Raw genomic sequence first — 227,378 nt, forward strand, 5'->3', positions numbered from 1 at the left:
TCAGCGACGTCACCAGCGGAAGCATATGCTCGATGATTTCCAGCTGCCGCTCGCGCATCCGGAAGTAGCGGACGTACTCGTCTTCGTTCCGCCATAGCTGGTTGTCGGCGTGGCGCATCGCGAGCGTTTTCGCCCGCTCAAGCATCTCCGCGGCAAGCGACAGCTCCTTCCCGTCCCAATCGAGCTCATTCGTGCGCAAATAGCGCACGATTTCTTTTAAAATGATGCGAAACAAATCCTCGACAATGTGCTGGTACTCTTTGAGCTGCTTCTCGGCGCTCGGCATGTACATGTTGACGATGAGCGCCACCCCGATGCCGACAGCGACCAGCAGCAGCTCATTGACGACCCATTCCCATGTGATCTCCTTGGCCGCATACAAATGCAAAATGATCACCGAACTGGTCGCAATGCCTTCGTTGACTTTCAGCCGAACCGTCACCGGAATAAACACTAACAGCAGCAGCCCGATCGTCCACGGATGGTAGCCGAAGACGGCAAAAAACAACGCCGCAAACCCGATCGCGACAACACACGCCGCCAAACGGGCCCGCGCGGTCTCAAGCGACCGCTTTTTCGTCACTTGAACGCACAAAATGACGATAATGCCGGCAGAAGCGAAGTTGTGAAGGCCGATCAACTGAGCGATGGCGATCGCCAGCGCCGTACCGACCGCCGTTTTCAACGTCCGATAGCCGATTTTCATCGCGCGTCTCCTTTGCCAATGGTTGCCGACTTCATTGTACCGATGACGGCGCTTTCGATGCAACTGAAAAACGGACAGCGCGCTTGCCCTAAGGCCGCCGGACACAAAAAAAACGGCCGCTCGCTCATGCAGGGCAAGCCGCCTAGGCTCACGACGGAGATTTCTCATAAATCGTTTTCCCGTCGCGCTCGATTTGGCGCTTGATGGCTTCGTTCAGCGCGTCGAAAAAGAGCACATCACACGAATAAATGCCGACAATCTCGTCAATGTCATCTTCGATTTTCCACTTTTGCTTGCCGATGTAATCGATGCACAAGTCAATGTCGGAATTGTAGCGAGCCGTGCCGCGAGCCGAACAAGATGACTTTTTGAATATCTTCCTCGCCGGCGAAATACGCCATCAGCCGCGCAAACACGGTCGGGCTAATTCCGTAGCTCACGGTCGATCACTTCTTCTTTGATGTTTTGCAGCAGCGCTTCGATTTCGTGGACATATTCATTCATCTGAAATCAAACATGCTCACTTCAGAAAACAGTGAACAGACTAAATCACTTCTAACGATATTTGATGCAACATATCGAGATCTTGCGTCTGATAAGACGGAAGGAACTCGCCGTAGACACTTATATTTACTTTGCGCTGAGGAAAAGCCTCAAAATGAATCGATTCAATTCTCGCCATATAACGCCCGTTGTTTTGAATAAGGTTAAACATAAACTCGCTATAGAAAGCAGGAATATATCCTAGCTTGCATCCTTTATCTGTTAACACTTCTACTGCTTTAGAATCTTGCCTATTCTCCGGCTCTAATCGAAAATGTACCTCATCCCCCACTTTAAGATATTGAATCACTCGATCTCCCTCGTAATATCTCCAACCCGCGACATAAAAATCAAAATCGAAATGATTTCCCGATACATAAATAGGCGCTACAAATTCATAAGAATCTGTCGCAAGTTTACCACCGGTAGCCCGTAACAAATCCATATCTGTACAATCACGCGGCAAACCGTATGTCCGCAAAATTTCTAAAAAATCCGGACGGCGCCGGTCAGGCAAACGTCGCTCGAAAGGCCCGAACAATCTGTTAGAAACATATTTTCTTCCCATATCCCGAAATGCTAAATGAGGCTGATAACCGTTTTCTAATGCTTCGAATAATCCTCTTCTTTTCCTGCTTTGTTCGTAATAAAATACGTACTTATCTCCATCATGCAGTAAATTTCCAATATGATATCGCTGCCGGGTACATTCATTTTGCCAAATTAACCACAGCACAAACGGGCGGACCATTTATTTCACCTCCATATACCAATTTACGAGCCATTCTTTTCGATACTGTAATAATTTTAATACCCATTCTTTGTAAACTTTACTCATGACATTTTCCGAAATACCATCTAAAATGGTTATGATTTGTTGCTTATTCATCTGACTGATATGATAAATTACTTTCTTTACCTCTTTTGGATATAATTCGTAAATAAAACTTAGCAATTCTTTATATTTAGGCTTCTTTTTATGGGGAAGTCCGATTAAAGAAAAACTTCGATTTGTAAAAGCCTCAAACATTCTCGGGTCCTGAAACATTTTTAGAATACGTTCTTCCTGCAATTGATACCCTAGTGACGTTCCATTATCATATATAGGTGCAAGCTTGTAACCATTGTGGTGAACAATAACCCCCCAGTTATCACAGTGACGATCTTGATTTGCAATTAATGCGTCAAATATAGGAATTTGGACAAACTCTTTTTCAAGGTGAAATTCAGACAACACCTTTATTATATTAAGAAAATGATAATGTTTTAGATTGTAGCGATCAAAGTCTTCCGCAATTGTAAAGAATAAATCGCCGCCTTCATAAAATTCTTCATCATCAAAAACAAAATTTTCAGACAAAACACCTACTATTCCATCGTAAACGGCTAAATCGGCCTCCATCATATTTAACCCTATCCGTTGACCGATTTTTGATGCGACAACTTCTGCCCACGCCTCTCCGGTATTTTCCTTAGGAATTTTAAATAAATACCGACGTTTATTATCTGGATTAATCAACCAGAACTTCTCTCTTGTCCCAGAGGCTTGTCGTTCCTCATCTTTTTTCCAATGGCTAACATCATGTAAATCCATAATAATTATCCTTTTTTGAGTTTTTGATAGAACCATGAAAAAAAGTTGATCACAAGAGAAACTTGCTGAATCATTATACCATATGCGCTGCCTGTTTGCCTTTATCCAATCTCCTTAAAACACATATTATCACAAACAATAATGGTCATGCAAAAACCCGAAGCCCCCTCTCCAGCTTCGGGTGTTTCCATTCACACTTCCTCACAATATTCGTCAAACAGCGCTTGCAGCTTTTGCACGACCGCCACCGGTTCGTGCCCTTCGATGTCGTGGCGGTGGAGCATGGCGCACAATTTCCCGTCTTTTAGCAGAGCGAACGACGGCGAGGACGGCGGCTCGCCGACAAAATACTCGCGCGCGCGGGCCGTTGCTTCTTTGTCTTGGCCGGCAAAGACGGTCACTAAATGATCCGGACGCTTGTCGTAGTGGACGGCGTGGGCCGCTGCGGGACGGGCAATGCCGCCGGCGCAGCCGCACACGGAGTTGATGAGGACAAGCGTTGTGCCTGGACGGCGAAACGCGGCATCGACGTCTTCCGGCGTGCGCAGCTCTGCAAATCCGGCTTCGACCGCTTCGCGCCGCGCTTGTTCGACGATGTCGCTATAGAGCGGAAATTGAAATTGGAACAATCGTGACACCTCCTTCGCTTTCCCTTTATCATATCATAGTTCACTGTCTCGCTTCCGCTCATACGCCTCGATCAGCTCTTTGACGGCGGCGGTGACCGGCTTGGCGCCGGAAATGACGCTGTTTTCGAGCATCGGGAGCTTTTCTTTCACGATCGGGTCGGCGAAAAAGCGCGTTTCGATATATTCTTTGATCATGGCGTGCATCCAGTCTTTTTGCTGCTGGCGGCGGCGGTCGAAAAAGATGCCGGATCGCTTCGTCGTCGCGACGAACGTTTCGATGACGCGCCACATGTCGGCGATCCCTTCGCCCAGCAGCGCCGAGCACGTGTACGCTTTCGTCTCCCAGCCGGGCGTGGCCGGGCGCAGGTAATGGAGAAACTGGTTGTATTCTTTTTGCGCCGCTTTCGCTTTTTCTTTATTATCGCCGTCCGCCTTGTTGATGACGATGGCGTCGACAAGCTCCATGATGCCGCGCTTCATCCCTTGCAGCTCGTCGCCGGCGCCGGTTAACGCCAACAGGAGGAAAAAGTCGACCATCCCGCGGACGACAAACTCGCTTTGCCCGACGCCGACCGTCTCGACGAGAATGATGTCATAGCCGGCCGCTTCGCACAGCATCATCGTCTCGCGCGTTTTCCGGTGCACGCCGCCAAGCGCCCCGCCGGAGGGCGACGGACGGATGAACGCAAGCGGATGTCGGGCGAGCGTCTCCATCCGCGTTTTGTCGCCGAGGATGCTGCCGCCGGTCAACGAGCTCGTCGGATCGACGGCCAAGACGGCGACCCGGTGCCCTTGTTCGCACAAAAACGTCCCGAACGCTTCAATGAACGTGCTTTTCCCCGCCCCCGGCACCCCGGTGATGCCGATGCGGATCGAGCGGCCGACGTGCGGAAGGAGGGCATGAAGCACGTGCTGGGCAAGATCGATATGACGAGCCGCATTGCTTTCGACCAACGTAATCGCCTGCGCCAACATCGTGCGATCGCCGGCGAGCACCCCTTGGACGTACTCGTCCACCGACCGCTCTTTCCGCCTCACGATCCGCTTTGGCGCCGGCGGGCGTTCGGCGTGCACGTAGGATGACGCGCTCTCGCCGTCCGCCCATTCCGGGCGGCGCGGCGGCCCATCCGAAGCCGCGCTTGGGCCGTCTGTCTGTTCCCATCGTTTCTCTTCGCCGTTCATTCGCTCACGTCCTCATAGCCGAGCCGGGCGTAAATTTCATCGAGCACTTTGTCCGCCGCTTCCGGAATGACCGTGCCTGGCCCGAAGATGGCGGCGGCGCCGTGTTCATACAAGAACGCGTAATCTTGTGGCGGGATGACGCCGCCGACGATGACTAAAATATCGTCGCGGCCGAGTTTTTCGAGCTCCGCAACAAGCTGCGGCACGAGCGTCTTATGTCCGCCGGCGAGCGAGCTGATGCCAACCGCGTGCACGTCGTTTTCGACCGCCTGACGCGCCGTTTCTTCCGGCGTTTGGAAGAGCGGACCGATATCGACGTCAAACCCTAAATCGGCAAACGCGGTCGCGATCACTTTCGCCCCGCGGTCATGGCCGTCCTGCCCCATTTTCGCAATCAAGATGCGCGGACGGCGCCCTTCGAGTTCGGCGAATTGCTCCACCCGTCGCTTCACCCGTTCGAGCTGCGCTTCGTTTTTGTATTCCGAACTGTAGACGCCGCTGATCGAGCGAATGGCGGCGCGATGGCGTTTCGCCACTTTTTCGATCGCATACGAAATTTCCCCGAGGGTGGCGCGGACGCGCGCGGCTTGGACGGCGAGCTCAAGCAAGTTCCCTTCGCCCGTTTCCGCCGCTTTCGTAATCGCCTCTAGCGCCGCTTCGACCTGCTCGTTGTCGCGCGTCGCCTTCAGCTCGTTCAGCCGCTCGATTTGCCGCTTTCGCACGGCGGTGTTGTCGACTTCTAAAATGTCGATCGGCTCTTCTTTTTCCGGACGGTATTTGTTCACGCCGATGATCGTTTCCGCCCCTGAATCGATGCGCGCTTGGCGGCGGGCTGCCGCTTCTTCAATGCGCATTTTCGGGATGCCGGTTTCAATGGCTTTTGCCATCCCGCCTAAGCTTTCGATTTCTTCAATATGCGCCCACGCCCGCTTCATCAGTTCATTCGTCAACGTCTCGACGTAATACGAACCGGCCCACGGGTCGATCGTCCGGCAAATGCCCGTTTCTTCCTGCAAGTACAGCTGCGTATTGCGGGCGATGCGCGCCGAGAAATCGGTCGGCAAGGCAATCGCCTCATCGAGCGCGTTCGTATGGAGCGACTGCGTATGCCCCATCGCCGCCGCGTGCGCTTCGATGAGCGTGCGCACGACGTTGTTGAACGGATCTTGCTCGGTCAAGCTCCAGCCTGACGTTTGCGAATGCGTCCGTAATGCGAGCGATTTCGGATTTTTCGGGTTGAACGTTTTCATCATTTTCGCCCACATGAGGCGTGCGGCGCGCAGTTTCGCCACTTCCATAAAGTAGTTCATGCCAATCGCCCAGAAAAACGACAGCCTCGGAGCGAACGAGTCGATGTCAATGCCCGCCTTCAAGCCGGTGCGCACGTACTCAAGCCCGTCCGCGAGCGTATACGCCAGCTCCAAATCAGCCGGCGCCCCGGCTTCTTGCATATGGTAGCCGGAAATGCTGATGCTGTTGAATTTCGGCATGTATTTGGCCGTATAAGCGAAAATGTCGGCGATGATGCGCATCGACATCTCCGGCGGGTAAATGTACGTGTTGCGCACCATATATTCTTTCAAAATATCGTTTTGGATCGTGCCCGACAGTTTGTCTTGCGTCACTCCTTGCTCTTCGGCGGTGACGATGTAAAACGCCATGATCGGGAGCACCGCCCCGTTCATCGTCATCGACACCGACATTTGGTCGAGCGGGATGCCGTCAAACAAAATTTTCATATCGAGCACCGAATCGATGGCGACCCCTGCTTTGCCGACGTCGCCGACGACGCGCGGATGGTCGGAGTCATAGCCGCGGTGCGTCGCCAGGTCAAAGGCGACCGACAGCCCTTTTTGCCCCATCGCCAAGTTGCGCCGGTAAAACGCGTTGCTTTCCTCCGCCGTCGAAAAACCGGCGTATTGGCGGATCGTCCACGGCCGCACGACATACATCGTCGGGTACGGTCCGCGCAAGTACGGCGGCAGCCCGGGCAAGTAATCAAGAAAATCGAGCCCATCGATGTCATTTTTTGTATAAAGCGGCTTCACGGCAATGTGTTCGTTCGTCTGAAACAACAGCTCATCGATCGACGCTTGCACGCGCCGCTCCACCGCGTCTCTCCACTGTTTTTCTTCCACATCGGCCGCCGCCGCGGAAAGCGGCATCTTGGTAAAATCAACGTCCTTCGCCATCCAACGCCACCCCTCTTTCCGTGAAAAACGCCACGATCACATCGTACGCGTTCGAACCGAGATGGATCGCCCCATCCACGCCCGCTTCCGCGTACGTGTTCTCGAGCTCTTCCGGCGGTTTTCCGGCGACATACAGCTTCGCGTTCGGCTTGGCTTGCTTGAACGCCGCGGCCAACGCCGGAACGAACCCCGGGTAGTCGTCATCCGCGCCGCACACGATATAATGCGTCCCGTTCGTGTTCCGCACCCATTCGACCGCTTCCTCGACCGAGGCAAAGCCGTCGCTTCGCTCAGCCGCCACCCCGCCGGCCGCAAACAGCCCGGCGATGAAATCGGCGCGCGCCTGATGGCGGACAAGCGGCCCGATATTGATCAAGTGAACGGAAAGCCGGCTTCCCGTGCGCTCCGCATGCTCCTCGGCCGCCTTCCGCAGCTGCTCAAACGGCTCAGCCAAACGCCATGCGCGAATCGGCGCGATGGCCGCCGCCTCGTTCCCATCGGCGAGCGCCGCGGCCATTTCCCGAGCGGTTGCTCGACGGCGGGCCGCGCGAATCAGCGTTTCCATCCACTTTCCGCTGACAAGCGTGCGGCGAATGTCGGCCACCCGCTGTTCATCCAACGACAGCACCATGTTCACTGCGGCTTGCTTCGGCTTTTCGATCGGCGTTTCCTCCAAATTGGCGTACACGTTCGTGCCGACGATTTTTTCTTTCCGCTGTTTGACGCGCTCAAGCCGCCGCTTGGCAATCGCCTCCACTTCCGACTGCACGAAGCTGTCTTGAAGCGCTTGTTTCATGCCGCCTTTTTCCTCCACCTGCTGGAACAGCTTCCACGCTGCTTCGGCCAGGTTTGCCGTCAATGTCTCCACATAATACGAGCCGCCCGCCGGATCGATGACTTGGGCGAGATGCGCCTCTTCAAGCAAAATGAGCTGCGTGTTGCGGGCGATGCGCCGCGAAAACGCATCAGCGAGCCCGATCGCTTCGTCAAACGGCGACACATGCACGCCATCGGCGCCGCCGACAACGGCCGCAAACGCTTCCGCTCCGGCACGAAGCATGTTCACATACGGATCGTACACCGTTTTTGTAAAGGGTGACGTGCGCACATGCAGTTCGATGCGCCGTGATGATTCGCTGCCGCCAAACGCTTCGATCACTTGCGCAAACAACCGCCGCGCCGCCCGCAGCTTGGCGATTTCCATGAAAAAGTCGGCTCCGACGGCCAGCGACACTTGCATCCTTGTCGCGATGTCATCAATCGTCAAGCCCCGATCCAGCCCGGCGCGGATGTACTCGACGGCCGCCGCCAACGAAAACGCGAGCTCCTGCACGGCGTTCGCCCCGCCGTTATGGTACGGCTCGCCGCGCACGAAAATCGTGCGAACGGCCGGCATTTGTTCCATCGCCCACTTCGTCACTTCCGCCATTTCATCATCCAGCCGCTCAAGCGAACACGGGAGCGTCCCCTGTTCCGTCCAAGCGCCGAGCGGATCCATGCCGATCGCGCCGCGCACGCTCGAGAGCAAGACGCCTCGTTCCTTGAAATAAGCGGCCAAAAGCGCCAAAAACGGAAGCGACCGCGCCCCGGCGTCCACACGGAACGAATAGCGGTCAAGCGGCACGCCATCCAACATCGCGGCCACATCCTCCACCGACTCGACGGCAAACGGCAGCCGCCCGAGAGCGAAATGGATTTCTGTCTGTCCCCGCGCTAAGTCATGCTTCACCGCCTCGTTCCAGTCGGACGGGCTTGCCGCCGAAATCTCTTGGCTCACCTTCCACGGCTCGCCCCGATACCCTTCCGGCCGCGCCCCGCGCACGTACTGACCAAAACCCGGATACTGCTCCAGCGGGCCGAGCGCCTCTACATCGCGGCGCGTATAAAGCGGCTTCACCGCTATGTTTTCGTACGTCATCGTCACCAACCGCTCGAGCGGCCTGCCTTTCAGCGACCGTTCCGCTTCTTGCTCCCACTCCTCCATCGGCGGAGCCGGAAACGCCGCTTCCTTCATCTTCGCGACATCGCTCATTCCCCATCCCCCTTTGCGTCTTCTGCCAAAAAAGAAACCGCTTTCGTTTTTTCGCCTGAAAACGAGCCGCACCCGATGGCGCCTCACGCCAACCGAATGAAGCCGCGCTTTGGTGGGAAAAAACGGGTTCTATGTTTATTGTAGTACATCGGCCGCGTTTGGGCAATGAACAAAACACCTTGTTCCTGGCTGTTGGCAAAGGGGAGCTGCGCACCAAATCGCGAAGGTGCGCTTTTGTTTCCGACCACATGATTCAACCGAAGAGTCGTTCCCTGAACGTTCCCATCATCCGCCGATGCCGCGTTCGTTGCGCTAAGCCGTCCAATGAATGCGACATCGGCTGGACTGGGAAAAAACGGCTGCTTCGCTTCATCAATGGGAGAATGAGCGAAAAGCAGGGCCGATGGAACAAGGTTTTTCTCATTGAGAAATAACATTGTAAATCCGTATCCACGAGTAAATCACCAGCCTTCTAGGAGGCTGGTGATTTCGTGCAAAATGCTACTGATTCCATCCATTTCTCAATTAGAGAAACTTTGCAGAACCAGCTTTCTTTTTTGAATGAAAATGCCGCCGATTGGTGTGCGACAGCGGTTTTTCACCAACCTTCTAGACAACATACTGCCTAGCGAAGATGTCAATGGCCATTTGTTCATTCGAAAATGTTTCGCAAATCGATGAACAAATCCTCCCATCCATGAACGGGAATGGTGTCGTCACGGCTGTACACTCCGCGAAGTTCGAACTTCCCTGTTTTCTCACGCAAATACACTTCCACGACTTGATTCGCTGGGTCAACGATCCAATATTCCTTCACCCCAGCCCGCTCGTACGCGATCCGTTTGTCCATCCGGTCGATTTTGGCCGTAGCGGGAGACAAGATCTCGATGACCAAATCTGGAGCACCGACAATGCGGTTTTTTTGAATTTTGTTTTTGTCACAGATGACCACAAGATCGGGACATACCCAATTTCGGACGTTTTCATCCATCCATCCCTTGCGATGATCTTCAAAAAGGTACACATCGATCGGGGCGGCCAACACGCGACAATCCTTCCCTCTGAAATACATTCCGAATTCGATCGAAAGCTGGTGCGAAATCGATTGGTGTTCCGGTGTGGGCGACGGCGCCATGCTGATGATATTCCCGTCCAACACCTCGCACCGTTTTCCTTCCGGCCATGTCGCATACTCTTTGTAGGTCATCGGGGCCTGTTCCTTTTCCCTTGAACCCATTTCCTCCACCTGCCTCCGAATTTTTATATTGATGATACACCATCCGTTCCTTTGTCTTGAACGTATGTTTCTTCCCCTTCCCTAACGAGCGGCAGGCGGACAGATACCGTCGTTCCGCGGCCGAGGTCGCTGTCGAACTGAATGGCGCCGCCATGAAGGGCGACGATTTGCTTGACGATGGCCAGCCCTAAGCCGGTGCCGCCTTCTTTGCGGGTGCGGGCGCGGTCGACGCGGAAAAAGCGCTGGCCAAGAAGCGGGAGCTGGTCTTTCGGGATGCCTTTTCCCGTGTCTTCGATCACGAGTTCTCCTTCTGCTTCCGACAGGCGGGAAAGCCGCACCGTCACCGCGCCGCCTTCCGGAGTATAGCGGATGGCGTTGTCAAGCAAGTTGCGCACGACTTGTTCGAGCCGATCGGCGTCGCCGTTGACGATGACGTCATAGTCCAACTCGCATGACAGTTTGATCCGCTTTTGCGCGGCGATCGGTTCGTACATGGCGATGACATCTTCAATCACTTGGGCGAACGCCACGGGTGCGCGCTCGAGCGGCACGCTTTGCCCTTCAAGGCGCGCCAAATCGAGCAAATCGCCAACAAGCCGCTCCATCCGTTCCGTTTCGCGGTGGATGAGGCGAAGATACGCCTTTTCTTCTTCCTTCGTCTTCGCAAAACCAGCGAGAAGCGCTTCGCTGTACCCTTTCATATAGCTGAGCGGCGTGCGCAATTCATGCGAGACGTTCGCTAAAAACTCGCGCTTTTGCTCGTCTTCTTTGGCAATGGCGTCGGCCATTTGGTTGAACGCCTTCGCCAAGCGGCCGATTTCATCATCACTCCGCACGGGGATGCCCGCTTCGTAGCGCCCTTCCGCCATGCGCTCAGCAGCCCGTTCCATCGCCTGCAACGGCTCGACCAGTTGCCGCACCATCCGTCGGCCGACAACCAAAAGCGCGGCGGCGAATACGGCGGCCAACGGCCAAAACGCGGCGGCTGCCTGTTTCGTTGCTGCTTGGACGTCGGCGAGCGGCATATACAAATAAATCGCTCCCATAAGCCGCTTGTCATCAAGAAGCGGAACGGCGACCGCCATCACGCGGCGGCCAAACCGCTTTTCGTAGCCGGTTTTGACAACCGGCTTCCCGGCTAGCAGCGTTTCCCGGTCGCGGCCGCTGACTAACGCGTCATAGTGGACCGGAAACGGAAAACAGGCGCTCAGTTCGCGCGGGTTGTCGATCAATAGGATGGTGGCCGTCGATTTTTCATCATACCATTCGATTTGCCGGCGGTATTCCCGAGCGATCGCCCCGCCCCGATAGTCGCGGGCGAGGCTCGTCCCTTCCGCGATCAACGTCCGCTCGACTTCTTTCATGTACACCGTTCGGTAAAAATAATTCAAAAGGCCAAAGGAAAACGCCAGCGTCACCACGACCGCGGCGCCGATCGCCAGCCATACTTTTTGTCCTAAGCGGAGCCGTTTCATTTCTCATCCCTCAAATTTGTAGCCGATGCCCCAGACGGTTTGGATGTGGCGGCCGGCGTCTTTCATCTTCATGCGCAATGTTTTCACATGAGTGTCAACGGTGCGGGCGTTTCCGGTGTAATCATACCCCCACACATGGACGAGCAAGTCATCGCGGCTGAACGCTTGCCCGCGGTGTTTCGCCAAAAACAGCAACAGCTCAAACTCTTTCAACGTCAATTTCACCGGTTCGCCGCCAACGGTCACGGTTCGTCCTTTTTCGTCAATAACGAGGTCGCCAAACTGCAACCGCCCATCGTTCTCGCGCCCGCGCCGCACCCGGCGCAGCACCGCCTCGAGACGGGCGATGAGCTCTCCCGGGCTGAACGGTTTGACGATGTAATCATCGCCGCCTAGCTTGAACCCTTTCACTTTATCCCATTCTTCGCCGAGCGCAGTCAAAAACAAAATCGGCACGTCCGACTGCTCGCGGATGCGGGCGCAGACGGCGAATCCGTCCTGTTTGGGCATCATAATGTCCAATAGTACGGCATCGACCGAATGTTGGGAAAGCAGCGCCAGCGCCTCCTCCCCGTCTTCCGCTTCCAAGCAGCGAAAGCCGGCGTTTTCTAAATACATACTGACCAATAGACGCATTTCTTCTTCATCATCGACGATCAAAACGGTTCGTTCGCTCATGTTCGTCCCTCCCGAATGAGCAGCTGCAGCGGACCGTCGCCCGTCTTCCAGCGGGCGAGCGGCCGCAGCGTCGCTTCATCGACCACGATCATTTCATCGCTGTCATAGCTCGCGATATACAAACGACCTCCTGCCGCTTCCATGGCAAACGGGTTGGCGCCGACCGAGACAGAGTCAAGCCGCTTCCCACTTGGCAAAACCCGATAAACCGTGTTCGAGCCATGGCATAGCACAAACACGCCGCGATCCGTTTCAACAAAATCGACCGGCATGACCGGCGCGGCGATCGTCCGAAGCAAGCGGCCGTCTTGCAGCGAGTAAACATGAATATTCGTTTCCACACGGCTTCCGCTGCCGTGCCCGCCGACCCACAGCTCCCCTTGCTTCTCGCGCACCACTCCGCCTAAAGCGAACTTCGGCACGGCAAACGAACGGATGACGCGGCGGCGGTCCACATCGATGATCCACGCCCGTTCGTCTTGAAAATCGATCACATACAACCTCGTTCCAGCGCGATTGACAAGCAACGTCATCGGAGAGCGTCCGACCGAAAGGCGGGCGATCTCTTCCCCGTCCCGGCTCACAACGCGCACCGCGTGATGTTTGCTGTCGCCAAAAAACCACGTGCGGCCATCCGGGGATGGAACCGCGCTGACGATGCCGCTCCCCGTTTTCCACTCGGCGAGCGGCTTCCCAGTCGCAAGGTCGTACCGGTAAACGCCGTCAAGATCCCGCCCGTACAAAAGCAGCGTCCGGCCGTCCGGGCTCAACGCCCCACCTTGAAACGGTTCGTTGATGTTCCAACGGGCGACCTGGCCGCCATGTTTCGCGTTCAAAAAGGTGACCGTTCCCCCTTTGACATCGAGGCTGATGACAACGGAAAGCGAATCAGCCACCGGGGGAAACGACGGATGGGCACAGCCGCTTAGCAGAAAGAAGTAACCTAACAGCATCCACACGCTCGCTCGTTTCATCTCGTTTTTCTCCTCCGCCCGTTCGTTTCTGCCCTCATTATACCTCACATTTGTGAAAGAAGTTTGAAATCGCGCCATGTAAAAACCCCCACCGCCTAATCGACGGCGATGGGGAAGCGTTAAAAAGAAGAAAAACAGGGAAATATGGTTTCGTTCCTTCAAAAGGGATGAAACGGAACGGAAGAGTTCGCTCAATGAGTACAAGACCGATTGTTTGAACGCCAGGCGGGATCCAAAAGCATGAAAGAAGGGATCATCGGCAATATTTTGTTTGCAAAGGAAATAACAATCCCCCACTTCCACCAGCATTCGCCGATAAGTGGAGGCGGTCCCATCTTTTTTGTACAGAAGGATGATTGAAGATTAATGTGCCCCTAAAAACCCGTACATATATAGAAAGACAAAGAGAAAGGTTAATAAAGCCCCGATCATTGTTTGATTATGTGTGCTTTCATTTCTGTGCAAATTCTTTAAAAAGCTCGCCAAATTTAAAAACCATAAAACACCTATTATCGGTAAAATAAGCAAGTATATATTGCATTCAAAACACTCCTTTTAAATCGCTTTAAAATGGTGTTTATTGTAAATAAAAAAATCAAAAGGATTTTCAAATTACACTTGACAAAGAAAGAGGATTTTGGTATTTTTTCATTTCATGATTCTCTTTGAAGTACATCTTTTGCTGAAGAACTGTTTAATCAAAGTTTTTTTGAATTAGTTTTTCTTTTTCAGAGAGTAAATTTTCCAATTGCATCTCTAATTCTTCAGATGGATTTAAACTTAAACGGCTAATAACTTCGGCTATTTTTGTTTCTAATAAAAGCAACCTTTCGTTTCTTTCTTGATCCTTTATTTCTGTTATTTTTCTTTGTTGGTGTTCTTTATATTCCTTGTAATTACCATTAAACAATTCAATCTTTCCATTACGTATCGATAAAATTCGTGTAGCTACTTTATTAATAAATCTACGGTCATGAGAAGCAAAGATTACGCTGCCTTCATAATTCGTTAGAAGCGTTTCCAAAGCTTCAATAGCTTGTGCATCAAGGAAATTCGTTGGTTCATCTAAAACTAACATATTAACATCACTTAAAATAATCTTCGCCAATGCTGCTTTTACTCGTTCTCCCCCGCTGAGAATTTCAACGGGTTTATAAATATCCTCACCAAAAAAATGCATTCTAGCAAGGACAGTTCGAATAAAAGTCTCGTTATGACTCGAAGTGGACCAAACGTTCTGTAGTATTGTTTTTTTATCATCTAGAATATTTAAATCTTGACTAAAATAACCAATTTTTATAGAAGGTGAAAATTTGACGTTCGGATCTTTATTTATAATTTTTTTTATTAGAGTTGTTTTCCCGCTTCCATTTGGCCCAATAATCGCCAACTTATCTCCCACACGTATTTGAAAGCTTATTTTATTCCATAAAATACGTTCTCCTACAATACCAGATAAGTCTTCAACACGTAAAATTGGTTTGTTGCGAGGAAGTTCTGCGCTTTTTAACTCCATTTTAATGGGAGGAAGTTCTTTTTCTTTTTCCACTGCTTCCAATCGTTCAATCCGTTTTTGAATCGATTTAATATTTAACATTAACTTTTTTTGAATGCTGGCGTAGTGTGTTTTTACACCGGGGACTCTCGCTTCTGAATTAGAAATATTTTTTGGCTTCTTTGTCGCTCTTTGAGCTCTATGCCTCAGATCGATGATCGCCCTTTCCAACTGCTTCTTTTTCTCCATATATTTTTTATATTCCAATTGATTATGGAGCTTCTTTTTTTCTTTTTGTTCTTTATAATTGGTATAATTGCCAATGTACTCGATTACCTTACAATCATCTATTTCCCATATGGTTGTGCAAAGAGAGTCTAGAAAATCACGATCATGAGAAACAATAACAAATGCCCCCTTCCATTCGCTTAATATTTTTTCCAACCATTCAATGTGATCTGTATCAAGGTTTGTGGTTGGTTCATCAGCAAGCAATAAAGAAGGATGTCTATATAAAACTTGTTGAAGATATTCCTTTGTCACTTCACCACCGCTCTTTGTAGTACCCGCTTGTTGTTTTATCTGTGGTATCAGTTCAATTTTTGCGTACCGAGTCACTTCCCCATTATTTGGATTGATCTTTCCAGCTATTATGTTCAATAAAGTCGTTTTTCCACATCCATTTGGACCAATTAATCCGATTTTATCATGATCATGGATTTGTAAATTATTCACATCAAATAACAAGCGGTCTCTTACATAATGTTTTATATGATTGATTTCTAATAAAATCATATCAACACTCCTTAGGAGAGATCACAGGATGTATAATTTTATTAAATTATCATAATAACTCGAAATGAACTGAGAAGGAAATACAAAAAATGAAAGAATATTACCAAAAGGCGCGAATACAAGAAAATTATTACTGTAGATGAGCAAATTATCTAACATAAATTGACAACTCTGTCATGTTTTCTATTAAAAGTCAAGTACATCTTTTGGTGAAGAACTACAATTTCTTGCTTATTCCACTAATTAGAAAATAATATAATATATGAATAGGATGTTATTAATCACAAATGTACCAACTAAAATTTTATGGATAGTTGTTTTTTTCTCTCTAGCCCCCAAAAATTTTATTTGGAGCAATAGAAATAGGATATTCAAAAAGGAGGGGAACAGAGTATAAAAATACCTTTCATCACTAATGGACACGACATTTGGATTAAACCAATAAATGAATGGATCGGAATGTTGGATCATGAGAGTAAATAAAATAATAAACCATGAAATAGCTAACAAAATAAGTTTCATGAGAATATTCTCCTTTTCATTTACAACTGTAGATGAGCATGTTTCATTACAATCATTTTCATACTCTAACCTACACCGAGTGAGCCCGCTTCCTTTTGAGAGAGAAAAGCCTCTCGATCGCCAAGTCGATGTTGCTTCTTCCTACCGTCTTGTCATACAGACGAAACGCAAACGGAAACGCTTGCGTGAAGGTGTGCACCATCCGCCAAACGAACAAATGCCCCGAGACCCGTTGGATCGTTGTGAGAGAAAGGCCAGTCACACCTTTGAATGGCGTGGGCAGCCCATGACGAAGGCTTCGTTTTTTGGCCAATCGTGTCATCGATCGAAAGGAACAGGGGTTATTCACTCATCTACAGTTAATGCATAAAAATTATAACAAATAAAAAAATTTTTGTAAATCCATTCTGGTCCTTCACCAAAAGCTGTACTTGATTGTTTCATCACACATTCTTACTGATACATCCACGAAAGAACAGGAAATCCATCATTTTTTGCCTACACCTGTTCAGAGAAGTGCACCGTCTGTCAAGTACACGTTGTGGTGATGAACCATTTTTTGGGGGAGTTATAAAATTGAAGAAAATTATTGTGATCCTGTTGTTATGGTCAATCACGTTGGTTTTTGTCAGCTGCAATTCAAGCAATTCGAGCAATGCAAACCATCCTAACTTATCTATCATTCAAGCTGCTTATGATTCATTATCAGTTTCGGAAAAGAAGGAAATTAATGGAGATTGGAGAGACGCTAATGTAGACGAAAGGGTGGTAACGAAACGAAATGGTTCATTAACTGATCCAAATTATGATGGAAAAGAAGTCTATGTGGTCACTTTTAGTTCTAAAAGAAGCGATGTGTTAGGAGATATTAGTGTTTATGTGTCTAAAGATAAAATGAAAGTAATCGGTAAGGGATATCGTGAATAAAAACGAAGAAATAAAGCAAAACGATGCTTTATTCCTTCGTTTTTTTATTGATTATTGTTTGGTTAGCTGTTTCTCCATGTCGGATAGTGATATGTCTAAATTATCCTTTTCTCCTTTCTCATGGTGGCGCTTAACTTTATTTTGTTTTTCATCAACGATCAATTTCCCTTCAGGAGAGGATAAAAATCGCGCCATGCCAAAACCCCCACCGCCAACCGATGGCGATGGGGGAAACGTCAATAAATCGGTGTGTTGTCTTTGTTCATGTTTTCCAAAATTGCTTTGACGCGGGCGAGGAAGCGGCCGCAAATCAAGCCGTCCAAGACGCGGTGGTCAAGCGACAAGCATAAGTTGACCATGTCGCGGATGGCGATCATGCCGTTTTTGACGACCGGGCGTTTGACGATCGTTTCGACTTGCAAAATGGCCGCTTGCGGGTAGTTGATAATGCCCATCGACTGCACGGAGCCGAACGCGCCGGTGTTGTTGACGGTGAACGTGCCGCCTTGCATGTCTTCCGGACGAAGTTGGCCGGCGCGCGTTTTCGCCGCTAGTTCGGCGATTTCGCGGGCGATGCCTTTGATCGTTTTTTCGTCGGCGTGCTTGATGACGGGAACGAACAACGCATCGTCGGTCGCGACGGCGATCGAGATGTTGATGTCTTTGCGCTGAATGATTTTATCGCCGGCCCAAACGGAGTTCAGCTGCGGGAATTCTTTCAGCGCTTGGGCGACCGCTTTGACGAAGAAGGCGAAATACGTCAAATTGAAGCCTTCACGCCGCTTGAACTCGTCTTTGATCGCATCGCGGTAGGCGACAAGGTCGGTGACATCGACTTCGACCATCGTCCACGCGTGCGGCGCTTCGTGTTTGCTGCGGAGCATGTTGGCGGCGATCGCTTTGCGCACCGGGGTGACCGGAATTTCGACGTCGCCCGCTCCCGCTTCGATCGTTGGCGGCGCTGGCTTCGGCGGCGCTGTCACTGGTGCTGTTTGTGCGGCCGCGGCAGACGGTTGAACGGTTGCGGCGGCCGGAGTCGGCTGTTCCGTTCGCGGCTCGGCTTTTGGCGTCGCTTGTTCCGCCGGTGCCGCTCCCGCTTTCGGAATTTGGCCGGACTCAATCAGCTTCAGCAAATCTTTGCGCGTCACCCGCCCGCCAAGGCCGGTGCCTTCGACTTGTTCGAGGTCAATGCCGTGTTCTTGCGCCAAGCGGAGCACGGCCGGGGAGTAACGGCCGTTGTTGGCCCGGCCGGCCTTTTTCGGCGCCGCTGGCTTCGCGTTGTCTTCCGCTTTCGACGCTTCTTTCGGCGCTTCGTCCGCCGGCTTCGCTTCCGAGCTTGGCGCGGCGCCTTCGACTTCGATCGTGCAAATCGGCGCGCCGACCGGAAGCGTTTCTCCTTCGTTGGCGATCAATTCGCGAATGACGCCGGCAAACGACGACGGAATTTCCGCGCTCACTTTATCGGTGATCACTTCGGCGACCGGATCGTATTTGTTCACTTTGTCGCCCGGGGAAACGAGCCATTTGCTGATCGTGCCTTCGGTGACGCTCTCCCCGAGCTGAGGCATCGTCAATTGTTCGATGGCCACATCGATACCCTCCTATCTCTGTTGCAATGTCTTTGCCGTGACGTCCCCAGCCGCCTACGGTTGGCTTCGGACCATTTTGGCCGGATGCACTTTGGCCGACATCCCGCGCTTTCCCGCTGCCGAAAGGCCGGAGACGCCTTTCGTTCGTCTGTTAAAACGCCGCCAGTTCACGCATCGCTTTTTCCACTTTTTCCGGGTTGACCATAAAGAACTTTTCCATCGTCGGCGCGTACGGCATCGCCGGAACGTCCGGACCAGCGAGGCGCATAATCGGCGCGTCGAGGTCAAACAGGCAATGTTCCGCAATAATGGCGGCGACTTCGCTCATGACGCTGCCTTCTTTATTGTCTTCGGTAATGAGCAGCACTTTTCCGGTTTTGCTCGCCGCTTCGATGATCGCTTCTTTATCGAGCGGGTAGACGGTGCGCAAATCGAGCAGATGGACGGAAATGCCGTCTTGGGCGACGCGTTCGGCCGCCTGCAAGGCGAAATGGACGCACAGCCCGTACGTGATGACGGTGATGTCCTCGCCTTCACGCTTGACGTCCGCCTTGCCGATCGGCAGTACATAATCATCCTCCGGCACTTCCCCTTTAATGAGGCGGTAGGCGCGTTTATGCTCGAAAAAGAGCACCGGATCTTCGTCGCGAATGGCCGCTTTGAGCAGACCTTTCACATCGTACGGCGTCGACGGCATGACGATTTTTAGCCCCGGCTGATTGGCAAAAATCGCTTCCACCGACTGCGAGTGGTACAGGGCGCCATGCACCCCACCGCCGTACGGAGCGCGGATGACGATCGGGCAGTTCCAGTCGTTGTTCGAGCGGTAGCGGATGCGCGCCGCTTCAGAAATAATTTGGTTGACTGCCGGCATGATGAAATCGGCAAACTGAATTTCGGCAATCGGACGCAGGCCGTACATCGCCGCGCCGATGCCGACGCCGACGATCGCCGATTCGGCGAGCGGCGTGTCGATGACGCGCTCTTCGCCGAACTGCTCGTACAATCCTTGCGTCGCTTTGAACACCCCGCCTTTCCGGCCGACGTCTTCCCCTAATACAAACACGCGCGGGTCGCGTTCCATTTCTTCACGAATCGCCATCGTCACGGCATCAATATAGGAAATCACAGGCATCGTCCATTCCCCCTTACTCCTCGGCATACACGTAGCGAAGCGCATGTTCCGGCTCGGCGTACGGCGCTTTTTCTGCGTAGTCGGTCGCTTCGTTTACTTGTTTCATGACGCGCGCTTGAATGTCTTCTTCCAACGCATCCGTTAAGACACCCGTTTCTTTTAAATAGTTGGCAAACGAGACGATCGGGTCTTTGGCGCGCGCTTCGGCGAGCTCTTCTTCCGTCCGGTAGACGCGATGGTCGTCGTCCGACGAGTGCGACGTCAGGCGGTATGTCACCGCTTCGATGAGCGTCGGCCCTTCGCCGCGGCGGGCGCGGTCGGCCGCTTCCTTGACGACGCGGTACACTTCGAGCGGATCGGTGCCGTCAACCGTATAGCCCGGCATGCCGTAGCCAACGGCGCGGTCCGATACGTTTTCGCACGCCAATTGTTTGGAAATCGGCACGGAAATGGCGTACTTGTTGTTTTCGCACATAAAGATGACCGGAAGCTTGTGAACGCCGGCAAAGTTCGCCCCTTCATGGAAATCGCCTTGGTTTGACGATCCTTCGCCGAACGTGACGAAGGCGACAAAATCTTTCTTTTCCATTTTCGCCGCCAAGGCAAAGCCAACCGCATGCGGCACTTGCGTTGTGACAGGCGAGGAGCCGGTGACGATCCGGTTTTTCTTTTGCCCGAAATGGCCCGGCATTTGCCGGCCGCCGGAGTTCGGGTCTTCCGCTTTGGCAAACGCGGCCAACATCAATTCCGTCGGCGTCATGCCGAACGTCAACACGACGCCCATATCGCGATAGTACGGCAGGACGTAATCTTTCGTCCGGTCAAGAGCGAACGCCGCGCCGACTTGCGCCGCTTCCTGCCCTTGGCACGAGATGACGAACGGAATTTTCCCGGCGCGGTTTAACAGCCACATCCGCTCATCGAGTTTGCGGGCGAGAAGCATCGTTTCGTACATTTGCAACACAGTGTCATCGCTTAATCCGAGCGCTTGATGACGATTTTGCGCCATCGGAACAACCTCCCTTAAATGAAAATCGTTTGCCAGTTCCGCCGATGAGCTTGCGAATCTTGCCTTTTTCAGCCCACCCAAACGGGAGAGGGGAGCTTTTCCGCAACGGATGCCCGTCCGCCGAACGAGCAGTGAGCGGCGGTGCTTTTGCTTCTTTCCCCTCTCACGTGCGCCGCTTGGTTCGCTGACCGCTGTCCAGCAAAAACGCGCCTTCGCAAATGACAGTTAAAGTGCATCGCAAACGGGCGCAGCCGGTATCCTTGCAACGGCGCAGCCTTCGCAAAAATGACAGTTAAAAGTGAATCGCCCGGCCATCGACGGCCAGCGCCGCTTCCGCCAAGGCTTCCGAAAGCGTCGGGTGCGGATGGATCGCATGGGCCACTTCCCACGGAGCCGCATCGAGCACGCGGGCGAGCCCGGCTTCGGAAATCAAATCGGTCACGTGCGGCCCGACCATATGGACGCCAAGCAAGTCGTCGGTGTTCCGGTCGGCGACGAATTTGACAAACCCTTCCGCCTCACCGAACACTAGCGCCTTGCCAATGGCTTGAAACGGAAATTTGCCGACTTTGACGTCATAGCCTTTCGCTTTCGCCTCTTGCTCGGTTAAGCCGACCGCCGCCGCTTCCGGACGGGTGTAAATACAGCGGGGCACCATCGTATAGTCAATCGGCGCTGGGTTGCGCCCGGCTAAATGTTCAATGGCGACGATCCCTTCATGGGCGGCGACATGGGCGAGCTGCAAGCCGCCGATGACATCGCCGATCGCGTAAATGTGCGATTCTTTCGTTTGGCCGAATTCGTTCGTTTGAATATACCCCTTCTCGACGACAATCTCGGTGTTTTCGAGGCCGATTCCTTCAATGTTCGCCTGCCGCCCAACGGAAACGAGCATTTTGTCGGCCGCGAACGTTTTCCGCTCGCCTTGATGCTCTGCTTCGATCGTGACGCCGTTTCCTTTCTTGAGCGTTTCCGGCAGCACTTTCGCTCCGGTGACGATGTGGACGCCGCGGCGGCGGAGCAGTTTTTCCATTTCTTTTGACACGTCTTCATCTTCGGTCGGCAAAATGCGGTCGGCATACTCAAGCACGGTGACATCCACGCCGAAATCGTTGAGCATCGATGCCCATTCCATGCCGATCACGCCGCCGCCGACGATCAAGATGGATGACGGGAGCGTCGCCATTTGCAGCGCTTCATCGGACGTCATCACGAATTCGCCGTCCGGCTCCAGCCCCGGCAGCGTGCGCGGACGCGAACCGGTGGCGATGACGACAAACTTCGGAACGAGCATTTCGTTTTCGCTGCCATCGTTCATTTCGACCGACACCGTCCCAGCGAGCGGCGAGAAAATGGATGGGCCGAGCAAACGTCCAGTGCCGGGGTATACATCGATTTTCCCTTTTTTCATCAAATGTTGCACGCCTTTGTGGAGCTGCTCAACAATCGCTGCCTTGCGCGCCTGCACTTTGGCGAAATCGAGGCGCACGTCGCCGGCGATGACGCCAAACGCCTCACCGTTTTTCGTTTGCGCGTACACTTCCGCACTGCGAAGCAACGCTTTGGACGGAATGCAGCCGGCATGCAGGCATGTGCCGCCAAGCTTCCCTTTTTCCACAACGGCCGTTTTCAACCCGAGCTGCGAGGCGCGAATCGCCGCTACATAGCCGCCCGTACCCCCGCCGAGAATGACGACATCGTATTCGTTTGCCATTTCGTGTTCCCCTTTCTGTCCGTTGCTGCCTCAGCGCCGGGCCGAAGCCGGCGCAGCCGCTTCACCGAGATACGTTTTTTCTTTTTCCTCGCCGCGCAAGACGCGAAGCGCCCCTTCCGCTAACGCCTGCAGCTCGTTTTCGCCCGGATGGACGATGACATCGGCGATCCATTGGACGCGGCGGGTGATCTGTTCGACAAACGATTTGCCGTACGCCAGTCCCCCGGTCAAAATGATGGCGTCGACTTTGCCGGCAAGCACGGCGCTCGCCGCCCCGATTTCTTTCGCCACCTGGTACGCCATCGCCTCATAGACGAGCTTCGCCCGTTCGTCTCCTGCTTCGATCATCGCTTCCACTTTGACGGCATCGTTCGTGCCGAGGTAGCCGACAAGCCCGCCTTGGCCGACGAGCATGCGCATCACTTCCTCACGGTAGTATTCGCCCGAGAAGCATAAAGCGACCAAATCGCCAGCCGGCACCGTCCCGGCGCGCTCTGGGCTGAACGGGCCTTCGCCGTCAAGGCCGTTGTTGACATCCACTACCCTTCCTTGCTTGTGGGCGCCAACCGTAATCCCGCCGCCCATATGAGCGACGATCAAGTTGAGTTCGTCATACCGTTTGCCAAGCTGGCGGGCGACGCGGCGCGCGACCGCTTTTTGGTTGAGCGCGTGGAAAATGCTGCGCCGCTCAATGAGCGGAAACCCGCTGATCCGGGCGAGCGGCTCGAGTTCGTCGACGACGACCGGGTCGACGATAAACGCCGGAATGTTGAGCGCTGAGGCGATTTCATGCGCCAAAATGCCGCCGAGGTTGGAGGCGTGCTGGCCGGAATACCCGCGCCGCAAATCGTCAAGCATCGCCTCATTGACGCGGTACGTTCCGCCTTCAATCGGGCGGAGGAGCCCGCCGCGGCCGCAGACAGCGCTCAACTTCGATAAATTGATCCCTTCTTCATCGAGCGCTTGCAAAATCGTTTGCTTGCGGAACTCATACTGGTCGGCGATCGTTTGATATCGCCGAAGCACGTTCGCCTCATGGCGGATCGTTTTTTCCAGCAATGGCCGTTCGTTTTCAAAAACGCCGATCTTCGTTGAAGTCGAGCCTGGGTTGATCGTTAAAATGCGAAACTTCCGCTCTTGCATCGTTGCTGTCCCTCCGTTGACCGCCGCGGGGCGGCAAGCCGCCCCTTCCCGCCTTCAGCGGGCGCGGCGGCGGCTTAAAATATGATGGCCGTTTTGCAAAAACTGGCTGCGCGCTTTGCGCATCGTTTCAATCCGCTCTTCGGCCATCCGGTCAGCCGCCACGTACGTTGGAATGTTGTCGCGCTTGGCGATCGCGAACACTTTTTCGATGTTGTCATAAATTTGCTCGATTTTTTTCATCGCCCGCTCGCGGTTGTAGCCGTACAGCTCATCGGCGACATTGATGACACCGCCGGCGTTGATCACATAATCCGGAGCGTACACGATCCCCATCTCGTGAATGATGTCGCCGTGACGCGGCTCTTTCAGCTGGTTGTTCGCCGAGCCGGCGATCACCTTCGCCTTCAGCTGCGGAATCGTTTGGTCGTTGATAATGCCGCCGAGCGCGCACGGGGCGAAAATGTCGCACTCCACACCGTAAATGTCGTTCGGGTCGACCGCTTTCGCCCCAAATTCCTCGACCGCGCGCGCCACCGCTTCCTTGTTGATGTCGGTAACGATGAGTTTCGCTCCTTCTTCATGCAAATGGCGGCACAGATGGTAAGCGACATTGCCGACGCCTTGGACGGCGACGACTTTTCCTTCGAGTGAATCGCTGCCGAACGCTTCTTTCGCCGCCGCTTTCATCCCGCGATACACACCGTAAGCGGTGGCCGGCGACGGGTTGCCGGATGAGCCGAATTCCGGCGAAATGCCGGTGACATAGTCGGTTTCTTGATAGATGATGTCCATATCGGCGACGGTCGTGCCGACGTCTTCCGCCGTAATGTAGCGGCCGTTCAACCCTTGAATGAAGCGGCCGAACGCACGGAACATCGCCTCGTTTTTATCTTTGCGCGGGTCGCCGATGATGACCGTCTTGCCCCCACCAAGATTCAACCCGGCGGCCGCGTTTTTGTACGTCATGCCGCGCGCGAGGCGCAACGCGTCTTCAAGCGCTTCTTCTTCCGAATTGTACATCCACATGCGCGTCCCGCCGAGCGCCGGGCCGAGCGTCGTGTCATGAATGGCGATGATCGCTTTCAGCCCTGACTCTTTATCTTGGCAAAACAGCACTTGCTCATAATCGTATGTTTCCATATATTTGAACAATTCCATCTCAGATGGCCTCCCTCTTTTTTATTTCGCTGCTGAACAGATGGCAAGGGCGAGCGAATACAATTTGCTTTCGGCCGAGTCGGCGCGCGATGTCAAAACGATCGGCGCCTTCGCCCCGGCGATGACGGCCCCGACGTTGGCTTTGGCAAAATAGACGAGCGACTTGTACAGCATGTTGCCGGATTCAATGTCCGGCACAAGCAAAATGTCCGCCTGTCCGGCCACATCGCTTTCAATCCGCTTATGTTTCGCTGCCGCCATCGACACCGCGTTGTCTAACGCAAGCGGCCCGTCAAGCAAACAATCGCCGATTTGCCCCCGCTTTTGCATGATCGCGAGCGCGGCGGCATCAAGCGTTGCCGGCATGGCGGGATTGACCGTCTCCACCGCTGCCAGCGCCGCGACTTTCGGGCGCTCGATGCCGATGGAACGCGCGATGATGACGGCGTTGTTCACAATTTGCACCTTTTGTTCCAAATCGGGGGCGATGTTCATCGCCGCATCGGTGACGATGACAAGCCGGTCAAACGCCGGCACGTCAAACACCGCGACATGGGACAACACCTTTCCGGTGCGCAGTCCGTACTCTTTGTTCAAGACGGCTTTCAGCAGTGTCGCTGTCGGCACATGCCCTTTCATCAACGCATCGGCCTCGTTCAAATGGACGGCGCGCACGGCCAGCTCCGCCGCTTGCCCGACCGAATTCGCATGAACGATCTCCACATCGGGAAAGCGGGCGCACCCCTTTTCCCTCAACAATCGGGCGATCCGGTCGCGATCTCCGTAAAGCACAAACCGGCCAAGGCGATGTTGTAGCGCCATCGCCACCGCCTCGATCACTTCTTCGTCCTCCGCCGCCGCCACCGCCACCGTTTGGCTCTGGCGCCGGCTTGCCTCTTCGATTAACGATTCGAGCTTCATCGTCTACACCAACCTTTTTTGCCTATCGTGCTGCACGATAATCTATGCAAAAACTATGCCAACACCAAAACAATGAAAGCGCTTTAAACAAACCATTTTTCCTTCATTGGTATGTGCAACTTTTTTCTTACTACGAAAATTATTGCATGCTTTTTTTATCAAGTCCGTATTTTTCCAACTTATAGTATAAATTGCGCACCGAAATGCCAAGCGCTCGGGCAGTCGCCGTTTTGTTGCCGCCATGGCGGCGGAGCGCCTGTTCGAGCAGCCGCGCCTCATAGCGCGCCACCATTTCATCGAGCGGACGCAATTCTTCTTCGCTTTCGCCGTCGAATGAAGGAGAGGAGGACGGCGCTGTCAACGGCGGCAAATGAAGGACGTCAATCATCACCTCATGAAATTTCATGAAAATCATCGCCCGGCCAAGCACATTTTCGAGCTCCCGGACATTGCCCGGCCAATCATAGGCCAACAGCTGCGCCATCGCTTCGTCCGTCACCCCTTCGACATTGCGCCCGTAATCTTGGTTCAGCTTCTGGATCAAATGTCGGCAAAGGGCCGGAATATCTTCCTTGCGGGCGCGCAGCGGCGGAATGGAAATCGGCATCCGGTTGAGCCGATAGTATAAATCTTCGCGAAACGCGCCAGCAGCGATCGCTTTTTCCAGATTGACGTTGGTCGCGGCGATGACGCGGACGTTGATCGGAATCGGCTTCGTCCCGCCGACGCGAACGATTTCCCGCTCCTGCAAAACGCGAAGCAGCTTCGCTTGCGTGCTCGCTGATAATTCACCAATTTCGTCAAGAAAAATGCTGCCGTTGTTCGCTTCTTCAAACAGCCCGCGCTTGCCGCCGCGCCGCGCCCCGGAAAACGCTCCTTCCTCGTAGCCAAACAGTTCGCTTTCTAATAATGTTTCCGGAATGGCGGCGCAATTCACACGGATAAACTTGTTATACTTTCGATCGCTGGCGTTATGAATGGCGTGGGCGAACAGCTCTTTGCCGGTCCCCGATTCCCCGCGCAATAAAATCGTTGCCGGCGTTTTCGCCGCCAGCTTGGCTTGCTCAATCGCCACTTTCATTTCTTCCGACTCGCCGATAATATCGGCAAACGAATATTTCGCCTCAAGATTGCGGATAATTTGCCGCGCCCGGTTGAGCTCCGCCGTCAGCCGCTGAATTTCCGAGACATCATGGATGACGCCAACACTTCCTTTCAAGACGCCATCGACGATAATCGGCGCGACATTGACGATGACGTCCCGATTTTTGGGGCCGACTTTCATGCGCGCCCCGCGCACCGGGCGGCGCGTTTTCAATACTTGCATATGCATGCTTTCGCCCTCGGCAATATCGGCGGTCGCCGGCTTGCCGATCACATCTTCTTCCTTCAAACCGGTAAGCCTCGTGTAGGCCGGATTGATCAAAATGCCGTTTCCGTTCTCATCGACCACGGAAATCGCTTCTTCCGATGAATGAATGATCGCTTCAAGCATCATCCGAACTTCCTTTAAATCGGTAATTTCCTCGGCTAAGGCGACAAGTTCAGTGACGTCTTTCAATACGGCGAGCGCCCCAAACAGTTGGCCGCTGTCATCGATGATCGGCATGCGGGTCGTGATTAATTTTTTGCCATTGGGAAGCTCGACTTCTTGGTGAAACTCCGTTTGCCGGGTTTTCAGAACACGCGGCAGCCCGCTCGACGGCAAAACGGTGAGGATGTGCTTGCCAATCGCTTCCTGTTTGTCAAGCGCGAGCAACTCCGCGGCGCTTTCGTTCATATCGGTGACGTACCCATATTCATCGACAACGATCATGCCGTCATGGGACGAATGAAAGATGAGGGCGCGCCGGGCTGCTTCGCTTTTCAGCTTGGCGATCAACGCTTCTTTCTCTTCGACCAACTCCGCCATCATGCGGGCAACGGCGCTTGGGACGATGTTCACCCCGTTTGGCGCCAAGTCACGAATCTCCTCAAGCACCTCGGCTCTCCCCGTTGTTTCAATAATCAAATCGAGCGGCTCTCTCAACCACGGCCGCCAGTCGCTGGCCGCGGCGATGCCCCACTTTTTCGCCAGCTGCAGCCCCGGAGCGTTTTCATCGACATCGACGACCGCCTTCACCTCAAACCCCGACGCTTCATGAAGCAGCTTCAGCAGCGATGTTCCGCGCGCATCGGCCCCGACGATCACAACGTTCTTCATTCGCTCCACCACACTTCGCTATATGTCAATTTTTGCAGACACTTTTATCATACTTGATTTCCTCTTTCCTTGACAAATCGGGGATAACCGTTATGATAATCGATAAAGTCCATTTTGTCGGAAAGGAATGCGATCGCGATGGAGCGAATCATGGCGCTGTTGATTTTAGTCATTCCTGGCCTTGGCGCGGCGCTTGGCATTAAATGGATGCGCGATGCGTTGTTCGGCATCAGCGATCCGCCGTTCGCGCTTTTATGGCTGCAATTTTTCGCAGGATTTTTGCTGTTTGCCGCCGGACTGGCGTTTATCGGCGGATTTGTATTGCATCATGACCGAAAGCGGAACAAAGTGCAGACGCGTTTCCAGCGCCGCCGCAACACTCGTTCGGAGAGCTGAAAAAAAAACGCCTTACCTCTTCGGTCAAGGCGTTTCCTCTCTCGCTTGCTGCTTTGCAAATAGCCGCCCGGATGGCCGCGCGCATCGAGTCAAGGCGTTTCCTCTTTCCATTGCTTCGCCTGTTGCGGGTAGTCGGTGAAGATGGCGTCAACGCCGTAGGAAAACATCGTTTTCATCGCGTTTCGCTTATTCACCGTAAACGGGCGCACCGCCACCCCGCGCCGCCGCGCTTCCGCCGCCCATTTCGCCGTGACGGTTCGATAATGAGGATGCAAGCCATCCGCTTTCATGACTCGCACATACGTCCATGGATCATGGAGCGGGTCGATCGACAAAAGCGCCGTCTCCATGTCGGGAGCCAGCTCTCGACAAAGGCGCATGCTGTTATGGTTGAACGATGACAAAATCGTCCGCTTCTCAAGCCCGTAGCGGCGCACGAGGGCGATCGTTTTTTGCTCGAGCTTTTCGTAAGCGATCAAGCTGTTTTTCAACTCGATGTTGACGGCCAGCGGAGTGGGCGCCAACCACGCCAACACTTCTTCCAAATGAGGAATGGGGCAATGACCATACCGCCCCCGCCATGTCGCCGCCGCGTTCAGCGCCCGCAGTTCGCGGTACGTCATGTCTTTCACCCAGCCGCTTCCGTCCGTCGTTCGGTCGACCGTTTCATCGTGAATGACGACCACTTCGCCGTCCTTGGTGAGCTGCACATCGAGTTCAATGCCGTCCGCTCCCACGTTTGCCGCCTCGATAAACGCCACCATCGTATTTTCCGGGTGTGTGCCTGCCGCTCCCCGATGGGCAAAAATCAAGGTCATTCGTTTCCTTCCTTTCGCATTCGTTCGCCCGTCAGCCAACAAGCTGGCCGAAACGAGCAGTGATCCGTTATACTATTGTCATACATATGAACGAATGAGGTGAGATGATGCAGCCATTACGAATTTCGCTGGAAACGGCGCAAAAGTTGGCCAAGGCGCTCGGCGTGCCGATCGAGCAGATCATGCATATGCCGCCGCACATTCTCATAAACAAACTGCGTGAATGGGAGCAAAAAGAAAAACGATCCGGTTCCTCCTAACCGTTTCGCTCTTCCAAACGAAGCCGGCGGTGCCGCGTAGGCCTGCCACCAAGCGGCGGTGCAGCGGCTCGGCTTGGGCAACGATGGGCAAAAAACGCATTCGGTTCCTCGGGCCGGTTCTGTACGTTTGCGATCCGCTCGGGCAACGATGAGCAAAAACACATTCGGTTCCTCGGGCCGGTTCTGTACGTTTGCGATCCGCTCGGACAACGCGATGAGCAAAAACACATTCGGTTCCTCGGGCCGGTTCTGTACGTTTGCAATCCGCTCGGGCAACGATGGGCGAAAACATAGTCGGTTCCTCTGCAAGAAAAGGCGCCCCCACGGACGGGGCGCCTTGACGATGCCGCGCCGTTTTCCCCTCGTCGCTCACGACGCCTTATGCTCAAGCCGCAGCTTATCGGCCACCATGGCGATGAATTCCGAGTTGGTCGGCTTGGCTTTCGAAACGCTCACCGTATAGCCAAAGAGCGAGGAAATCGATTCGAGGTTGCCGCGGCTCCAAGCGACTTCAATCGCGTGACGGATGGCGCGTTCAACGCGGCTGGCGGTCGTATTGTATTTTTTGGCGATGTCCGGATACAACACTTTCGTAATGGAGCCGAGCAGTTCGATATCGTGATACACCATCGCGATCGCTTCACGCAAATACAAATAGCCTTTAATATGGGCCGGAACGCCGATTTCATGAATGATGCTCGTAATGCTCGCGTCCAAGTTTTTCGGCTTATTGTCGCGCGTTTGGTACGCTGACAGCGGCTTTTTGACGATCGGCGTCGTTTTGCCGTGAATTTGCCGGATATGATGGACCAAGTTTTCCATATCAAATGGCTTTAAAATGAAATAGGAGGCGCCAAGTTCCACCGCCTTTTTCGTGACGTCCTCTTGCCCGAACGCCGTCAGCATAATTACGTTCGGCTGATGTTCGAAATGGGTGCGAATTTTCTCGAGCACCGCCAACCCGTCCAAATGCGGCATAATGATGTCGAGAAGCAACATGTCAGGCCGTTTTTCCTCCAGCATGCGCAAGCATTCTTGGCCGTTGTATGCCGTTCCAATCACTTCCATGTCCGGTTGACTGGAAATATATTCATCAAGCAATGTCACCAGTTCCCGGTTATCGTCGGCAATGCACACTTTAATGCTCAAATGAATCGTCCTCCCCCGCATTTTGTTGCTATGTAGCATTCCGTTAACGTACATTCGACAACAACAGCGGAAAATCCTTTTATTTTTTTGAAAATAAAATTATAACAAAAAACGGGTCGATTAGACAATGTTCGTTTTTCGAAAAAAGAGGTTTGTCGAAAAATCGTGATCCCACCTCCATTCTAACGGATGTTTCACCAAATATCTATGCAAAAATGGCCATATTTTTGCTCGTTTTTTTCTTTATTTTCGCTTGTCCTTCGCACAGCCGGGCGGTTGGGCAAGCCGCGACAAAAAGCGAGCCGACGATCGTCAGCTCGCTTTCTTTTGGTTGCCATATAGATCGATTCCTGCCTGCTGAAGCATCCATTCGATATGGACGCCGTAGCCGGATGTCGGGTCATTGACGAACACGTGCGTGACGGCGCCGACAAGTTTGCCGTCTTGGATGATCGGGCTGCCGCTCATCCCTTGGACGATTCCCCCTGTTTTCTTCAACAAACGCGGGTCAGTGACGCGAATCACGAGGCCTTTGGTCGCCGGAAATTTCTGCGGAATGGTGCTGACAATTTCCACGTCAAACTGTTCGACTTTGTCGTTTTCGACCACCGTCAGCATTTTCGCTGGCCCTTCCTTCACTTGACTCGCCAAAGCGACAGGAATCGGCTTGGTGATCGGACCATCCGGCAGCGGTTTCGTCAGTTTGCCGAAAATGCCGAATGGGCTGTTGACGGTGATGGTGCCGATCACTTCCTCCCCGTCGGCAAAACGGGCCAATTTTTCGCCGGGATTCCCGCTCGTTCCTTTTTCAATCGAGGTGACGGTCGAACGCATGATTTGCCCATTTTGGACAACGATCGGCTTTTTCGTGTCCATGTCGGAAATGACGTGGCCAAGCGCCCCGTACGTTTTCGACTTCGGATCATAAAACGTCATCGTTCCGATGCCGGCGGCTGAATCGCGGATATAGAGGCCGATGCGGTAGACACCATCGTGTTTGTCTTTCAGCGGAACGAGCTTCGCCGTCATGGCGTGCTGATCGCGCAGGATTTGCAGATGAAGCGGTTTTCCTGTTTTTCCGGCTTCCTCAATGAAAGGGGAGAGGTCGCTCATGTTTTCAATTTTTTGGCCATTGATGCCGGTAATGATGTCGCCGACTTGGATGCCGGCCGCTTCGCCCGGCGATTGTTTTCCATGGTCGGTTTCAACAAGATGGTAGCCGACGACAAGAACGCCGACCGTATTGAGCTTGACGCCGATCGATTGCCCGCCGGGAATGACTTTGAGCGTCGGCAGCACCTTGACATCCACTTGCTTAATCGGCATCCCGGCGACTTCAAGCACCATTGTTCCTTGTCCGCGCCGTTTCGCCTTGACTGCCAATGAACCGTTTTTCTGCTCGACTTCGAGCGTTTCGGGAGCGTTTTGCACATTCACGGCCGCTTGCGCTGGAAGGGAGGCGGTGTTCCATTTGACCGCATCACCTTCAAACAGAACAAGCTGTTTCGGGATTTGCCAATATTCCTTCATCGGCTTGGACAACCCGATGGCCGTTATGATGCCAAGGAGCAGCACTCCTGTGATTGTTCGCGCCATCTCTTTCTTCAATGTCGTTCACTCTCCTCGCTCCCGCCTACACCATGCAAAAACGGTTACAGTTTTAATTTTGCCTGAACGGGGGAAAATATAATCGCCGCCAACATAAAAAAGCTGCCCGGAATGGATGTTGCATCCGGGCAGCTCGCACGTCCAAAACCGGCCCGCCTCAAGCGACCAAAAGCCGGGCCTTTCTTTGTTTTCTTTTCGCCCTTGACCGGGCATTTCAACGTGAATTCCTCTCCTCGCCGGGCGGCTTATTGTTTCATTTTCGCCGCCAATTCGAGCAGCTCTTTGGCGTGCCGTTTCGTCAATTCCGTCATCTCCACGCCGGAAATCATGCGGCCGATCTCTTTCACTTTTTCTTCTTCATCCAGCTTTCTCACGACCGTTTTCGTCCGCTCCCCGTCCGTTTCCTTGGCGATCAGCAAATGGGTGTCGGCCATCGCCGCGACTTGAGGCAAGTGCGAAATGCACAGCACTTGCGACTGGTTGGCGATGCGGTAAATTTTTTCCGCCATCGCTTGGGCGACGCGGCCGCTCACCCCGGTATCGACTTCATCGAAAATGATCGATGTGACGCCTTGATGCTTGGAAAAAATCGTTTTTAGGGCGAGCATGATGCGCGACAGCTCGCCGCCGGAAGCCACTTTCGCGAGCGGTTTCAGCGGTTCGCCGACGTTCGTGGAAAGGTAAAACTCGACAACGTCGACGCCGTCTTCGTGAAACTTGACCGGCACGCCGTCGACCAGCGGGGCGTCAAGCGGGCCTTCCCGCTTCGCAAAGACGATGTCAAACTTCGTTTTGTCCATATACAAGTCTTTCAGCTCTTGGTGAATGCGCTCGCACAACTGCCGGGCGTGCGCCTGCCGAACGTTGGTCAGCCGCTTCGCCTCGGCGAGCAATTCATCGGTTACCACAGCCAGCTGCCGCTCGAGCTCGTGCACATGCGTTTCGCGGTTTTCGATCGCTTCGATTTCTTCGGCGATCGTCTCGGCATATTGCAAAATGTCGGCGATCGTCGCCCCGTATTTCCGCTTCAGTTGTTGAATGTCGGCGAGGCGGCTTTCAATGGCATCGAGCCGCAGCGGGTCATACTCGAGCTCCTCGAGCTGATCGCGCAGCTTGTACAGGACCTCTTCGAGCAAATAGTAGCTGTTCGCGGTCGCATCGTGCGCCTCTTTGAGGGCGGCGTCCATGGCGGCGACATCGGCGAGCTGGCGCATCGCTTCCCCGATCGAATCGAGACCGCGGCCCTCGCCGGCTAGCGCTTCATAGCTTCGCTGGATCGCCGTGTAAATTTTTTGGAAGTTGGCGATGCGCACTTTCTCTTCCATCAGCCGTTCGTCTTCGCCCGGCTCGAGCGCCGCCTGCTCGATTTCGCGCAGCTGAAACGTCAGCAAATCGAGACGATGCGCCATTTGCTGTTCGTTTTCACTCAGTTTTTTGATTTTTTTCACCAATGTTTCGTACCGCTCATATACAGCGCGGTAAGCGGCGAGCGCCGCCGCCGTTTCAGCGCCGCCAAATTCGTCGAGCAGCGGCAGATGGCGCGCCGGGTCCATCAGCTCTTGATGTTCGTGCTGACCGTGGATGTCCACCAACGTCGCCCCGATTTCGCGCAAGGTCGCCGTCGTCACCAGTTTGCCGTTGATGCGGCAGACGCTTTTTCCATTGGCTAAGATGTCGCGACGCAGCACCACCATTCCATCGCTCACATCAATGCCGGCATCGGCGCATGTTTGGCAGCACGGATGGCGGTCATCGTCAAGCAAAAACAGCCCTTCGATTTCTGCCTTTTCCGCGCCGAAGCGGACGAATTCGGCGGAACCGCGGCCGCCGATCAACAGATGAATCGCATCGATGATGATCGATTTGCCCGCCCCGGTTTCCCCGGTCAACACGGTCAGTCCTTTGTCGAACGACAGCGAGAGCGACTCGATAATGGCAAAATTTTTAATCGACAGTTCCGCGAGCATTCCATCACTCCTTGCCTGTCCGATCCGTTCTCCCTACCCATTATAGCACATATGTTCGAATCGGTGAACCGATCGCTTTGAACATTCGTCTCATCAACGGCTTTTTAGGGGGCCGGTGATTGACTCACGCAACCGCTTCTTGGAATCGTTTCTCAAATAGAAAAACTGGCTGCATCAGCTTCTATGTTCACGCGTTCCATCATCGATCAAGGCAAACAGCGGTTTTTCACCAACCTTTTAGAGCATGGAAAGCAGCTGGCGGGATACTTTGTTCGCGTCTTTCGACGTCCGGCAAATAATGAGGCACGTATCGTCACCGCAAATCGTTCCGACGATTTCGTTCCAATCCAAATGATCGAGCAGGACGCCGATGGCATGGGCGTTGCCCGGCAGCGTTCGCAACACGAGCAAATTGCCCGCCCCATCGAGCTTGACAAACACATCGACAAGCGCCCGCTTCAGCTTTTGCAGCGGATTGAAGCGCTGGTCAGACGGCAGGCTGTATTTGTACCGTCCGTTGGCCATCGGCACCTTGACAAGCTGCATCTCTTTAATATCGCGCGAGACGGTTGCTTGCGTCACGCGAAAGCCGGCTTCCCTCAGCCGGTCAACGAGCTCGTCCTGCGTCTCGATGTCGTTGTTCATAATGATTTCGCGAATTTTAATATGCCTTTGTCCTTTGTTCACATTCGGCCACCTCCTGCTCTTTCCGCGATGAAACCGGTTCTGTAGCCCGCCTACTGGCCGCTTCCCTGCACCTCTCCAGCGCGCAAACAGGCATGCGCCTCGCTCACCACATCCGCGATCGGCGCTGCTAGGCGGTTTTCTCCCTCTCGGTCTTCACCGGGATAGACGGCGTGCAGCAAAAACTCAATGTTGCCGTCACCGCCGGTGATCGGCGAATACGACAGATGAACGACGTCAAACCCTTGCTGGCAAGCAAAGCGAACGATCGATTCCAACACGTCTTGATGAATGCGGGGGTCGCGGACGATGCCTTTTTTGCCGACGTGCTCCTTACCGGCTTCAAACTGGGGTTTGACAAGGGCGACGACATCGCCGCCGGGCACGAGCACCGTTTTGACAACCGGCAAAATGAGGCGAAGCGAAATAAATGATACATCAATGACGGCCACTTCCGGCAGCCCCTTTGTAAACAAGTCGGGCGTCACGTAACGAAAGTTGGTCCGCTCCATCACGACAACGCGCTCGTCTTGGCGCAGCTTCCAAGCGAGCTGGTTGTAGCCGACGTCCACGGCATACGACAGCCTCGCCCCATGCTGCAAGGCGCAGTCGGTAAACCCTCCCGTTGACGCCCCGATATCGAGAACGATTTTGTTTTCGATATCGATTTGAAAGTCGCGCAGCGCCTTTTCCAGTTTCAAACCGCCGCGGCTGACATACGGGAGCGGATTGCCCTTCACCTCGAGCGGGATGTCGGCCGGCACCTTTTCCCCCGGTTTTTCGAGCCGGACGCCGTTCGCATAGACGAGCCCGGCCATGACCGCCCGCTTCGCTTTTTCCCGCGTTTCCGCCAACCCTCGTTCCACGAGCAGCACATCGATTCGTTCTTTTCTTTCCTTCATCGTCTTCAAGCCCTTTTCTGTTTTCTTGGCGCCATCGTTTTGATCCGGTCGACGATATGAGCCGCCGTCAGCCCGATTTCCCGGAGCAGCTCGCCAACGCTGCCATGCTCGATAAAGCGGTCGGGAATCCCCATCCGCTCGATGACCGCTCCGTGATAGCCATGATCATGGGCAAACTCCAAGACCGCACTGCCAAACCCGCCTTGCAGCACCGCCTCTTCGACCGTTAAAATCGGCAGGCGACGCTCAAGCAAATCGTGAAGCATCGTCTCGTCCATCGGTTTGATAAAACGAGCGTTCACCACCTTGACAGACATTCCGTCTTTCGCCAGCTCCTCGGCGGCCTCGAGCGCCATCGAAACCGTCGTGCCAAACGTCAAAATCGCCGCGTCATGACCGTCGCGCAGCACTTCCCACGTCCCGATCGGAATTTCTTTCAGCTCCTCGTCAAGCGGCACGCCAAGTCCGTTGCCGCGCGGGAACCGCATGGCGATCGGCCCGCCGTCATAGCGGATGGCCGTATACACCATGTGCTGACCTTCGTTTTCGTCTTTTGGCATCATCAACACTAAGTTCGGCACATGGCGCAAAAACGCGATATCAAACACCCCTTGGTGCGTTTCACCGTCGGCGCCGACCAATCCGGCCCGGTCGATGGCGAAAAAGACGTTTACGTTTTGCCGACAGACGTCGTGAACGACTTGGTCGTACGCGCGCTGCAAAAACGTTGAATAAATGGCCAAAAACGGCTTCATCCCTTGCGTCGCCAGCCCGGCCGCCAGCGTCGTCGCGTGCTGTTCGGCAATGCCGACATCAAACATCCGCTCCGGAAACTCGCTTGCAAACCCTTCCAACTTCGAGCCGACCGGCATCGCCGGAGTAATGGCAACAATGCGCGGATCGGTGCGGGCGAGCCGGCGCACCGTTTCGCTGACCAACGCGCTCCAAGACGGGCCGGCTTCCTTCGTTTTGACAAACGTACCGGTTTCGATTTTGTATGGCCCCGTTCCGTGCCACGTTCCGATTTTGTCATTTTCCGCCGGGCTGTAGCCTTTCCCTTTCTTTGTGATCACATGCACGAGCACCGGGCCCTTCATTTTTTTCGCATAGCGCAAATTCTCGAGCAAGTCTTCAAAATCGTGACCGTCGACCGGCCCTAAATACGTGAACCCGAGCTCTTCAAAAAAAACACCGGAAACGAGCAAATATTTCAAGCTGTCTTTCAGCCGTTCGGCCGTCGCTGCCAGCTTGCCGCCCACCGCCGGGATGCGCTTAAGCAGCAGCTCGAGCTCGTCTTTCACCCATTGGTATTTGCCGGCGGTGCGCAGCCGGCCAAGAACGTTATGCAGCGCACCGACGTTCGGGGCGATCGACATTTCATTATCGTTTAAAATGACGATCATATCCGTTTTTTCATGGCCGATATGGTTGAGCGCCTCCAGCGCCATGCCGCCGGTGAGCGCCCCGTCGCCGATAATCGGGACGATGTATTCATTGGTTCCTTTTAAGTCGCGGGCGATGGCCATTCCCATCGCCGCTGACAGCGATGTCGAGCTATGGCCTGTTTCCCACACGTCGTGCTCGCTTTCACTCCGCTTCGGAAACCCGGACAACCCCTTGTATTGGCGGAGCGTGTCGAAGTGGGCGGCGCGGCCGGTCAAAATTTTATGCACGTATGACTGATGGCCGACATCCCAAATGAGCTTGTCCTTCGGGCTGTCAAACTCCCGATGGAGGGCGATCGTCAACTCCACGACGCCTAAATTCGGACCGATATGCCCGCCGGTTTTCGACAGCTTTTCAATTAAAAACCGCCGGATGTCGGCGCTCAATTGTTTCAGTTCGGAGATGGACATCGTTTTCACGACGCGCGGATGGTCAATTTTTGTTACGTCCAACCAAGATCACTCGCTTTCGTTTCGTCGTTTTTCGGCCCGGTTCTTCTATGATACAGGTAGTATTATTATACATGATCAGGCGCGAAAAATCGACTTTTGCCGCTAAACGCCGCCGTTTCCGTCAAGCTATCCTGTTGTCATCGCCAACAACAAACAAAGCGGCCGCCTCGCCCTGATCGAACAGGAAAGGCCGCCGCCCTATGTCAATGGTCGCGCGCTGCGACAAGCTCGCAAATGTAGGCGAGCGCGGCGCCATTCACCTTCGCTTGCCGCAAATGGCGCTGCGCTTCTTCGATGTGAACCCGCAGCGTTTGTTTCGCACCGGCGAGCGTGAGAAGAGCTGGATACGTCGCCTTGTTGTTGTCGCGGTCGCTGCCGACTCGTTTTCCGATTTTTTCCTCGGCCCCTTCAATGTCGAGAATATCATCGCGAATTTGAAACGCGAGGCCTAAGTGATCGGCAAAAGCCTCAAGCTCGCGCTGCTGCTCGGTGCTGGCGCCGCCGATGAGCGCTCCGGCACGCACGCTGTATTGCAGCATTTTCCCGGTTTTATGCCGGTGGATATACTCCAGTTCCGCAAGCGAAAGCGTTTTTCCTTCTCCTTCCATATCGGCGACCTGTCCGGCCACCATGCCTTCCGGGCCCGCCGCTTGCGCGAGCTGTTCGATAAGCTGAAGGCGGATAGGGGGGGAAAGGCGATCGTCATCGATTTCGGCGATCAGCTGAAAGGCGTACGTCAGCAGCGCATCGCCAGCCAAAATCGCCATCGCCTCGCCAAACACTTTATGATTCGTCGGTTTGCCGCGCCGCAAATCATCATTGTCCATGCTCGGCAAGTCGTCGTGAATGAGCGAATACGTATGAATCATTTCCACCGCCGCGGCAACCGGCAGACCAAGGGCGGGATCTTTGCCAAGCGCCTGCACGGTCGCCAACAATAAAAGCGGACGAATGCGTTTGCCCCCGGCCTCGAGCGAGTACGCCATCGCCCGCCTGAGCGTCTCCGGCCCGCGGAGGCGCGCCATATAGCGGGAAAGCGTCTCCTCAACCGCCCGTTTTTGCCCGTTTAAAAACTGTTCAATCTCCCGCTGCTCCACCCGTTACTCCTCCTCCGGCGAAAAAGGCACGAGCTCGCCGTCTTCGCGCAGCAAATACTCGAGCTTGTTTTCCACCTGCTGCAGTTTGTCGTGGCATAGTTTCGACAGTTTCATTCCTTCTTGAAAAAAGGCGATGGCCTCCTCAAGCGGCACATTTCCTTCTTCAAGTTTTTCCACGATCGCTTCAAGCTGCTTCATCGCTTCTTCAAACGTCAGCTCTTTTTCTTCACTCATCGCGTTTCTCCTCCACTCCCATGACTTGGCAGTTCACCCGTCCATCTTGAACTCGAACCGACAGACGTTCGCCGACGGCAAGCTGGCTGAGCCGTTTGACAAGCTCCCCTCGCTCATTGTACACCAAACTATAGCCGCGTTCCATGACGCGAAGCGGGCTGAGCGCCTCGAGCCGGGCGAGATGGGAGCGAAAGCGGAACGCATGGCGCTCTAACGCCGACCGCATCGCTTTTTTCAACGCGGTGGCGGCCGCGATTTGCCGCTCTTTTACCCGTTCAAGCTCCGCCGCCGGATGATGGCGCCATAACCGGAAGTCAAGCTCGCGCAGCTGTCGATGCTTCTCATCGACATACGATCGGCGCTGACGGTGAAGCCGCTCAAGCAAGGCATCGAACTGCTGCTCCTTTTGCTCGTACAACCGTTTCGGGTAGCGAAACGCGTACGACGCTTGCAGACGATCAAGCCGTTCTCGGCCGGCGGCGAGCCGTTCCTTCATGGCGCGGATGAGCCGCCATTTCCGCTCCGCGAGCCGCTCCGCCAACTCACCGACGTGCGGCACCGCCAGTTCGGCGGCGGCAGTCGGCGTCGGCGCGCGCAAATCGGCGACAAAATCAGCGATCGTAAAATCGGTCTCATGGCCGACCGCTGAGATGATCGGCACCCGGGAAGCGAAAATGGCGCGCGCGACCATTTCTTCATTGAACGCCCATAACTCTTCAATCGATCCGCCGCCGCGGCCGACGATCAAGACGTCGACCGCGCCGAACTCGTTGGCCCGCTCAATGGCGCGGGCAATCGAGGAGGCGGCTCCTTCCCCTTGGACGAGCGCCGGAAATAAAATCACTTTCGCCAACGGATAGCGCCGGCGGATGGTGGTCATGATATCGCGCACCGCCGCTCCGGTCGGCGATGTGACAACGCCGATGCAGCGCGGAAAGGCGGGAAGCGGCTTTTTATGGGCCGGCGCAAACAGCCCTTCCGCCTCGAGCCGCTGCTTCAGCTGTTCATAGGCCAAATACAAGCTGCCAACGCCTTCCGGCTGCATTTCTTTGACATACAGCTGATAGTTGCCGTTCGGTTCGTAGACGGAAATTTCCCCGCGCGCGAGCACGTTCATCCCGTCTTCAGGACGAAACGGCAAATGCTGGTTGTAGCCGGCAAACATGACGGCGGCAATGCGCCCTTGGCTGTCTTTCAACGTAAAATACATATGGCCGCGCGAATGCTGCTTAAAGTTGGAAATCTCGCCTTTTACCCATAAGTCGCGCAAATGCGGATCGACATCGAACTTGCGTTTGATGTACTTCGTCAATGCCCCGACCGTCACATATTTGACTTCCACGGATCCTTGCCCTCACTTTGCAGCCAGCTCTCGGGCCGCTTCGATCGTATTGTGCAAAAGCATCGTGATCGTCATCGGTCCGACTCCGCCCGGTACCGGCGTAATATAGCCGGCCACTTCTTTCACCGCCTCAAAATCAACGTCGCCGCACAGTTTGCCATTTTCAAGCCGGTTGACGCCGACATCAATGACGACCGCCCCGGGCTTGACGTGCTCTGGGCCGATGAGGCGGGCCTTGCCGGCGGCGACGATTAAAATATCAGCTTGGCGGGTGATGGCCGCTAGATCGTTTGTTTTGGAATGAGTGTACGTCACCGTGGCGTGTTCGCGCAAAAAAAGCTGGCCAACCGGTTTGCCGACGATGTTGCTTCGGCCGATGACGACGACATGTTTGCCAACGATGTCAATGCCAGCGGACTTCACCATCGCGACAACGCCATGCGGCGTGCAAGGCAGAAACGCGCGCTGGCCGATCATCATTTTTCCGACGTTGATCGGGTGAAACCCGTCGACATCTTTTTCCGGGGCGATCGTTTCAATGACCGACCATTCGCGAATATGCCCCGGGAGCGGCAGCTGCACCAAAATGCCGTGCACCGCTGAATCGGCGTTCAAGGCGCGAATTTGCGCCAACAGCGTCTCTTCATCGACCGTTTTCGGAAACGAATAAAGAAAAGAACGAATACCGACTTCGGCGCACGCTTTTTGTTTTCCTTTCACATAGGAATGTGACGCCGGATCATCGCCGACCAAAACGACCGCCAACCCCGGCTCGACGCCGGCCGCTTTCAGCTGCGCCACCTCCTCCGCCAGCGCGGCGCGAATCGTCTTCGCCATTTCCGTTCCGCTAATGATTTGTGCTGTCATGGTCTCCCTTCTCCTCTCCTCGTCCATCATTCCGTCTTCTTCCGCCCAAGCGGCCGCTATCATGTTTGCAGCGCTGCTTTCACTTTGGAAAGCACACCGTTGACAAAACTTCCCGATTTTCCGTCGCCGAATTTTTTCGCCAGCTCCACCGCTTCGTCCAAGCTGACGCTCACCGGCACTTCATCGACGTATTTCATTTCGTACGTCGCCATGCGCAAAATGGCGCGATCCACGTTCGCCACCCGCTCAAGCGTCCACTTTTCCAAATTGGCGCGCAGCAGCTCGTCGATCTCTTCTCGATGCTCGACAACGCCCATGACCAGCCGGCGCAAAAACGGGTCGACTTCTTCTTCGCCAATGACGTTGGCCAGCGCCTCTTCCGGGGCAATGCGGCCGACATCGATTTGGAACAGCGCCTGCAGCGCCTTCTCGCGCGCTTCGTGCCGCTTCATAGCCATCCCTCCTTACAAACACGAACATTTATATTGAAATGATATCATATTTTTCGGGAAAAACCACCTTTTTTCGATCGGTCGTTCGCCTGTCCGCCGGCCGCGCCACAGCCTCGTTCATTACAATAACAAACTTTGACGAAAAAAACAAAAGGCGGCTGCTTCTTTCGGCAGCCGCCTGGCTCTCATTGTTCGACCGCATCCGGTTCCTGCTTGCCGGCTTCAAACTGGATGCCGACGATATGAACGTTCACCTCGTTCGCCTCGAGGCCCGTCATGTTCCAAAGCGCTTGGCGCACGTTTTCCTGCACCTTTTTCGCCACGTTCGGAATGGAGGCACCGAACTGGACGAGGCAATACAGATCGATGATGACGCCGTCATCGCGCAGGTCGACTTTGACTCCTTTGCCGTGATGTTTCTTTCCAAACCGCTCGGCGACGCCGGCGGCAAAATTGCCGCGCATTTGCGCGATGCCCTCCACTTCCGACGCGGCAATGCCGGCAATCACCTCGATCACTTCCGGGGCGATTTCCACCTTGCCGAGCGCCGGATACGTTTGTTCTGTCTCAAAAATATGCTCCGACATAAGGCACCTCCTATTCTGCCTTCATAATATCATATAACTCCAAAAACTTCGTATTAAACTCGCCGCTTTGAAACTTTTCATGTTCCATTAATTTTATGTGGAACGGAATCGTCGTATGAATGCCTTCGATGACAAACTCCGAAAGCGCGCGTCTCATGCGGGCGATCGCTTCCGCGCGCGTCGGCGCGTGGACGATCAGCTTGGCGATCATCGAATCGTAATACGGCGGGATCGCATAACCGGGATAAGCGGCGGAATCGACGCGCACGCCCGGTCCGCCGGGCGGCAAGTACATGGCGATTTTCCCCGGCGATGGCATAAAGTTTTTCGCTGGATTTTCCGCATTGATGCGGCATTCGATCGCCCAGCCGTTGAACGTAACGTCATCTTGGGTGATCGACAGCTTTTCGCCCGCGGCGATGCGAATTTGTTCCTTCACCAAATCGACGCCGGTGATCAGTTCGGTGACCGGATGCTCGACTTGAATGCGCGTATTCATCTCCATGAAGTAAAATTGTCGGTGGCGATGGTCGTAAATGAACTCGACCGTGCCGGCGCCGGTGTAGTTGACCGCTTTCGCCGCCTTGACGGCCGCCTCGCCCATTTTTTGGCGCATCTCGTCATCAAGCGCTGGCGACGGCGCTTCTTCGACGAGTTTTTGCAGCCGGCGCTGAATCGAGCAGTCGCGCTCACCGAGGTGGATCGTGTTCCCGTACGAATCGGCGAGCACTTGAATTTCCACATGGCGGAAATCTTCGATATATTTCTCAATATAGACGCCGGGGTTGCCGAACGCCGTCGCCGCTTCCTGCTGGGTGATGTTGATGCCTTTGATGAGTTCCTCTTCGTTGCGGGCGACGCGAATCCCTTTCCCGCCGCCGCCGGCCGTCGCTTTGATGATGACCGGATAGCCGATCTCTTGGGCGATCGCCCGCGCCTCATCGAGAGTTTCAATGACTCCGCGCGATCCGGGCACAATCGGCACGCCGGCTTCGCGCATCGTTTCGCGGGCAATATCTTTTATGCCCATTTTGGCGATGGCTTCCGGGCTCGGGCCGATGAACGTCACGTGGCACTCGCGGCACAGCTCGGCGAACGCTTCGTTTTCCGCCAAAAATCCGTAGCCCGGATGAATGGCGTCGCAACCCGTGAGCGTGGCAACGCTCATGATGTTGGTGAAATTCAAATAGCTGTCTTTCGACGCGGTCGGTCCGATGCAGTAGGCTTCATCGGCGAGCTGCACGTGCAAAGCGTCGCGGTCGGCTTGCGAGAAGACGGCGACCGTCTCAATGCCGAGCTCGCGGCAAGCGCGAATGATGCGAACGGCGATTTCCCCGCGATTCGCCACTAATACTTTTTTGATCATCGCTCTCTCTCCTTACTCAGGCTTGACTAAAAACAGCGGCTGGCCGTATTCGACAAGCTGGCCGTTTTGCACGAGCACCTCGACAATTTCGCCTTCGACTTCCGCCTCAATTTCGTTAAACAGCTTCATCGCTTCGATAATGCACACCACCGTATCTTTTTTCACTTTGTCGCCCGGCTTGACATACGGCGGCTTGTCCGGCGCTGGGGCGGCGTAGAACGTGCCGACCATCGGCGAAGTGATTTGATGAAAAGCTCCTTCTTTCGCCTGCTTCGCCGCCGAACCGGCCGGCTGATCGGCCTCGGTTGCCGGCGCTTCAGCAGGCGCCTGAACAGGTATAGCGGCGGGCGCTGGGGCAGCGGGAGCCGACACCGTCACAGCGGGAGCGGGCTGGGCGGCGGGCGCCGAGGCAACCGCCGGCGTGACGGCGACCGCGGCCGCCGCTTTTTTCATATGTACTTTCGTTTCACCTTGTTCGTATACAAATTCATCGATCGAAGATTGGTCAATTAAGCGGATCAATTCGCGGATCTCTTGAATTTTCATCGTTCCTCACACCTTTCTTCAAGTGTCAAGAAGCCTGCCCCGCAAAGGCATTCAAACATATTCATAACGATTATATACACAACCGTCAGGAAAACGAAAGACTTTTACAAAAAAAAAGAAGCCGCCCAGAAAGAGCAGCGCGTTCACCCGGCCGGCTGGAACTCGACCGTCACGTATTCGGCATCGGGCATTTCCTTTTTCACCATATGGATGATTTCGTTCGCTGATTTCGCTGAGCTTTGTTTCGCTTTGATCGTCACGCGCACTTGGCTGTCATCGGCGCGCACGAGCACGTCTTCATAGCCGCCTTTCGATTTGATGAGCGTTTCCAATGTCGCTTCTTTTTCGGAGAGCGCCTGCAGCTTTTCAATTTTATTAAGCGCTTCGTTCTTTTGCTCGGCTGTGGCGTTCGCTGAGGCGACGATGGCGTTCAACTCATCGCGCAAGCGGCTCCGCTCATCCTCGATTTTCATGCGCAGCGCCGTAAATAAGTCATCGCCCGTCTCTTTCGCGGCCGATGGCTTTTGTGCCTCCTCAACCGCCACGCTCGGCTCGTCGGTGTTCTTTGTTTTTTCGCCAGCAGTGAACGCCGGGCTGTTGTTCATGTTTTTCGGCGCGGTCACATAATAGACCGACAGCACAACGACCAAGCTCAACATTGTCAGCAGCCAAACGGTTTGTTTTTTCAACATTCCGGTCTCCTCCCCTTACCCATCATTTTTTCGGCAAGACAGCGACGCGGTAGCTCGGAACGTTTAAGACGCGCGTCACCGCCTCGACGATCCATTTTTTAATTTGCAAATTGTCCGCTCCTTTGGCGACAACGAGCACGCCGCGGATGTCCGGCTTTTTTGTGGCGACAACGAGCGGGGTTTCCTCCTCGCCATTGCGAATGATGATCACTTCTTCATTGGTCGACTGATTTTCAATCGTCCGCTTTCCGCCTTCCTTATCGCTTTCCTCAGTCGTCTGCTGCTCTGTGGAACGCTTTTTCTCAAACAGCTTGAGCTCCGTCGAATCGATGTTGACGACGACAGTGACGTCATCGACCCCTTCGATCGACTCAAGCGCCGCTTTTAACTCTTTCTCGTACTGTTCCTCATAGGCAGCAATCACTTTTTCTTTCGTTTCTTTGCTCGCTAGAAACGCCGGCTCCGCCGAGGAAGACGGCTTGATGGCGGAAGGGCGGGTCGCCTCGTCCCCCCCTCTGTTCGTCCAGTGGCTCGCCGCCATAAAAACGATGCCAGCCAGCAACAGCAAGACCATGTAAGAAAACGGTGACTTTTTCGCCCCCCCTCCCCCGTCTTCGTCCTTCGCCGGTGAAGAAATGAGGCGCTTTAAAAACGGCAGCATCCCCCCTATTCCCTCCCCCTGAATTGCACATCAATTTTATGTTCATCCACTTCCCAGCGTCCGGCGAGAAACGAGCGCACCTCCTCAGCCAGCGCGGCGTCGCCCGCCGGCCAATCCGGCGGCTTTGTCGTGTCGATCGTGACCGGTTCCACCGTCCCGGCCGGCCGCTGCTTTGAAAGGACGACGGAAATCGTCCGGATGTCATCCGGCATGCGCCAAGTTTCGCTTTTTGGCTCAGCGGAAACGTTGACGTCGGCTTTCAACCCATACTTTTTCATCAACTCCTCGTTTACGTCGTTTTCGAGCTGGACAGCCATTTGTTCTAAAATATATGCGCGTTGCGAGGCTTGTATTTCTTTTTTCTGCCGCTCGATTTCATTTTTTATGGCATCTTCCCCCGTTTGCTCGCCGGAAAAGCGGGCCAGCGCCGAAGCGACAAGCTGTTCCGGCGCAACCGAGGCCAGCCGCAACACCGGAGTAAGCATCACTAGCAACAACAGCAGCCCGATGGCCATTTTGACATATTTTTGCATCGTTCCGGACGGCAGCAAAAAATCGATGACCACCGCAAACAGCAAAAACAAAATAATGTTGGTGACCCACTCAATGACAAATGGCATACGGCTCCTCCTAGCGGACCATCATCGTAATGTTCCCAGCCATGATCATGACCGTGAGACTGAGGAAAAACATGAGCGATACGATGAGCAGCGCCGCCAGCACGTAGGCGATGCTTTTGCCGATGATGTTTAGGCACGACAAGACCGGCCCGCCGCCAAGCGGCTGTAAAAGCGCCGCTGACAGCTGATAAACGACGACGATGGCGAAAATTTTCACGGCGGGAAACACGGCGATCATCAATAAAATCGCCACTCCGACCAATCCGACAGCGTTTTTCAACAGCATCGAGGCGGCGACGACCGTATCGGCGGCGTCTGTGAACAATTTGCCGACGACGGGAATGAAGTTGCCAGTGACGAATTTCGCCGCCCTTAACGCGACGCCATCCGCCACCGCAGCCGTCGCGCCGCGCACGGACATGACGCCAAGAAACACGGTCAAAATGACGCCGAGCAGCCCGATCGCCACCTTGTTGAGCAAATTGGCGAGCTGGGTCGCCTTGTACCGGTCGCTGAGCGTGCTGACAACCCCTAAAAGCGCCGCCAGCAGCAACAATGGCAAGGTGACATATTCGACGACCGTCCCCGTCGTCGTCATCAAAAATAAAATGAGCGGGTGAAAAAACGCCGCCGATACCACGCCGCCCGAAGAAGCGAGCAGGGCGAGCAGCAGCGGCACCAAAGCGATGATGAAATGGCTCATCGTGCGCACCGCTTCGAGCGCATAGTCCGCTGCGAGCCGGAAGCTGTTTAAAGCGATCAGCAGCAGCACCATATAGATGACCGCTTGGGCGATTTTGCTCACTTCCTGTTGGGCGAACGCGTTTTGCAGCGATTGGAGCACCGTGCTGAACACCGCGAGCAAAATGAGCGTGCCAAGCAGCTTGCCGTTGACTTGGAGCTCGTAAAACAAGTAGCTAGCAAGCGCCTTCAGCCACTCAGCGGGCGACCATTGCCGCTCGCCGCTTATAAAATCGGCGAGCGGGCCTTTTTCGCTTTCCGGCAAAAAACCACCGTACTCGTGAACGATCGTTTCCCAATAGCGGCGGATCTCGCTCACATCCAGGCGGGCGAGCTGTTCGCTGATGGACGACTCGCCGCTTGCGGCTTGTACGATCAACGGGGAAAAAAAGAAACCCACTAGCACAGCCATCAAAACCGTGATTCGTTTCACCCTGTCATTGACGGTGCCACGCCGTCGTGGGAAACGCCTGTCAATCAGAACCGTGATTCGTTTCACCCCGCCCCCCCCCTTATCGCGCCGCCGGAATCAGGCTGATGACCGCTTCGATAATGGCGGTCAAAATCGGCACGGCGAGCGCCAAAATGACGATTTTTCCGCCAAGCTCAATTTTGGCGGCGATCGCCCCTTGACCGGCGTCTTTGGAAATTTGGGCGGCAAACTCGGCGATGTAGGCGATGCTGATGATTTTCAACATCGTCTCTAAGTACACCATTTGAATGTGGGCGCCCTCGGCCATTTCCCGCAGCATCGTCAAAATGCGGCTGATTTGGTCCACAAGCAGCAAAAAAATGGTGCAACCGACAAACACCGTCAGCAAAAACGCGAGATTCGATTTTTGCTCCTGCAGCAGCACCGCTAAAAACGTGGCGATCAACCCGAAACCGACAATTTGCAAAATGTCAATGGCCGATCCCCCCTACCCGCGGAACAAAAAGACATCTTTAATTTTTTGGAATAAATCGCTCACAATCGAGGCGACCATAAACAAGATGTAAATGAAGCCGAGCAGCGTCACCCATTGGGCGTATTCTTTCCGCCCCATCTGATCGAGCACCGTGTGCAAAAACGCGATGACGATGCCGACGCCGGCGATTTTTAAAATGAGATCGACGTCGATGCCCATTGTTTCTGCCTCCTGTCTACATGAGTAAAATGACGAGCAGCAGCCCGGCTAGCACGCCTAAACTTTTCGCCATCTTGGCGTAGCGCGCCTCATGATCGACCGCTTCCGCTTCCTCGCGTTCAAGATGGGCAAGCGCCAACGCGATTTGCTTTTGCTGGGTGAGGCGATCGTACTGGCCAAGCGTAGCCCCAAATTGCAGCATGACTTCAAACTCCCCCTGCGTCAGCGCAGTTTTTTCCCATACGGCGCGCAAACTTTTTTCCCACGCCATGGCCGCGCTTGTTTCCCCGGCGTTCAATGAAGCGGCAAACCGTGCAAACAGTTCGGAAAAAGGGGCGGCGGTCTGCCGGGCGAGGCGGCCGGCCGCGTCAGCCAATGGGGTATGGCCGTACATCACCTCGGCTTCCAACACCCGCAGCGCCGCCTTCAATTGGCGAAGTTGGCGCGGCCGCTCATGCAGCAGACGGGAAGCGGCCGTCCCCAACCATGTCGAGGCGGCGAGGATCAATAAAGCCCCAACCCATTTCATCGGCTCGCCACCGCCCGTTCATACAATATCGACCCGTCGGCATCGAGAATGCGCCGGATGGAACCGGGGCGAGGGACGCTCGTCAGCTCCACAAACCGTTCAAACACCTTTTGTTCCATCACTGCCCGCAGGGTGGGGCGCTGCCAGACATCTTTGAGGCTGCGGCCGTGCACCGTCGTCCATACCGAAACGCCGGCGTTCGCCGCCTCCAGCACCGCCTCGCTGTCCTCTTCGCGCCCGATTTCATCAACAATGATGACATCCGGGCTCATCGAGCGGATCATCATCATCATTCCTTCCGCCTTCGGACAAGCGTCCAACACATCGAGGCGCGGACCGAACGAAAATTGCGGAACGCCTTTGACACAGCCGGCAATTTCCGATCGTTCATCGACAATCGCCACCTTTTGCGCCGCCATCCGGTTCGTTCCGCTGCTGATCAAGCGGGCCGCATCGCGCAAGAGCGTTGTTTTCCCGGTTTGCGGCGAACCGATGATCATCGTGTGCCGAAAGCGGCGGCCGTCATACACATAGGGAAGAAGCGGTTCGGCAATGCCGACTTGTTCTTTAGCGATGCGAATGTTAAAAGAGGAGACATCGCGAATGGCTTTCACTTTTCCGCCTTCGGTGATCACTTTGCCAGCCAGGCCGACGCGGTGCCCCCCCTCAATCGTGATAAATCCACGCTTGAGCTCTTCTTCAACCGCATACATGGAATAATGGCTCAATTTGTTGAGCAAATGCACCCCGTCCTCTTTCGTCACCTCATACGGCAGCAAACGGGCTTTGCCGCGCGCAATCACCTCAAGCGGTCGGGAGATGCGGATGCGGATTTCTTCCACCTCATGAGGCCCGACAAGCGATTCTTGCAGCAGCGCAGCGATCGGTTTCGGCAACATTCCCCATACCGCTTCCATAGCCCTCCCCCTTTTCATGTGGACTAGTTCATATGTATGGGCAGAGCGGGGCATTTATGCCTTACTTGTCAATCGTAAACGAATCGGCGCATCGCCGCTTGCCGCTCACGAACTTATTGATGCCTTACTTGTAAATCGCAAACAAAATGAGTGCCACTCCGAGGGCAACGAATCCGAGCCGGGAAAACGAAAGCTCGTCCGCTAGCGAAAGCAGCCCGATCGCCATCGTGACAATCATCATCGTCGGACCGACAACAGCGAGGGCGGCGTTCACAGCCAACGCCTTTTTGACGTCGTTGAAAACGAGCATCAACAGCGCTGCACTCAGCTCAATCAGCGCCGACACCATCCGGATGCCAGCCATCGACAGCACGGACGGGTCGATCGACCGCAGCCATTGTTTCATGTTTCCCTCCTAGTTGACAAAATGGAATCGGTTAGTACAAACGTATGCAAAAACAAGCCGGTTCAGAAGAAGATTTTGTCGCTCGACCAGCGCATAAAAAAAGCGGCCCCAAAAGGCCGATGAAAAAAGCGGTCGTTTACCGCTCCCAAAATGAAAGAAGGGACCCGAAACGGATCGGGACCCCCTCTTTCGTTGCCGACTATACGTGCTGACTGCTTTTGTCGCATGGAATGCCGCTATGTTGAAGGGGGCGATCGGAACCCCTTCTTTACGTTGCTGTCTATACGTGCTGACTGCTTCTGTCACATCGAATATTGCTATCTTGAAGGGGGGGGCCGAAAAGGACTGGGACCCCCTCTCTCATCGCTATCTAGGCACTAACCGCTTCCCTGCCACACGATATGCTGTGTCTTTCTTGACGGGAGATCGCCTTTTCGGGCAGCCCCTGCGCCGCTCGCCGCTTACGCCCGCGACACGTAGGTACCGTCAGCCGTGTTGATGATGAGCGTGTCGCCTTCATTCACAAAAAACGGAACTTGAACGACGAGGCCGGTCTCGAGCTTCGCCGGTTTCGAACCGCCCGAAGCGGTGTCGCCTTTGATGCCAGGCTCCGTTTCCACCACTTTCAGCTCAACGGTGTTCGGCAGCTCGACGCCGATCGTTTCACCTTGATACATCATGATGAACACTTCCATATTTTCTTTCAAAAACTTCAGCTCATGTTCGATTTGTTTCGCCGGCAGCTCGATTTGTTCGTACGTTTCCATATCCATAAAGACGTGCTGGTCGCCGTTGGCGTACAAATATTGCATTTTGCGCGTGTCAATCTGCGCCCGGTTCACTTTTTCGCCGGCGCGGAACGTCCGCTCTTGAATGGCGCCGGTCCGCAAATTGCGCAGCTTCGAACGGACGAACGCCGCTCCCTTGCCCGGCTTGACATGCTGGAACTCAAGAACGCGCCAAATTTCGCCGTCCACTTCAATCGTCAGCCCTGTGCGAAAATCGTTGACTGAAATCATTGGCCCAAATCCTCCTCACACAATCCGTTATAAAATGATGAGCTCTTTCGGCGAATGGGTGAGCGCTTCGTTCCCGTCGGCGGTGATGACGGTATCGTCTTCGATCCGCACCCCGCCAAGCCCCGGAATATAAATGCCCGGCTCGACGGTGACGATCATGCCCGGCTCAAGCACAGCGTCGGAACGGAAGGAAAGCGTCGGCCCTTCGTGAATTTCAAGGCCGATGCCATGGCCGGTCGAATGGCCGAAATAATCGCCATACCCTTTTTCACGAATATAGTCGCGCGTCAACGCATCGGCCTCCTTGCCGGTTATGCCGGCTTTCAGGCCAGCCATGCCGCGCCGCTGCGCCTCAAGGACGACTTCATAAATCGTCCGGAGCTCGGCGCTGATGTCGCCGACGGCCACCGTCCGCGTGAGATCGGAACAATACCCTTTGTAATAAGCCCCGAAATCAAGCGTCACGAGCTCACCGCGCTCAATCGTCTTCTCTGACGCCACCCCGTGCGGCAACGCTGAGCGATAGCCGGAGGCGACGATCGTATCAAAAGAGGACGAAGACGCCCCTTGCTTGCGCATAAAAAACTCCAGCTCATTCGCCACTTCGATTTCCGTAACGCCCGGACGGATGAATGACAAAATATGAGCAAACGCCGCATCGGCGATGGCGGCTGCTTCCTTTACTATCTTAATCTCTGCCTCCGACTTAATCAAGCGCAATTTTTCCACCAGCGAAGATGTCGGAACGAGCTCGGCGCCAATCGCCTCCTGATACGTCTGATGCGCCGCGTACGTGACGTCTTCCTGCTCAAAACCGAGCCGGTTGATGCCGAGCCGCTTGACTTGATGGGCGATTTCCTTCACGATCGGCCCGCTATGTTCGACAACTTCAAAGCCATCAGCCTGTTTTGTCGCTTGTTCGACGTAACGAAAATCGGTAATCAACACCGCCCCGTCACAGCTGACGAGCGCGACGCCGGCCGTGCCGGTGAACCCGGTCAAATAGCGGCGGTTGTAGCCGTTTGTGACCAACAGCCCATCGATCCCGTGCTCTTGTAGAAGTTTTCGCAGCTTTTCTAGCTTTTCCATCCCGCATTCCCCTCTTCCCGCGTATTTGGCTTCCCCGTGCCTGCCGAAGAGGCCGAGGGCGTCCCGAACGGGAACGATGCCAAAACAATAAAAACCTTCTTTATTTTACCATACTGAGGACGATCCCGTCATCTATCCGTTGCGCGGGCAAGAAAATCAACTCCCTTCTTTTGCCGCCTCTTTTCCCTCGCTTGCCGACGGCTGGTTCATTTCTTGCGCTTCAAAAGAAATCGAGTAGCCGACGAACACCCCGTATAAAATGTATAAACAGAGCGTCGTGATCACCGTATTGGCGTCGAGCTTAGCAACGGGCTGAACATGGAAAAAGAGCGGATGAAACAAATAAAACACCACCGCCCATAACCCGGCGCCGTAGACCATCCCCGCCCACATGCCGCGCACGTTGCGAAGCAGCGCATAATACAAAAGCGCCGCCCCGATCGAAAGGATGCCGATCAACACGACCGCCGCGTAGTTTCCGGCTTTTCCATACTTCCAGTCGCCAGCGACCCACGGGATGAGAATCATGTTCGGACTAATGTCGCTAAAATTGAAAAAGTACGCCAAATAACCGATCAAGCTCCAAAATACTCCGCCGACAAACCCAATGATGATCGTTTTCTGTATGAGCGTCATCGGCCGTTCCGTTTTCTCCTGCTCGAGTGTTCCGTTTTGTTGCGCCATCATACTGCACCTCCTTACGTGTTAGTATGACCGGCCGCCTTCTCCCCCATGAATGAAACGAAAAAATGATCATGCTTGTGTAAATGATGGTTTTTTTGGAAATCATAACAGTAACATCAACCTAGAGGTTTCCGGACGTTTCTTGTAGAATAAAATAATAAACATAAAAATAGGTTGGTGTTGATCAAATGAAACGAGTGGAGAAACCGCTGTACGGCGGGCAGGCGGTAGTGGAAGGAGTCATGTTTGCCGGCCGAACCCATTCGGTCACCGCCGTTCGCCGTCCGGATGGAACGATTGACTATTTCACTTTGCCGCGGCGCGTCCATCCGACATTGGCTTTGCTTAAAAAAATTCCGTTCGTCCGCGGCATCGTCGCCATCGTGGAAGCGAGCGCGAACGGGGCGAAACATTTGCAGTTCGCCAGCGAACGGTATGAAGCCGGTTCGGAGGAGGGGCGGACAGAAGGCGAAAACAGCTCCAGACTGACGCTCATCGTTGGCGCCGCCGTCATCGGGGTGCTCTCCTTTTTGTTCGCCAAAACGGTGTTTACGCTCGTTCCGGCGCTTGCCGCCGCCTTCTTACAGCCGCTCGTTCCGGGCAAGACGGGCCAAATTTTGCTTGAAGGGATTTTTAAACTCGCCTTATTGCTTGGCTATATTTTCTTTCTTTCGCTCACACCGCTTGTTCGCCGCGTGTTCCAATACCACGGCGCCGAACATAAGGTCATCAACGCGTATGAAGCGGGATGGCCGCTGACGGTGGAACACGTCCAGCGCGCTTCCCGCCTTCACTACCGATGCGGCAGCAGCTTCATTTTATTTACGGTTGTCGTCGGCTTGTTCCTCTACTTATTTGTGCCGACCGAGCCGCTTTGGCTGCGGGTTCTCAACCGCCTCGCCTTAATTCCGGTCGTGCTTGGCGTTTCGTTTGAAGTGCTGCAGTTTACAAATAAATTGAGAGACATTCCGCTGCTGCGCTGGCTTGGCTACCCCGGCTTGTGGCTGCAGCGGCTGACGACCAAAGAACCGGACGATGACCAGGTGGAAGTGGCCATCGCCTCATTTCAGCGTCTTCTCGATCTGGAAGCCGAAACGGAAAAGAAACAAGCGGTGCAGTAATCGTTCAAAAGGGGGTGGACTCATTGCGGCGCCGAACCATTCATCCGCTTGTTGGGGTTACCATCATGCTTGGGACGGTTGGCATTCTCTATACACTTTTTGCCCATCCGACGGTGCTGTTCCGCCAGCTGCTGTTTGTCGCCCTGTTTGTGGCCGCCATCTTCCTCTTCTATCGATTCGTCTATCAACGCCGCACCGACAGCGATCGATGGTCGTACGGAAAGGCGGTGCGGCAATCGAAAAAGCTCCATCCCCGCCCCGGGCGCAAACAGACAAAGCCGGCAAAGCTGAAGCGGCCGCTCAAAAAGCGGACGGCCATTCCGCATCTGACCGTCATTGAGGGCAAAAAAGGCAAAAAAAAGAATCGAGCTTCATTTTAGCTTGATTCTTTTTTTGTCTCTTCGCCCATTCGATTCGCGCCAGCGACAAACGGTGGTGACCGCACTCCGATTTAATACGCCCATTGGCGCAAAAACTGCCGCGTCCGCTCGCGTCCGTAATCGATCAAACGGCGGCGCGCTGTTGGGTCAATCGAAAATTCGGTGGCCACGACGTTGTCCACCGGCAAAAAGACGATATTTTTTTCGTGGCGGCGCGAGATGTAGCGCGCATCGTGCGCCTCTTTCATCGCCGCAAACAGCGCCTCATATAAATCGAGGGCGTTGCTGATCGTCCGTTTTGGCCGCTCCCCGGGCTTGGGGCTCAACTGAACGCCTAGCACCGGGCGTTTTTTCATTTTCTTTTCCTCATCGAACAAAAAGAGCGGAAAATTGCTTAGCACCCCGCCGTCAACGATGAGCGCCAGACCGTCCCGCCCGTTTAACCGGACCGGCTCGAAGAAATACGGAATGCTGATGCTCATCCGCACCGCTTTGGCGATGGAAAACGTTTTGGCATCAATGCCGTATCGATGCAAATCGTCCGGCATGACGACGATGCGTCCATTGGTGACATCGGACGCGACAATCGACAAGCTGCCGGCCGACACATCTTGAAACGTCCGCACGCCGCGGGCGGCAAGCGCAGCCTCCAGCCACTGCTCAAACGCCTTTCCTTGATACAAGCCGAGACGCCAGTAAAGGCGCACCCATTTCCAAAGCGGGAACGGAATCCACTGCGGACGCGCATCCAAAAACTGCTCCAGCTCCAGCTCCTCAAGCAGTCGAGCGATGTCTCGGGCGCTGTAGCCCGCTGCCAGCAGCGCCGAAAGCAACGCCCCCGCACTCGTGCCGGCAAGCCGCTTCCAGCGCAGTCCTTTTTCCTCAATCGCTTCATACGCTCCAAGCAGCGCAAATCCTTTGACTCCGCCGCCGGAAAAAACGAGATCAATGTCCATCGCCGCGCCCCCCTTTTTGGCCGTTTATACATATGTAAGACCAAACAAGGGCGCTTAGTACGGCGAACAAAAAAGAGCAAGCCTTCCGCTTACTCTCCTTGTTCATTGCGCGCTTGGACATCGCGAAGCGCTTGAATGCGGCGTTCGTCTTCTTGAAAATACTGCACCAAATCGCCGATCCGGTCAATGGCGTTCCAGCTTAAATGATGTTCAATCCCTTCCACATCGCGATAAATGTTCTCTTCGTTGACGCCGATCAAACGGAGAAACTGCTCAAGCAGCTCATGGCGATAAACGAGCCGCTGCCCGATTTTTCTGCCCTTTGGCGTCAATACCAACCCACGGTATTTTTCATACACCAAATACTCGTCTTTATCGAGCTTTTGCACCATTTTCGTCACTGAGGAGGGATGAACGGACAACGCCTCAGCGATGTCAGAAACGCGGGCATAGCCCTTCTCTTCGATCAATAAATAAATTTGTTCGATATAGTCTTCCATGCTTGGTGTCGGCAACGCATGTCCCCTCCTGCCACATTCGCCTGCCATCCTTCCCCAGCCCATACACACCGCTAGCGTTCCCGGCAGGTCAAAAAATAGCAATCAATCCCATTATACCATGAAGAGGACATTACGTAAAATACTGCACTTGAGCGGCCGGAAAAAAGCGAGCGATATACGAGCGAATCGTTTCCTCCAGCTCCTGTGCTTCCTCGTCAACGTACACATATTTGCCGATGCCGTGCCGCCCCCATTTATACTTGCGCTTCGATTCGTCCAAATCGAGCTTGGTGTTTGGGTAACGCTGCTCGATGACCCGCTTGGCCGGCTTGGTAAACCGATGCTGGATGAGCTCAAACGTCAAATCCGACAAGTCGACCCCTTCCAATTGCCGGGCGAGCTCCTGAAACAGTTCGTAATACCCTTCCTGCCAACCGTCATGCCGGTAAATCGGCGCGACGACAAAGCCGAGCTTATAGCCGGCGCCGGCCACTTTGCGCGCCGCCGCAAGCCGCGCGTCAAACGACGACGTTCCCGGCTCAAAATGGCGGATGACATAGCGGGAGTTGACGCTGAAGCGAAACCGCGTCTTGCCGTTATGCTTCGCATCAAGCAAATGGTCGACATGCTCGTACTTCGTCACAAACCGGAGCCGCCCGTAGTCGGTCGCGCCGATAAACTCAATCGCTTTTTTGAGCGAATGGGTCAAATGGTCGATGCCGACGATGTCCGACGTGCATGCCGCCTCAAAGCGCGTAATCTCGGGCGCGCGCTCGTCAATATACGTTTGCGCCTGGGCGAAAATGTCGTCCAAGTTGACATACACGCGGATGTATGGCTTGCTTCCTAATGTCGTCTGCAAATAGCAATAATGACAATGGCCCATGCACCCGGTCGCCAGCGGCAGCGCGTACTCCGCCGACGGCTTTGAGGAGTCGAATTTCAGCGTCCGCCGCACGCCGACAACGAGCGTCGCTTTCGCGTTTCGATACCGTACCAGCTCCGTCTCCCCCGGAATGCCGCGCACTTGGTTATGCGACGTCGTCTCGCGAATTTCGATGCCCATGTGCGTAAATTTCTCATACAGTTCCTTCCCGAGCGGGTACGACAACGCCTCCGGCTCGAAATACACAAGTTTGGGCACAAACGGTTTCATTCGTTTCCCTCCAAGTTTTCATATTCGATGTTAGTATGGTTCAAGGATGGAGGGAAATCGCGTACTTCTTTTGCTTGGCATCATTTTTCATGGAAGGCTCATTGCCCCTAATTTGAGCTGTTCATCTCCCACCGAAACCAACGACCATGCCCATCGGTTTCCGCCACGATTTGCTGGTATTCTCGGCTGCTAATCATGCCATCCAGATGCAATTTCCGATCCCACATGTTGTTATACACATGGAACCAATCCCGCTGACGGCCGATTTCGTGAATCTGCTCAAGCAATACATGCTTTTCCTCATCTGACATTTGGTTGGCGACATGCGTCATGGCGATTGACTATTTGAAGCATAAAATCAGTCAGCACGATTTCGAAATCGATCAACTAAAAAAGCAGCTCGAACGCCAACAACCAAAATAAACGCGCATGCCCGATGATCGGCGCATACGCTCCAGCCGTCCAGCTTATCCCCGTTTCCGAATGCGGAAGTGGTCTTCCAACAGCACCCAGTTTTCCGGATACGGATACCCGAGCACCCAGTAGCTGATCCCGCGCAATCCGTATTCTTTCACCAAGTCAAATTTCGCCAACGCGCTGCGGGCGTCTTCAAACCATACTTCGTGCTGGCGGCCTTGTTCGTCCGTGTAGCGGTAAAACGGCGAAGCCGCCGCCGCATCGTATTGGATCGACGCTCCGTAGCGAATAGCGCGCTCGAGCGCCTCTTTCGGACTGAACGTTTCCGCCTCTTGCCCTGGCACGTGCGGCAGCACCCAGTCGCGGGCGTAAATTTGAAACCCCATCATGATTTTCTCCCGCGGAATCACGGTCACCGCATAATCGAGCACGCGCCGAATTTGGTTCACCGGCGAAATGGCTTGCGGCGGCCCGAACCGATAGCCCCATTCATAGGTCATGAGCACGACGAAATCGGCAATGCGCCCGTGGGCCGGATAGTCGTGCGCTTCATACAGCAACCCTTTTTGTTCCGCGCTGATTTTGGGAGCGAGCGATGTCGATAACCAATATCCTTCCGCGTGAAGCCGAGCCGCCGCCCGCCGCAAAAACGCGTTATACCGCTCGCGGTCGGACGGGTAGACATTTTCAAAATCGACGTTCAGCGCCCGGTATCCTTTCGCCCGCATCACTTGAATGACGTTATCAAGCAATCGTGTTTGCAGCGTGGCATCGGCCAAGATCGTCTGCGCCAATTTTGAACCTGGACCTGATACGTAAAGTTGGTGACCGTCATCATCGGCACGACACGGGCGGCATAAGCCGCCTGAATGATCGCCACATCGTTGACGGGATTCAGGCCGCCGTCGGCGCGGATCGTATAGGCGAACGGGGCAGCATACATCAAATGGCGGCCGACTTCGCGCACTTGCTCCGCCCCTTTCTCCCCTTGGTCGATCGTGAAGGCGTTCACCTCGATGAGCGGTTTCGCCGGCGGGATGATGAGCCGCTGTCCGGGAGTGATGACATTCGGATCGGCGATGGGGTTGAACTCGATGATTTGTTGGACGCTGACTTGATAGGCGGCGGCCATTTGCCCTAACGTTTCCCCGGCGCGCACCGTATGAATGCGAGCCGGAATCACCAACGGCGTTCCCGGATAAATAAACGCCGGGTTGGCGAGCCGGTTCGCCTGCACGATGGCTTCGACCGTCACTCCATAGGCGCGGGCGATCTGCCATACCGTTTCCCCGGCACGGACGGTATGATAGCGATACGGCACCGGAATGACCACCGCCTGCCCGATGGCGAGCCGGTTCGGGTCGCTCAGTTCGTTGGCGGCGACAATCCGCTCAAGCGGAACGCGGTAACGCTGAGCCAGCTGCCAAAGCGATTCCCCGCGTTGGACGACATGAACAATCATAGCGCTCCCCCCTTTTCGTTTCCCTTTTATCACTATATTTTCGTTTTTCCCCTTTATGTAAAAAAACGCTGGTTCTGTTATAGAACCAGCGTTCGTTCATCTCATCCTTTTCTATTACAACCCGCACTTCAGCTGAGCGCCGCAGTTCGTGCACGTGTTGCAACCGCCGATCTCTTCGACCGTCCCTTCGCGGCAAATCGGGCAAATGTTGCCGATTTCCGAGCCGATCGTCACATCGGTGGCGCGCACGTCTTGAATCGTATCAACGAGCACGACAGGGCGTTTCGCTTCGTGTTCTTCCCCCTCTTCGGGGAGCAGTTCAAGCTGCTCTTCGATCTGATTTTCCTCTGCCTTTAACGTCAACACTTGCGCATCGCGGCTGCCGTCGACATAGACGGTGCCGCCTTTCGCACCGCCGCGCCATAGACGCTCGTACACTTTTTGCACTTGCTCAACGGTGTAGCCTTTTGGCGCGTTGACTGTTTTTGACAAGCTCGAGTCGACCCAACGTTGGATGATGCACTGCACGTCGGCGTGCGCTTCCGGCGGCAAGTCCATCGCCGTTACAAACCAAGGCGGCAAGTGGTTCGGGTCGGCTTCTGGATGTTTGTCCAAATATTCTTGGACGATGTCCGCTTTCACTTCGATAAATTTGCCCAAGCGTCCGCTCCGGTAGTAGGAGAACGAGAAGTACGGCTCCAGGCCGGTCGAGACGCCGACCATCGTTCCCGTCGATCCTGTCGGCGCCACCGTCAGCAAATGCGAGTTGCGGATGCCGTATTTCAAAATATCTTGGCGAATGTCTTCCGGCATCCGTTTCATGTAGCCGGTGTTGATGAACGCTTCGCGCAGCTTGCGCGTCTCTTCCTCCGTTTCGCCGACCAAAAACGGGAAGCTGCCTTTTTCTTTCGCCAGCTCGATCGACGCCCGGTACGCGGTCGTGGCGATCGTGCGGAACAGCTCGTCCACCAGTTGATTTCCTTCCTCAGAACCGTACGCTTTTTCGCAGTAAATGAGCAAGTCAGCTAGCCCCATGACGCCAAGGCCGATGCGGCGCTCGCCGAGCGCTTGCTTTTTGTTTTCCTCAAGGAAGTACGGCGTCGCGTCGATGACGTTGTCTTGCATCCGCACTCCGATTTCAACCGTGCGTTTCAGTTTTTCGTAGTCAACGACCTTTCGTTCTTTGTCCACCATGTTCGCTAAGTTGATCGCGGCCAAGTTGCAGACAGAATATGGTGCGAGAGGTTGTTCCCCGCACGGGTTGGTCGCCACGACTTTTTGCCCGTACGCGCGGGCGTTCGTCATTTCATTGGCGTTGTCGATGAAGAAAATGCCCGGCTCGGCCGAATACGTCGCGCAAATGTTGATCAGCTTCCACAGTTCGCGGGCGCGGATTTTTCGGTAGACGCGAACGCGGTAGCCCATTTTCTCCCATTCGCGCACATCGCCGACTTCATGCCATTTTTCGTTATAAATGCGCATTTCCTCTTCGGAATAAGTTTCCACATCCGGGAAGCGAAGCGCATATTCTTCGTCGTTTTCGACCGCTTCCATGAACTCTTTCGTCAAGCAGACGGAAATGTTCGCACCGGTCAAAAAGTCAGGGTTGTGCACTGTATATGTACCGCCGGTGCGCAGTTTTTCTTCCGCGTCTTTAATGATTTCCTCCGTGAAGCCGCCGTAGTCCGGTGCGTTCTTATAGCGGACGATCGCTTCGTACATCGCCCGCTCCCGGTCGGTGAGCGGCGTGAATTTCAGCTTGTCGCGCGCCGCTTTTTTGATGCCTTCGTCTTCCATATTTTCAAGCAGGTAGCGCAAAATACGCGGGTTTTGCATTTTTGAGACGATGAATTCGATAATGTCCGGGTGCCAGTCGGCAAGCATGATCATTTGGGCGCCGCGCACATTGTTACTCGCTCGCTTCCACGAGCGGGCTAGGTCATTTCTGCCTAGCTCTCCGCCTTTCGGTCGGAGATCAGACTATATCATCAGGGAAGAGAAGATCTCGTATTTACGGTTCAACTTAAGGTCTCCATATCGATACAAGTGATGGAATATTTTCTTTACATCGTTAATACTGGAAACATATAGATCAAAACAACCTTGTTTGGCAGTTAGGGAGTTGACATTTTGGGCAATTCCATTAGCTTTGAGAAAATTTAAGATTCCTTCTAGTAATGGTCTTGATCCAGTAATACCAAACCTTACCCTAAGGTAGTCCTTCTCCCTATCACGATAATACCTTCTATACACTCTAATACTCCCATCAGCATCGAATACCCCCCTTAGAAAACTCCATTGCAATTCAATACTGTTAAATTGTATCCATGGCTCTTTCCCAGTTTTCTTAGGGGATATTCCCAGTCTCATGAGATCATTACAGATTTTTGTACAACTAATTGTTAATGAATACTTATTTTGTTCATTACATGTATTATTTTTTCTAAACTTCACAGCTTCAGGAGCAATATTCATCTCCCTTGCTATACTATAAAGGAGATCTTTATCGGTTTCTGCCACAGTTAATACAAGTCGTTTTGATTTTTTACGATCATATAGCGTTCCATCACCTAAGATATAGCCAACTAAATAAGCCTGATTTGGGGTTCTGATATTGGAAAAATAGTTCTCGTTATAACCGTATTTTTTTACTGCTAACTTACCAGCCTCTCCAGGTGCTCTGGTTTGGAATACTCCCTGATCTTTATTCCATCTCATTAAGGTTCCCCTAGAAATCCCCAACATCATGGCGATTTTAACTTGGCTATATCCCTCCTCATGCAGATACTTTGCTGTTTTCATTATCTCTTCCCTGTCTCGCGCCTCGTATCCCCGTTGCCGCGGGATACGATTTACTCCTTCCATAGCCCTCCCCCCACGAAACAGTGTTCGTTACCCTGATTGTACCGAGGGCTGTAGGAAGTTTCAATAGTCGTTGAACCTTCATCTCCGTTTCCAGAGATGCTTGGCTGCTGGTTGCCCATTGTTGCATCCAACTTGTTTTCCAACCGTCACGTCTGCCGTCACCAGCTCCGTTGTGGTCAAGTTGGCTTTAGGGGGTTCCAGCAATTCGCGAGATTTTACTCCCGCCGTTTTGCGCCCTAGTCAACGGGAGCCACCTTGCTCGACAAGGTGGGTCAGTTTGGCAATGTCATCCAACCACGAGACCGACCCGGACGATTTGCCGTTTACCCCGCGCGCGAGCGTATGGCGCGGCCGCAATGTCGAGCCGTTCGTCCCGACGCCGCCGCCGCGGCTCATGATTTCCATCACCTGCTTCCGATGCTCGGAAATGCCTTCGCGCGAGTCTTTGACAAACGGCATCACATAGCAGTTGAAATACGTCACTTCCTTGCCCGATCCTGCGCCGTACAACACGCGGCCGGCCGGCACAAAGTTCATGTTCGAGAGCTCTTGATAAAACTTTTCGAACCACTCGTGGCGCTTTTCTTCCGTTTTCTCCACAGCCGCGAGCCCGGTTGCGTTCCGCTTGGCGATTTGCTCATAGAAAATCTCGAGCGGCTTGTCGATAATGTCGAGCGACCGAACGACAATGCCGGTCTCCGCTTCTTCCCCTTCGAGCACGTGCCGGTATTCGTCCTCAATCAGCACGCGCGCTTTTTTCGTCTCCCAATCAACGTCAACGATAAACCCGAGGCCGCGGGCCGGAAACTTCGGATCTTCCTTGATCGTCAACACGACAAAATCGCCCGGCGCGAGCGTCAATTTCTCCGTGTCCTTGAACGAATACCGGTCAAGCATCACCAAACGGGATACGCCTTTATGGGTGATGTGCATATCGGGCGTAATCGGATGCACTTGCGGAAATAGGCGGATGTCCTCGTTCAGTTTGTCGATATCGATCTTCATTTTTTCGGATGACGCCACCGTCATTCTCCTATCTCTCCTCTTTTCTATAGTTTCTCATGTTTTTGCCAACGTTGCCCTGTCTTCTCTACCTTACCATACCGAACAGAAAAAAACAATATATAGTATGATTTTTTACGAAAATCATACTATATATTGTGAAGAGAACAAATCATGTCGTTTTTGTCAAGCAAAAAAAGCTAAACACGGCGAAAAGCAGAGAAAAACAGGGGAGTGCCGCCATTTTTGCCGGAAAACGAACGATTAACCACACCGCTGCTCAGCGCTTGAAGTTCCATTCATCGCTTTCATATTTCGTTCGCGCCAACGTTTCCACATATTCGCGCTCTTCGGCCGTCAGCGTATACGGCTCTAGCACGATATTCAATCCTTTTTCAAATCCTTTGTAAAACGCTTCTTTTGCTTCCTCAATCGTCACCGTCCGGCTCGTCAGTTCGTTGATGGCAACCGCCTTCTTTTTAAAATCGCGCTGCAGCCGCTCTTTCACCCGCTCGTTCGGGTATTTAAACAAACTGAACAGCAGTTCTTCGTCGAGATCAAGCAAGATCGATCCGTGCTGCAAAATGACGCCCTTTTGCCGTGTTTGCGCGCTGCCGGCGATTTTTCGCCCCTCGACGACCAGCTCGTACCATGACGGCGCGTCAAAGCAAACAGCGGAACGCGGGCTGCGCAAATCCGCTTTTTCTTCTTCCGTTTTCGGCACGGCAAAATACGCATCGAGCCCAAGGAAACGAAACCCTTCCAAAATGCCTTGGGAAATGACGCGATACGCCTCCGTCACAGTCGGCGGCATCGCCGGATGCGATTCCGAGACGATGACGCTGTAGGTCAGTTCCTTGTCATGCAAAACGCCGCGCCCGCCGGTCGGACGGCGGACAAAACCGAGGCCGTGCCGTTTCACCGCCTCTAAGTCGATCTCTTTTTCGACTTTTTGAAAATAGCCGATCGACAAGGTTGGCGGATTCCAGCCGTAAAAACGAACCGTCGGCGGAATTTTTCCTTGGCTGTGCCAATCCAAAAGCGCTTCATCCAGCGCCATATTAAACGCCGGAGGACAATCGCCTGAATCAATAAAGCGCCATACTTCTTTTGCCATCGTTCCACCTTCTCTGTCATTCCTTGCTTCCGGCCCCTTGCGTTCTTGAGAAAGAGGCGTTGGGCCGCCCCTACTAGTTTAGCAAACAACGTCAGTCAAGGAAAGAAAAATGGCATCACGAAAAGGCTTTGCTTTCTACGGGCAACTCTATATAATAGGAATAGTGGACGAAGGGAAAGGAGGCGTGAGGCGTGAAAGCGCTGCTCATCATTCTCGGGGCGATCGTCGTATATTCGCTCATCACCTATTTATGGCAGCGGAGAATCGTCAAAGCGTTGACCGAAGAAGAATTCCGCGCCGGCTACCGAAAAGCGCAACTCGTCGATGTCCGCGAGCCGGACGAATTTGCGGCTGGACATATTTTAGGAGCGCGCAACATTCCGCTCACGCAGCTGCGCATGCGCATGAAAGAACTGCGCAAAGATCAGCCGATTTATTTGTACTGCCAAAACGGGCTGCGCAGCGGGCGGGCCGCGCAAATGCTGTATCGAAAAGGATACCGCCATTTGTATCATTTAAAGGGCGGATTCAAAACATGGACGGGGAAAGTAAAGAAAAAGGCGTAGCCGCCCGTCGACAACCAAAGGGGCTCGAAAGCGACGAGCCCCTTTTCGCTCGTTTGCCTTTCCGCCGGCCTTCAAGGCCGCCCCTCGCTTTCGGTGCGGAAAAAGCGGGGGAATCAGCCTTGCTTTGCCTGCGGTGCCGGAAGCGCCGGCTCAAATTCCGGCGGCAGGACGACCGCCTCTAATACGGAAGCGGCAGCGCCAATCGCGCAGCTTTTTTCCTTCAACTCCGACGGAATGATATACGGCTCGCTTTCTTTTTTCACAAGAATGCGCCGCTTCACTTCTTGGCGCGCCGGGTCAAGCACGTGCTCCCCGGCTTGGGCGAGCGAACCGCCGATGATGACCGCTTCCGGGTTGTAGGCATACACCGTCTGCAACAACCCGATACCAAGATAGCGGCCCGCTTCCTCCAAAATGCGCGCCAGCTGCTCGTCGCTCTCGGCGGCCAGCGCCATCGCCGCGACAGAAAAACGGTCGCCGAGCCATTCGGAACGCCCTTGCTCGGCTAGCCGCCGCTCAATATATTTTTCAGAAGCGTACATCTCCCAGCAGCCGATGTTGCCGCAGCTGCAGCGGATTCCGTTTAAATCGATCGTATGATGGCCAATTTCACCAGCCAGCCCGTTTACCCCTCGATACAGTTGGTGCTGCAAAACGACGCCGGCGCCGATGCCGATGCCGGCGCTGATGTAAACAAAATGGGCAAACTCTTTGCCGGCACCAAACCATTTTTCTCCGAGCGCCGCCAGCTTCGCCTCGTTTTCGACGATAATCGGATGGTGTGGCCACCGTTTTTGCAACGCCGAAGCGAGGGCGACATCTCCCCAGCGCAAGTTGGGCGCAAAAACGACCGTCCCACTTTCGGTGTGAACCACGCCGGGCACGCCGATGCCGATGCCCATCACCCCGTACGGCGTCGCGGGCGCCCGGCGGATCGCCGCTTCAATGAGCTCGGCCATCTCACCGACGATCGCTTCCTGCCCCTCCGTCGGACGAAACGAACGGCGCTGCTCCCAAATGATTTCCGCGTTTAAGTTCGTCAACACGGCGTACAAATAGTTGACGCCAAGCTCAATGCCAACTAGCGAACCGGCATCGGCGTTAAAGCGAAGCATGAGCGGCCGGCGCCCGCCCGTTGACTCGCCGATGCCGCTTTCATGAACGAAATGCTCGGCGATCAGTTCATCCACAAGCGCGGAAACGGTCGCTTTGTTTAAACCGGTCGTTTTCGCAATATCGGCGCGCGAAATCGGATGCTTTTCGCGAATCAATTTCAAAACGAGCTGTTTATTCATTTTTTTGACGAGCGTAATGTTTCCTGTCCGCACGTATCGTCATCCTTTTTGTTTTAGTATGCTCCGCGAATGCTCGATGACGTACAGCCCTTCTTCTATCGTTTCAACGCTGACGCCATAATAGCGGATTTTTCCTTCCTGCTTCAACTTCTCTAACACCTCAAACACGGCGCCTTGCTTTAAAATGGCAAACGGCGGACAATGAATTTGGTACAGGTCAATCACCTCGCGGCCGAGCCGCTTCAAGCTCGCCTCGCAATACGCGCGCACGGACGCTTCGGAATAGTTGTCCGGGTCATGGATATCGCCGGCGCGGCAAAATTTTGTCGCGATGTAGATGCGGTCTTCCTTCCCTTTTGTCGCCTTCGCCAGCAGCTCTTCACTATGGCCGTTGCCGTACACGTCCGCCGTATCGAAAAAGTTGACGCCGCGATCAATCGCATGCGCCAACGCCCGCAGCGATTCTTGATCGTCGACTTTCCCCCACGAGCCGCCGATCGCCCATGTGCCAAAGCTGAGCTCACTGACCCGCAGATCAGTGTTCCCCAACTGCCGATACCGCATGTTCCTCTCCCCCTTTGTTCATTTCTAACCATTAGTTTATATATTAAACTAACTCTCTTGTTCTGTCAACGCCAGCGAACAAAACGGAGCTGACCCAAAAGGCGATCTCCCCTCAAGAAAGACACAACCTATCGTGTGGCAGGGAAACGGCCGGTGCTTCTATATAGCGATGAGAGAGGGTGTCCCAGTCGTTTTGGGACACCCCACTTTATGGCGGACTTGTCATCCGCGGTGAACGGTCGATTTTTCGTAGCGCAAAATCGGCTTGCGGGCCGCGGTCGTTTCATCCAATCGCTTGACCACAGTCGTATGCGGGGCTTCTTGAACGATTTCCGGATTTTCCTCCGCCTCTTTGGCAATTTGGATCATGGCGTCAATAAACGCGTCGAGCGTCTCTTTTGACTCTGTCTCCGTCGGCTCAATCATCATGCACTCTTCGACGATGAGCGGGAAGTAAATCGTCGGCGGATGGAAGCCGAAATCAAGCAGCCGCTTGGCAATATCGAGCGTTCTGACGCCGAGTTTCTTTTGCCGGCGTCCCGACAGGACGAACTCGTGCTTGCAATGGCGGTCATACGGCAAATCGTAATAGTCGGCAAGCCTCTGCATCATATAGTTGGCGTTTAACACAGCGTACTCGCTCACCGCCGTTAAGCCGTCCGGCCCCATCGAGCGGATGTACGTGTACGCCCGGACGTTGATGCCGAAATTGCCGTAAAACGGCTTGACGCGGCCGATCGACTGCGGGCGGTCGTCATCGAGATCATAGCCGTTTTCCCCTTTTTCGATGACCGGCTTCGGCAAAAACGGAATGAGGTCCGCTTTCACCCCGACCGGGCCGGAGCCTGGACCTCCGCCGCCATGCGGGCCGGTGAACGTTTTATGCAAGTTCAAATGAACGACGTCAAAGCCCATGTCCCCCGGGCGCGCCTTGCCAAGAATCGCGTTTAAATTCGCGCCGTCATAATACAGCTTGCCGCCGGCTGCGTGGACGATTTCAGCCATTTCGACGATCTGCTCTTCAAACAGCCCGAGCGTATTCGGATTCGTGAGCATAAGCGCCGCTGTATCCGGACCGACGACGCGCTTTAAGTCTTCTAAATCGACAAGTCCGTCGGCCGTCGATTGGACCGTCACCGTCTCAAAACCGGCGACCGTCGCTGACGCCGGGTTCGTGCCGTGCGCTGAATCCGGGACAATCACTTTCGTCCGGTTGAAGTCGCCGTTTGCTTCATGGTAAGCACGGATCATCATCAGCCCGGTCCACTCGCCGTGGGCGCCGGCCGCCGGCTGCAAGGTGACGGCATCCATGCCGGTGATTTCTTTTAAATGCTCTTGTAAATCATACATCAACTCAAGCGCCCCTTGCACCGTCTTTTCCGGCTGAAGCGGATGAATGTGGGCAAACCCGGCGAGGCGGGCGACGTTTTCGTTGATTTTCGGATTGTATTTCATCGTGCACGACCCGAGCGGGTAAAAGCCGGAATCAACGCCGTGGTTTCGTCTCGACAGCGCCGTGTAGTGGCGCATTAAGTCAAGCTCCGACACTTCCGGCAGCTCTGGCTCTTCGGTGCGCAAGTAGTCGGCCGGCACGAGCTCGCTGACATCGACAGCCGGCACGTCAAGCGCCGGTAGGCTGTAGGCGATGCGCCCCGGCTTGCTTCGTTCGAAAATGAGCGGTTGATCATTACGCATGGCCATCCCCCAATTCATTGACAAACCGATCGATTTCTTCTTTTGTCCGCACTTCCGTCACCGCAATCAGCATATGGCCGGAAAGTTCTGGATAGTCGCGGCCGAGGTCATAGCCGCCGATGATCCCTTTTTCGAGCAGGCGATCGTTTACATCAGACACCGGCTGACCGAGCCGGACGACGAACTCGTTGAAAAACGGGCCGGCAAACGGCGACGACAACCCGCGTTTTTCAAGCTCGCGTTTCGCGTAATGCGCCTTTTGCATATTCATCGCCGCCATTTCTTTCACGCCCCGCTTGCCAAACGCCGAGAGCGCTACGGAAGCGGCCAAGGCGTTTAACGCTTGGTTGGAGCAAATGTTCGATGTCGCCTTATCGCGGCGGATGTGCTGCTCGCGCGCTTGAAGCGTCAAGACAAACCCGCGGCGCCCGTCCTCATCGGTCGTCTGCCCGACGAGCCGCCCTGGAATTTTTCGCATGAGCGGCGCTTTGACGGCGAAATAGCCGCAATGCGGACCGCCAAACTGCGTCGGAATGCCAAACGGCTGCATGTCCCCGACGACGATGTCGGCGCCAAACGCCCCTGGCGGCGTCAGCACGCCAAGCGCCAATGGGTTGCTGGCGACAACGAATACACTTTTCTTTTCATGAACGAGCGGCTCGATCGCTTTCAGCGGCTCGATTTGACCAAAAAAGTTCGGATATTGGACGACAACGCACGCCACATCATCCCCCATTTCCGCTTCAAGCGCCTTAAGGTCGGTGATGCCGCCGTCATACGGAATTTCTTTCACCTCAAGCTTCTGACCTTTCGCATACGTGCGCACAACTTCTCGATACTGCGGATGAACGGCGGTGGAGATGAGCACTTTTTTGCGCTTCGTATGCGCGGCGCCTAGCAGCACCGCTTCGGCAAGCGCCGTGCCGCCGTCGTACATCGACGAGTTGGCGACGTCCATGCCGGTCAGCTCGCACACCATCGTCTGAAACTCAAAAATCGCCTGCAGCTCGCCTTGGGAAATTTCCGGTTGATACGGCGTATACGCCGTATAAAATTCAGAGCGCGACAGGACATGGTCGACGACAGCCGGAATGGAATGGTCGTACACCCCGGCTCCTAAAAAGGAAACATATTGTTTGATGTTGGCGTTTTTTTCCGCCAAGGCTGCAAGCTCTTTCCACAGCTCCGGCTCCGATTTGGCCGGTTTCACCTTCAGCTTGCCGCGGAAGCGAACTTGTTCTGGAATATCAGCAAACAACTCATCAATCGAGGCAACGCCGATCGTCTTCAGCATCTCCTGTTTGTCTTCTTCCGTCATCGGCAAATAACGATGGAGCACTGCGTTTTTCCCCTTTCCTTGTCGCTTTGGAATCGTCACTTAGCCCGCCTGTAAAACGGAATCGGCACGATGTTCGCTTTCAGCCGCTTGCCGCGGATGTCCACCTCCACCTCCTGGCCGATGGCGGCCACCTCCGCTTTCACCAAGGCCAAGCCGATGTTTTTCTTCAAGGTTGGTGACTGCGTGCCGGTCGTGACGAACCCGACCTCTTCGCCGTCGGCAAAGACAACGTATCCGTGGCGCGGAATGCCTCTGTCGATCATTTCAATGCCGACGAGCCGGCGCGGCGGCCCTTCCTCTTTTTGCCGTTTCAATACCGCTTGGCCGATAAACGGCGGCTCTTTTTCCGTCTTGACGGCAAAGCCGAGCCCGGCTTCAATTGGTGAAATCGCGGCGGACAGCTCTTGACCGTAAAGCGGCAAACACGCTTCAAACCGGAGCGTATCGCGCGCGCCCAATCCGCATGGAAGAACGCCGTCACGAGCTCCAGCGTCGAGGATCGCCTCCCATAGCGCGGCGGCGTCTTCGGCGCGGCAGTACAGTTCAAACCCGTCCTCGCCGGTATAGCCGGTGCGCGAAACGAGCGCCTTCACGCCCGCAACTTCGACGCCGTCAGCGAATGAAAACGGGCGCAGCGCCGTCAAGTCGAAATCGGTCAACGTTTGCAGCACGCGTTCGGCCGCCGGCCCTTGCAAAGCCAGCTGGGCCGTCTCCGCCGATACATCCTCAAGCTCGACGTCCCCCTCGGCATGCTCGCTTAGCCAAGCAAAGTCGTTTTCGGTATTGGCGGCGTTGACAACCAATAAATAGTCGTCTTCCCCTTTTTGATAGATGAGCAAATCATCGACCGTGCCGCCGTCCTCGTAGCACATAAGCGCATATTGCGCCCGGCCGGGCCGCAGTTTGGCGACGTCGTTCGTCATCAGCTTTTGCAAAAACGCGAGGCTTCCGCGGCCGCGGACGGCGATTTCCCCCATATGCGACACGTCAAACAGCCCAGCGCGCGTCCGTACGGCTTCATGCTCTTCTTTAATGCTGGAAAACTGCACCGGCATTTCCCAGCCGCCGAATTCAATCGTTTTGGCGCCATAGCGGGCATACGCCGGAAAAAGCGGCGTGCGCTTCAGCATCTCATTCCCTCCTTGTCGTCGATCGCAGAAAAAAAAGACAGACTCCACCCTTTCGATCAAAGGGGGCTCTGTCCTGGCACCTGAAAGTTTCCCGCCGGCCGGCTGGCGCGTCCGTTTCCGGTCCGCGGGGCCGATCGGTTTCCTCTTGGGTGGCCTGCGCGAACGCAGGCGCTCTCCAGAGCTGCGTCAAGCAAGAGTCTTTTTGCCTGAGAGATTCGCGTTTCCGCTTGCTCCTTCGGCGCTACATTCCGTAGTCTCTCCCCTTGCCGTCATCCGCTACGCGATATTTTTTTCCAAAACGGGCATACTAACAAACGCCCTCAGCAACAAGTCATGTGAATGTTCTAAATTTATACTACCATTAACGACAGCCCGAGGGCAATAGGAAATGATCGAACTTTATTAGGAATTGAAGTCCAAAATGTTCTCTTTTTTATTTCACATACTATCTCTTTGACTGATAAACATTCGTCATGAGGGAAGGGGATCGCCATGAATATCGATTTGGAAATGGATCAGACATGGAAGGAGGAATTTCTCGAGCGCGTGGAAAAGGACGGACCGTGGGCGAGCTGGGAAATGTACGAACTGGCGCTGGAAGCTGCCCATCATTTGATCGTTCCGGAATTTGACGGCTTGCAGGCGCCGAAACATTTGCCGCATGTAACGATTCTGCCGCACCAGCTTGAAGTGGCGCGCCGCGTCGTCGAGGAAATGAACGGCAAAGCCATTTTAGCGGATGAAGTCGGCCTTGGAAAAACGATCGAAGCCGGGCTCATCTTGAAAGAGTATATGATTCGCGGTCTTGTCAAAAAAGCGCTCATTCTCGTTCCCGCCTCCCTTGTTTCGCAATGGGTAAGAGAGCTGAACGAAAAGTTTTTCATTCCAGCCGTCCAACAGAAAAAAAGCTACGTCTGGGAGCAGTGCGACATCGTCGTATCCTCGATCGATACGGCGAAAAAGCCGCCGCACCGCGACATCATCTATGAGCAGCCATACGATATGATCATCATTGACGAGGCGCACAAACTGAAAAACAACAAAACGAAAAACTACGAGTTTGTGCAAAATTTAAAAAAGAAGTTTTGCTTGCTGCTGACGGCCACACCGATCCAAAACCGGATCGAAGAAATTTTCAACCTTGTCTCGCTCCTGAAGCCCGGCCATTTAGGCAGCGCCGAACAGTTTGCGAACACATACGGCAAAACGCGGGCGGTGCAGGCGAACGACCATTTAAAAGCGCTCGTCAACAAAGTGATGATCCGCAACCGCCGCGCCGACACGCCGATCGAATGGTCAAAGCGCCACGTCGAGCCGGTGCTGATCGAGTTTACCGATGAAGAGCGCGAGCTGTATGAGGCGGTAAAAGCGCTCCGTCATGCGTCGTTCGCCGGATCGTTTTCGCTCATCACGCTGCTTCGCGAGGCGTGCAGCAGCCGCGAGGCGTTGTTTCTCACGATCAAAAACATGATCGACAAATGCGGCGAAGCAGTTCCAGAACCGCTTGAGCGCGTTTTGGAAAAAATCAACGCCGTCACGACGAACTCCAAAGCGGAAAAAGCGCTTGAGCTCATCCGCTCGATCAATGACAAAGTCATTATTTTCACCGAATACCGGGCGACACAGCTGTATTTGCAATGGTTTTTAAAGCAGCACGGCATCTCGTCCGTCCCGTTTCGCGGCGGCTTCCGGCGCGGCAAAAAAGACTGGATGCAGGAACTGTTTAAACACCACGCCCAAGTGTTCATCGCCACCGAGGCGGGCGGCGAGGGCATCAACTTGCAATTTTGCCGCCATGTCATCAACTACGACTTGCCGTGGAACCCGATGCGCCTTGAGCAGCGAATCGGCCGCGTCCACCGCCTCGGTCAGACGGATGACGTTTACATTTACAATTTTGCCGTCAAACAGACGGTCGAAGAGCATATTTTAACGCTTCTGTACGAAAAAATCCGCTTATTTGAGCGGGTCGTCGGCGAGCTGGATGACATTTTGGCGAAGATGAACCTCACTAACCTTGAACATTACTTGGAAGACGCGATCGTCCACTCACGGAGCGAAGGGGAAATGAAAATTAAAATGGAAAACATTATAGCGATGATCGAACTGGCAGAACAGCTGCGAAGAGAAGGAGGACAACGCCATGCAGCAACATGAAATCCGCCGCTTTGTGGAACGTTACTTTACAGCCAATGGCTGCGCGCTCCTAGAAGCCAATGATGATTACCTCACCGTTCAACTGACGGCGGAAATGGACAAGGAGCTGATGAATCGACCGTTTTATTGGCATTACATCGAACGGACGGGCGGCGTCCCGCAGCCGATGCAGCTCACGCTCATCACCCGCGCCAATGAACGAACAGACAAACTGAAAGGAGAACGCCTCCATTTCGGCGCGCCCCGCTTGCATCAGCTGTTTCGCTCGGCGCAAAAACGCGGCAGCTTCATCCGCCTGTATGAGGAGCCAAACGCGCCCTTAAACGGAAACGCCGCCCTTCATCCATGGCTTGGCATGAACGTGGTGATTTCGTATGAATGCGACCGAAAAAAAGATGAGATCGTTTCGCTTGGCATCCATCTCATCAGCGGAACGATCGTCGAGTCGTTTCACGAACGGCTGCGTGAGCGGCGGCTGACGCCGAAAATTCCCGATTATTGTTTCACGATTTCTCCGCTCATTAAACCTCGAAGCGGCATCGGTCGCCTTGAACAATATATCGAGAGCCGCATCGGTGCGGACGACCACACATGGGCGGAGGAAGCGCGCCGGCGCTGGGCTGACGATTTGGCGTTGCTCGATGAATTTTACAAAGACTGTGAGGAAAAACCGGAATGCTACTATATTGAAAAAGAGGCGCTCGAAAAACAATACAAGCCGCGCATCATCGTTTCCATCGTCAACGGCGGCTTGTTTTACTTGCTGCCCCGCCAACCGTAAAAAAACGGCGCGGCTCCGCAACACGGAAAGGTGCCTCCATCTCGCGAACGACCGAACCGACGACGATCTCCTGCAGCTCCGCAACATGGAAAGACGCTTCCCGCCCCGAGCGGAGCGAAACGGCACGACTCGCCCAACCAAAATCAGTCCGCCGGCAGTCAGCCGGCGGACTTTCACCGCGCACGGCGGCGAAATAAGAGACGGAGCGAAAATGGAACCATGCCAAACAAATGGTACGAGAGCGGGGGGCGCTCTTGTTTCCGCGATTGCCGTCGCTTCCTTCGCTCCTCTTTCGGCATATCCATGTAAGCGACAAACTGTTGGGTGACAAACTTGACGTAATCGTTAACAGCCATCGAATCCCTCCCACTTCAGTTTTCCCTCCTTCTTCCTTTTTTAACCGTTCCCCTCCCTCCACTCCGTAATATTGAGCGCCGGCAGCACGACGGTGAACGTCACCGCGCGCTGAAGCCCGGATGTTGAGCGGATCGATAACACGACCCGAACGCTCGTTTTGTCTTTCCTTTCCCAGCGATAGACAACGACGCCGCGCGGATAAGCCCATTCCCCTTCTTGCCCGGCCGTCGACAACGACGCTGCCGCGATCTGCGCTTTGACATCAACGACCGCCATCTGCACCAACTCCTCCGCTTCTGCCGCCTGCCGGGCCGCCTCAGCCGCTTGCCGCTCCGCTTCATACAGAAGCAAGGCGTTCACCACAGCACACGAAAACAGCATCGCCACCACGGCGATGAACGGAAAAATGACACCTGCCTGCCGTTCCATCTTCTCCCCTCTTTTGCCGCTACGTTTTTTTCACGACCAATGTCGCCTTTCTCGCTAAAACGCGCGGGCGACAAACGCCTCCCAAACCGTTCCATCGTCAGCGACCACCGTCACGAACAAGCCGCGGGCACCGGCGCGATAAGAGACGGCGCGCACATGGCGAAGCGCCGTTTCATAACCGGCGCCGTTCACCTGGCGAATCAATTCCGCCCGCCGCGTCGCGAGCAAAAAACGGACCGTCTCACCGCTCCACTTTTGCAAATAGAAGACGTCCCCATCGACCGACCAGCGCTCTGTTTCATTCATCTCGATCCGCAGCTGCTGCAAAAACAAGCGCCACTCAAGCGGCGAAAACCCGTCAATCGCCGCCGTTCCTAGCACGCGGGCGGACAAAAGCAGCGGAACAGCGGCGGTGATCATGATCGCCACCAGCAGTGAAACCAGCGCTTCGATCAACGTAAACCCGCTTGTTCCTACCGTTTGCTGTAGCCGCAGCGCTCCCGCTCGCGGCCGACGTAATCGTTCCAGCGCACGCATACGCGCCACGTTCTCTCTCCTTCCTCCCGTCCTTGCAACCGAAACGTCGTTCGTCCGTCCACCACGACCGCTTCCCCGACAAGCGGCTGTTCATACATCGCGACCGTCAATAGCTGATCCGCCTGCTCTTCGAGAACTAGATTGCGCCGTTCGGCGGCGATCTGCACAAGAAGCGGCAGAAACCCGGCGGCGGTCAGCCCAAGCAGCGACAACGCCAGCAGCGATTCCACGAGCAAAAAGCCTTTGCTACATTTTTTGCACATAAAATCTTCCTTTCCCGAGCAAAAACGTCAGCTTATAGCTTTGCTTCACTCCTTGCACCCAAACCGTCCCTCCTCTTTCAATGTTGCCGTTGCCGGTAAAGACAAGCGGATTGCGCAGCGTCACTAGCTGAAACCGCCATGGAGACGGGAGAGAACGGGCGGCGACCTGCCGCCCGCTGGCTGCCTCGATCACCTTGTACTCCGCGCCGCGTTCCGTAAAAAAGACCGCGACCTTCATCCGATGGGCTAAGGCGTATTGCTGCGCGCTATACAAATCGGTGCGCAGCACGGCGAGCATATGGATCTCGTTTTGCTCGCGCACGACGCCGCCAAGCGCGGGAACAGCCAAACCCGTCAGCAGCAAAACGACCGTCAGCACAATCAACATTTCCAGCAGCGTGAATCCGCCGTTACGAGCCGCTCTCACTCACAGCACCATCCGCACTGATTTGCACGGCATGTCCGTTTGGACAACGGTCGGACTTAATATAACGGGCAGCGACCAGCTCCTGCACGGTCGGAACGCGGTGATACTCCATTTCATACGCCTTCACTTGCGCTTGCACGGTGTTCAAAAACGCCTCACATCCTTTCGACTGGATCATGCTGTTATGTTTGGTCATGTTCGGAATGGCAATCAAGAGCAGGACAGAAATCACCGCCATGACAATTAGCATTTCAATTAAGGTGAATCCCTTTTCTTTCATGATTCCTCCTCCTCGCCTCATTTGGAATATAGCAACGGACGGATTCTTTTGAGAAGAACGGACAGGAGACGGAACAAAACCCGTTTTTTTAGGAGAAAGAGGGGATGGCGGCGCCCGTTCCCAGCAGCCGCCAGACGCGGGAACATCGTGTCGCTTCATCGCGCACCTCGTCACCATTCACTCAACATCGAAAACATCGGCAGCAAAATCGCCAAATACAAGCCGATAATCATTGAGCCGACGACCGCCAACAGCAAAGGCTGCACCCGTTTCAACGCCGATTCCATTCGCCGTTCCATCATCTGCAGCAAAAATTCGCTGTAATGCTCGAGCTCTTTCCCCAACTCGCCGCTCGATTGGCCGTGGCGGATGACCAGCGCCAGCTCAGGCTCATAGCAGCGGGCGGCGCCGATCAGCTCATCAAGCGGCCGCCCTTGCCTCAGCCCGTCGCGCATGCGCTGCCCTTCCATCTGCAAAAACGAGGGGGACGACGGCTCGCTGAACGCATCAAGCGCATCGTAAACAGACAACCCCGCTTGCAGCAAACGCCCGAGCTGACGCGCCACAAGTTGGGTCAGGAACATTTTCAGAAAGGAGGCGAACCATGGTATGCGCAGCATCCAGTGGAGTTGACGAGATAATGGCCAGCGGCGAAGGCAAACGGCGGAAATGAGAGCGGCGAGCGCTGCCAACAAGGCGATAGCGGCCAGTGCGGTGGGGAAGTGGGCGATCACGTTCAGCAGCTGAGCGGTATGCCCGCGTTGAGCGGAAAACGAGGCGGCCGCCTGCTCAAACTGCGGCAGCAACCACCATTCAACGATCGCAAGCATGACCAGCAGCAGGAGAAAGAGGAAAAGCGGATAGCGGGTGAGGCGGCGCAGCTGCTCTTGGAAGCGCGCCTTCTGGGTCAGCATTTCCCCCGCTTCCATCAGGCCGCGCGGCAAATCGCCATTCCGCTCGGCGAACGTGAGCAGGCTGACGGCGAGGCGATCAACGGTCAGCGCCTCCATGGCGGCGGACAGCGGCAAGCCATCGCGCAGCCGCTGCAAACAACGCTCCAGCTCCAAACGGCGCGGCGCTGAAGACTGAATGGCCAAAAACTCAAGCGCTCGTGCGAGCGGATACCCCCGCTCGAGCAGCCGGCCAAGCCGAGTGAAAAACAACGCCTGCTCGGCCGGCGGCCATGCTGTTTTTCTCATCGTTCATCCCCTCCGACAAGTTCCAGCGTACGTGACGGCAAGTAGCCGAGAGCCATCCCTTTACGGACAAGGCGGGCCAGCGTGAGGTAAGCGGGGCGGCGTTTTCGGCTTTCGCTAGTGAGCGAATCGATCACCTCGCCCAACGCGGCGCCGTAGAGCAGTTCATGGATCGCGGTTCGCCGCCGGCGCCCAAGGCGGCGGCATGACAGGTGGCAGGCGTCGCCGCACAACGGACAGCGGAGCTCAACGAGGCGCTGGGCAGAAACAGCAAGCAGCGTCTCAGCCAAATCCCGAGGCGAAACGCCAAACTCGCGCAGCCGATAAACAGCGCCGACCGCATCGGCGGCGTGCATCGTGGACACGACGAAATGACCGCTCAGGGCGGAACGGACGGCGATCACCGCCGTATCTTGATCGCGGATCTCGCCGACCATCAACACGTCAGGATCGTGGCGCAGCGCCGCTTTCAACCCTGACGCGTACGTCATGCCCGCTTTTTCATTGATTTGCACTTGCAAAAACCGGTCGTTTCGTTTTTCGACAGGATCTTCAAGGGTAATCACATTGCGTTGTCTGTTGGCTTGGCACCAATCAAGGAGAGTGTACAGCGTCGTCGTTTTTCCGGAGCCGGTCGGCCCGGTCAGCAAGACGAGTCCTTGCGGTTGCTGCATCAAAGAAATCAATCGCGCGGTGGAATGCGAAAATAAGGAAAGTTCGCGAAGCGGCAGCGAAAAACGCTGCGGCAGCAGGCGGATGACGAGGCTTTCATCGTAGAGGGTCGGGAGCGTGGATAAGCGCAAATACACCGTTTCCCCCTGTTCATTCACTTCCATGGCGCCGCTTTGCGGCCGGCGTCGCTCCCCGATATCCATACCGGCCAAAAACTTAAAGTGAACGATGATCCGTTCCGCTGTCTCCTTTGTCAGCGTGCCAATCTCCGTCAGCCTACCGTCAAGGCGGAGGCGAACGACGACATCGTAACGGCGCGGGACAAGATGGAGGTCTGAAGCGCGGCGCCGCACGGCCTCAGCAAGGAGACGGCTAGCGATCTGTTCAATCGGCTCCAGTGCACCATTCCTCCTTTCGATTTCGGATGTTGGTTTATTTCGACAAGAATCAACCGTTTTCCTGCTAAGAATGAAAAATTTTTTGTGAACGTTTTTTGACATTTCCTTGGCCAGCTCCAAACCGTGACAAAAATCATTTTGCGCCTTGGACCATTTCATTATCATAACTGTATCAATGCTTTATTTAGGAGGGATCGCCGTTGGAACCAACGCTGAAAATGACAAGCGTGCTCTCTGACCCGACGAGGTTTCATATTTACGAATATATGGCCACCATCCGGCGCGACGTCTCGGTGCAAGAAATCGCCGATCAATTTCGCATTCATCCGAACGTCGCTCGTCTTCACTTAACAAAACTGGAAGATGTGAACCTCATCGTCTCAAACACGCAAAAAACGGGAAAAGGAGGACGGCCCAGCCGATGGTATCGGCTGTCGGATGAAGTGATCAGCTTATGTTTTCCGTTCCGCGATTACCAGCTCCTCGCCCACATCGCCGTTCAAACGCTGGTCGGGCTTGGGCCAAGCGGACAGAAAGTTCTGCGGGAAGCAGGAAAGGAGTTCGGACGCGAGTACATCGCCAACCGCGTAGCGCATAGCGACACTATCGCGGCGCTCCGTTCGGAAGAAAAGATTCGCCTTCTGACAGAAGCGGCCGGATTTCTCCCTCGAGCCCGCCGTGAAGTCAAGGACACAGCCATGTCTTTCGAGTTTTGCAACTGCCCGTTCAAAGAAATCGCCGAAAAACAGCCGGAGACGGTTTGCGGCATGCACCACGCCTTTCTTGAGGGAATGGCTGAGGCGCTGTTTGCCGATGCCCGCCTCATTGAAACGGAAAACATGATGAAAGGTAGCCGCTGCTGCTGTTATCGCCTCACCATCCGCCCGTAGCAGCCTGCTTCGTTCCACCCGCGCTGGGCGGCGAACAGCAATTTTTGCGCCGGCGCCGGAACGCGTTATTTACATTCCGAATCATTGTACATTATAATAAGTAAGGTGGGATTGTCTAGCAAAGGAGGGAGACCGAATGGACCGCATGTTCCGCGTGCTTGCCTTTTGGACCGGCATTTTCGCCGTCATGTTTTACCTTGGCCACATGCATACGACATCGCTCCTGTTTTTTGGCCAAACGATATTTTTCTTGTTCCTCGGCTTTTTAAAACTGACCGAGAGAATGTACATTTACATTTTCGGCGCGTATTTGACGATTTTCTTCGCCGCGTTTACGTATTGGACGACCTTTATGATGGTGCCCGGCATGGGCGAATAAAAACGCGACAGGCGATGTGAGCGGAATCCCCCTGCTAGCGGACAGAACTGAATCGGTCCGCTACCACGGGGATTTTTTACTGAAAAAAATACCGCTGTGCTTTCCGGGAACGAGGAAAACGATGATGAAAAAACCGCTGAAATGGCTGAGGACATAAAAGCGCCTTTACAAAGGCGCCTTTGGAGAAGAATGAGTTAGGCAAGAACCGGCTTCTATAGAAGTTGCAATAAAGAAGTTCCGATTTTTCGTTTGATAGCGATCGATCCAGCCCCTGTTCTGCCGATCCGCCTCCCCATGCTCTTGTCAAGCGAGAAACTCCGGAGCCGCCCAAAGTTCTGAGCTGGGCAGCTTGATGCCTTTCTGCATCATGAGCACATCGAAAAAGCGGCTGATTCCGTCATCGGCGATCAGCGAGCGCATGACCCGATGCCGCCGAGTCGACGACGAAAACAACCCGGCCCCTTCCGAACGACCCCATTCGTCCAACAACCCGACCGTTACTAAAAACCGATCTTGGCGGACGAACGCCACTTCTTCCCAACCGGCCTTCCGAGCGTATAAGCGGAGCGCATCCCAATGCACGTGGGACGTCAAATCCATCTCCCCGGGATGGCGGAGCGGATCGGGGACCAACCGGTGCCGAACATAACCGCGCAAGCTCCCTCCCCGCCGGGCCGGAGCACGAAGCTGTTCATCCGTCCATCCGTAATCGATGGCCACCATGGCCGCGCGGCGAAAGCGCGGGCCGACTTCCGCCCAAAACTGTTTCAACGCGAGCGGCACTTCAAAGCGCTGGCCTTCAGCCAAGGAGAAGCCGCGCTCCTGCAAGTCCTCGATGATCGCCGCATCGTCGAGCGGCACCGTTTCCTCGACAAGTCGACCGTCGCGGGCGGCGACGAAACACTCGTACAAAACCCCGTTCCGCTTTTCAATGACCCGGACAGGAAACGCATCGAAAAACTCATTGCAAAACACGATGCCGGAAAACGGCCCACACGCGTCGAGCCAGCCGGCCATATCGCGGTATTGCCGCACGCGGTCCGAAAGCGGCTGCAACGTTTCCTGCTGTCGCCGGCGATGGAACGGGCTTCGGTCGATGATCGTGTACGAAAGGTCTTTGTATGTAGCTGGACTTTTTCGTTTCCATGCTTGCAAAATGGCCAAGGCCAACCGTCCATCGCCTCCCCCCCATTCACAAACGGCTGGCGGCAGCCCCCCTTTCTCGACAAGCCGCAGCAAAAACGAAGCGATCGCCTCCCCGAACACGGACGCAAACGAGCTGTTCGTCAAAAAATCGCCCTCCCTGCCGATTTTCGTCCGCTCGCGCATGTAGTAGCCAAACCGTTCGTCATAAAGAGCCAACTCCATATAATCCGCATACGAAACGCGCCCATGAGGCGCCGCGGCAATTTCCTTATACAGCTCATTCATTTCCTTTTCCTTCCTTTTCGGTTGCTGTTTTCCCTATTGACATCGTAAAAACAATGGTATATCGTTTATAGTAGCAGCTTATTGATATCCCCTCCCATAATTGTGGGTAGAACATCCCCCAAAACCCTTCTTGGCGCAGCCGGGAAGGGTTTTTTGTCTTGAGGAGCAAGGCGGCCGCTAGTTTCCACCGACGGTCACCTCTTTCCACCGCCAGCCCCGAACGAATGAGGGGAGGGAAGCACGCCGGCAGCCGGCGGCAACGCGCCGACGAACACGCTCCCGCTTTCCCGCGAGCCGGGAGAATCGCTGGATGCGGTCATGAAAAACCGTGCAAAAACGGATTCGTATCCATTTCCGCGCCAATCGTCGTCTCAGGCCCGTGCCCCGACAAAACGACCGTCTCCTCCGGCAGCGTCAGCAATTGATCATGGATGCTTTTGAGCAGCTGCTGATGATCGCCGCCCGGCAAATCGGTGCGACCAATGCTCCCGGCAAACAGCGCATCGCCGGAAAAAACGATTTGCGCCGCCGGGCAATAGTACGAAACACTGCCTGGCGAATGGCCGGGCGTTTCGCGGACGTCAAAGGCAAACGGACCGATCGTTAGCGGCAGCGGCCCTTGCAAGCTGATCGGCGCGCAGCGGACCGCGATCGAGCTCCCGAAATAAAGGGAGCCGTTCAACGCTGGATCGGGCAGCCATTCCGTTTCATTTTTGTGGACATAGACGGGAATCTCCCAACGAGCGAGCACGTCCGGGATGCCGCCGATATGGTCAAAATGGGCATGCGTCAGCAAAACCGCCAGCGGAGTGAGCTGTCTTGCTTCGATGTGCCGAACGAGCGCCGCCCCTTCCGCTCCCGGATCCACAATGACGCACGAACCGTCTTCCGCCGTCAAAAGATACGCATTCGCCTGAATCGGGCCGACAGGAATGCGCGTCCACTTCATCGTCGTCCCCTCCTCGTTTCGCATGAATGAATGGCCAATTTCAATGATGGTTCACCTCGTTGATCCATCGGGCTTGATTGGAGCGATGGTATGCATGTTTTAGCTTTATTTTACTCGTTTTTTCCGCCCAAGCAAAGGAAAAAATAAAGGGGAATGGACCTCGACAAACGAAGGAAAAAAGGCTACAATAATGGAGAAGAAAAGCGTTTGTACATACTGTGCCATAAGGGGGGAAACAGATGGGTACGGTCATTATTTTCGCGCTTGTAACGCTTTTGGCTATTTATGGATTATTCCGCACATTGCGCGAAAAAAATGTACTTGGATTGTTGTTTAGCCTTGCGACTATCGCTGTATTCGGTTGGTTTACGTACAAAACGATCGTCCATCACGGAATTCCGACAGGGATGCACTGAAACGCAAGAGGCCCGGATCGCCTCTTGCGTTTTTTATGCCATTTGAAGCAGCGCGCTAAACAGTCCGAGGCTGTCGCGGTAAATCTCGTCAAATTGCGACAGCGGCAGCGGGTTGGTTCCCTCGCCGAGTTCCACCGTATAGCCGCGCCGCCGCCGCGTTTGAATGAACCAATCGCGATAACCGGCATGGCTGTCAATGTAGCGAACCGCTTGATAGCCGCTCGCGGCCGCCATCTCCTTCACGGTCGCTTCCGCTTCCGGCGGCTCGAGCCCTTCATATCCCCAGTAAATCTCCTTCCCTTGGGTATGAAACGCCACCACCATCCAAAAATCTTCTGCTTCCGTCAGCGCCGCCATCGCTTTCGCTTCCGGCTCAGTCAGCGGGGCAAACCCGGGAAAATCGCGAGGCGCCGGCGCTTTTGGCAGTTTGCGCGCCTGCTCAATTTCCCAGTTGGCGGGAAATTGGTTATTTAAGTCGACGCCGCGGATATTCGCTTTCCATTGCGAAAAATCCAATGTCCCCCCGTTGATGCGGACGGTCTCACTCCGATGCGGTTCCTCGGCCGGCGGACCGTTCAAGACGAGGTTGACCCCGTCCGGGTTGACCATCGGCACGACTGAAAGCGTGATCTTATGATAATAGTCAAGCGCGCGGCGGCCGGCAAGCTCACCATCGTGAACAAGCGCCCGCACGTACTCATCGATAAGCGCCATCACCACCGCGGATGTAATCCATTCATTGGCGTGAAATGATCCGTTTACATGCACGCGCACCGGACCGCGGCCGATCTGCAGCTCCACCAACGGCAACCCCAATACACTATGGCCGATCGTTCGCCGGCGCACAAACGGATAATGGCCAACGAGCGCGTCGATATCTTCGGTCAAGGCGGCAAAATCGTAGGGACGGATGCACTGGACGACCCGGGTCGATATTCGCTCCGGCAGCGGCGCTGCCCCATTGATGACCGCCATCGCTCCCGGCAGCCGTTGCAGCGCCTCAACAGGCAGCGACAAGCAGCGGGCGAGCGCGTCCCACTTCTCCATTGTCCGATAGCCCGGGATTTCGACCGTCTGCCCTAGCTGAAGCCCCTGCTTCTTGATGTGCGGATTGGCGTCAACGATCAGCTCAGTCGGCACCGAAAACCAGCGGCCGTATTGCTCAAATGTGTCGCCATACCATGCTTCTAGGCGCATGCCCCGTCTCCCCTTCCGACTCCTTTATTTCCAGCATATGTCGGTGGGAGCCAAAAAATGAAAACAACAGCCGGCCGTGAGCCAGCTGTTGCCATGTTTATCCCTCAATCAGCGTTTTCGCCAGCCAAGCGCCACCAATGACGCCGGCGTCATTGCCGAGCGTCGCCAAAACGACCTCCGCTCCGGCGGCGACGCGCGGGAAAGCAAATCGGCGAAAGTGGTGGGCCACGCGCTCAACGAGAATGTCACCCGCCCGCGAAACGCCGCCGCCGATCACGATTTTCTGCGGGTTGACGACGTCAGCCGCGTTCGCCAACGCCAAGCCAAGGTAGCGCATCACTTCGTCAACGACCTCAACGGCGAGCGGATCACCCGCTTTGGCGGCATCAAACACCGCCTTGGCCGACATATCTCCGCCGTGCAGGACGCTTGGCCGCTCGGCAACGGCCAATTTTTCGCTGGCGATTCGCACGATGCCCGTCGCCGATGCGATCGTTTCCAGACAGCCGGTTTTGCCGCAATTGCAAGGCGCGCCGCCCTCCGGAATCATCGTCATGTGGCCGATCTCTCCACCGGCGCCGTTCGTCCCGCGCACGATGGCCCCGTTGGCGATGACGCCGCCGCCGACACCGGTTCCCAGTGTCACAAATAACAAATGGCGGGCGCCGCCGCCGGCTCCTTTCCACATTTCCCCAAGCGCAGCGATGTTGGCGTCGTTATCGACCGCCACCGGCAAGCCAGTCGCCGCTTCGAGCTCTTGTTTTAACGGATAATTCGTCCATCCTAAGTTGACCGTTTCATACAGCATTCCGCTTTTCTCTTCCACCGGTCCGGGCGCGCCGATGCCGATGGCCAAAAGCCGTCCGTTCCCACCGCCGGCTTGATCCTGTCTCTCGCGAAGCGAACGGACGATATCGGCGACGATGTGGGCGCCGCGCTCCGCCTTGTTCGTCGGAATTTCCCACTTGTGCACAATGTCGCCGTCCAGCGTGACGAACGCCATTTTGATGGTCGTGCCGCCAAGGTCAATGCCTGCCAACCATTGTTCCATTGTTGCCTCATCCTTTTTTCATTCGTTTTTCCCGCTCCAGCTGCGCTTCATGCCGCAAAACGAACAGCGCGGCCTGCAGTTGTTTGACATCGATCAGCTGCGATTCGTACAGCTCTTTCACTTCCTCTTCCATCAGCTCTAAATCGGCGAGTCGATCGCCGACATAAATGATCGTGCCAAACTGTTTCAGGAGCTGTTGTACGTCATACACCGTTTTCATCGCTCGTTCGACTCCTTTTTCCCCCTTTTAATGTAGCGGCAAACATCGGCCGCCGTCAAGACAAAAAAGGACGCAGGCGCTGTTCAAAACGCCTGCGTCACCGGTCGGGATCGCGCGGGTGAAGAATGGCCGGCCGCCGGTTTTTCAGCGGCATCGGCGAGCAGCATATCAATCCCAATCTCAATCATAAGAAGCTGGGCAAAAACCGGGATGTCGCCTAATTTCGCCTTGCCTAAAAACGGCAGCGGCTCCGGCAGCAGCCCCGTCATGAACAAATACCAACGCGGCAGCAAAAACACCGATGCCCAGACAGCCAAAAAGCGGACAAGCCGCAAATACGCGCCGACGATCGGTTTGTTCCGGTATTCCTCGGCGTGCTGCAAAGGAATTTCATACATAAATGTGCTGATTCATGCATATATTGGTGGAAATCTTGTCCGATTCTAGGAGGAGGCCATGAACAGACGGACGACGATCGCCATGGCGCTTGTGATCTTGATCGGGGCCGCCGCTTTCCTCTCTTCCGTTTGGGAGAGAAGCCGCACGGCGGAGACGATCAAATTTTTCCCGCTCGACCGTGAAGCCGTGTTCACTGAAGCGAAAACCTCTTTGACGCTCAACGAAAAAAAACAGAGCGGCCGCTATGCGCTGCGCTGGGCAACAATGTCCATTCTCAACCGCCCGGCCTATTTGCGGCAGGACGTTTCCTTGTTGTTTGTCGACGGCCGCCTAGCGGATGTATTGTCAAAGTGGCAAACGGATACCGCGGCGCTCGACATGGAAAAAACGGTGCGGACGCAGGACAGCCGCCTGTTCCAAGCCGTCTCATTCCACCACGCCGAGCTCCATAAAAACAGCGACATCACAAGCAGCCAAGCCATGTCAAGCGCCTACTTGTATGTCATCGATTCACCGTACCGCCCGCTCACCTCGTTCCGGCGGCCGAAAACAGCGGCTGAACGCGAGTGGCAACGCGTCTTAAACAAGGCAGTGAACGAGTTTTTGCGTCACAAAGCGGACGAGTTGCTCGCCCATTTTTCCTTGGCGAAGGACGACTATTACGCCCTTTATTTGCCGGAACTGGTCGCCTACACGGAGCAGCCGCTTCCCGGCCTGCCGCCTGCAAAAACGGAGGCGATGATCGGCCGGCTATGGGAAGGGCTGTACAAATCGTACATTCTCGGCATAAAAAAAGAGGATGGTTCCATCCTCTCACCGCTCGGCAGCACGATGCCGCTCATTTTGATCCGCAAAGATTACCGGCAAATTCTCGTCCTGTTCGAGGCGCAAAACGGCGATAAAATTATGCTCATCCAAGCGGCTTAACGAAACCCGACCCATAAGCCAGCCGCGGCCAACAGCACGGCGGCAGCCAACGCTCGAAACTGCCGCCCCCAAGCGGCGTGTTTCGGCAAATGGACAGCACCAGCCGCCAAAAAACCGCCGATGAGCCCACCGATATGGCCGGCGTTGTCGATGCCGGGGACAAGCAAGCCAAAGAGCAAGTTGATGACAATTAAGCTGACGACGTTCATTCCCATCGTCCGGAAAAACAAATGCCGATACACCGTGCCAAAATAAAGAAGCGCTCCAAACAGCCCAAAAATGGCGCCAGACGCCCCAGCGGACAACGACGGCGTAAACAAAAAACTGGCCAGCGTGCCAAAAAAGCCGGCTGTGATATAAATGACCAAAAAGCGAAGCGAGCCATACAACCGTTCGACCGTCATCCCTAAATAGTACAAGGCGAACGTATTGGTCAACAAATGCAGCAATCCAATATGCAAAACCATCGGCGTCAAAAATCGCCACCATTCTCCCGCCTCAATGAGCGGGTTGAACTTGGCGCCGTAGTGAATCAATACATCCGGATTCGTGCTGCCCCCGCTCCATTCGAGAACGAGAAACATGGCGACTTGCACGATGATCAGCAGCTTCGTGAACACCGGCTTGCCATAGTCAAAGAGGCGCCGCTCTTCCTCCCGCTGGCGGCGCCATTCCGTCAGCACCTCATGTTTGAGACGTTCGGCGACGGCAAACGGATCAGCTTCTTCAGCAAGCGGTTGCGGGCGAAGCGAAACGCCGATGAGATCGCCAAGGCGCAGCAGCATCTCATCTGCGTTGCCGCTATGAATCAAAAGCGTTTCAAACCCACCATCGGCAGCGCCGGGAAGCGGCAACGGCTTGGAAACAAGAAATTCCCAATCATCCACCGGCGGATACGCCATCACATATACATTGACGACGCGGCCCCCTTTGCCGATTTTCCGCCCGTTCATTTGCCGGATCAATTGCCATGTGTATTCGATATCGAGCCGCAGCGACCGGCTCCAGTCGAAATCGGCACGCACGAGGCGGACAAGCGTCGGCCGCCGCCAATGCCCCGATTCGAGCCATATTTCATCGCCGCGTTCAGACAGCTGCGCGATGCGGTAGCCATCACGAAGCAAAAGATGAACGAGCTGCCAAAACAATACATCCATCGTTCCGATCACGTTCCCCTCTCCCTTTCTCCAACGAGGCCAAGCCCATTGAGCAGCAGGGCGGCCAGCTCGCCGACCGTGACCGGGACAGACGAGCCGGCGGGAGCCGGTTGCCGGGACCAAAAATACACAACCTCCCAGCCGGCGCCAAGCGCGCCCTCTACATCCAGCTTCCACGAGTCGCGGACATGTACCCGCTGCTCGGATGGCCGCTGATTTCTACAATGAAAAATCGTTTCCCTTTCATCGCTGCCTCACGGGCGCATCATTTGCGACACAACCGCCCTACGCACCGTTGGAATCTGAAGCGCCCAACGAACCACCTGCTTTCGCAGCGGCGGAATGCCGAGCGCCCAATTGACCATCCGGTAGCGGTAACGGTAAGCAAGCCACCCGGCGGCAACGGCCAGCAGCGAGTACGACCATTTGTGCATTGTTGTTCCCCCTTCATCATATGAGCTGTTCGTTATTCTTTTTCCCTTTTTCTCTCGAATTATGAAACACCCCTAGCAGCGCACGAGCACAAACGTGGCGGCGAGCACCGCGCCGGCGACCGACAAGACATTGAGCGCATCATTGTCCAGCCAGCGCCGGCGGCTACAGCCGCCACTAACGCATACCACCAGCCTTCATTGCCCACACGACATCACTCCTTGTTCAGTAATGATCGCCGTCACCGGCACATCATGCGCTTCAACCGGAATACGGTCCAAAATTTGAAACGAATAAGCCAACGCCGCCGTCACCGCCGCCACCCCCGGCAAATACCGGTCGTAATACCCGCCCCCATAACCGATCCGGTAGCCGGTTTTCGTGAAACATACCCCCGGAACGAGGATGAGGTCAAGCTCATCGCGGTCGATCGCTGCTGTTTGTTCTTCGATCGGCTCGAGCAATCCAGCATACGCCTTCTCGAGCTGGGCAAACGACGCAAGGCGCCGAAACGTCATCGTTTTTGTCAGCGGGTCGCATTTTGGCACAGCAACCGTTTTCCCTTCCTGCCACGCCCGCTCGATGATCGGCGCCGTGGCCACTTCCGTTCCTCTAGCTACGGTCAAAGCCAACGTCCGCGCCCGCTGCCATGGCGGCCACTCGTACAAATAGGCGGCAATCCGCCGGTCATAAGCCCGTTTTTCCTCGAGCGGAAGCTGCCGAAGCCGGCCGAGCATCAAGCGGCGCAAGTGCTGCTTATCGATCATCGCTTTCCCTCCTAACAGAAAAAGCAGCAGGAATGACCTTCCCACTGCTTACTTCGTTTCACGGTGCAACGTTACTTTGCGATCCCGCGGGCAATATTTTTTCAGTTCCAGACGCTCTGGATTGTTGCGTTTATTTTTGGACGAAATGTAATTGCGTTCGCCGCATTCGGTGCATGCCAATGTAATGTTCACGCGCATCTTTTTTCCCTCCAAACGTGCTTTATATATAATCAGACCTTTCTATGATAGCATTTTTCCGCGACGATTTCCACCTCTAAATTTCATCTTTTTCAACAAGACCAGCCACAAACAAGGAGCGATATGATATAGTGAAAAGGGAGGGATGGACGATGGTAGAATACGCAATCGTCGCTTTGGCGGCCTTATCCATGGTTTTGCTCATCATTTCGGTTTTTGCCAAAGACGAATTAAAACCGCTCGAAGAACAAATCGACCAGCTGACCGTTTCACTCGCCCAAGAAACGTACCAAATCAAAAAGCGGCTGCAAGTCATCGAGGAAGAGCTGCTCATCCCCGAGCGCCGGCGTCCGGCTTCGCCCCGCCGCGGCGGAGCGCTGTCGCCGACCGATCGCCGTATTTTGCTTTTGCATAAACAAGGGTTTCCGCTCGAAGACATCGCCGCGCAAACCGGCTTAACCGTTTCCGAGGTAGAGCGGGCGGTAAGGAGGCTGCAGCGATGAGAAAGCGGACGATGCGCTCGTTTGCCCTTGGCTTGCTCGCCTCGGCATCGCTCATCGGCGCCGCCTACTATTTGTCGCCCCCAACGCCGCCCACGGAGCAGGAAGTCAAGGCGTTTCTCAAGCAGCATGGGCTGATCGCCATCGCCAAAGACGAGTATGACCAGCTGCGGCGCACCGGGCGAAAAGTGGCAGCCACTCCAACGCCGAAGCCATCAAGGCAAACCGTTTATGTGTACCGCCTCGTCATTGAGAAAGGCGACACCCCAGAGTCTTTTGCCAAAGAGCTTGAATCGGCGGGCGTCATTGATAGCGCCCGCTCGTTTAACGACTATTTGCAACAACGGGGGCTGGCGCGCTCGATCCGCCCCGGCACCTACACCGTGCGCAGCGATATGGATTATGCGGCGATCAGCCGCCTGATTGCCGGACCGTAAAAATCGGCGTCTTTCATCAGCACCGTCACGAAGACAACAAAGGGCTGGTCCGAAACTTGAGCGCGTTTCGGAACCAGCCTTTTTCGTTTGCCGCGGCGCGATCACGCCCTCCCTTACCAGAGCGGTGACTGAAAGGAAAAACCGGCGCCACACCGACTCCGGCCTTCCCGATCACGGCGATGACCACACGCGCCACATCGTTTCGCCTGTTTTGGCCGATAAACGTTTTTTTCAGCCGAAGCGGCCGGCGATATAATCCGCTGTCCGCGGATCGGCAGGGCGGGAAAACAAGGTCGCTGTCTCGCCGCACTCAATGACTTCGCCGTTGAGGAAAAATGCCGTGCGATCGGAAATGCGAGCCGCCTGCTGCATATTATGGGTCACAATGATAATGCTGTAGTTGGTTTTCAGTTCGTTCATCAATTCTTCGATTTTCGCGGTCGAGACCGGATCGAGCGCCGACGTCGGCTCATCCATTAAAATGACGTCCGGTTCGACCGCCAAACAGCGGGCGATGCAGAGCCGCTGCTGTTGGCCGCCCGACAAGCCGAGGGCGTTTTCATGGAGCCGGTCTTTGACTTCCTCCCAAAGCGCGGCTTGGCGCAAGCTTTTTTCAACGATTTCATCGAGCCGACGCCGATCGCGGATGCCGTGAATGCGTGGACCATAGGCAATATTGTCATAAATGGACTTAGGAAACGGATTCGGCTTCTGAAAGACCATGCCGACTTGCGCCCGCAGCTGTTCAACCGGATACGAGCGATCAAAAATCGAACGGCCCCGGTAGATGACGTCCCCTTCAATTTTCGCGTTGGGCACAAGTTCAATCATGCGGTTCAACGTTTTAATATAGGTAGACTTGCCGCATCCAGACGGACCGATTAGCGCCGTGATCTCCCGTTCATAAAATGAAAGATCGATTTGTTTCAAGGCCTGATGGGCGCCGTACCATACGTTCAATCGCCCGGTTTCATATACGACCGTTTTTTTCGCCTCGTCAGCAGCCCGAACCGCCTGTTTGCGCGGTTCGATGACCGTCACTACACTCATGGGGGTCACTCCTTGTTCGATTTTCGCCGTTCTCGCAGACCTATCTTCCGCTTCCCATCGTTCATCGTACGAGCAAAAGCACCATCAGCGACGAACGGACTGATCACACACTCTCGCTTCGCCGTTGTTGCTAGCGCACACGATTGTTCCATCCTATCGATGAGTGTACAGGAGCAATATAAAGAGCATATGGACAGTATGTTAAGTTTTTGTAAACGTTCGACACGAGAAGCGGACGATCAGGTGACCCTACCGTCAAGACGGGCGCGACCGGATGGCAGAAAGAAAGGGGCTCGCTCAATGGAGCCCCCTCTCCCGTCCCTTGTCCCTTTTGTTTCCCGCCGGTGTTGGTTTCCTTGAAACGAACGGCGCTGCGCCTTCCCGTTCGCTTTACGGTTGCACCGTGCCGGTCGCCTCGTCCGGCTGAACGGCCGTCCGTTTCATTTTCAGTTCAAAGTAAGCATCCAAAATGCGGCGGCCGATGCGGTTGTTAATGCCGTCGCTATTCCCTTGCGTCGCCCACGGGACGACAACCGCAAACGATACTTCTGGATTGTTATACGGGGCATAGCCGACGAGCGTCAAATTGTACGTCGAAGCTTGGCGCCGGCTTTGGATCGGGCCGTCATAAAACGCTTCGGCCGTCCCGGTTTTGCCAGCCGGCTTGTACGGGGCGTTGGCGAAATACGAATACGCCGTTCCTCCCGGCTCTTGCATGACGCGGCGGAATCCTTCCCGCACCCGTTCAATGTACTCGGTTTTCATATCGACGCGGTTTAAAACGACCGGCTCAAATTCTTTGATGACGCGGCCAGGTTCTTTTCCATCAGCCGATGGCTCACGAATTTCTTTGACCAAAAGCGGCTTCATCCGGTAGCCGCCGTTGGCGATCGTCGAAACGTATTGCGCCATCTGCATCGGCGTATACATGTCGTACTGGCCGATCGCCAAGTCAAGCAGAAATCCTGGCAGCTTGCTTTGCCCTTGAAAACCGCTCAATTCGTTCGGCAAGTCGATGCCGGTTTTCACACCCAACCCGAATTGGCTGAAATAATGGCGCATTGTCGTAAACGCGGCCGGATTGAGGTGAAGCGGCTGATGCGGACGATACACACCGCCGCCGATGGCGATCGCCGTTTTAAACATATAGACGTTCGACGATTGTTTCAGAGCGGTCAGCTCGTTAATGGTCCCCATCGTTTTCCATGATTTTTTTTCTGGAGTTTGGTAGATATAAAGCGGCTCATCCTTAATATACGTATTCGGATGGAGCACGCCCGTTTGAAAGCCGGTGAGAACGGTCGCGCCTTTTACCGCCGACCCCATCGCGTAAGCTGATGTGATGTTGCCGATGGCAAAGTCGACAAATTTGCCGTCTTTAAGAAGCTTGCCGGCCATCGCCAACACTTCGCCCGTTTTGGGATTCATCATGACGACGAACGCCCGGTCCAAGAGCGGGGAGCGGCCTTTGCGCTTCGTGGCCAAAATCTCCTGCTCAATAATTTGCTCGACTTGTTGCTGCAGCTCGGCATCGATCGTCAACACGAGGTCTTTGCCGGGCTCGCCTGGATACAATGGCTCAACGGAAACGACGTTGCCCGATTTGTCGACGACGTTTTTCATTTTGGCCTTTTTGCCGTGCAGCACTTCCTCATACTGCATTTCTAAATAGCTTTTGCCGACGCGGTCATTGCGGCTGTAATCGCGTGCCAAAAAATAGTCAAGCCGCTCGCGCGGGACACCTTCGTCTTCTTCCGTCACGCTCCCGAGCACGGAGCGGAACGTTTTATCATAGACGTATTTCCGATCCCAATCCACCGTCGTGTTGACGCCGGGCAGCTCGCTTAAATGCTCGCTGACGACCGCGTATTCGCGATCGGTCACTCCTTTGCTTTTCACCGTCTGCGGCGTCAGCGCATAGCCGCTCTGCATCTCATGCATAATGGCGATCACTTCAAGTTCGGATTTAGAGATTTGTGCCAAGTCCTGCTTGGTGATGCGCTCAAGCGTCCATTCGTACACCTTTTTGTCGATCTCTTTTTGCGTCCATCCTTGGTCAGCAAGTTTTTTCCGTTCTTGTTCATTCACTTTCTGTTTCGCTTCTTTGGGATGAGTCAAAATCCAATAATCTTTCATGTCGCGCTCGGTCACCTTTTTTTCGGCGTCCGGAATGTCGATATAGCGGGCGAGTTTTCTGGCCACCGCCAAAATTTCTTCCGGCTGTGTCGTTTTGGAGCGCGTGTACGTTATCGCCTTTTGTGGCGTATTGTCGACGATCACTTGGCCGAACCGGTCGTAAATTTTGCCGCGCGGCACCGGCGTGCTGACCACTTCATCCTGCGTTCGTTCCACTTCGCGGCGGTAGTCTTCCCCGTACACAATCTGCACGACGCCGAGGCGCAAAATCAGCGCCGAAAACAATAAAAAGACAAAGAAAAATAAAACGTTTAACCGAATCGGCACTTGCGCCCGCTTCTTCCGTTTCATTCCCCGGTCCTCCTTTCTCCTCTTCCCTATTGTAAAAGAAAAAAGCAGGCGTGGCTAGGGAAAAACATGGACAACGTTTTACACCGATGAGCCGCCGCGCTCATCGGCCAGCTTCGTCCGAAACAAGAGCGGCTCCGGCCGGTCCCGCTCCGATTGGCCATCGGTGAAACGAATGCGGCGGACGAACCAGTAAATCACGAGATGTCCAGCCCCGCATACGAACATAAGCGCACGAATTCCGTTCTTCTCGCCAAACAAAGCCACCGCCGTCAAAAAGGCTAAAATCGACACCACCCGTCCGGCGTTTAAAAACAGTTCACGGACGACGATATACTCCACGCGCGCCTCCGCCGATTTCCAGCTTCTCCCGATTACATCAAATGTTAACGACGAATAGGGAACGAGCAAAATCGGATAAGCGATGGCGATCGTCACGGCGTAAATGATCAAACGGGGGTAAGACGGCTGAAAGACAATGAGAAAGATGGCCGCATAGAGCAACAGTCCGCCCAACAAAATGGCTTTCATCCGATATTCCTGCTTCATTAGCCGGGAAACGGCATAGTAGGCGACAAACGATGTAAAAGAATTGACAAGCCCGTACTTGCCGAGCGCCCATTCACTGTTTGAGGTGACATACACCAGCACGGAGATGACAAATACAAACGACCCTTCACGCAGCCCTTGAAAAAAATGGGCGTTTGTAATCAACCGCCAATTCTCATTTTGGGTTCGTTCCTTTACAATGCGAAGAAACAAATAGTTTCCCGCCGCTGTACGGCGCTTGAGAAAGAAGCTGAGCAGCACGGCGACAAGAAACAAGCCAAGCGACAGCGAAAAAACGAGCGTATACCCTTTTTGGCCGGCGAGCGATGAAATCACATAGCCGGCGACAATCGGTCCGATCATGCCGGCTGACGAGGTGAGCACTCCGAAAAAACCGTTAAAAAAGTCGCGCGTTTCCGGCTCCGTAATTTCAAACGTCAACACGTTAAACGCCAGCCAATAAAAGCCATAACCAACCCCCAACAGCGCGCCGAGAACGAGCAAATATTGATGCGCTTTCGGGCCGACGAACAAAACGGTGACAAAAAAAACGGCCAAACACGACACCCCAAGCCGCAGGATGAGAATGCGATCGATTTGTTTCGCCAGCCGGCCGGCGAATAGAAACGTCAGCGGCTGCATCGTGACGACCGCCAAATTATACAACGCCAAATCGCGGAAATCGCCGGTCTGTTTCCATAAATAAATGTTGACAAACGTATTGGACAGCGAGACAGCAAGCGCATAAAACCCGCCGATACAAAGAAGCAACAGCAAATCACGGTCGACCCGTTCTTGACCCAGCAATTTTTCGAACAATGACATCATAAAACTCCCCTTTTCGTCTATCCGGTAGTGTGGCCATTTTCGCTGCCGCTATGCACCCGCAACAAAGAAAACGGCCGCCGGTTCCCGGGCTGTTCGCGCCCATTCGAAACCGGCAACCGCCGAGGGTCGTGCCAACCATGAAAAAGCGGGGCGTTTTGTTTCGCCCCGCTTCGTTGATTACTTCGCTTTTGCTTCGCTGTACCGTTTCGCCACTTCGTCCCAGTTGACGACGTTCCAGAAAGCGGCGATGTATTCCGGACGGCGGTTTTGGTATTTCAAGTAGTACGCATGCTCCCAAACGTCCAAGCCGAGAATCGGCGTTTTGCCTTCCATGATCGGCGAGTCTTGGTTCGGCGTGCTCGTAATTTCCAGCTCGCCGTTGTTCACGACAAGCCACGCCCAGCCCGAGCCGAAACGGCCGGCCGCTGCTTTCGAAAACTCGTCTTTAAACGCGGCAAAGCTGCCGAATTTTTTGTTGATGGCTTCAGCCAGCTCACCCGTCGGCTCGCCGCCGCCGTTTGGCGACAAAATCGTCCAGAAGAGCGAGTGGTTCGCATGGCCGCCGCCGTTGTTGCGCACCGCGGTGCGGATGCTTTCCGGAAGGGCTTCCAAATTGCTGAGCAGTTCTTCGAGCGATTTGTTTTGCAAATCGGCATGCCCTTCTAACGCCGCATTCAAGTTGGTGACGTACGTGTTATGGTGCTTCGTGTGGTGAATGTTCATCGTTTCTTTGTCAATGTGCGGCTCAAGCGCATCGTACGGATACGGCAATGCTGGCAGTTCAAACGGCATACAATCTCCTCCTTTTACGGTTTATGTAGACGGACAAGACGACGTCCGTTTGAGACTAGCTTACCAAAGTTGGCACAATGTTTCAATCGATTTGCTCGTCCTCGCGTTTTTGAGACCGATGAAGGACCGGCGCCTCCCGATCTTTCTTTACACCCGTTCACTGGGCAAAACTTTCACCAACTTTTTTGTTTACATATTTTCTACATGCCGTTGACCGTTTCTTCATAATGAAAAGCTATAGTAATGAAAGTAGCTTTCGGTTAGGGGGGACTCAGTGAAAATGGAAATGAAACAATCTCGTTCTTTATGGAGCGCCTTTCGACTTGAGACGATTGTCATGATGGCCATGGTGCTCACCACAACGTTGTCAGCCCTTATCATCACCTCCATCGGCTATATTCAAGGACGCCATTCAGCTATGCAGTCCATCCAACAACAATTGCAGCTATCAAGCGAAACGATGGTTGAAAAAATTTCCGTTTTAAAAGCGACAACGACCAATGAAGTATTTTCTCAAAAACTGAACTACTCATTGATTTTAAATGAACGGAAATTCCACGCCTTACACTTTCATCCAGTGCAATTGATTGTAACGGAAACGGGAAAGACGGTGGCGAAACGGCCATCCTCGCCCAATCAAACGCTGCCCGAGCAAGTTGTGCGCGATATATTGAAAAAGAAGCAAGGGGTTTGGCATACCAATCAATGGGTCGTGGCCAGTTCGACCTCAAGTGATTTGCAAGGCGCGCTCTATATCATCGCCATTCCGGAACAGGACTATCTGTTTCCTCTTTTGAAACAGCAAGCCACAAACTTGGCATGGTCTGTTGCCGCCATCTTGACCGTATGCCTAGCCGGATGGAGAATCGTCCATCGCACCACCCGCCCCATCGCTTGTCTCCAACAAGCGATGGAACGGCTTGGATCCGGCGACTGGCGATCGCGCATCGAATTGCGCGCGGCAACGAAAGATATTCTCGCCCTTGCCGACGGGTTCCATCAGATGTCCAGCAATTTGGCTGTTCTGATCGAACATATGCGATCCAGCTCTGAGCAAATCGCTGCAGCTACAAATCTTTTAAATCATACATCCTCGGAGACCACCGCGGCTTCCGAACAAATCGCCGCCGCGGTGACAGACACAGCGTACGGAGCAGAGCAGCAAGCACGCAAGGCGGCTAACATCGCCGCGTTTTTCCAACAATTAGAGGCTGAGATGACACAAATGTCTTTACGGATGGAAAAAGCGCGACGCTCCACCGAACAAGCCCATTCCCAAGCGGAAAACGGCAACCAGCTTGTTCAGCGGGCAAACAGCGATATGGCTTACTTGCAGCAATCCATTGCGAAAACGGTGCATACCATCGATGCATTGAAAGACCATTCGCGCCATATCTCCAGCATTCTTACATTAATCGGAACGATCGCTGAACAAACGAACTTGCTGGCTCTAAACGCTGCCATTGAAGCAGCGAAAGCAGGAGAGCATGGACGGGGATTTGCGGTTGTTGCGAAAGAAATCCGGACGCTGTCGGCGCAAACAGGACAAGCGTTGGCGCAAATTCAGGCGATTATCCAAGATGTGCAAAGCCAAATCGAGGCCGCGGTGCAATCCATGAAAGAAAGCGCCCAACAACTCGATGAAACGAAAAAAACGTTCACGGAAAGCCGACAAGCCTTTCAAGAAATCACGACGATGGTCTCCCATTCATCGGCGCATACGCTGCAAATTTCTGAAACATTCGCCGCCATCGAACGGCAAATGAGCGACATGCGGGAACATATTACCGAGATTGCCACCGTGGCCCAGCAAATCGCTTCATCCATGGAGCAAATTTCGAATTTTACGGACGGCCAGCACCATGCCATGGCAGCCATTCGCTCCGAAGCCGATGCGCTGAATGATCGCGTGTCACATTGGCGCACCTTGCTTGGCACGTTTCATCTCCCTTCCGACTAAAGCGGGAATATCTCGCTTGTTTTGTTCCAAAGTTGAATTCCTCCCCTTTCCTCGCTACAATGGAAAGGGGAGGAAAAGAAAGGTGTGTCGATGATGAATGTATTCGCCCAGCTATGGAAAAGCTTATATTCGCCAAAAGATATCGCTCGTTTCCGTTTCCAAGGCATCGGCAAAACGATCGGTTATCTGTTTTTGCTCACTTTTTTCTCGGTGCTTCCGACGCTTTTCTACGGGGTCTTATCGTTAACGGAGGGGGTGCGGACAGCAAGCGCTCTGCTTCATCAAAGCCTTCCCTCTTTCACGATTGAAAACGGAGAGCTGTCCTCACCGGCCGCTCAGCCGATTCAGCTTGACCAAGACGGCTTTGTCATCATCTTTGACAGCACTGGCAGCGTGATCCCTGATGAGGTGGAACGATTCCCTAACGCCGTCGCGCTGTTGCGACATGAGGCGGTGCTCGTTGTCGGCCATCAGGCTCAGCATTACAGCTACGCGGCGTTTCCGGATGTTCGAATCACCGATCAGGACGTGCGCGCGTTTATCAGCGATTTGCAATCGCTACTCCCGGTTCTCGTCCCGCTTTTGGCGCTCATTGTTTATGTGCTCGCCTACGCGGGGAAATTCATCAGCGTGTGCCTGCTCGCCTTGTTCGGCTTGCTGTTTTCCGGCATGCTTGCCAAAACGCTCCGCTACCGTCACACATGGGTGATGTCGGCCTATGCCATTACGCTGTCAACCGTCTTTTTCACCATTATGGAATCGCTGCAAACGGCCGTCCCCTACGGAGCGCTAATCCATTGGCTCGTTTCCTTTATCGTCCTCTTTTTGGCCGTCAAAGAAGTGCCATCAACGAAACGAGAGAGATAAAAAAAGCTGCCTGTCAAATGCAGGACAGCTTTTTATATTTACGCCGCTTTGTTTCTTTTCATGCGTCCACGGCGCGCGCGCTGACTTCCTGAAAAATGGCGGGCAAGCAAAGAAGAGGTGAGCCGGGCGGCCAAATTGAACAACAGAACCGCTACCATCAACACCGCCGCCGATTTGGCCGCGATGAGCTTCGCGTCCGGGACAATGCCTTCCGAATTCAATTTCCAAATATGCACGGTCAGCGTCTCGGCCGGCCGGAACACGTTCAGCGGGTGGGCCGAACTGCCCCAATCGGCATCCCACCGCAACATCGGCGTCGTCAACCCGGCGGTATAGATGAACACCGCCGCTTCGCCGAAAATGCGCCCCGCCGCCAAAATCACGCCGGTGACCATTTGCGGAATGGCAGCGGGAAGCACGGCCTTAACCAACGTCTGCCAGCGCGTCGCACCAAGGGCTAGACTGCCCTCACGAATGCTGGCCGGCACATCCAAAATCGCTGTTTCGCAAATGCGCGTCAATCCAGGCAAATTGATGATCGTGACAGCCAGCGCCCCGCCAAGCAGCGTATACCCCCATCCCGTCAAGGTGACAAACGCCAACAGTCCGAACAGCCCGACAACAATCGACGGCAGCGAGGCCATCGCCTCCAAACAAAGGCGAATCATCCCGACGATCCGCCCCTGTTTGGCGTATTCCGCCAAGTACACTCCCGCTCCTAACGACAGTGGAACCGACAAAAACAACGCCACTCCCAGCAAATAAAACGAATTGATCAACTGGGGGCCGATGCCGCCGCCTGCTTGCGTATTGCTCGGCCGCCCGAACAGAAACTCAGGCTGCCAAAACCCCGCTCCTTTTGACAACACGACCGCGAAAAAGAAAACGAGCAGGCCGATGACGGCGGCAGCTACCGCATAGAAAATGCCCGTCCATACTTTATCAATCATGCGCGCTGTCATCTTATCGCTCCTTTCTGTGGCCGACCAACCGGATCACAGCAATGAAGAAAAACGAAATCAAGAGCAACAGGAACGCCAATGTCCATAGCGCGTTGTTCCATGGTGTCCCGTTGATCGTATTGGCCATATCCATCGTCAATATGCTCGTTAACGTCGCTGTCGGGCTGTCAAGGCCTGAAGGCAGCCTCATCGTATTGCCGATCACCATCTGCACAGCCAGCGCCTCACCAAACGCCCGCGCCAAGCCGAGAACGACGCCGGTGGCAATCCCGGTTTTCGCCGCCGGGACGATGACGCGGGAAATCGCCTGCCAGCGCGTGGAGCCAAGCCCGTACGACGCCTCCATATAGGCTTTCGGAACATTGGCCAAGGCGTCGGCGGCAATGCTAGTAATGGTTGGCAAAATCATCATGCCTAGCACGATGATGCCGGCCAGCAGGCTAAAGCCGGAGCCTCCGAACCACTCGCGCACGAGCGGAACGAGCAGCGTCACCCCCAGCCAACCGTACACCACCGACGGAATGCCGACAAGCAGCTCCAGCACCGGTTTGAGCAGCGAGACGAGCCATTTCGGCGCGATGAAATTCATAAAAATCGCCAACGCCAACGCGAGCGGCGCACTGACCAACAAAGCGCCAAGCGAAACGAGCATCGAGCCGACGATAAAAATGAGCGCTCCATATTTCGGCGGCGTGCCGTTCGGGTCCCAGTGCGCCGAAAGCAACATATCAGAAAGTGACAAACCGCTGTCTGTAAAGGACTGAATCCCTTTTGCCGCTAAAAAGGCGATCATCGTCACCGTAATCAAAACGATCAGCCAGCCGCAGATGCCGGCGAACGTTCGTCCCATCCATTCTTCAAGCCGGCGATGTCGCCGTTTTGCATACGTTGGCTGCATACTGTCTCCCCTCCATGGGCAAAGGCCGGCCCAAGGAGCCGGCCTCGCCTTTCTTTACTCCAATTCCGTCATCGGAATATAGCCCATCTGTTTTACAGTCGGCGCAAATTCCTCACTCTTGACAAAATCGATAAACGCTCGCACTTCATCCTTCGCTTCCCCTTTGGTAATCATGTATTCATACGACCAAAACGGATATTTTTCCGTGCGAATGTTCTCCACTGTCGGTTCTGCGCCGTTAATCTTGACCGTCTTCAAGTTTTTCTTTTCCCCGATTAAATACGACATCGCTACATAGCTGACAGCGCCCGGCGTTGAACTGATCGCCTGCTCGACCGCTCCGTTAGAATCTTGCACCGTGCCGATCGCATCATTGATTTTTACGTCTTTCATGACCGTTTTCTCAAACGTCGCCCGCGTTCCCGATGATGCCGGGCGGTTGATCACGTGAATAGCTTCATCCGGTCCGCCGACTTCTTTCCAGTTTTTGATCTTGCCACTGAAAATCCCTTGAATTTGTTCCGTTGTTAAATTATCGATTTTCACATCGTCGTTGACCACAATGGCAAAGGCGATGCCCGCCACTTTATGGTCAATGAGTTCTGACGCTTTCGATTTGTCGTCGAGTTTTTCCGCCGCCGGCACATCCGAGTTGCCGATTTGTACGGCACCGGCTGCCACTTGGTTCACGCCCGTGCCGCTGCCGCCGCCTTGAACGGTGATCGACACATCCGGATATTTTTCCATAAACGCGTTCGCCGCTTCTTCGGCCAGCGGCTGAAGCGCGGTGGATCCCGCTAAGCTGATCGTACCGGAGTACGTTTCCTCTTTTTTGGCGCCCCCTTCATTGCTGCCGGCGCTGCTGCTGTTGTTGTTGTCCGTTTGCCCGCAGCCGGCCAGCGCGCCGGTCATCAGCAAGGCAGCCAATCCGAATTTCACTCGTTTGCTCCACATTCAGAAATCCCCCCGTTTTGTTTTCGTACGTCCCGCGTACAAGTTCATTGTAGCGTGGCATTGTTAGCCTCTTATAAAGCGATCGTTAAGTTTGTGTAAAGGAGCCCGTGCCGGCAGCAGACCGATGCACAAAAAAAAGCATATTTTCTTTGGACAAGCATACAAATGATAACAACGGATACGCCCAAGCGGAGGAAGCGCCATGAAAAAACTCATCCTCGTTCTCATCCTGTCGTTGGCCAGTTATATCGTTTACCGGGATCTTTCCATCGGAACTTTCCCAGCCCCGGCTCAAACAACGGCGGCGACCGTCCAACCGAAGCCGGTCAAAATTCCGTACCGAACGGTCACCGTTCGCCCCGGTGACACGCTATTGTCCATCGTCGAACAAGAACGAAACGGCCCGATTCCCGTGCCGCTCGAACAGCTGATCCGCGACTTTGAGCGGCTGAATCCCGGCGAGCGCGCCCAAACGCTACAGATCGGGAAAACGTATAAAGTGCCGATCTACCGCTGAACGGCAGATCGCTTGTCAAACGGGCGACGACACTGATACAATAAGGCAGAAAGCGACTTGAATGTTAAAGGAGCGATTCCCGTGGGTGAAATCATCCATCGTTCAAAAACGCGGCCCGTCCGCGTCGGTCCGCTGACGATCGGCGGCAGCAACGAAGTCATCATCCAAAGCATGACGACAACGAAAACGCACGATGTCGACGCGACGGTGGCGCAAATCCATCGGCTCGAGGAAGCCGGCTGCCAAGTCGTCCGCGTCGCCTGTCCCGATGAGCGGGCGGCCGCGGCGATCCCTGAAATCAAAAAGCGCATCAACATTCCGCTTGTCGCCGACATCCACTTTGACTATAAATTGGCGTTAAAGGCGATCGAGGGAGGCGTTGACAAAATTCGCATCAACCCGGGCAACATCGGGCGGCGCGAGAAGGTGGAAGCGGTCGTCAAAGCCGCCAAAGAGCGCGGCGTGCCGATCCGCATCGGCGTCAACGCCGGGTCGCTCGAGAAACGCATTTTAGAAAAATACGGCTATCCGACCGCCGACGGCATGGTCGAGAGCGCTTTGTACCATATCCGCATTTTGGAGGAGCTCGATTTTCACGATATTATCGTTTCGTTAAAAGCGTCCGATGTCCGTCTCGCCATTGAAGCGTATGAAAAAGCGGCGCGCACGTTTGATTATCCGCTTCACGTCGGCATTACCGAAGCCGGGACGCTCTTTTCCGGCACGATTAAAAGCGCGGTCGGGCTCGGGGCCATTTTAAGCAAAGGCATCGGCAACACGATCCGCGTTTCCTTAAGCGCCGACCCAGTTGAAGAGGTGAAAGTGGCGCGCGAAATTTTAAAAACGTTCGGGCTCGCTTCCAATGCCGCGACGCTCATTTCCTGCCCGACGTGCGGGCGGATCGAGATCGACTTGATCAGTATCGCCAATGAAATCGAGGATTATATCGCCAAAATCAAGGCACCGATCAAAGTCGCCGTGCTCGGCTGCGCCGTCAACGGACCGGGCGAAGCGCGCGAAGCCGACATCGGCATCGCTGGCGCCCGCGGCGAAGGGCTGCTGTTCCGCCACGGCAAAATCGTCCGCAAAGTGCCGGAAGAGCAGATGGTCGAAGAGCTGAAAAAAGAAGTCGACAAACTGGCCGAGGAATATTTTGCAAAACAAAAGGAAAAAGCAGCTGCGCTGAAAGGCGGCGGTCTAGAAGGCCGGTGAACGACGGCCGGTCCCCTTATGAGTGGCAACAAGGCGTTTCGAATTGAGAAATGACACGGTAAAGCCGTGTCCACGATCAAATCACCAGCCTCCTAGAAAGCTGATGAAAAACAGCAACCGCCCCTAGCTCGCGGCGGATGACGTGAAACGAGAAGCCCGGGCCACAAAGGTTCTCCATTTGAGAAACAAGGCGGTGAAGCAACCCATCCCTTTCAGCACCGCCCGCCTAGAAGGCCGGTGAAAAACCGCTGTCGCATACCAATCAACGGCATTTTCATTCAAAAAAGAAAGCTGATTCTGCAAAGTTTCTCTAATTGAGAAATGGGTGGAATCAGCAACATTTTACACGAAATCACCGCCCGCCTAGAGTAGCCGAAGCGCGGCCGACAGACCAACGCGAAAAAGGGCGTCCCTTTGACGGGGACACCCTTGCTTTTTTTACGGGTAAAACGGCATAATAAACAGGCGGACGAGAATCGCGATGACGCCGATCCCGATCGCCCACGCTCCGAGCGTTTCCGCTCCGCGCCGGCGCGCGATAAACCCGACAATGATGCCGGCCGCTCCCAACAAAATCGGCCAAATAAACAAAGCGATGATGGACAACGCTAAGGCGAGCCATCCAAGCCCGGTGCCATCGGCGCGCTCTTCGTCCCGCTCATCGCGGCGGCGAATCGGCTCGGCCATTTCAGCAGCGGTTTCTTCCATGAACGGGCGTTCAGGTTCTTCTTTTCCAATCGATTGCACGTAGTTTCCATTATACGTGCGCTCGCGATCATCTGCCATATGCTTCCCTCGCTTTCCTAAAGTAAGGAGCATTCTTAGTATGGGAAAGCGGCGCCATTTTATCGTTGTGAATATTTTCTAAAAGGGGGATATAGCGATGAAACAACGGCTCGGTCTTGACATCGACGGCACTGTGACATGCCCAACTACCTTCATTCCTTATTTAAACGAGGCGTTTGGCAAGCCGCTGGCCTTCACCGATATTACTCAATATCATTTAGCCCCGCTGTATGGGGTGACGGACGAGGAAATGGACCGTTGGCTTGAAGAAAACGAGGCAGACATTTATGAGCGGGCTCCGCTCGCTCGCTACGCCCTCGAAGTGATCGACAGCTGGAAAGACCGGTATGAACTGTACTACATCAGCGCGCGCGGCCGTCATTTGCATAAGCTTACCGAGCGCTGGTTTCAGCGGCATGGCGTTCATTACCATCATATTGAACTGCTCGGCTCGCACGATAAACTTGACGCCGTCCGCCGTTACCAGCTCGCCGCTTTTTTCGAAGACAACTACGACAACGCTTGCGCCATCGCCGAACAATGCGGCATCCCGGTCATTTTGTTTGACACCCCTTACAACCAAGGACCGCTTCCGGAAAACGTCATCCGCGTCCGCAACTGGCTCCAAGCGAAGCGCGAAATCGAGCGGCGCCTTTCTCCTTCCCCATAAAACAAGAGGGTGTCCCAAAAGGATCGGGATACCCTCTTTCGTTGCTATCTACGTGCTGACTGCTTCTGCCATACTTTGTGCCTATTTTGAAGGCAGACAACCTTTTGGGTCAGCCCCGTTGTTGACACTGCGGGCACGTTCCGTAAATTTCGAATTTATGATCAGCGATCTCATAGCCATCGAGTTCGATAGCCAGCCGATCCATCGGGCAGGCGTCAATTTCCTTCGTCTTGCCGCAGCGGGTGCAAATGAAGTGGTGATGATGGCGATGAGCGTCGCAGGCAAAGCGGAAATGCTTTTCCCCGGACAGCTCCGTCATTTCCAAAAGGCCAAGCCAAGCAAAGAGCGCCAAATTGCGGTAGACCGTATCCATGCTCAAGCCCGGATAAAGAGGGCGGAGCGCTTCAAGCACGTCTTTCGCCGTTACATATTTGTCACTTTCGGCAAGCAGCTCGAGCATTTGTCGCCGTTTTTCCGTATATTTGAACCCTTTTTCTTTCATGAATTGCAACGCTTCGTTGACGTTCATCAACGCCGCCTCCTTTTCCAGCCCAAAACGAGAAGCAACAGAACGACCGCCGTCATGACAATCGTCCCGCCTGGCGCCCAGTCGAGCTCATACGCCGCCCAAAGCCCAGCGATGACCGCCAGCTCGCCAAACAGCACGGAAAAAGCGATGGCTTGGCGGAAACTTTTCGCCACGCGGATGCTCGCCGCGACCGGCAGCGTCATCAGCGAAGAAATGAGAAGGACGCCGACAATGCGCATGGACGCCGCGATGACAAGCGCCACCAACAAAATAAACAAAAAGTGGATGAGCTTGACGCGCACGCCGGAAACGCGCGCGTACTCTTCATCAAACGAAAGAAGAAACAGCTCCTTATAAAACACCGCAATCACCAATGCTACGGCGAGCGCCACCGCCAGCACGGTCCACACGTCCGCTCGACTGACAGCGCTAACGCTGCCAAACAAATATGAAAACAAATCGGTGGTAAACCCGTTGGCGATGGAAATCAATATGACGCCAAGACCGATGCCCGCCGATAAAATGATCGGAATGGCGAGCTCTTCATAATGACGGTAGACGGTTCGCAGTTTTTCAATAAACAACGAGCCGAGCACCGAAAAGCCCATTCCGATGTAAAGAGGATTCCAACCGGCCGCAGCCGTTGCCGTTTTTCCAAGCAACAGCCCCGCGGCGATGCCGGCGAGCGTCACATGGCTCAACGCATCCGCAATTAACGATAACCGCCGCACGACAATAAACACGCCAAGCAGCGGCGCGGCAAACCCGAGCAAAACGCCGGCAAAAAACGCATTGCGCAAAAACTCATAGTGCCAAATGGCTTCCCACACCCGTCATTCCTCCATCGTCATCATTTCCTGCCAAGGGCCCGCGCGGAAACAAACGATTCCGTTTTTTGAAGCGTTGCTGTTCAAAAAGGGCGAACGGCTCTGGACCGCTGTTCCGTGTTTCGCCGCTCTCGTTAATGCCCGTGGCAAAGAACGCGAAGCGAATGGCCGTAAAACCGGGAAATCGCCTCATCGCCGAGCTGCGCAAACTCTTCCGTATTTCCATGAAAATAAAGGCGCTTGTTCAAGCAGGCGATATGGGTCACGCGGTCAGTGATCGTTCCAATGTCATGCGTCACTAATATGAGCGTTAAGCCGCGGCGGTTCAAATCGCCAAGCAGCTCATAAAACTCTTGCACATGGCGCGCATCGACCCCGACGGTCGGCTCATCCAAAATGAGCAACTCCGGTTCGCTCGCCAGCGCCCGGGCAATAAAGACTCGCTGCTGCTGGCCGCCAGACAGCTCACCGATATTGCGCTTCGCCAAGCCCCCTAGGCCAACCGCTGCAAGCGCCGCTTCGGCCGCCCGGTAGTCCTCGCGCCGCAACGCCCGGAACAAGCCGCGCTTCGCCGCCAATCCGCTCGTCACGACCTCTTCCACCGTTGCCGGAAACCCGCGGTTAAAGCTGTTCGCTTTTTGCGACACAAACCCGATCCGCTGCCACGCCCGAAACGACTCGACCGGCTCGCCGAACAAGAAAATGCGTCCGCTTGTCGGCTTTAACAAACCGAGCACACATTTCAACAGCGTTGATTTTCCTGAACCGTTCGGCCCTACGAGCCCCAAAAACGCTCCTTTTTGCACGGACAAATCGATGTGCTCTAGCACGTCTTCTTTTTCATAGCGAAACGATACATCTTCTACTTGCACAACAGGCCGTTGTTCCATAACTGGTCTCCCTCAGCAATTCAGAATCATTACGATTTTCCCCTATGGGCCAGTATAGACGATCGCGCCGCGTTTGTAAACTCAATGAATCGCCGATTTGAAACGAGCGCCGCGCACTTCATGCGTCGCCATAATAGTGATGAAGGCGTTGGGATCGATTTCATTGACAATGGCCTTTAACTTGCTTACCTCGAGCCGCGTCACGACGGCGTAAATAATCTCTTTTTGCTCGTCCGTATAGCCGCCTTTGCCGATCAGCTTCGTCGTCCCGCGACCCAAGCGATGCAAAATGGCGTCGGAAATTTCTTCATAATAGTCGGTGACAATAAAAGCCGCCCTTGTTTCATCAAGCCCTTCGATCACCGCATCGATCGTTTTCGAAGCGATGTAATACGTCATCACCGAATACATCGCCGATTCAATCCCGAGCACAAACGCCGCCCATCCGAAAATAAACACGTTGACAAACATGACGAATTCGCCGACAGAAAACGGGATCTTTTTCGTCAAGAGGATGCCCAAAATTTCCGTTCCATCGAGTGATCCTCCGTGGCGGATGACGAGCCCGACGCCAAGCCCGAGCGCCAAACCGCCGAACACGGTCGCCAAAATCGGCTCGGTCGTCAGCGGGGAAAAATGATGAAACAGCCGTTCCGTGGCGCCGAGAACAAAGACGCCCAAAATGGTCGATAACATGAACGTTTTGCCGATTTGCTTGTAGCCGAAATACATAAACGGGGCGTTCAAGAGGATGACAAGCGTGGCGAAATTCAGCAGCCGCCATTCGTCCGGAATGACATAATCCAAAATCAGCGAGACACCGATAATGCCGCCATCAATCATTTTGTTCGGAACGAGCAGCCGCTCAATGGCAAACGCCGCCAAAGAGGCGCCGATAGCGATCATCAACACCCGATACATCACGTGGCCGAACGGTTCTTTTTTATGTTGTTTGACTCCCAAATTTCTCTCCCATCCTTTCTGTTCTTTGTAAATGACCCGGGCTGTGCACATCGTCAAACGCTTGAGGACGTCGGGCTTCCCTTCCCGTTTGCTAGGAGGCTGGTGATGGACTCGTCGATGCGGCTTTACCATGTCATTTCTCAATTCGAAACATCTTGCTGCATCGATCCTGTTTTTCGCTCGCTCTCCCATTGATGAAGCGAAGCAGCGGTTTTTCACCAACCTTCAAGGCACCGGCGCTGAAGAAGAACCTTTTTTATTATACCATACACGTCTTTTCCATTCACGTCATATGATGGGAGCAGAAGCAAGGAGGCGGCTGCGATGAACGTGTATCACCAACTTGTCAGGCAAAAGCTGAAAACGATCACTCCTGAGGAGCTCGTTGCCTACAGCCATCGTTACGGTTTGGCGATTACGATCAAACAAGCACAAACCATTCTCGATCTCGCCCGCACGAATGACATTAACGTCTTTGACCCGCAAGAACGGAAAAAGTGGGTGCGCGAGTTGGCCAAAATTACGTCACCCGAGATCGCTAGGAAAGCGAACGAACTATTTTTGCAATTTATGAAAAAAAAGTAAAAAAGGGCGAAACGCCCTTTTTTATTGCTCTTCAGCCATGATTTTTTCAAGAAGCTGGGCATCGAATGCCTGTGTGCGCAGCATGGCGATTTCATGCTTGTACGGTGGCTTTTTGTTGGTTTTGTCTTCGCCGACGTAAGGCGTCTCTAAAATTTTCGGAATCGACGAAAGCTGCGGATGATGGACGATGTAGTTGAGCGCGGCAAACCCGATGTAGCCAAAACCGATGTTTTCGTGGCGGTCTTTTTGGCTTCCGCGCGGGTTTTTGCTGTCATTGATGTGCAGCACTTTGAGCCGCTCCAGTCCGATGATCCGATCAAACTCAGCCAAAACGCCGTCAAAATCGTTGACGATGTCGTAGCCGGCGTCATGCGTATGGCACGTGTCAAAGCAGACAGACAGTTTGTCATTGTGCGTGACGCCGTCAATAATATAAGCGAGCTCCTCAAACGTGCGCCCGCATTCCGACCCTTTGCCGGCCATCGTTTCAAGGGCAATCTCCACCGTCTGCTCGCGCGTCAACACTTCGTTCAGCCCGCGGATGATTTGCCGAAGCCCGGCTTCCACGCCAGCGCCGACGTGGGCGCCCGGATGGAGGACGAGCTGTTTTGCGCCGATGGCTTCCGTCCGCTCGATCTCGGCGCGCAAAAACTCGACACCGAGCGCAAACGTATCGGCATTGACCGTATTGCCAATGTTGATAATATACGGAGCATGGACGACAATGTCCTCAATGCCGTGCGCTTTCATGTGCGCGCGCCCGGCTTCGATATTGAGCTCTTCAATCGCTTTGCGCCTTGTGTTTTGCGGCGCTCCGGTGTAAATCATAAACGTGTTCGCGCCATACGATGCCGCCTCCTCACTGGCGGCAAGTAACATTTTTTTCCCGCTCATGGACACGTGTGATCCGATTTTTACCATTTGTCATTCTCTCCCTTTTCTGTCCGCGCCGGCTATGACTGTTTGAAGCGCCCCAACCGCTTCCTTTTCTTCTCCAGCTCGGCGCGCAGCTTTTTCTTATAGCCGGGCTTGACTCGCTTCGCTTTTTTCATCTTGTCAACAAGCAGCGCCAGCTCATCGCGCTTTTCGTCCGCCCGCTTGCTCCGCCGATTCCATGGGGGCAGCTCCTTCCACTCCCCGCGCACGAGATCGCGATGGACAAAGGCGATACCCATTTTTTCCAACCGGGCGATGGCGTCTTGATCGGACGGCTCATAAATCGTCATCGCCACCCCGCTATAACCGGCGCGCGCCGTCCGCCCAGCTCGATGGATATAAAACGACAAGTCCTCCGGCAGCTCATAATTGATGACGTGGCTGACGCCTTCGATATCAATGCCGCGCGCCGCTAGGTCGGTGGCGACGACGTACTGAAACGCTAAGTCACGGATTTGGCTCATCATCTTTTTCCGTTCGCGCGGCGTCAAATCCCCATGGAGGACGCCTACTTTCAACCCTTGTTCCGCGAGACGGTCGGCGATGTCATCCGCCATCTTTCGCGTATTGGCAAACACGATGGCCAAATACGGATTGGAGCTGACCAATACGTCATAAAGAAGCGTTACCTTGTCCCGTCCGCGCAGCGGAATGAGCACGTGTTCGATCTGCTCGTTGGCAACCTGCTTCGGAGCGACATGGACAAAGGTTGGATTTTCCATATATTTTTTCAAAAACGGTCGCAGCTTTTCCGGGATCGTCGCCGAAAAGACGAGCATTTGCAGCTCTTTCGGCATCCGCGCGGCAATTTGATCGACGTCGACAAGAAACCCGAGATCGAGCATCAAATCCGCCTCGTCGACCACAAGGATGCGAGCGGTGTGCACATCAAGCGCCTGTTCGCGAATGAAATCGTTGATGCGGCCCGGCGTACCGATGACGATATGCGGAGGCACATGAAGCTTTTCGAGCGCTTTTTGTTTATCCGTCCCCCCGATGAGGCAGCGGGCGACAATCATGCGATCTTTTGGACAAAACTTTGTTATTTTCAGCGTTTCGTGGTAAATTTGCGTCGCCAGCTCGCGGGTCGGCGCGGTGATCACCGCTTGCACCTCGGCGCGCTTCGGGTCGATCTTCTCTATGATCGGCAATAAATAGGCGTGCGTTTTCCCCGTTCCGGTTTGCGACTGTCCGACCATGCTTTCGCCGCGCAATACCTTGGGAATCACGCGCTCTTGAATTTCCGTCGGCTGATAAAAGCGAAGCGCGTTGATCGCTTCGATCAGAAACGGCTGAAACGGGAAACGGGAAAATAGTGTCTCGGCCATTTCACATCACTCCCTTCTTTGCCTACGCCCTTTGTTCGCTTCACCATTATAGCGAATGTCTGCCGCCGGCCGCAACTCAAGGGGTAGTCAACGAAAAACCTTTCCTTTCCCGCGCGCATAGGTTAGAACGAGGACATTTGTTCATCCGCACGATTGAAAGGAGGAGACCGACATGACGGCCATGAGATACGGACGCCCCCCGATGATGCCGTCCCCGTTTGCCGGCGGGCCGCCGTTTCCTATCACCCGGATGCCAGCGGCGCCGCTTCGTCCGAACGGCCCCGGCAACCTATTGACCCGCCTCTTTTCGCGCGCGCAGACACCGACTGTTTCTTCGTCTTTGTGGGGGCTGCCAACGCTGCCAGGCGCCGCCCCTACAGCGGCAGCGACCAACACGGGCGGCGGATTGATCGGCATGTTAAACAACGTGCAAAAAATGCTCGGCATCGCCCAAAACGTGATGCCGATAGTCCAGCAATACGGCCCGCTCATCCGCAATCTGCCGGCCATGATCCGCATTTTTCGGGAGCTGAAGCCGGCCGATGAAGACGAAAGCGAGGCCAAGACGGAGAGCGCGACAAAAGACAGCGCGCCAAAACCGGCGGCAGCGAAACAAAAAAAGCGCTCCGTCCCCAAGGCGGCGGACGATGAGCCGCAAAAACGGCCGCCATCAACCGCGCCGCGGCCCTCGACACCAAAATTGTATATCTAAACTGATCCATTTTCAGCTGAACCATCGCAAACGGGGAACCCCCTCGGCGCCAACATTGGATAGCGAACCTAGAAGGGTGGTGAAAAACCGCTGTCACCCCCCGATCGACGGCATGTTCATTCAGAAAAGAAAGCTGATTCCGCTAGGTTTCTCTAATTGAGAAACGAATGGAATCAGCAGAAGTTTGCACGAAATCGCCGTCCTCCTAGAAAGGTGGCAAATCAAAGAAGCAGGCCGCTTCCGACCTTGATGGCAAAATCGAATATCTAACCCCGATCCGCCCCAAGGTCGGCACCATGGGGCGGTTATTCTTTGTCTTCCTTCCCGCACTCCGATATAATGAAGATGAACAACCGCCGCATGACCGGCGGCAGGGAGGGAATGCAATGGAAGTGATTAAAATTACCCCGCGCGGGTATTGTTACGGAGTCGTCGACGCCATGGTCATCGCCCGCAACGCGGCGCTGGATGCGTCATTGCCGCGTCCGATTTATATTCTTGGCATGATCGTTCACAATAAACACGTCACAGACGCGTTTGCCGAAGAAGGGATCATCACGCTGGACGGGGAAAATCGATTGGAAATTTTAGAAAAAATCGACCGCGGCACGGTCATTTTCACGGCCCATGGCGTGTCGCCGGAAGTAAAAAAACGAGCGCTGGAAAAAGGGCTCGTCACGATTGACGCCACCTGCCCGGATGTGACGAAAACCCATCAGCTTATCGAACAAAAGCTCGCCGACGGCTACGATATCATCTATATCGGCAAAAAAGGGCATCCGGAGCCGGAGGGGGCGGTCGGCATCAACCCGAAACGCATCCATCTCGTTGAAACGGTCGAAGATGTCGAACGGCTGTCGCTTGCCAACGAACGCCTGATGGTGACGAACCAAACGACAATGAGCCAATGGGACGTCGCCGACATCATGGCGAAAGTGAAAGAGAAATATCCTCATGTGGAAATGCATAAAGAAATTTGTCTCGCGACCCAACTCCGGCAAGAAGCGGTCGCCGAACAGGCCAAAGAAGCCGATGTGACGATCGTTGTCGGCGATCCGCGCAGCAACAACTCGAACCGCCTTGCCCAAGTGTCGGAAGAAATCGCCGGCACGAAAGCGTATCGCGTCGCCGATGTGACCGAGATCGACATCGACTGGATTAAAAAGGCGAAAAAAGTCGCCGTCACCGCCGGCGCTTCCACTCCGACGCCGATTACGAAAGAAGTGATCGACTTTTTGGAGCAGTTTGACCCGAACGACCCATCGACATGGAAACGGGAACGGAAAGTGCCGCTGCAAAAAATCTTGCCGAAAGTGAAAACAAAAAAAGAACTGTGACCGCTGTTTGAAAAGGCTGCCTTGGACAAGCGAGAAAACCGCGCGTCCAAGACAGCCTTTTTATCGGCCGTTCATACGAACTGAAACGGATCGGTGTGAACGCGAGAAGCTAACACTTCCACGTCCCATTGACGTTTGGCCAGCTCGGCGGTCAAGTATCGGGCTACACCTTCTTTCATGATGTTTTCGATATGATGTCCGGGATCAATGAGGCGAAGGCCGAGCGCTTGGGCGTCATGGGCGGTGTGGTAATATACGTCCCCTGTCACGTATACGTCCGCCCCGGCCGATGCGGCGGCGGCAACAAACTTATTCCCATCCCCGCCGAGCACCGCGACCGTTTGCACGACATCGTCAAGCCGGCCGACAACGCGCACCGCCGGAACCGAAAACACCGTCTTTACCCGCTCAGCCAATGCGCGCAGCGTCATCGGCTGCGGCAGGCGGCCGATGCGGCCAAGCCCAAAGCGACGACCTTCATTGTCAAGCGGGTAAAGATCGTACGCGACTTCCTCGTACGGGTGAACGGCCAGCATCGCCTGTACCACTTCCCGTTCCAACGCAGCCGGCACAATCGTTTCGATGCGCACTTCTTCGACTTCCTCAAGCCGCCCTTGCGCACCAATAAACGGCTGAGCCCCTTCCTCCGGCAAAAACGTCCCGATGCCGCGGCTGTTGAATGTGCAATGGCTGTAACGGCCGATATGGCCGGCGCCGGCATCGCCCACCGCCTTGCGCACCGCTTCAGCGTGCGTCACCGGCACGTACACGACGAGTTTTTTGAGCGGCTCGGTATAGGTCGGCACCAACACGGTCAGATGGTGGAGACCGAGCGCCTCGGCGAGCCAATCGTTCACGCCGCCAGCGGCCACGTCCAAATTCGTATGGGCAGCGTACACGGCAATATCATGGTTGAGACAGGCGGCGATCATCCGCCCATGCCCATCATCGGTCAGCAGCCGCTTGAGCGGGCGATAAAGCGGGGGATGATGGGCGATGATTAAATCGACCTGCTCGTTCGCCGCTTCAGCCACGACTTCTTCGAGCACATCCAAGGCAACCATCACTTTTTTGACCGGCTTGTTGAGCGTGCCGATTTGCAAGCCGATCGGATCGTCCTTCATCGCCAGCTGTTTCGGGGCCAGCTGCTCGATGAGCTGAACGATTTCGTAGCCGTACGGAACACGACTCATGGCAGCACCTCCTCGACCAAACGAATTTTTCGCTCCAGTTCGCGCCGCTTCCTTGCCGCTGCTTCGCTTTGCCCGTTGGCCGCCAAATCAGCGGCGATTTGCTTCCAATGGCGAAGCTCCTGTTGCCATTTTTCCCGAAACACGTCATTGTTTTCCCGAAGCAAAAATGGCCCGAGCAGCAGTTCGGCTTCCAAATGGCGGTATGGCCGCTCGGCCTCACCGCGTTCGGCGACCAACACTTCATAAATGTGCCCGTCCTCTTTCAAAATGCGCTCGGCGATCAACTCCCAATCATGTTCGAGCAGCCAGCGGCGAACTCGTTCAGCGCCGACGTTCGGCTGCAAAATGAGCCGCTTCACGCCGGAAAGTTTTTCTTTTCCGTCGGACAAAATGCGAGCGATCAACGCTCCGCCCATGCCGGCGATCGTAATACAATCGACTTCGCGGGGAGCGATGACCGAAAGACCGTCGCCCTTGCGCACCGAAATCCGGTCAGAAAGGCCGCACGTTTCCACCTGCTGCCGGGCTGAGCGCAGCGGCCCATCCGCCACCTCGCCGGCAACGGCCTTGGTCGCATAGCCGTGCAAACAAGCGTAGCAAGGCAAATACGCATGATCCGAACCAATATCGGCAAGCACCGCCCCCCTTGGAATGAAGGAAGCGACCGTTTCCAGCCGTTTGGATAGACGATATTCATTCATGGCTTTCGATGCAACCGGCTCTCCACCATCTTTCCGCGATGGCGGGCTGCGTTTCCCTCCCTTCCATTCCTTGTGCTTTTATTGTACAAAACAAAGATCCCTTTGCCAAAAGCAAAGGGATGCAATCGCCATTATTTCAGGCCGGACAGCCATTTGGCCATGGCATCGATATGTTCAGGTGGCACAAGTCCTGGCGGCATCTGGCCGCGTCCATTTTGCAAAACCGCTTTAATCTGATCGGTCGACAACCGGCCGCCGACTCCTTTTAAGGACGGCCCTACACCACCTTCATAGTTTTGCCCGTGACAGCCGGCGCACGTTTGTTTGAAAAACTGCTCCGGATTGAATTCAGCCGTTTGCTCTGTTTTTTCGCCACCTTTTTTCTCTTTCGCCATCTCCTTTGCATCGCCTAGCCCTTTAAACGACAAGACGAACGTCAGCACAATCCCGAACGCCATGATGATGAAAAACGGGATGAGCGGATTGCGGTTCATCTTTTTCCCTCCCTATATGTATGATGAAAAGCGCTGCAAACAATTTTATTTTACTGTAAATGCGGGACAAGGAAAAGCCCTAAGTTTTGAAAAGGAAAACGGCCCACATTCAGCGCCACCAAGCGATCACGGCGACAAGCAGCGCGCCAAGCGCGGCGGCAACCGACAGATAAGGGATGCGAAACAACCGCCCGACCCCCAGCCAGAGCGCGCAGTTTCCAAGCACAACAGCCGCCAGCATTCCCCCTTGCCCGGGAAAATACCGTTCGCTCCCGGCAACGGACGCAACGAGCAGCAGCCAAGCGCCGGCGATGAGCGGAACATGGAACAGCAGACGCTCGCGCCGCCATCGCCAACCGAGAAAAAGACAGATCGCCAAAAAAAGGGCAAAAAGGAGCGTTTGCAAAACGAATGACAATTCAGTAAAATAAATGACAAGAGCAGCAGCTGGAAGGAGAAGACAAAGAGCGACGGCGAGCGAGCCGCGCCATTGGCGACCGCGCGGGCGAACGCCGCCTTCGGTGTAGAGCGCCAGCAAGTAATCGCAATACTGTTCCGGCAAAAGCCGCGAGCGTTTCCAATATTCAATTTCCCGGATAATGATTTCCCGTCGTTGCCGATTCATCGGTCGCTCACCTTTCTTAAACATGAGAGAAAAAAATAGTTTACTTCATGAAGAAGTAAACTATCGAAAAAACCGGTCATTCCAAAAAGTCTTTCAACCGTTTGCTGCGGCTTGGATGACGCAGCTTGCGCAACGCTTTCGCTTCGATTTGCCGGATGCGCTCGCGCGTCACACCGAACACTTTGCCGACTTCTTCGAGCGTTCGCGTCCGGCCGTCGTCAAGACCAAAGCGGAGACGGAGCACGTTTTCCTCGCGGTCGGTCAACGTGTCGAGCACATCTTCCAGCTGCTCTTTTAACAGCTCGTAAGCGGCGTGTTCCGAGGGCGAGGTGGCGTCTTGGTCTTCGATGAAGTCGCCAAGATGCGAGTCGTCCTCTTCACCGATCGGCGTTTCCAGCGACACCGGCTCTTGGGCGATTTTTAAAATTTCCCGCACTTTCTCCGGCGTCAAATCCATTTCTTCGGCGATTTCTTCCGGCGTTGGTTCGCGGCCGAGATCTTGCAGCAGCTGCCGCTGGACGCGAATCAATTTATTGATCGTTTCCACCATATGAACGGGGATGCGGATCGTTCGCGCCTGATCGGCGATCGCCCTCGTGATGGCTTGCCGGATCCACCAAGTCGCATACGTGCTGAATTTATAGCCTTTTCGGTAGTCAAACTTTTCGACCGCCTTGATTAAGCCCATGTTCCCTTCTTGAATCAGATCGAGAAAGAGCATACCGCGGCCGACATACCGTTTGGCGATGCTGACGACAAGGCGGAGGTTGGCTTCTGTCAACCGGCGCTTCGCTTCCTCATCGCCTTGCTCGATCCGCTTGGCCAGCTCGATTTCCTCTTCGGCTGACAAAAGGGGAACGCGGCCGATTTCTTTTAAATACATGCGCACCGGGTCGTTGATTTTGACGCCAGGGGGAACGGACAAGTCGTTTAAATCAAACTCCTCCTCTTTCTCCAACTCGTCAAGATCCGGGTCCGCCTCCAGCCCAGATTCGCTGATGACTTCAATGCCTTGGTCAGCAAGGTATTCATAATATTCGTCCATCTGGTCGGAGTCCAAATCGAATCCGGACAGCCGCTCAGCAATCTCCTCGTAGGTGAGAATGCCCCGCTTTTTCCCCAGCTCAGCGAGCTGCTCTTTGACTTGCTCGAGCGATTCGCCGGCAGCTTCAGCCTGTTTGGATTGGGCTGGTTTTTCAGCCATTTCATTACCTCCTTTAAAAACTCATACCACATGTTATGAAGAAGATAACATTTTTTTCATTTCAATCATTTCTTTGGCGATGCGGGCGGCTGTCAAAAAATCTTTTCTTCGCTCCGCTTCCGTTTGTTCTTGCTCTTTTTCCTTTAGCATTAACCATTTCGGGCGATTCAACACATGCCGAATGCAATCGGCAAGCTCGCGCTCCGAAACCTCATCGGCCACTGGCAAAAGCGACAGTTCGCTTGCGAGCGGCCGCAATTCGCCCGGCAGCCGGGACAAAATAGCGCTTGGGTCGGCCTCGTGCCCTTCCTCGTAAAAGGCGTAAATGTAAGCGGCCAGCGCTTGATGCTCCTCGAGATTAAACCGTCCGCCGACCTGCTCTTGCACGATGAGCGCCACGTCGCGGCTTCGCATCATATGGGCAAGCAGCAGACGCTCGGCGTTTTGAAAGGCGGGCAGCAGCTTTTTCGCCAGCGCCGGCCGCGCCTCCGTCCGGCCAGCGTCCGCTTCCCGCGGCTTAGGCTGTTCGCGCTTATGGTGGGAGAGCTGCTCGTAAAGCGCAGACAGCGACAACGAAAACTCCTCCGCGAGCTGGCGCACGTAATAATCTTTTTCGACCGGGCTTGACAGCTTGCTGATTTCCCGGAGCGCCTCCTCGATATAACGGAGCCGATCGCCTTCTTCCTGCAAGTTTTTGCCGTGCCGCAGCCGCTCCAGTTTAAACGCCATCAGCGGCCTTGCGGCGGCGATTTCGCCAACGAAGCGGTCCGCGCCGTAAACGCGTATATATTCGTCCGGATCAAGCCCATCCGGAAGCGAGGCCACCTTGATTTGGCAGCCGAGCGCGCTCAGCTGTTCGGCGGCCCGCCAAGCCGCTTCCATTCCCGCGCGGTCGCCGTCATAGCAAATCGTGACCGTCTCCGCATGGCGGCGCAACAGGCGAGCCTGCTCCTCGGTGAGCGATGTTCCCATCGCCGCCACCACGTAATCAACGCCCGCCTGCACGGCGGAAATGACATCGGCAAACCCTTCCACAAGCAGCGCTTCTTGGCGCTTTCGAATCGGCACACGCGCCTCGTGAAAGAAATAGAAAAGCGTCCCTTTGCGGAAAATCGGCGTTTCCGGGCTATTGATGTACTTTGGCTGCCCTTCTCCAAGCGAGCGGCCGGAAAACCCGACCGTTGCGCCCCGATGGTCATGAATCGGAAACATCACCCGATTCCGGAAACGGTCGACATACCGCCCGTCTTCTCGTTTCAGCAACAGGCCCGCCTTTTCCATCAATACGAGCGAAAAAGCGCGGCTTTCGAGCAGCTTGGCGGCTGCGTCAGGCACATCGGGCGCATAGCCGATCTCGAACCGCTCGATCGTCTCCATCGTCCACCCGCGCGCTTGCAAAGCGTCGAGCGCGGCTTGTCCTTCTTTTGTATGGACAAGCAAATGATGGTAAAAACGCTTCAACAGCGCGTGTGCTTCCATCATCGCCTTCGCTTCGCTAGCCGGACCGTCCGCCCCTTCGCCAACGTTCTCATCATAGGAGGACAAATCAACACCAGCCTTGACGGCAAGCCGTTTCGCCGCTTCCAAAAACGAAAGGCCCTCGATGTCCATTAAAAACGTAAAGACGTTTCCGCCTGCCCCGCAACCGAAGCAGTGGAAAATTTGTTTTTCCGGGGAAACGGAAAACGACGGCGTCTTCTCCCCGTGAAACGGGCATAAGCCAAAATAGTTGCGGCCTTGCTTTTTTAACTGCACGTACTCACCGATGACATCCACGATATCAACGCCTCGGCGAATGGCCTCAATCGTCTCTTCGGGAATGCGATGTCCCATACGAACAACCCCGCATCGTATTTATTCTCGGCGGCAGGCCGATTTCCCTTTTTGTTTCGACAAATTTTTTCAACGTCTCTAGGTTCGCCCCTTGCCCGCCGGGTGCATGAGCTCGGCCGACCGCCCTAGACTGCCAAGGGCGCGCCGACGGCAGCGGCGCAGCCCAACGATGTACTCGATATATTATATTTCAGCAAGAAAAAGAAAATTTCACTTTTTTCGGTTCATCACCACAACGTGTACTTGACAGATGGTGCACTTTTCGAACAGGTGTAAGCAAAACATGATTGGTTTCCTGTTCTTTCGTGGATGCATAAGCAAGATGTGTAATGGAAAAATCAAGTGCAACTTTTGGTGAAGAGCCCTTTTTTCTTTTCGTTTTTGGGACACCGGACAGCCGGAGGAGAACAAGGGTCGGCTTCCCCCCTACTATTCTACACCCCCGTCAAAAAATCCTGCTTTTTTTGGCGAACCATCGACAACTTTGTCGAAAATCTTTTGTTGGTTCCCCTTGACAAACAGCTATCAATAGTTTACTCGTCTCATCCTCGCTCTAAACCTCGACGAGCCATTTTTTCTCGCAATTTTTTATTATAATACAAGCGTTGAAAAGATGCCATAAAAAAACGCACGATCACCGGCAGGAAATCGTGCGGATGGCGAGCTGTTAACGCTTGAACGTTTTTAGAATGATGCTTGCCGTTTCCTCTACTGCTTTGTTCGTCACATCAATGACATCGCAACCGATTTTTTTCACGACCTCATCAAAGTAGGCGAGCTCTTCTTTAATCCGGTCCATGTTCGCATAAATGGCTTGGTCGTTCAAACCGAGCGATTTCAGCCGCTCGCGGCGGATGGACAGCAGTTTGTCCGGGCTGATTTTCAAGCCGAAACATTTGTCCGCCCCGACTTGAAACAGCTGCTCCGGCGGCTCGACCTCTGGAACGATCGGCACGTTCGCCACTTTCAGCCGCTTGTGGGCCAAATATTGCGACAGCGGCGTTTTCGATGTGCGCGACACGCCGATCAGCACAATGTCGGCGCGCAAAATGCCGCGCGGATCGCGGCCGTCATCGTATTTGACCGCAAATTCGATCGCCTCGATTTTTTTGAAGTAATCTTCATCAAGCACGCGCACCTGGCCCGGCTCGTACCTAGGCGTCAACCCGAACAAACCGCTCATCTTTTCAATGAGCGGACCGATGATATCGTAGGCGACGACCCCTTCGCGCGCCGCTTCGGCGAGCAAAAATTCGCGCATCTCCGGAACGACGAGCGTAAACGCGATAATGGCGCGGTTCATTTTCGCCAAGGCGACAACTTCCGCGAGCGTCGTTTTATCCTCGACATACGGCACGCGCTTCACTTGGATGGAAGAGGCGTAAAACTGGCTCGCCGCCGCTTTGACGACAAGCTCGGCCGTTTCCCCGCCGGAGTCGGATACGACGTAAACGAGGCGCTGGTTCATGGTTCTCCTCCTTTTTTCCGTCACACATCATCTTTGGCTAATGAGACAAATGCTTTCGTCATGTTCGTTTTTGTAATGCGGCCGATCACTTCATATCCCTTTTCCGTCTTGCGCACGACCGGCATGGCATCGATTTGCTTTTCAATCAGCTGTTCGGCTACATCGATGAGCGGGTCATCTTTGTAACAGACGGCGATATTCGGCATCCGCGTCATAATAATATTGACAGGGATGGCCGTCAGTTCTTGCTTGCCGAGGCTTGCCCGCAACAAATCTTTTCGCGACAACACCCCGGCAAGAAGCGACTCGTCATCGACGACGAACAAGGTGCCGACATCTTCGAGAAACATCGTGACGATCGCGTCGTAGACGCTGACGTTTTCATTGACGACGACCGGAATCGACTGATAGTCTTCGACCTTCATCTTTTTGATTTTATCGGCAAACAGCTGTGTGCCTGTTTTTCCTGTGTAAAAATAGCCGACGCGCGGACGGGCTTCCAAGTAGCCGGCCATCGTTAAAATGGCCAAATCCGGCCGCAGCGTCGCCCGGGTTAAATTCAGCTTTTCGGCAATGCTCTCGCCGGTGATCGGCCCGTAATCTTTGACAATTTGCAAAATTTGCTCTTGGCGTTTATTCAGTTCGATCGTCGCTCACCACCTTGCCCAAAGGTCCCACACGCTATCATTCTCATTTATATTATACTACACGAACCGTTTACAAGGAAAATGGCTCCCCCTGCCCGCCGCTCGGACCAAGCTTGTCCCGCAGCTCGTCGATCTGCGCCAAAAAACGCTTCGTTTTGAGCGTGAGGCCCGTATACTCCTCGTAATAGGCAGACAAGACCGCTTTCAGCTCCGCTCTTGTGCTCGCTTTAACGGAAACGGCGCCCAGTCGGCTGAGGTCAAAGCGGGAAAAGAGGCGCAGCAGCCGGACTGAAGCGGGAGACAGCGGCAACCGGTGCGGATCCGCCGCTTCACAGCGATGGCAAAGAAAGCCCGCCTCCTTGATCGAGAAGGAAAAGCGCCCGACGGTCGCCCCGCAGCGGGCGCAGCGGTCGAGCAGCGGCGGCACGCCAAGCACGGAGAGCATCTTCATCTCATAAATGAAGGTTAAAATCTCGGCATCGCGCCCTTCGCTCATATAGCGCAACGTCTGCAGCAGCAAGGCAAACAAGTGCGGGTTGCTCTTTTGCTCTTCCGTCCCTTTATCGGTGAGCTCGACAAGGTAGGCGGCATATGCCGCGGCAAACAAATCCTCGCGCAACATCCGCATCGAATCGATCAGCTCCCCTTGCTGAAGAACGCCGACCCCGCGGCCGCGGCGCACGACGTAGCGCCCGTAACAGAGCGGCTGCGTAACAGCAGAAAGGCGGCTGCTTGGCTTTTTTGCGCCCCTTGCCATGGCAGCCACCTTTCCCCATTCTCGCGTAAACAAGGTCACAATTTTGTTCGTTTCCCCGTAGTCGACCGTCCGCATGACGATCGCTTCGCACGTTTCGTACATCTCATCACCACCGCTTCCATCCATGACGATGCTATGAGATCGGCTGATCGATTTCTTCCTGTTCGGCATGTTGTTCTTCGCCGTACAGCTTTTGCTCCCGCTCTAGTTCTTTAAACAAAAGGTACGTATCGATATTGCCTGTTTGGCTAAACAGCTTCCACGTAAACTCAAGCATGGAATGACACCTCTTTCCGCCTGCAGGCATGGCGTATTGGCCTTGTGTTTATAGGGTGGCTCGGGCCAAAACGGTTTATGTCGCGTAAATTTTTCTAGCGTCAATACTCCTCTTCGCGAAATCCAAAGTCACGCAGCTGCGCCAGCCGGTTGCGCCAGTCTTTCTGCACTTTCACCCACAGCTCCAAAAACACTCTCGACCCAAGCAGCGCTTCAATGTCGGCGCGCGCCCGCTGCCCGATTTCTTTCAGCATGCGGCCTTGTTTGCCGATGATAATGCCCTTTTGCGAATCGCGCTCCACAATGATGACGGCGCCAATGTAGACCACGCCCGTCTCCTCGCGCCGCTCGATCCGTTCGATGACGACGGCGATCGAATGCGGAACCTCCTCGCGCGTCAAATGAAGCGCTTTCTCGCGAATGAGCTCAGCGATGATAAACTGCTCGGGGTGGTCGGTAATTTGATCGGGCGGATAATATTGCGGACCTTCCGGCAGCCGCTGTTTAATCTGTTCAATCAAGCGTTCGACATTGTTTCCTTCGAGCGCGGAAATCGGCACAATTTCTGCAAACGGGTACAACCCGCGGTACTGCTCAATGAGCGGCAGCAATTCATCCGGATGGACGCGGTCGATTTTGTTGATGACTAAAAACACCGGGGTGTCGACTTCCTTTAGGCGCTCGATAATGAACGCCTCCCCGCGGCCAAACCCTTCCTCGGCGTTGACCATGAACAGGATGACATCGACCTCGCGCAGCGCGTTGAGCGCCACTTTCATCATAAAATCGCCGAGTTTATGCTTCGGCTTGTGCACCCCGGGAGTGTCGATAAAGATGATTTGCGCGTCATCATCCGTGTAAATGCCTTGGATTTTGTTGCGCGTCGTCTGCGGCTTATCGCTCATAATGGCGATTTTTTGCCCGATGACGCGGTTTAAAAACGTCGATTTGCCTACGTTTGGTCTTCCGATGATCGCGACGAATCCTGATTTGTATCCTTCTTTATTCATGCATATCCTCCGCTGCAAAAGCTTCCGGCAGCAATTCGCTGACCGTTACAATTTTTACATCGCCTTTTAGGTTCGCTAAAATGACGTTCATCCCACTCGGGCAAAGTTCGGCGATCACTTGGCGGCAGGCGCCGCACGGCGGCACTGGGCGGGGCGCGTCGGCAATGACCGCCAACGCCACAAATTCCCGTTCCCCTTCCGAATACGCTTTGAACAGCGCCGTTCGCTCGGCGCAGTTGCACAAGCTGTAAGCGGCATTTTCAATATTGCAGCCGCGGTAGACGGCGCCGCTTTTGGTCAAGAGCGCGGCGCCGACTTTGAATTTGGAGTAAGGGACATAAGCGAGTTCGCGCGCTTGTTTCGCTTCAGCAATAAGCGATTCGATGTTCACGGGTGACTCTTCCTTTCCTGCGGGCAATCCACGCTGCTTTCTTTTATTTTACAAAAAACACGTTTGAATTTCATCATTTGAAATCAAAATGTAACAGAAAAATTAGAATTTTCTCTTTCCTTCGCTCAACGAAGATGCGGCCAAAACAAGAGCACCGCGATGACGACGGCGAACCCGGACGCGACTAGCACCGCGGCCGCCGCGATGTCTTTCGCTGCTTTGGCGAGCGGATGGAACTTGTCCGTCGCCAAATCAACAACGCGTTCAATGGCCGTATTGACCAGCTCCAACGTGATGACCGCGCCCGCCGCCAACACGAGCACGACCCATTCCCAGCGCGACAATCCGACGGCCCAACCGGCAATACAGGCGGCAACGGCGGCCGCTAAGTGGAAGCGCAGATGGGCCTCCTCTTTGACCGCCGCCTTCATTCCCGCCCACGCCCACGCGAAACGATCCCGCTCCCGCCGCAAGCGCATGGCTATCTCGTCAATCCAAGCCGCGTCAATATCTCTTCTTGCTTGGCAAACATGACGCGCTCCTCTTCTTCTGTTTCATGATCATAGCCAAGCAGATGCAAAAAGCCGTGGACAGCCAAAAATCCGAGCTCACGCATGAGCGAATGGCCGTATTCGGCCGCCTGCTCCTTTGCCCTCGGCACTGAAATGACGATGTCGCCAAGCGCCAGCGGCAAATCAGCGCCGGTGATGCCAATCTCCCCTTCCCCTTCCTCTTCCAAGGCGAACGAGAGCACGTCGGTTGGCGCATCTTTTCCCCGGTAATCGCGGTTCATGACGCGAATGCGCTCGTTGTCGACGAATGAAACGCACACTTCGGCCCCGTCCGGCACGTTTTCCACGGCGGCGGCCTCCACGAGCAGCCGTTCGATCGTCTCAAGCTGCTCGCGGGTCATTTCATTCGTTTCGTCAATAAAATCAATGTGAATCGTCATGCATGTTTCACCTTTTCTTTCTGTACTTCCGGATATTCAATGCGCGAGTGGAACACACCGTTTAGCGTCTCGCAAAGCGAACGGGCGACAAGCTCCAACTCTTTGAGGGTGATGTCGCATTCGTTCAGCTGATTGTCTTGCAGACGGTCAGCAATGATCGAGCGCACCACCTTCTCGATTTTTTCCGGCGATGGGTTGGCGAGCGAACGGACCGCGGCTTCGACGCTGTCGGCGATGTTGATGACCGCCGCCTCTTTCGTCTGCGGCTTCGGTCCGGGATAACGAAACTCTGCTTCCGAAACCCATTCGCTCTGCTCGCACGCCTTATGGTAAAAGTATTTCAGCAGCGTTGTGCCGTGATGCTGTTCGGCGATGTCGATGATTTCCTTTGGCAGTCGGTGCCTGCGGAGCAAGGCGACGCCGTCGGCGACGTGGGCGATAATAATATTTTTGCTCAGCTGCGGCGACAAATGATCATGCGGATTGCCGCCCATTTGATTTTCGATAAAATACCGAGGCCGCTTCGTCTTGCCGATGTCATGGTAGTAGCAGGCGACGCGCGCCAGCAGGCCGTTGGCGCCGATCGCCTCGCACGCCGCTTCGGCCAGATTGGCGACCATGATGCTATGGTGATACGTCCCCGGCGCTTCGGTAAGCAATTTGCGCAAAAGCGGATGGTTCGGGTTCGACAGCTCGATGAGCCGCAGCGGCGACAAAATGCCGAACGCCGCCTCCAGCACCGGCAGAAGGCCGATCGTCAAAATGACGGAAAACACGCTTGAGGCCGCGGCCATCAGCGCCATCAAACCGATTTCCGTCAGCGAATAACGGCCGTTTTTCAAAAGCAGGAGCGATAAAAGCGAAACCGTTTGAACGAAAGCGACCAGCACTCCGGTCCGCCAAATGTTCGCCTTCGCCAGCTCCTTCGGCAGGCCAAACGTTCCGGCCAAACCGCCGGCGAGCAAATACACGGCCAACGATACGGACATCGTTCCGGCAGCTCCCATTTCTTCGTTGAACAGCAAACTCCCGCACACCGCCCCGATGATGGCCGTCATGACCGAAAGCCGCTCGCCAAGCAAAAGGCGCACCAACATCGGGCCGAACGCCGCCGGCACCAAATAGCCGACCGGGACGGCGCTTCCGGAAGGCAACAGACGAATCAAAACCATCGCTGCCATCATCCCCGTCAAAACGGCGGTATAAAGCGACAGCTTCTCATTCGTCGGCTCGTGGCGAAAATAGTACATGAGCGGGGCGAGCAAGAGGAGCACAAACATTCCCAACCCGGCGGCCGTAAAGGATGGACGGTCGCTTTCAAGCAAGCCGACGAGCTCAAGCCGCCGATAAATATCGCTTGTAATGAATTGCCCTTCTTCCACGATCACTTGTCCTTGCAAAATTTTCACCGGCTTCACTTCATCCATCGCCTGACGCCGTTTCTCCTCGGTCGCCGTCCGATCGTAGACGACGTTCGGGATCACCGCTCGCCGGCAAAGCTTGGCAACCGGTTCGCGAAGCGCCGGCGGCAGAGCGGCGTATTCAATCTCGTTGGCCGCCTGTTCGCGGGCGGCCTCCAAATCGTTTTGCGAAATGCGTTCGCTCATGGCTGTATGGACGGCGGTGAGCGCCGCTTCCTTCGCCGTCTTCAGCTCTGAAGGCGCGGCGCTGAGCAGGCGCTGCCATTCCTCTGCCGACAAATAGGCGAACCATTCCGGCGGCAACCGCTCCTCGAGTTTGGCCGCCATCCCGCTCGCCGCGCGGTCCGATTCGGCCTCCTTTTGCACGCTCTCAATCGCCGCAAACAGCGAGGAAAGAAGGTCGACCCGGTTTTCGGCGTATTCTTTTTTCAACGTGTAAACATCCGCTACTTTCGCCGCCGCCTCTTCCTTCAGCTGGGCGGTCGCCTCTTTATCTTCCACCGTCACCGGGGAGCGAATCGTTTCCTTGGCGACGTCAAACAGGCGCAGTTCATATTGGCGCGGCTTGACTTGCCAGTACAAAACAGCAAACAACAGAACGGCCAAAAACAAAAACAGACAGAAGCGGACGAAACGGACCGTTTTTGTCCGCTCAAGAAAAAAACGAAGCCTTCCCACCGGTTTTCCCCTCGCTTTTCAAAAAGGCGCGGCCGCCCGTTGCGCATTTTTTTATAAGCCGGCCTCGCCATAAGCGTCAATGATTTTGGCAACGAGCGGATGGCGGACGACATCCGACTGTTCCAAAAATACGAAGGCGATGCCGCTGATCGAAGCCAAAAGGCGCTTGGCGACGGAGAGACCTGATTCGACTCCTCGCGGCAAGTCGACTTGGGAAATATCGCCTGTAATCACCATTTTCGATCCGAAGCCAAGCCGGGTCAGAAACATTTTCATTTGCGCCGGCGTAGTGTTTTGCGCCTCATCTAGAATGACGAAGGCATCGTCCAACGTTCTCCCGCGCATGTAGGCGAGCGGGGCGATTTCGATCGTCCCTCGCTCAATGAGCCGCTGCGTCTGCTCGGCGCCGAGCACATCATGCAACGCATCATAGAGCGGCCGCAAATACGGATCGACTTTCTCTTTCAAATCGCCGGGCAAAAAGCCAAGGCTTTCTCCCGCCTCGACCGCTGGGCGGGTGAGGATGATGCGCTTGACGCTTCCGGCTTTCAGCGCCTTAACGGCCATAACGACCGCCAAATACGTTTTCCCGGTGCCAGCCGGACCGATGCCAAACGTCAAATCGTGCTGTTCGATCGCAGCCACATAATAGCGCTGCCCCAATGTTTTGACGCGGATCGGCTTTCCTTTGGCGTTTTTCACGATCTCTTGGTCATACAGCTGAACGAGGCCGTCAAGCGCCCCCTTTTTCGCCAGCTGGATCGCATACATCACATCGCGCTCCCCGACCGCCACCCCTTTGCGAATGACGATGAGCAAATGGCGCAAAAGCTCATCGACAAGCTGGACTTGCTGGGGCGGGCCGGAAACGTTGACCGTTTCCCCGCGCGTCACAATGGAGACGCCAAGCTCTTCTTCCATCCGTTTCAAGTGGGCATCATGGACGCCAAAGAGCGCAGCCGCTTCCTGTTGATTTCGCACGTGTTGGCTGATCGTAACGAACTGCTCTGACATTCTCAATCTCCTTGAACAATGGGTTGTGGTACAGCAATGTTTTCAATGACTTCATAATGCAATTCTACCCTTACTTTACCATTCTCTTTCTCCTGATGCAAAACTTTTTCGCCGCGGATGGCCGCCTCCTCGGGCAGTTTGGCTCGCAGTTCGCGGCGGGCGATGCGCCTTGCTTCCGCGAACGCTTCTTCCCACGTGTAGCTCCGCTTCACCGCTTCCGCCTCGCGGATGGTGACACGTTCATAATAAAAAGGCAAGTCCCATTTCCAAAAGCGAAACGGCCGCTTTTCTCTTTCAACAACCATATGGGAAAACGGCGGCTTCTCCCAACCCCAGACCGGGATGGACAGTCGGCCGATCCCGATATAATGGCGCGCCATCGCTTTTCCCGTCAACACGTGAAACGTCGTCTCCAGCGGCAGGACAACGGTAGACTTGTACCATGTTTCGCCAAACACTTTCCCTGACGCCGGCACAAATTTCGTTCGCCCTTCGGCGCCGATGATGCCCGAGACGAGCAGCTGCCCTTTTTGCACGTAATCGTTGACGGAAACGAGCGGTTGTCCTTCTTCAACGAATAAGTCCGCCACCACCGCCTCTTTTTTGGCGACCAAATGGCGCGGCGGAAGCGGTTGTTTCGGTTCGGGAATTTCCTTTTCCACCACTTGAAAATGAAGCGATGTCCCTTTCCATTCCACCCCGACCCACGTAATGTCGCGAATTCGTTCCGTCAACTTTTTTTGTAGCGTTTCCGGGTCGTCGAGCAAAAATTGGAATGCGCCGCGCTCCACTCCCATCCGCTTCAGCTCGCGGACGATGTGATGCTCGGTCTCCGGCGTTGCCCCCTCGATGTCGATGTTCCACACGACGTTCGACAGCAAAAACACCCCCGCTAGAAAAACGAGCAGGCCAAGCCAAAACCCGCTGTTTCGCCAAACCCGGCGCCAAAAAAACGGCAAGCCGGTTCGGCCGACAAACGAGAGCTTGCATCCGCTTTTCCGGGCGATATGGCGCAGCTGTTTTACATCGCTGAGCCTAATGAAGAACGTCACGGTATCCGCGCTATGCTTTTTCACGTTCCAAACAGCCATCCCTTGGCGGACGCAGGCGTTGATCAATCGTTCGATCCCTTTTCCTCTCACTTTGACCCGCACGCTGCCGGCAAGCGTGTCGACCCATTCGTTCTTCATCCCCGTTCCTCCTCGCTATTTATCGATGTACGTTACTTGGTTAATTTTTCCTTCCAACAAAATTTCCTCCGGCAATATCGTTTTAATGACAAATTGTTCGCCGCGGACAATAAGCTGGCCGTTTCGCAGCAACAAGCGGAGCTCTTTATCGCTGAAGGCGAGCAGCCCGCGGTGGTTTTCAATGTAAATATGGATTTGGCCAATCATCGTAATGCGAGGCAAATCCATCATAATGTCGGCGGGAAGCTCGAGCGTTTCCGCCATCCACCGCTTCACCTGCTGGCGCCACCTTTTCACCATCAAAAAAGAACCCCCTTTCATCTCATATGTATGAGACAAAAGGGGGTTCTAGCACCGCTTTTCAAAAACGATGGGCCCGCCTGTCCGGCAAGGCCCATCGCCCATTATGACAACTGTTGTCGCACGAGTTGATTGACGAGCGAACCATCCGCTTTCCCTTTCACCTTCGGCATGATCGCGCTCATCACTTTTCCCATATCCGCTTTCGAAGAAGCGCCGACTTCTTTGATCGTCTCTGCGATCAGTTCGCGGAGCTCCTCTTCCGTCAGCGGCTTCGGCATATACGACTGAACGATTTCAATTTCGGTTTTTGCCTTTTCGACTAGATCTGAACGGCCAGCGTTTTCAAATTCGTGGAGGGAGTCTTTACGCTGTTTCAGTTCACGGGAAAGAACCGTCAGCTCTTCGTCCTCGGACAGCGCGCTTTTGCCGAGCTTGATCGCTTCGTTTTGCAGCGCCGCCTTCAGCATGCGGAGAACGGACAGCTTTTCTTTCTCCTTGCTTTTCATCGCCTGCTTCATATCGTTATTCAAACGATCGAGAAGACTCACCGACTATACACCCTCTTTAATGCGTGCTCTTAGTGCTTGCGCTTTCTCGCCGCTTCAGATTTTTTCTTCCGTCTGACGCTTGGCTTTTCGTAAAATTCACGCTTTCTCACTTCTTGCAAAGTGCCTGTTTTCGAAACGGCACGCTTAAAGCGACGAAGAGCGTCATCGATCGACTCGTTTTTGCGCACGATCGTTTTGGACATCCTGCTTCCCTCCCTCCGAACACCAACCATTGCATATTGTACTTGTCAATTATAATACATGCCGATCGAAAAGGTCAATACAAAAAGCACGCGGCGCTCGTCTTCCGAAAAAGCGGTCATTGCCGACGGACAAGGCCCATACATATAGGATGAAGGGAGAGAGCGCCGATGGGTTCACTCTTTGTGCTGTTGGCCGTTTACACCGCTATTTTTCTTCTCGGCATGTTGATGATGCGGGCGGGGCTTTACACGTTGTCCGGCGACCGGATGAACGAATGGCTGATGCGCTTTACGGCCAAACCTTGGCAATCGTTTCTCACCGGCTTGGCGACAACCGCGCTTGTGCAAAGCAGTTCGGCCGTGATGGTGATGACCGTCGGCCTGGTCGCCACCGGCTACTTATCGTTCCGGCAGTCCATCGGCATCATCTTAGGCAGCAACATCGGTTCGACGCTCACGACGGAGCTGATGACGCTCGATCTCGGCGAGGGCGCCATTCCGCTTCTTTTGGGGGGCGCGCTGCTCGTTTTTCTCGGCCGCCGTCGGTTCCTTTACGGCATCGGCATGGCGGTCGCCGGTCTAGCCGTCTTGCTGTTTGCCATGGACGGTTTTTCAAGCTTGGCGAAGCCGCTGGCCGCCTATCCGTTTGTCAACGTCTGGCTTCAGGAGACGAACCGCTCGACGGCCGCCGGTTTGCTTGTCGGCATCGCTTTGACCGCGCTCGTCCATTCCAGCGCAGCGACGATCGGCATCGCCATGGGGTTTGTAAACGAACAATTGTTGACGCTGCCAGCTGCTATTGCCATTTTGCTTGGCGCGAACATCGGGACGTGTATCACCGGCCTGCTGGCGTCGATCGGGGCCGGCAAGGAGGCGCGGCTGACCGCCTACACCCATCTGTGGCTGAACGTCGCCGGCGTCGCCGTGTTTGCCTTTTTCACCGCGCCGCTCGCCCGCTTCGCCGCTTTGCTCAGCCCGGCCCCGGACGTGCAGCTCGCCCATGTCAGCGTCGTGTTTAACGTCATTTGTTCCGTCGCCGCGTTGCCGTTTGTCGGCGCCATTGAGCGGGCCATGATCCATTTGCACGGCAGCCGCCGAGCTTAGTGGCCGACATCGGTGGACGGCGGCGATGTTTCCTTCGAACGAAGCGCCAGGCGGCCGTCGAGCTTAGTAGCCGGCGCCGCCCGTTTGCCCGCGGACAATCGCCACCCCGGAGCTCGTCCCGATGCGCGTCGCCCCGGCTGCGATCATCGCTTCGGCCGTTTCCCGATCGCGCACGCCGCCTGACGCTTTGACGCCCGCTTTGTCACCGACCGTCCGCCGCATGAGCGCCACGTCCTCGACCGTCGCGCCGCCGCCGGAGAATCCGGTCGACGTTTTCACGTAATCGGCCCCCGCCTTCACCGCCAATTGGCAGGCGCGCACTTTTTCTTCATCGGTCAGCAAAGCCGTTTCGATAATCACTTTCACCAGCGCTTTTCCGGCCGCCGCCTCGACGACAGCGCGAATGTCGCGCTCAACAAGCTCATCATCGCCGCTTTTTAACGCGCCGATGTTGATCACCATATCCACCTCGCCGGCGCCGTTTTCGATGGCGTTATTCGTTTCAAACGCTTTTGTTTCCGGCGTTGTCGCCCCCAGCGGAAAACCGATGACGGTGCAAACGCGGACATCGGTGCCGGAAAGCTCGCGCGCCGCCGCTTTCACCCACGCCGGGTTGACACAGACGGAGGCGAAGCCGTATTGTTTCGCTTCGCGGCATAGTTGAATGATTTGTTCTTTCGTCGCCTCTGGCTTGAGCAGCGTATGATCGATCATTTTGGCCATATTCTCTGTCATGGAACATCGCTCCTTTCTCCTGCTACTGCAAAAAATGAAAGGTCTGACGTCTACCATCATACCATGTCGTTGCCATAAAAACTAGCCGCCATCCGTATCGTCTCCCATTTCATCTTCCGGCGAGCTTGTTAGCCTGCTCGAGAGAAATGGACGGAAAAAGATCCATGGGCAGCGGTCCGCCCTCCGCTCAGAGATGACCATCACCGCCTGCGGGCACGGGATTTTTACGGAAAGATCCATGGACGGCGATCCGCCCTCCACCCGGGGATGAAAATCCCGCGTCAGTTCGCCATTTTCACGGAAAAGATCCATGGGCAATGGTTTGCCCTCCACCCAGACATGAAAATCCCGCGTCAGTTCGCCATTTTCGTAGAAAACAAAAACCCAGCCTAAAGGCTGGGAAGTATGAGACGGGCGCGCTTAGCCTAAATCGGCCATTGGGATTAGGAACTTAATTTCACCGATCGAACGGCCTCATCCGGCACAACGCGGACAAACTGGCCTTCGTTATACGGGTAGCCGGCTTTGGTGATCTTCACTTTCACCAGTTCGCCAATCAGCTCGTCGGACGCTGGAAAACGGACTTTCAAGTAATTATCGGTGTAGCCGACGTACAAGTGCGGCTCTTCTTTGTCGCGCTCTTCCGGGATGACTTCAAGCACTTGCCCTTCAAACTGCGAGGCGTATTCTTTCGCCAGCTGGTCGGAAAGGGCGATCAAGCGGCGGACGCGGTCGTGCTTCGTCTCTTCATCAATTTGATTCGGCATGCGCGCCGCCGGCGTGCCGGTCCGCTTCGAATACGGGAAAACGTGAAGCTCGGAAAACCGCTGCTCGCGAATAAAGTTGTACGTCTCCATAAATTCCTCTTCCGTTTCACCAGGGAAGCCGACGATGACATCTGAGGTCACCGCCAGTTCCGGAAACACGTCGCGCAGCCGGGCGAGCCGCTCGGCGTAAAATTCCACCGTATATTTGCGGCGCATCCGCTTCAGCACCGTATTCGACCCCGATTGGAGCGGGATGTGCAAGTGGCGGACGATTTTGTCCGACCGCCGCAAAACTTCGATGACTTCATCGGTCAGCTGGCTCGCCTCGATGGATGAAATGCGGAGCCGCTTCAGCCCCGGCACTTGCTCGTCCAAATCGCGCAACAGCGCGGCAAAATTATAGTCTTTCAGATCGGTGCCATAACCGCCGGTGTGAATGCCGGTCAGCACGATTTCTTTGTAGCCGGCGGCGACGAGCTGGCGCGCCTGACGGATGATCTCCTGCGGGTCGCGCGAGCGCATTAAGCCGCGCGCCCATGGAATGATGCAAAACGTGCAAAAGTTGTTGCACCCTTCTTGGATTTTCAGCGACGCCCGCGTCCGGTCGGTGAATTCCGGCACATCCATCTCCTCAAAGACGCGCGTTTTCATGATATTATGGACGGCATTGATCGGCTGCCGTTCGCGCTGAAACTGCTCAATGTACTCTAACATTTTATGGCGGTCTTGCGTCCCGATCACGATATCGACGCCAGGGATGGCCATCACCTCAGCCGGCGATGTTTGCGCGTAGCAGCCGGTCACGCAAACGACGGCGTCCGGATTGCGGCGCACCGCGCGGCGGATGACTTGACGGCTTTTTTTGTCGCCGGTGTTCGTCACCGTGCACGTGTTGATCACATAAACATCGGCGCGGCTTTCAAACTCTTTCCGTTCGTAGCCGGCCTGTTTAAACAGCTGCCAGATCGCTTCCGTTTCATAGTGATTGACTTTGCAGCCCAATGTATGAAAAGCCACTGTTGGCATCGCATTCACCTCACTCTATTCCCCCGCTCGGTCGCAGGGGGGATTTCCGTCGTCCGCGGATCGCTTATCCGCGGGCTACCTTCGCAGCTCCCACTCATAGGAAGCGGCGGCAAGCAAATAAAGCGGCGCCGTCTCCGTCCGCAAAATGCGCGGTCCAAGGCTGCATGGCAAAAAGCCGTGCTGTTCGAGTCGTTCCGCTTCTTCCGCGCTGAATCCTCCCTCCGGCCCAAAGACGGCCAAAAGCGAGCCGCCGGGCGCCAGGTCGGTCAAAAGGGCCGGGAGCGAAGCGTGCCGCCCTCGGCGCGCTTCCTCCTCATAAGCGAACAGCCGAACGTCAACCGTTTCGCCAAACGCAACGAGCTCGGCCAACGAAAGCGGCGCCCGCACGTCCGGCACCACGGTTCGCTCGGCCTGTTCAGCCGCCTCTTTGGCGATTTTTTTCCACCGCTCCACCTTTTTCTCCGCTTTTTTGTCCTCCCATTTGACGAGCGAACGAGCGGCAGCAAACGGCAAAAAACCGGCCGCCCCGAGCTCCGTCCCTTTTTGGATGACAAGCTCCCATTTGTCCCCTTTCGACAGCCCTTGCGCGATATAAATGCGCACCGGCAGTTCACGCCGCTCCTCTTTCCATTGTACAATACGGGCTTGCACTTGCTCATTGGCAATTTGTTCAATTTGGCAAACCGCCGTGCGCCCGTCCGGGAACACGCAGGCAATCGCCGCGCCCGGTTTCATGCGCATGACGCGGGCGATATGATGGGCGTCATCGCCGCTGATCGCGACGATTTCCCCGCGCCGTGCCTGTTCGGAAACGAAATAGCGCTGCAACCGACATCCCTTCTTTGCTTACGGTTTCGTGAAACAACGATCGCAACAAAACGGTTTCGTCGAAGGCCGCCTCCTGTTTGCTTACGGTTTCGCGGCGACCAACGCCACCCAATCTTCCGTCACCTTCGTATCGGCGATCGCAAATCCTAAAGCGAGCAATTCGTTTTGGACCTCTTGTTTTTTCGCCTGAATGATGCCCGAGACGATCAAGCGGCCGCCCGGCTTCAACAGCCGATAGGCGTCGCCGGCAAAGCGCAAAATAATTTCCGCTAAAATGTTGGCGACGATCACGTCAGCCGGTTGCTCGATATGGTCGAGCAAATTGTTTTGTGAGACCGTTACGATATGCTGCACCTTATTGAGCTTTACGTTCAGCCGCGCGCTGTCGACCGCCACCGGATCCAAATCGAGCGCCCGCACCGAACGGGCGCCGAGCATCGCCGCGGCGATGCTTAAAATGCCGGAGCCGGTGCCAACATCAATGACCTCGTCGCCAGGGCGCACGTATTTTTCAAGCGCCTGCAGGCACATGACCGTCGTCGGATGGGTGCCGGTGCCAAACGCCATACCCGGGTCCATTTCGATGATCAGCTCGTCGTCGGAAGCCGGTTCATACGTCTCCCACGTTGGCACGACCGTAAACTTTTCCGATACTTTGACCGGGTGGTAATGCTTTTTCCACGCCGTCGCCCATTCTTCCTCATTCACTTCGCTCAACGTAATTTTATTTTTGCCAAGGTCAATATCGTATAGCCATAAATTGTTAATGGCCTGCTTGATTTGTTCCACCGTTTCGCCAAGAAAGCTGTTGACCGGCAAATATGCCTTAATGATGACCCCTTCTTCCGGATAATCGTCGGGATTGAGCTCGACGATCTCTCCGTACCAATCGTCGCGGTCTTTGACGAGGTCGTACGAGTCCTCAATGACCACGCCGCCGGCGCCGGCTTCATGCAAAATGTTCGAAATCGCTTCGACCGCTTCGTGCGTCGTATGGATGCTGATTTCTGACCATTTCATCGCGCTTACGCTTCTCCTTTGAACGCCTTTTTGACTTTTTCAAAAAAACGGGCGTGCGGCCCGTCATGCATCGTCTCTCCACCGAGCCGGTCAAACTCGCGCAACAGCTGTTTTTGCTTTTCCGTCAACCGCGTCGGCGTCACAACGCGGACGATGACGTGCTGGTCGCCTTGGCCGTAGCCGCGCACGTTCGGCACCCCTTTTCCCTTCAGGCGGAAGCGCGTGCCCGTTTGCGTGCCGGCTGGGATTTTCAGCTTAACGGGGCCATGAAGCGTCGGCACTTCCATTTCATCGCCAAGCGCTGCTTGGGCGAACGACAGCGGCACCTCGCAATAAATATCGTCGCCGTCGCGCTTAAAAAACTCATGCGGTTCGACGTGGAAGACGATGTACAAATCCCCCGGCGGCCCGCCGTTGATCCCCGGCTCCCCTTGACCGGCGACGCGCAGCTGCTGTCCGTCGTCGACACCGGCCGGAATTTTGACGTGAATTTTTTTCCGCCGTTTCACGCGCCCCGTGCCCCCGCACGTTGGGCATTTTTCCGGAATGTAGCGGCCTGTGCCGGCGCAGACCGGGCACGTCCGGCGGTTGACGATGCGGCCAAACGGCGTTGCTTGTTCGCTTGTCACTTGCCCGCTGCCGTGGCAGTGCGGGCACGATTGCGGGCTTGTGCCCGGTTTTGCCCCGCTGCCGCGGCACGTGTCGCACTCCTCTTCTCGGGGAACTTCGATTTCCGTTTCTTTTCCGAACGCCGCTTCCTCAAACGTGAGCGTCATCATATATTCGACGTCGGCTCCTTTGCGCGGCCCGCTTGCCCGCCGGCGCGGACCGGCGCCGAAAAACGTCTCAAAAATATCTTCAAAGCCGCCAAAGCCGCTAAAACCGCCGAAATCAAAGCCGCCTTGGAATCCGCCGCCAAACGTTTCGTTCGGATCGACATGCCCGAATTGGTCGTAGCGGGCCCGCTTTTCATCATCGCTCAGCACTTCGTACGCCTCTTTGATCTCCTTGAACTTCTCGGCGGCGTCCGGCGCTTTGTTAATGTCTGGATGATACTGTTTCGAAAGCTTCCGGTACGCTTTTTTGATCTCGTCTTTCGTCGCGTTTTTGCTGACGCCGAGAATCTCGTAATAGTCGCGCTTCGCCATCGTTGATCATCCACTCCCGATTCATTCACATAAAGGTCATTTTATCATTTCCCTTTGCTTTATGGCAATATGTGAATGCTAGAAAAAAAGTCAAAGCCAAGGCAGGCCTGACTTTGACTTTTTCTTTTTCCCTTATTTATCGTCATTGACTTCTTTAAACTCCGCATCCACGACGTTGTCTTGGTTGGCCGCGCCCGTTTGCGCCTGTTTCGCCGCCTGCTCATACAGCTTGATCGACAGCTGCTGCACCGCTTCTTGCAGCGCTTCTTTTTTCTTGCGAATGTCATCGAGATCGTTTTTCTCGAGCGCCGCCTTCAACGCTTCCTTCGCCACTTCGGCTTTCTTGATGTCATCGGCGCTCACTTTTCCTTCGACTTCTTTTAACGTTTTGTCAGTCATGAAAAGGAGCTGGTCGGCCTCGTTGCGCAGCTCGGCCGCTTCTTTCCGCTTCCGGTCGGCTTCGGCGTTTTCTTCCGCTTCTTTAATCATGCGCTGAATTTCCTCTTCCGACAAACCGGACGACGATTTGATCGTAATCGATTGCTCTTTGTTCGTTCCTAAATCTTTGGCGCGCACGTGAACGATGCCGTTGGCGTCGATATCGAACGTGACTTCAATTTGCGGCACGCCGCGCGGCGCCGGCGGGATGCCGGTCAGCTGGAAGCGGCCCAGCGTTTTGTTGTCGGCCGCCATCGGGCGCTCGCCTTGCAAGACGTGAATGTCAACGGTCGTCTGGTTGTCAGCCGCGGTTGTAAACACTTGCGATTTGCTCGTCGGAATCGTCGTATTCCGCTCGATCAACTTCGTAAACACGCCGCCCATCGTTTCAATGCCGAGCGACAGCGGGGTGACATCAAGCAGGACGACATCTTTGACCTCGCCGGCGATGACGCCGCCCTGGATCGCCGCGCCGATCGCCACGACTTCATCCGGGTTGACGCCTTTGTGCGGCTCTTTGCCGAGTTCGCGCTTGATCGCTTCTTGCACGGCCGGAATGCGCGTCGAACCGCCGACCAAAATGACTTTGTCGATGTCGGCTGGCGTCAAGCCGGCGTCTTGCAACGCTTGGCGGACCGGTCCCATCGTCCGCTCGACGAGGTGGGCCGACAATTCTTCAAACTTGGCGCGGGTGAGCGTCGTCTCAAGATGGAGCGGGCCGTTTTCGTTCGCGCTGATAAACGGCAGCGAAATTTGCGTCTGCGTCACGCCGGACAGCTCTTTTTTCGCTTTTTCCGCCGCATCTTTTAAGCGCTGGAGCGCCATTTTGTCTTTGGACAAATCGATGCCGTGCTCTTGCTTGAACTGATTGACCAAATAATCGATGATCACTTGGTCAAAATCGTCGCCGCCCAAATGGTTGTCGCCGGCGGTCGCCTTCACTTCAAACACGCCGTCGCCAAGCTCCAGAATCGAGACGTCAAACGTCCCGCCGCCCAAGTCGTAGACGAGAATCGTTTGGTCTTCTTCTTTATCTAAACCGTAAGCGAGCGCCGCCGCCGTCGGCTCGTTGATGATGCGTTCGACTTGCAAGCCGGCGATGCGGCCAGCGTCTTTCGTCGCTTGGCGTTGGGCATCGTTGAAATAGGCCGGCACGGTGATGACGGCGCGCGTCACCGGCTCACCTAAATAGTCTTCGGCGTACGATTTCAAGTATTGCAAAATGATCGCCGAAATTTCTTGCGGTGTATATTGCTTTCCTTCAATCTCGACTTTGTAATCGGTGCCCATATGGCGCTTGATCGAGATGATCGTGTTCGGGTTCGTGATCGCTTGCCGTTTGGCGACTTCGCCGACTAAGCGCTCACCGTTTTTAAACGCCACGACCGATGGGGTCGTGCGGTTTCCTTCCGGGTTCGGAATGACTTTCGCTTCGCCGCCTTCCAACACGGCGACGCAAGAGTTCGTCGTTCCTAAGTCGATACCGATAATTTTGCTCATCGCCTATCACCCTCCGTTTCCGTTTACTGACTCACTTTGACCATGGCGGGGCGCAGCACGCGGTCTTTCAGCCGGTAGCCTTTTTGCAGCTCTTCCACGACCGTGTTCGGCTCATACCCCTCGGCTTCCGCTTGCATGACCGCTTGATGCCAATGGGGATCGAACGGCTTGCCGACCGCCTCGATCGCCTCGACCCCTTCTTTCTTCAAGGCATCGACAAGCGACCGGTACACCATTTCCATTCCTTGCAAAATCGACTTCGCCTGTTCGCTGTCCGCCTCAATTTTCAAGGCGCGTTCAAAGTTGTCGAGAACCGGAAGCAAATCATTGGCCAAACTTTGCGCGCGGTATTTTTCCGCCGCTTCCATCTCTTGGCGCGTCCGACGGCGGAAGTTTTCGAAATCGGCGTACAGGCGGAGATACCGGTTTTCCATCTCGGCCAGTTTCGCTTCCAATTCAGCGATCTGCGCCTTGGCCGCTGCCAGCTCTTCGGCAGTTGGCGCCGTTTTCATCGGTTCCGCCGCTTCCTCCCGATCGGCTTGTTCGCTTTCTTCCTCATGCAAAGCAGCGTTCGATTCTCCGCCAAGCGGCGCGGCGGATTCTTCCTCGCCCGCTCGCTCCCGCTCCGGTTCAGCGTATGTAGCTTGTTCCATGGCTTGTTTTTCTCCTTGTTCCATCGATTTTCACCTCCCTGCCCAGGCCCCTTTGCCGGATGTTAGGCAAAAGCGAATCCGTCTCTCGATGGTCGATCCTTGCGTCTTGATCAACCGTTTGCCGCCCCCCGGGCCCTTCCTTGTTTATGTATCAATGGCCACAAGGAAAGGATGGATGCGCGATCCATCCGTTATCCAATATGGCCATTCTTATTGGCTTTGATACCATTTCGTCAGCGCGGCCGACAAATCGGAGGCGACGCGGTTTAAGACCGTGATGACGCGCGAATATTCCATGCGCGTCGGCCCTAAAATCGCAATCGCTCCAAGCGGCTCATCGCCGACCGAGTACGTCGCCGTAATCAAGCTGCAGTTTTCCATGCCACGCAGCTCGTTTTCGTGTCCGATCGACACCCGCACCCCTTTTTGGTTTTGCTTGCGGAGCAGACGGTAAATGTCTTTTTCTTGCTCAATGATGTTCAGAAGTGGGCGCACTTTTTGAATGTCGCTGAACTCCGGCTGGTTGAGCATGTTCGCCTTGCCGGCGAAAAACACTTTTTCGTCTTCGGGAACATCGATCGTCTCAACGAGCGTGTTCAGCACGCTGTCGTAGTTGCGGATGTGCCGGCGCAGGACGTCGGCCACTTCCGTCTCCATTTTCTCTTTCAAATCGACGAGCGGGACGCCGTTTAAGCGCTCGTTGAAAATGTTGATCATTTTTTCGAGATCGCCCGCATCCATGGATGACGGAATCGTCACGACCCGATTTTCGACATGGCCGGTGTCCGTCACGATGATGGCCACCGCCGTCTGTTCATTGAGCGGGACAATTTGCATCCGCTTCAGCTTGCTTTCCTTAAACGCCGGGCCAAGAGCGATCGATGTATAATTCGTCAAATCGGACAAAATCTGTGCCGACTTTTGCATCAATTTCTCCAGCTCGCAGATGCGCTCAGCGAACACGGAGCGGATTTTTTGCAAGTCCGCCCGCGTCAGCCGCTGCGGCGGCAGCAGATGGTCGACATAGTATCGGTATCCTTTTTCCGACGGCACGCGGCCGGACGAAACGTGCGTTTTTTCGATGTAACCAAGCTCTTCCAAATCCGCCATCTCATTGCGGATCGTCGCTGAGCTGAACGCAATCTGATGCTTTTTCGATAACGTCCGCGAACCGACAGGCTGCCCTGAACGAATGAAATCGTCGATAATCACCTGCAAAATCAACAGTTGGCGGTCCGTTAACAAGTGTCTCACCTCTGTTAGCACTCAAACAATTTGAGTGCTAAATCTACTATTAGGGTAGCAAATCAGCGGGCAAATGTCAATGTTTACATCTCGCCGAGGAACGCGGCGAACACCTCATTGCCGAGCAAGCGGCCGCGCTTGGTCAGGCGGAGGTGACCGTTCGTCTCCTCAAGACGTCCGCATGCGAGCTCGCGGCGAATCGCGGCACCAAACACATCGTCCATCTCGCAACCAAACTTTTGCCGGAAACGGGCCTTGGATACCCCTTCCGTCTTGCGCAGCCCTAAAAAAAGTTCCTCTTCCATCTGTTCGCGGACGGTGAGGCGGCGCACGGCGCGATGCGGCCATTCGCCGCGCTCGATGGCGGCGATGTAATGCCGAACCGGGCCGATGTTCTCACGCCGCACACCGTCGATATAGCTGTGCGCCCCGGCGCCGATGCCGTAGTACTCCTCGTTGTTCCAGTAGGTCAAGTTGTGCCGGCTTTCCCGCCCCGGCAAAGCATAGTTGCTGATTTCGTATTGCCGGTAGCCGCCGGCCGGAAGGCGATCCATGGCCGCTTCGTACATTTCCGCTTCCGCTTCTTCGCCGGGAAGGCGAAGGCGCCCCTTCCGCCATTCGTTGTAAAACATCGTTTTCGGTTCAACCATCAAAGAATAGACGGACAGATGAGCCACTTCGAGCGACAGCGCTGCCTCGAGGTCGGCCAAAAACAGCGCCAACGTTTGTCCCGGCAATCCGTACATCAAATCGACGCTGATATTGACAAACCCAGCTTCTCGTGCCATCTCCACCGCCCGAACGACATCTTCACGCCGATGCGTCCGGCCGATGGCATGAAGCAGCCGGGGATCAAACGTCTGCACTCCGATGCTGAGGCGATTGACGCCGGCAGCGCGCAAAATGGCGAGCTTTTCGCTCGTCAATCCGTCCGGATTCGCTTCGACGGTGAACTCGGCTGTTGATCGGTCAAACTGAAAATGGCGGTGAATGCTTTCAAACAGGCGGCCGAGCTGCGCCGGTTCAAGCACCGTCGGCGTGCCGCCGCCGATAAACAGCGTTTGGAGCCGGCGGCCAAACTCAGCGGCCGTCCACGCCATTTCCTTGTCCATCGCCCGCAAGTAATCGTCGATCGGTTGGCCGGCGGCGAACACTTTGTTAAAGTCGCAATAATGACAAATATGGGCACAAAAAGGGATGTGAAAATAGGCGGAAATGGCCAATCGTGCTCCTCCTTTCCAACAGCGCGAACGAAACAAGGCTATCCCCCAAGGAGACAGCCTTGTCCGCTTATTTTTTCTGGTCATCGATTTTCAAAACGGCCATAAACGCTTCCTGCGGCACTTCGACCGATCCGATTTGTTTCATCCGCTTCTTTCCTTCTTTTTGTTTCTCAAGCAGCTTCCGCTTCCGCGATACGTCGCCCCCGTAACATTTGGCGAGCACGTTTTTGCGCAGCGCCTTGATCGTCGAACGGGCGATGATTTTGTTGCCGATCGCCGCTTGCACCGGCACTTCAAACTGCTGGCGCGGAATCAAATCTTTCAGCTTTTCCACGATCACTTTGCCGCGCTCGTAGGCGGAATCGCGATGGACGATAAACGACAACGCATCGATTTTTTCGCCGTTAAGCAAAATATCCATCTTGACGAGATTGGACGGCCGATAGCCGATCAACTCATAGTCGAACGACGCGTACCCTTTCGTGTTCGATTTTAAGGCATCGAAAAAGTCGTAGACAATTTCGGAAAGCGGAATATCGTAAATGAGCATGACGCGCTTTTCATCCAAATATTGCATATCGACAAACGTGCCCCGCTTCCCTTGACACAGCTCCATGACCGGCCCCACGTAGTCGTTCGGCACCATGATCGTCGCTTTCACATACGGCTCTTCAATGCGGTCGATTTTTTGCGGATCGGGCATGTTCGTCGGGTTGTCGACGTTAACTTCGGTTCCATCGGTCAAATGCACCTTGTAAACAACGCTCGGCGCGGTCGTGATTAAATCGATATGAAATTCGCGCTCGAGCCGCTCTTGGATGATTTCCATATGAAGCAAGCCGAGAAACCCGCAGCGGAAGCCAAACCCAAGCGCCTGCGACGTCTCCGGTTCAAACTGGAGCGCGGCATCGTTGAGCTGCAGCTTCTCAAGCGCCTCGCGCAAATCGTTGTAGCGCGCCGTATCGATCGGGTACATGCCGCAAAACACCATCGGGTTGAGCTTCCGGTAGCCGGGGAGCGGCTCGGCCGCCGGCCGTTCGGCATCGGTGATCGTATCGCCGACGCGCGTGTCTTTCACATTTTTAATGGAGGCGGTCAAATAGCCGACATCACCGACCGTCAATTCGTTGACAACTTTTTGCTTCGGGGTGAACACGCCGACTTCCGTCACTTCAAATTCTTTGCCGGTCGACATCATTTTGATGCGCTGGCCTGGCTTCACCGTTCCGTCAACGATGCGGACGTAAGCGACGACGCCGCGATACGGGTCATAAAGCGAATCAAAGATGAGCGCCTTCAGCGGCGCATCGGGATCGCCCGAAGGAGCCGGAATTTTCGCGACGATCTTTTCTAAAATCTCCTCGATGCCGATGCCGACTTTGGCCGACGCAAGCACGGCATCAGAGGCGTCAAGGCCGATCACATCTTCAATTTCTTGGCGCACCCGCTCCGGTTCGGCGCTTGGCAAATCGATTTTATTGATCACAGGCAAAATCTCCAAATTATTGTCAATCGCCAAGTACACGTTGGCGAGCGTCTGCGCTTCGATGCCTTGCGCCGCATCGACGACCAAAATCGCCCCTTCACAAGCAGCCAAACTGCGCGATACTTCGTACGTAAAATCGACGTGGCCCGGCGTGTCGATCAAATGGAAAATATACTCTTCGCCATTTTTCGCTTTGTATGTCAACTGCACCGCGTTCAATTTAATCGTGATGCCGCGTTCGCGCTCAAGATCCATCATATCGAGCGTCTGCTCGCGCAGTTCGCGCTCTGACAGCGCGCCGGTTTTCTCTAAAATGCGGTCCGCCAGCGTCGATTTTCCGTGGTCGATATGGGCGATAATCGAAAAATTGCGAATCCGTTCTTGCCGCTTCAACCGTTCTTCCCGGTTCATTGTCTCTCACTCCTGCTTCTTCGCAAAACTGCACTAGCTTTGATTATAGCAACAGCGTCAAGAAGATTCAATGGTGAACTGCGCCGACCGCTTGGGATGCTTTCTCCCTAGCCTTGCTTTTTTGCTTCGTTCTCCGTTTGGGCCATCACGCCGGTCGGCGGCGAACCGGAAATGAGGCCTCATCGCCGTGACGGCAACAAAAAATCCGCCAGGCTTGAGCGAATGCCTTGACGGATGATACAACAAACCGGCCGAGTTACTCCAATACCCGGCCGATGAGGGAAAGAAGCGTGTTCATGAGCGCGGTGGCGGCGTCAGCGAGTCGACGACCAAGCTCGGAAAAAACGTTGAACGATGTCAACTCGCGCATCGTTTCCTGCTTTTTTTGCCAATCGGCCGCGGTGACGGTCTTACCAAACACCGCCGCCTCCACCTCTCCGCTGTCGTTTCGCTTCATTTCAACGACGGACGGAAATGCTGGATCCGCGTAGCCGCGCATCCGTTCCATTCCGTTGTGCGCCTGCTGCATGCCAAACAGCACGCCAAACAACAACAGAAACAGCATCAATCCAAATTGAATCAGCCATTTCGCCATAGCAACGCCCCTTTATTTTTTCTCGGGCGGGGTCGGCGCTTGAACTTTCTCGGCCTGCCAATAATACTCGCTAAACACATCGGCAAACGCAGCGGCCGAGCGGAACAGTTCGGCAAACGTATTGTCAACGCCGCCGATTTCAATCAATATCGCATTGCCCGATAAATCTTGATTGAATTTGCCATCGGTGCCGGCCCCTTGCTTCTTGATCACCCCGCGGCTCAGCCCCGGGTATTTCTTTTGCATCAAATGGTGCAATTCCGTAGCCAGCTGCAAATTTTTCTCATATTCGGCGTTCTCGCCGCCGACAATAAACGCTACCCGCGCATACGTAGCGCCGTTGATCGTCGTCGTCGTATAATTGCGCCGGTGGGCATCGCGGTGAATGTCGATCAAATATTGCAAATCGCGGTTTTGTTTCATCGCCGCGACGACCGTTTGCCGCGACATGTCATAGGCTTGGCTGTAGTTCATCCCTTTTTTCAGCAGCTCCGCTTCAATGTCGGTTTTGTTCACTTGCGCGCCGATGCCCCGCTTCTCCAACTCTTCCATCAGTTTCTCGCCGACTTTCGTGACATTGACGCTCCGGTGAAACGCCAAATTCGGGTCGGTCACCCCTTTTAAAGCCGGCAAATACGACTCGCGCGTATGAGTGTGATAAATGTAAACGACTTTTCTGCCCTCAGTCGTCTGCCTTGGCGGCGGCAACGGCTTTTCATCCTCCGTCTGCTCGGCTTGTTCAAGCTCTTCGACCGATGCCTGCCGTTCCGCCAGCATCACCTCAAGCGGAGGCGCCGATTCATACGGAATGTTCGTATAATCCGTCCCTTCGCCGGCGATTAAAATTTTGCTGTCATACAGTGCAAAGCCCGGCAGCTCGCTGCCTAGCAAACTGCGCGGATCATCAGGATTGATGCTCGTCGCTAGGCGAAACAGCAGCGACGAATAGTTTGTCCGCTGCCGCTCTTTCGGCAGCAGTTGAGCAAAATACCCGTTTTCCAACGCAAACAAGCGGACGAACGCCTCTTGTGGAAAATGGGCCGCCATATCGTTAATGGACGAGGATGACGGACGATATTCCGGCCGCAGCGACGTGAGCGCCCCGATGAGCATCACCATCATCATGCATCCTACAACGACGAGCATCAACAACTTTTTTAAGCTGGCTCCTGGAACAGCGATCATCACATGTGGCGGGCGCCATCGTTTCATGCTTCCACCCTTTCCCGGCTTGTCTCCTCACTTTAACCTATGGCCAAGCAGGGAAAGATAGAACCGCTTTTTCCTACTGCGTGTAAGAACCGACGTTGTCTTGATTCACTTGCCGATGCAGCGCTCTGTTCAAACCGCCGGCCAATACGTTCGCCATATCGCTGATAAACGAATCGACTTCCTTTGGCGTCACCATCAAATTATGGCCGAGCGGGGCGAGCACTTCATAAATCAAGCGCCGCTTTTCCTCATCGCCGAGCGTGCCAACCATGCCGAGAAACGTCGACCGTTCTTGCGGCGACGGCATATCTTGTTCCGTCAGCTTCTTTTTGCGCCCGAACGTCCAGCCGGCCGGGGCGAGAGCGCTTGATGGCCGCTGGCCTTGGCGCATTTCGCGGCCGAAATGTTTCAAAATAAAATCAATCGTGTCGCTTGTGATCGAGACGGCATCGACAACGGTCGGGACGCCGATCGAAATGACCGGGATGCCGAGCGTCTCGCGGCTCAGCTCTTTACGCTTGTTGCCGACTCCGGAACCAGGATGAATGCCGGTGTCGGAAATTTGAATCGTTGCGTTGACGCGCTCAATCGAACGGGCGGCCAAGGCGTCAATGACAATGACAAAATCCGGCTTCGTTTTTCGGACGACCCCGTCGATGATGTCACTCGTTTCAATCCCCGTTGTCCCCATCACTCCCGGGGCGAGGGCGCTGACCGGCCGGAACCCTTCGGCGACGCTTTCCGGCTGCAACTGGAACAAATGGCGGGTCACCAGCACGTTTTCCACCGTCAGCGGCCCGAGCGCATCGGGGGTGACGTTTTGGTTGCCAAGCCCAACGATCAGGCAGCTGGCCTCATCCGGAATGCGAAGCCGCTTCAAAAAGGCGCTGAGCTGCTCGGAGAACACGCGCTGCACGCTTTGCTGCAGCTCTTTGTTTTGCTCGCGGATTCCTTGCGCTTCAATCGTCACATAATGGCCCGGCTTTTTTCCGATTGAAGCCGCCCCTTGCTCGGTGACATGCACATGCGACAGTTTGATGCCATCGATCTCTTGGTCGCGGATGATGACCCCTTCGATCGGGGCCCCGCTTTCTTTTTTTTGCTGCAGGCGCTCCTCCACAGCAATCTCATGCGCTTCAATGGCCAAATCGGTGCGCACGGAATACGGACGTAAATCGAGCGGCTGTTCCATGGCGTTCCTCCTCATGCCGTTTTCTTTTATTGTCACCGCAATGAGGCAACGTCATTCACATTTCGTAAAGGATTTTTGCTTGCACACTCTTGCATAATCAACAGGCGTTTGATAGAATAACATTTGTTCTTCCTGCTGTTCACAGCAAAAATTCGCATCGTAACGGAGGTGAATGGATGTGGCTAACATCAAATCGGCAATCAAACGGGCAAAAACGAGCGAAAAACGCCGCGCACACAACGCTTCGATGAAATCGGCGATGCGCACCGCCATTAAAAAGTTTGAGGCGCTCGTCGAACTGAAAGACGTGGAAAAAGCGCGCGAAGCGTTCATTATCGCGTCGAAAAAATTAGACAAAGCCGCAAGCAAAGGCCTTATCCATAAAAACGCCGCCAGCCGGCAAAAATCGCGCTTAGCGAAAAAATTAAACAGCATCCAAGCTTCCTAATGAAAAACGACCTGGCGCCAGGTCGTTTTTTTATAACGCTCTCGCCCGCTCTCATCGCCGGCTGCGTTCCTCTTCCGGCCGGGCGCCCCATCGCATCAGCAAAAGCTCGAGCGCCAGCCGGCGATCCATCGCCCCGCTTTTCACCTGATGATCGACATCAGCCAGATCATTGATCGCTTCCACAAGCTCTTGCTCGGAAAACCGCGCCGCTTGAGCAAGGGCGAGCTTGACGCGAAACGGATGAACGTTAAGCGCGGAGGCGATTTGCGTCTGCCCATACCCCGTTTGCGCGAGCCATTTCACTTGCGACAGCAAGCGGAAATGGGAAGCGAGCAGCGCCAACATTTTGATCGGCTCCTCTTGATGGCCAAGCAAATCGACAAGCGTTCGCAAGGCGCCGGGAATATCGCGCTTCGCCACCTGCTCGACGAGAACAAACACGTTCTCCTCCGGCGTGCGGGCGACGAGCCGCTCCACCGCGGCAGCTTCCACCACCCCGCCCGGCCCGGCGAACAGCGCCAACTTTTCCGTTTCGTTCGCCAGCACGGAAAGCTGCGTCCCCGCCCGCCGCAAAAGGACATCGATAGCCTCTTCGCTGATCGACGCGCCTTCGCTCTCGATGCGCCGCCGCACCCAAGCGCGCAGTTCCGCCTCGCCCAGCGAGGAAGCAACGACGACTTCGCAGCGCTCTTTGGCAAGCTTGGTGATTTTTTTTCGCTCATCGAGCTTGTCGTACGGGGCAAAAAAGATAACGATCGAAAACGGAGCCGGCGCGTTGACGTACGCCTCCAGCTTCGCCAAATTATGCTCGATCTCCTTCTCTTTTTCCGACGTAAAAAAATACGGATGCTTCACGACGACCACGCGGCGCTCGCCGAAAAACGGCACCGTTTCCGCCTCCTCGAGCGCCATCTCGACCGGCGTTTCTTCGCAGTCATACACGGCGAAGTTCCATTCTCGCTCCCCTTCATCAAGCGCCGCCTTCACGATCCGCTCATACGTTTCTGTTAATAAAAACGGCTCGCTGCCATATAATAAATAAAGGGGAGAAAACCGTCGTTTTTCAATGTTTCCCCATACGCGTTCCAACATGTTCCCTTCTCCATTCTATCGCAGGATTCCCTGCTAGAAAGATACACCGTTTTTCGCCATTTTACAAGGGAACCGGCGGTCGGAAAAAACCGGTTCCCCTTTATATAAACGCCGGCTGATAAGTCCTAGGACCTTATCGGCCAGCGGGTTATTTTTATGTTTTCCCGGGCGTTGGAAAGTATTTGTGACAACTGTTGTCAAGGAAGGAAACGGGGCGGGCGATGGTAGATTTTTTCCGCGTTTTCGTCTATACTAAATAATGATTGCAAAGAGGAGGGAAAAGCGATGAACGTCTTCGAAAAGGAAGTGCAAAGCCAGCGGAATGATGCTGTCGATTCCGCCGTTGGATTCATCGTATCGTTCGGCTTTTTCGCGACCATGTTCATCATCGCGACGCTGATCGAATTTTTCGGCCGGTAAAGGGATTGCTTTCTCCAGCAATCCTTTTTTCTCTATCGGCGACCGCCGGATGCGGTTCGCTTTCCCGTTGCGCACTTCATTTTATGGCTTCATCGGTTGAAAGGTTCCACTTTTTTCGCTGTATACATACCGAATGGCCCCGTTTTGGTCCGTCCTCCAGATGATCGCTCCCTGTTGTTTGAGCCGGACAAGCACCTCCCGAGCTGGATGGCCGTAACGGTTGTGACGACCGACCGAAATCAGCGCCACCCGCGGCTTTACCGTCCACAAAAACGGCTCGGTCGTCGACGTGGCGCTGCCGTGATGGGCGACTTTTAACACATCGGCGCGCAAGTGTGGGTAAGCGCGGACGAGATCTTGCTCCGCTTCCTTCTCAATGTCAGCGGCAAACAGCCACGTCAAGCCGCCAAGGCGGGCGAACAAAACAAGCGAACCGTTATTGTCTTCACGGTTTCCCGCTTCCGGATGCAAAATCGCAAAGGCCGCTCCCCCCTCTTGCCATCGCTGCCCGCGTGAGGCAGCCGCAACCGGCACCGAAAACGGACGCGCCATCTGACGAACGGTCGGCAACGCGTGTGGGCTCGTCACGATTTCTTTGACCCGCACGGCCCGCAGTACATCGGGAGCCGCGCCGATATGGTCGGCGTCGTCATGAGTGAGAATCAGCTTGTCGATCGTCCGAATTCCTTTGGCCTTTAAAAACGGCACGACCACATCGCGGCCGACGGAAAACGGACGCGACCGCTTCCGCCACGGCTCGCGCGCGATGTCTAGCGTTCCGCCCGTGTCAAGCAAATAGACCGCTTTTCGACCGGGAAGTTCAATCACCGTACAGTCCCCCTGCCCGACGTCCAGTACGGTCACTTCCCCGTTCGCATTCATATACGGAGCGGCAAACTGCACGGCCAGCGCCGCCGCCACCGCCGCCAATCCCCTTTGCAGCCGGCCGCGCTCCCAAAGGAGAAACGCCGCCGCCACTGCGGCGACACACAAGGCCAAACACCATGGACTCGGGCGGCCGAGCACAAGCGTCAGGCCATGATCGGCGGAAAAGAACCGAACGATGGCATTGGTGAAGGCAACGAGGCGGCAAAACAGCCAAACGAACGGAGCAAACGGAACAGCAGCCACGAGCAAAGCCAGCGGCAAGAGGATCCATGAATACAGAGGAACAAACAAGACGTTAAGAACGACACTCCAAACAGAAATTTCGTAAAAGTGATAAAGCAAGAGCGGCAGCGCTGCCAGTTGGGCGACAAGAGCGGTTTGCAGCAGCCGCCCGCCCAGCGAACGAACAGCAGACAGCGCTGGAAAATGAACAAGAAGGGCGAACGTGACGGCAAACGACAGCTGGAAACCGACATCCCACACCATGTACGGATCGAAAACCAACAGCACGAGCGCCGTCCAGCTTAACGCATCAAGCGGGTGAATCGTTCCTTTTTTCCAGCCGACGGCGAGCACGATCATCCCCGTCGCACAAGCGCGCAGCACGGACGGCGAGGCACCGGCGAGCACGGCGTACACCGGAAGCAAGGCCAATAGCGCAAGCACGGCCACCTCGCGCGTCATAAACCGGATAGCAAGGGCGAACGCCGCGCTGACGAGCAAGGTGACATGACCGCCGGAAATGGCCAGCAAATGAATCAGCCCGAGCTGCTGGTAACCAGCAAGCACCTCTTCATCGAGCTGGCGGCGCTCGCCATAAATGAGGGCGGCCGCAATGCCGGCGGCTTCCGGCGGAAGATGGGCTTCGATGCGGCGGACGCCCGCCTCGCGCAAGGAAAGAAGCCGTTCAGCGACGGTCGGACGGGCGCGCGCACAAGCGGAACGATCGACAGACTCAGGAAGAAACAGCCAATGAACGCGCTGAAAACGCAAATACCGGTGGTAGTCAAACGCGTACGGATTGCTCGCCGACTGCGGCCGCTCAAGCGCGCCCAAGATGCGGCAAACCGTGCCGGGTGTCAAGTAGGCCTGCAGCGCTTCCTTTTCCGCCCTCGTCCTCATCACATAACGAAGCTGCACGCGCTCGCCGTTGATCTCCACCACTCCTTGCATCCGGTCACCGTCAAAAGCGGGCGGCGCAGTAAAACGGACGTTCAACGTGCGGCGCCCACCGGACAAAGACGTTTCATTGTCATGGTCCACGATCAGGAAATATGCAAAAAAGAAGAGAGCCGTCAAAAAAGCGGGAAGAAAAACAGGCGGCCGGCGGATGAAAAGAAGAAGGAGATAAACGATGAGGAAACACCATGCTGTGGGGGACGGTGAGGCCGCCACGGCCAAGAGCGCCGCCGCGGCGAGATAGACGGTTTGTCCTCTCATGCTTCGCCTTCACCGCCGGAAAGCAACGCGAACACATCGGTCTTCAGCGGCACTTGCACGAGCCGGACGCCAGCCTGGGCAAACAGTTCCAAAGCATACGGATGGTTTTTGTAGTCTTGGGCGTAATAGACGGCGCGAATGCCGCTTTGAATGATGGCTTTGCAGCACTGCAGGCACGGAAAGTGGGTGACGTACATCTCCGCCCCCTCGGTCGGGACGCCAAACTTGGCGCATTGCAAAATCGCATTCATTTCCGCGTGAATCGTCCGCACACAATGGCCGTCAATGACATAGCACCCTTCATCGATGCAATGCGCGCCGCCGGCGATCGAACCGTTATATCCGCCGGCGATAATGCGCTTGTCGCGCACAATCGTCGCCCCCACCGCCAACCGCGTGCACGTGCTGCGCAGCGCCAGCAGATGGCTTTGCGCCATAAAATATTGATCCCACGTAATCCGTTCCATTCGTTGTCCCGTTACAGAAAACTTATAAGGCTTTATAAGATAGTTAAACATCTTATAAAGACCTATGTTTCTTTCCTTGTTCATCGCACCCGATTTCGCCAACGCTACTCTCGTTGGATGTGGTGCTCCGAAGGCTTCAATTCCCCACTAACGAATGGGTACATATCAATAGCCGCTTTTCGTGCTAGGCTATTGACTCACCATATTTTTTTAAGTTTCTACTTGCGTTCACATCCCTGTCTATTTGATTTCCGCATTCATCACATACAAACGTTCTTTCTGACAAAGAAAGTTTCTCTTTTACAGCCCCACAATGGCTGCACGTTTTAGACGAAGGGAAGAATCGGTCTGCAAGTATAAACTTAATTCCATTCCAAGCACACTTATATTCCATTTGCCTTTTAAACTCATGGAATGTTTGTTCTTGGACGGCTTTCGATAGCTTTCTGTTCTTTAGCATTCCATGAGTATGTAAGCTCTCCATGACTACATACTCTGGCTTGGTTTTCACCAAAGATGCAGTGATTTGATGAATATAATTGTGCCTAATGTGTTTCAGCCTTCGGTACGTCTTTCGAACAAGGAATTCCAACTTCTTTATATTGTTTGTTTTTCTGTAACGGAATTCACCTCCTTCTGTTTTTATTTTGTTTTTCTCATATTTCCTTGATAGCTCACGTTGTAACCTTTTCAGCCTTTTCTCCAGCTTCTTCACTTTGTTTGATTTGTTTATATTGCGAAACTTCTGCCCGTTGCTAACGACAGCTAAATCTTTTACCCCTAAATCGATGCCTATGCCATCGGTATAATTTTGGTTTTTGTTTTCAACTTCTTCAACTCCAATAGTAAGCCACCAATTTATTCCGTCAAACGTAATTCTTGGGTTGAGATAGTTTATATTACTCCCTGTTGGGATTCTGTCTTTTTCAGCTAACTTAACATAGTTAAATTTTTGCCTATTCTTTTTCTTTGATGTGGTTAACTTTTCCAATTTTACATGCGTTTTTGTGATTTTTATTTTTGCCGTATCTTGATAAAAACTTGGTTTGCTTCTCTTTTTTGACTTAAATTTTGGAAACTTTGCCCTGCCTTCAAAGAAGTTTTTATACGCTTGACAGGCATCTTTAATCGCTTGTTTTGTTATATTGTTTGAATAATGATTAAGCCAATCATATTGTTTCTGCTTTTTTAATTGCGTCAATATTTTTCTCAATTCACGATCGTTTAAAAACGTTCCACCATTTTTATCGTTTTCTTGTTGTGTAGCCAATGCCCAATTGTATGCCCATCGGGATACACCTGCACACTCAAATAATTTTGTTCTTTGCTTATTGTTTGGCAAAAGCATAACTTTATAAGTCTTGATCATCTTTTACCAACTCCTGAATCATTTTCTTGGCTTTATTTGCTCTTTTCCCCTGCAATTTACAACATAATGTGATGATTTGAACCGCTTGACACTCTGCAATAGCCTACAATTTTTCTCTCGCGTTTCCTATTTTTTATACCAAGAAAATGATTAAGTTGCTCTTGTGAATCATATCTGAACCCCGATAGAGAAACATGTGCAGGTTTTCATACACTAGATTTATCCCAATTTCTTAACGTTTGTTCCGTTTTCCCTATCAGTTTGGCAAATTGTCCTATACTGTAATATTTCATAATCATCACCTCTATACACAATTTGTATAATAGTTTTTGCAAATTGTATATAGATTTTTACGAAATTTTATAAATTTATTTCAACTGTGTGTCACCTCCGCTCCTATTCATAGTTTTAGTCTACTTGCCGAACCCCGCCCCGTCAACGCCGAAAGGGAAACCGTCCGATGCCGCCAATTATTCGAGCGGTTTCCGCCTCACCCCACCAACGCGGAAAGTGAAGCAGCCTTCCCCTTGCCGGGCGCCGGCGGCAACCGTGAGCTTAGCCTACGTGCCGCACCGTTTACGGGACAAGCAAATACGGTTTCAATTTCTCCAACGTTTTTTCCCCAATTCCAGCCACATTCAACAAATCTTCTGGACGCTGAAACGGCCCGTGTTCTTCGCGATAAGCGATGATCGCTTTCGCCTTTGCCAGCCCGATGCCGGGCAGCTGCATCAGCTCCTCTTCGGTCGCCGTATTGATCGCCACTTGCGGACCGTTTTTTCCCTCGGCTTCAGGAACCGCCTCAACCGGGTTCGGTACCGCTTCGCCTTTGGCCGGCACGTAAATCATCATCTCATCGCGCACTTTGGCCGCCAGATTGACTTTCGTTTCATCCGCCTCATCCGTCAGTCCGCCGGCTAAGGCGATGACATCACGGACGCGGGCATCCGCCGCCACCTCGTACACCCCGGGTTTCACAACCGCCCCTTTGACATCGACCACAGCGGTTTTGCGCGCTTCGTCCGTTTGGGTTTCGGAACGAGCGGCATCTGTTTCAGCCGCAGCCGGCAAGGACACGGTTGGCTGCTCATCCGCTGGATGACGGACCACCCACATCCCTGCAGCCGCAGCCACCAACAAAACTGCTCCCCATTTCCAATGATTTTTCCCAAGCTCCCGCACAAATTTCCACACGTTCTCCCACATCATCGCCATCCTTTCCTTGGAAAAAGTCATAAACGAAGCGCTGGTGTCATACATATCGAAAAGAGAGTTCCGGTCAACTCAACCGGGAGGGGGGACCACACATGAACATCGGCGTCATCGGCACGGGGAATATGGGCACCATCTTAATCGAAGCGTTCCTCGACTCCGGCGCCGTTCAAGCGGATCAACTCGTCATCACGAACCGTACGCTTGCGAAAGCGTTCGCGATACAACGGGCGCACCCCGGCATCACAGTGGCTGCCGATGCGGCTGAAATCGTCCAACGATGCGGCATCGTCATGTTATGCGTCAAACCGTTTGACATCCATCCGCTGCTGCAACAGCTGGCTCCGCACTGGACAAGGGAGCATTGCCTTGTGTCAATCACCAGTCCGATCAGCGTCGAGCAGCTAGAAGCGGCCGTCCCTTGTCAAGTGGTGCGCGCCATTCCGAGCATCGCCAATCGCGCGCTCTCCGGCAGCATCCTTGTCACCTTCGGGTCTCGCTGTTCGGCCGCCTGTCGGCAAACGATCGACGCTCTTTTTCGGCGCATCGCTTCGCCCGTTTCCATCGATGAGGCCATCACCCGCGTCGCATCGGACATCGCAAGCTGCGGCCCGGCGTTTTTTAGCTATTTGCTGCGGCGCTTTATCGAAGCCGCAGCAGCGAAGACCGCCATCTCGACCGAGCAAGCAACGATGCTGGCAACCGACATGATCATCGGCCTCGGGGAATTGCTGAGGCGGGACTTGTATACGCTTCAAACTTTGCAGGAAAAAGTATGCGTCAAAGGCGGAATCACCGGGGAAGGCATCGCCGTCCTCGAGCGGCGGCTCGACGGCGTTTTTGAAGAAGTGCTGGCCAAAACGCATGAGAAGTTTCGAGAAGACGTGGAGAAGGTGAGGCAACAGTTCTCGTCATAAAAACGCATTCGACAACAAACAGCCAATTTCCTTCTTTATCCGACAAAAAATCTCCCCTCACATTTCCACTTAAGACTAGCGGCCATTTGTCAGTTCATTTGTTCGCGACAGAACCGTTTCCTGTTGCACGCACCTTTTTACCAAAGTTTCAATCCTCACCCAGCCTTTTGGCTGGGTGCAACTCTAAACTTCTAACATTTTTTATTGCTGGGCGTTCCAATGGCATCGGCTACGCGGCCATGTATTTCTTCTTTTTTATCCATATGCATAAAAAAGCGCCCGCCGATCAGCTTGACAGGGGCAAACATCAAACAGTTAACCGCACCGTCTCCATTCCCTTCATAAGCACGATCGGTGGACGCTAGCCATCACGAAAGTTTAGCTGCTTTTCATTTTCAAAACGTAATGTCCATCGGTTTCCTTATTAATGTAGTACTTGGCCATCCATTCTCCTTTGATCGGCTTCACCTTCAGCGTTTTTTCAAAAGGAGCACCCGCCTTTACTTCTCCTTTCTCAATCAATTGGCCGTTAGGGTTGTATAATTCGTACTTCAGACTTCCTCCCCGCAAATCGATGCGGTGTTCGATCAGCAGTTGATCAAATTTCGTTTTATTTACATCGATGGTAGTTTTAAAGACCGAATATTGTTCTTCGTACTCTTCTGGAAGAAAAGTCCCTTCAGCGGATGATTCAAAATTTTGCTTGTAGAAAAAAACATAATATCCTCCACCAAGGATCATCGCTATGACAACCACCGCGATGACAGACCAAATTCCTCTTTTGCTCATTGTCTTTCCCCTTTCGTGTCTGAGTGAATTTGTCCATCGACAATTCGAACGATTCGCTTCGTATACGAAGCCACTTTTTCATCGTGGGTAATGACAATAATGCATTTCCCTTCTTCGTTCATTTGGCAAAAAAGTTCCATCAATCTTGCGCCATTTTCTTGATCCAAAGCACCAGTTGGTTCATCGGCAAGCACGATATCGGTTTCTGCCACCATTGCTCGCGCAATAGCCACGCGCTGCTTTTGCCCTCCTGACAGCTTCGAAACATTTTTCTTTTTTAAATGGGCAATGCCCAGTTTTTCTAAATAATGATCGACTTTTTCTTTTATCTCCTTTTTGCTTAGCTCCCGCTTCCATAGGGGGAGAGCGACGTTTTCAAACACGGTGAAATGATGCATGAGCGCAAAGTGTTGAAAAACAAAACTGATTTTTTGGTTTCGAATCCGGCTCAGCTCTTTATCGCGCAGTGTAGTTACGTTCACTCCATCGAGACGGTATACTCCTTTCGTCGGCACGTCCATACAACCAATAATATTTAACAGCGTGGATTTGCCTGATCCGGAAGGCCCCATGATCGAAATGAATTCGCCATTGTCCACCGTTAAATCGACGCCTTTTAACGCAACGGTAGTATACTCGTCTTCCCCATAGGTTTTATAAATGTTTTCCAGTTCAATCAGAGCCATTGTTACTCCCTCCCTTCCACTAACTCTCTTAATTCTAGGTTTTTAATGTTCCATAATGGAATCAGGGCGGAGAGCAGAATAATGGCGATGGCGATAATCGCCACTTTCCCATACAACGACCATGTAAAGGCCTCTAACCGAATGTTGTCACCGAAAAAATCATGGTTGACTTCAGTCCAATAGTTGACAATCACACCGATGATCGCCGAAATCCCTACCAAGAAAAACAGTTCCACGATCACCATAACCGAAATATCTCGCTTGCTAGCCCCTGTTACCATCATGACACCCAATTCATATTTGCGCGCCCGAATCGCTGAAATGGTGACAGAAATCACACCGATCAAGGTCACCACAAGGAAAAATATCCCTATGGCTAAAGCATAGTCATAGCTTTTGCCGGTATTTGCTTGATAAGCATCGACATCTTGCCTGACTGTTCGCAACACAGGAGAAATTCCTAATTCATTTCCTTTCTTTCTGAGGGCTGCGCTTACAGCTTGCAATTGCTTTTCCGAACGAAGCTGAAGGAATGTATTGTGCAACCGTACTGCCACGCTGATCGGCCGTCCCTCTCTTTGCTCGGGAAAAAACGGAGCTACAAAAAAATGATCCAAGTTGTCCGCACGGTTGATCAAATAATCATTCCCTGACAGCCACCGGCTTCCCTTTTCCAAAATCCCGACCACTTCATACGTCACTTTCATGGTGCTTTCCCCGGCGCCGGCTTCCGCTTTAAAACGATCGCCAATGCGAAAAACATCGCGGTAATCGTATCCGACCAAAACGGGAATCACATCGTTGTTTTCTTTTTGAAAATCTGCTTTTTCTAACGTCCTTCCCTTGCTAACACGAAATTTGGTGAACAGTCGGTATATATCATAGTCGAAATAAATGATGCTTGAACTTTCCGTCTCCTCTTCTCTTCTTGTCCCGGCATACAATTGTCGATTGCGCTGCTCGTATGCCTGCTTCCTAGCAAAATCTTCAGGCGCGATGCTCGTCGTGTTGAACGATCCGTATCCTTCAACCTCTGGCAACCTTTTTATGTATGTTTCCAATTGCTGAAACCGCTCGGCAAACCACTGTGAATCGTCTCCGTCGGGCATCGTCAACTTCACTGTTTTATATTCATCCATGTTAGAAACAGAAAAAAGCTGTTTTTCTTGATAGTTGAGCGTGTCTAACGTAATGAGCGCATGGTTTATCATCCAAAATGAGACGACAAGCTGAAGGGCCATCAACAACATCGATCGTTTTCGCTTTCGGATGGATGAAAACGTAATCGTCGCATATCTCATGGTTCTACCGCCTTATCTTCGATTCATCACATCAACAGGTTGTACTCGAATCGCTTTCATTGCTGGAATAATGATTGTGAGTGCAGCTGAAAGCACCACAAACACAACTGCTGTCGACAGATGAGTGATGGAGAGATGGATCGGATAGTCGATCCATTGTTCAATCATGCGGTTACATAGCAGCTGCAACGCAAAGCCGATCAAAACGGAGGCAGCGGAAATGAGACACATCTCACAAAAGAGCATGGAGACAATATCATAATTGCTATAGCCAAATGCCTTTTTGATCCCAATTTCATACGTTCTTTCTTGAATCCAATATGAAGTAAGGTTAACGGCATTGACAATAGCTAACAAATAGATCATGATCATCAACGCGAGCTGTTCGCCGAAATCAACATGAAGCATGATGTTACTCGTATAAGGAGAAACGTCCATTTGTGCGGCAGGAAACAATCGTTCCATATTCTGCCGAATCATTTTTTCATCCTCATACGGATCCTTCACTGGATTATGAATAGTGAAATGTAGCTGCTTCGTACTGGTCAGTTTATTGATTGCAGCAACAGGAAGAGAGGTCATTGGAATAACCACTTGGTAATCGATCACCCTCGTTCGTTTTCCTTTGACCCCAATGATTCCGATGACCTTGTACCGGTCATATCCCATTGTCAAATATCGATCACTGCCTTCAACGCGAACATCTTTCATTCTATCTTTTCCAACAAGCGCCACTTTTTTTCCTTCTTGTATTTCGTTGATGGTAAAATATCGCCCTTCCACTAGCGGAAAGCGCTCGACCACTTTTTTTGTCCAATATTCTGGCGTAACCGCCATCATCGCATCGCCATGTGACAATGTCACCTCTTCCAAAATCACCCCTGTTTGGGCATGAATATTTTTAAATAATCCTAACACCCGCTGCCAATTCGGCTCTTCGGCAAAGGTGATGTCTACGCTGACGGCGTGCCGCGGCTGATAATGTTCTTGTTCTTGCTCAAGGAGCTTTGAATAATTCATGCTAGAAATCCCCACCGAAATCATCAACACCGACAACGACAACCCTAATACAATAAAAAAAGTGGTAATAGGATGGGCTTTGATCTGATTTTTGATCGAAGAAAAAATCAATGGGCCACCTTCTCTCATAACGCGAAAGTACCTGGTTGAGTCGCCACAATATATTAGCACCAGCCAATAAAGGGAACCCTATTCCTAAAAGGCCGGTAAACGGCTAGAGCAAATGAACCGCATTTTGCCAAAAAAGAAGGCTGATTTCGCTCTCTAACTGAGAAACAGATGGAACGGCACGATTTCGTACGAAATCACCGCCCCGCTAGGGACATAGCCGTCATTCTCTGATTTTTTCAAAATAGTAAAATTGACGGCCGGCCGATTCGAAACTAGTATATCACAACAACCAAACGAAAGAAAGGAGGATTTTCTATTTTTTTTATTAAATACCAAAATATATTAATTGAATAAATGCTATATCAACGAGGACCGTCGTCTGAAAAACATGTTGTTTTGACGTTTCAGCAGCGTCCAATCTATCGAGAGCGGTGGCGAAAAGAAAAAATGGCGAGATCTTGGCCATCCATAGGGATGGCGAACATCTCGCCAATGCGTGGTATCAATGGAGAATGGAAACTTGTGCTTCCGTTTTTTGCTGACAACAGGGGAACGAGCGGCACGTTTTCTCTACATGCAGACCATATGCCTCACCGCTTCCGCGCGACGAAAAACAGCCGCTCGGCCGTCTCGGTCGGCGGGGCATCGGTGAAATCGGCGGTCACTTCAAGCACCTCGAAGCCGGCGGCATCGAGCCACTGTTCGTAAACGGCTTGCTCGAACGTGCGCTGCTCATGCCATTCGTCGAAACGTTCGTACCGATCGCCGCGGCGGACGAAAAACGTCAGTTCATGCCCGACGCTGTGCGGCCAATCGAGCGGATGGCACGTCCATATGTAGCTGATGTCCTCTCCTTGGTCGGCAAACACGGCATCACGAAACAAAACGTCCATTTTATAAACGGAATGGACGTCAAACAAAAGCAAGCCGCCGGCGCCAAGGGCGCGGGAAACGGCGGCGAAGGTGGTTTGAACGTCCTCCTCATTCATGAGGTAATTGAGGGCGTCGCAAAACACCAGCGCGCCGTCAAGGTCTGAAAACCCGTCGAGTTCGGCCATGTTTTGTTCAAACAGCGGCACATGAACGCCAGCTGCCTCCGCTTTCTCTTGGGCGATGGAGAGCATCTGCGCGGACAAATCAACACCCGCGACTTGCCACCCGTCCTTCGCAAGACGGATGGCCAGCTCTCCTGTCCCGCAGCCGATATCGATGACCCGCCGCCCCGGCCGTCGGGCGTAGCGGGCGAAGGAGCGCTCGACAAACGACTGCCACTCGCCGTACGGCGCGTCAGCCATCAGCACATCATACCAGTCCGCAAACCGTCCGTACGTCATGGCTGCAGCACGGCCGCGACGTCTTCCGTCGGGGCGTCCCCCCAAAGCCGCTCAAGGCCGTAATAGTCACGCTCCTCTTTCGCAAACACGTGAGCGACGATATCCCCCAAATCAACGAGCACCCATTTTGCCTCGTGAAACCCTTCGATCCGTTTGACCGCCAGACCGTGTTCCTCGGCTTGATCTTGAATTTCGCGGGCGATCGCCTGCACTTGTTTGTCCGAATTGCCATGGCAGATGACAAAATAATCAGCCACAAGCGAAATGCCTTTCATGTTTAAGACAACGATGTTTTCCGCTTTTTTGTCATCCGCGGCGCGGACGACAAGCTGCAATGCTTCTTGTTCATTCACCGGCTTCATTCCCCCTTCACCTCGCGCAAGAGCGAATTGTATGCGTGAATCGTGTCCGGATAGATGAGCTGGCGCTTTTCGAGCAAAAAGGCGATCGTGTTTTTCATCGCCTGCCAAAGCGCCCGGTTAAGATCTTCTTCCGCCAAGCGCCGCACGTCATCGACGCCCGGGAAGCGCCGCCCTGGTTCAATGTAGTCAGCCAAATAAATAATTTTTTCCAGCAGCGTCATGCCGGCGCGGCCAGACGTGTGATAACGGATGGCATCGAGCACTTCCGGGTCGTCAAGGCCGACTTCTGTCTGCACCAAATACGCGCCGACGGGCGCATGCCATAATTCACTGTTATACGCAAGCAAATCGTTGGGCATATTTTGCGCCAAAATGATTTGTTTCATTTCCTCGACAGGGCGGAATTTCGCGTAGTCGTGGAAAATCGCAGCCAGTTCCGCCTTTTTCGCGTCAGCGCCGTATTGTTTAGCGAGCTTAACGGCGGTCGCGACAACGCCAAGCGTGTGCTCGTAGCGCGTCTCGGTCAGCTGCTGTTTCACGATTTGCAACGCTTGTTCCCGTTCCATATAGTCCCTTCTCCTCAATATAAAGTCTTACTGCTTCCGGCACGAGGTAGCGAATCGTCTGCCCGCGCCGCACTCGCTCGCGGATGAGCGAGGACGAGACGGCAAACTGCGGCGCTTCCACTTCAATGACCGGATACGGCGTTTTTAGCGAAAATCCCGGCCGCTTGACGCCGACGAACGTCACCAATTGGACGAGCTCATCGATGCGGTGCCAATTCGGCAAATATTCGACCATATCGGCGCCGATGATAAAATAAAATTTATCGTCTGGGTGCGCCGCGGTGAGCTGGCGGAGCGTATCGTACGTATACGACGGCCCTTCGCGTTCAAGCTCGATCGTTTCAATGCGAAAGCGCGGATGTCCGGCAATCGCCAGCTCGAGCATGCGCAGCCGGTCTTCACTTCTTGTCACTTGCTCATGCTGCTTATGGGGAGGAATGCGGTTGGGCAAAAACCAAATTTGTGACAGCTCTAAAGCATCCAGCACTTCATCGGCCATCAGTAAATGCCCGCAATGGGGGGGATCGAACGTGCCGCCCAAAATCCCAATTTTCCTCATCTTCCTTCCTCCCGCCGCTCTGTCCTAGGATGTTGCTTGCTAAAGGCGGACGACCAATCAGGCTCGCCCCGCCCGGAACGCTTAGCGAAAAACGAAGCGCCCGCCTCGATCCCGCCCTCTGCCATCAAACAAGTGAACCCATCGTGGCAACCGCTTGATGCGCCCGCCTCAACCATGCCGGCGGTTACTCAGGCAAGACGATGCGCTTATGTTCGGTTGACTCTTTATACAAGACGATCGTGTTGCCGATCACTTGCACGATTTCTGCCCCCGTTCCCGCCGCTAGCTGTTCGGCGACGGTGTCGCGGTCGTCCTCACAGTTTTGCAAGACGCTGACTTTCAGCAGTTCACGCGCTTCGAGCGCGGCAGCGATTTGTTCGGTCATCGCTTCCGTCACCCCGCCTTTGCCGACTTGAAAAATCGGTTTCAAATGATGGGCTTGGGCGCGCAAAAACCGTTTTTGTTTCCCAGTTAACATATGTTACCTCCTCAACGCTTCGATGACAAGCTGTTTCATGCGCTTGACATCCGGCCATTGGCCGGTCCATTTTTCAAACGCCAGCGCCCCTTGATAGACGAGCATGCCAACGCCGTTTTGCGTGCGGGCGCCGCGCGCTTGCGCTTCTTTTAACCACTTCGTTTCCAACGGGTTGTAAATGATGTCGGAAACGATCGTTCCCGGCCGCAGCCGCTCGAGCGAAAGCGGCTGTTCTTCCTCTTGCGGATGCATGCCGGCCGCCGTTGTATTGATCACGATATCATATTCAGCCAGCCGTTTTTCAGCCTCGGCGAGCGGGAAAAAAGCGGAGCGGTCGTCCTTCCCTTCCCCCACAAGCTGCGCCGCTTTCTCGAGCGTCCGGTTGGCCATATCAATGCGCGCGGCCGCGGTCGAAAGCAGCGAAAAATAAATGCCGCGCGCTCCGCCGCCCGCGCCGATCACTAAAATCCGCTTTCCGGCAAACGAAACGTCGAGTTCCTCTTCCAAGGCGCGGACATAACCAGGCCCGTCCGTATTGTAGCCGACGAGCCGGCCGTCCCGGTTGACGATCGTGTTGACCGCCCCGATGCGGCGCGCGTGGTCATCGATTTCATCCAAAAACGGCATGACCGCCATTTTATGCGGAATCGTCACGTTCACCCCGGCGATGCCAAGCGCCCGCACGCCGGCGATGGCCGCGCCGACTTGCCCCGGTTTGACGGGAAACAAATGATAGCGCGCCGGAATGCCCAGACAGGCAAACGCATCGTTGTGCATGAGCGGCGACAGCGAATGCTCGACCGGAAAACCGAGCAGCCCGTATACGTGTTCCATCGTTCTCCCCCTCCCGCTTCTCTCAAATCAGCGACTGGCGAATCAACACGTCGACTCCTTTCGGCGCATAAACGACGAGCTGAGCGCCGGGGTCGTTGCACGTCACCCAGCCGAGCCCGGAAAAGACAATATCCGTCTTCCGCTCTTTCACCGACAGCGTCCGGGGCACAAGCGGCGGAAAGTCGGCGGCGTATCGCTTGTTTGGCGGCGATAGCAACTGGCCGAGCTGGCTGGCGTACAAGGAATCCGCCTTTTCCCGCTTCGTCCGGTGGATCGTCAGCTCGTTGGCCATATAGCAGACGAACGAGCGGCGCCCACCTTTGACGTAATCGAGGCGGGCCAAACCGCCGAAAAAGAGCGTCTGCCCTTCATTGAGCTGGTACACGCGCGGATGGATTTCCCGCTTTGGTGTGATGATTTTCAAATCGCGCGCATCCACGAAATGCGCCATCTGATGATGGTTGATGATCCCGGGTGTATCATACAGCGATGAGCCGCCTTCAAGCGGAATCTCAATCATATCCAGCGTCGTTCCCGGGAAATACGATGTTGTAATGACATTTCCTTTGCCCGTCGCTTCTTCGATCACCCGGTTGATGAACGTCGATTTGCCGACATTCGTGCAGCCGACCACATAGACATCGCCGCCCTTGCGAAAGCGCTCCATCGCCTCCATTACCTTCCCCATGCCGATCCCTTTCGCCGCGCTGACGAGACAGACATCGACCGGGCGCAGCCCGAGCTCTTCCGCCATCCGCCGCATCCATTGCACCAGTTTCAAATAGTTAACCGAACGCGGCAATAAATCGGCCTTATTGCCGACAAGCAAAATCGGATTGTCAGCGGCAAACCGCGGCAATCCCGGAATCCAGCTGCCGTTGAAATCAAAAATGTCGACGATGTACACGACAAGTGCCTTCGATTCCCCGATGCGGTGCAGCATGTTGACAAAGTCGCTGTCATCAAGCGGCACGTCTTGCACCTCATTATAATGTTTCAGACGAAAGCAACGTTGGCAAACGATTTCTTCCGCCTCTTTTTCAAGCACGCTTTTCGGGGCGTAGCCCGCTTTTTTTGGGTCTTCCACCTGAATGGCGGCCCCGCAGCCGATGCAACGCAGTTGTGGCTCCACGATCATTCCTCCCAGTAAATCATCCCTTTTTTCCGCATGGTGTTTAAAATTCTCCGTTCCATTTTTCGATTGAACCGCGTCCACCAACCGTCCGTTTCCGAAACTGGGACGACTAAAATCGTGTTTAAGCCAAGGCGATTGCCACCGAGCACATCGGTCAACAGCTGATCGCCGATGACGACGACCTCCTCCTTGTTCAGCCCCATCATGTGCAGCGCCCGCAAAAACGCGCGCGTCAACGGTTTGCGCGCTTCGAAAATGAACGGAATGCCGAGCGGCTCGGCAAACGACTGGACACGTCGTTTATTATTATTGGATACGATGACGACCTTAATGCCCGCTTGCTTCATGGCATCAAACCAAGCGGCCAGCTCCGGGGTGGCGCTCGGCCGATCCCATTCAACGAGCGTATTATCCAAGTCGGTGATGATCCCTTTCACCCCTTTTTCCTTCAGCTCATCAGGAGCAATGTCGATCACCCGCTTGACAAACTGGCTAGGCAAAAAGTAATGAAGCATATCGTCCACCTGCCTTTCGCTCTGCTTTTCCCATCATAGCCGATTTTCCCTTTCGTTTCAAAACAAAGTTTGCCAGTCATCGGTTGAACTGGCCAAGCGAAAAAATTTTCGACAAATTTTGCGCCCCTGCAGATTGTGGATAACTGTTGCCCACATTATACACATACTAGTGACAAGGCCCTAGCTAGGTTATAAACACCTTTTCCACACGTTATCCACGGATGTCTGTGGATAACAGAACGGTTGTTCTCTTTTGCAAATCGTGGTACAGTGAAAGTAACCTACCAGTATATGTATGGATGGCTCGTTATATTCCATCAAAAAAGGAGGCTTCCCGATGAAGCATCTGTCCGATGAATTGCTCATCGAGTCGTACTTCAAGGCGAAAGAACTCAATTTAAGCCCCGAATTCATCGAGCTCATCGAAAAGGAAATTCAGCGCCGGTCGTTGACTCATAAAATCAAGTTGTCATCCTAACTGAAGGCCTTCGGGCTTTTTTTGTTTTTCCCTAGAAGGCCGGTGAGGTCGGATCAGTAGCATTTTACACTCCATCACCGTCCCTCTAAAGGGTAGACAGGTTCCGGCGGCCGCGCTAGCCTTCGTTTCCCTTTCCATCCGGCTGTTGGCACCAGTAGCCGAGCCGTTCACCGACTTTGATCGGCATCGGCGCCGCAACGTTCGGATCAGGAGTAAAGCTGCCGCGCTCAAACAGCAAAACGACCGTTGACCCAAACGAAAAGTACGCCATTTCTTCGCCTTTGATCAATTGGTCGCCCTCATGTGTCAATTCGATGCTGTTGACAAACATGGCGCCGATTTTCACGATCGCCAAGCGCTTGCCATCAGCCTTGACTTCCGTAATAAGACGGTAATTTTTTTCGAGCGGCCGCCTTCCATATTTTAAGCCAAGCCGGTTGACCGGATACGACTTGCGGCCAAGCGTCCACTGTTTTTCGATCACGCCAGATATTGGGCTGTGAATGCGGTGATAATGGCTCGGGCTCAAATACAGAATAAAAAAGAACCCGTTCACGTACGGTTGCGCCGCTTCTTCGCCGCCGAGCATTTCCGCGATGGAATACCGTTTTCCTTTCACGGTCATTTCCCACGGTTCTTCGATGATTCCCATCGCTTCAATCACGGCGTCCACGGGGCTGACCACGGCCCGCTCATCGGCGTCGATGGGCCTCGTTCCCGCCTTCAGCCGGCGGATGAACAGCTGCTGCAGCGTCTTATAATTTTTTAAGCTTTTTTCCATCTCTTCTTGGTTAATATGATAAACTTTTGCATAGGATGGAATCAACAGCGCGCTTAGGCGCGATTGGGCAAACGAAGCAAGCAGCTTGGAAGAAAGCCAATGATTGGTCAATTCAATGAACAAACGATACAGCCATTTTCGCAAACAGATTCCCTCCAGTTACGCAGCATTGCTAGGTCGTTACTACCTTCCATATTACCGCCAAAACGAGTATAATGGTAGTAGAATTTTCTTTTGGCGCTTTTGGCTGGAAAAGGAGTGGGGAGAATTGTTCTTATCGGATTATTTGGATTATACGCTGAAAAAGTTGAAAGCCAACGTGGCCAATATTTTGACGTTGACGAACTTATCGCTTGGAGGCTTTTCCGTGCTCGCCACGCTCAAAGGACAACTGCATATGAGCGTGCTTCTCATTTTTTTGGCCGCCTTTGTCGACCGTTTTGACGGCGCGGTCGCCCGCCGGCTGAACATCGAATCCGAGCTCGGCAAGCAGCTCGACTCGATGAGCGACATCATTTCGTTCGGCGTCGCGCCGGCCTTATTGATGTATCAAGGATTGTTCCATGAATTCGGCGCGCCTGGGGCGGTGTTCACGATTTTGTATGTCGCCTGCGGGGCCTTCCGGCTCGCCCGCTTTAACATCACGGAAAACAACGGCTATTTCTCCGGACTGCCGATCACAGCCGCCGGTGTGCTGATGACGCTCGGCTATTTGGCCATCCCGTACGTTCCGCCGCAGTCGTTCATGTTTTTGGCGCTCATGTTATCATTTTTAATGGTTGGAACGTTTAAGTTGAAAAAAATCTGATTGCTTCATGGCTGCCCCTTGCCGATGGCCTATCGACTGGGCGGCTTTTTTTATGCCCAAAGTCACACCATTTTCCCTTTTCAACCTTCTCTATTCAGTATATGATAAATATGGTTTCTTCATCAAACGCCCATAGCATAGATCGTTGGAGAAAAAACGGGGGGATCCAGTTGGACAAAACATCGATCATCGGTCTCATTCTTGGGATCATCGGCATTGGGTTAGGGATGTATTTTAAGGGCGTGTCGCCGGCTGTGTTAATCAATCCGGCCGCCATTCTCATCATTCTTGTCGGAACGGCCGCTGCCGTTACCATCGCCTTCCCAACGCGCGAAATTAAAAAAGTGCCGAAGCTATTGAAAATTATTTTTACTGAATCGTCCACGCCGACGGTGGAGCAATTGATCCCGCTTTTTGTCGAGTGGGCCAACATCGCCCGCCGCGAAGGGCTGCTGGCGCTTGAGGCCAAATTGGATGATGTTGATGACCCGTTTTTGCGCAACGGGCTCAGCATGGCGATTGACGGCCAAACGCAAGAATTCATCCGCGACGTCATGACGGAAGAAGTTGCGGCGATGGAAGAGCGCCACGAAGCGAACGCCGCCATTTTCACCCAAGCGGGCACGTATGCGCCGACGCTCGGAGTGCTTGGCGCCGTTGTCGGCTTGATCGCTGCGCTCGGCAACTTAGAAAATATCGCCGAACTCGGCCATGCCATCAGCGCGGCGTTCGTGGCGACAATGCTCGGGATTTTTACCGGTTATGTTCTTTGGCATCCGTTTGCCAATAAGCTGCGGCGAAAATCGAAGGAAGAGGCGAAGGTGCGCTACATCATGATTGAGGGCGTGCTGTCCATTTTGGAAGGACAAGCCCCGCGGACGATCGAGCAAAAGCTCGCCTCGTATTTGCCGGAGAGCGAACGGGAGCACTTGATCGAACCACAAAACGAAGGGGAAGCCGTCAATGGCTAACAAGAAAAAAAAGGGCGGCCATGAGGAACATATCAATGAATCATGGCTCATTCCGTACGCGGATTTGTTGACGTTGCTGCTTGCCTTGTTCATCGTTTTGTTCGCCAGCAGCCAAATCGATCAGAAAAAATTCCAGGAAATCGCTCGCTCGTTCAACACCGCCTTCGCCGGCGGAACCGGGGTGCTCGACTTTCAGAGCCCTGTGCAGCCGATCACACCGCCCGACCAAGATGAAAAAGGGCAAGAGCGATCATCCCCCCCTTCGCGTTCGGTCAGCGGACAGGAAAAAGAAGAACTGGCGGAAATCAAAGCGAAAATCGATGCCTACATCCGCCAAAACAAACTTAGCGGAAAGCTGCAGACATCACTGGACGATGAAGGGCTCGCCATCACGATCTTAGACGACATTTTGTTTGACTCCGGCAGTGCCGATGTGCGCATCAAAGATCGGCGTTTGGCGGCAGAAATCTCCAAGCTGCTCGTCATGAACCCGCCGCGCGACATCATTATCAGCGGCCACACGGACAACGTGCCGATCCACAACGCGCAATTCGCTTCCAACTGGGAGCTGAGCGTGATGCGCGCCGTGAACTTTATGAAAGTGCTGCTCGAAAACAAACAGTTGGACCCACGCCGCTTCAGCGCGAAAGGGTACGGCGAATACAAACCGATCGCTTCCAACGCGACGGCCGCCGGGCGGATGAAAAACCGGCGCGTGGAAATTTTGATTTTGCCGCGCTCTGATACTTCCCCGTCATCGGCTCGCTGACCTCTTCGGGGCATCATCGCGCTTTTGCCATTTAACATCATTCCGAAACGAAGTCTCCCACTTCAAGCAAAGTTAAGTGGGAGCAGTTCACGACCTTTAAATGCTGCTTTTCTCGACACGCAAGAGGCGGCCGCTTTATGCCATCGTCCTTTTCGCCGGCCTCGAGGTCAGCCCCAAACCGCCCGCTGTGGCGCAAACCGAGATCGCAGGCGCACAGCGCTTGACACAGCAACGAGGGTGTCCCGCTTTCTTGGACACCCTCGTTTTTTTTTTGGCGGCCGTTCCCGCCCCCGTTGCTGAGACGATCCGTTGCCAGCCCCGTTTTTCGTTCCTCAAAGTTTGATCGTCCATCGAATAACCCCAGCTTTGGCAAGCGCCTCGACCAAAATGACAACGACCGGCCCAACAAACAGCCCGATGAAGCCGAGCAGCTGAAAGCCGAGATAAACGCTGACTAACGCCGCAAGCGGGGAAATACCCAAATTGGTCGAAAACACTTTTGGCTCGATGATCCGCCGCACCACCGTAATGACGACAAACAACACGATCAGACCGATGCCGAGCGCTTTATCCCCGTTCGCTATGCTGATGATCCCCCACGGCACCAATACCGACCCGGTTCCCAAAATCGGCAAAATATCGACAATCACAATGACGAGCGCCATAAGGGCGGCGTAATCAATCCCTAGCACCACCAGGCCGGCCAAGGCGAGGAAAAACGTGATGACGCTGAGCAGAAACTGCGCTTTGATAAAACCGACCGCCGCTTTGCTGAGCTGGGTGACGATCATCCCCAGCCGCTGTTCCGTGCGCTCCGATAAATGGCGGCGCACCCCTTGCTTCAGCCGCGGCAAATCGAGGCAAATGAGAAACAAGGCGACGATATACACCAAAAAATGAATCAAAAACGCGGGTACTGCGGCAATATAATGAACGAGCGACTGCGTCAAACTGCTCGCAAACGACAGCAACATTTGTTGCACCGTATTGACGCCGCGCTCCAATGATTCAATGATTTCACGCGGAATCGAGCTCGAATACGACTGCCATGTTTGAATGAGACGATCCAACACTTTCGTCGCTTCGCTGAGGAAGGCAGGCAGCTTTTGCGAGAGCGCCATCACCTGCTCAACAAAAATGACAATGAGAACGTAAAGCAAAACACCGACGATGACGATAAACAGCGAAAAAATGGCCGTAACGGCATGAACGCGCTTCAGCCGATACGTTTGTTGCAAGCGGCGGATGGACGGCTCGAGCAACAGCGCCGTAGCGAGCGCCAACAGAAGCGGTACGCTGTATGGCACAAGCCATACCCCCACAGCGAGCAGCAGCACGATCAAAAGCCAACGTTTCACGTTCTTCCCTCATTTTTTATCAAATTTGAGCCACGCGATGGGCTCATGTATAACTATAGCGGACCGCATACAAAACGAGCAACTATTTGACGCGCTCGGTTTTTATTCGGCAGCGCGGCGCCGCCATTTCCAAACGATGTAAATCACTGCTGCCACCGCTGCCGCTGCGATCGCCGGCTGAACGTACGGGGCCGCTATTTCATCGATCTGCCGCCAGCGGCGGCCCAGCTGCTCCCCGAGCCAAATAAACAAGATGGACCATGGAACGATGGCCAGCACGGTGTAAATGAGAAACGGCAGCCACTTCATTCGGGCGATGCCAGCAGGGATGGAAATCGCATGGCGGACGACCGGTATGAAGCGGGCGCTGAAAATGACGCCAGGACCGAATTTCGCAAACCAACGTTCTGCCACATCCAAATGTTTTTTCTGAATGCCAATATATTTCCCGTATCGGTCTAAAAACGGTCTGCCGCCGTAAACCCCCATCCAATATAAAAACAGCTGCGCCACCGCGCCGCCGAAGGTTCCAGCCGCCACCGCCCCGGCAAAGGTGATCTCGCCCCGAGCCACCAAATAGCCGGCATAAGCGAGCACGATCTCGCTAGGAATCACCTCGACCATCAAGGCCAGAGCGATACCGGCATAGCCTAAACCGATCAAAAACGAAAACAGCGATTGAATAGCTTCGTGCACCGTCGTTCCTCCTTGCTATGAAGTGGCTGTATTGTTTCACATGACATTGTCGTGTCACCACCCCGATTTGTCCAAAGACGGGATGACGTTGTTTTCCACATCTCAACCGGAAGCGCGCCGATATTTTTTTGGCTCATAATTGGCTCATAATTTGATATGGCGTTGTTTTCCCCATCTAGGGGGCCGGTGATTGACTCGTGGATGCGGTTTTCCGAGCCTTCCAATCTATTTTATTATACTACACATGGCTAGCGATCAAAAGAAAAAGCGGCTGCCTCGTCAGCCGCTTTTCGGTTAAGCGCTTTGCTTCTGTAGCTCCGCCATGTATCGTTTCCCTTTCTCTTCGTCATACTGCCCTTCCCATTTCGACATGACCACTGCCGCCAGCGAGTTGCCTACGACATTGACGGCCGTGCGCGCCATGTCCAAAATGCGGTCGATGCCAGCGATAAACGCCAATCCTTCAACCGGAATGCCGACCGTGCCGAGCGTCGCCAATAAGACGACGAACGAAACGCCCGGAACGCCAGCGATGCCTTTTGACGTCACCATCAACACGAGCACTAGCGAAATTTGCTGGGACAGCGGCATATCGATGCCATACAGCTGGGCGATAAAAATCGCCGCCAGCGCCTGATACAGCGTCGACCCATCAAGGTTAAAGGAATAGCCAGTTGGAATGACAAACGATGTGACCGCTTTCGGACAGCCGAACTTCTCCATTTTTTCCATGATCTTCGGCAATACCGTTTCCGAACTGGACGTGCTGTACGCCAACACGAGTTCGTCTTTTAAAATTTTTATGATATGGAAAATATTGATTCCTACCAATTTCGCGGTGATGCCGAGCACGACAACGACGAAAAACGCCATCACTGCATAGACGAGAATGACAAGCTTGCTGAGCGGCAGCAGCGACGCGACACCAAATTTGGACACGGTGACCCCAATGAGGGCAAACACGCCAAACGGCGCGAATTTCATGATTTGGTTCGTCACATAAAACATCGCTTCCGCGGTGCCTTGGAAAAAGCGCAGCACCGGCTGCCCTTTTTCCCCGATCGCCGCCACTCCCAAACCAAACATCACGGAGAAGAAAATAATCGGCAGCATATTCCCTGTTGACAGCGCCTCAAACACGTTTTTCGGCACAATGTTGACAAACGTTTCCGCCATCGAATGGTGCTGCACTTCGTTCGTCGTATCAATGTACGACTGAATATCCGTTTTCTCGAGCGACTTCATATTGACGCCGGTGCCCGGCTGGAAAATATTCGCTGCTAAAAGTCCAACAACAATAGCGATCGTCGTGATGATTTCAAAGTAAATGATCGTTTTGGCACCGAGCTTCCCGAGTTTTTTCACGTCACCGACATTGGCGACGCCGACGATTAAGCTTGACACGACGATCGGAATGACGATCATCTTAATTAAACGGAGAAAAATATCTCCAATTGGCTGCAAATACACCGCGACTTTCGGGTTTCCGTAAAACAGAGCCCCTACGACAATCCCGAGAATCAGGCCGATAAAAATCTGCCATGCTAATCCGATTTTTTTCACGATCTGTTTCGCCTCCTTTAGACAAAATTAGACAAAAAGCGACAAAATTATTTTACTATTAAAAATAAAAAATGTCAATATCATTGAATGAATTCGCTTTCCTCCAAGGTTTATCGTTATTTTATAATTTTCTTAAAATAAAAAAAGCGCTGCCGAACGAAACAGCGCTTCCCTTGATCCGGCTGGGGAAAAACCGATGATTCCTTTCATCAGTGGGGAACGTGTAAAAAGCAGGAACGATGCAACAAGGTTTTTCCAATTGAAAAAGGAAATGGTAAAGCCCTATCCAGCCTTCTATGTCCGTCGCTTTTCTTTTTCCTGACGGTAAAACTCATGAAACATTTTCATCAAGGCCCGCTTTTCGATGCGCGAAACGTAGCTTCTTGAGATGCCGAGTTCTTTGGCGATTTCCCGCTGCGTTTTCTCGCGCTGGCGGCCGAGGCCAAACCGGCTGATGATCACTTCTTTTTCGCGCTCATCGAGCACCTCGATATATTTTTTCACCTGTTCGATCTCCATGTTCAGCTGAATTTCGTCGGCAATATCTTGGCCTTCGGACTTTAAAATATCAAGCAGGCTGATTTCGTTTCCTTCCTTGTCCTGGCCGATCGGTTCATGCAGCGAGACATCTTTGCGTGTTTTTTTCAGCGAGCGCAAGTGCATAAGAATTTCATTTTCGATGCAGCGGGCAGCGTACGTCGCCAGTTTCGTCCCTTTTCCCGGCGAATAGCTCTCAATGGCTTTAATGAGGCCGATCGTGCCAATCGAAATCAAATCGTCCACTTCTTCACCGGTATTTTCAAACTTTTTCACAATATGGGCGACAAGGCGCAAGTTATGTTCGATAAGCCGGTTGCGGGCTTGTTCGTCGCCTTTCGCCATCAGTGCCAAATAGTTTTCCTCTTCTTTGGCGCTTAACGGCTGGGGAAATGCATTGTTTTTAATATACGAAACAAGAAACGTCAGCTCTTTCAGCAAAAACGCAAACACCGAAACAATGCCGGACATGCTCTCACCCCCGCCTGCTGTCATTGACGGAAACCGTCTATGATGATGTATATGCGGGAGCGACGTTGTCCGTGTCTGGACAAAAAAATAGCGCCGGCTCTTAAAACAAGCCGGCACTCGTGGAACACCGCTCTAGGCGCTGAACGAACCAACCGTCCGCCTAAGCCTCCGCCTCGACGCTCACTTCCGCAGCGATGACGAGCGCGATGGACACTGTAATCACCACTGCCATGACGATGGTGAACATCCCCGTTCCCTCCTTGACTCGTTTGTTTTTATTTTACCAAAGAAGACGAGGAACGCTTGCGCCACAGTTTGAACAATTGGTGAAATTCGACCGTCAACAACAGCACACGCAGCATGCGCGTCCCTCCTCGCCGAGTCAAGTCGAATCGCCCGTCCGTTCAAGCCACATCATCAACCATCCTCGTGCCATCAACATGAATCATCTCCCCTTTCCTCTGTCATTTTTAAAACAGCCGGTGATGGACAGAACATTTGCGGTCAAGCAGCTCCTCTTCGGCGGCACGCCGCAACCGCTCTTGTTCGATGTTGCGCCGCCGCGGGGCCTTCCGCTCGATCGTGATCGTCACAAAAAACAAATGGATCGTCATCTTCCTCCCCCCTTTCGAAACAAAAAGCCGCAGAAGGAAAACGCCTCTGCGGCCTTGCCAAGCAAAAAACCGCAGAAAGCGAGACTACTCTCCTTCTGCGGCCCGATGGCTGTTGTTCGTGGTCATGGTGCGTCATTCCCGGTCAGCGGAAGGTCGAATAGCCTTTAGTTGGCAAGCATCGAGCGGTGTCGTCCACATCGTCATGATCATCGTCTTCGACCTCCCTTCGGAAATGACGTTACGAAGGTAATTATATCCAAAATCAGTTCCGTTGTAAACCATTCTTTTGAAAAATAAGACAACATCCCTGTTTCCGATTCGTCTCTCAATGACGAAGTTGTTCGGTTTTTTGTGAAAATGCCGAACTGGCGCGAATTTCCATCCCCGGGTGGATGGAAAAACATTTCTGTGAAAATGATGAACTAGCATGGATTCCCATCCCTAGATGGAGAGCAGATCGCGCTGCCCATGGAACTTTCCGCCCCCTCTCCGCGCTTTACGCTTCCGCCGCGGATTGGTAGACGGACTTTTGAACAAGTCCTTTCACGATTCAAACGAGTTGTCTTGTTCCTCGAGCTGATGGCGATAGCGGGCGGCGCGGCGCGAGCAATACAATGCCGCGGCCAAACAGCCGGCGACAGCCAGCAAAGCGAACGGTTTGTCCGCCGCCGCCAGCGCGCCCGGGATGATCGCACCTAAATAGAGAAACGCGCCAAGCGCGAACAAAACTAAGCTGTACATCGTGAAATCGCCCGTTTTCGCACGCAGCTCGTTCCGTTGTCGTTCAGTCACTGCCGATTCCTCCTCTCGCCCTCACTGTACCATAACGGGCGAAAAAGGGGGAGCGGCAATTTCAGCCAAGCGCTTGCGCCAAATCGTCAAGCAAATCGTTGACGTCTTCCAACCCGATCGACAGGCGGATGAGCCCGTCGGTAATGCCGAGCTGTTCGCGCCGCTCTTTCGGAATCGAGGCGTGAGTCATTTTCGCCGGCAATGAAATTAAGCTTTCGACCGCTCCTAAACTTTCGGCGAGCGTAAAGAAGCGAACGCGCGACAGGACGGTTTCCGCTCGCTCCAAGCTGCCGACGTCAAAGGAAATCATGCCGCCGAACCCGCGCATTTGTGTTTTCGCCAACTCATGGTTCGGATGCTCCGGAAGCCCGGGGTAATACACGCGCGCCACCGCCGGATGTTCGGCCAAAAAGGCCGCAATCGCCCGCGCGTTTTGTTCGTGCTCTTCCATCCGCACGCCGAGCGTTTTGATCCCGCGCATAAGCAGCCACGAATCTTGCGGTCCAAGGATGCCGCCGGTCGAATTTTGCACGTAATGAAGCCGCTCGGCGAGCTCGGCGGTACGGACGACCGCCAAGCCGGCGACGACGTCGCTATGGCCGCCTAAATATTTCGTCGCGCTATGAATGACGATATCGGCGCCCAGTTCAAGCGGCGTTTGGAAATACGGCGTCGAAAACGTGTTATCGACGATCAATAACAGCCCATGCGTACGGGCGATGGCGGCCGCCGCTTGCAAGTCGGTAATTTTTAACAACGGATTGGTCGGCGTTTCCACGTAAATGGCTTTCGTATTCGGGCGGATGTGCGCCTCGATGTTGGCGACATCGCTCGTGTCGACAAACGTCGCATCAAGTCCGAACCGGTTAAATACGTTCGCCATCACCCGATACGTGCCGCCGTAAACGTCATCGGTGATCACGATATGGTCGCCGCTGTCAAACAACATCATGACGGCGGTAATCGCCGCCATCCCGGAAGCGAAAGCAAACCCGGCCACGCCGCCTTCAAGCTCAGCAATCAGTTTCTCAAGCGCCGCGCGCGTCGGATTGCCGGTGCGCGAATATTCGAATCCTTTATGCTTCCCGATCTCTTCCTGCTTGTACGTGCTCACTTGATAAATCGGCACCGACACCGCTCCGGTATGCGGGTCACTCGGAATGCCGCCATGGATGAGCAGCGTTTTTCGTCTCATCACGATCCTCCACCTTCGTAAATGTTTTTGCTTAAATACCGCTCGCTGCTATCGGGGAAAATGACGACGATGTTCGTTCCCGGCTTCGCCTTCTCGGCCTCAAGCAAGGCGGCGTGAAAGGCGGCGCCGGACGAGCTGCCGACCAAAAGCCCTTCCTGTCTGGCTAGTTCGCTCACGCGGCGGAACGCGTCATCGTCCGCGATCGTGTAGATGGCGTCAAAATACGCCGGATCCAGAAACGGCGGCAAAAATTCCATGCCGATCCCCTCCGTTCGATGCGGACCCGGTTCGCCGCCGCCTAAAATCGAGCCCTCCGGTTCGACGATCACCGTTTTAATGGCCGGATTTTTCTCTTTTAAAAACGTCGCCGTTCCCATAAACGTGCCGCCGGAACCGGCGCCGGCGACAAAGACGTCAATCTGGCCGTCCAAATCGTCCCACAGCTCCGGCCCGAGCGTCTTGTAGTACGTCCGCGGGTTGGCCGGATTGCGAAACTGCTGCGGGCAATACGCGCCGGGAATCGTGCGGGCGAGCTCTTCCGCTTTGCGGATCGCCCCTTCCATTCCTTCCTCGGTCGGCGTATGGACAATTTGCGCCCCGAGCGCTTTCATCAGCTGCTGCTTTTCGATGCTAAATTTTTCCGGAACGCAAAAGATGACGTTGATGTTTTTGCCGATCGCCGCCAGCGCCAAGCCGATGCCGGTGTTGCCGGCCGTCGGCTCAATGATCGTACCGCCTTCTTTCAGCTTCCCCGATTCGAACGCTTCGCGCAACAATTCCTGCCCGAGCCGGTCTTTGATGCTTCCGCCCGGATTGAAATACTCGAGCTTGGCAAACAAGCGGACGCCTTCCGGCAGCGGAAAGCGCGTAATTTCCACTAGCGGTGTGCGCCCGATCAATTCATGAATGCCTTTGGCTACCCGCATCGATGTCACTCCGTTTCCTTCCACTCGTTTAACTTCTCGCGCCGAGAATGGAAAGCATCGATAAAACAAGCTCAGCCGAGTGTTTCGCCGCCGTCTCCAAAAACTGTTCAAACGATACGTCCGATTCCTGACCGGCGATGTCGGAAAGCGCCCGGATCACGACAAACGGCACACCAAACTGCACGCACACTTGGGCGATCGACGCCGCCTCCATCTCAACGGCGCACAGTTCCGGGAACTGGCCGCGCACAAACTCGACGCGCTCCGGGTCGTTCATAAACGAATCGCCGGTGGCGATCAAGCCAACGGCCGCTTGGAGGCCGTTCAGCTGGGTTGCCGCTTGTTTTGCCGCCTCGACAAGCGTCTCATCGGCCCGGTAGCGCGCCGGCAAGCCGGGCACTTGCCCATACGCATAGCCAAAGGCGGTCACATCCACGTCATGATGCACGACCTCTTCCGAAATGACGAGATCACCGACGCGCAATGACGGCAAAAATCCTCCGGCGGAGCCGGTGTTGATGACGACATCGGGACGGAAACGGTCAAGCAACAGCGTCGTCCCCATGGCGGCATTCACTTTGCCGATGCCGGACTTCAACAACACCGCCTCCACTCCGTTGAGGCGCCCAGCGGAAAATTCGCACCCGGCGATGGCCGTATCCTCGCGTCCTTCCATGCGCGCGCGCAGCATCGCTACTTCTTCTTCCATTGCTCCAATAATCGCTGCTTTCATCGTTCTCCCTCTTTCTCAGTCGATTTGTTTTACCGCCTCCATCAGCCAGACGAACGCGTTTTGCTGGGTAAAGGAAGCGGAAAAGCCGTGGGTGGCAAACAGCGCGGCCAATACGTCGAGCGTCGTATAATATTCGCGCTCCAGATCGTCGGCCAAATCGTGGAACCCGCGCGCCCGCGCCGCTTCAACCGCTTGGCGGAACGCGGCTTTATCACGAAACGCCGTATCAGCAAACACTATTTTACCACCGGGGCGGAGCAGTTGGCTATATTTGGCGATGGCCTCCCCTTTTTCCGCATCGGTCAAATGATGAAAAGCATACGTGCTCGCCACCGTGTCGATCGGCTCCGGCGGCAGCGGAAAACGCAAAAAATCGCCGTCCATAATGACGGCCCGACCGCCGAGTTTTTCCAACGCTTTTTGGCGCATCGGCGCTGACGGCTCAATGCCGTACACCGTTTTGCCGCGTTCGAGCAGCTTTTTCGTCAAATTGCCGGTGCCGACGCCAAATTCGAGCACCACTTGGCCCGCTTTGTCGGCGACCACGTCCAAAATGCGGCCGTAGCCGGCAAATACATCGCGATATTGCTCATCATGACCTTCTACCGATTGGTCGTACGACTCGGCCCATTGTTCGAATAAATCAAGAAATTCTCTACCCATACGGTCACGCTCCATAAAAGTTTATAATTCCTATGAGTATAGTATGTCTTTTGCGCGGTCCTGCTCTCAATGTAGCATAAGTTTTTTCTTTGTTCAACGATCATGCCGATTGATCATTCGTATTGTTCCCCAGCGCGACCGGTGGATGACGGCGGGAAAATTTGCTACACTGGCAATGGAAAGGAGGGAGCGCGATGGTCAACATTTCCCTTGATCTGATCGAGGACAAAATTGAATTTTTTGAGGCGGATGATTTGCGGACGCTCGAGAAAAAGATTAACGAACAAATTGAACATAATAAAGCGCTGCTGCTTTCCGTCCATCACGTTGCCCATCAAATGCATGTGATGGAGAACGGAAAACGGTTTTACAGCGCCGTCGTCCATTTTAAAGCGAAAAAATAACAGGTGCCCAGACGGCGGTTGGGCACCTGCTTTTTGCTCCCGCCGCCATCCATGCCGCGCGTTCGCCGGCATTATGACGGCCTTTGCTTCAATTTTTGCACCTTCGTCGGTTTCCAGCCTTCATTGGTTACCCATTCGATATACACTCTGTAGTGAGCGGTTTGCCCCTTCGTCGAGATCGTCGCCACCGCTTTGTTCGGCCCATTGTTGCCAATGAACCAAACGATCATCTCCTCCGGCGCGATGCCGGTCGCATAGCTGACGGCATCAAGCATTTCCTTCCAATCGACCGAGTTTTCGTCAAACACGGTTTCATGAGGCTCGGATTGCGTCGTGCCGACGGGCTGCCAAGCCGGATTGACGATCTCTTTTTCGATATTTGACCCCGGAGGTCCCGGGGTTTCCGTCACCTTAGTGGATTCCTCTTCCTTCGTTTCGGCGGTCTCCTCGTTTTCCCCACCAGCGGTGTCGCTTCCCGCTGCGGGCTTTTTTTCTTCGTTCGAGACAACCGCCGCGCCCGTTTCCACTTCCGTCCGCTTCGTTTTGCCGGCCGCTTGCTGATCCGCTTTTCCGCCAAAAAGCAAATTCCAAGCGACCATTACAATCAGCAGCAACACCACCGCAATCGCCCCGTTGAGCCAACGGTTCATTTTGCGCCGTTTGGCACGGGCGGCAAAGCGCGTTTCCGTTTGCGCCATGTTCCCCTCTCCTTTCCTCGCTGTAGATGTCAACCAAATCCGCTCTCTACATCGATTCGTTATTCGTTTTCCTTTTGCGCGCGGTCATGGGCGTAAAGCGCTTCAACCGCGGCGGCAAACACTTCGTTGGTCGCCGCGCGCCCGCCCGGGACGTCCAGTTCGACAACGGCGAGGGCGTATTTCGGACGGTCGGCGGGAAAATAGCCGGCAAACCATTTATTGATCAGTTCGACGTCCCCTTCCCTTTTTCCTGTCTCCGCTGTTCCTGATTTGCCGGCAACTGGATACGGCAGCGTCTGAAAACGGCGGCCGGTGCCTTTCTGATTCGTAACGACGCCGCGCAAAAGCTGCTGCAGCTGCCGAACCGTTGCCGGGGTAATCGGTTCCAGCCCGGTCGCCGGCTCGGCGGAAAACGAGAACAGCGGGGCTCCGTTTTTGTACAGCACTTGATCGACGGCCCGCACTTTCCACGCCTTGCCGCCACGGGCGATCGTCGCCATCATGTTGGCAACCCCAAGCGGCGAAACGCGCACATCTTTTTGCCCGATCGCCGTTTGCGCGACCGCCAGCGGCACCCGCTTGTCGCGTGCATCGTGCCAAATCGTTCCTTTCCGTTCCTCGGGAAACTGGCGGAAATGTTCTTCATGGTAAACCGGCCCTTCCCAGCCGGCCGTCGGATACAACCCCAGTTTTTCGGCATACGTTTCCAACGCGCCGGGATCATGCCGGATCAGCTCTTTGCCGAGCGTGGCGAAGGCATTGTTGCAGCTGACGGCGAAGCTGTCCGTCAGATCGAGCGTCCCGTAGTCGTGCTCCCGGTCTTCCTCTCCGGCAATCGTTTTGCGGCAATCAAACGTGGTCGTCGGCGAAGCGATTCCCTCGTCAAGCGCCGCGGCGGCGATGACGGTTTTAAAAACAGAGCCGGGGATGTGCGGCAGCACCATTTGGTTTTCCGCCCCGCCGTTTTTGTACGGATCACGCGGATCCATATTCGGGCGGCTGACCATGGCCACTACGCTGTTAGTGTCAACGTCAAGCAAGACGAGGCCGCCTTTTTTCAATCCGAATCGGTCGACGATCTGCTCCATCTCGCGCTGCACGTCGCGGTCTAGCGTCGTTTTTACCGTGACCGGGTAAAACGAATTGCTCGGATCGCTGTACTTGACATCGAGCCCGAACAGCGGCCGCCCTTCCGCATCGACGTGATACAGCAATTTCGTCTTGGCGTCGGCGAGCAAAAATTCGTCAAACGCCTTCTGCAACCCTTGAATGCCGACTTCCGTCCCGGGCGGAAGCGGCCGTTTCGGATAGCGTTGGCGCAACAGCTCGCGGTCCGGCCGCGTAAAGCCGAGCAAATGCGGAGCGTACAGCGTCTCGAGCGGATATTGTTTATGGACGGCAAAGACGCCCGGGATGCGCAAGCGGTTCATTTGCCTCATTTGTTCAGCGTTTAAGGCGAGAGGTTCGCCGTTTTTCTCTAAGACGAACGGGCCGTCCGCCCGCTCGAGCTGGCGACGGATTTCTTCTTCGGAAACGCCGGTCACGCGGGCGACTTGTTCGATCGGCCATGGCCTCATCTTCAAAAACGGAAATAAGACAAGCGACGGTACGGATCGTTTCGTCAGCGGCTTGCCGTTTCGGTCCACAAATGAACCGCGCCCGTCATCGATGACCAATTCCTGTGTGCGCTGGGCGACGCTTTCGGCGATTAAATTATGATTCGCGAACGATTCGGTGTCAATCAACTGAATTTGCGCGAGCCGCCCCACGATGAAAAACAGCGCCGCTTCGATCAAGACAAGCATGACAATAGCCCTTTTCTTCCACATAAAGAAAACACCTCATCAACAGTTTCGACGAGGTGTTTTCATTTGAAACGTGCCTAGGGCGGCGATTTTTCCGCGCTGCGGCCGCTTTGCGGGTCGAACATAGCGCGCTTAGTTGACGGCGACGATTTTCACCATCATTTCCCCGCCCGGCGTCTGTACCGTCACTTCATCGCCGACGCGGCGGCCAAGAAGCGACTTCGCGATCGGCGAGTCGTTGGAAATTTTCCCTTCGAACGGATCCGCTTCCGCGCTGCCAACGATCGTGTACGTCTCCTCTTCCCCGTCCGGAAGTTCAATAAACGTCACTGATTTGCCAAGCGAGACCACATCCGGGTTTTCCGTATCTTCTTCGATAATGACGGCGTTGCGAATCATGTTTTCAAGCATTTGAATGCGCGACTCGACAAACGCCTGCTCGTCTTTCGCTGCATCGTACTCCGAATTTTCCGACAGATCCCCGAACCCGCGCGCAATCTTAATGCGTTCGACCACTTCTTTGCGCTTGACCGTTTTTAAATACTCCAGCTCTTGTTCCAGTTTCTCTTTTCCCTCTTTCGTCATCGGGTACTGCTTTTCATTCGCCATTCATCTCACTCCTCTATCTTCTGCGTTATGTAAAACGTACGAACAGAAAAACAGCTGTTCGTACGCTTACTTGTTATATAATATATTGTTTTGTCTCTGTTATGTTATTATAAAACTGATTTTTGTTCAAGAACCGTGCGAATTTTTGCGACCATTAAATCGATGGCGACGGTGTTGTGTCCGCCTTCCGGAATGATGACATCGGCATAACGCTTCGTCGGTTCGACAAACTGGTTGTGCATCGGCCGCACGACGGACAAATATTGTTCGATCACCGAGTCAAACGTGCGGCCGCGCTCTTTCACATCGCGAAGGAGGCGGCGGATGATGCGGATGTCCGGATCGGTGTCGACGTACACTTTAATATCCATTAAGTCGCGAAGCCGCTCATCTTCTAGCACAAGAATGCCTTCGACGATGATGACCTCTTTCGGCTCCACGCGGATGACCTCACGGGAGCGGGTGTGAAGCGTATAGTCATACACCGGCTTGTCGATCGGCTCGTAGCGAAGCAGCTTATGAATATGTTCAATCAACAAGTCGTTGTCAAACGCCAGCGGATGGTCGTAGTTCGTCTTCAACCGCTCTTCAAATGGGAGATGGCTTTGGTCTTTGTAATAAAAATCTTGCTCCAAGACAAGGATCGAACGGTCGCCGAAATGATCGTAAATCGCCCTGGCGACGCTCGTCTTCCCGGAGCCGGAACCGCCGGCGACGCCGATGACAACGGGCTTCTTCCCCATCGTCTAATTCTCCTTTCTCATCATGTTGTACGGGAAGAGTGGCCGTTTCACTTTCATCTTGACGATTTGCAGCGGATGGCGCGCCGCATCGAGTTCGTTGCCCTCTTCATCCCAAATCGTTTCAATCACTTGGGTAAAGTTGTCGATTTCCGGGCCGAAAAATTCGACCTCGTCGCCGGGCCGGAAATGGTTGCGCTGCTGAATGGTGGCGATGCCCGTCTCCGGATCGTAATCCAGCACTAAGCCGGCGAACTCGTGCGTCGGTTTTCGGCTGTGGGTGCCATACATATGGTTCGTATGGTCGGGAAAGCCGGCAAAAAACGACGGCGCCGTCTCGCGGTTGGCGCATTTGTCGAGCTCGCGCACCCACTCGTCGCGAATCGTAAAATGGTCAGGATCGGCGCAGTACGCGTCGATCACTTTCCGATAGACGCTGACGACTGTCGCCACGTAATGGATCGATTTCATCCGCCCTTCAATTTTCAAGCTGTCGACGCCAAGTTCAATCATCGCCGGAATGGCGCGGATCAAGTTCAAGTCTTTCGCGCTCATGGCGAACGGGGCGTCGCCTTCGGAAAACAGCGGGATTTCCCGGCCGTCAGACAGCTGGTATAAATCGTAATCCCAGCGGCACGACTGGCAGCACCCGCCGCGGTTGGAGTCGCGCGCCGTCATATGGTTGCTCAACACGCAGCGGCCGGAATAGGCGGAACACATCGCTCCATGGATGAACGCCTCAATTTCAATATCGACGTTCTCTTTGATTTGGCGAATTTCTTCGGCGCTCACTTCGCGAGCGAGCACGACTCGCTCGAGCCCTTCCTCTTTCCAAAATTGGACCGCTTTCCAGTTGGTGAGCGACTGCTGGGTGCTTACATGCACTTCAAGCCTCGGCGCCACCCGGCGCGCCGTTTCGATAATGAGCGGATCGGCGACGATGATGCCGGAAACGCCGGCCTCCTCTAACGCCCGCAAATAGTCGTCAAGGCCGGGAATGTTTTCATTATGGGCGTAAATGTTGGCGGTGACGTACACCTTCGCCCCGTACCGGTTGGCAAATTCCACCCCTTCGCGAATCTCCTCGATCGTAAAGTTGTCGGCGTTGGCGCGCAAGCTGTACTCTTGACCGCCGATAAAGACGGCGTCCGCCCCGTAGTGGACGGCGATTTTCAGCTTTTCCAAGTTGCCGGCCGGCGCCAGCAGCTCCGGCTTTTTCACGATGACGCGCTTGCCGTCAACGATCTCGGAGATGCGGTCATTTTTTACAAGCATGACGTGTCCCTCCTTTTCTCAATAAATGGTTTCCTTGAAGAAAAATCCGGTGTCGATGCGGCGGTGCGGCGGCTGAAGCGCTTCAACGGCCGCCAGCAGCTTCTCTTTTTCTCGCTCGTAGCGCTCGCGGTCTTCCGTACATAAATCGATGGCGCGGCGGTACAGCTTCGTCACTTCCGTAATGTAGTCCGCGGTGTGCAGAACGCCGTCGATTTTGAAGCTGTCGATGCCGGCTTCCACCATATCGCCCAGTTCGTCAATGATGCAAAGATCGTTCGGGCTCATAATGTGCGTGCCGTTTTCGTCTTCAAAAATCGGGTATTTATAGTCGCGCTCTTTGTCGTACAGGAACATCCCTTTTTCGTACTTTTTCCGTTCGATTTCCATCACTTTTCCTTGATAGGCAAAATAGTTGCCAATCAGCGAACGCTTCGACTGGTACATGCACGTCATGCCGTGCACTTGCACTTCAATTTCCACTTCAGCATGGGCTTTGATTTCCAAAATGGCGTCCATGTTCAGCTCGCGCGCCAAGACAGCGCGTTTCGCCCCTTTTCGCCCCCAGTAGTTGCACGCATACCAGTTCGTCGCTGTCGTCTCCGTGCTCCAGTGGAGGTTCATGTGCGGCGCCGTTTCTCGGACGGTCAAAAGCACCGCGGGATCGCCGAAGACGATGGCATCGGCGCCGACTCCAGCTAAAAACGCCACGTAGTCGGCAAGCTCGTCCACTTTGTCGTTATGAAAAAGGGCGTTCATCGCCACATACACGTTCATGCCGCGCCGGTGGGCTGTTTCAACAGCCGCGGCCACATCCGAACGGGAAAACTCGCCGGCGAGCCGCAAGCCATAGCGCTGCTCACCGATGATGATGGCGTCCGCCCCGGCTTCCGCCAGTTCATCAATATGGGAAACGCTCGTCGGCGTGACGAGCAATTCCGGTTTTTTCATTTTCTCGTTCACCTCATTTTTTTCGATATCGCGAGCCCATCGCCGACCGGAATGATGACGGTGTCATAATCGCCCCGGGCCATCAACCACTCATTATAGCGGCGAATTTTTTGGGCGAGATTCCAAAGCCGCTTATTGCCCGCGGGCGTTTCGGCGGCGACAAGCCCTTTAAATAGCACGTTGTCGGTAATGACGAGGCCGCCTTCAGCGAGAAACGGCTCATAGAGCGTAAAGAAGCGCTCATATTGCCCTTTGGCGGCATCGATCACCAACGCGTCAAACGGCGCGGTCGACGCCACCTTCTCCGTCACCGCCAAGGCGTCGCCCCACACCGCTTCAATTCGCTGGGCGCAATCGGTCTTTTCCATATAAAAACGGGCGCGCTCATACCGCTCCCGGTCTTTTTCTATCGTTACAATGTGCGCCTCCGGCAGCGCTTTTGCCATCCGGATCGCCGAATAGCCGATCGCCGTGCCGATTTCTAAAATGCGGCGCGGCTTCGCGAGCTTGAGCACGAACAACATCGTTTCGATGCTCACCGAATCCATGATCGGCACCCGCTGTTCGCGGGCTTCGCGCTCGATCTGTTCCACATCCGCATCCAACGCCGGCCGCAGCCGCTGCAAGTACGAAACGACCTCATCAGTCAGCAAACGGAACCCTCCTTGCCATCAACAAGCGGAAAAACGCCCGCCCCGTCGCGAAAATAAAGCAGCGATCGCCGGGCTTGTGCTCCTTGCCATCAACAAACGGAAAAGCGCCCGCCCCGGGCCAAGCGGCGGCCCGAGGTGCTGCGCCCATCCGTTCCAAATAAGAGCCGCTACCGGACCCTTATCGCTCCCTGTTCAACTTTCTTTATCTTACCATAACTCGGCGGAAAAGCGAAACCGTTTCGCCTAACCCGCCAGCAACTTCCGTTTTGCGCTATCGTTTCCCAATATGCTTCGCCTTTTCCCGGTTGTGCTCGGCCAGCGTTTTCGTGAAAATGACATCGCCTGTGGGGGTGGCTAAAAAATACAAATAATCGGTTTGCGCCGGCTCAAGCGCCGCTTCAATCGACATTGCGCCCGCGTTGGCGATCGGCCCTGGCGGCAGCCCTTTATGAAGGTACGTATTGTATGGCGAATCAACTTTTAAATCGTTGTAAAACACGCGCGCTTTATGTTTGCCAAGCGCGTATAAAACCGTCGGATCGGTTTGCAGCGGCATGCCTAGGCGCAGCCGATTGTAAAAGACGCTGGCGATTTTTTTGCGGTCGGCTTTTTCTGTCGCCTCCTCTTCGATCAGAGAGGAAAGCGTCAGCAGCTGGTGCGGCGACAGCTTCCGTTCCCCTCTTTCCTCTTCGTACGAAGCAAGCACCGCTGCCGTTTTGGCGACCATCGTTTCAATGATCTCAGAAAGCGGCGGTTTTTTGTCAGCGAATACATAGGTGGCTGGAAATAAATAACCTTCCAGCGGATAACGAACGTTCGGATGGAATACGTCTTTCGTTATGACACGCGGATACTTTTTCATTAACTGCTCGATGTACGCGCGGTCGTTCAGCTGCTTCATGACGTCTTCTTTTTTGTATCCCGTTCGCGCGGCGATGAGATCGGCAATCTGTACAAGCTGCGACCCTTCGGGGATCGTCAATTTCAAGCCGACTTTCAACGATTTCCCCGTTTGCAGCAGCGCTATGATGCGCGTCATCGGCATGGCCCGCGTCAGTTCGTACTCTCCGGCTTGAAACCCGGGCTCGCGTTTCCAACGGACATAAAGCCGAAACACGCTAGCGCTTCGAATGAGCCGTTTTTGTTCGAGCCGCTCTGCGATTTCTGTCGCCGATGAACCGACAGGAATCGAGACATGAACCGGGGTGTGATCATGAGGATCGACCGGTTTGAGCGCCAAGCGAATATATAGAAAGCTGCCGGCACTGATCAACACAACCAGCGCCAGCAAAACGCTGCCTGCGATCAACATCCGTTTTCGCCCACGTCGCCCCTCGTTCCCTGTCCAATGCTTTTCCCCCATAGCACGCCTCCTTTCCCGTCCATCGGTCATATTATACTACAAGTTTTTGCATCTTTCGCCCTTTTTTCCGACAAAAAAGCGGCCGCCTTTAGGCAGCCGCTTCGGATCATTCCTCTTCATCTTCTTGTTCAGCACAAAACGTGTTCCACACTTCTTCGATCATATCCCACTCTTCTTCCGTTTCAATCGGAAGCAGTTCCCCTTCTTGATTTTCGTCAGCAGGGATAAACGCCGACACGTGCACTTCCGTTTCGCCGTTTTCATCTTCCGCTTCCTTGCTGACCGGATAGTAAAACACGTACGATTTCCCGAAATCGTCGGATTCAAACGTAAACAAAATTTCACAGAGCTGTTCGTTGCCTTGTTCGTCGACAACGGTAATATGGCGGTCTCCATGTTCCATTGTGATTGGCCTCCCCTTCATCGTTTCCTATCCAAGTACGATTGCAAAATGACGGCCGCCGCCATTTTGTCGATCACTTTCCGCCGTTTTTTCCGGCTCACATCGGCAGCGATCAGCATCCGTTCGGCGGCCATCGTCGACAGCCGTTCGTCCCAAAGCACGACCGGCAAAGAAAACTCCTCGCGCAGCTTGGCGGCGAACCGCTCGCTCGCTTCGGCGCGCGGCCCAAGCGTGCCGTTCATGTTTTTCGGCCAGCCGACAACGATCGCATCGACGCCATATTCGTCGATGATGGCGCGCAGCCGCTTTAAGCCGTAGTCGCCGCGCTCTTCGTCGATGGCGATCGTCTCCAAGGCTTGAGCCGTCCAGCCAAGCTCGTCGCTGATCGCCACGCCGAGCGTTTTCGTGCCGAGATCCAATCCTAACGTTCGCATCGGTCAGTCCTTTCGTTGTCCCTGTAAATAGAATTTCACCAATTCCTCGATTAATTCGTCGCGCTCGATTTTGCGGATGAGGGCGCGCGCGTCGTTATGGCGCGGGATGTAAGCCGGATCGCCGGACAACAAGTAGCCGACAATTTGGTTGATCGGGTTGTAGCCTTTTTCTTGCAAAGCCTCATACACCGTCAGCAGCACTTCGCGAACGTTCGTTTCAGCCGGCTCTTCCGGAAAATGAAACTGCATCGTTTGATCAAACGAGCTCACCGTCTCCACCTCGCTCTTGATTCGGGCCATTCCTCCATCTTACATCCATTGTACACGATCCGCGCCATTTAGGAAATGGATTTGACCCACGTTTCGACGTAATCAAGCGCTGCCCCGACTTTGTCCGCGTCCTTTCCTCCGGCCTGCGCCATATCCGGGCGTCCGCCACCCCCGCCGCCGCAGCGGGAAGCCACTTCTTTGACGAGCTTGCCGGCGTGATATCCTTTTTTCACTAAGTCATCGGTCACCGCAGCGATCAATTGGACTTTGCCGCCTTGCACCGCCGCCAACACGATGATTGCCGTGCCGAGTTTTTGCTTCAAATCGTCGGCCATCGCCCGCAATTGGTTCATGTCGTTCGCCTGCACTTTCGCCGCCAGCACCGGCACGCCGCCGACGTCTTTGACTTGGCGGGCGAGGTGCTCCGCTTCCATACGGGCAAGGCGAGCGGCAAGCGATTCGTTTTCGCGCTCGAGCTCTTTCAGTTCGGCAAACAGTCCGTCAAGACGGGCATTCAATTCTTTCGGGCTTGTTTTCAATTTTTGCGTCGCCTCTTGCAAAATGGCGAGCTGTTCGGTCATCAAACGGTACGCCGCCTCTCCGGTCACCGCTTCAATCCGGCGCGTGCCGGCGCCGATGCCGGATTCAGAGACGATTTTAAACAGCCCGATGGCCGCTGTATTCGGCACATGGCAGCCGCCGCACAGCTCGAGGCTGTAGTCGCCGACCTTGACGACGCGGACAATGTCGCCGTATTTTTCGCCAAACAGCGCCATCGCGCCCATCGCTTTCGCTTCCTCAAGCGGTTTATAGAAAATGTCAACTGGGGTACTCTTCCAAATTTGTTCATTGACGATCGCCTCGATGCGCTCGAGCTCGTCCGGCTTCACTTGGCCAAAATGGGTGAAGTCAAAGCGCAGCCGATCCGGAGCGACGAGCGACCCCGCTTGGTTGACATGGCGGCCGAGCACGTCTTTGAGCGCCTGATGGAGCAAATGGGTCGCCGTATGGTTTTTCACGATGCGCGCCCGCTTCGCCTCATCAACGCGCGCCGTATAGCGGGCTCCTTTTTTCACCGCGCCGCGCTCGACGACAATCGAGTGAAGGTGCTGGCCGTTCGGCGCTTTTTGCACATCTTTGACGACCGCTCTCCCGGTCTCGCTTTCAAATACGCCTTGGTCGGCGACTTGACCGCCGCTTTCGGCGTAAAACGGCGTCACATCGACGATGATCTGCGCCTCTTCACCGGCTTTCACTTTCTCGACAAGCCGTCCGTCTTTAACGATGGCGAGGACCGTCGACGAGGCAACAAGCTCATCGTAGCCGACAAACCGGCTTTCGTCTTTCAAATCGCCGAGCACGCCGCCTTGCACTTGCATCGAATCGACGTCTTGGCGAGCGGCGCGGGCCCGTTCGCGCTGGCGCTCCATCTCGCGCTCAAAACCGGCGTGATCGACCGTCATACCTGCCTCGGCGGCGTACTCTTCCGTCAGCTCGAGCGGGAAGCCGTACGTATCATACAAGCGAAACGCCTCTTCCCCCGGAAGGACGGTGCTTCCTTGCGCTTTCGCCTTTTCGATCACTTCCGCCAAGATGGCGAGCCCCTCATGAAGCGTTTCGTGGAACCGCTCTTCTTCCGTGCGGATGACGCGAGCGATAAAATCGGCTTTTTCTTTCACTTCCGGATAGTAGTCGTGCATAATTTCGCCGACAACCGGCACGAGCTCGTACATAAACGGGCGGTCAATGCCGATTTGTTTCGCGTAGCGCACCGCGCGGCGGAGCAAGCGGCGCAATACATAGCCGCGCCCTTCGTTCGACGGCAGCGCCCCGTCGCCAATCGCAAACGTCACGGCGCGAATATGGTCGGCGATCACCTTAAAGGCGACGTCTTTGTCCGGATCGTCGCCATACCGCTCGCCGGCGATTCGTTCGGTAGCGCGGATAATCGGCAAGAACAAGTCGGTTTCAAAGTTCGTCGGCACGTCCTGCAAAATCGAGCACATCCGCTCCAACCCCATGCCGGTGTCGATGTTTTTCTTCGGCAGCGGCGTGTACGTGCCGTCCGGGTTATGGTTGAACTGGGAAAACACTAAGTTCCATACTTCCAAATAGCGGTCGTTTTCCCCGCCCGGGTACAGCTCCGGATCGTTCGGATCGTTGCCAAACGCCTCGCCGCGGTCGTAGAAAATTTCCGTGTTCGGACCGCTCGGGCCTTCGCCGATATCCCAGAAGTTTCCTTCGAGGCGGATGATTCGTTCTTCCGGCAAGCCGATTTCGTTATGCCAAATGTTGTATGCTTCCTCGTCCTCCGGATGGACGGTGACGGACAGCCGTTCCGGATCAAAGCCGATCCACTTTTCGCTCGTTAAAAACTCCCACGCCCAGTGGATCGCTTCCCGCTTGAAGTAATCACCGATCGAAAAGTTGCCGAGCATTTCAAAAAACGTATGGTGGCGCGCCGTTTTCCCGACGTTTTCGATGTCGTTGGTGCGGATCGATTTTTGCGCATTGCAAATGCGCGGATTCTCGGGAACGATGCGCCCGTCAAAGTATTTTTTCAGCGTCGCGACGCCGCTGTTGATCCATAACAATGACGGATCGTCGACAGGAATGAGCGAGGCGCTCGGTTCAACCGCATGGCCTTTTTCTTGGAAAAACTGCAAAAACATGCGCCGCACTTCGGCAGATGTCAGCTTTTTCATGATGATCCTCCCCTTTCGCCTTTTTATATAAAAAAACTCCCATCCCCTGCAGGGACGAGAGTTGTGCTCGCGGTACCACCCTGTTTATGGGCGAAAAACGCCCATCACCTCTTTGGCCGTAACGCAGCCTTGCGTCAGGTTTTGCCTGCGCTCCGGATTAGCCTTCTGTTGCCCTTCATCTGGAATTTCTTTCAGCCGCGGAAATTCCTCTCTGTGCGCGAGCCCGCGCGTTAAGATGGACTGCAACATACTCGATCCGTCATCGCGTTATGTATTCGCTTTTACATTGAAAAATTATAGACAAGCACCGCTCGTTTGTCAATGCAAGGCATAGCGCTCCTTCCAATGGACGATGGCCACTTTCAGCACCGCCGCCGTCGGAACGGCGAGGATGAGGCCGAGCACGCCGGCGAGCTCACCGCCGGCAAACAGCGCGAGCATAATGACAAGCGGATGCATGTGCACGCTTTTGCCGACGATCAGCGGCGACAACACGTTGCCTTCTAAAAACTGCAAAGCGAAAATGATGACCAGCACCACCAAGACCATTTTGAGCGATACGGTCGCCGCTAAAATGGCGGCCGGAATGGCGCCGATCAGCGGCCCGAAATACGGGATGATATTCGTCATCCCGATGATGAGCCCAAGCAAAAGCGGATAGTCCATGCCGGCAAGCCACAATCCGAGCGCCGCGGCCGAACCGATCGCCGCGCAGACAAAGAGCTGGCCGCGGATGTAACCGCCGAGCGACTCGTCAACGTCTTGTAAAAACGCCAGCCCCGGTTCGCGCCACCGCTTTGGCGTCAAATACCAAACGGCTTTTTTCAGCACCTCAACGTCCTTGAGCATGTAAAACACAATAAACGGGATCAGCACGAACGTCGCCGCCGAGCTGATCAGCGATTTCATGGCGCGAATCGCCATCTCGACCGCCGAGGCGGCCGCCCGCTCCAGCTCAGCGAGCATCGTTTCCACCCGCGTATGCACTTCCATCGGCCATGTCGATGTTTCATCGTGAATGTGGCGCACCCATTGGCGATATGTATTCATCAGCGAGGGCAGCTGTTCGTCCAACGCGCGCAGCTGGGCGATCAAAACCGGAATGCCGCGGTACAAGCCGTAGCCGACCGAGCCAAAAAACAGCAAATAAATGAGCAAAATGGCAAGCGCCCGCGGCACCCCTTTGCCATGAAGATATTCAACGAGCGGGTGCAGCAAATACGTGATAAACGCCGCCAGCAAAAACGGCGTCAACACCGTGGCGGCAAAATCGATCACCGGCCACCAAACGCTTTTCATCCGGACGATTAAATAGACGATCGCCGTCACCAACAGCCATTTGCCGATGCGGAAGAACGACTGCCATTGTTGCTCCCCCATCACCACACCTCCTACCGTTTAGTGTAGGGGATGCGGGCAGGAATATGCCTTTAGCGCTTTGGCACTATTTGACAATCACAAAGCACCGCCCCCGCGCAAGGCGAGGGCGGCAACGCCGTCAGCGGATCGCCTGCATCAAGCGGCGGCGCATTTTTCGCATCGTGCGCCCGTTCATCCAGTTGTTGCGCTGGGCCAACTGATACGCGGCGACACCCAACCCGACAGCCAACAGCGATGTCATCGTCCGGTTCATGACTGTCCCCCCTAAAGTTGAATCGTGCGCTCATAATCGTCGAACAAATCATCAAGAGAGCTTAACGTCCCGTCCTCCTCCACTTGATGGACATGGATGACTCCTTTCGAGACGGAAAGCTCGATGAAACAATCCCAGCAATAATATTGGTTGACGCCGATTTTTCCTAAATTTTTTCGTTTGCAGTTCGGGCAAATGAGCACCGACAGCCACTCTCCTTACTTTGTTGTGTCCACCATCACAACCCCTTCTTTCGCCGTGAACGGGGCAAGCGGCATTCGCTTCTTTCCTTCTGTCAAATCGGAAAAAAATCCCTCACTGATCTCGTATCCATCAATTCTGCCCCATTGCCCGTCGAAATATACGTCATCTAACAATCCGATCGTCGTCCCGTCGGCGGCGACAACCATGTTGCCGGCGATGCCTCGTTCACCGTAAAGAGAGTGGCCGCTGTCAGAGGAAGGCAAGGGCTGGAAACTTCGCGCGTCGTCGATGAGCATTCGATCGTTTTGCAGCGCTCGCACGGCCGCAAGCGGCAAATAGCGGCGGCGGCCAAACAAGCCGCGCTGTTCGGCAACAAACCCTTGCACCGTGCCGTGGCTGGTAAACCAAACATCCGCGATCGTTCCGACGTTTTTCCCTGTCGCTTGTTCGTAAATGGGAAGACCTTTCATGTCGGAAAACGTTCGCATCGCTCTCCCACCTTTCCAGCCACCTTTAGCTTGACTCATCGCTCATAAAGTCATACGGCGTAACGTTTTCCATTCCGACGTTCGCATCCTCAAGCGGCAGTTCGACCTCGACAACCGGCGCCATCGCCGCCGTCAGCTTTTCCGCCAGCGCCGTCCGCCGCGCCCCGTCGCTCTGCTTGGCGACGCCGGCCCGAAACGCTTCCTCTTCGCCGCATAAAATCAAAAATTGTTTGCTTCTCGTCACCGCTGTATACAGCAAGTTCCGCTTCAACATCCGATAGTAGCTTTTCACGACGGGCAAAATGACGATAGGGAATTCGCTTCCTTGCGCTTTATGCACAGAGCAGCAGTACGCATGGGTAATTTGCGACAGCTCTTGCCGGGTGTAGGTCACTTCCACACCGTCAAACGAGACAACGAGCAAGTCTTGCTTGTCGGTGTTCTCTTTCGCGTAAAAAATGGCAACGACTTCGCCGATATCGCCGTTAAACACGTTGTCTTCCGGCTGATTGACGAGCTGAAGCACCTTGTCGCCGACGCGGTACACCACCTCGCCGGCCGCCAGTTCCCGCTTCCCGGCGGATGGCGGATTGAAGAGCTCTTGAAGCGCTTTGTTGAGCCGATCAATGCCGGCCGGGCCTCGGTACATCGGGGCGAGCACTTGAATATCTTTGACCGAAAAGCCTTTTTTTCGCGCATTGTCCGCGATTTGCCGGACGACATCCACGACTTGGCCGGCGCGGCAGCGAATGAACGAGCGATCCGCCTTTGGCGCAGTCAAATCGGGCGGCACGGCGCCGCGCTTTACCTCATGAGCGAGCTCGATGATCGACGATCCTTCCGCCTGACGGTACACGTCTGTCAGCCGCACCGAAGGAACGACGCCGGACTCGAGCAAATCTTTCAGCACTTGGCCGGGCCCGACGGATGGCAGCTGGTCTTCATCGCCGACCAGCACGACTTGCATGCCGTTTGGCACCGCTTTGAACAGCTGATTAGCCAGCCATGTGTCGACCATCGACATTTCATCGATGACAAGCAGCTTGCCGGCAAGCGGTTCATGTTCATCGCGGCTGAACCCTTCCACTCCGTTCCAACCGAGCAGCCGATGAATCGTCGCCGCCGGCAGGCCGGTCGCCTCGCTCATCCGCTTGGCCGCCCGTCCGGTCGGGGCGGCGAGCACGACCGGGAACGGCTCGCCTTGCTGGTAGCGGGCCGGATCTAACGATAAGCCGTTAAGAGCGGCGAACAGCTCGACAATCCCTTTGATGACCGTTGTTTTTCCCGTGCCCGGACCGCCGGTTAAAATGAACAACGGGGAGGAAAGCGCCCGCTGAATCGCCTCTTTTTGCTGGGGCGCGTACTGCATGCCAAGCCGCTCTTCAAGCGCCCCGAGCGCCAGCAAAAACTCCGATTCCGCAAACGGCACCGCCGTTTGCCGGAGCAGCCGCTTGACGTTGGAAACGATGCCTTTTTCGGCAAAGTAAAGCGACGGGAGATAACAACGGCCTTGCTCAACGACCAGTTTTCCTTCTTCACTCAACATCAGCAGCGTCCGTTGAATGGCTTGTCCGTCGACCGCCCCGCTCGGCCGGCCATCCAGCAGTTCAGCAATGCGGCCGGCCAGCTCTTTCTCGGCCATGTACACATGCCCTTCCTGCAGGCAAACTTGCTCGAGGACAAACAAGGAAGCGGCGCGCAGCCGAGCCGGGTGGCTTCCGGAAATGCCGAGCTGCCGCCCAAGCTCATCGGCGCGACCGAACCCGATCCCTTCAATGTCTTCGACGAGCTGATACGGATTGGCTTGGATGATTTCGATCGCTTCCTCGCCGTACGCTTGGTAAATTTTCATGGCCAGCTGGGGGCCGAAGCCGAGCTGAGCGAGGGTGATCATCGTCTGCTCAAGCCCTTCGTGGGCGCGGAGCGTTTCATACAGCTGCTTGGCCTTTTGTTTGGACAGTTTCGGAATGCGCTCGAGCGCCGCTGGATCGCGCAAAATCACGGCAATCGCCTGCTCGCCGAGCGCTTCGGCGATGGCTGCAGCCGTTTTTTTGCCGATCCCTTTAAACAAGCCGCTTGATAAATACTGAATGATTCCTTCTTTCGTGTTGGGAAGCTGTTTGCGGAACTGGCTCGCCGCATACTGGCGGCCAAAGCGCGGATGATGGCGGAATTGACCATAAAACACATAAACGTCTCCCTCGCTGATCCGCGGGAAATGGCCGGTGACGATCACTTCCTCTTCAACCGGCGCTTCGTTCGTTTCCTCAACGCGAATGCGGACAACGGTGTAAAGCGTTTCTTCGTTATGGAAAATGAGGGATATGCACGTTCCTTTAATAAAGGTGCACCCCTCAATGGCCAGCGTTTGCTGCTCTTGCAACAGCGATCCCCTGCCTTTACGGCGAAAGCCGCTTTTCCATCATTTTCTTTCCATACCCCGCCAGCACGTGGTCTGGCTTCGCCTCCAACGCGGCGGCGAACCAATCGCGGGCGGCAGCCGGCTCGTCCTTGTTCGCATAAATGACCCCTAAATTGTAGCAGGCGTCGGCATGGTGCGGCTTTAGCGCCAACGTTTTTTCAAAGCAGCGCTTCGCCTCGTCAACATAGTCGAGCGCCGCCAAACAAAGGCCGAGCTGAAAGAACGCTTCGGCATCCCCTTCGTTCAATTCGGCGGCCCGCTGCAAATACGGAAGAGCGAGCCGCGGCATCTCGAGCCGCCATAGCGACATGCCGAGCATAAAATGCGTGTCGGCGTCATCGAGCCCCAGCCCGAGGGCCCGTTCAAACATGTCTTTCGCCTCGGCAAACCGCCCGCGCTGATAGTGGAGCGTGCCGATGCCATAGTAAGCGGCCGCGGCCCGTTCATCGCGACAAAGCGCCTGCTGGAAGAAAGCGAGCGCTTTCTCCTCTTCGCCGGCGGCGGCCAGCACGGTGCCGACGTTGATGTAGCCGGTCGGGTCGTCCGGGCGATCGTCCACCGCTTTGGAAAAGCAGCGGAGCGCTTCTTCGTACTCCCCGGCGCGCAAATGCGCAAGCCCTTGTTCATTCCAATCCGCCACCGCTCATCCCTCCTGACTATAGTTTAGCACATACGTTCGTTTTTTTCGAGCAATTGCAAAAACACCCCAACCCCAAGCCGGGTTAGGGCTTTCACCGCCGGTGCGGCAGCTTAGCGGTCAGCCGACATACCAAAGCTTTTCACCGTTGCGGAACACTTCATCGATCGTGCCGCCGCCAAGGCACTCCTCGCCGTTGTAGAACACGACCGCCTGCCCCGGCGTCACCGCCCGCGCCGGCGCATCAAACACGACTTCCGCCTTGCCGTCTGAAAGCGGGTGGACCGTCACGCCGACATCGGGCTGACGATAGCGGAACTTCGCCGTGCAGCGGAACGGCGCTTCCGGCTTGCGGTCAGACACCCAGTTGACATCGACCGCTTTTAGCGAGGTCGAATACAAATAGTCGTTTTCAAATCCTTGGGCGACATACAGCACGTTTTCGCGCACATTTTTGCCGACGACAAACCACGGTTCGCCGCTGCCGCCAATACCAAGGCCATGGCGCTGGCCGATCGTGTAATACATCACCCCGTCATGCCGCCCTTTCACTTCGCCGTCGAGCGTTTTCATCACTCCCGGCTGGGCCGGCAAATAATGGCTCAAAAATTCTTTGAAATCACGTTCGCCGATAAAACAAATGCCGGTGCTGTCTTTTTTCCCAGCGGTAGCCAGCCCGGCTTCTTTCGCGATCCGGCGCACGTCCGCTTTGTGCAAGTGGCCGATCGGAAACATCACGTTTGACAGTTGGGCTTGGCCGAGCTGGTTCAAAAAATACGTTTGGTCTTTGTTCGGGTCAGCTCCACGGAGCATTTTATATTCGCCATCGCGAAACTCGACGCGGGCGTAATGGCCGGTGGCGACGTAATCGGCGCCGATCGACATGGCGTGTTCCAAAAACGCTTTGAATTTAATCTCCTTATTGCACATCACATCCGGGTTCGGGGTGCGCCCCGCTTTGTATTCGTTCAAAAAATACGTAAACACTTTGTCCCAATATTGCTTTTCAAAGTTGACTGCATAGTACGGGATGCCGATTTGGTTGCAGACGCGCACAACGTCTTCGTAATCCTCAGTCGCCGTGCAAACGCCGTTTTCATCGGTGTCATCCCAGTTTTTCATAAAAATGCCGATCACATCATATCCTTGTTCTTTTAATAATAGCGCAGCGACTGACGAGTCGACCCCGCCGGACATGCCGACGACAACGCGCGTTTCATGCGGCGCTTTGTTCATGCGCTCCACCCCCTCTTCAGCGTTTTGTGAGCCGCTTCACAATTTTCACCGTTTCTTCCGCCGCCCGCTCAATTTGCTCCGTTGTATTGCCGAGTCCGAAGCTAAAACGCACGGACGAGCGGATGCGCTCCGACTCTTTTCCGCACATGGCAACAAGCACGTGGGACGGATCGATCGACCCCGCCGTGCACGCTGACCCGCTGGACGCGGCGATGCCCGCCAAATCCAAATTGACGAGCAGCGATTCGACGTTCGTTCCCGGGAAAGCAACATTGAAAATATGCGGCAGGCCGTCTTCGCTGCCGTTGACGATGAAATCAAGGCCGGAGGAACGAAAAATCGTCAACATCGCTTCGCGCCAAGCCGCGTATTGCTTCCGCTTCTCTTCCCTCGTCCGCTCGGCGATTTCCGCCGCCCGTGCCAAGCCGATAATGCCCGGGACGTTCTCTGTGCCGGCGCGCCGTTTCCGCTCCTGCTCGCCGCCGAAAAGAAGCGGTGTGATGCGGACCGTCTCACGAACATACAAGGCGCCGCTGCCTTTCGGACCGTTAATTTTATGGCTCGAAAGCGACAACAAATCGATGCCGTACTCATTCACATCGATCGGGATCAGCCCGTACGCCTGCACGGCATCGGTATGAAAATACGCCGGGTGGTCGCGAAGCAGGGCGCCGATTTCACGGATCGGCTGAATCGTGCCGACTTCGTTGTTGGCAAACATGATCGAAACGAGAATCGTGTCATCACGGAGCGCGGCTTTCAAGTCCTCGACCGACACGCGCCCGTGTTCATCGACCGGCAAGTACGTCACATCGAATCCTTGCTTTTGTAAATGTTCGCAAGCGCGCAAAACAGCGTGATGCTCAATAGCGGTCGTAATGAGATGGCGGCCGCGCTCACGGTTGGCCATCGCCGTTCCGATGAGCGCAAAGTTATCCGCTTCCGTCCCGCCGCTTGTAAACACGATTTCCGTCTCTTTCGCCCCGAGGCTGCGGGCGATGGCTGATCTCGCTTCGTCCAACGCCCGGCGGCTCTGCCGGCCAAAATAATGGATGCTTGACGGATTGCCGAACTGTTCGGTCATCGACTGAATCATGCCAGCCGCCACATCCGGATGAACGGGAGACGTCGCGGCATGATCCAAGTAAATCCGTTCCAACGATCATTCTCCTTTCTTGTCGCCCGAACCTCTTCCGCCCACAGCGGCCGTCCCTTGCCCGAGCGGATTCCGCCCGTTGGGGAAACCGCCCGCTGCGGCAAACGGCGAGGCTTGGCCATGAAGGTGTAAATAGTAAAAACACGTCCATGTCATCCGCTCGCGGTGGATGACATGCGACCGCTTGATCAATGGTTAAATATAAAACATGTATGCCCCTTCATCCCCGTCGCTATACTTCGCTAAATCTTCAAGCGTCGTGCTGTCGAGCACTTCCTCGACCGCATCGCGGATGCGGATCCACAGCTCGCGCTTCGCCGGCTCCTCCTCTTCGAGTTCCTCGACCGGGGTGAGCGGCCCCTCAAGCACGCGCAAAATATCACCGGCCGTAATTTTTGCCGGATGCTCGGCCAATACGTAACCGCCGTACGCCCCGCGGATGCTTTTGACAAGCCCGGCGTTGCGCAACGGCGTCACCAGTTGCTCCAAGTAATGCTCGGACAAATTGTTCGCCTTGGCGATCGAGCGGAGCGAAATCGGACGGTCGCCGTACTTTTTCGCCAGTTCAATCATAATCGTCAATCCGTAACGGCCTTTGGTTGAAATCTTCATCATATCCCCCCTAACGACTTAACCCTTGCGCCCGAACGTTGGCGGCTCCCAACAAGCGGTCGGCCATTTTCCGGCATTGCGGCAGCGCCAAACCGGCGACCGAACCGATTGTGACGCAAAAAAGAAACGTGCCAAACGACACCGGACCGCCAAGCAGCCAGCCGACAAGCAACACGAGCGCTTCCATCATCACGCGAATGTATGCCACGTTCCATCCGGTCAACTCGGTCAAGGCGAGCATTAAACTGTCGCGCGGACCGGCGCCGACGTCGGCGGAAATATATAGCCCCATGCCGTAGCCGGACACGACGATGCCGACTAGCAGCATCGCATATTGTTCAAGCAGTTGTGGCGGCGTTTTCAGCGGTGGGATCATCATCCACACGTCAATCAAAACGCCGACAGTGATCATATTGAGGAAGGCGCCAAGCTGCGGTCTCCGCTTGACAAGCAGCGCCGAAGCCGCAAGCACCACCATCCCAACGATGATCGACCACGTCCCGACCGTCAGGCCAAATGTTCGCTCTAAACCAATATGAAGGACATCCCATGGCGCACAGCCAACATCGGCTTTCATCGTCAGCACAATGCCGAATGACATGACGAGCAAACCGGCAAAATAAATGCTCCATCGCAGCCATGGGACCGAAGGATGGACCATCGCACATGCGCCTCCCTATCCAGTCAATCGCCGGTGTTATTATACCATAAATGACGCGCTCCGTTCACGGCCCAATCGCGCTTTCCCGCTTCAATTGCTCCAGTCGCCGGTACACTTTCGCATAATGTTTCTCGTCGCCGTGCTCTTTCGGCTCATAATAGCGGACGCCGGCAAGCGTTGACGGCAAATACGATTGCGCCACCCAACCGTTCGGGTAATCATGCGGATATAAATAGCCTTGGCCATGTCCGAGCACGGCTGCCCCTTGATAATGGGCGTCTTTTAAATGGTCGGGAATCTCGCCAACCTTTCCGGCGCGCACGTCGGCGAGCGCCGCGTCCAACGCCTTGTAGGCGCTGTTGGATTTCGGGCTTAGGCAAAGCTCGATCGTCACGGTCGCGAGCGGAATGCGCGCCTCCGGCAGTCCGATCCGCTCCGCCGCCGCCACAGCTGCCTGCACTTTCACCCCCATCAACGGGTTCGCAAGCCCGATGTCTTCATAGGCGATGACGAGCAGCCGGCGACAGACCGCGGCCAAATCCCCGCCTTCGAGCAGGCGCGCTAAATAATGGAGAGCAGCGTCCACATCGCTGCCGCGCACGCTTTTTTGGAATGCCGACAACAGCGAATAGTAATGGTCGCCGTATTTGTCATGAGTGAAGCCGCGATTGGCCGTGCACGAAGCAACGATCGCCTCATCCACATACAAACCGTCATCGCGTTCATCGGCCGCCGCCACGGCCGCTTCAAGAAGCGAAAGCGCCACGCGCGCATCGCCGCCCGCGGCTTCCGCAATTCGCCATAACAGCGCCTCATCGATCTTGACGGGCTGCGCTCCGAGCCCGCGCACCGAATCGGTAAGCGCCCGCTTTAAAACGATAAGCAAGTCGGCCGGCTCAAGCCGCTTTAATCGCTGAATTTGTCCGCACCGGCTACGGATCGCCGGATTCACCTCGTGAAACGGGTTTTCGGTCGTCGCCCCGATTAACGTGATCAGCCCGGATTCAAGGTGTGGAAGCAGCACGTCCTGCTGCGCCTTGTTCAAACGGTGAATTTCATCGATAAACAAAACGACATTGCCGGACCAGCGCCCCGCTTCGGCCGCCTCTTCAATCTCCTTTTTTCCGGCTGAGGTCGCGTTGATGGCGACCAGCTCCCGCCCAGCCGTGCGAGCGATGGCGTAGGCGAGCGAGGTTTTTCCCGTCCCGGGTTCCCCATACAACAATAGCGAAGGAACATATCCTTTTTTTACCATTTTGTACAACGGCGTCTCCGGCCCAATCACATGCGCTTGTCCGACGATGTCGTCGATCGTGCGCGGTCGCATCCGCAGCGCGAGTGGCTCTGACCTGTTCCGCATGTCGTTCCCCTCCTCGTTTCATTGTACAGCGCCGGTCCACCCGAATACAACCGTGCGGTGTCAAAAGGCAGACCGCTACGGTTCAAACTAAGTTTTGATTGAGTGCTGACCTTGATTGATTGAGGTCGAAAGGCGGAACCGCTAGTTTCTCTTTTGTTTGGCATCGCCCATTGCCCCGTGCCAAAGGGAGAAGTTTAAAGTGAAACAAGAACGGAAAAACTAGGATCATATCAACATTACATTTGTGGGGTGGGCAGCATGAAAACGAGACAAGATGCATGGTCGCATGAAGAAGACGTGCTATTGGCCGAAACGGTGCTTCAATACATACGGGAGGGAAAAACACAACTCGCGGCCTTTGCAGACGTTGGAAAAAAGTTGCACCGAACTGCGGCGGCATGCGGCTTCCGCTGGAATGCCGAGGTGCGGAAACGACATCTCGAGGCCATCGAACAGGCGAAGAAGCAACGAAAAGAGCGAAAACGGGCGTTGGAAATGATGAAAAAATGGCAGAAGGAACAAGACCCGTTCCCGTTTCCTTCCGCAGGCAGCAGCCAAGAGGCGGAAGGGTCATCCCCCTTTCTCCCGGCCGCCCCTCTGACGCTCGATCAGTGCATTTCTTTTTTGCAGGCGCTGCGGCGCGATGCCAAACAGCTTGAAACGGCGGAGCAGGAAAATGAACGGCTGAAGCGGGAGCACGCCGAATGGCGGGCGCGCAATGAGCAGCTGGCGCAAAAAATTGAACGCCTTGAAGCGCGACAAACGACGGTTCAAGAAGATTACGAGGCGCTTGTCAAAATTATGGCGCGCGCTCGCCAACTCGCCGCCGAAGAAGGCGATCGCCTTCCGTTCGCGCAATGGCTTTTGGCCGAAGCGAGAGAACAAAACGAACGAGCCGCCCATTCGTAACTAGCCAAAAAGGGTGTCCCAAAAGGATCGGGACACCCTCTTTCATCGCTATATAAGCCCCAACTGCTTCTGCCGCACGATCGGTTGTGCCGATCTTAAAGGCAGACGACCTTTTGTCTTATCGCTATATAAGCACTAACCGTTTTCCCGCCACACGATAGGCTCTGTCTTTCTTGAGGGGAGATCGCCTTTTCGGTCAGCTCTTTTTTCGTCGCAATATAGACGGGTGTACCGGTCATCGACATGGCAAAGCGAGCAAACGCCGTGTTTGTTCGTTTCCCGCTTCCGCGACACCATCCTAGCTTGACGACAGGCGACCGGCTTCCTACCGGCGAGCCTCGCTCGCTTGGTCCAGCGACCGGCTCGTCACTCACCGACGCGGGCAATCGGAATTTCCTTCAACAATTCCTGAATGACATATGATGCCATGATGAGCCCGGCAACGGACGGCACAAAAGCGTTCGATGACGGCGGCATTTTCGCCTTGCGGATCGGTGAAGCGTCATTGCCGACAACTTGGCGGACATCTTCGCGGATTTTCACCGGCTTCTCGTCGGAAAAGACGACCGGAATGCCGCGGCGAATCCCTTCTTTGCGCAGTTTGGCGCGGATGACTTTCGCGATCGGATCGGTGTGTGTCTTGGAAATATCGGCGATGCGAAAGCGGGTCGGATCCATTTTGTTCGCCGCCCCCATGCTGGAGATGATCGGAATGCCGCGCTTGAGGCATTGTTTCATCAAATGTACTTTATACACAATCGTGTCGGAGGCATCGATGACAAAATCGAGATTATAGGCAAAAAACTGCTCATACGTCTCTTCCGTATAAAACATTTGCAGCGCGATGACCTCGCACGCCGGGTTGATGTCGGCGATGCGCTCTTTCATCAGCTCGACTTTCGGACGGCCAATGGTCGAGAGCAACGCATGGATTTGCCGGTTGATGTTGGTGATATCGACGTTATCGCGATCAACAAGCACCAAACGGCCGATTCCGGAACGGGCGAGCGCCTCGACGGCGAACGACCCGACGCCGCCGATGCCAAGGACGGCGACGGTGGCATTTTTTAATTTTTCCAGCCCCTCAGGGCCAATGGCTAACTCATTGCGGGAAAATTGATGCAGCATCGTTCTCCTCTCCATTTGCGCAAAAATTGAGTAATACACCGTTTTTTATCGTACATGAAGCCCGCTTGTGTGGCAATGGGTCTTTTGCTGGCAAAACAAACGAGGCTGACCCGAGAGCCCGCCAAAAAGCGGACGTTTGAGTCAGCCCCACCATCGTGTTTATCGCTCTTCTGTACAATAGTCCCAATCGTGCCGTCGCTGCCTTCGTTTTGAACCCGCTCTCCCATAGGTGGGTGCCCTGTTCCAAGGTTTGCGCTTCCCCTGTGACGAAGGGGCGTGCACGCCGCTTGGAAACCCCGGACTCCCGGATATTGACTGTTCGGTCAAAACGATCGGTGATGCGACGAACACATTAGGACGGGTGGTTGATTGCTTATATTTTATCATATTTTTTTGTGTTTGTGAACACCTGCCGCTCATGTTTCCTTGCCGGCGGAGCGGCTATTCTTGGTCAGGCAGCACGACCGCCAAATGCAGCTCGTCCAGCTGTTTTTCGCTGACCGGGCTCGGCGCTTCGGTGAGCAGGCAGCTGGCGCTCGCCGTTTTCGGGAAGGCGATCGTATCGCGCAAATTCGTGCGCCCAGCAAGCAACATCACAAGCCGGTCAAGGCCAAGCGCGATGCCGCCGTGCGGCGGGGTGCCGTACTCAAACGCCTCAAGCAAGAAGCCGAACTGACGGCGCGCTTCTTCTTCGCTGAACCCTAAGGCGCGGAACATTTTTTCTTGCACGTCCCGCTCAAAGATGCGGAGCGAGCCACCGCCAAGCTCATAGCCATTTAAGACGAGGTCATACGCCTGCGCCCGAACCGCGCCCGGGTTGGTTTCAAGCAGCGGAATGTCGTCGCGCACCGGCATCGTAAACGGATGGTGGGCGGCGTAATAACGGCCTTCCTCTTCGTCATATTCCAACAGCGGCCAGTCCGTCACCCACAAAAACGCGAGCTTCGTTTCGTCGATCAAGCCGAGCTCCTTGCCGAGCCGAAGCCGCAGCGCGCCGAGGGCCGCGGCCACGACTGCCTTTTGGTCGGCGACAAACAACAGCAAATCCCCGTCTTCGACCGCCAGCGTTTGGCGAAGCGCAGCCTGTTCTCCCTCGGTGAAAAACTTGGCGATCGGCCCTTTCAGCTCATCGCCTTCCGCTTTCAGCCACGCCAGCCCTTTCGCTCCATAGCGGCCGACAAACTCGCCCAACGCGTCGATCTCCTTGCGCGAATAGCGGGGCGCCGCGCCTTTGGCGTTGATCGCCTTCACTTGCCCTCCCTCTCTGACCGCGCGGGCAAACACTTGAAACGCGGAATCGCGGACGATTTCCGATACGTCGACGAGCTCGAGGCCAAAGCGTATATCCGGCTTGTCCGAGCCATAGCGGCTCATCGCCTCATCATACGTGATGCGCGGAAACGGGCGCGGAATGTCGGTTCCTTTCGCCGCTTTGACGACCGCCGCCATCATCCGTTCGGTGACATCGATGATGTCTTCTTGATCGATGAACGACATTTCGATGTCAATCTGCGTAAACTCCGGCTGGCGGTCGGCGCGCAAGTCTTCGTCGCGGAAGCAGCGCGCGATTTGATAGTAGCGCTCAAACCCGCCGACCATCAGCAGCTGCTTAAAAATTTGCGGCGACTGCGGCAAGGCGTAAAATTCGCCTGGATGGACGCGGCTCGGCACTAAATAGTCGCGCGCCCCTTCCGGCGTGCTTTTCGTCAACATCGGCGTCTCCACTTCCAAAAAGCGCTCGCTGTCCAAAAAGTCGCGCACCGCTTTCGTGACCTTATGCCGGAGCTCCAGCGTTCGAAACATGACCGGGCGGCGCAAATCCAAGTAGCGATATTTTAAACGCACGTCTTCCGCCGCATCGGTGTCATCCGTGATCGCAAACGGCGGCGTTTTCGCTTCATTGATAATGTCGATGCGCTCCGCCTGCACTTCGATGCGGCCGGTCGCGATGTTCGGATTGACCGTCTCCGGCGCGCGGGCGACGACCGTCCCTTCCACGCTCAGCACATATTCGCTCCGCACGCGTTCGGCGGCCGCCAGCGCTTCAGCCGACACATCCGGGCTGGCGACGATTTGCACGATGCCGGTCCGGTCGCGCAAATCGATAAAAATGAGCCCGCCTAAGTCGCGGCGCTTTTGCACCCAGCCTTTGAGCACGACGCGCTCACCGACCGCTGTTTCCGGCACTTCACCGCAATAATATGTCCGTTTCATTCGTTTACTCCCCCTCTCTCCTCGTCCGTTCTGTGAAAAATGAAGCCAGTTCGCCGAACGGCACGTTCGTTTGTTCGCCGCTCGCCATCTCCTTGACGGTCGCGATTTGTTTATCGAGCTCTTCATCGCCAATCATGACGACAAACGCCGCTTTGAGGCGGTCGGCTGCTTTCAGCTGCGCCTTCAGTTTTCGGCCGACATAGTCTTGATCGACGCGCAAACCGGCGCGGCGCAATTGATAGACGAGGCGGACCGCTTCCTCTTTCGCCCGTTCGCCGAGCGCAGCTACATAGCAATCGATCCCTTCGCCGGTCGGAAGCTCCACCCCCTCCGCCTCCAGCGCTGCAAGCAGCCGTTCGATGCTTAGCGCAAAACCGATCCCCGGCATTTCCGGCCCGCCGATTTCCTCGACAAGCCCATTGTAGCGCCCGCCGCCACACAGCGTCGCGGCTGCGCCAAACCCTTCCGCTTCGCTCATAATTTCAAATGTCGTATGGTTGTAATAGTCAAGCCCGCGCACCAACCGCGCATCGATGACAAACGGAAGGCCAAGCATGGCCAAATAATGTTTCACCTTCTCAAAATACGCGCGTGATTCATCATTCAAGTAATCCAAAATCGACGGCGCCGTCGCCATCAGTTCATGATCGCGGTCTTTTTTGCAGTCGAGAATGCGGAGCGGATTCGTCTCGAGCCGCGCCTGACAATCGGCGCACAGTTCATCGATGCGCCCCGAAAAATGGCGCACGAGCGCCTCGCGATGCGCCCGGCGGCTGTCGAGGTCGCCCAAGCTGTTGATGACAAGCCGGATCCGTTTTAAGCCAAGCGCTTCGTAAATGTGCATCGCCAACGCCATCACCTCGGCGTCAATCGCCGGGTCGCTGCTGCCAATCGCTTCGACGCCAAACTGAACGAATTGGCGGAACCGCCCGGCTTCCGGTCGCTCGTAGCGGAACATCGGCCCGCTGTAATACAGTTTCAGCGGCTGGTTCGGGCTGCCGTACAGCTTATGCTCGACGAACGCCCGCACGACCGGCGCCGTGCCTTCCGGGCGGAGCGTGAGCGCACGCCCTCCCTTGTCCTCAAACGTATACATCTCTTTTTGGACGATATCGGTCGTATCGCCGACGCCGCGCAAAAACAGTTCAGTATGTTCGAAAATCGGCGTCCGAATTTCCCGATATCCGTACCGGGAACATAGTTCGCGGGCGACTTGCTCCACGTACTGCCATTTTTCGCTGTCTCCCGGCAAAATATCTTGCGTTCCTCTTGGAATTTGAAACGCCATGCGGATCCTCCTTTTGCTCAAAATAAAAACGCCCTGATCCCCTTGATAGGGACGAGAGCGTCATTCCCGCGGTGCCACCCTAATTGAAGCCATTCAGCTTCCGCTTGTCGCCGCTAACGCCAGGCGCGCGTTCCCTTTTACTGACGCCACGCGCGTTCAAAGGGAAACCTACGGAGTGTCTTTCGCTAAGCCATCATGGAGAAACGCTTCCAGCCTAAGGCGTTTCCTCTCTGGCCATGTGGGTCTTACCTACTTCTCTCCATCATCGGTTGTCCACTATCACCCATCTGAATTGTAATTTTATATTACGGAGAAAGCGGACCGTTTGTCAAGCCGCCTTGAAAAAAAGCGTCCCGCCGCTTGGCCGGCCGTTGATGCAAAAGAAGGCGCCCCGCCTTGGCGGGACGCCGTGGTCGCCTTAATGGCGAATCAAATAATCGAACGCGCTTAACGCCGCCGTCGCTCCGGAGCCCATCGAAATAATGATTTGCTTGTAGGCGCTGTCCGTGCAGTCGCCTGCGGCAAAGACGCCTTCGACGTTGGTCGCGCCGCGCTTGTCGACGATGATTTCGCCGAAGCGGTTCCGTTCCACCGTTCCTTCCAGCCACTCTGTATTCGGCACGAGGCCGATTTGCACGAACACGCCTTGCAGTTCGATATGGTGTTCTTCCCCTGTCGCCCGGTCGACGTACGTCAAACCGTTCACCTTATCCGTGCCAGTGATTTCCTTCGTTTGCGCGTTTTTGATCACCGTCACATTCGGCAAGCTGTACAGCCGGTCTTGCAAAACGGCGTCCGCTTTCAGTTCGGGAGCAAACTCCAACAGCGTTACGTGGCTGGCGATGCCGGCCAAGTCAATGGCCGCTTCCACGCCCGAGTTGCCGCCGCCGATGACCGCCACGTGCTTGCCTTCAAACAGCGGGCCGTCGCAATGCGGGCAGTAGGCGACGCCTTTGTTTTTGAACTCTTCCTCGCCCGGCACGCCAAGGTTGCGCCAACGGGCGCCGGTGGAAATGATGACCGTTTTGCTTTTCAGAACGGCGCCGTTTTCCAACTCCACTTCAATCAAGTCTTTTTTCGCAAGCCGTTTGGCGCGCTGGATCATGATGTCGACATCGTACTGTTTGACATGCTCTTCGATGCTGGCCGCGAGCTTCGGCCCTTCCGTATATTTGACGCTGATGAAGTTTTCGATGCCGAGCGTATCCAAAATTTGCCCGCCAAAGCGATCCGCCACGATGCCGGTGCGAATGCCTTTGCGCGCCGCGTAAATGGCAGCTGTCGCCCCCGCCGGGCCGCCGCCGACGACAAGCACGTCAAATGGCTCTTTATCGGCAAACGACGCGGCGTCCGCCTCGCTTCCTAGTTTGGCGAGAATGTCTTCAATCGACATGCGGCCGCTGGCGAACATCTGACCGTTTAAAAAGACGGTCGGCACCGCCATAATGCCTTTTTGTTCCACTTCGTCCTTAAACGCCGCCCCGTCGATCATCGTATGGGAAATGTCGGGATTCAGGACGCTCATGATGTTGAGCGCTTGAACAACGTCCGGGCAGTTATGGCACGTCAGGCTCACGTACGTTTCAAAATGGTGTTTGCCCCGGATTTGTTGAATGCGGCGCACGACGTCTTCGCTCACTTTCGGCGGCCGGCCGCTCACTTGAAGCAGGGCCAGCACCAGCGAGGTAAACTCATGACCGAGCGGGACGCCGGCGAACGTGACGCCGGTGTTTTCGCCGACCCGGTTGACGCTGAAGCTCGGCGTGCGTTCAAGCTTTGCTTTTTCCACTTTGATTTTCGGCGACATGGCCGTCAACTCATCGACTAAAGCAAGCATATCGCGGGAAACGTTGTCGTCTCCCGCGCTTACCGTCAAGACAATGTCATTTTCAAGCAATTGCAAATACTGAGCGAGTTGTGCCTTGATGTCCGCATCGAGCATGGTCAAAAGCCTCCTTAAATTTTGCCGACAAGGTCAAGGCTCGGTTTCAGCGTTTCACCGCCCTCTTGCCATTTCGCCGGGCAAACTTCACCCGGATGGTTGCGCACATATTGGGCGGCTTTGATTTTGTCAATCAGCGTGCTCGCTTTGCGGCCGATGCCGTCGGCGTTGATTTCCACCGCTTGAATGACGCCGTCCGGGTCGATGAGGAACGTGCCGCGTTGCGCCAACCCTTGCTCTTCGTCAAGCACATCAAACATGCGCGACAGCTGGTGCGAAGGATCGCCAATCATGACGTATTCGATTTTGCCGATGGCCGGCGATGTGTCGTGCCATGCTTTATGAGTAAAGTGCGTGTCGGTTGACACCGAGTACACTTCTACACCCAATTCTTTGAATGTCGCGTAATGGTCTTGCAAATCCTCAAGCTCCGTCGGGCAAACGAACGTAAAGTCGGCCGGATAAAAGCAGACGATGCTCCATTTGCCCATGAAGTCTTGTTCTGTCACCTCGATGAATTCCCCGTTGTGATACGCTTGGGCGCGGAACGGTTGTACTTTTTTCCCAACTAAAGACATTGCTTCATCTACCTCCTGCGACTGTTATTTTATAATAATTTTAAACCGATATTTATTATCATATAGGGGCCCTTACTTTGTCAATACATATGCATTCAGAAATGTTCGTTACGGCAGACGGAACGAACGTCGCCAGCTCTTTACGGGCCTTGCCGCTCCGTCTGCTGTCACGGGCGAAACCGCTGCTTTTTTAGCATTTGCACCTCTTTGCCTGCGACGCCAAGCTCGGACGACAGCTCAAACGCACTATACTGGTCCTCAAGCCGCACCCACTCATGAAAATCGGCCGAAAGCACATCGCTCGTTCGGTGGGCCTGCTCCCCTCGCTTCGTTTGCCGCATCGCCCCCCTCCTTTCCGTTCGGATCAACCTGTTTTCATCATTCCCATTTCTTGCGAAAAATAAAAAAGAAACCGGAAAACGATTATTCGTTTCCCGGTTTCTCACAGCTGTCGATAATCAAGGTGACCGGCCCGTCGTTGATGAGCGACACGCCCATCATGGCGCCGAACACCCCTGTTTCGACATGGACACCTTTTTCGCGCAGAAAGGCGTTGAACGCTTCATACAGCGGCAAAGCATGGTCGGGCTTGGCCGCCGCCATAAAATTCGGACGCCGCCCTTTTCGACAGTCGCCGTAAAGGGTGAACTGCGACACGGACAACACGGCGCCGCCGACATCAAGCAGCGAGCGGTTCATTTTTCCTTCCTCGTCTTCGAAAATGCGCAAATGGGCGATTTTCTCGGCCAAATAGGCCGCATCGGCCTCGGTATCGCCGTGCGTGACGCCAAGCAGCACGACAAGCCCTGCCTTGATGGCGCCAACGACCCGCCCATCGACGGTGACGTTGGCTTCTTTGGCTCGCTGGATGACCGCTCTCACTTCTTCTCCTCCTTTTCGCCGCCGCTAGTTGTTCATCAAGCGCTGGACGGAATAAATGTCGGGAATTTGCTTGATCCGCTCCACGACTTTTTGCAAGTGGCTCAAGTTGTGAATGGCGATCGTCATATGGATCGTCGCGATTTTGTGCCGATGATCCGAGCGGCCCGAAACGGCGGAAATATCGGTGCGCGTCTCGTTCACCGCCTGCAGCACTTCATTGAGCAGCCCGCGGCGGTCAAAGCCGGTGATTTCGATATCGACGTTGTACTCGCGCTCGCCGCCGGCTCCGCTTTCCCATTCGACGGTGATGAGCCGGTCGGCCGCTTCTTCCGTCTTGACGTTCGGGCAATCGGCGCGGTGGACGGAAATGCCGCGCCCGCGGGTGATAAAGCCGATGATTTCATCGCCCGGCACTGGATTGCAGCAGCGCGACAGACGAATGAGCAAATTGTCGACGCCTTGGACGCGAATGCCGCAGTCGCGTTTTTTTCCGGCCGGCAGCTTCGCCTCGGAAAACGCCTCGGCCAACTTGCGCTGCTGTTCCTCGAGATCGCGCTGCTTCCGCCATTTTTCCGTCAGCCGGTGGGCGATTTGCGCCGCCGTGATCCCATGATAGCCGACCGCCGCGTACATATCGTCTTCGTTTGAGAAGTTGAACTTCTCGGCGACGCGCTTCATATTGTCGGCCGTCATTACCTCTTTCGGCTCAAAGCCGAGGCCGCGCACTTCCTTTTCGACCATCTCTTTGCCTTTTTCAATATTTTCCTCGCGCCGCTGCTTTTTGAAAAACTGGCGGATTTTGTTGCGCGCCTGCGACGTTTTCGCCAGCTTCAGCCAGTCTTGGCTCGGTCCGTACGAATGTTTCGACGTTAAAATTTCAACGATGTCACCCGTCTGCAGCTTGTAATCGAGCGGCACCATTTTGCCGTTCACTTTCGCGCCGATCGTTTTGTTGCCGATTTCCGAATGGATGCGGTAAGCGAAATCGATCGGCACCGAGCCGGCCGGCAACTCGATGACGTCGCCCTTTGGCGTGAAAACGAACACCATGTCGGAAAACAGGTCCATCTTGAGCGATTCCATAAATTCCTCGGCGTTGCTGGCGTCGTTTTGCCACTCTAAAATTTCCCGGAACCAAGAAAGCTTCTCCTCAAACGAATTCGGCTTGATCGTCTTCCCTTCTTTGTACGCCCAGTGAGCGGCAATCCCGAATTCGGCGATTTGGTGCATTTCAAACGTGCGGATTTGCACTTCAAGCGGCTCGCCTTTCGGACCGATGACCGTCGTATGGAGCGATTGGTACATGTTCGGCTTCGGCATGGCGATGTAGTCTTTGAAGCGTCCGGGCATCGGCTTCCAGCACGTATGGATGATGCCAAGGACCGCATAGCAGTCTTTGATGCTGTTGACGATAATGCGCACAGCCAGCAAATCGTAAATTTCGTTAAACTGTTTGTTTTGCATCACCATTTTTCGGTAGATGCTGTAAATATGCTTCGGACGTCCGGAAATTTCGCACGGAATGTGCACTTCGTTCAGCCGTTCCCGCACTTCTTGAATGACTTCCTCCAAATATTGCTCGCGTTCGGCCCGCTTTTTCTTCATCAAATTGACGATGCGGTAATACTGCTGCGGATTTAAATAGCGAAGCGCGGTATCCTCGAGCTCCCATTTGATTTTTGAAATGCCGAGCCGATGCGCCAGCGGGGCGAAAATTTCGAGCGTCTCATTGGCGATGCGCCGCTGTTTTTCCGCCGGCAAATGCTTCAACGTCCGCATGTTGTGCAAGCGGTCGGCGAGCTTGATCAAAATCACCCGAATGTCTTGGGCCATCGCCAAAAACATTTTCCGATGGTTTTCCGCCTGCTGCTCTTCTTGCGACTTATATTTGATTTTGCCAAGTTTCGTCACGCCGTCAACGAGCATCGCCACCTCGGCGCCGAACTCGCGCTCAAGGTCTTCTTTCGTCACCTCGGTGTCTTCGATGACATCGTGCAAAAACCCGGCGGCGATCGTTGTCGCGTCCATTTTCAAGTCCGCCAAAATGCCGGCGACTTGAATCGGATGGATGATGTACGGTTCGCCGGATTTCCGAAATTGGTCGCGATGGGCGTGCTTCGCAAATACATACGCCTTTTTTAAAAAGGCGACATCTTGTTCGGATAAATAACAGCCCGCTCGTTCAAACACTTGCTCCGCTGTCAGCACTTGTTCATTGGCCATAGGGTTGAATCACCTTTTAATCGAATAAAATTCAGACTGCCAACACTGGACATCCATTGCCTCCACCACGTTACGGTTAATAAGAAAGAGCACTCGTGCGAGTGCCCCTTTTTTCTCTATTATATCCGAAGATGCGAACGATGTCGACTGTGCGGCCTCGCGCTGCTTGCGCCCCGCTTTCCGCCGCTTCGCTCCCCGGACCTTCCGCGTTCTTCGTCCCGCCGGCGCAAGCGCGATGATGGAAGCGCCTAACCGCTCGGCCGGCCCCATCAACCGCTAAAACTGCATGAGCGTCAAAATGTCGTAGCCTTCTAGTTTTTGTCGCCCGCCAAGCTCCGTCAGCTCAATCAAAAACGCCAACCCGGCGACCACTCCGCCAAGCTGTTCCACGAGCTCGATCGTCGCGCGCATCGTCCCGCCTGTCGCCAGCAAGTCGTCGGTGATCAACACGCGCTGTCCCGGTTTGATCGCGTCTTTATGCATCGTCAGCACATCGGTTCCATACTCGAGACCGTACTCGACGCGGACGACTTCGCGCGGCAGCTTTCCTTCCTTGCGCACGGGCGCAAATCCGACGCCAAGCGCATAGGCGACCGGGCAGCCAATGATAAAACCGCGCGCTTCCGGTCCAACGACGATATCAATTTGCTTTTCACGTGCGTATTGGACGATTTGGTCGGTCGCGTATTTGTACGCCGGCCCATTGTCCATCAGCGTCGTAATGTCTTTAAACAAAATGCCCGGTTTCGGAAAATCGGGAACGATCGTAATATATTGTTTTAAATCCATGATGCGCTTGCCTCCTCATTCGTTTGCGAACGAATCATTTCCGTCAAACAGCGTTTCAGCTGCTCGTAAGTGGAGTATAATAACTGATGTTCCGCCTCCAGCTCGTCCCGGCGCCGACGGTACGCCGGGGATTCGGTGAGATCGCGCTTTACAGGCTGGCGAACGAGCGTGATAACGCCGTTTTGCTCGCGCACAAACCCCAGCTCCAAAAAGACTTCGGCCATAAAATGGACCGTTTCTGTCGTCCAGCCGCGGGCGCGCGCCAATTCGCCGCCGCGTTCGGCGAGCGGGAACGAACGATGCTTATGCAAAAAGGCATAAAACCACTTGAAATGGTCGCGCGTCGGAAACGTGCGGAAAAATTGCCCTTCCGGCTGCGCGAACACGGCATAAATGCGCGCCGGCTGCCCGTTGCCTAAAAGCGCCCCCAACAAATCAAGCCGCGGCGGCAAATCAAGCAGCACGACATAGCGGCCGTCAATCGGCAAAGCCTCCGCCTCTTTCTCCGTCATGACGAAATGAAGCTCCCGGCAAAACGGCGCCAAGTCAGGGCGGGTTTCCGTCTGGCGCCGAAAAGCCACCAGCAGCCGCTTCTCCTCTGGCAGCCGCTCAAGAAGCGAATGAACGTCCCGGCAGCCGCGGGCATCAAACAGCTGCCAGCGGTTGACCGACACATCGCATAGCGACAACTGCGGCTTCGCCATCCCGTTCCACTCGTTCACCAACAGCTCTCCCACGGCCGAGACGCACGTCCCCGGAGCGATCTCCTCGCACAAGGGACCGAGGCCGAAGCCGATGACATCAATCGCCGCCTGCTGTTGCGAAAAGACCGCCTTCATATGGGCGCCGTTCGCCCCGACGCGTCGCATCGTTTCCACCGCGGCTTCTTCAATGAGCAAAAGCGGTCGCGGATTGCCGACACCGAATGGGGCGAGCCGTGCGAAACTGCGGGCGGCCGACAGCGTCAGCTCTTCGACCGAGCAAACCGCATCGATGAACGTCGGCGGGATAAAATCGTCCTCGACCAACGTCTCCGCCGCGATCGCGTTCAGCCGCTGCCGCAACCGCTCGACGTCGTCCAACGCCAAGGTCATCCCCGCCGCCATCGGGTGGCCGCCAAAATGCGGCAACATATCGCGGCATTTGGAGAGATTGGCAAACAAGTCAAATCCGTGGATGCTGCGCGCCGAACCTTTGGCGATGCCTTTGTCGCGGTCAATGGAGAGCACCACCGCCGGCCGGTAAAACTGTTCGACGAGCTTGGAAGCGACGATGCCGACCACCCCGGGATTCCATCCTTCGCCAGCCACGACCAAAACGCGATGCTGCTCCGGCGGATATTGGCGGCGCACGATGTCTGCCGCCTCATCGGCGATTTGCGCGACGAGCTGCTGGCGCTCGCGATTCCGCTCGTCCATTTCCGCCGCCAGCTGCATGGCCTCGTCTTCATCATCGGTCATTAACAGCGCCACCGCCGGATCGGCGCCGCCCAGACGCCCGACCGCGTTCAAACGCGGCGCGATGGCGAAGCCGACCGTCTGTTCATCGATCTGGGATGGTCGGATGCGGCATTGCTGAAACAGCGCGCGCAAACCGATGCGGGTTGTCTCGCGCAACACTGCCAGCCCTTGCGCAGCCAAGAGCCGGTTCTCCCCGACAAGCGGCACTAAATCGGCAATCGTGCCGATGGCCACCAAATCAAGCAAATGGCGCGGCACCCGCCCGAGCAGCGCATGGGCTACCTTGAACGCGACACCGACGCCGGCCAAACTATGGAACGGATATGTACTTCCGGGCTGCTTCGGGTGAATGATCGCATACGCTTCCGGAAGCGAGGGCCCTGGCTCGTGATGATCGGTCACGATCACATCAAGCCCCCACTCGCGGGCGGCGGCCACTTCCTTCAGCGCCGCAATTCCGTTGTCAACTGTCACAATGACGGACACGCCGCGCTCCTTTGCCGCGCGAAACGCCGCCAAGTTCGGGCCGTATCCTTCGGTAAAGCGGTTGGGAATGTAAAATTCCACCGCTGCTCCTGCCTCTTGAAGAGCGCTCACCATCACCGATGTGCTGCAAACACCATCCGCATCATAGTCGCCATAGACGAGCACGCGTTCACCATGGCGAATCGCTCTTTCTAGGCGGCGAACGGCGCGCTCCATCCCATGAAGCAAGAACGGATCGTGAAACGGCTGCCCAACGGGATGGAGAAACGCCTCCGCTTCCGCTGCCGTCCGCACGCCGCGGCGAACGAGAAGCCGCGCCAGCAGCGGCTCGATACCGGCTTCCTCCGCCAGGCGCCTCACCGCCTGCTCGTCGGGACGCCCCACCTCCCAACGCGTTTTCGCTTGTAACATGTCCCCCACCTCAACTCTCCTTATTATACAAAAAGGAGAAAAGAGCAGGCAACGACATTACGACTTTTTTTCCGGGTCGTACGGATTGATATGAACGAGCACGTTGCGGACGCGCGGAAACGTCAGCAGTTTTTCTTTCACTTTTTTTCCGATCCGGTGCCCCTCTTCCACGGTCAGCTGCGGATCAACGGCAATTTTTAAATCAACGATCACATCATGGCCATGCTCGCGCGCGTACAGCTCATTGATTTGCCGCACATCAGGGACAGACAACACCGCCGCGCGCAAGTCGGCGGTCTCCTCTTCATGAAGCACATGATCAATGGCCGTATGAATCGATTGACGTCCGAGATCCCAAGCCATTTTCAATACGAGCAAGGCGACGAACAGTCCGGCCAATGGGTCGGCATACACGAGCCAGTCAATGCCCCACCTCCCGCCGGCAATCGCGGCGCCGACGCCGAAAAGCGCCGCCAGCGAAGAAAACACGTCAGAGCGGTGCTCATACGCATTGACGATCAACGCTTCGCTGTTTAACGCTTTCCCAAGCCGATACTTGTAACGGAACATCGCCTCTTTGGCGACGATCGACACCAGCAGGACGTAGACGGCCGCCATCCCCGGCGGCGCCAAGGGGGCGAAAAACGACAGGAAGGCAGAGCGCCCGATCTCCAGTCCAACGAGGAAAAGAAGCACGGCCACGATAATGGCGGCGATCGATTCGGCCTTTCCGTGTCCGTATGGATGGTCTTCATCCGGCGGACGCGCCGCCGCCCGCAGCCCGACCCAAACGGCGAACGACCCAGCAACATCGGAAGCCGAATGAGCAGCATCAGCGATCAGCGCTTGACTTTGGCTCCACAAGCCGACCACCGCCTTGACGGCCGCGAGGATCAAATTGCCGACGATGCCGACCATCGCTGCCGTTTTCGCTTTGTTGAATCGCTGTTCGTGTTCCACGGCCACACCTCCCATCTTTGCCTCTTGTTGTCATCGATCCGGATCAAAAAATCCATCCCCTGCGTAAACTCAATCTCCTATCTTTTTCCTTTTGTTGTCATCGTCCCCCCTATTCCACCATCATGGCCGGCGCCTCTCGCTCTCGTCTGTCGATGTTCCGCCGGCGCGGTTGGGCGCTGGATTCACCTTGTAGAAATCCTCTTGCTTTAGTCTGCCCATTTTCCGCCTCAAGCATGGCGACAAAAAAACGCCGAAAAAAGCGCGGTCGCTTTTTCCGGCGCAGTCATTACAGATGAGGCTCGGCTTCCGGAGCCGCTTTGTTCGCCCCTTTGCCTTTCTTGAGGGCGCTCCCTTTCCAAACGACCCACAGCTGCGAAGCGATGCAAAGCGAAGAGTAGACGCCGCACACGAGCCCGACAAGCAAAGCGAGGTTAAAATTGCGAATCGCCTCACTGCCGAACAGCAGCAGCGCCACAACGGTCAACAACACCGTCAAAACCGTGTTGATCGAGCGGGTAAACGTTTGCTGCAGGGCGCGGTTAACGATATGTTTCAAATCGTCAACCGTTTTTACTTTCCGTTTTTTCATCAAGTCACGGATGCGGTCAAAGGTGACGATCGTATCATTGATGGAATAGCCGATAATCGTCAATACCGCGGCGATAAACGTCAAATCGACCTCAAGCCTCGTCAAACTGAACACGGTGATGATGAAAAACGCATCGTGCAACAAAGCGATGATCGCGGCCAAGGCCATCTGCCATTCGAAGCGGATCGTCACATACAGAATGATGCCAATCGACGAGATGAGCACGGCAATGAACGCGTTGCGCGCCAACTGCTTGCCGACGACCGGCGAAACTGTGCTGATGTTCGGCTCGTGGCCGTACCTCTTGTTGAGTTCGTTTTTGATTGTCGCAATTTCTTTTTTGTCGAGCACCCCGATTAAACGGACGACGCCCGTTTTTCCGTCCGTCCCGGACAGCACGACATCCTCCGGCTTATGGCCAAGCCGCTCAAAATAGTCGCCTAGCTCTTTCGCATCAAGCGGCTGGTTGCTCGTCACCTCAATGCGCGTACCGCTTGTGAAATCAATGCCGAGATTCAACCCGAGAGCAAAAAGGGAAATGACGCCGGCAATCGTCAATGCTCCGGAAAAAATGAAAAAGGTTTTGCTATATTTGACAAAATCCCAACGGTCGAATCTCGTCGGCACTTCGGTTTCGTCGTTGACCTCGGCGATGTTTAAGATGTCCGACTTTTTCACGCCAAACCACTCGGGCTTTCGATCGAGCCAGCGGCTTGACACCAACAGCCCAAGCAGCAGCCGCGTGCCGTAAACAGCGGTGACAAAGCTGGCGACAATGCTGATGATAAGCGTCGTTGCAAATCCTTTGACCGAGCTTGTCCCGTAAATGAACAGGACGGCGCCGGCGATGATCGTCGTAATGTTGGCATCAAAAATGGTCGCAAACGACCCGCGGTTGCCGGCGCGAAACGCTGACAGCATCGACTTGCCGAGCTTCAACTCCTCCTTGATCCGCTCGTACGTAATAATGTTGGCGTCAACGGCCATCCCGACCCCTAAAATGAGGGCGGCGATCCCCGGCAGCGTCATAACGCCGTTCATCCAGTCAAACAGCAGCAAAATCAAATAAATGTACACCGACAGCGTGATCACAGCGATGAGCCCTGGAAGCCGGTAAAACCAAATCATGAACAAAAAAATCGCCGCGACGCCGATGATGCCGGCTACGACCGTTTTTTGCAAGGCGTTTTTTCCGAACTGAGCGCCGACGGAGGTGGAGTAAATTTCATGCAGTTCGACCGGCAGCGCCCCGGCATTGAGCAAGTCGGCGAGCTGTTGGGCTTCTTTCACCGTGAAATTGCCGACGATCGACACATCGGTTTGATTGAACACTTGATCGACCGACGCGGCGGAAATGAATTTCGGATCGGCTTTGCCCGCTTCTTTCCGGTAAGAATCGACCCCTTCTTTAAAATCAAGCCAAATGACTAAAATGTTGTTGGGCCGCCCCATTTTGTATACTTTTTCCGTCACTTGCCGGAATTTGTCGGCGTCTTTCAATTTCAGTGCGACGCTCGGCCGGCCGTTTTCGTCAAACGACAGCTTCGCCCCGCCTTGGACGAGGTCGCTCCCGTCCATCAACACGTTGTCATTGACGTCGCGGAACGTCAATTTCGCTTGCGTGGACAAAATTTCGCGCGCCTCATTTTGGTCTTTCACCCCGGCGAGCTGAACGCGAATGCGGTTATTCCCTTCAATGTCCACGCGCGGCTCGCTGACGCCAAGGACGTTGATCCGTTTGTTCAGGGCGCTGACCGTGCTTTGCAATGTTTCGTGATCGATTTTATCGCCTTTTTTCGCTGGCTTCACCTCATAGAGCACTTCAAAACCGCCTTGCAAATCCAGCCCTAGCTTAATGTTATGTAAAATTCCTTGCGTCGTCGGCCCCATCACCCCAGCAAGCAAAAGCAGGAGCAGAAAAAAGGCGACGATGCGGCTTCGTTTAATCATTCAACATCCTCCTTCGATTCGTCTTCACGCCCGGAAGCTGGCGGCCACGATCCACACAACATCGATTCCGCTTTTCATTATGAATCAGCCGGCAGGAGCTGTCAACGTTCAGCCCTTACCGACGGCGCCCCGGGTATAGCGCCGGTCAAAAGGCGGCCGCCTCCGCTCATAACAGCTCTTTCAGAACGCGCTCCAACTCATCGCCACCCGCCGCCTGCTGATAGGACTGCCTCGTTACAAACGCCATATACTCCCCCGGCGAAAGCGACAAAATATCGCTGACAAGCTCGTGCAGCTTCTGATCTGCCAATTCGCCCTTCCATTTCCGCGTCCATAAACATTCCCACAGCCCATCGATGGTGACGTGCTTGTAGCCGAGCAGCCGGAACTCCTCATATTTGCACTCGAGCGCCGGCAGGAGCTGTTCCCGCCACCGTTGTTTTTCCTCCATCTCCCATCCCCCCTCGGTGATTGTCGCCGATCAGCCTTGTCATGCTTGACCATAGGCCTTGCATATATTGTATAAAAGAGAAAGGCATTTGAGAAGGCAGGGGGAAAACATGTCCAAATTTTTACAAGGAACTATGATTTTAATCATTGCCGGCTTGATCACTAAAATGCTCGGTTTCCTGAACCGAATCGTCGTCGCCCGGATGATTGGCGACGAGGGAGTCGGGCTGTACATGATGGCGGTGCCGACGCTTGTGTTGGCGATTACGGTGACGCAAATGGGCCTGCCGGTAGCCATCTCCAAGCTCGTCGCCGAGGCGGAAGCGACCGGCGACCGGCAACGGGTCAAAAAAATTCTCGTCGTCTCGCTCGCGACGACCGGAGTGCTGAGCCTCCTATTCCTGCCGGCGCTCCTTGCCGCAACGCCGTGGCTTTCGCGGACGATGTTCACCGACCCGCGCATCTATTATCCGCTCCTAGCCGTCGCCCCGATCGTGCCGATCGTCGCTATTTCATCGGTGCTGCGCGGCTATTTCCAAGGGCGCCAACAAATGAAACCGTACGCTTACTCGCTCCTGATCGAACAAATCGTCCGCATCAGCTTGATCGCCTTATGCACGAAACCGCTGTTGCCGTACGGCGTTGAATACGCTGCCGCCGGCGCCATGGCGGCTTCTGTCCTCGGCGAACTGGCAGCCTTATTGTATTTATTGTTCCTGTTTCAACTGAAAAAATCGATCCGCCTGCGGACGAAGTTTTTTCATTCCATTCATGCCGGCAAAGACACGTTCATCCGCCTGATGCGGATCGCCCTGCCGACAACCGGCGGCCGCTTGATCGGCTCGCTTTCTTGGTTTTTTGAACCGATCGTCGTTGCCAACAGTTTGGCGCTCGCCGGCATCGCCGCCTCCGCCGCCACCAAGCAATACGGCCAGCTCGTCGGCTATGCCTTGCCGTTGCTCACCTTGCCGTCGTTCATCACCTATGCGCTCGCCACCGCGCTCGTTCCGGCCATTAGCGAAGCGGTGGCCCAAAACAAACCGCTGCTCGTCCAATACCGGATCGCCCAAGCGATGCGCCTGTCGCTCGTCACCGGCGGACTGTCGGCGGTCGTTCTTTACCTTTTTGCCGAGCCGCTCATGCGATGGATGTACGGAACAGGCGAAGCAGCCATTTTTATTCAAGTGATGGCGCCGTTTTTCCTGTTTTATTATTTCCAAGGCCCGCTCCAAGCGGTGCTACAAGGACTTGATTTAGCCAATGTGGCAATGACGAACAGCCTCATCGGGGCGGCGGTGAAATTGGCGTGCATCTTCGTCTTGGCGTCGCGGCCGTCTTTAGGGATTATGGGAGCGGCGCTCGCCACCTCGGTGAGCACGGTGCTCGTCACCCTTCTTCATTTTGCCGCCGTCGCCAAAGCGACATCGTTCGTGGTGGACGCCCGTGACTATGTAAAGGCCGGCATCGCCATCATCGCCGCCGGCGCTGCCGGCGGGCTGCTCTTCTATCATCCGCCCGCCTCGGTGCCGCCGTCGTTTTGGACGCTGCTGGCCATGGCCGCGACCATCTTGTTGTATAGCGGCTTCCTGATCGCCTTTCAGCTCATCCGACGCGAAGAGCTCATCTACCTTCCGGGTCTTGGATGGCTGGCGGGAAAAAGAAAACGAAAATAAACGTCTAAACATGTCCGGCCGCGAATATATTGTGGTAAAACCGTTTTGTCCAAGGAGGGGTTGCGGTTGTCGCGGCTTGGCAGCGCGCTCGTATATGGAATGGCCACGATTTTCGTTTTGGCGGCATTGGTCAGTTTTGTCGTTTCGCTGCTGCTTAAATGGACCGATATTCATGAATCCTCGCTGACATGGCTCGTTTTTGCCGCCTCGATGATCTCGATGTTTCTCGGCGGCGTCGTCGCCGGGGGAAAAAGCCAAGAAAAAGGATGGCTCGCCGGCGGGCTGACCAGCGTAGGCTTTACGTCGATCGTCTTTTTGTTTCAGTTCCTCGGCATCGACAAACCGTTTACCGCCGAACAATGGCTGTATCATCTCGCTTTCCTTGTCGCCTCCGCTCTCGGCGGCATCGTCGGCGTCAACTTGTCACCGTCACGCCGCGAGCGGGCGTGAACGAAAAACAGCGGCTGCTTTCGGTGGAAGCAGCCGCTGTGTTCATGGCAGGGCGGCACGGAGGGGGCTTTTTTTACGCCTTATTTTCCGCCACGACTTCCCGAACCGCGGTGCGGTCGAACGTGAGCCGCGTGCCGTCGCCGGCGCGAACGATGATTTTATCCTCATCGACCGAGTCGATGATGCCGTGCAAGCCGCCAATCGTAACGATTTTATCGCCTTTTTTCAAACTCGCCTGCATTTGCTGGACGGCGCGCTGCCGTTTTTGCTGCGGGCGAATGAGCAAAAAGTAGAAAATCACAAAAAACAGCACGATCGGCAACAAATTAGCGATGGTCGCGTTCATTCCGTTTCCCTCCTTTCCGATGGCTAAAAGTTTTTGGCATTCGGCTTGTTGAAGCCGTAGCGTTCGAAAAATTCCTCGCGGAAATCGGCGAGCCGATCTTCGCGGATCGCTTGTCTCACCTGCTCCATCAATTTTATCAAAAAATAGACGTTATGGTAAGACGTGAGGCGAATCCCAAATGTTTCATCACATTTGATGAGATGGCGAATGTACGCGCGCGTATAGTTCCGGCACGTGTAGCAATCGCAGTTCGGATCGAGCGGCGAGAAATCACGGGCGTACTGGGCGTTTTTGATCACCACCCGCCCTTCGCTCGTCATCACGGTGCCGTTGCGGCCGATGCGCGTTGGCAGCACGCAGTCAAACATATCGATGCCGCGGATCGCCCCGTCGATGAGCGAATCGGGTGAACCAACGCCCATTAAATAACGAGGCTTGTCCGCCGGCAAAAGCGGCGTCGTAAACTCGAGCACCCGATTCATCACCTCTTTCGGCTCGCCGACCGACAACCCGCCGACCGCATAGCCAGGGAAGTCGAGCGACACTAAATAGCGGGCGCTTTGCCGGCGTAAGTCCTCATATTCACCGCCTTGGACGATGCCAAACAGCCCTTGCTCCTTCGGACGGCGGTGCGCTTTCAAGCAGCGTTCCGCCCAACGGCTCGTCCGTTCGACCGACTGTTTCATATACTCGTATGTCGCCGGATACGGCGGGCATTCGTCAAACGCCATGATGATGTCAGCGCCTAGGGCATTTTGAATTTCCATCGCTTTTTCCGGCGACAAAAACAGCTTGTCGCCGTTTAAATGGTTGCGGAAATAGACGCCCTCTTCTTCGATGCGGCGAAATTCACTCAAACTAAACACTTGGAACCCGCCGGAGTCCGTCAAAATGCCGCGATCCCAGTTCATAAACGCGTGCAAGCCGCCCGCTTCCGCCACAATGTCATGCCCCGGCCGCAGCCAAAGATGATACGTGTTGCTTAAAATGACGCCGGCTCCCATTTCCTTCAGCTCTTCCGGCGCCAGCGTCTTAACCGTCGCCAGCGTGCCGACCGGCATAAACATCGGCGTTTCAAACGAGCCGTGCGGCGTATGGAGCATGCCAAGGCGTGCGCCCGTCTGCCGGCACGTTTTGATCAGTTCAAAGCGGATCGGTGTCGTCAACGTGTGGCTCTCCTTTCTCAAATGATGAGCATCGCATCGCCGAAGCTGAAAAAGCGGTACCGCTCTTGGACCGCGACTTCATACGCGTGCAAAATATGTTCGCGCCCAGCGAGCGCGCTCACGAGCATGATGAGCGTCGATTTCGGCAGATGAAAGTTCGTCACCAGCCCATCGATGCCTTTGAATTCGTAGCCCGGATAGATGAAAATGTCGGTCCAGCCGCTTTCCGCGACAAACCGGCCGGCGTGCCTGCCGGCGATCGTCTCGAGCGTCCGTGTCGACGTCGTGCCGACGGCGATGATGCGGCCGCCCTGCTCCCGAACGCGGTTTAACGTCTCCGCTGTTTCTTCGCTCATTTGGTAAAACTCGGCGTGCATATCGTGCTTTTCAACGTCGTCCACTTGCACCGGCCGGAACGTGCCAAGGCCGACATGAAGCGTAATGAAGACGATTTGCACCCCTTTTTCGCGAATGGCATCAAGCAGCTCTTCGGTAAAATGCAAGCCGGCGGTCGGCGCCGCCGCCGAGCCGATTTCGCGGGCGTAAACCGTCTGATACCGCTCCGGATCGTCAAGTTTTTCTTTAATATAGGGCGGCAGCGGCATTTCACCGAGCTCCGCCAGCACTTCATAAAACAAGCCGTCATATGAAAACTCGAGCACCCGTCCTCCGTGTTCGAGCGTATCGAGGCAAACCGCCTCCAGTTTTCCGCCGCCAAAAGTGAGCTTTGTTCCCGGTTTGACCCGTTTGCCCGGCTTGACGAGCGTTTCCCAGCGGTCGCCCTCCAGCTGCTTTAAGAGCAGCACTTCAACCGTTCCGCCCGTTTCCGCTTTTTCCCCATAAAGACGCGCCGGCATGACGCGCGTATCATTTAAGACGAGACAATCGCCCGGATTCAAGTACGAAATAATGTTGCGAAACGTTTCATGACGGATGGCGCCGGTGCGTTTATCAAGCACCATCAGCCTCGACGCCGCCCGGTCTGGAAGCGGCGTTTGCGCGATCAATTCTTCCGGCAAATGAAAATCAAACAGCTCGACTTTCATGATGTTCCCCTTCCTTCAGCGAAATCGTCCGAGCACATAAAAAAGCAACGACAGCACCACACTGAGCAATAAGGACGTCACGATCGGAAAATAAAACGTCATATTCCCTTTGCGAATGACAATATCCCCCGGCAAGCGGCCGAGTTTGATAAACTGCATGACAAACCCGACAATGATCAGCACGGCGCCAATTGTCATAATCAACTTCGGCAAGCTGTTCACTGCTTCGGAACCTCCATTCCTAAGTGGGCGTAGGCGGCCGGCGTCACCACACGTCCGCGCGGCGTCCGCTGCAAGAGGCCGATTTGCAGCAAATACGGCTCATACACTTCTTCGATCGTTTGCGCTTCTTCGCCAATCACCGCGGCGATCGTCTCGAGGCCAACCGGACCGCCGGCGAATTTTTCAATCATGGCCGTCAACAGCTTATGGTCAATGTGATCGAGCCCGAGCCGGTCGACTTGCAGCCGCTCAAGCGCTTCAACGGCCAACGGAAGCGCAATTTCCGCCTCCCCGCGCACTTGGGCGAAATCGCGGACGCGGCGAAGCAAGCGATTGGCGATGCGCGGCGTGCCGCGCGCCCGGCGAGCGAGCTCAAACGCGGCTTCACGGGCGACAGCCATATGCAAAAGCGCCGCCGTTCGCTCAACGATTTGCACAAGCTCATCGACGCGGTAATATTCCAAGCGGCTGATGACGCCAAACCGGTCGCGCAGCGGAGCCGATAGCGCCCCCGCCCTTGTGGTCGCCCCAACGAGCGTAAACGGGGGCAAATCAAGGCGAAGCGAACGCGCATCCGGCCCTTTGCCGATCGTAATATCGAGGCAATAATCTTCCATGGCCGGATAGAGCACTTCTTCCACCGGGCGCGGCAAGCGGTGAATTTCATCAATAAACAACACATCGCCCGGCTCAAGGGAAGCGAGCAGCGCCGCCAAATCGCCGGGCCGCTCGAGCGCCGGCCCCGACGTCGCCCGCAGCTTAACCCCCATTTCGTTGGCGATCACGGCAGCGAGCGTCGTTTTTCCAAGCCCCGGCGGCCCATACAGCAACACATGGTCAAGCGTCTCCTGACGCAGCTTGGCCGCCTCAATAAACACTTTTAAATTTTCCTTGACTTGATTTTGGCCGATGTACTCCCGCAACGACTGCGGCCGCAGGCTCGGCTCGAACGCTGCTTCCCCTCCTAACACCGCACCGGATACGAGCCGTTCGTCCACCGGTCATCCCTCCCTTTCGATCATCCGCCTCGCTGTCGCGCTTCGTTCCGCCCAAACAAACAAGAGCGCCTTTGGAGGCAGCTGCCGCACTCATTTCAACAACATAGCCAACGCTCGTTTCACGTACTCCTCTGTCGACAGCTGCTCAAGGCCGAGCGCCGGAACGATCTTTTCAATTTCCCGCTCCGCATAGCCGAGCGCCTTCAGTGCGGCCACCGCCTCGGCAAGCGCCTCGGAGCGCAACGCGGAGGCGCGCGCGGCCGAAGACGCCGGGAACGTCCCCAGCTTTCCTTTCAGATCCAAAATCATTTGTCGGGCCGTCTTTTTTCCGACCCCCGGAAACTTGCACAAAAAGGCTTCATTTTCCTCTTCAATCGCCCGCACCACCTCGTCCGGGCGCCCGGCCGCCAAAATGGCGAGACCGCCCTTCGGACCGATGCCCGACACTTGCAAAAGCTTGGCGAACAACCGGCGTTCCTCGCGCGTTAGAAAACCGTATAGAGCGCGCACATCTTCGCGAACGTATTCGTATGTATAAACCGTCACCAGCTTGTCGCGGCTTTCCTGAAAAGCAAATGGGTTCGGCGTAAACACCTCATAGCCGATGCCCTGATGGTCAATGACGATATACTCGGGACAGACATAATCGATATACCCGCGGATAAACTCGATCAAGGCGATGCTCCTCCCCTTCTCTTGCTTTTCCATTGTATCATACGACAGAGGATCGCAAAAGGGAACAGCGGCAACCGGATGACAAAAGGAAATCCCGCAATGCTTGTTCGCACGGCGGGATCGATGCACAATGGGAAAGCAAAGCGGGCGCAAACCCCATCCTCTTGAGGGAAAACTATGGCGCGCCAAAGATGGGAGAGGGGGAAGCGCTTTATTGGGCAACCGCAAAATGGCGGTACAGCTCAATCACTTGTTCATACCGTTCTTTGGAGAGGACGCGAATTCCTTGCCGCAACCTTTCCTGCTGGCGGCTTTCGAGTTTTTTCACATCAATCTGAAAAAACGACTGAATAATCGGGCTGGACCGCCCCGGCCTGCCATTGAAAATGGATAACGTGCCATCGTCAGTGATGCCAAAATAGCCGTTCGCTTTCAAGAGCGGAGAAATGTCGTTGACCGTTTTCCGAAACACGATCGTCCGGTCATCGAGATCAACCAGTTGCCAATCGCGGTACTTTTTCCAGATGTTCGTCAATGAATCAACCGTCTCCGTCTTTTTCTCCTCGCTGATTTCCCCGTCCAAATAGTGCTGCTGCAAGACGATCGTCATGCTGACAGGGGCGGAGGACGCCCGCTGGCCCGGCAGCACAAGAGCGACGGTCAACAGCAGGATGGAAAGAATTCGCATCGCCTGTTCCTCTCTTCCCAGATGATGATTCGTTTGTATCATTAGTTTCGCCGACAGGCGCCATTTTATTCCTGCCACGCTCAGCTTTTTTGCAAAGCGAGCTGCTGGCGGTCCAAAAAGTGGGGCGGGTATTCGAGCCAGCGGCGCTCGATCATCATATTGGCTCCATCTTCTGTGAACGCGCCCGCTTTGGCGATCAAGCTGGCATACAAAGCGATAATATCGCGCCTTAGGCTCACCGCCATCGCCGCTCCGTATTCGGCCGTGCCAATGACGGACAGCGCGTTAATCACCGCCATCATCAGCTGATCGGAAAACGGCGGCTTCGTGGAATCGGTGACCGTCACATCCGGAGACATGACCGCCGGCACGTTGCTTTCCCGCAACACGTCATGAACGGTGTTCATAATATCGGAACAGACGCGCACTCCGCGCAGGAAAAAGTTGCGGATTTCCGGGTCAACAGTCACTTGGGCAAATCCGGTCAGCGTCGCTTTGCCGAGTTCGTTGTTGCGCGCTGTCGTAAACAAGTGCGCCACCTCAATCGCAAGCAGCGGGCGGCGCGGGCCGAACCAGCCCGTCAAAAAGCGCTGCTTTTCAATAAACTCGGCCTGTTTCGGATACACCATATACGGCGGGCGAATGTACACTCCTTTTTCCAAAAGAACATGACGGGTGCGGTCGTTTAACGTCACGGCTTCATTTAAAAACGCGCGGAACAAATCGGCGATATCTTGGCGCGACGCTAAAGCGATTGCTCCGCTGTGCGAAGCGATGCCAAACTTCGTCATATGATACATGTACTCTAAGTAAAAGATGTCGCTAAACAGTTTCGGGGCGCCGGAATAAACATGCTTCTCAACCGGATAGCCGACCGGCTTGGCGATGCCTTCGGCGGCAAACAGCTGCTCGATGGCGCGCAAATGCCCGTTGGCAACGTTCAACATTTCATCAATGAGCGGACGAATTTCATCATCGGTCACCGTTTCGGCAAAATGCGTCAACAAACAAGCGACAATGCTGTCATTGACATACGTGCTCCAAAGATTGGAAATTTCTGCACTCGTTAATGAAGTTACATTTCCTTCCACCAGCGTAGCACCTCCTTATTCCCCGTTATTATGTTTCATCCTTTTTGGGTGTATGCCACACGGACAAAAAAAATCCGCCGGCCTCTTCACCGACGGAGTTACGCTTCATCAAGCACCGATTCATCCAAATTATGGTAGATGTCTTGCACATCGTCATCGTCTTCAAGCGTATCGATCAGCTTCAGCATTTTTTTCAATTCATCGCCGGATAAGGTGGTGTACGTTTGCGGGATCATCGTGATTTCGGCGCTCGCAAACGTGAATCCTTGCTGTTCGAGCTGTTCTTTCACTGCCTCAAACGACTCGGGCGCCGTATAGACTTCAAACGACTCGTCCGTCGTTTCCATCTCCTCGGCCCCTGCTTCAATCGCCAGCAGCAGCAGCTCGTCTTCGTCTACATCGTGCTCCCCGCGGTCGATCACGAGCAAGCCTTTGCGTTCGAACAAATACGAAACGCAGCCCGTTTCCCCCAAGTTCCCGCCGTTTTTGGAAAAGGCGGCACGCACGTTGGCGGCGGTGCGGTTCTTGTTATCCGTAAGGCAGACGACCATGACGGCAACGCCGCCCGGCCCATACCCTTCGTAGCGAATTTCTTCGTAGTGAGTATGCTCTTGGTTTCCGGTCGCTTTTTTAATCGCCCGTTCAATGTTTTCGCTCGGCATGTTGGCGGCCTTCGCCTTTTCGATCACAAGGCGCAGGCTCGGATTGGCTGCTGGATCGCCCCCGCCGTTTTTAGCGGCCACGTAAATTTCTTTGGCCAATTTCATAAACAGTTTGCCCCGCTTGGCATCTTGGGCATTTTTCCGCCGTTGGATATTTTTCCACTTCGAATGTCCAGCCATCGATAGCTTCTCCTCTCATCACAACGGAATGTTCCGATACTTACTATACCAGAAAACAAGGAAAATGTCAGCCGAGCCCAGCGAGAAAGCCGAATGGCCCGGAACTCAACCGCCCCATTTCGCCTAGGAGGCTGGGGAAAAGCGGTTGTTTGTCTTGAACAATGGGAGCGTGCGAAAGGCGATCTTGATGCGACAGGGCTTTTCGATTTGAGAAACGAGGTTGATAAGCAGCCTGCTCCGTTAAATGGAGCTGACCCAAAAGGCGATCTCCCCCTCAGAAGCCGGTGATTTACTCGTGGATACGGCTTTGCCATCTCATTTCTCAACTAGAAAAACCTTGTTGCATGGATCCTAATTTTCAGGCGTTTCCCCATTGATGAAGGGAAGCAGCGGTTGTTCATCGGCCTTCTCAAGAAAGACCCAACTCGTGTGGCAGGGAAGCAGCTAGTGCTTCTATATAGCGATGAGAGAGGGTGTCCCAGTCTTTTGGGACACCCTCTCGATCGTTCAGCTTGCCCGTCTCGTTCGCACTATCGCGTATTTTCCGGACGTTCTTGAATCGTATCGCCGATAAAAATGGTGCGCAAGTCGCGGTCAATTTCCTCTCGGTTCACCGCACCGCCGTGGCGCATCGTGTTGTCGATCGAACGAACGCGATGGTACATGCTTGGGTTGGACGTGACGCGCACCCGCTTGCCGCCGGCATGCGGAGCAACCGCTTGGGCGACGCGCTGTTCAACGCGCTCCGGATGGCGGTCGGCGGTCGTGATCGCGATCAATGCTTGGCCGCCGTACACCACCGCGCGAGCATCCTTCACCCCGCTGACCGCCGCGGCCCGGCGAGAGAGCTGTTCGGCC

Annotated in this window: 234 protein-coding genes, 1 other RNA gene, 8 pseudogenes, 1 riboswitch and 2 other annotated features (2 of these 246 running past the window's edge); of the genes and pseudogenes, 34 read left to right on the forward strand and 209 right to left on the reverse strand. The window is 54.6% G+C overall.

Going from position 1 to position 227,378, the window contains the following annotated elements; all coding sequences use genetic code 11:
• The 15 genes and pseudogenes from ACTVIM_RS11310 to ACTVIM_RS11380 form a co-directional block, all read right to left on the reverse strand.
• Positions 1–706, reverse strand: the 5' portion of a protein-coding gene (locus ACTVIM_RS11310; protein WP_445614351.1) for an aromatic acid exporter family protein. 275 nt of this gene lie to the left of the window's left edge; the window shows 706 of its 981 coding nt (coding positions 1–706); its start codon is at positions 704–706; the stop codon falls past the left edge of the window.
• Positions 707–854: 148 nt separating this feature from the next.
• Positions 855–1,107, reverse strand: a pseudogene (locus ACTVIM_RS11315) (nucleotidyltransferase family protein).
• Positions 1,108–1,250: 143 nt separating this feature from the next.
• Complete coding sequence (locus tag ACTVIM_RS11320) at positions 1,251–2,000, reverse strand: HIRAN domain-containing protein (RefSeq protein ID WP_445612655.1); 750 nt, start codon at positions 1,998–2,000, stop codon at positions 1,251–1,253.
• Positions 2,001–2,843 (reverse strand): HipA domain-containing protein, encoded by an 843-nt coding sequence (locus tag ACTVIM_RS11325; RefSeq protein ID WP_445612656.1) that lies wholly within the window; start codon positions 2,841–2,843, stop codon positions 2,001–2,003. It abuts the gene before it with no gap.
• A gap of 191 nt (positions 2,844–3,034) precedes the next feature.
• Positions 3,035–3,472: a BrxA/BrxB family bacilliredoxin gene (locus ACTVIM_RS11330; RefSeq protein WP_144975310.1), complete on the reverse strand. Its 438-nt coding sequence runs from the start codon at positions 3,470–3,472 to the stop codon at positions 3,035–3,037.
• A gap of 33 nt (positions 3,473–3,505) precedes the next feature.
• Positions 3,506–4,654 carry a methylmalonyl Co-A mutase-associated GTPase MeaB gene (gene meaB, locus ACTVIM_RS11335; RefSeq protein WP_445612657.1) on the reverse strand — a complete coding sequence of 383 codons (1,149 nt, stop codon included), beginning with the start codon at positions 4,652–4,654 and terminating at the stop codon, positions 3,506–3,508.
• Positions 4,651–6,846: a methylmalonyl-CoA mutase gene (gene scpA / locus ACTVIM_RS11340; protein WP_445612658.1), complete on the reverse strand. Its 2,196-nt coding sequence runs from the start codon at positions 6,844–6,846 to the stop codon at positions 4,651–4,653. Before scpA ends, meaB begins: the two co-directional genes overlap by 4 nt.
• Positions 6,830–8,878: a methylmalonyl-CoA mutase family protein gene (locus ACTVIM_RS11345; protein WP_445612659.1), complete on the reverse strand. Its 2,049-nt coding sequence runs from the start codon at positions 8,876–8,878 to the stop codon at positions 6,830–6,832. The genes scpA and ACTVIM_RS11345 overlap by 17 nt, the downstream gene beginning before the upstream one ends.
• 83 nt (positions 8,879–8,961) lie before the next feature.
• On the reverse strand, positions 8,962–9,315 hold the full coding sequence (locus tag ACTVIM_RS11350) for a hypothetical protein (protein WP_445612660.1): 354 nt from the start codon (positions 9,313–9,315) through the stop codon (positions 8,962–8,964).
• Positions 9,316–9,530: 215 nt separating this feature from the next.
• On the reverse strand, positions 9,531–10,115 hold the full coding sequence (locus ACTVIM_RS11355; protein ID WP_445612661.1) for a Uma2 family endonuclease: 585 nt from the start codon (positions 10,113–10,115) through the stop codon (positions 9,531–9,533).
• 23 nt (positions 10,116–10,138) lie between these two features.
• Entirely contained in the window at positions 10,139–11,590 is a 1,452-nt protein-coding gene (locus ACTVIM_RS11360) for a sensor histidine kinase (RefSeq protein WP_445612662.1), read from the reverse strand.
• 3 nt (positions 11,591–11,593) lie between these two features.
• Positions 11,594–12,268 (reverse strand): response regulator transcription factor, encoded by a 675-nt coding sequence (locus ACTVIM_RS11365; RefSeq protein WP_168368764.1) that lies wholly within the window; start codon positions 12,266–12,268, stop codon positions 11,594–11,596.
• Positions 12,265–13,242: a YncE family protein gene (locus ACTVIM_RS11370; RefSeq protein ID WP_445612663.1), complete on the reverse strand. Its 978-nt coding sequence runs from the start codon at positions 13,240–13,242 to the stop codon at positions 12,265–12,267. Before ACTVIM_RS11370 ends, ACTVIM_RS11365 begins: the two co-directional genes overlap by 4 nt.
• A 694-nt stretch (positions 13,243–13,936) precedes the next feature.
• Positions 13,937–15,532, reverse strand: coding sequence for a Vga family ABC-F type ribosomal protection protein (locus ACTVIM_RS11375; RefSeq protein ID WP_033844149.1), 1,596 nt, complete (start codon positions 15,530–15,532; stop codon positions 13,937–13,939).
• A gap of 607 nt (positions 15,533–16,139) precedes the next feature.
• Positions 16,140–16,395 (reverse strand): annotated as a pseudogene (locus tag ACTVIM_RS11380) (IS701 family transposase); the annotation flags it as partial.
• A gap of 235 nt (positions 16,396–16,630) precedes the next feature.
• On the opposite strand from ACTVIM_RS11380, the gene ACTVIM_RS11385 reads away from it, so the two are divergent.
• The gene (locus ACTVIM_RS11385) at positions 16,631–16,981 is read left to right on the forward strand and encodes a hypothetical protein (protein ID WP_445612664.1); all 351 of its coding nucleotides are present in this window, start codon (positions 16,631–16,633) and stop codon (positions 16,979–16,981) included.
• A 51-nt stretch (positions 16,982–17,032) separates the two neighbouring features.
• Here the strand turns inward: ACTVIM_RS11385 and ACTVIM_RS11390 are convergent, their stop codons facing one another.
• The 9 genes from ACTVIM_RS11390 to ACTVIM_RS11430 form a co-directional block, all read right to left on the reverse strand.
• Positions 17,033–17,176 carry a hypothetical protein gene (locus tag ACTVIM_RS11390; RefSeq protein WP_445612665.1) on the reverse strand — a complete coding sequence of 48 codons (144 nt, stop codon included), beginning with the start codon at positions 17,174–17,176 and terminating at the stop codon, positions 17,033–17,035.
• 41 nt (positions 17,177–17,217) lie between these two features.
• Positions 17,218–18,570 carry a dihydrolipoamide acetyltransferase family protein gene (locus ACTVIM_RS11395; protein WP_445612666.1) on the reverse strand — a complete coding sequence of 451 codons (1,353 nt, stop codon included), beginning with the start codon at positions 18,568–18,570 and terminating at the stop codon, positions 17,218–17,220.
• 151 nt (positions 18,571–18,721) lie between these two features.
• Positions 18,722–19,705 (reverse strand): alpha-ketoacid dehydrogenase subunit beta, encoded by a 984-nt coding sequence (locus tag ACTVIM_RS11400; RefSeq protein WP_021322378.1) that lies wholly within the window; start codon positions 19,703–19,705, stop codon positions 18,722–18,724.
• A 13-nt stretch (positions 19,706–19,718) separates the two neighbouring features.
• The gene (locus ACTVIM_RS11405) at positions 19,719–20,714 is read right to left on the reverse strand and encodes a thiamine pyrophosphate-dependent dehydrogenase E1 component subunit alpha (RefSeq protein ID WP_445612667.1); all 996 of its coding nucleotides are present in this window, start codon (positions 20,712–20,714) and stop codon (positions 19,719–19,721) included.
• Positions 20,715–21,006: 292 nt separating this feature from the next.
• The gene (gene lpdA, locus ACTVIM_RS11410) at positions 21,007–22,428 is read right to left on the reverse strand and encodes a dihydrolipoyl dehydrogenase (protein WP_445612668.1); all 1,422 of its coding nucleotides are present in this window, start codon (positions 22,426–22,428) and stop codon (positions 21,007–21,009) included.
• A 30-nt stretch (positions 22,429–22,458) separates the two neighbouring features.
• Positions 22,459–23,571, reverse strand: coding sequence for a butyrate kinase (gene buk / locus ACTVIM_RS11415; RefSeq protein WP_445612669.1), 1,113 nt, complete (start codon positions 23,569–23,571; stop codon positions 22,459–22,461).
• Positions 23,572–23,625: 54 nt separating this feature from the next.
• Positions 23,626–24,729: a leucine dehydrogenase gene (locus tag ACTVIM_RS11420; protein ID WP_033009431.1), complete on the reverse strand. Its 1,104-nt coding sequence runs from the start codon at positions 24,727–24,729 to the stop codon at positions 23,626–23,628.
• A 21-nt stretch (positions 24,730–24,750) separates the two neighbouring features.
• Positions 24,751–25,650, reverse strand: a complete 900-nt coding sequence (yqiS, locus tag ACTVIM_RS11425) for a phosphate butyryltransferase (RefSeq protein WP_445612670.1) — start codon at positions 25,648–25,650, stop codon at positions 24,751–24,753.
• 139 nt (positions 25,651–25,789) lie between these two features.
• Positions 25,790–27,853, reverse strand: a complete 2,064-nt coding sequence (locus ACTVIM_RS11430) for a sigma 54-interacting transcriptional regulator (RefSeq protein ID WP_445612671.1) — start codon at positions 27,851–27,853, stop codon at positions 25,790–25,792.
• Positions 27,854–27,991: 138 nt separating this feature from the next.
• On the opposite strand from ACTVIM_RS11430, the gene ACTVIM_RS11435 reads away from it, so the two are divergent.
• Positions 27,992–28,249: a DUF2627 domain-containing protein gene (locus ACTVIM_RS11435; protein ID WP_445612672.1), complete on the forward strand. Its 258-nt coding sequence runs from the start codon at positions 27,992–27,994 to the stop codon at positions 28,247–28,249.
• 89 nt (positions 28,250–28,338) lie between these two features.
• Here the strand turns inward: ACTVIM_RS11435 and ACTVIM_RS11440 are convergent, their stop codons facing one another.
• Entirely contained in the window at positions 28,339–29,067 is a 729-nt protein-coding gene (locus ACTVIM_RS11440) for a glycerophosphodiester phosphodiesterase (RefSeq protein WP_445612673.1), read from the reverse strand.
• A gap of 107 nt (positions 29,068–29,174) precedes the next feature.
• On the opposite strand from ACTVIM_RS11440, the gene ACTVIM_RS11445 reads away from it, so the two are divergent.
• Positions 29,175–29,327: a YycC family protein gene (locus ACTVIM_RS11445; protein WP_445612674.1), complete on the forward strand. Its 153-nt coding sequence runs from the start codon at positions 29,175–29,177 to the stop codon at positions 29,325–29,327.
• A 369-nt stretch (positions 29,328–29,696) separates the two neighbouring features.
• Here ACTVIM_RS11445 and spo0A read toward each other — a convergent pair whose 3' ends face one another.
• From spo0A to ACTVIM_RS11580, 27 genes are all read right to left on the reverse strand, one after another.
• Entirely contained in the window at positions 29,697–30,515 is an 819-nt protein-coding gene (gene spo0A, locus ACTVIM_RS11450; protein ID WP_172418799.1) for a sporulation transcription factor Spo0A, read from the reverse strand.
• A 273-nt stretch (positions 30,516–30,788) separates the two neighbouring features.
• Complete coding sequence (spoIVB, locus tag ACTVIM_RS11455) at positions 30,789–32,084, reverse strand: SpoIVB peptidase (protein WP_445612675.1); 1,296 nt, start codon at positions 32,082–32,084, stop codon at positions 30,789–30,791.
• Between the two features lie 44 nt (positions 32,085–32,128).
• A complete protein-coding gene (locus tag ACTVIM_RS11460; RefSeq protein ID WP_445612676.1) occupies positions 32,129–32,302 on the reverse strand; it encodes a hypothetical protein in 174 nt (57 codons plus the stop codon).
• A gap of 27 nt (positions 32,303–32,329) precedes the next feature.
• Complete coding sequence (recN, locus tag ACTVIM_RS11465) at positions 32,330–34,051, reverse strand: DNA repair protein RecN (RefSeq protein WP_144975353.1); 1,722 nt, start codon at positions 34,049–34,051, stop codon at positions 32,330–32,332.
• A gap of 237 nt (positions 34,052–34,288) precedes the next feature.
• Entirely contained in the window at positions 34,289–34,738 is a 450-nt protein-coding gene (ahrC, locus tag ACTVIM_RS11470) for a transcriptional regulator AhrC/ArgR (RefSeq protein ID WP_033019362.1), read from the reverse strand.
• 50 nt (positions 34,739–34,788) lie between these two features.
• Positions 34,789–35,637, reverse strand: a complete 849-nt coding sequence (locus ACTVIM_RS11475; protein WP_033019360.1) for a TlyA family RNA methyltransferase — start codon at positions 35,635–35,637, stop codon at positions 34,789–34,791.
• Positions 35,638–35,642: 5 nt separating this feature from the next.
• Complete coding sequence (dxs, locus tag ACTVIM_RS11480; RefSeq protein ID WP_445612677.1) at positions 35,643–37,535, reverse strand: 1-deoxy-D-xylulose-5-phosphate synthase; 1,893 nt, start codon at positions 37,533–37,535, stop codon at positions 35,643–35,645.
• Between the two features lie 203 nt (positions 37,536–37,738).
• Positions 37,739–38,632 (reverse strand): polyprenyl synthetase family protein, encoded by an 894-nt coding sequence (locus ACTVIM_RS11485; protein WP_445612678.1) that lies wholly within the window; start codon positions 38,630–38,632, stop codon positions 37,739–37,741.
• 3 nt (positions 38,633–38,635) lie between these two features.
• Positions 38,636–38,866: an exodeoxyribonuclease VII small subunit gene (locus tag ACTVIM_RS11490; RefSeq protein WP_033019355.1), complete on the reverse strand. Its 231-nt coding sequence runs from the start codon at positions 38,864–38,866 to the stop codon at positions 38,636–38,638.
• The gene (gene xseA / locus ACTVIM_RS11495; protein ID WP_445612679.1) at positions 38,859–40,208 is read right to left on the reverse strand and encodes an exodeoxyribonuclease VII large subunit; all 1,350 of its coding nucleotides are present in this window, start codon (positions 40,206–40,208) and stop codon (positions 38,859–38,861) included. The genes ACTVIM_RS11490 and xseA overlap by 8 nt, the downstream gene beginning before the upstream one ends.
• 12 nt (positions 40,209–40,220) lie before the next feature.
• Entirely contained in the window at positions 40,221–41,075 is an 855-nt protein-coding gene (gene folD / locus ACTVIM_RS11500) for a bifunctional methylenetetrahydrofolate dehydrogenase/methenyltetrahydrofolate cyclohydrolase FolD (protein ID WP_445612680.1), read from the reverse strand.
• A gap of 59 nt (positions 41,076–41,134) precedes the next feature.
• Positions 41,135–41,527 carry a transcription antitermination factor NusB gene (nusB, locus tag ACTVIM_RS11505; RefSeq protein WP_033019347.1) on the reverse strand — a complete coding sequence of 131 codons (393 nt, stop codon included), beginning with the start codon at positions 41,525–41,527 and terminating at the stop codon, positions 41,135–41,137.
• A gap of 185 nt (positions 41,528–41,712) precedes the next feature.
• Positions 41,713–42,114: an Asp23/Gls24 family envelope stress response protein gene (locus ACTVIM_RS11510; protein WP_033844160.1), complete on the reverse strand. Its 402-nt coding sequence runs from the start codon at positions 42,112–42,114 to the stop codon at positions 41,713–41,715.
• 10 nt (positions 42,115–42,124) lie between these two features.
• The gene (gene accC / locus ACTVIM_RS11515; RefSeq protein WP_033844161.1) at positions 42,125–43,480 is read right to left on the reverse strand and encodes an acetyl-CoA carboxylase biotin carboxylase subunit; all 1,356 of its coding nucleotides are present in this window, start codon (positions 43,478–43,480) and stop codon (positions 42,125–42,127) included.
• A gap of 12 nt (positions 43,481–43,492) precedes the next feature.
• Complete coding sequence (gene accB, locus ACTVIM_RS11520; RefSeq protein WP_445612681.1) at positions 43,493–44,026, reverse strand: acetyl-CoA carboxylase biotin carboxyl carrier protein; 534 nt, start codon at positions 44,024–44,026, stop codon at positions 43,493–43,495.
• 143 nt (positions 44,027–44,169) lie between these two features.
• Complete coding sequence (locus ACTVIM_RS11525) at positions 44,170–44,718, reverse strand: SpoIIIAH-like family protein (RefSeq protein WP_033844163.1); 549 nt, start codon at positions 44,716–44,718, stop codon at positions 44,170–44,172.
• A gap of 22 nt (positions 44,719–44,740) precedes the next feature.
• Complete coding sequence (gene spoIIIAG, locus ACTVIM_RS11530) at positions 44,741–45,379, reverse strand: stage III sporulation protein AG (RefSeq protein WP_144975367.1); 639 nt, start codon at positions 45,377–45,379, stop codon at positions 44,741–44,743.
• A gap of 5 nt (positions 45,380–45,384) precedes the next feature.
• Positions 45,385–45,999: a stage III sporulation protein AF gene (gene spoIIIAF, locus ACTVIM_RS11535; RefSeq protein ID WP_445612682.1), complete on the reverse strand. Its 615-nt coding sequence runs from the start codon at positions 45,997–45,999 to the stop codon at positions 45,385–45,387.
• A 10-nt stretch (positions 46,000–46,009) separates the two neighbouring features.
• Positions 46,010–47,152 carry a stage III sporulation protein AE gene (spoIIIAE, locus tag ACTVIM_RS11540; RefSeq protein ID WP_445614352.1) on the reverse strand — a complete coding sequence of 381 codons (1,143 nt, stop codon included), beginning with the start codon at positions 47,150–47,152 and terminating at the stop codon, positions 46,010–46,012.
• 100 nt (positions 47,153–47,252) lie between these two features.
• Positions 47,253–47,639 carry a stage III sporulation protein AD gene (spoIIIAD, locus tag ACTVIM_RS11545; protein WP_445612683.1) on the reverse strand — a complete coding sequence of 129 codons (387 nt, stop codon included), beginning with the start codon at positions 47,637–47,639 and terminating at the stop codon, positions 47,253–47,255.
• A gap of 21 nt (positions 47,640–47,660) precedes the next feature.
• Positions 47,661–47,867, reverse strand: coding sequence for a stage III sporulation protein AC (gene spoIIIAC / locus ACTVIM_RS11550; RefSeq protein ID WP_011231888.1), 207 nt, complete (start codon positions 47,865–47,867; stop codon positions 47,661–47,663).
• 16 nt (positions 47,868–47,883) lie between these two features.
• Positions 47,884–48,396 carry a stage III sporulation protein SpoIIIAB gene (spoIIIAB, locus tag ACTVIM_RS11555; protein WP_033844166.1) on the reverse strand — a complete coding sequence of 171 codons (513 nt, stop codon included), beginning with the start codon at positions 48,394–48,396 and terminating at the stop codon, positions 47,884–47,886.
• Positions 48,393–49,313 carry a stage III sporulation protein AA gene (spoIIIAA, locus tag ACTVIM_RS11560; RefSeq protein ID WP_033844167.1) on the reverse strand — a complete coding sequence of 307 codons (921 nt, stop codon included), beginning with the start codon at positions 49,311–49,313 and terminating at the stop codon, positions 48,393–48,395. The genes spoIIIAB and spoIIIAA overlap by 4 nt, the downstream gene beginning before the upstream one ends.
• Positions 49,314–49,437: 124 nt before the next feature.
• Entirely contained in the window at positions 49,438–49,719 is a 282-nt protein-coding gene (locus ACTVIM_RS11565) for a YqhV family protein (RefSeq protein ID WP_033019332.1), read from the reverse strand.
• A gap of 461 nt (positions 49,720–50,180) precedes the next feature.
• Entirely contained in the window at positions 50,181–50,738 is a 558-nt protein-coding gene (efp, locus tag ACTVIM_RS11570) for an elongation factor P (RefSeq protein WP_011231892.1), read from the reverse strand.
• 27 nt (positions 50,739–50,765) lie between these two features.
• Positions 50,766–51,827 carry a M24 family metallopeptidase gene (locus ACTVIM_RS11575; protein WP_445612684.1) on the reverse strand — a complete coding sequence of 354 codons (1,062 nt, stop codon included), beginning with the start codon at positions 51,825–51,827 and terminating at the stop codon, positions 50,766–50,768.
• 156 nt (positions 51,828–51,983) lie between these two features.
• Positions 51,984–52,514 (reverse strand): YqhR family membrane protein, encoded by a 531-nt coding sequence (locus tag ACTVIM_RS11580; protein WP_445612685.1) that lies wholly within the window; start codon positions 52,512–52,514, stop codon positions 51,984–51,986.
• 185 nt (positions 52,515–52,699) lie between these two features.
• On the opposite strand from ACTVIM_RS11580, the gene ACTVIM_RS11585 reads away from it, so the two are divergent.
• Both ACTVIM_RS11585 and ACTVIM_RS11590 read left to right on the forward strand, forming a co-directional pair.
• The gene (locus ACTVIM_RS11585) at positions 52,700–53,632 is read left to right on the forward strand and encodes a DUF1385 domain-containing protein (protein WP_445612686.1); all 933 of its coding nucleotides are present in this window, start codon (positions 52,700–52,702) and stop codon (positions 53,630–53,632) included.
• 23 nt (positions 53,633–53,655) lie between these two features.
• Complete coding sequence (locus ACTVIM_RS11590; RefSeq protein WP_033019328.1) at positions 53,656–54,012, forward strand: SA1362 family protein; 357 nt, start codon at positions 53,656–53,658, stop codon at positions 54,010–54,012.
• Positions 54,013–54,083: 71 nt separating this feature from the next.
• On the opposite strand, the gene ACTVIM_RS11595 is transcribed toward ACTVIM_RS11590, so the two are convergent.
• The 9 genes and pseudogenes from ACTVIM_RS11595 to ACTVIM_RS11635 all read right to left on the reverse strand — a co-directional run bounded on the left by ACTVIM_RS11595 (position 54,084) and on the right by ACTVIM_RS11635 (position 63,487).
• Positions 54,084–54,968 carry a patatin-like phospholipase family protein gene (locus tag ACTVIM_RS11595; protein ID WP_445612687.1) on the reverse strand — a complete coding sequence of 295 codons (885 nt, stop codon included), beginning with the start codon at positions 54,966–54,968 and terminating at the stop codon, positions 54,084–54,086.
• Between the two features lie 89 nt (positions 54,969–55,057).
• Positions 55,058–55,483, reverse strand: a complete 426-nt coding sequence (gene mntR, locus ACTVIM_RS11600) for a transcriptional regulator MntR (protein ID WP_033019326.1) — start codon at positions 55,481–55,483, stop codon at positions 55,058–55,060.
• A gap of 115 nt (positions 55,484–55,598) precedes the next feature.
• Entirely contained in the window at positions 55,599–56,624 is a 1,026-nt protein-coding gene (splB, locus tag ACTVIM_RS11605; protein WP_445612688.1) for a spore photoproduct lyase, read from the reverse strand.
• Positions 56,625–56,731: 107 nt separating this feature from the next.
• Positions 56,732–56,911, reverse strand: a complete 180-nt coding sequence (locus ACTVIM_RS11610) for a DUF2332 family protein (protein ID WP_445612689.1) — start codon at positions 56,909–56,911, stop codon at positions 56,732–56,734.
• Between the two features lie 180 nt (positions 56,912–57,091).
• Positions 57,092–58,503, reverse strand: a pseudogene (locus ACTVIM_RS11615) (LysM peptidoglycan-binding domain-containing protein).
• Between the two features lie 114 nt (positions 58,504–58,617).
• Positions 58,618–60,405: pseudogene (locus ACTVIM_RS11620) on the reverse strand (vitamin B12-dependent ribonucleotide reductase); the annotation flags it as partial.
• Between the two features lie 78 nt (positions 60,406–60,483).
• Positions 60,484–61,368 carry an LAGLIDADG family homing endonuclease gene (locus ACTVIM_RS11625; protein WP_445612690.1) on the reverse strand — a complete coding sequence of 295 codons (885 nt, stop codon included), beginning with the start codon at positions 61,366–61,368 and terminating at the stop codon, positions 60,484–60,486.
• A 243-nt stretch (positions 61,369–61,611) separates the two neighbouring features.
• Positions 61,612–62,397, reverse strand: a pseudogene (locus ACTVIM_RS11630) (ribonucleotide reductase N-terminal alpha domain-containing protein); the annotation flags it as partial.
• A 253-nt stretch (positions 62,398–62,650) separates the two neighbouring features.
• Positions 62,651–63,487: a lipoate--protein ligase family protein gene (locus ACTVIM_RS11635; protein ID WP_445612691.1), complete on the reverse strand. Its 837-nt coding sequence runs from the start codon at positions 63,485–63,487 to the stop codon at positions 62,651–62,653.
• Between the two features lie 191 nt (positions 63,488–63,678).
• Between ACTVIM_RS11635 and ACTVIM_RS11640 the strand changes: the two genes are divergently transcribed.
• Entirely contained in the window at positions 63,679–64,053 is a 375-nt protein-coding gene (locus tag ACTVIM_RS11640) for a rhodanese-like domain-containing protein (RefSeq protein WP_061912159.1), read from the forward strand.
• 113 nt (positions 64,054–64,166) lie between these two features.
• On the opposite strand, the gene ACTVIM_RS11645 is transcribed toward ACTVIM_RS11640, so the two are convergent.
• From ACTVIM_RS11645 to gcvT, 5 genes and pseudogenes are all read right to left on the reverse strand, one after another.
• Positions 64,167–65,381, reverse strand: coding sequence for an ROK family transcriptional regulator (locus ACTVIM_RS11645; RefSeq protein WP_033019005.1), 1,215 nt, complete (start codon positions 65,379–65,381; stop codon positions 64,167–64,169).
• Between the two features lie 39 nt (positions 65,382–65,420).
• A pseudogene (locus ACTVIM_RS11650) lies at positions 65,421–65,912 on the reverse strand (aldo/keto reductase); the annotation flags it as partial.
• Positions 65,913–66,134: 222 nt separating this feature from the next.
• The gene (gene gcvPB / locus ACTVIM_RS11655) at positions 66,135–67,607 is read right to left on the reverse strand and encodes an aminomethyl-transferring glycine dehydrogenase subunit GcvPB (protein ID WP_445612692.1); all 1,473 of its coding nucleotides are present in this window, start codon (positions 67,605–67,607) and stop codon (positions 66,135–66,137) included.
• Positions 67,600–68,946 (reverse strand): aminomethyl-transferring glycine dehydrogenase subunit GcvPA, encoded by a 1,347-nt coding sequence (gcvPA, locus tag ACTVIM_RS11660; protein WP_445614353.1) that lies wholly within the window; start codon positions 68,944–68,946, stop codon positions 67,600–67,602. The genes gcvPB and gcvPA overlap by 8 nt, the downstream gene beginning before the upstream one ends.
• A gap of 35 nt (positions 68,947–68,981) precedes the next feature.
• Positions 68,982–70,076, reverse strand: coding sequence for a glycine cleavage system aminomethyltransferase GcvT (gcvT, locus tag ACTVIM_RS11665; protein WP_445612693.1), 1,095 nt, complete (start codon positions 70,074–70,076; stop codon positions 68,982–68,984).
• 184 nt (positions 70,077–70,260) lie between these two features.
• Positions 70,261–70,349, reverse strand: a riboswitch (glycine riboswitch).
• Positions 70,350–70,568: 219 nt separating this feature from the next.
• Here gcvT and ACTVIM_RS11670 point away from each other — a divergent pair.
• Both ACTVIM_RS11670 and ACTVIM_RS11675 read left to right on the forward strand, forming a co-directional pair.
• Positions 70,569–72,233: an SNF2-related protein gene (locus ACTVIM_RS11670; RefSeq protein ID WP_033844173.1), complete on the forward strand. Its 1,665-nt coding sequence runs from the start codon at positions 70,569–70,571 to the stop codon at positions 72,231–72,233.
• Positions 72,220–73,014, forward strand: a complete 795-nt coding sequence (locus ACTVIM_RS11675; RefSeq protein ID WP_144975402.1) for a YqhG family protein — start codon at positions 72,220–72,222, stop codon at positions 73,012–73,014. Before ACTVIM_RS11670 ends, ACTVIM_RS11675 begins: the two co-directional genes overlap by 14 nt.
• Positions 73,015–73,187: 173 nt before the next feature.
• Here the strand turns inward: ACTVIM_RS11675 and ACTVIM_RS11680 are convergent, their stop codons facing one another.
• The 8 genes from ACTVIM_RS11680 to comGA form a co-directional block, all read right to left on the reverse strand.
• The gene (locus ACTVIM_RS11680; RefSeq protein WP_144975404.1) at positions 73,188–73,370 is read right to left on the reverse strand and encodes a YqzE family protein; all 183 of its coding nucleotides are present in this window, start codon (positions 73,368–73,370) and stop codon (positions 73,188–73,190) included.
• Positions 73,371–73,410: 40 nt separating this feature from the next.
• A complete protein-coding gene (gene comGG / locus ACTVIM_RS11685) occupies positions 73,411–73,800 on the reverse strand; it encodes a competence type IV pilus minor pilin ComGG (protein ID WP_445612694.1) in 390 nt (129 codons plus the stop codon).
• Between the two features lie 54 nt (positions 73,801–73,854).
• Positions 73,855–74,337 (reverse strand): competence type IV pilus minor pilin ComGF, encoded by a 483-nt coding sequence (gene comGF / locus ACTVIM_RS11690; protein WP_445614354.1) that lies wholly within the window; start codon positions 74,335–74,337, stop codon positions 73,855–73,857.
• A complete protein-coding gene (locus tag ACTVIM_RS11695; RefSeq protein WP_033018997.1) occupies positions 74,274–74,600 on the reverse strand; it encodes a hypothetical protein in 327 nt (108 codons plus the stop codon). Before ACTVIM_RS11695 ends, comGF begins: the two co-directional genes overlap by 64 nt.
• Positions 74,584–75,027 (reverse strand): competence type IV pilus minor pilin ComGD, encoded by a 444-nt coding sequence (gene comGD, locus ACTVIM_RS11700; RefSeq protein WP_033018996.1) that lies wholly within the window; start codon positions 75,025–75,027, stop codon positions 74,584–74,586. The genes ACTVIM_RS11695 and comGD overlap by 17 nt, the downstream gene beginning before the upstream one ends.
• The gene (gene comGC, locus ACTVIM_RS11705; RefSeq protein ID WP_033018995.1) at positions 75,011–75,307 is read right to left on the reverse strand and encodes a competence type IV pilus major pilin ComGC; all 297 of its coding nucleotides are present in this window, start codon (positions 75,305–75,307) and stop codon (positions 75,011–75,013) included. Before comGC ends, comGD begins: the two co-directional genes overlap by 17 nt.
• A gap of 170 nt (positions 75,308–75,477) precedes the next feature.
• Positions 75,478–76,506, reverse strand: coding sequence for a competence type IV pilus assembly protein ComGB (comGB, locus tag ACTVIM_RS11710; protein ID WP_445612695.1), 1,029 nt, complete (start codon positions 76,504–76,506; stop codon positions 75,478–75,480).
• Positions 76,503–77,573: a competence type IV pilus ATPase ComGA gene (gene comGA, locus ACTVIM_RS11715; RefSeq protein ID WP_033844961.1), complete on the reverse strand. Its 1,071-nt coding sequence runs from the start codon at positions 77,571–77,573 to the stop codon at positions 76,503–76,505. Before comGA ends, comGB begins: the two co-directional genes overlap by 4 nt.
• 200 nt (positions 77,574–77,773) lie before the next feature.
• Here comGA and ACTVIM_RS11720 point away from each other — a divergent pair, with 200 nt between their 5' ends.
• Together ACTVIM_RS11720 and ACTVIM_RS11725 are read left to right on the forward strand one after the other, a co-directional pair.
• On the forward strand, positions 77,774–78,463 hold the full coding sequence (locus tag ACTVIM_RS11720) for a helix-turn-helix transcriptional regulator (RefSeq protein ID WP_445612696.1): 690 nt from the start codon (positions 77,774–77,776) through the stop codon (positions 78,461–78,463).
• Positions 78,464–78,599: 136 nt separating this feature from the next.
• Positions 78,600–78,842: a DUF2626 family protein gene (locus tag ACTVIM_RS11725; RefSeq protein ID WP_033018986.1), complete on the forward strand. Its 243-nt coding sequence runs from the start codon at positions 78,600–78,602 to the stop codon at positions 78,840–78,842.
• Positions 78,843–79,145: 303 nt separating this feature from the next.
• Here the strand turns inward: ACTVIM_RS11725 and ACTVIM_RS11730 are convergent, their stop codons facing one another.
• Positions 79,146–80,273: a class I SAM-dependent methyltransferase gene (locus tag ACTVIM_RS11730; RefSeq protein WP_445612697.1), complete on the reverse strand. Its 1,128-nt coding sequence runs from the start codon at positions 80,271–80,273 to the stop codon at positions 79,146–79,148.
• 316 nt (positions 80,274–80,589) lie between these two features.
• A complete protein-coding gene (locus ACTVIM_RS11735) occupies positions 80,590–81,222 on the reverse strand; it encodes an MBL fold metallo-hydrolase (protein WP_445612698.1) in 633 nt (210 codons plus the stop codon).
• A 239-nt stretch (positions 81,223–81,461) separates the two neighbouring features.
• Here ACTVIM_RS11735 and ACTVIM_RS11740 point away from each other — a divergent pair, with 239 nt between their 5' ends.
• Entirely contained in the window at positions 81,462–81,638 is a 177-nt protein-coding gene (locus ACTVIM_RS11740; RefSeq protein WP_033018983.1) for a DUF2759 domain-containing protein, read from the forward strand.
• A gap of 33 nt (positions 81,639–81,671) precedes the next feature.
• On the opposite strand, the gene ACTVIM_RS11745 is transcribed toward ACTVIM_RS11740, so the two are convergent.
• The 4 genes and pseudogenes from ACTVIM_RS11745 to ACTVIM_RS11760 all read right to left on the reverse strand — a co-directional run.
• A complete protein-coding gene (locus ACTVIM_RS11745) occupies positions 81,672–82,835 on the reverse strand; it encodes a M14 family metallopeptidase (RefSeq protein ID WP_445612699.1) in 1,164 nt (387 codons plus the stop codon).
• 97 nt (positions 82,836–82,932) lie between these two features.
• Positions 82,933–83,886 (reverse strand): ROK family glucokinase, encoded by a 954-nt coding sequence (locus tag ACTVIM_RS11750; RefSeq protein WP_445612700.1) that lies wholly within the window; start codon positions 83,884–83,886, stop codon positions 82,933–82,935.
• Between the two features lie 7 nt (positions 83,887–83,893).
• Positions 83,894–84,106 (reverse strand): YqgQ family protein, encoded by a 213-nt coding sequence (locus ACTVIM_RS11755; protein WP_033018979.1) that lies wholly within the window; start codon positions 84,104–84,106, stop codon positions 83,894–83,896.
• 131 nt (positions 84,107–84,237) lie between these two features.
• Positions 84,238–84,489 (reverse strand): annotated as a pseudogene (locus tag ACTVIM_RS11760) (spore germination protein); the annotation flags it as partial.
• 73 nt (positions 84,490–84,562) lie between these two features.
• Here ACTVIM_RS11760 and ACTVIM_RS11765 point away from each other — a divergent pair.
• Positions 84,563–85,432, forward strand: a complete 870-nt coding sequence (locus ACTVIM_RS11765) for a hypothetical protein (RefSeq protein ID WP_033018977.1) — start codon at positions 84,563–84,565, stop codon at positions 85,430–85,432.
• Here ACTVIM_RS11765 and ACTVIM_RS11770 read toward each other — a convergent pair.
• From ACTVIM_RS11770 to rpmG, 5 genes are all read right to left on the reverse strand, one after another.
• The gene (locus ACTVIM_RS11770) at positions 85,429–86,589 is read right to left on the reverse strand and encodes a rhomboid family intramembrane serine protease (RefSeq protein WP_445614355.1); all 1,161 of its coding nucleotides are present in this window, start codon (positions 86,587–86,589) and stop codon (positions 85,429–85,431) included. The two genes, ACTVIM_RS11765 and ACTVIM_RS11770, sit on opposite strands and share 4 nt — an antisense overlap.
• An 8-nt stretch (positions 86,590–86,597) precedes the next feature.
• Positions 86,598–86,720, reverse strand: coding sequence for a hypothetical protein (locus tag ACTVIM_RS11775; protein WP_445612701.1), 123 nt, complete (start codon positions 86,718–86,720; stop codon positions 86,598–86,600).
• A gap of 123 nt (positions 86,721–86,843) precedes the next feature.
• Positions 86,844–87,023, reverse strand: coding sequence for a hypothetical protein (locus ACTVIM_RS11780; RefSeq protein ID WP_033018975.1), 180 nt, complete (start codon positions 87,021–87,023; stop codon positions 86,844–86,846).
• Between the two features lie 195 nt (positions 87,024–87,218).
• Positions 87,219–87,788: a 5-formyltetrahydrofolate cyclo-ligase gene (locus ACTVIM_RS11785; RefSeq protein WP_445612702.1), complete on the reverse strand. Its 570-nt coding sequence runs from the start codon at positions 87,786–87,788 to the stop codon at positions 87,219–87,221.
• Positions 87,789–87,836: 48 nt separating this feature from the next.
• Positions 87,837–87,986, reverse strand: a complete 150-nt coding sequence (gene rpmG / locus ACTVIM_RS11790; protein ID WP_008879868.1) for a 50S ribosomal protein L33 — start codon at positions 87,984–87,986, stop codon at positions 87,837–87,839.
• A gap of 152 nt (positions 87,987–88,138) precedes the next feature.
• Here rpmG and ACTVIM_RS11795 point away from each other — a divergent pair, with 152 nt between their 5' ends.
• Both ACTVIM_RS11795 and ACTVIM_RS11800 read left to right on the forward strand, forming a co-directional pair.
• Entirely contained in the window at positions 88,139–88,489 is a 351-nt protein-coding gene (locus tag ACTVIM_RS11795) for a sigma factor-like helix-turn-helix DNA-binding protein (RefSeq protein ID WP_445612703.1), read from the forward strand.
• A complete protein-coding gene (locus ACTVIM_RS11800) occupies positions 88,486–88,923 on the forward strand; it encodes an aminodeoxychorismate lyase (RefSeq protein ID WP_445612704.1) in 438 nt (145 codons plus the stop codon). The genes ACTVIM_RS11795 and ACTVIM_RS11800 overlap by 4 nt, the downstream gene beginning before the upstream one ends.
• A 231-nt stretch (positions 88,924–89,154) precedes the next feature.
• Here ACTVIM_RS11800 and pstB read toward each other — a convergent pair whose 3' ends face one another.
• The 4 genes from pstB to sodA form a co-directional block, all read right to left on the reverse strand.
• On the reverse strand, positions 89,155–89,973 hold the full coding sequence (gene pstB / locus ACTVIM_RS11805; RefSeq protein ID WP_445612705.1) for a phosphate ABC transporter ATP-binding protein PstB: 819 nt from the start codon (positions 89,971–89,973) through the stop codon (positions 89,155–89,157).
• Positions 89,974–90,363: 390 nt separating this feature from the next.
• Positions 90,364–92,460, reverse strand: coding sequence for a peptidoglycan D,D-transpeptidase FtsI family protein (locus tag ACTVIM_RS11810; RefSeq protein WP_445612706.1), 2,097 nt, complete (start codon positions 92,458–92,460; stop codon positions 90,364–90,366).
• 78 nt (positions 92,461–92,538) lie between these two features.
• The gene (locus ACTVIM_RS11815; protein WP_445612707.1) at positions 92,539–93,831 is read right to left on the reverse strand and encodes an MFS transporter; all 1,293 of its coding nucleotides are present in this window, start codon (positions 93,829–93,831) and stop codon (positions 92,539–92,541) included.
• 180 nt (positions 93,832–94,011) lie between these two features.
• Positions 94,012–94,626: a superoxide dismutase SodA gene (sodA, locus tag ACTVIM_RS11820; RefSeq protein ID WP_033018968.1), complete on the reverse strand. Its 615-nt coding sequence runs from the start codon at positions 94,624–94,626 to the stop codon at positions 94,012–94,014.
• A gap of 280 nt (positions 94,627–94,906) precedes the next feature.
• Between sodA and ACTVIM_RS11825 the strand changes: the two genes are divergently transcribed.
• Positions 94,907–96,586 (forward strand): methyl-accepting chemotaxis protein, encoded by a 1,680-nt coding sequence (locus ACTVIM_RS11825; protein ID WP_445614356.1) that lies wholly within the window; start codon positions 94,907–94,909, stop codon positions 96,584–96,586.
• Positions 96,587–96,679: 93 nt separating this feature from the next.
• Positions 96,680–97,453, forward strand: a complete 774-nt coding sequence (locus tag ACTVIM_RS11830; protein ID WP_445614357.1) for a DUF1189 domain-containing protein — start codon at positions 96,680–96,682, stop codon at positions 97,451–97,453.
• A 38-nt stretch (positions 97,454–97,491) separates the two neighbouring features.
• On the opposite strand, the gene pstA is transcribed toward ACTVIM_RS11830, so the two are convergent.
• The 3 genes from pstA to ACTVIM_RS11845 all read right to left on the reverse strand — a co-directional run bounded on the left by pstA (position 97,492) and on the right by ACTVIM_RS11845 (position 100,267).
• Positions 97,492–98,415, reverse strand: a complete 924-nt coding sequence (gene pstA, locus ACTVIM_RS11835; RefSeq protein WP_445612708.1) for a phosphate ABC transporter permease PstA — start codon at positions 98,413–98,415, stop codon at positions 97,492–97,494.
• A gap of 1 nt (position 98,416) precedes the next feature.
• The gene (gene pstC, locus ACTVIM_RS11840; RefSeq protein ID WP_445614358.1) at positions 98,417–99,265 is read right to left on the reverse strand and encodes a phosphate ABC transporter permease subunit PstC; all 849 of its coding nucleotides are present in this window, start codon (positions 99,263–99,265) and stop codon (positions 98,417–98,419) included.
• A gap of 102 nt (positions 99,266–99,367) precedes the next feature.
• Complete coding sequence (locus ACTVIM_RS11845) at positions 99,368–100,267, reverse strand: phosphate ABC transporter substrate-binding protein PstS family protein (RefSeq protein ID WP_445612709.1); 900 nt, start codon at positions 100,265–100,267, stop codon at positions 99,368–99,370.
• Between the two features lie 202 nt (positions 100,268–100,469).
• Between ACTVIM_RS11845 and ACTVIM_RS11850 the strand changes: the two genes are divergently transcribed.
• Together ACTVIM_RS11850 and ispG are read left to right on the forward strand one after the other, a co-directional pair.
• Positions 100,470–100,784: a type IV pilus assembly protein FimV gene (locus ACTVIM_RS11850; RefSeq protein ID WP_445612710.1), complete on the forward strand. Its 315-nt coding sequence runs from the start codon at positions 100,470–100,472 to the stop codon at positions 100,782–100,784.
• 81 nt (positions 100,785–100,865) lie between these two features.
• Complete coding sequence (ispG, locus tag ACTVIM_RS11855; RefSeq protein WP_033018962.1) at positions 100,866–101,996, forward strand: flavodoxin-dependent (E)-4-hydroxy-3-methylbut-2-enyl-diphosphate synthase; 1,131 nt, start codon at positions 100,866–100,868, stop codon at positions 101,994–101,996.
• A gap of 438 nt (positions 101,997–102,434) precedes the next feature.
• Here the strand turns inward: ispG and ACTVIM_RS11860 are convergent, their stop codons facing one another.
• Positions 102,435–102,782, reverse strand: a complete 348-nt coding sequence (locus ACTVIM_RS11860; RefSeq protein WP_144975461.1) for a DUF4190 domain-containing protein — start codon at positions 102,780–102,782, stop codon at positions 102,435–102,437.
• A gap of 97 nt (positions 102,783–102,879) precedes the next feature.
• Here ACTVIM_RS11860 and ACTVIM_RS11865 point away from each other — a divergent pair, with 97 nt between their 5' ends.
• Positions 102,880–103,452 carry a nucleotidase gene (locus ACTVIM_RS11865; protein WP_033018960.1) on the forward strand — a complete coding sequence of 191 codons (573 nt, stop codon included), beginning with the start codon at positions 102,880–102,882 and terminating at the stop codon, positions 103,450–103,452.
• A gap of 109 nt (positions 103,453–103,561) precedes the next feature.
• Here the strand turns inward: ACTVIM_RS11865 and ACTVIM_RS11870 are convergent, their stop codons facing one another.
• From ACTVIM_RS11870 to ACTVIM_RS11885, 4 genes are all read right to left on the reverse strand, one after another.
• Positions 103,562–103,981, reverse strand: a complete 420-nt coding sequence (locus ACTVIM_RS11870) for a Fur family transcriptional regulator (RefSeq protein WP_033018959.1) — start codon at positions 103,979–103,981, stop codon at positions 103,562–103,564.
• Positions 103,981–104,811, reverse strand: coding sequence for a metal ABC transporter permease (locus ACTVIM_RS11875; RefSeq protein ID WP_445612711.1), 831 nt, complete (start codon positions 104,809–104,811; stop codon positions 103,981–103,983). The genes ACTVIM_RS11870 and ACTVIM_RS11875 overlap by 1 nt, the downstream gene beginning before the upstream one ends.
• 131 nt (positions 104,812–104,942) lie before the next feature.
• On the reverse strand, positions 104,943–105,698 hold the full coding sequence (locus ACTVIM_RS11880; protein WP_445612712.1) for a metal ABC transporter ATP-binding protein: 756 nt from the start codon (positions 105,696–105,698) through the stop codon (positions 104,943–104,945).
• A gap of 81 nt (positions 105,699–105,779) precedes the next feature.
• Positions 105,780–106,661 (reverse strand): YitT family protein, encoded by an 882-nt coding sequence (locus ACTVIM_RS11885; protein ID WP_033019010.1) that lies wholly within the window; start codon positions 106,659–106,661, stop codon positions 105,780–105,782.
• 324 nt (positions 106,662–106,985) lie between these two features.
• Between ACTVIM_RS11885 and ACTVIM_RS11890 the strand changes: the two genes are divergently transcribed.
• Entirely contained in the window at positions 106,986–107,246 is a 261-nt protein-coding gene (locus ACTVIM_RS11890) for a DUF2624 domain-containing protein (protein WP_033018956.1), read from the forward strand.
• A gap of 21 nt (positions 107,247–107,267) precedes the next feature.
• Here the strand turns inward: ACTVIM_RS11890 and ACTVIM_RS11895 are convergent, their stop codons facing one another.
• Both ACTVIM_RS11895 and ACTVIM_RS11900 read right to left on the reverse strand, forming a co-directional pair.
• A complete protein-coding gene (locus tag ACTVIM_RS11895) occupies positions 107,268–108,167 on the reverse strand; it encodes a deoxyribonuclease IV (protein WP_144975475.1) in 900 nt (299 codons plus the stop codon).
• Between the two features lie 32 nt (positions 108,168–108,199).
• Positions 108,200–109,510: a DEAD/DEAH box helicase gene (locus ACTVIM_RS11900; RefSeq protein WP_033018954.1), complete on the reverse strand. Its 1,311-nt coding sequence runs from the start codon at positions 109,508–109,510 to the stop codon at positions 108,200–108,202.
• Positions 109,511–109,682: 172 nt separating this feature from the next.
• Here ACTVIM_RS11900 and vrrA point away from each other — a divergent pair, with 172 nt between their 5' ends.
• Both vrrA and ACTVIM_RS11910 read left to right on the forward strand, forming a co-directional pair.
• Positions 109,683–110,222, forward strand: a complete 540-nt coding sequence (vrrA, locus tag ACTVIM_RS11905; RefSeq protein ID WP_445612713.1) for a VrrA/YqfQ family protein — start codon at positions 109,683–109,685, stop codon at positions 110,220–110,222.
• Between the two features lie 386 nt (positions 110,223–110,608).
• Positions 110,609–111,559 (forward strand): 4-hydroxy-3-methylbut-2-enyl diphosphate reductase, encoded by a 951-nt coding sequence (locus tag ACTVIM_RS11910; RefSeq protein WP_445612714.1) that lies wholly within the window; start codon positions 110,609–110,611, stop codon positions 111,557–111,559.
• A gap of 71 nt (positions 111,560–111,630) precedes the next feature.
• Here ACTVIM_RS11910 and ACTVIM_RS11915 read toward each other — a convergent pair whose 3' ends face one another.
• The 20 genes from ACTVIM_RS11915 to rpsU form a co-directional block, all read right to left on the reverse strand.
• Complete coding sequence (locus tag ACTVIM_RS11915) at positions 111,631–112,752, reverse strand: Nif3-like dinuclear metal center hexameric protein (RefSeq protein ID WP_445612715.1); 1,122 nt, start codon at positions 112,750–112,752, stop codon at positions 111,631–111,633.
• The gene (locus tag ACTVIM_RS11920) at positions 112,749–113,453 is read right to left on the reverse strand and encodes a tRNA (adenine(22)-N(1))-methyltransferase (protein ID WP_445612716.1); all 705 of its coding nucleotides are present in this window, start codon (positions 113,451–113,453) and stop codon (positions 112,749–112,751) included. The genes ACTVIM_RS11915 and ACTVIM_RS11920 overlap by 4 nt, the downstream gene beginning before the upstream one ends.
• A gap of 131 nt (positions 113,454–113,584) precedes the next feature.
• A complete protein-coding gene (cccA, locus tag ACTVIM_RS11925; protein ID WP_033018950.1) occupies positions 113,585–113,947 on the reverse strand; it encodes a cytochrome c550 in 363 nt (120 codons plus the stop codon).
• 109 nt (positions 113,948–114,056) lie between these two features.
• The gene (locus tag ACTVIM_RS11930; RefSeq protein ID WP_445612717.1) at positions 114,057–114,572 is read right to left on the reverse strand and encodes a hypothetical protein; all 516 of its coding nucleotides are present in this window, start codon (positions 114,570–114,572) and stop codon (positions 114,057–114,059) included.
• Positions 114,573–114,648: 76 nt separating this feature from the next.
• Entirely contained in the window at positions 114,649–115,776 is a 1,128-nt protein-coding gene (gene rpoD / locus ACTVIM_RS11935) for an RNA polymerase sigma factor RpoD (RefSeq protein ID WP_033018947.1), read from the reverse strand.
• Between the two features lie 33 nt (positions 115,777–115,809).
• Positions 115,810–117,609 (reverse strand): DNA primase, encoded by a 1,800-nt coding sequence (gene dnaG / locus ACTVIM_RS11940; RefSeq protein WP_445612718.1) that lies wholly within the window; start codon positions 117,607–117,609, stop codon positions 115,810–115,812.
• A gap of 667 nt (positions 117,610–118,276) precedes the next feature.
• Positions 118,277–119,077, reverse strand: coding sequence for a pyruvate, water dikinase regulatory protein (locus ACTVIM_RS11945; RefSeq protein WP_033018943.1), 801 nt, complete (start codon positions 119,075–119,077; stop codon positions 118,277–118,279).
• A gap of 20 nt (positions 119,078–119,097) precedes the next feature.
• Complete coding sequence (locus tag ACTVIM_RS11950) at positions 119,098–119,694, reverse strand: helix-turn-helix transcriptional regulator (protein WP_066234761.1); 597 nt, start codon at positions 119,692–119,694, stop codon at positions 119,098–119,100.
• Between the two features lie 100 nt (positions 119,695–119,794).
• On the reverse strand, positions 119,795–120,583 hold the full coding sequence (recO, locus tag ACTVIM_RS11955; protein ID WP_445612719.1) for a DNA repair protein RecO: 789 nt from the start codon (positions 120,581–120,583) through the stop codon (positions 119,795–119,797).
• Between the two features lie 31 nt (positions 120,584–120,614).
• The gene (locus ACTVIM_RS11960) at positions 120,615–120,758 is read right to left on the reverse strand and encodes a YqzL family protein (protein WP_081897238.1); all 144 of its coding nucleotides are present in this window, start codon (positions 120,756–120,758) and stop codon (positions 120,615–120,617) included.
• A 100-nt stretch (positions 120,759–120,858) separates the two neighbouring features.
• Positions 120,859–121,767 (reverse strand): GTPase Era, encoded by a 909-nt coding sequence (gene era / locus ACTVIM_RS11965; protein WP_033018938.1) that lies wholly within the window; start codon positions 121,765–121,767, stop codon positions 120,859–120,861.
• Complete coding sequence (locus ACTVIM_RS11970) at positions 121,760–122,158, reverse strand: cytidine deaminase (RefSeq protein ID WP_445612720.1); 399 nt, start codon at positions 122,156–122,158, stop codon at positions 121,760–121,762. Before ACTVIM_RS11970 ends, era begins: the two co-directional genes overlap by 8 nt.
• A gap of 125 nt (positions 122,159–122,283) precedes the next feature.
• A complete protein-coding gene (locus ACTVIM_RS11975; protein ID WP_445612721.1) occupies positions 122,284–122,637 on the reverse strand; it encodes a diacylglycerol kinase family protein in 354 nt (117 codons plus the stop codon).
• A gap of 2 nt (positions 122,638–122,639) precedes the next feature.
• Positions 122,640–123,110 (reverse strand): rRNA maturation RNase YbeY, encoded by a 471-nt coding sequence (ybeY, locus tag ACTVIM_RS11980; RefSeq protein ID WP_445612722.1) that lies wholly within the window; start codon positions 123,108–123,110, stop codon positions 122,640–122,642.
• The gene (locus ACTVIM_RS11985) at positions 123,107–125,209 is read right to left on the reverse strand and encodes an HD family phosphohydrolase (protein WP_445612723.1); all 2,103 of its coding nucleotides are present in this window, start codon (positions 125,207–125,209) and stop codon (positions 123,107–123,109) included. Before ACTVIM_RS11985 ends, ybeY begins: the two co-directional genes overlap by 4 nt.
• Positions 125,210–125,260: 51 nt before the next feature.
• A complete protein-coding gene (locus ACTVIM_RS11990) occupies positions 125,261–126,223 on the reverse strand; it encodes a PhoH family protein (protein ID WP_144975501.1) in 963 nt (320 codons plus the stop codon).
• Between the two features lie 2 nt (positions 126,224–126,225).
• Positions 126,226–127,413: a sporulation protein YqfD gene (gene yqfD / locus ACTVIM_RS11995; protein WP_445612724.1), complete on the reverse strand. Its 1,188-nt coding sequence runs from the start codon at positions 127,411–127,413 to the stop codon at positions 126,226–126,228.
• A 15-nt stretch (positions 127,414–127,428) separates the two neighbouring features.
• Positions 127,429–127,713: a sporulation protein YqfC gene (gene yqfC, locus ACTVIM_RS12000; protein ID WP_033018927.1), complete on the reverse strand. Its 285-nt coding sequence runs from the start codon at positions 127,711–127,713 to the stop codon at positions 127,429–127,431.
• Positions 127,714–127,817: 104 nt separating this feature from the next.
• Positions 127,818–128,264 carry a GatB/YqeY domain-containing protein gene (locus ACTVIM_RS12005; RefSeq protein ID WP_033018926.1) on the reverse strand — a complete coding sequence of 149 codons (447 nt, stop codon included), beginning with the start codon at positions 128,262–128,264 and terminating at the stop codon, positions 127,818–127,820.
• Positions 128,265–128,293: 29 nt separating this feature from the next.
• The gene (gene rpsU, locus ACTVIM_RS12010; protein ID WP_008879912.1) at positions 128,294–128,467 is read right to left on the reverse strand and encodes a 30S ribosomal protein S21; all 174 of its coding nucleotides are present in this window, start codon (positions 128,465–128,467) and stop codon (positions 128,294–128,296) included.
• Between the two features lie 168 nt (positions 128,468–128,635).
• Here rpsU and ACTVIM_RS12015 point away from each other — a divergent pair, with 168 nt between their 5' ends.
• Entirely contained in the window at positions 128,636–129,571 is a 936-nt protein-coding gene (locus ACTVIM_RS12015; RefSeq protein ID WP_445612725.1) for a Na/Pi symporter, read from the forward strand.
• Positions 129,572–129,634: 63 nt separating this feature from the next.
• On the opposite strand, the gene deoC is transcribed toward ACTVIM_RS12015, so the two are convergent.
• The 14 genes from deoC to gpr form a co-directional block, all read right to left on the reverse strand.
• Positions 129,635–130,306 (reverse strand): deoxyribose-phosphate aldolase, encoded by a 672-nt coding sequence (gene deoC / locus ACTVIM_RS12020; protein ID WP_445612726.1) that lies wholly within the window; start codon positions 130,304–130,306, stop codon positions 129,635–129,637.
• Between the two features lie 81 nt (positions 130,307–130,387).
• Entirely contained in the window at positions 130,388–130,624 is a 237-nt protein-coding gene (locus tag ACTVIM_RS12025; protein ID WP_445612727.1) for a hypothetical protein, read from the reverse strand.
• A gap of 125 nt (positions 130,625–130,749) precedes the next feature.
• Entirely contained in the window at positions 130,750–132,099 is a 1,350-nt protein-coding gene (gene mtaB, locus ACTVIM_RS12030; protein WP_445612728.1) for a tRNA (N(6)-L-threonylcarbamoyladenosine(37)-C(2))-methylthiotransferase MtaB, read from the reverse strand.
• A 75-nt stretch (positions 132,100–132,174) separates the two neighbouring features.
• Positions 132,175–132,927, reverse strand: a complete 753-nt coding sequence (locus ACTVIM_RS12035; protein ID WP_445612729.1) for a 16S rRNA (uracil(1498)-N(3))-methyltransferase — start codon at positions 132,925–132,927, stop codon at positions 132,175–132,177.
• 81 nt (positions 132,928–133,008) lie between these two features.
• Positions 133,009–133,947: a 50S ribosomal protein L11 methyltransferase gene (gene prmA / locus ACTVIM_RS12040; RefSeq protein WP_445612730.1), complete on the reverse strand. Its 939-nt coding sequence runs from the start codon at positions 133,945–133,947 to the stop codon at positions 133,009–133,011.
• Between the two features lie 5 nt (positions 133,948–133,952).
• The gene (gene dnaJ / locus ACTVIM_RS12045) at positions 133,953–135,095 is read right to left on the reverse strand and encodes a molecular chaperone DnaJ (RefSeq protein ID WP_445612731.1); all 1,143 of its coding nucleotides are present in this window, start codon (positions 135,093–135,095) and stop codon (positions 133,953–133,955) included.
• A 132-nt stretch (positions 135,096–135,227) separates the two neighbouring features.
• Entirely contained in the window at positions 135,228–137,033 is a 1,806-nt protein-coding gene (gene dnaK, locus ACTVIM_RS12050; protein ID WP_445612732.1) for a molecular chaperone DnaK, read from the reverse strand.
• A gap of 23 nt (positions 137,034–137,056) precedes the next feature.
• A complete protein-coding gene (grpE, locus tag ACTVIM_RS12055; RefSeq protein WP_445612733.1) occupies positions 137,057–137,710 on the reverse strand; it encodes a nucleotide exchange factor GrpE in 654 nt (217 codons plus the stop codon).
• A 186-nt stretch (positions 137,711–137,896) separates the two neighbouring features.
• Positions 137,897–138,931, reverse strand: coding sequence for a heat-inducible transcriptional repressor HrcA (gene hrcA / locus ACTVIM_RS12060; RefSeq protein WP_144975523.1), 1,035 nt, complete (start codon positions 138,929–138,931; stop codon positions 137,897–137,899).
• Between the two features lie 83 nt (positions 138,932–139,014).
• The gene (gene hemW, locus ACTVIM_RS12065; RefSeq protein WP_445612734.1) at positions 139,015–140,154 is read right to left on the reverse strand and encodes a radical SAM family heme chaperone HemW; all 1,140 of its coding nucleotides are present in this window, start codon (positions 140,152–140,154) and stop codon (positions 139,015–139,017) included.
• Positions 140,155–140,221: 67 nt separating this feature from the next.
• Positions 140,222–142,051, reverse strand: a complete 1,830-nt coding sequence (gene lepA, locus ACTVIM_RS12070) for a translation elongation factor 4 (RefSeq protein WP_033018913.1) — start codon at positions 142,049–142,051, stop codon at positions 140,222–140,224.
• 256 nt (positions 142,052–142,307) lie between these two features.
• Positions 142,308–142,646: a DUF3679 domain-containing protein gene (locus tag ACTVIM_RS12075; protein WP_445612735.1), complete on the reverse strand. Its 339-nt coding sequence runs from the start codon at positions 142,644–142,646 to the stop codon at positions 142,308–142,310.
• 12 nt (positions 142,647–142,658) lie between these two features.
• The gene (gene spoIIP / locus ACTVIM_RS12080; protein WP_033018910.1) at positions 142,659–143,858 is read right to left on the reverse strand and encodes a stage II sporulation protein P; all 1,200 of its coding nucleotides are present in this window, start codon (positions 143,856–143,858) and stop codon (positions 142,659–142,661) included.
• Positions 143,859–143,931: 73 nt separating this feature from the next.
• Complete coding sequence (gene gpr, locus ACTVIM_RS12085) at positions 143,932–145,050, reverse strand: GPR endopeptidase (protein ID WP_445612736.1); 1,119 nt, start codon at positions 145,048–145,050, stop codon at positions 143,932–143,934.
• A gap of 178 nt (positions 145,051–145,228) precedes the next feature.
• Here gpr and rpsT point away from each other — a divergent pair, with 178 nt between their 5' ends.
• Positions 145,229–145,498, forward strand: coding sequence for a 30S ribosomal protein S20 (gene rpsT / locus ACTVIM_RS12090; protein WP_011231991.1), 270 nt, complete (start codon positions 145,229–145,231; stop codon positions 145,496–145,498).
• Between the two features lie 51 nt (positions 145,499–145,549).
• Here rpsT and holA read toward each other — a convergent pair whose 3' ends face one another.
• Positions 145,550–146,590 (reverse strand): DNA polymerase III subunit delta, encoded by a 1,041-nt coding sequence (holA, locus tag ACTVIM_RS12095; protein ID WP_445612737.1) that lies wholly within the window; start codon positions 146,588–146,590, stop codon positions 145,550–145,552.
• A 285-nt stretch (positions 146,591–146,875) separates the two neighbouring features.
• Here holA and ACTVIM_RS12100 point away from each other — a divergent pair, with 285 nt between their 5' ends.
• The gene (locus tag ACTVIM_RS12100) at positions 146,876–147,010 is read left to right on the forward strand and encodes a YqzM family protein (RefSeq protein WP_011231993.1); all 135 of its coding nucleotides are present in this window, start codon (positions 146,876–146,878) and stop codon (positions 147,008–147,010) included.
• An 81-nt stretch (positions 147,011–147,091) separates the two neighbouring features.
• Here ACTVIM_RS12100 and ACTVIM_RS12105 read toward each other — a convergent pair whose 3' ends face one another.
• The 5 genes and pseudogenes from ACTVIM_RS12105 to ACTVIM_RS12125 all read right to left on the reverse strand — a co-directional run bounded on the left by ACTVIM_RS12105 (position 147,092) and on the right by ACTVIM_RS12125 (position 152,368).
• Positions 147,092–149,338 (reverse strand): DNA internalization-related competence protein ComEC/Rec2, encoded by a 2,247-nt coding sequence (locus tag ACTVIM_RS12105; RefSeq protein WP_445612738.1) that lies wholly within the window; start codon positions 149,336–149,338, stop codon positions 147,092–147,094.
• The gene (locus tag ACTVIM_RS12110) at positions 149,335–149,805 is read right to left on the reverse strand and encodes a ComE operon protein 2 (RefSeq protein ID WP_033018905.1); all 471 of its coding nucleotides are present in this window, start codon (positions 149,803–149,805) and stop codon (positions 149,335–149,337) included. Before ACTVIM_RS12110 ends, ACTVIM_RS12105 begins: the two co-directional genes overlap by 4 nt.
• 184 nt (positions 149,806–149,989) lie before the next feature.
• A complete protein-coding gene (locus tag ACTVIM_RS12115) occupies positions 149,990–151,174 on the reverse strand; it encodes an RNA-guided endonuclease InsQ/TnpB family protein (protein ID WP_445612739.1) in 1,185 nt (394 codons plus the stop codon).
• A gap of 83 nt (positions 151,175–151,257) precedes the next feature.
• Positions 151,258–151,467: pseudogene (locus ACTVIM_RS12120) on the reverse strand (MerR family transcriptional regulator); the annotation flags it as partial.
• Positions 151,468–151,750: 283 nt separating this feature from the next.
• Entirely contained in the window at positions 151,751–152,368 is a 618-nt protein-coding gene (locus tag ACTVIM_RS12125; protein WP_445614359.1) for a helix-hairpin-helix domain-containing protein, read from the reverse strand.
• A gap of 113 nt (positions 152,369–152,481) precedes the next feature.
• Between ACTVIM_RS12125 and comER the strand changes: the two genes are divergently transcribed.
• Positions 152,482–153,303: a late competence protein ComER gene (gene comER, locus ACTVIM_RS12130; protein WP_445612740.1), complete on the forward strand. Its 822-nt coding sequence runs from the start codon at positions 152,482–152,484 to the stop codon at positions 153,301–153,303.
• Between the two features lie 378 nt (positions 153,304–153,681).
• On the opposite strand, the gene ACTVIM_RS12135 is transcribed toward comER, so the two are convergent.
• The 12 genes from ACTVIM_RS12135 to ACTVIM_RS12190 form a co-directional block, all read right to left on the reverse strand.
• Positions 153,682–154,092: a hypothetical protein gene (locus ACTVIM_RS12135; protein ID WP_033019247.1), complete on the reverse strand. Its 411-nt coding sequence runs from the start codon at positions 154,090–154,092 to the stop codon at positions 153,682–153,684.
• A complete protein-coding gene (locus tag ACTVIM_RS12140; protein WP_033019249.1) occupies positions 154,089–154,778 on the reverse strand; it encodes an ABC transporter ATP-binding protein in 690 nt (229 codons plus the stop codon). The genes ACTVIM_RS12135 and ACTVIM_RS12140 overlap by 4 nt, the downstream gene beginning before the upstream one ends.
• Before the next feature lie 2 nt (positions 154,779–154,780).
• Positions 154,781–155,989, reverse strand: coding sequence for an ABC transporter permease (locus ACTVIM_RS12145; RefSeq protein ID WP_445612741.1), 1,209 nt, complete (start codon positions 155,987–155,989; stop codon positions 154,781–154,783).
• A gap of 102 nt (positions 155,990–156,091) precedes the next feature.
• Positions 156,092–157,210, reverse strand: a complete 1,119-nt coding sequence (locus ACTVIM_RS12150) for an ABC transporter permease (protein ID WP_445612742.1) — start codon at positions 157,208–157,210, stop codon at positions 156,092–156,094.
• Between the two features lie 590 nt (positions 157,211–157,800).
• A complete protein-coding gene (locus tag ACTVIM_RS12155; RefSeq protein ID WP_445612743.1) occupies positions 157,801–158,544 on the reverse strand; it encodes a class I SAM-dependent DNA methyltransferase in 744 nt (247 codons plus the stop codon).
• Entirely contained in the window at positions 158,541–158,897 is a 357-nt protein-coding gene (gene rsfS, locus ACTVIM_RS12160) for a ribosome silencing factor (protein WP_033019291.1), read from the reverse strand. The genes ACTVIM_RS12155 and rsfS overlap by 4 nt, the downstream gene beginning before the upstream one ends.
• Positions 158,898–158,902: 5 nt before the next feature.
• Positions 158,903–159,472 (reverse strand): bis(5'-nucleosyl)-tetraphosphatase (symmetrical) YqeK, encoded by a 570-nt coding sequence (gene yqeK, locus ACTVIM_RS12165; protein WP_033019257.1) that lies wholly within the window; start codon positions 159,470–159,472, stop codon positions 158,903–158,905.
• A complete protein-coding gene (locus tag ACTVIM_RS12170) occupies positions 159,381–160,031 on the reverse strand; it encodes a nicotinate-nucleotide adenylyltransferase (protein WP_033019265.1) in 651 nt (216 codons plus the stop codon). The genes yqeK and ACTVIM_RS12170 overlap by 92 nt, the downstream gene beginning before the upstream one ends.
• A gap of 184 nt (positions 160,032–160,215) precedes the next feature.
• On the reverse strand, positions 160,216–160,509 hold the full coding sequence (gene yhbY, locus ACTVIM_RS12175; RefSeq protein WP_033019268.1) for a ribosome assembly RNA-binding protein YhbY: 294 nt from the start codon (positions 160,507–160,509) through the stop codon (positions 160,216–160,218).
• A gap of 3 nt (positions 160,510–160,512) precedes the next feature.
• Positions 160,513–161,343: a shikimate dehydrogenase gene (gene aroE / locus ACTVIM_RS12180; RefSeq protein ID WP_033019271.1), complete on the reverse strand. Its 831-nt coding sequence runs from the start codon at positions 161,341–161,343 to the stop codon at positions 160,513–160,515.
• A gap of 22 nt (positions 161,344–161,365) precedes the next feature.
• Entirely contained in the window at positions 161,366–162,475 is a 1,110-nt protein-coding gene (gene yqeH, locus ACTVIM_RS12185) for a ribosome biogenesis GTPase YqeH (protein WP_033019293.1), read from the reverse strand.
• 2 nt (positions 162,476–162,477) lie between these two features.
• Complete coding sequence (locus ACTVIM_RS12190) at positions 162,478–162,993, reverse strand: YqeG family HAD IIIA-type phosphatase (protein ID WP_033019273.1); 516 nt, start codon at positions 162,991–162,993, stop codon at positions 162,478–162,480.
• Between the two features lie 337 nt (positions 162,994–163,330).
• Here ACTVIM_RS12190 and ACTVIM_RS12195 point away from each other — a divergent pair, with 337 nt between their 5' ends.
• Positions 163,331–163,471 carry a sporulation histidine kinase inhibitor Sda gene (locus ACTVIM_RS12195; RefSeq protein ID WP_008879941.1) on the forward strand — a complete coding sequence of 47 codons (141 nt, stop codon included), beginning with the start codon at positions 163,331–163,333 and terminating at the stop codon, positions 163,469–163,471.
• Between the two features lie 115 nt (positions 163,472–163,586).
• On the opposite strand, the gene ACTVIM_RS12200 is transcribed toward ACTVIM_RS12195, so the two are convergent.
• Complete coding sequence (locus tag ACTVIM_RS12200; RefSeq protein ID WP_445612744.1) at positions 163,587–164,396, reverse strand: phosphatidylserine decarboxylase; 810 nt, start codon at positions 164,394–164,396, stop codon at positions 163,587–163,589.
• Positions 164,397–164,520: 124 nt separating this feature from the next.
• Between ACTVIM_RS12200 and pssA the strand changes: the two genes are divergently transcribed.
• The 3 genes from pssA to motB all read left to right on the forward strand — a co-directional run bounded on the left by pssA (position 164,521) and on the right by motB (position 166,800).
• Positions 164,521–165,060 (forward strand): CDP-diacylglycerol--serine O-phosphatidyltransferase, encoded by a 540-nt coding sequence (gene pssA, locus ACTVIM_RS12205; RefSeq protein ID WP_033019277.1) that lies wholly within the window; start codon positions 164,521–164,523, stop codon positions 165,058–165,060.
• Positions 165,061–165,230: 170 nt separating this feature from the next.
• Entirely contained in the window at positions 165,231–166,031 is an 801-nt protein-coding gene (gene motA, locus ACTVIM_RS12210; RefSeq protein WP_445612745.1) for a flagellar motor stator protein MotA, read from the forward strand.
• Entirely contained in the window at positions 166,024–166,800 is a 777-nt protein-coding gene (gene motB, locus ACTVIM_RS12215) for a flagellar motor protein MotB (RefSeq protein WP_445612746.1), read from the forward strand. The genes motA and motB overlap by 8 nt, the downstream gene beginning before the upstream one ends.
• A 332-nt stretch (positions 166,801–167,132) precedes the next feature.
• On the opposite strand, the gene ytvI is transcribed toward motB, so the two are convergent.
• From ytvI to ACTVIM_RS12265, 10 genes are all read right to left on the reverse strand, one after another.
• Entirely contained in the window at positions 167,133–168,158 is a 1,026-nt protein-coding gene (ytvI, locus tag ACTVIM_RS12220) for a sporulation integral membrane protein YtvI (RefSeq protein WP_445612747.1), read from the reverse strand.
• Positions 168,159–168,260: 102 nt separating this feature from the next.
• A complete protein-coding gene (locus tag ACTVIM_RS12225; RefSeq protein WP_445612748.1) occupies positions 168,261–168,854 on the reverse strand; it encodes a DedA family protein in 594 nt (197 codons plus the stop codon).
• Positions 168,855–169,148: 294 nt separating this feature from the next.
• Entirely contained in the window at positions 169,149–170,417 is a 1,269-nt protein-coding gene (gene gltP, locus ACTVIM_RS12230) for a glutamate/aspartate:proton symporter GltP (RefSeq protein ID WP_445612749.1), read from the reverse strand.
• A gap of 294 nt (positions 170,418–170,711) precedes the next feature.
• Entirely contained in the window at positions 170,712–171,425 is a 714-nt protein-coding gene (gene sigK / locus ACTVIM_RS12235) for an RNA polymerase sporulation sigma factor SigK (RefSeq protein ID WP_033018020.1), read from the reverse strand.
• A gap of 470 nt (positions 171,426–171,895) precedes the next feature.
• Positions 171,896–172,039, reverse strand: a complete 144-nt coding sequence (locus tag ACTVIM_RS12240; protein WP_081897239.1) for a YrzI family small protein — start codon at positions 172,037–172,039, stop codon at positions 171,896–171,898.
• Positions 172,040–172,582: 543 nt separating this feature from the next.
• The gene (locus ACTVIM_RS12245) at positions 172,583–172,831 is read right to left on the reverse strand and encodes a YrhC family protein (RefSeq protein ID WP_445612750.1); all 249 of its coding nucleotides are present in this window, start codon (positions 172,829–172,831) and stop codon (positions 172,583–172,585) included.
• A 61-nt stretch (positions 172,832–172,892) separates the two neighbouring features.
• Positions 172,893–174,026 (reverse strand): bifunctional cystathionine gamma-lyase/homocysteine desulfhydrase, encoded by a 1,134-nt coding sequence (locus tag ACTVIM_RS12250; RefSeq protein ID WP_445612751.1) that lies wholly within the window; start codon positions 174,024–174,026, stop codon positions 172,893–172,895.
• Positions 174,026–174,952: a PLP-dependent cysteine synthase family protein gene (locus ACTVIM_RS12255; protein ID WP_445614360.1), complete on the reverse strand. Its 927-nt coding sequence runs from the start codon at positions 174,950–174,952 to the stop codon at positions 174,026–174,028. The genes ACTVIM_RS12250 and ACTVIM_RS12255 overlap by 1 nt, the downstream gene beginning before the upstream one ends.
• A 28-nt stretch (positions 174,953–174,980) precedes the next feature.
• Complete coding sequence (gene mtnN, locus ACTVIM_RS12260; RefSeq protein ID WP_445612752.1) at positions 174,981–175,685, reverse strand: 5'-methylthioadenosine/S-adenosylhomocysteine nucleosidase; 705 nt, start codon at positions 175,683–175,685, stop codon at positions 174,981–174,983.
• A 15-nt stretch (positions 175,686–175,700) separates the two neighbouring features.
• Positions 175,701–176,348 (reverse strand): class I SAM-dependent methyltransferase, encoded by a 648-nt coding sequence (locus ACTVIM_RS12265; protein WP_445612753.1) that lies wholly within the window; start codon positions 176,346–176,348, stop codon positions 175,701–175,703.
• 194 nt (positions 176,349–176,542) lie between these two features.
• Here ACTVIM_RS12265 and ACTVIM_RS12270 point away from each other — a divergent pair, with 194 nt between their 5' ends.
• Positions 176,543–176,752, forward strand: coding sequence for a YrzA family protein (locus tag ACTVIM_RS12270; protein ID WP_033018030.1), 210 nt, complete (start codon positions 176,543–176,545; stop codon positions 176,750–176,752).
• Between the two features lie 71 nt (positions 176,753–176,823).
• Here the strand turns inward: ACTVIM_RS12270 and ACTVIM_RS12275 are convergent, their stop codons facing one another.
• From ACTVIM_RS12275 to ACTVIM_RS12385, 23 genes are all read right to left on the reverse strand, one after another.
• Positions 176,824–177,450, reverse strand: coding sequence for a YrrS family protein (locus ACTVIM_RS12275; protein WP_445612754.1), 627 nt, complete (start codon positions 177,448–177,450; stop codon positions 176,824–176,826).
• Between the two features lie 59 nt (positions 177,451–177,509).
• On the reverse strand, positions 177,510–179,279 hold the full coding sequence (locus ACTVIM_RS12280) for a peptidoglycan D,D-transpeptidase FtsI family protein (RefSeq protein WP_445612755.1): 1,770 nt from the start codon (positions 179,277–179,279) through the stop codon (positions 177,510–177,512).
• A gap of 108 nt (positions 179,280–179,387) precedes the next feature.
• Positions 179,388–179,864 (reverse strand): transcription elongation factor GreA, encoded by a 477-nt coding sequence (gene greA, locus ACTVIM_RS12285; RefSeq protein WP_033018034.1) that lies wholly within the window; start codon positions 179,862–179,864, stop codon positions 179,388–179,390.
• A 107-nt stretch (positions 179,865–179,971) separates the two neighbouring features.
• Positions 179,972–180,607: a uridine kinase gene (udk, locus tag ACTVIM_RS12290; RefSeq protein ID WP_144975591.1), complete on the reverse strand. Its 636-nt coding sequence runs from the start codon at positions 180,605–180,607 to the stop codon at positions 179,972–179,974.
• A gap of 3 nt (positions 180,608–180,610) precedes the next feature.
• Complete coding sequence (locus ACTVIM_RS12295; protein ID WP_033018037.1) at positions 180,611–181,879, reverse strand: peptidase U32 family protein; 1,269 nt, start codon at positions 181,877–181,879, stop codon at positions 180,611–180,613.
• An 18-nt stretch (positions 181,880–181,897) separates the two neighbouring features.
• Positions 181,898–182,827: a peptidase U32 family protein gene (locus ACTVIM_RS12300; RefSeq protein WP_445612756.1), complete on the reverse strand. Its 930-nt coding sequence runs from the start codon at positions 182,825–182,827 to the stop codon at positions 181,898–181,900.
• A gap of 8 nt (positions 182,828–182,835) precedes the next feature.
• Positions 182,836–183,480, reverse strand: coding sequence for an O-methyltransferase (locus ACTVIM_RS12305; RefSeq protein ID WP_445612757.1), 645 nt, complete (start codon positions 183,478–183,480; stop codon positions 182,836–182,838).
• Between the two features lie 271 nt (positions 183,481–183,751).
• Positions 183,752–184,843: an endolytic transglycosylase MltG gene (mltG, locus tag ACTVIM_RS12310; RefSeq protein WP_445612758.1), complete on the reverse strand. Its 1,092-nt coding sequence runs from the start codon at positions 184,841–184,843 to the stop codon at positions 183,752–183,754.
• A gap of 106 nt (positions 184,844–184,949) precedes the next feature.
• Positions 184,950–185,246, reverse strand: coding sequence for a DUF1292 domain-containing protein (locus ACTVIM_RS12315; protein ID WP_033018044.1), 297 nt, complete (start codon positions 185,244–185,246; stop codon positions 184,950–184,952).
• 17 nt (positions 185,247–185,263) lie between these two features.
• Positions 185,264–185,680 (reverse strand): Holliday junction resolvase RuvX, encoded by a 417-nt coding sequence (ruvX, locus tag ACTVIM_RS12320; RefSeq protein ID WP_144975603.1) that lies wholly within the window; start codon positions 185,678–185,680, stop codon positions 185,264–185,266.
• 3 nt (positions 185,681–185,683) lie between these two features.
• On the reverse strand, positions 185,684–185,950 hold the full coding sequence (locus tag ACTVIM_RS12325; RefSeq protein ID WP_033018096.1) for an IreB family regulatory phosphoprotein: 267 nt from the start codon (positions 185,948–185,950) through the stop codon (positions 185,684–185,686).
• A 68-nt stretch (positions 185,951–186,018) separates the two neighbouring features.
• Positions 186,019–188,655 (reverse strand): alanine--tRNA ligase, encoded by a 2,637-nt coding sequence (alaS, locus tag ACTVIM_RS12330; RefSeq protein ID WP_445612759.1) that lies wholly within the window; start codon positions 188,653–188,655, stop codon positions 186,019–186,021.
• A 47-nt stretch (positions 188,656–188,702) separates the two neighbouring features.
• Positions 188,703–188,927, reverse strand: a binding site (T-box leader).
• A gap of 46 nt (positions 188,928–188,973) precedes the next feature.
• Entirely contained in the window at positions 188,974–190,035 is a 1,062-nt protein-coding gene (locus ACTVIM_RS12335) for an AI-2E family transporter (protein WP_445612760.1), read from the reverse strand.
• A 118-nt stretch (positions 190,036–190,153) separates the two neighbouring features.
• The gene (locus ACTVIM_RS12340) at positions 190,154–190,288 is read right to left on the reverse strand and encodes a YrzQ family protein (protein ID WP_081897240.1); all 135 of its coding nucleotides are present in this window, start codon (positions 190,286–190,288) and stop codon (positions 190,154–190,156) included.
• Positions 190,289–190,299: 11 nt separating this feature from the next.
• Positions 190,300–190,491 carry a hypothetical protein gene (locus ACTVIM_RS12345; RefSeq protein WP_033018049.1) on the reverse strand — a complete coding sequence of 64 codons (192 nt, stop codon included), beginning with the start codon at positions 190,489–190,491 and terminating at the stop codon, positions 190,300–190,302.
• A 15-nt stretch (positions 190,492–190,506) separates the two neighbouring features.
• Positions 190,507–190,980, reverse strand: a complete 474-nt coding sequence (locus ACTVIM_RS12350; protein ID WP_033018051.1) for a PRC-barrel domain-containing protein — start codon at positions 190,978–190,980, stop codon at positions 190,507–190,509.
• Between the two features lie 25 nt (positions 190,981–191,005).
• Entirely contained in the window at positions 191,006–193,363 is a 2,358-nt protein-coding gene (gene recD2, locus ACTVIM_RS12355; protein ID WP_445612761.1) for an SF1B family DNA helicase RecD2, read from the reverse strand.
• A gap of 16 nt (positions 193,364–193,379) precedes the next feature.
• Complete coding sequence (locus ACTVIM_RS12360; protein WP_033018053.1) at positions 193,380–194,042, reverse strand: tetratricopeptide repeat protein; 663 nt, start codon at positions 194,040–194,042, stop codon at positions 193,380–193,382.
• Positions 194,043–194,159: 117 nt separating this feature from the next.
• On the reverse strand, positions 194,160–195,275 hold the full coding sequence (gene mnmA / locus ACTVIM_RS12365; RefSeq protein WP_033018054.1) for a tRNA 2-thiouridine(34) synthase MnmA: 1,116 nt from the start codon (positions 195,273–195,275) through the stop codon (positions 194,160–194,162).
• Positions 195,276–195,291: 16 nt separating this feature from the next.
• On the reverse strand, positions 195,292–196,434 hold the full coding sequence (locus ACTVIM_RS12370; RefSeq protein ID WP_445612762.1) for a cysteine desulfurase family protein: 1,143 nt from the start codon (positions 196,432–196,434) through the stop codon (positions 195,292–195,294).
• A 192-nt stretch (positions 196,435–196,626) separates the two neighbouring features.
• Positions 196,627–197,043, reverse strand: coding sequence for a cysteine metabolism transcriptional regulator CymR (cymR, locus tag ACTVIM_RS12375; RefSeq protein ID WP_011232042.1), 417 nt, complete (start codon positions 197,041–197,043; stop codon positions 196,627–196,629).
• Between the two features lie 10 nt (positions 197,044–197,053).
• A complete protein-coding gene (locus tag ACTVIM_RS12380; RefSeq protein WP_033018059.1) occupies positions 197,054–197,704 on the reverse strand; it encodes a YczE/YyaS/YitT family protein in 651 nt (216 codons plus the stop codon).
• A gap of 64 nt (positions 197,705–197,768) precedes the next feature.
• On the reverse strand, positions 197,769–199,064 hold the full coding sequence (locus tag ACTVIM_RS12385; RefSeq protein ID WP_445612763.1) for a replication-associated recombination protein A: 1,296 nt from the start codon (positions 199,062–199,064) through the stop codon (positions 197,769–197,771).
• A 258-nt stretch (positions 199,065–199,322) separates the two neighbouring features.
• Here ACTVIM_RS12385 and ACTVIM_RS12390 point away from each other — a divergent pair, with 258 nt between their 5' ends.
• On the forward strand, positions 199,323–199,973 hold the full coding sequence (locus ACTVIM_RS12390) for an RsfA family transcriptional regulator (RefSeq protein ID WP_144975621.1): 651 nt from the start codon (positions 199,323–199,325) through the stop codon (positions 199,971–199,973).
• Between the two features lie 366 nt (positions 199,974–200,339).
• On the opposite strand, the gene ACTVIM_RS12395 is transcribed toward ACTVIM_RS12390, so the two are convergent.
• The 14 genes from ACTVIM_RS12395 to ACTVIM_RS12460 all read right to left on the reverse strand — a co-directional run bounded on the left by ACTVIM_RS12395 (position 200,340) and on the right by ACTVIM_RS12460 (position 217,324).
• On the reverse strand, positions 200,340–201,101 hold the full coding sequence (locus tag ACTVIM_RS12395; RefSeq protein ID WP_445612764.1) for a tRNA threonylcarbamoyladenosine dehydratase: 762 nt from the start codon (positions 201,099–201,101) through the stop codon (positions 200,340–200,342).
• A 176-nt stretch (positions 201,102–201,277) separates the two neighbouring features.
• Positions 201,278–201,463: non-coding RNA, 6S RNA (gene ssrS / locus ACTVIM_RS12400), on the reverse strand.
• Between the two features lie 79 nt (positions 201,464–201,542).
• A complete protein-coding gene (aspS, locus tag ACTVIM_RS12405; RefSeq protein ID WP_445612765.1) occupies positions 201,543–203,315 on the reverse strand; it encodes an aspartate--tRNA ligase in 1,773 nt (590 codons plus the stop codon).
• Positions 203,316–203,319: 4 nt separating this feature from the next.
• Positions 203,320–204,603: a histidine--tRNA ligase gene (hisS, locus tag ACTVIM_RS12410; RefSeq protein WP_445612766.1), complete on the reverse strand. Its 1,284-nt coding sequence runs from the start codon at positions 204,601–204,603 to the stop codon at positions 203,320–203,322.
• 44 nt (positions 204,604–204,647) lie between these two features.
• Positions 204,648–204,878: a binding site (T-box leader), on the reverse strand.
• A gap of 143 nt (positions 204,879–205,021) precedes the next feature.
• Positions 205,022–206,545 (reverse strand): alkyl hydroperoxide reductase subunit F, encoded by a 1,524-nt coding sequence (gene ahpF, locus ACTVIM_RS12415; protein ID WP_445612767.1) that lies wholly within the window; start codon positions 206,543–206,545, stop codon positions 205,022–205,024.
• 14 nt (positions 206,546–206,559) lie between these two features.
• The gene (gene ahpC, locus ACTVIM_RS12420) at positions 206,560–207,123 is read right to left on the reverse strand and encodes an alkyl hydroperoxide reductase subunit C (protein WP_144975631.1); all 564 of its coding nucleotides are present in this window, start codon (positions 207,121–207,123) and stop codon (positions 206,560–206,562) included.
• 167 nt (positions 207,124–207,290) lie between these two features.
• The gene (locus ACTVIM_RS12425) at positions 207,291–207,464 is read right to left on the reverse strand and encodes a hypothetical protein (protein WP_445612768.1); all 174 of its coding nucleotides are present in this window, start codon (positions 207,462–207,464) and stop codon (positions 207,291–207,293) included.
• 82 nt (positions 207,465–207,546) lie between these two features.
• Positions 207,547–208,005, reverse strand: coding sequence for a D-aminoacyl-tRNA deacylase (dtd, locus tag ACTVIM_RS12430; RefSeq protein WP_445612769.1), 459 nt, complete (start codon positions 208,003–208,005; stop codon positions 207,547–207,549).
• Between the two features lie 24 nt (positions 208,006–208,029).
• Positions 208,030–210,228, reverse strand: coding sequence for a RelA/SpoT family protein (locus tag ACTVIM_RS12435; protein WP_445612770.1), 2,199 nt, complete (start codon positions 210,226–210,228; stop codon positions 208,030–208,032).
• A gap of 276 nt (positions 210,229–210,504) precedes the next feature.
• Positions 210,505–211,017: an adenine phosphoribosyltransferase gene (locus ACTVIM_RS12440; RefSeq protein ID WP_144975637.1), complete on the reverse strand. Its 513-nt coding sequence runs from the start codon at positions 211,015–211,017 to the stop codon at positions 210,505–210,507.
• Positions 211,008–213,374, reverse strand: a complete 2,367-nt coding sequence (gene recJ, locus ACTVIM_RS12445) for a single-stranded-DNA-specific exonuclease RecJ (RefSeq protein WP_445614361.1) — start codon at positions 213,372–213,374, stop codon at positions 211,008–211,010. The genes ACTVIM_RS12440 and recJ overlap by 10 nt, the downstream gene beginning before the upstream one ends.
• Before the next feature lie 57 nt (positions 213,375–213,431).
• Complete coding sequence (locus tag ACTVIM_RS12450; RefSeq protein ID WP_407652268.1) at positions 213,432–214,349, reverse strand: cation diffusion facilitator family transporter; 918 nt, start codon at positions 214,347–214,349, stop codon at positions 213,432–213,434.
• A 271-nt stretch (positions 214,350–214,620) separates the two neighbouring features.
• A complete protein-coding gene (gene secDF / locus ACTVIM_RS12455) occupies positions 214,621–216,873 on the reverse strand; it encodes a protein translocase subunit SecDF (protein ID WP_445612771.1) in 2,253 nt (750 codons plus the stop codon).
• A 166-nt stretch (positions 216,874–217,039) separates the two neighbouring features.
• On the reverse strand, positions 217,040–217,324 hold the full coding sequence (locus ACTVIM_RS12460) for a post-transcriptional regulator (RefSeq protein WP_033018077.1): 285 nt from the start codon (positions 217,322–217,324) through the stop codon (positions 217,040–217,042).
• Between the two features lie 109 nt (positions 217,325–217,433).
• Here ACTVIM_RS12460 and spoVB point away from each other — a divergent pair, with 109 nt between their 5' ends.
• Together spoVB and ACTVIM_RS12470 are read left to right on the forward strand one after the other, a co-directional pair.
• A complete protein-coding gene (gene spoVB, locus ACTVIM_RS12465) occupies positions 217,434–218,996 on the forward strand; it encodes a stage V sporulation protein B (protein ID WP_445612772.1) in 1,563 nt (520 codons plus the stop codon).
• 66 nt (positions 218,997–219,062) lie between these two features.
• Positions 219,063–219,446, forward strand: a complete 384-nt coding sequence (locus ACTVIM_RS12470) for a TIGR04086 family membrane protein (protein ID WP_033018080.1) — start codon at positions 219,063–219,065, stop codon at positions 219,444–219,446.
• Between the two features lie 73 nt (positions 219,447–219,519).
• Here the strand turns inward: ACTVIM_RS12470 and yajC are convergent, their stop codons facing one another.
• The 10 genes from yajC to ACTVIM_RS12520 form a co-directional block, all read right to left on the reverse strand.
• On the reverse strand, positions 219,520–219,792 hold the full coding sequence (yajC, locus tag ACTVIM_RS12475) for a preprotein translocase subunit YajC (RefSeq protein ID WP_033018081.1): 273 nt from the start codon (positions 219,790–219,792) through the stop codon (positions 219,520–219,522).
• Positions 219,793–219,815: 23 nt separating this feature from the next.
• Positions 219,816–220,958 carry a tRNA guanosine(34) transglycosylase Tgt gene (tgt, locus tag ACTVIM_RS12480; protein WP_445612773.1) on the reverse strand — a complete coding sequence of 381 codons (1,143 nt, stop codon included), beginning with the start codon at positions 220,956–220,958 and terminating at the stop codon, positions 219,816–219,818.
• A 17-nt stretch (positions 220,959–220,975) separates the two neighbouring features.
• Complete coding sequence (queA, locus tag ACTVIM_RS12485; RefSeq protein ID WP_445612774.1) at positions 220,976–222,004, reverse strand: tRNA preQ1(34) S-adenosylmethionine ribosyltransferase-isomerase QueA; 1,029 nt, start codon at positions 222,002–222,004, stop codon at positions 220,976–220,978.
• A 15-nt stretch (positions 222,005–222,019) separates the two neighbouring features.
• Complete coding sequence (locus ACTVIM_RS12490) at positions 222,020–222,226, reverse strand: DUF2905 domain-containing protein (RefSeq protein ID WP_081916988.1); 207 nt, start codon at positions 222,224–222,226, stop codon at positions 222,020–222,022.
• On the reverse strand, positions 222,223–223,224 hold the full coding sequence (ruvB, locus tag ACTVIM_RS12495) for a Holliday junction branch migration DNA helicase RuvB (protein WP_445612775.1): 1,002 nt from the start codon (positions 223,222–223,224) through the stop codon (positions 222,223–222,225). Before ruvB ends, ACTVIM_RS12490 begins: the two co-directional genes overlap by 4 nt.
• Before the next feature lie 90 nt (positions 223,225–223,314).
• Positions 223,315–223,899 (reverse strand): Holliday junction branch migration protein RuvA, encoded by a 585-nt coding sequence (ruvA, locus tag ACTVIM_RS12500; RefSeq protein ID WP_144975655.1) that lies wholly within the window; start codon positions 223,897–223,899, stop codon positions 223,315–223,317.
• A gap of 211 nt (positions 223,900–224,110) precedes the next feature.
• On the reverse strand, positions 224,111–224,587 hold the full coding sequence (locus ACTVIM_RS12505; RefSeq protein ID WP_033844217.1) for an intercompartmental signaling factor BofC: 477 nt from the start codon (positions 224,585–224,587) through the stop codon (positions 224,111–224,113).
• Between the two features lie 80 nt (positions 224,588–224,667).
• Complete coding sequence (locus ACTVIM_RS12510; protein WP_445612776.1) at positions 224,668–225,678, reverse strand: DUF3231 family protein; 1,011 nt, start codon at positions 225,676–225,678, stop codon at positions 224,668–224,670.
• Positions 225,679–225,776: 98 nt separating this feature from the next.
• Positions 225,777–226,520 (reverse strand): YebC/PmpR family DNA-binding transcriptional regulator, encoded by a 744-nt coding sequence (locus ACTVIM_RS12515; RefSeq protein ID WP_445612777.1) that lies wholly within the window; start codon positions 226,518–226,520, stop codon positions 225,777–225,779.
• Positions 226,521–227,050: 530 nt separating this feature from the next.
• Positions 227,051–227,378, reverse strand: the end of a protein-coding gene (locus ACTVIM_RS12520) for a YhcN/YlaJ family sporulation lipoprotein (protein ID WP_033020224.1). It continues 407 nt past the right edge of the window; 328 of the gene's 735 nt are visible here — the last part of the coding sequence; its start codon lies beyond the right edge, outside the window — the gene reads right to left on this strand; its stop codon occupies positions 227,051–227,053.

Source organism: Geobacillus sp. YF-1 (assembly GCF_052692335.1).

What these genes read in the sequence shown, in the direction of transcription:
- ACTVIM_RS11860 (WP_144975461.1), bottom strand. Translation starts at nt 102,782, where the DNA reads ATGGCAGATGATCGCGAGCGCACGTATAATGGAAACTACGTGCAATCG.
- ahpC (WP_144975631.1), bottom strand. Translation starts at nt 207,123, where the DNA reads ATGTCTTTAGTTGGGAAAAAAGTACAACCGTTCCGCGCCCAAGCGTAT.
- ACTVIM_RS11635 (WP_445612691.1), bottom strand. Translation starts at nt 63,487, where the DNA reads ATGGCAAAAGAAGTATGGCGCTTTATTGATTCAGGCGATTGTCCTCCG.
- ACTVIM_RS12395 (WP_445612764.1), bottom strand. Translation starts at nt 201,101, where the DNA reads ATGCTGCATCAATTTTCCCGCAATGAGTTAGCCATTGGCCCTGAGGGG.
- ACTVIM_RS11990 (WP_144975501.1), bottom strand. Translation starts at nt 126,223, where the DNA reads ATGTCAGAGCAGTTCGTTACGATCAGCCAACACGTGCGAAATCAACAG.
- ACTVIM_RS11815 (WP_445612707.1), bottom strand. Translation starts at nt 93,831, where the DNA reads ATGTCATTGTTCGAAAAATTGCTGGGTCAAGAACGGGTCGACCGTGAT.
- ACTVIM_RS12390 (WP_144975621.1), top strand. Translation starts at nt 199,323, where the DNA reads ATGAAAACGAGACAAGATGCATGGTCGCATGAAGAAGACGTGCTATTG.
- rpoD (WP_033018947.1), bottom strand. Translation starts at nt 115,776, where the DNA reads ATGGCTGAAAAACCAGCCCAATCCAAACAGGCTGAAGCTGCCGGCGAA.
- ACTVIM_RS11830 (WP_445614357.1), top strand. Translation starts at nt 96,680, where the DNA reads ATGAATGTATTCGCCCAGCTATGGAAAAGCTTATATTCGCCAAAAGAT.
- ACTVIM_RS11920 (WP_445612716.1), bottom strand. Translation starts at nt 113,453, where the DNA reads ATGAATGAATATCGTCTATCCAAACGGCTGGAAACGGTCGCTTCCTTC.
- ACTVIM_RS12190 (WP_033019273.1), bottom strand. Translation starts at nt 162,993, where the DNA reads ATGCTTCATTACTTTTTGCCTAGCCAGTTTGTCAAGCGGGTGATCGAC.
- ACTVIM_RS11625 (WP_445612690.1), bottom strand. Translation starts at nt 61,368, where the DNA reads ATGGAAGGAGTAAATCGTATCCCGCGGCAACGGGGATACGAGGCGCGA.
- aroE (WP_033019271.1), bottom strand. Translation starts at nt 161,343, where the DNA reads ATGGAACACGTATACGGGCTGCTCGGTTTTCCGGTCGAGCATTCGCTG.
- ACTVIM_RS11350 (WP_445612660.1), bottom strand. Translation starts at nt 9,315, where the DNA reads ATGTTATTTCTCAATGAGAAAAACCTTGTTCCATCGGCCCTGCTTTTC.
- ACTVIM_RS11595 (WP_445612687.1), bottom strand. Translation starts at nt 54,968, where the DNA reads ATGGACATTGATCTCGTTTTTTCCGGCGGCGGAGTCAAAGGATTTGCG.
- spoIIIAG (WP_144975367.1), bottom strand. Translation starts at nt 45,379, where the DNA reads ATGCTGCCGTTTTTAAAGCGCCTCATTTCTTCACCGGCGAAGGACGAA.
- greA (WP_033018034.1), bottom strand. Translation starts at nt 179,864, where the DNA reads ATGGCGAATGAAAAGCAGTACCCGATGACGAAAGAGGGAAAAGAGAAA.
- dnaK (WP_445612732.1), bottom strand. Translation starts at nt 137,033, where the DNA reads ATGAGCAAAATTATCGGTATCGACTTAGGAACGACGAACTCTTGCGTC.
- yqfC (WP_033018927.1), bottom strand. Translation starts at nt 127,713, where the DNA reads ATGGTGAAAAGGTGGCGCCAGCAGGTGAAGCGGTGGATGGCGGAAACG.
- pstC (WP_445614358.1), bottom strand. Translation starts at nt 99,265, where the DNA reads ATGGGACGAACGTTCGCCGGCATCTGCGGCTGGCTGATCGTTTTGATT.
- ACTVIM_RS11755 (WP_033018979.1), bottom strand. Translation starts at nt 84,106, where the DNA reads ATGAAAACGGTGTATGACGTACAACAGCTCCTGAAACAGTTTGGCACG.
- ACTVIM_RS11795 (WP_445612703.1), top strand. Translation starts at nt 88,139, where the DNA reads ATGGTAGAATACGCAATCGTCGCTTTGGCGGCCTTATCCATGGTTTTG.
- spoIIIAE (WP_445614352.1), bottom strand. Translation starts at nt 47,152, where the DNA reads ATGGCTGTGCTAGTGGGTTTCTTTTTTTCCCCGTTGATCGTACAAGCC.
- aspS (WP_445612765.1), bottom strand. Translation starts at nt 203,315, where the DNA reads ATGAAACGGACATATTATTGCGGTGAAGTGCCGGAAACAGCGGTCGGT.
- ACTVIM_RS11890 (WP_033018956.1), top strand. Translation starts at nt 106,986, where the DNA reads ATGAACGTGTATCACCAACTTGTCAGGCAAAAGCTGAAAACGATCACT.
- folD (WP_445612680.1), bottom strand. Translation starts at nt 41,075, where the DNA reads ATGACAGCACAAATCATTAGCGGAACGGAAATGGCGAAGACGATTCGC.
- spoIIIAA (WP_033844167.1), bottom strand. Translation starts at nt 49,313, where the DNA reads ATGGAAGCGGTATGGGGAATGTTGCCGAAACCGATCGCTGCGCTGCTG.
- ACTVIM_RS11430 (WP_445612671.1), bottom strand. Translation starts at nt 27,853, where the DNA reads ATGAAGAACGTTGTGATCGTCGGGGCCGATGCGCGCGGAACATCGCTG.
- ACTVIM_RS12425 (WP_445612768.1), bottom strand. Translation starts at nt 207,464, where the DNA reads ATGCGGCAAACGAAGCGAGGGGAGCAGGCCCACCGAACGAGCGATGTG.
- pstA (WP_445612708.1), bottom strand. Translation starts at nt 98,415, where the DNA reads ATGACAGCGCGCATGATTGATAAAGTATGGACGGGCATTTTCTATGCG.
- ACTVIM_RS12280 (WP_445612755.1), bottom strand. Translation starts at nt 179,279, where the DNA reads ATGTGGAAGAAAAGGGCTATTGTCATGCTTGTCTTGATCGAAGCGGCG.
- pstB (WP_445612705.1), bottom strand. Translation starts at nt 89,973, where the DNA reads ATGAGTGTAGTGACGGTCATCGAACCGCGCAAACAGGCGGTTCGGGCT.
- dnaJ (WP_445612731.1), bottom strand. Translation starts at nt 135,095, where the DNA reads ATGGCGAAGCGCGACTATTACGAGATTCTCGGCGTCAGCAAAAACGCG.
- ACTVIM_RS11780 (WP_033018975.1), bottom strand. Translation starts at nt 87,023, where the DNA reads ATGCACAAATGGTCGTACTCGCTGCTGGCCGTTGCCGCCGGGTGGCTT.
- yqeK (WP_033019257.1), bottom strand. Translation starts at nt 159,472, where the DNA reads ATGGAACGGGAACAAGCGTTGCAAATCGTGAAACAGCAGCTGACCGAG.
- ybeY (WP_445612722.1), bottom strand. Translation starts at nt 123,110, where the DNA reads ATGACGATTCACATTGATTTTATTGACGAAACGAATGAAATGACCCGC.
- ACTVIM_RS11695 (WP_033018997.1), bottom strand. Translation starts at nt 74,600, where the DNA reads ATGTGCAAAAAATGTAGCAAAGGCTTTTTGCTCGTGGAATCGCTGCTG.
- ACTVIM_RS11675 (WP_144975402.1), top strand. Translation starts at nt 72,220, where the DNA reads ATGCAGCAACATGAAATCCGCCGCTTTGTGGAACGTTACTTTACAGCC.
- ACTVIM_RS12385 (WP_445612763.1), bottom strand. Translation starts at nt 199,064, where the DNA reads ATGCGGAACAGGTCAGAGCCACTCGCGCTGCGGATGCGACCGCGCACG.
- recO (WP_445612719.1), bottom strand. Translation starts at nt 120,583, where the DNA reads ATGTACGAAACGTGCGAAGCGATCGTCATGCGGACGGTCGACTACGGG.
- ACTVIM_RS11895 (WP_144975475.1), bottom strand. Translation starts at nt 108,167, where the DNA reads ATGGTAAAAATCGGATCACACGTGTCCATGAGCGGGAAAAAAATGTTA.
- nusB (WP_033019347.1), bottom strand. Translation starts at nt 41,527, where the DNA reads ATGAAGCGGCACGAAGCGCGCGAGAAGGCGCTGCAGGCGCTGTTCCAA.
- accC (WP_033844161.1), bottom strand. Translation starts at nt 43,480, where the DNA reads ATGATCAAAAAAGTATTAGTGGCGAATCGCGGGGAAATCGCCGTTCGC.
- ACTVIM_RS11580 (WP_445612685.1), bottom strand. Translation starts at nt 52,514, where the DNA reads ATGATGGCGCAACAAAACGGAACACTCGAGCAGGAGAAAACGGAACGG.
- ACTVIM_RS12105 (WP_445612738.1), bottom strand. Translation starts at nt 149,338, where the DNA reads ATGAGAGGACAAACCGTCTATCTCGCCGCGGCGGCGCTCTTGGCCGTG.
- cymR (WP_011232042.1), bottom strand. Translation starts at nt 197,043, where the DNA reads ATGAAGATTTCAACCAAAGGCCGTTACGGATTGACGATTATGATTGAA.
- ACTVIM_RS11405 (WP_445612667.1), bottom strand. Translation starts at nt 20,714, where the DNA reads ATGGCGCAAAATCGTCATCAAGCGCTCGGATTAAGCGATGACACTGTG.
- hisS (WP_445612766.1), bottom strand. Translation starts at nt 204,603, where the DNA reads ATGGCGTTTCAAATTCCAAGAGGAACGCAAGATATTTTGCCGGGAGAC.
- era (WP_033018938.1), bottom strand. Translation starts at nt 121,767, where the DNA reads ATGAATAAAGAAGGATACAAATCAGGATTCGTCGCGATCATCGGAAGA.
- buk (WP_445612669.1), bottom strand. Translation starts at nt 23,571, where the DNA reads ATGCAAGAGCGGAAGTTTCGCATTTTAACGATCAACCCAGGCTCGACT.
- ACTVIM_RS12195 (WP_008879941.1), top strand. Translation starts at nt 163,331, where the DNA reads ATGAAGCATCTGTCCGATGAATTGCTCATCGAGTCGTACTTCAAGGCG.
- ACTVIM_RS11510 (WP_033844160.1), bottom strand. Translation starts at nt 42,114, where the DNA reads ATGTCGGAGCATATTTTTGAGACAGAACAAACGTATCCGGCGCTCGGC.
- ACTVIM_RS12015 (WP_445612725.1), top strand. Translation starts at nt 128,636, where the DNA reads ATGGGTTCACTCTTTGTGCTGTTGGCCGTTTACACCGCTATTTTTCTT.
- udk (WP_144975591.1), bottom strand. Translation starts at nt 180,607, where the DNA reads ATGGGGAAGAAGCCCGTTGTCATCGGCGTCGCCGGCGGTTCCGGCTCC.
- ACTVIM_RS11420 (WP_033009431.1), bottom strand. Translation starts at nt 24,729, where the DNA reads ATGGAATTGTTCAAATATATGGAAACATACGATTATGAGCAAGTGCTG.
- rpsU (WP_008879912.1), bottom strand. Translation starts at nt 128,467, where the DNA reads ATGTCCAAAACGATCGTGCGCAAAAACGAGTCGATCGATGACGCTCTT.
- ACTVIM_RS12100 (WP_011231993.1), top strand. Translation starts at nt 146,876, where the DNA reads ATGAACGTCTTCGAAAAGGAAGTGCAAAGCCAGCGGAATGATGCTGTC.
- comER (WP_445612740.1), top strand. Translation starts at nt 152,482, where the DNA reads ATGAACATCGGCGTCATCGGCACGGGGAATATGGGCACCATCTTAATC.
- ACTVIM_RS11825 (WP_445614356.1), top strand. Translation starts at nt 94,907, where the DNA reads ATGGAAATGAAACAATCTCGTTCTTTATGGAGCGCCTTTCGACTTGAG.
- mnmA (WP_033018054.1), bottom strand. Translation starts at nt 195,275, where the DNA reads ATGAACAAAGCGCCGCATGAAACGCGCGTTGTCGTCGGCATGTCCGGC.
- secDF (WP_445612771.1), bottom strand. Translation starts at nt 216,873, where the DNA reads ATGATTAAACGAAGCCGCATCGTCGCCTTTTTTCTGCTCCTGCTTTTG.
- ACTVIM_RS12170 (WP_033019265.1), bottom strand. Translation starts at nt 160,031, where the DNA reads ATGAGGAAAATTGGGATTTTGGGCGGCACGTTCGATCCCCCCCATTGC.
- cccA (WP_033018950.1), bottom strand. Translation starts at nt 113,947, where the DNA reads ATGAACCGCAATCCGCTCATCCCGTTTTTCATCATCATGGCGTTCGGG.
- ACTVIM_RS11435 (WP_445612672.1), top strand. Translation starts at nt 27,992, where the DNA reads ATGGAGCGAATCATGGCGCTGTTGATTTTAGTCATTCCTGGCCTTGGC.
- efp (WP_011231892.1), bottom strand. Translation starts at nt 50,738, where the DNA reads ATGATTTCAGTCAACGATTTTCGCACAGGGCTGACGATTGAAGTGGAC.
- ACTVIM_RS12255 (WP_445614360.1), bottom strand. Translation starts at nt 174,952, where the DNA reads ATGCGGGTAGCCAAAGGCATTCATGAATTGATCGGGCGCACACCGCTA.
- ACTVIM_RS11880 (WP_445612712.1), bottom strand. Translation starts at nt 105,698, where the DNA reads ATGGAACAACGGCCTGTTGTGCAAGTAGAAGATGTATCGTTTCGCTAT.
- ACTVIM_RS12155 (WP_445612743.1), bottom strand. Translation starts at nt 158,544, where the DNA reads ATGACGTACGGACGGTTTGCGGACTGGTATGATGTGCTGATGGCTGAC.
- recJ (WP_445614361.1), bottom strand. Translation starts at nt 213,374, where the DNA reads ATGTTACAAGCGAAAACGCGTTGGGAGGTGGGGCGTCCCGACGAGCAG.
- ACTVIM_RS11490 (WP_033019355.1), bottom strand. Translation starts at nt 38,866, where the DNA reads ATGAGTGAAGAAAAAGAGCTGACGTTTGAAGAAGCGATGAAGCAGCTT.
- ACTVIM_RS12335 (WP_445612760.1), bottom strand. Translation starts at nt 190,035, where the DNA reads ATGGGGGAGCAACAATGGCAGTCGTTCTTCCGCATCGGCAAATGGCTG.
- motB (WP_445612746.1), top strand. Translation starts at nt 166,024, where the DNA reads ATGGCTAACAAGAAAAAAAAGGGCGGCCATGAGGAACATATCAATGAA.
- ACTVIM_RS11765 (WP_033018977.1), top strand. Translation starts at nt 84,563, where the DNA reads ATGAACAGACGGACGACGATCGCCATGGCGCTTGTGATCTTGATCGGG.
- ACTVIM_RS11670 (WP_033844173.1), top strand. Translation starts at nt 70,569, where the DNA reads ATGAATATCGATTTGGAAATGGATCAGACATGGAAGGAGGAATTTCTC.
- holA (WP_445612737.1), bottom strand. Translation starts at nt 146,590, where the DNA reads ATGTTGGAACGCGTATGGGGAAACATTGAAAAACGACGGTTTTCTCCC.
- ACTVIM_RS11725 (WP_033018986.1), top strand. Translation starts at nt 78,600, where the DNA reads ATGGACCGCATGTTCCGCGTGCTTGCCTTTTGGACCGGCATTTTCGCC.
- ACTVIM_RS12275 (WP_445612754.1), bottom strand. Translation starts at nt 177,450, where the DNA reads ATGGCGCAAACGGAAACGCGCTTTGCCGCCCGTGCCAAACGGCGCAAA.
- recN (WP_144975353.1), bottom strand. Translation starts at nt 34,051, where the DNA reads ATGCTCGCGGAACTGTCGATTAAAAATTTTGCCATTATCGAGTCGCTC.
- yqfD (WP_445612724.1), bottom strand. Translation starts at nt 127,413, where the DNA reads ATGAAGAACGAATGGGTCGACACGCTTGCCGGCAGCGTGCGGGTCAAA.
- ACTVIM_RS12250 (WP_445612751.1), bottom strand. Translation starts at nt 174,026, where the DNA reads ATGAGACGAAAAACGCTGCTCATCCATGGCGGCATTCCGAGTGACCCG.
- ACTVIM_RS11325 (WP_445612656.1), bottom strand. Translation starts at nt 2,843, where the DNA reads ATGGATTTACATGATGTTAGCCATTGGAAAAAAGATGAGGAACGACAA.
- ACTVIM_RS11770 (WP_445614355.1), bottom strand. Translation starts at nt 86,589, where the DNA reads ATGGATGTATTGTTTTGGCAGCTCGTTCATCTTTTGCTTCGTGATGGC.
- ACTVIM_RS11785 (WP_445612702.1), bottom strand. Translation starts at nt 87,788, where the DNA reads ATGATCGATAAGCAGCACTTGCGCCGCTTGATGCTCGGCCGGCTTCGG.
- ACTVIM_RS11440 (WP_445612673.1), bottom strand. Translation starts at nt 29,067, where the DNA reads ATGACCTTGATTTTTGCCCATCGGGGAGCGGCAGGCACACACCCGGAA.
- ACTVIM_RS12380 (WP_033018059.1), bottom strand. Translation starts at nt 197,704, where the DNA reads ATGGTCCATCCTTCGGTCCCATGGCTGCGATGGAGCATTTATTTTGCC.
- sigK (WP_033018020.1), bottom strand. Translation starts at nt 171,425, where the DNA reads ATGTCCGGCATTGTTTCGGTGTTTGCGTTTTTGCTGAAAGAGCTGACG.
- ACTVIM_RS12450 (WP_407652268.1), bottom strand. Translation starts at nt 214,349, where the DNA reads ATGGGAGGTGTGGCCGTGGAACACGAACAGCGATTCAACAAAGCGAAA.
- ACTVIM_RS11525 (WP_033844163.1), bottom strand. Translation starts at nt 44,718, where the DNA reads ATGTTGAAAAAACAAACCGTTTGGCTGCTGACAATGTTGAGCTTGGTC.
- ACTVIM_RS11445 (WP_445612674.1), top strand. Translation starts at nt 29,175, where the DNA reads ATGCAGCCATTACGAATTTCGCTGGAAACGGCGCAAAAGTTGGCCAAG.
- ACTVIM_RS12300 (WP_445612756.1), bottom strand. Translation starts at nt 182,827, where the DNA reads ATGAAAAAACCGGAATTGCTCGTCACGCCGACGAGCGTTTCCCATATT.
- spo0A (WP_172418799.1), bottom strand. Translation starts at nt 30,515, where the DNA reads ATGCTACATAGCAACAAAATGCGGGGGAGGACGATTCATTTGAGCATT.
- rpmG (WP_008879868.1), bottom strand. Translation starts at nt 87,986, where the DNA reads ATGCGCGTGAACATTACATTGGCATGCACCGAATGCGGCGAACGCAAT.
- ACTVIM_RS11730 (WP_445612697.1), bottom strand. Translation starts at nt 80,273, where the DNA reads ATGAATGAGCTGTATAAGGAAATTGCCGCGGCGCCTCATGGGCGCGTT.
- ACTVIM_RS12240 (WP_081897239.1), bottom strand. Translation starts at nt 172,039, where the DNA reads ATGACGATCCATTTGTTTTTTGTGACGATCACGATCGAGCGGAAGGCC.
- ACTVIM_RS12515 (WP_445612777.1), bottom strand. Translation starts at nt 226,520, where the DNA reads ATGGCTGGACATTCGAAGTGGAAAAATATCCAACGGCGGAAAAATGCC.
- meaB (WP_445612657.1), bottom strand. Translation starts at nt 4,654, where the DNA reads ATGAACGGCGAAGAGAAACGATGGGAACAGACAGACGGCCCAAGCGCG.
- yqiS (WP_445612670.1), bottom strand. Translation starts at nt 25,650, where the DNA reads ATGAAGCTCGAATCGTTAATCGAAGAGGCAAGCCGGCGCCAGAGCCAA.
- ACTVIM_RS11960 (WP_081897238.1), bottom strand. Translation starts at nt 120,758, where the DNA reads ATGCTTGAGTTTACGTGGAAGCTGTTTAGCCAAACAGGCAATATCGAT.
- spoVB (WP_445612772.1), top strand. Translation starts at nt 217,434, where the DNA reads ATGTCCAAATTTTTACAAGGAACTATGATTTTAATCATTGCCGGCTTG.
- ACTVIM_RS11865 (WP_033018960.1), top strand. Translation starts at nt 102,880, where the DNA reads ATGAAACAACGGCTCGGTCTTGACATCGACGGCACTGTGACATGCCCA.
- ACTVIM_RS12340 (WP_081897240.1), bottom strand. Translation starts at nt 190,288, where the DNA reads ATGAACCGGACGATGACATCGCTGTTGGCTGTCGGGTTGGGTGTCGCC.
- ACTVIM_RS11320 (WP_445612655.1), bottom strand. Translation starts at nt 2,000, where the DNA reads ATGGTCCGCCCGTTTGTGCTGTGGTTAATTTGGCAAAATGAATGTACC.
- ACTVIM_RS11355 (WP_445612661.1), bottom strand. Translation starts at nt 10,115, where the DNA reads ATGGGTTCAAGGGAAAAGGAACAGGCCCCGATGACCTACAAAGAGTAT.
- ACTVIM_RS12315 (WP_033018044.1), bottom strand. Translation starts at nt 185,246, where the DNA reads ATGGAACATGGAGACCGCCATATTACCGTTGTCGACGAACAAGGCAAC.
- splB (WP_445612688.1), bottom strand. Translation starts at nt 56,624, where the DNA reads ATGAAACCGTTTGTGCCCAAACTTGTGTATTTCGAGCCGGAGGCGTTG.
- comGB (WP_445612695.1), bottom strand. Translation starts at nt 76,506, where the DNA reads ATGAGAAAAACAGCATGGCCGCCGGCCGAGCAGGCGTTGTTTTTCACT.
- mltG (WP_445612758.1), bottom strand. Translation starts at nt 184,843, where the DNA reads ATGGGGGAAAAGCATTGGACAGGGAACGAGGGGCGACGTGGGCGAAAA.
- mtaB (WP_445612728.1), bottom strand. Translation starts at nt 132,099, where the DNA reads ATGCCAACAGTGGCTTTTCATACATTGGGCTGCAAAGTCAATCACTAT.
- ACTVIM_RS11345 (WP_445612659.1), bottom strand. Translation starts at nt 8,878, where the DNA reads ATGAGCGATGTCGCGAAGATGAAGGAAGCGGCGTTTCCGGCTCCGCCG.
- ahpF (WP_445612767.1), bottom strand. Translation starts at nt 206,545, where the DNA reads ATGCTCGATGCGGACATCAAGGCACAACTCGCTCAGTATTTGCAATTG.
- ACTVIM_RS11745 (WP_445612699.1), bottom strand. Translation starts at nt 82,835, where the DNA reads ATGCGCCTAGAAGCATGGTATGGCGACACATTTGAGCAATACGGCCGC.
- ACTVIM_RS11735 (WP_445612698.1), bottom strand. Translation starts at nt 81,222, where the DNA reads ATGAAGTGGACGCGCATTCCTGTCGGCCCGATTCAGGCGAATGCGTAT.
- gpr (WP_445612736.1), bottom strand. Translation starts at nt 145,050, where the DNA reads ATGGAACAGCCGCTCGATTTACGTCCGTATTCCGTGCGCACCGATTTG.
- spoIIIAC (WP_011231888.1), bottom strand. Translation starts at nt 47,867, where the DNA reads ATGGGCATCGACGTCGATCTCATTTTAAAAATCGCCGGCGTCGGCATC.
- ACTVIM_RS12140 (WP_033019249.1), bottom strand. Translation starts at nt 154,778, where the DNA reads ATGGCTCTGATTGAACTGGAAAACATTTATAAAACCTATGGGGAAGAC.
- ACTVIM_RS11850 (WP_445612710.1), top strand. Translation starts at nt 100,470, where the DNA reads ATGAAAAAACTCATCCTCGTTCTCATCCTGTCGTTGGCCAGTTATATC.
- ACTVIM_RS11910 (WP_445612714.1), top strand. Translation starts at nt 110,609, where the DNA reads ATGGAAGTGATTAAAATTACCCCGCGCGGGTATTGTTACGGAGTCGTC.
- lepA (WP_033018913.1), bottom strand. Translation starts at nt 142,051, where the DNA reads ATGAACCGGGAAGAACGGTTGAAGCGGCAAGAACGGATTCGCAATTTT.
- spoIIIAB (WP_033844166.1), bottom strand. Translation starts at nt 48,396, where the DNA reads ATGAAATGGGTTGGGGCTTTATTGATCCTCGCCGCCTCGACATGGTTG.
- lpdA (WP_445612668.1), bottom strand. Translation starts at nt 22,428, where the DNA reads ATGGCAAACGAATACGATGTCGTCATTCTCGGCGGGGGTACGGGCGGC.
- spoIIP (WP_033018910.1), bottom strand. Translation starts at nt 143,858, where the DNA reads ATGAAACGATGGCGCCCGCCACATGTGATGATCGCTGTTCCAGGAGCC.
- dnaG (WP_445612718.1), bottom strand. Translation starts at nt 117,609, where the DNA reads ATGGGACATCGCATTCCCGAAGAGACGATTGAGGCCATTCGCCGAGGC.
- ACTVIM_RS12350 (WP_033018051.1), bottom strand. Translation starts at nt 190,980, where the DNA reads ATGCGAACGTTTTCCGACATGAAAGGTCTTCCCATTTACGAACAAGCG.
- comGC (WP_033018995.1), bottom strand. Translation starts at nt 75,307, where the DNA reads ATGAAAGAAAAGGGATTCACCTTAATTGAAATGCTAATTGTCATGGCG.
- vrrA (WP_445612713.1), top strand. Translation starts at nt 109,683, where the DNA reads ATGACGGCCATGAGATACGGACGCCCCCCGATGATGCCGTCCCCGTTT.
- ACTVIM_RS11565 (WP_033019332.1), bottom strand. Translation starts at nt 49,719, where the DNA reads ATGAAACAATGGCTGCGGTCGATCGACCCGTCCGTGCTGTCGATGGCT.
- ACTVIM_RS12435 (WP_445612770.1), bottom strand. Translation starts at nt 210,228, where the DNA reads ATGGCCAATGAACAAGTGCTGACAGCGGAGCAAGTGTTTGAACGAGCG.
- ruvX (WP_144975603.1), bottom strand. Translation starts at nt 185,680, where the DNA reads ATGCGAACGTTAGGATTGGATCTCGGCACGAAAACGCTCGGCGTGGCG.
- ACTVIM_RS12265 (WP_445612753.1), bottom strand. Translation starts at nt 176,348, where the DNA reads ATGGGTAGAGAATTTCTTGATTTATTCGAACAATGGGCCGAGTCGTAC.
- ACTVIM_RS12075 (WP_445612735.1), bottom strand. Translation starts at nt 142,646, where the DNA reads ATGGCGAAATGGCTGATTCAATTTGGATTGATGCTGTTTCTGTTGTTG.
- ACTVIM_RS11585 (WP_445612686.1), top strand. Translation starts at nt 52,700, where the DNA reads ATGAAACGAGTGGAGAAACCGCTGTACGGCGGGCAGGCGGTAGTGGAA.
- ACTVIM_RS12270 (WP_033018030.1), top strand. Translation starts at nt 176,543, where the DNA reads ATGGTCAACATTTCCCTTGATCTGATCGAGGACAAAATTGAATTTTTT.
- ACTVIM_RS11800 (WP_445612704.1), top strand. Translation starts at nt 88,486, where the DNA reads ATGAGAAAGCGGACGATGCGCTCGTTTGCCCTTGGCTTGCTCGCCTCG.
- ACTVIM_RS11845 (WP_445612709.1), bottom strand. Translation starts at nt 100,267, where the DNA reads ATGTGGAGCAAACGAGTGAAATTCGGATTGGCTGCCTTGCTGATGACC.
- gcvT (WP_445612693.1), bottom strand. Translation starts at nt 70,076, where the DNA reads ATGCTGAAGCGCACGCCGCTTTTTCCGGCGTATGCCCGCTATGGCGCC.
- comGG (WP_445612694.1), bottom strand. Translation starts at nt 73,800, where the DNA reads ATGGAACGGCAGGCAGGTGTCATTTTTCCGTTCATCGCCGTGGTGGCG.
- ACTVIM_RS12110 (WP_033018905.1), bottom strand. Translation starts at nt 149,805, where the DNA reads ATGGAACGGATTACGTGGGATCAATATTTTATGGCGCAAAGCCATCTG.
- alaS (WP_445612759.1), bottom strand. Translation starts at nt 188,655, where the DNA reads ATGAAAAAGCTGACATCTGCCGAAGTGCGGCGCATGTTTTTGCAGTTT.
- ACTVIM_RS11870 (WP_033018959.1), bottom strand. Translation starts at nt 103,981, where the DNA reads ATGAACGTCAACGAAGCGTTGCAATTCATGAAAGAAAAAGGGTTCAAA.
- ACTVIM_RS12295 (WP_033018037.1), bottom strand. Translation starts at nt 181,879, where the DNA reads ATGCTTGTAAAAAATGACCGCATCTCCGAGATCGTTGACGGCAAGCGC.
- deoC (WP_445612726.1), bottom strand. Translation starts at nt 130,306, where the DNA reads ATGACAGAGAATATGGCCAAAATGATCGATCATACGCTGCTCAAGCCA.
- ACTVIM_RS11575 (WP_445612684.1), bottom strand. Translation starts at nt 51,827, where the DNA reads ATGGAAAAGCTAGAAAAGCTGCGAAAACTTCTACAAGAGCACGGGATC.
- sodA (WP_033018968.1), bottom strand. Translation starts at nt 94,626, where the DNA reads ATGCCGTTTGAACTGCCAGCATTGCCGTATCCGTACGATGCGCTTGAG.
- ACTVIM_RS11930 (WP_445612717.1), bottom strand. Translation starts at nt 114,572, where the DNA reads ATGAATCGGCAACGACGGGAAATCATTATCCGGGAAATTGAATATTGG.
- grpE (WP_445612733.1), bottom strand. Translation starts at nt 137,710, where the DNA reads ATGGAACAAGGAGAAAAACAAGCCATGGAACAAGCTACATACGCTGAA.
- ACTVIM_RS11750 (WP_445612700.1), bottom strand. Translation starts at nt 83,886, where the DNA reads ATGGAACAATGGTTGGCAGGCATTGACCTTGGCGGCACGACCATCAAA.
- ACTVIM_RS11680 (WP_144975404.1), bottom strand. Translation starts at nt 73,370, where the DNA reads ATGGCTGTTAACGATTACGTCAAGTTTGTCACCCAACAGTTTGTCGCT.
- ACTVIM_RS11810 (WP_445612706.1), bottom strand. Translation starts at nt 92,460, where the DNA reads ATGAAACGGAAGAAGCGGGCGCAAGTGCCGATTCGGTTAAACGTTTTA.
- mtnN (WP_445612752.1), bottom strand. Translation starts at nt 175,685, where the DNA reads ATGAAAGCAGCGATTATTGGAGCAATGGAAGAAGAAGTAGCGATGCTG.
- ACTVIM_RS12115 (WP_445612739.1), bottom strand. Translation starts at nt 151,174, where the DNA reads ATGATCAAGACTTATAAAGTTATGCTTTTGCCAAACAATAAGCAAAGA.
- ACTVIM_RS12440 (WP_144975637.1), bottom strand. Translation starts at nt 211,017, where the DNA reads ATGGATTTAAAACAATATATTACGATCGTTCCCGATTTTCCGAAACCG.
- ACTVIM_RS11945 (WP_033018943.1), bottom strand. Translation starts at nt 119,077, where the DNA reads ATGAACCAGCGCCTCGTTTACGTCGTATCCGACTCCGGCGGGGAAACG.
- ACTVIM_RS11375 (WP_033844149.1), bottom strand. Translation starts at nt 15,532, where the DNA reads ATGATTTTATTAGAAATCAATCATATAAAACATTATGTAAGAGACCGC.
- ACTVIM_RS12145 (WP_445612741.1), bottom strand. Translation starts at nt 155,989, where the DNA reads ATGATAAACCATGCGCTCATTACGTTAGACACGCTCAACTATCAAGAA.
- ACTVIM_RS11365 (WP_168368764.1), bottom strand. Translation starts at nt 12,268, where the DNA reads ATGAGCGAACGAACCGTTTTGATCGTCGATGATGAAGAAGAAATGCGT.
- scpA (WP_445612658.1), bottom strand. Translation starts at nt 6,846, where the DNA reads ATGGCGAAGGACGTTGATTTTACCAAGATGCCGCTTTCCGCGGCGGCG.
- ACTVIM_RS11360 (WP_445612662.1), bottom strand. Translation starts at nt 11,590, where the DNA reads ATGAAACGGCTCCGCTTAGGACAAAAAGTATGGCTGGCGATCGGCGCC.
- ACTVIM_RS11370 (WP_445612663.1), bottom strand. Translation starts at nt 13,242, where the DNA reads ATGAAACGAGCGAGCGTGTGGATGCTGTTAGGTTACTTCTTTCTGCTA.
- ACTVIM_RS11390 (WP_445612665.1), bottom strand. Translation starts at nt 17,176, where the DNA reads ATGGCGCGATTTTTATCCTCTCCTGAAGGGAAATTGATCGTTGATGAA.
- yajC (WP_033018081.1), bottom strand. Translation starts at nt 219,792, where the DNA reads ATGAACGCGACCATCGCTAATTTGTTGCCGATCGTGCTGTTTTTTGTG.
- queA (WP_445612774.1), bottom strand. Translation starts at nt 222,004, where the DNA reads ATGAAAGTCGAGCTGTTTGATTTTCATTTGCCGGAAGAATTGATCGCG.
- ACTVIM_RS12505 (WP_033844217.1), bottom strand. Translation starts at nt 224,587, where the DNA reads ATGCGAATTCTTTCCATCCTGCTGTTGACCGTCGCTCTTGTGCTGCCG.
- ACTVIM_RS11400 (WP_021322378.1), bottom strand. Translation starts at nt 19,705, where the DNA reads ATGCCTGTGATTTCCTATATTGATGCCGTGACGATGGCGATTCGTGAA.
- ACTVIM_RS11740 (WP_033018983.1), top strand. Translation starts at nt 81,462, where the DNA reads ATGGGTACGGTCATTATTTTCGCGCTTGTAACGCTTTTGGCTATTTAT.
- yhbY (WP_033019268.1), bottom strand. Translation starts at nt 160,509, where the DNA reads ATGTTAACTGGGAAACAAAAACGGTTTTTGCGCGCCCAAGCCCATCAT.
- ACTVIM_RS12135 (WP_033019247.1), bottom strand. Translation starts at nt 154,092, where the DNA reads ATGAGCAAAAGAGGAATTTGGTCTGTCATCGCGGTGGTTGTCATAGCG.
- spoIIIAF (WP_445612682.1), bottom strand. Translation starts at nt 45,999, where the DNA reads ATGCCATTTGTCATTGAGTGGGTCACCAACATTATTTTGTTTTTGCTG.
- prmA (WP_445612730.1), bottom strand. Translation starts at nt 133,947, where the DNA reads ATGAAATGGTCAGAAATCAGCATCCATACGACGCACGAAGCGGTCGAA.
- accB (WP_445612681.1), bottom strand. Translation starts at nt 44,026, where the DNA reads ATGAAAATTCAAGAGATCCGCGAATTGATCCGCTTAATTGACCAATCT.
- ACTVIM_RS12460 (WP_033018077.1), bottom strand. Translation starts at nt 217,324, where the DNA reads ATGGAGGAAAAACAACGGTGGCGGGAACAGCTCCTGCCGGCGCTCGAG.
- ACTVIM_RS11915 (WP_445612715.1), bottom strand. Translation starts at nt 112,752, where the DNA reads ATGAGTCGTGTTCCGTACGGCTACGAAATCGTTCAGCTCATCGAGCAG.
- comGF (WP_445614354.1), bottom strand. Translation starts at nt 74,337, where the DNA reads ATGCGTGCGCTGGAACGATTACGTCGGCCGCGAGCGGGAGCGCTGCGG.
- ACTVIM_RS11975 (WP_445612721.1), bottom strand. Translation starts at nt 122,637, where the DNA reads ATGCGCTTGCGGCGGGAGCGGGATCGTTTCGCGTGGGCGTGGGCGGGA.
- ACTVIM_RS11475 (WP_033019360.1), bottom strand. Translation starts at nt 35,637, where the DNA reads ATGAAGGAAAGAAAAGAACGAATCGATGTGCTGCTCGTGGAACGAGGG.
- ACTVIM_RS11900 (WP_033018954.1), bottom strand. Translation starts at nt 109,510, where the DNA reads ATGGCCGAGACACTATTTTCCCGTTTCCCGTTTCAGCCGTTTCTGATC.
- gcvPB (WP_445612692.1), bottom strand. Translation starts at nt 67,607, where the DNA reads ATGCGTAATGATCAACCGCTCATTTTCGAACGAAGCAAGCCGGGGCGC.